Origin of the sequence: Micromonospora sp. NPDC049203 (assembly GCF_043197215.1) — a bacterium.
Classification (GTDB): Bacteria; Actinomycetota; Actinomycetes; order Mycobacteriales; family Micromonosporaceae; genus Micromonospora.
The window spans coordinates 270,090-500,775 of record NZ_JBICSV010000002.1 but is presented as its reverse complement, the minus strand read 5'-3'; the positions used below and the strand labels follow the sequence as shown (position 1 = coordinate 500,775).

General features: G+C 73.1%; 181 protein-coding genes and 1 pseudogene (2 of these 182 only partly in view). 106 read left to right on the top strand and 76 right to left on the bottom strand.

Annotation, left to right across the window (positions count from 1 at the left end; all coding sequences use genetic code 11):
• The 4 genes from ACGFIA_RS06785 to ACGFIA_RS06770 all read left to right on the top strand — a co-directional run.
• A protein-coding gene (locus ACGFIA_RS06785; protein WP_357387289.1) for an amino acid adenylation domain-containing protein crosses the window boundary here: on the top strand, positions 1-1,166 show its final stretch. The gene continues 3,844 nt to the left of window position 1, outside the view; 1,166 of the gene's 5,010 nt are visible here — the last part of the coding sequence; the start codon falls outside the window, past its left edge; it ends in the stop codon at positions 1,164-1,166.
• A 31-nt stretch (positions 1,167-1,197) separates the two neighbouring features.
• The gene (locus ACGFIA_RS06780; RefSeq protein WP_357387287.1) at positions 1,198-2,226 is read left to right on the top strand and encodes an LLM class flavin-dependent oxidoreductase; all 1,029 of its coding nucleotides are present in this window, start codon (positions 1,198-1,200) and stop codon (positions 2,224-2,226) included.
• A 45-nt stretch (positions 2,227-2,271) separates the two neighbouring features.
• Positions 2,272-3,114, top strand: a complete 843-nt coding sequence (locus tag ACGFIA_RS06775; RefSeq protein ID WP_357387285.1) for a hypothetical protein — start codon at positions 2,272-2,274, stop codon at positions 3,112-3,114.
• A 104-nt stretch (positions 3,115-3,218) separates the two neighbouring features.
• Positions 3,219-4,451, top strand: a complete 1,233-nt coding sequence (locus tag ACGFIA_RS06770; RefSeq protein ID WP_357387283.1) for a cytochrome P450 — start codon at positions 3,219-3,221, stop codon at positions 4,449-4,451.
• Positions 4,452-4,624: 173 nt separating this feature from the next.
• Here ACGFIA_RS06770 and ACGFIA_RS06765 read toward each other — a convergent pair whose 3' ends face one another.
• From ACGFIA_RS06765 to ACGFIA_RS06755, 3 genes are read right to left on the bottom strand one after another with little or no spacing between them, the layout of a single operon-like run.
• Positions 4,625-5,923 carry a nucleotide disphospho-sugar-binding domain-containing protein gene (locus ACGFIA_RS06765; protein ID WP_357387281.1) on the bottom strand — a complete coding sequence of 433 codons (1,299 nt, stop codon included), beginning with the start codon at positions 5,921-5,923 and terminating at the stop codon, positions 4,625-4,627.
• Between the two features lie 58 nt (positions 5,924-5,981).
• Positions 5,982-6,998, bottom strand: a complete 1,017-nt coding sequence (gene dmpG / locus ACGFIA_RS06760; protein ID WP_357387279.1) for a 4-hydroxy-2-oxovalerate aldolase — start codon at positions 6,996-6,998, stop codon at positions 5,982-5,984.
• Between the two features lie 44 nt (positions 6,999-7,042).
• Positions 7,043-7,936, bottom strand: a complete 894-nt coding sequence (locus ACGFIA_RS06755; protein ID WP_357387277.1) for an acetaldehyde dehydrogenase (acetylating) — start codon at positions 7,934-7,936, stop codon at positions 7,043-7,045.
• 264 nt (positions 7,937-8,200) lie between these two features.
• Between ACGFIA_RS06755 and ACGFIA_RS06750 the strand changes: the two genes are divergently transcribed.
• Together ACGFIA_RS06750 and ACGFIA_RS06745 are read left to right on the top strand one after the other, a co-directional pair.
• On the top strand, positions 8,201-9,811 hold the full coding sequence (locus ACGFIA_RS06750) for an alpha/beta fold hydrolase (RefSeq protein WP_357387275.1): 1,611 nt from the start codon (positions 8,201-8,203) through the stop codon (positions 9,809-9,811).
• Positions 9,812-10,011: 200 nt separating this feature from the next.
• On the top strand, positions 10,012-11,220 hold the full coding sequence (locus ACGFIA_RS06745; RefSeq protein WP_393258996.1) for a Glu/Leu/Phe/Val dehydrogenase: 1,209 nt from the start codon (positions 10,012-10,014) through the stop codon (positions 11,218-11,220).
• Positions 11,221-11,274: 54 nt separating this feature from the next.
• On the opposite strand, the gene ACGFIA_RS06740 is transcribed toward ACGFIA_RS06745, so the two are convergent.
• A complete protein-coding gene (locus tag ACGFIA_RS06740) occupies positions 11,275-12,021 on the bottom strand; it encodes an SDR family oxidoreductase (RefSeq protein WP_357387297.1) in 747 nt (248 codons plus the stop codon).
• 651 nt (positions 12,022-12,672) lie between these two features.
• Here ACGFIA_RS06740 and ACGFIA_RS06735 point away from each other — a divergent pair.
• Entirely contained in the window at positions 12,673-13,980 is a 1,308-nt protein-coding gene (locus ACGFIA_RS06735) for a condensation domain-containing protein (protein WP_357468193.1), read from the top strand.
• A gap of 43 nt (positions 13,981-14,023) precedes the next feature.
• Here ACGFIA_RS06735 and ACGFIA_RS06730 read toward each other — a convergent pair whose 3' ends face one another.
• Entirely contained in the window at positions 14,024-14,521 is a 498-nt protein-coding gene (locus ACGFIA_RS06730) for a helix-turn-helix domain-containing protein (protein WP_357387269.1), read from the bottom strand.
• Positions 14,522-14,595: 74 nt separating this feature from the next.
• Here ACGFIA_RS06730 and ACGFIA_RS06725 point away from each other — a divergent pair, with 74 nt between their 5' ends.
• From ACGFIA_RS06725 to rfbB, 3 genes are all read left to right on the top strand, one after another.
• Entirely contained in the window at positions 14,596-15,408 is an 813-nt protein-coding gene (locus tag ACGFIA_RS06725) for an MBL fold metallo-hydrolase (protein WP_357387267.1), read from the top strand.
• 108 nt (positions 15,409-15,516) lie between these two features.
• The gene (locus ACGFIA_RS06720) at positions 15,517-16,074 is read left to right on the top strand and encodes a dihydrofolate reductase family protein (protein WP_357387265.1); all 558 of its coding nucleotides are present in this window, start codon (positions 15,517-15,519) and stop codon (positions 16,072-16,074) included.
• A gap of 123 nt (positions 16,075-16,197) precedes the next feature.
• The gene (gene rfbB, locus ACGFIA_RS06715) at positions 16,198-17,196 is read left to right on the top strand and encodes a dTDP-glucose 4,6-dehydratase (RefSeq protein WP_357387295.1); all 999 of its coding nucleotides are present in this window, start codon (positions 16,198-16,200) and stop codon (positions 17,194-17,196) included.
• A 70-nt stretch (positions 17,197-17,266) separates the two neighbouring features.
• Here rfbB and ACGFIA_RS06710 read toward each other — a convergent pair whose 3' ends face one another.
• The gene (locus ACGFIA_RS06710) at positions 17,267-17,482 is read right to left on the bottom strand and encodes a hypothetical protein (protein ID WP_357387263.1); all 216 of its coding nucleotides are present in this window, start codon (positions 17,480-17,482) and stop codon (positions 17,267-17,269) included.
• 130 nt (positions 17,483-17,612) lie between these two features.
• Positions 17,613-17,885 carry a hypothetical protein gene (locus tag ACGFIA_RS06705; RefSeq protein WP_357387261.1) on the bottom strand — a complete coding sequence of 91 codons (273 nt, stop codon included), beginning with the start codon at positions 17,883-17,885 and terminating at the stop codon, positions 17,613-17,615.
• Positions 17,886-18,012: 127 nt separating this feature from the next.
• Between ACGFIA_RS06705 and ACGFIA_RS06700 the strand changes: the two genes are divergently transcribed.
• Positions 18,013-19,647 carry an Ig-like domain-containing protein gene (locus tag ACGFIA_RS06700; protein ID WP_357387259.1) on the top strand — a complete coding sequence of 545 codons (1,635 nt, stop codon included), beginning with the start codon at positions 18,013-18,015 and terminating at the stop codon, positions 19,645-19,647.
• 80 nt (positions 19,648-19,727) lie between these two features.
• Here ACGFIA_RS06700 and ACGFIA_RS06695 read toward each other — a convergent pair whose 3' ends face one another.
• Entirely contained in the window at positions 19,728-21,161 is a 1,434-nt protein-coding gene (locus tag ACGFIA_RS06695; protein ID WP_357387257.1) for an RICIN domain-containing protein, read from the bottom strand.
• 540 nt (positions 21,162-21,701) lie between these two features.
• On the opposite strand from ACGFIA_RS06695, the gene ACGFIA_RS06690 reads away from it, so the two are divergent.
• The 4 genes from ACGFIA_RS06690 to ACGFIA_RS06675 all read left to right on the top strand — a co-directional run bounded on the left by ACGFIA_RS06690 (position 21,702) and on the right by ACGFIA_RS06675 (position 24,159).
• The gene (locus ACGFIA_RS06690; protein WP_393259316.1) at positions 21,702-22,712 is read left to right on the top strand and encodes a sigma-70 family RNA polymerase sigma factor; all 1,011 of its coding nucleotides are present in this window, start codon (positions 21,702-21,704) and stop codon (positions 22,710-22,712) included.
• A gap of 38 nt (positions 22,713-22,750) precedes the next feature.
• On the top strand, positions 22,751-23,599 hold the full coding sequence (locus ACGFIA_RS06685; protein ID WP_357468013.1) for a nuclear transport factor 2 family protein: 849 nt from the start codon (positions 22,751-22,753) through the stop codon (positions 23,597-23,599).
• Between the two features lie 100 nt (positions 23,600-23,699).
• Positions 23,700-23,912, top strand: coding sequence for a hypothetical protein (locus ACGFIA_RS06680; RefSeq protein ID WP_357387253.1), 213 nt, complete (start codon positions 23,700-23,702; stop codon positions 23,910-23,912).
• A gap of 76 nt (positions 23,913-23,988) precedes the next feature.
• A complete protein-coding gene (locus ACGFIA_RS06675; RefSeq protein WP_184686617.1) occupies positions 23,989-24,159 on the top strand; it encodes a hypothetical protein in 171 nt (56 codons plus the stop codon).
• A gap of 66 nt (positions 24,160-24,225) precedes the next feature.
• Here ACGFIA_RS06675 and ACGFIA_RS06670 read toward each other — a convergent pair whose 3' ends face one another.
• Genes ACGFIA_RS06670 through ACGFIA_RS06645 form a run of 6 tightly spaced genes read right to left on the bottom strand, consistent with a single transcriptional unit; the run spans position 24,226 to position 32,094 of the window.
• Complete coding sequence (locus tag ACGFIA_RS06670; RefSeq protein WP_357468010.1) at positions 24,226-26,337, bottom strand: alpha-glucuronidase; 2,112 nt, start codon at positions 26,335-26,337, stop codon at positions 24,226-24,228.
• Positions 26,334-27,023 (bottom strand): hypothetical protein, encoded by a 690-nt coding sequence (locus ACGFIA_RS06665; protein ID WP_357468007.1) that lies wholly within the window; start codon positions 27,021-27,023, stop codon positions 26,334-26,336. The genes ACGFIA_RS06670 and ACGFIA_RS06665 overlap by 4 nt, the downstream gene beginning before the upstream one ends.
• Positions 27,020-28,546 (bottom strand): xylan 1,4-beta-xylosidase, encoded by a 1,527-nt coding sequence (locus ACGFIA_RS06660; RefSeq protein WP_357387247.1) that lies wholly within the window; start codon positions 28,544-28,546, stop codon positions 27,020-27,022. Before ACGFIA_RS06660 ends, ACGFIA_RS06665 begins: the two co-directional genes overlap by 4 nt.
• Before the next feature lie 6 nt (positions 28,547-28,552).
• Positions 28,553-30,196, bottom strand: a complete 1,644-nt coding sequence (locus tag ACGFIA_RS06655) for an extracellular solute-binding protein (protein WP_357468004.1) — start codon at positions 30,194-30,196, stop codon at positions 28,553-28,555.
• 39 nt (positions 30,197-30,235) lie between these two features.
• On the bottom strand, positions 30,236-31,162 hold the full coding sequence (locus tag ACGFIA_RS06650; RefSeq protein WP_357387243.1) for a carbohydrate ABC transporter permease: 927 nt from the start codon (positions 31,160-31,162) through the stop codon (positions 30,236-30,238).
• Positions 31,159-32,094 carry an ABC transporter permease subunit gene (locus ACGFIA_RS06645; protein WP_357387241.1) on the bottom strand — a complete coding sequence of 312 codons (936 nt, stop codon included), beginning with the start codon at positions 32,092-32,094 and terminating at the stop codon, positions 31,159-31,161. Before ACGFIA_RS06645 ends, ACGFIA_RS06650 begins: the two co-directional genes overlap by 4 nt.
• A 61-nt stretch (positions 32,095-32,155) precedes the next feature.
• Between ACGFIA_RS06645 and ACGFIA_RS06640 the strand changes: the two genes are divergently transcribed.
• Positions 32,156-33,184: an acetylxylan esterase gene (locus ACGFIA_RS06640; RefSeq protein WP_393258988.1), complete on the top strand. Its 1,029-nt coding sequence runs from the start codon at positions 32,156-32,158 to the stop codon at positions 33,182-33,184.
• Between the two features lie 41 nt (positions 33,185-33,225).
• A complete protein-coding gene (locus tag ACGFIA_RS06635) occupies positions 33,226-34,266 on the top strand; it encodes a DUF4034 domain-containing protein (protein WP_357467994.1) in 1,041 nt (346 codons plus the stop codon).
• Between the two features lie 57 nt (positions 34,267-34,323).
• Here the strand turns inward: ACGFIA_RS06635 and ACGFIA_RS06630 are convergent, their stop codons facing one another.
• Positions 34,324-36,381, bottom strand: a complete 2,058-nt coding sequence (locus ACGFIA_RS06630) for a caspase family protein (protein WP_357387235.1) — start codon at positions 36,379-36,381, stop codon at positions 34,324-34,326.
• Positions 36,382-36,782: 401 nt separating this feature from the next.
• On the opposite strand from ACGFIA_RS06630, the gene ACGFIA_RS06625 reads away from it, so the two are divergent.
• Positions 36,783-37,181, top strand: coding sequence for a hypothetical protein (locus ACGFIA_RS06625; protein WP_393258985.1), 399 nt, complete (start codon positions 36,783-36,785; stop codon positions 37,179-37,181).
• Positions 37,182-37,221: 40 nt separating this feature from the next.
• On the opposite strand, the gene ACGFIA_RS06620 is transcribed toward ACGFIA_RS06625, so the two are convergent.
• The gene (locus ACGFIA_RS06620) at positions 37,222-39,591 is read right to left on the bottom strand and encodes a CHAT domain-containing protein (protein WP_357387231.1); all 2,370 of its coding nucleotides are present in this window, start codon (positions 39,589-39,591) and stop codon (positions 37,222-37,224) included.
• 90 nt (positions 39,592-39,681) lie between these two features.
• Positions 39,682-40,641, bottom strand: a complete 960-nt coding sequence (locus tag ACGFIA_RS06615) for a hypothetical protein (protein WP_357387229.1) — start codon at positions 40,639-40,641, stop codon at positions 39,682-39,684.
• A 58-nt stretch (positions 40,642-40,699) separates the two neighbouring features.
• Between ACGFIA_RS06615 and ACGFIA_RS06610 the strand changes: the two genes are divergently transcribed.
• Together ACGFIA_RS06610 and ACGFIA_RS06605 are read left to right on the top strand one after the other, a co-directional pair.
• Positions 40,700-43,564: a CHAT domain-containing protein gene (locus ACGFIA_RS06610; RefSeq protein ID WP_393258983.1), complete on the top strand. Its 2,865-nt coding sequence runs from the start codon at positions 40,700-40,702 to the stop codon at positions 43,562-43,564.
• 185 nt (positions 43,565-43,749) lie between these two features.
• On the top strand, positions 43,750-44,760 hold the full coding sequence (locus ACGFIA_RS06605) for a hypothetical protein (protein ID WP_393258981.1): 1,011 nt from the start codon (positions 43,750-43,752) through the stop codon (positions 44,758-44,760).
• Between the two features lie 624 nt (positions 44,761-45,384).
• Here ACGFIA_RS06605 and ACGFIA_RS06600 read toward each other — a convergent pair.
• Positions 45,385-46,692 (bottom strand): hypothetical protein, encoded by a 1,308-nt coding sequence (locus ACGFIA_RS06600; protein WP_357387223.1) that lies wholly within the window; start codon positions 46,690-46,692, stop codon positions 45,385-45,387.
• A gap of 267 nt (positions 46,693-46,959) precedes the next feature.
• Between ACGFIA_RS06600 and ACGFIA_RS06595 the strand changes: the two genes are divergently transcribed.
• A complete protein-coding gene (locus ACGFIA_RS06595; RefSeq protein ID WP_357467982.1) occupies positions 46,960-48,096 on the top strand; it encodes a hypothetical protein in 1,137 nt (378 codons plus the stop codon).
• 60 nt (positions 48,097-48,156) lie between these two features.
• On the opposite strand, the gene ACGFIA_RS06590 is transcribed toward ACGFIA_RS06595, so the two are convergent.
• Complete coding sequence (locus ACGFIA_RS06590) at positions 48,157-48,705, bottom strand: helix-turn-helix domain-containing protein (protein ID WP_357387219.1); 549 nt, start codon at positions 48,703-48,705, stop codon at positions 48,157-48,159.
• A 106-nt stretch (positions 48,706-48,811) separates the two neighbouring features.
• Between ACGFIA_RS06590 and ACGFIA_RS06585 the strand changes: the two genes are divergently transcribed.
• Both ACGFIA_RS06585 and ACGFIA_RS06580 read left to right on the top strand, forming a co-directional pair.
• Positions 48,812-49,225, top strand: a complete 414-nt coding sequence (locus tag ACGFIA_RS06585) for a nuclear transport factor 2 family protein (protein ID WP_357467979.1) — start codon at positions 48,812-48,814, stop codon at positions 49,223-49,225.
• Positions 49,222-50,070, top strand: coding sequence for an ergot alkaloid biosynthesis protein (locus ACGFIA_RS06580; RefSeq protein WP_357477240.1), 849 nt, complete (start codon positions 49,222-49,224; stop codon positions 50,068-50,070). Before ACGFIA_RS06585 ends, ACGFIA_RS06580 begins: the two co-directional genes overlap by 4 nt.
• A 162-nt stretch (positions 50,071-50,232) precedes the next feature.
• Here the strand turns inward: ACGFIA_RS06580 and ACGFIA_RS06575 are convergent.
• A pseudogene (locus ACGFIA_RS06575) lies at positions 50,233-50,298 on the bottom strand (hypothetical protein); the annotation flags it as partial.
• A gap of 300 nt (positions 50,299-50,598) precedes the next feature.
• Between ACGFIA_RS06575 and ACGFIA_RS06570 the strand changes: the two are divergent.
• Together ACGFIA_RS06570 and ACGFIA_RS06565 are read left to right on the top strand one after the other, a co-directional pair.
• On the top strand, positions 50,599-51,543 hold the full coding sequence (locus ACGFIA_RS06570) for a hypothetical protein (RefSeq protein ID WP_393258977.1): 945 nt from the start codon (positions 50,599-50,601) through the stop codon (positions 51,541-51,543).
• Between the two features lie 47 nt (positions 51,544-51,590).
• Positions 51,591-52,052: an HAD domain-containing protein gene (locus ACGFIA_RS06565; RefSeq protein WP_357477249.1), complete on the top strand. Its 462-nt coding sequence runs from the start codon at positions 51,591-51,593 to the stop codon at positions 52,050-52,052.
• A 26-nt stretch (positions 52,053-52,078) separates the two neighbouring features.
• Here ACGFIA_RS06565 and ACGFIA_RS06560 read toward each other — a convergent pair whose 3' ends face one another.
• Complete coding sequence (locus tag ACGFIA_RS06560) at positions 52,079-53,305, bottom strand: hypothetical protein (protein WP_393258975.1); 1,227 nt, start codon at positions 53,303-53,305, stop codon at positions 52,079-52,081.
• A gap of 215 nt (positions 53,306-53,520) precedes the next feature.
• Between ACGFIA_RS06560 and ACGFIA_RS06555 the strand changes: the two genes are divergently transcribed.
• The 6 genes from ACGFIA_RS06555 to ACGFIA_RS06530 all read left to right on the top strand — a co-directional run bounded on the left by ACGFIA_RS06555 (position 53,521) and on the right by ACGFIA_RS06530 (position 62,491).
• Positions 53,521-54,147 (top strand): M23 family metallopeptidase, encoded by a 627-nt coding sequence (locus ACGFIA_RS06555; RefSeq protein ID WP_357387206.1) that lies wholly within the window; start codon positions 53,521-53,523, stop codon positions 54,145-54,147.
• A gap of 165 nt (positions 54,148-54,312) precedes the next feature.
• On the top strand, positions 54,313-54,852 hold the full coding sequence (locus ACGFIA_RS06550; RefSeq protein ID WP_357467964.1) for a DUF1697 domain-containing protein: 540 nt from the start codon (positions 54,313-54,315) through the stop codon (positions 54,850-54,852).
• Between the two features lie 31 nt (positions 54,853-54,883).
• Complete coding sequence (locus ACGFIA_RS06545) at positions 54,884-58,012, top strand: BTAD domain-containing putative transcriptional regulator (protein ID WP_393258972.1); 3,129 nt, start codon at positions 54,884-54,886, stop codon at positions 58,010-58,012.
• 122 nt (positions 58,013-58,134) lie between these two features.
• Entirely contained in the window at positions 58,135-59,838 is a 1,704-nt protein-coding gene (locus ACGFIA_RS06540) for a bifunctional 3-(3-hydroxy-phenyl)propionate/3-hydroxycinnamic acid hydroxylase (protein WP_357387200.1), read from the top strand.
• 45 nt (positions 59,839-59,883) lie between these two features.
• Positions 59,884-60,390, top strand: coding sequence for a GIY-YIG nuclease family protein (locus ACGFIA_RS06535; protein ID WP_393258969.1), 507 nt, complete (start codon positions 59,884-59,886; stop codon positions 60,388-60,390).
• A gap of 67 nt (positions 60,391-60,457) precedes the next feature.
• Positions 60,458-62,491 carry a hypothetical protein gene (locus ACGFIA_RS06530; protein ID WP_393258968.1) on the top strand — a complete coding sequence of 678 codons (2,034 nt, stop codon included), beginning with the start codon at positions 60,458-60,460 and terminating at the stop codon, positions 62,489-62,491.
• Positions 62,492-62,569: 78 nt separating this feature from the next.
• On the opposite strand, the gene ACGFIA_RS06525 is transcribed toward ACGFIA_RS06530, so the two are convergent.
• A complete protein-coding gene (locus ACGFIA_RS06525) occupies positions 62,570-65,428 on the bottom strand; it encodes a CHAT domain-containing protein (protein ID WP_357478813.1) in 2,859 nt (952 codons plus the stop codon).
• A gap of 332 nt (positions 65,429-65,760) precedes the next feature.
• Between ACGFIA_RS06525 and ACGFIA_RS06520 the strand changes: the two genes are divergently transcribed.
• The 3 genes from ACGFIA_RS06520 to ACGFIA_RS06510 all read left to right on the top strand — a co-directional run bounded on the left by ACGFIA_RS06520 (position 65,761) and on the right by ACGFIA_RS06510 (position 69,039).
• Complete coding sequence (locus ACGFIA_RS06520; RefSeq protein ID WP_357387192.1) at positions 65,761-66,162, top strand: hypothetical protein; 402 nt, start codon at positions 65,761-65,763, stop codon at positions 66,160-66,162.
• A 40-nt stretch (positions 66,163-66,202) separates the two neighbouring features.
• Positions 66,203-66,634 (top strand): hypothetical protein, encoded by a 432-nt coding sequence (locus ACGFIA_RS06515; RefSeq protein ID WP_357387190.1) that lies wholly within the window; start codon positions 66,203-66,205, stop codon positions 66,632-66,634.
• Positions 66,635-66,891: 257 nt separating this feature from the next.
• Positions 66,892-69,039 (top strand): S8 family serine peptidase, encoded by a 2,148-nt coding sequence (locus ACGFIA_RS06510; RefSeq protein ID WP_393258965.1) that lies wholly within the window; start codon positions 66,892-66,894, stop codon positions 69,037-69,039.
• On the opposite strand, the gene ACGFIA_RS06505 is transcribed toward ACGFIA_RS06510, so the two are convergent.
• The 8 genes from ACGFIA_RS06505 to ACGFIA_RS06470 form a co-directional block, all read right to left on the bottom strand.
• Entirely contained in the window at positions 69,040-69,939 is a 900-nt protein-coding gene (locus ACGFIA_RS06505) for a GlcNAc-transferase family protein (RefSeq protein WP_357387186.1), read from the bottom strand.
• Positions 69,936-70,874 (bottom strand): hypothetical protein, encoded by a 939-nt coding sequence (locus ACGFIA_RS06500; RefSeq protein ID WP_357387184.1) that lies wholly within the window; start codon positions 70,872-70,874, stop codon positions 69,936-69,938. The genes ACGFIA_RS06505 and ACGFIA_RS06500 overlap by 4 nt, the downstream gene beginning before the upstream one ends.
• A gap of 128 nt (positions 70,875-71,002) precedes the next feature.
• Entirely contained in the window at positions 71,003-71,923 is a 921-nt protein-coding gene (locus ACGFIA_RS06495) for a hypothetical protein (protein ID WP_357387182.1), read from the bottom strand.
• A complete protein-coding gene (locus ACGFIA_RS06490) occupies positions 71,920-72,417 on the bottom strand; it encodes a type VII secretion system-associated protein (RefSeq protein WP_357387180.1) in 498 nt (165 codons plus the stop codon). The genes ACGFIA_RS06495 and ACGFIA_RS06490 overlap by 4 nt, the downstream gene beginning before the upstream one ends.
• A complete protein-coding gene (locus ACGFIA_RS06485; protein WP_357387178.1) occupies positions 72,414-72,776 on the bottom strand; it encodes a type VII secretion system-associated protein in 363 nt (120 codons plus the stop codon). The genes ACGFIA_RS06490 and ACGFIA_RS06485 overlap by 4 nt, the downstream gene beginning before the upstream one ends.
• A complete protein-coding gene (locus ACGFIA_RS06480) occupies positions 72,773-86,413 on the bottom strand; it encodes a hypothetical protein (protein ID WP_393258961.1) in 13,641 nt (4,546 codons plus the stop codon). The genes ACGFIA_RS06485 and ACGFIA_RS06480 overlap by 4 nt, the downstream gene beginning before the upstream one ends.
• A 26-nt stretch (positions 86,414-86,439) precedes the next feature.
• The gene (locus ACGFIA_RS06475; protein WP_393258959.1) at positions 86,440-87,324 is read right to left on the bottom strand and encodes a WXG100 family type VII secretion target; all 885 of its coding nucleotides are present in this window, start codon (positions 87,322-87,324) and stop codon (positions 86,440-86,442) included.
• Positions 87,321-87,731 carry a YbaB/EbfC family nucleoid-associated protein gene (locus ACGFIA_RS06470; RefSeq protein WP_393258957.1) on the bottom strand — a complete coding sequence of 137 codons (411 nt, stop codon included), beginning with the start codon at positions 87,729-87,731 and terminating at the stop codon, positions 87,321-87,323. The genes ACGFIA_RS06475 and ACGFIA_RS06470 overlap by 4 nt, the downstream gene beginning before the upstream one ends.
• A gap of 252 nt (positions 87,732-87,983) precedes the next feature.
• Here ACGFIA_RS06470 and ACGFIA_RS06465 point away from each other — a divergent pair, with 252 nt between their 5' ends.
• The 13 genes from ACGFIA_RS06465 to ACGFIA_RS06405 all read left to right on the top strand — a co-directional run bounded on the left by ACGFIA_RS06465 (position 87,984) and on the right by ACGFIA_RS06405 (position 110,216).
• Positions 87,984-88,304 (top strand): WXG100 family type VII secretion target, encoded by a 321-nt coding sequence (locus ACGFIA_RS06465; RefSeq protein ID WP_357387170.1) that lies wholly within the window; start codon positions 87,984-87,986, stop codon positions 88,302-88,304.
• 39 nt (positions 88,305-88,343) lie between these two features.
• On the top strand, positions 88,344-88,646 hold the full coding sequence (locus ACGFIA_RS06460) for a WXG100 family type VII secretion target (RefSeq protein WP_357387168.1): 303 nt from the start codon (positions 88,344-88,346) through the stop codon (positions 88,644-88,646).
• A gap of 132 nt (positions 88,647-88,778) precedes the next feature.
• Positions 88,779-89,615 carry a hypothetical protein gene (locus ACGFIA_RS06455; protein WP_357387166.1) on the top strand — a complete coding sequence of 279 codons (837 nt, stop codon included), beginning with the start codon at positions 88,779-88,781 and terminating at the stop codon, positions 89,613-89,615.
• A 42-nt stretch (positions 89,616-89,657) separates the two neighbouring features.
• On the top strand, positions 89,658-92,987 hold the full coding sequence (locus tag ACGFIA_RS06450; RefSeq protein ID WP_393258954.1) for a hypothetical protein: 3,330 nt from the start codon (positions 89,658-89,660) through the stop codon (positions 92,985-92,987).
• A 2-nt stretch (positions 92,988-92,989) separates the two neighbouring features.
• Entirely contained in the window at positions 92,990-93,388 is a 399-nt protein-coding gene (locus tag ACGFIA_RS06445; RefSeq protein WP_357387162.1) for a hypothetical protein, read from the top strand.
• Entirely contained in the window at positions 93,385-97,344 is a 3,960-nt protein-coding gene (gene eccCa / locus ACGFIA_RS06440) for a type VII secretion protein EccCa (protein ID WP_393258951.1), read from the top strand. The genes ACGFIA_RS06445 and eccCa overlap by 4 nt, the downstream gene beginning before the upstream one ends.
• Positions 97,345-97,357: 13 nt before the next feature.
• Complete coding sequence (gene eccD, locus ACGFIA_RS06435) at positions 97,358-98,767, top strand: type VII secretion integral membrane protein EccD (RefSeq protein WP_357467914.1); 1,410 nt, start codon at positions 97,358-97,360, stop codon at positions 98,765-98,767.
• 6 nt (positions 98,768-98,773) lie between these two features.
• Positions 98,774-100,129, top strand: a complete 1,356-nt coding sequence (eccB, locus tag ACGFIA_RS06430; protein ID WP_357387156.1) for a type VII secretion protein EccB — start codon at positions 98,774-98,776, stop codon at positions 100,127-100,129.
• 7 nt (positions 100,130-100,136) lie between these two features.
• Complete coding sequence (locus tag ACGFIA_RS06425; protein ID WP_393258948.1) at positions 100,137-103,376, top strand: hypothetical protein; 3,240 nt, start codon at positions 100,137-100,139, stop codon at positions 103,374-103,376.
• Between the two features lie 4 nt (positions 103,377-103,380).
• Entirely contained in the window at positions 103,381-106,662 is a 3,282-nt protein-coding gene (locus ACGFIA_RS06420) for a right-handed parallel beta-helix repeat-containing protein (protein WP_357478794.1), read from the top strand.
• 53 nt (positions 106,663-106,715) lie between these two features.
• Positions 106,716-107,015, top strand: a complete 300-nt coding sequence (locus ACGFIA_RS06415) for a YbaB/EbfC family nucleoid-associated protein (protein WP_393259314.1) — start codon at positions 106,716-106,718, stop codon at positions 107,013-107,015.
• A 119-nt stretch (positions 107,016-107,134) separates the two neighbouring features.
• Positions 107,135-107,770 (top strand): response regulator transcription factor, encoded by a 636-nt coding sequence (locus tag ACGFIA_RS06410; protein ID WP_357390930.1) that lies wholly within the window; start codon positions 107,135-107,137, stop codon positions 107,768-107,770.
• Between the two features lies 1 nt (position 107,771).
• Positions 107,772-110,216, top strand: a complete 2,445-nt coding sequence (locus ACGFIA_RS06405) for a hypothetical protein (protein ID WP_393258946.1) — start codon at positions 107,772-107,774, stop codon at positions 110,214-110,216.
• A gap of 4 nt (positions 110,217-110,220) precedes the next feature.
• Here ACGFIA_RS06405 and ACGFIA_RS06400 read toward each other — a convergent pair whose 3' ends face one another.
• The 3 genes from ACGFIA_RS06400 to ACGFIA_RS06390 form a co-directional block, all read right to left on the bottom strand.
• On the bottom strand, positions 110,221-112,239 hold the full coding sequence (locus ACGFIA_RS06400; RefSeq protein ID WP_357390926.1) for a BTAD domain-containing putative transcriptional regulator: 2,019 nt from the start codon (positions 112,237-112,239) through the stop codon (positions 110,221-110,223).
• On the bottom strand, positions 112,236-114,398 hold the full coding sequence (locus ACGFIA_RS06395) for a BTAD domain-containing putative transcriptional regulator (protein ID WP_393258943.1): 2,163 nt from the start codon (positions 114,396-114,398) through the stop codon (positions 112,236-112,238). The genes ACGFIA_RS06400 and ACGFIA_RS06395 overlap by 4 nt, the downstream gene beginning before the upstream one ends.
• A gap of 289 nt (positions 114,399-114,687) precedes the next feature.
• Complete coding sequence (locus tag ACGFIA_RS06390; protein WP_357390922.1) at positions 114,688-115,917, bottom strand: cellulose binding domain-containing protein; 1,230 nt, start codon at positions 115,915-115,917, stop codon at positions 114,688-114,690.
• Between the two features lie 289 nt (positions 115,918-116,206).
• Here ACGFIA_RS06390 and ACGFIA_RS06385 point away from each other — a divergent pair, with 289 nt between their 5' ends.
• The 3 genes from ACGFIA_RS06385 (at position 116,207) to ACGFIA_RS06375 (ending at position 117,958) form a co-directional block, all read left to right on the top strand.
• Positions 116,207-116,551: a hypothetical protein gene (locus ACGFIA_RS06385; protein ID WP_357390920.1), complete on the top strand. Its 345-nt coding sequence runs from the start codon at positions 116,207-116,209 to the stop codon at positions 116,549-116,551.
• Between the two features lie 94 nt (positions 116,552-116,645).
• Positions 116,646-116,984, top strand: a complete 339-nt coding sequence (locus ACGFIA_RS06380; RefSeq protein ID WP_357390918.1) for a PadR family transcriptional regulator — start codon at positions 116,646-116,648, stop codon at positions 116,982-116,984.
• Entirely contained in the window at positions 116,981-117,958 is a 978-nt protein-coding gene (locus ACGFIA_RS06375) for an HAAS signaling domain-containing protein (protein WP_357390916.1), read from the top strand. Before ACGFIA_RS06380 ends, ACGFIA_RS06375 begins: the two co-directional genes overlap by 4 nt.
• Before the next feature lie 27 nt (positions 117,959-117,985).
• Here ACGFIA_RS06375 and ACGFIA_RS06370 read toward each other — a convergent pair whose 3' ends face one another.
• On the bottom strand, positions 117,986-119,971 hold the full coding sequence (locus tag ACGFIA_RS06370) for an acyl-CoA dehydrogenase (protein ID WP_357390914.1): 1,986 nt from the start codon (positions 119,969-119,971) through the stop codon (positions 117,986-117,988).
• A gap of 171 nt (positions 119,972-120,142) precedes the next feature.
• On the opposite strand from ACGFIA_RS06370, the gene ACGFIA_RS06365 reads away from it, so the two are divergent.
• Genes ACGFIA_RS06365 through ACGFIA_RS06355 form a run of 3 tightly spaced genes read left to right on the top strand, consistent with a single transcriptional unit; the run spans position 120,143 to position 125,281 of the window.
• Complete coding sequence (locus ACGFIA_RS06365) at positions 120,143-121,864, top strand: ABC transporter ATP-binding protein (protein WP_357390912.1); 1,722 nt, start codon at positions 120,143-120,145, stop codon at positions 121,862-121,864.
• Entirely contained in the window at positions 121,861-123,723 is a 1,863-nt protein-coding gene (locus tag ACGFIA_RS06360; RefSeq protein ID WP_393258939.1) for an ABC transporter ATP-binding protein, read from the top strand. The genes ACGFIA_RS06365 and ACGFIA_RS06360 overlap by 4 nt, the downstream gene beginning before the upstream one ends.
• A gap of 34 nt (positions 123,724-123,757) precedes the next feature.
• Positions 123,758-125,281 (top strand): class I SAM-dependent methyltransferase, encoded by a 1,524-nt coding sequence (locus ACGFIA_RS06355; RefSeq protein WP_393258937.1) that lies wholly within the window; start codon positions 123,758-123,760, stop codon positions 125,279-125,281.
• Between the two features lie 79 nt (positions 125,282-125,360).
• Here ACGFIA_RS06355 and ACGFIA_RS06350 read toward each other — a convergent pair whose 3' ends face one another.
• The 8 genes from ACGFIA_RS06350 to ACGFIA_RS06315 form a co-directional block, all read right to left on the bottom strand.
• Positions 125,361-125,723, bottom strand: coding sequence for a metalloregulator ArsR/SmtB family transcription factor (locus ACGFIA_RS06350; RefSeq protein WP_357382801.1), 363 nt, complete (start codon positions 125,721-125,723; stop codon positions 125,361-125,363).
• A 94-nt stretch (positions 125,724-125,817) separates the two neighbouring features.
• Positions 125,818-126,225 carry an arsenate reductase ArsC gene (locus ACGFIA_RS06345; protein ID WP_357382803.1) on the bottom strand — a complete coding sequence of 136 codons (408 nt, stop codon included), beginning with the start codon at positions 126,223-126,225 and terminating at the stop codon, positions 125,818-125,820.
• Between the two features lie 14 nt (positions 126,226-126,239).
• Positions 126,240-127,325: an ACR3 family arsenite efflux transporter gene (gene arsB / locus ACGFIA_RS06340; RefSeq protein WP_357382805.1), complete on the bottom strand. Its 1,086-nt coding sequence runs from the start codon at positions 127,323-127,325 to the stop codon at positions 126,240-126,242.
• Positions 127,326-127,357: 32 nt separating this feature from the next.
• On the bottom strand, positions 127,358-127,741 hold the full coding sequence (locus ACGFIA_RS06335) for a metalloregulator ArsR/SmtB family transcription factor (protein ID WP_357382808.1): 384 nt from the start codon (positions 127,739-127,741) through the stop codon (positions 127,358-127,360).
• Positions 127,742-127,828: 87 nt separating this feature from the next.
• On the bottom strand, positions 127,829-128,614 hold the full coding sequence (locus ACGFIA_RS06330; RefSeq protein WP_357467876.1) for a DUF2470 domain-containing protein: 786 nt from the start codon (positions 128,612-128,614) through the stop codon (positions 127,829-127,831).
• Positions 128,615-128,766: 152 nt separating this feature from the next.
• Positions 128,767-129,063 carry a DUF1540 domain-containing protein gene (locus tag ACGFIA_RS06325; RefSeq protein WP_013286940.1) on the bottom strand — a complete coding sequence of 99 codons (297 nt, stop codon included), beginning with the start codon at positions 129,061-129,063 and terminating at the stop codon, positions 128,767-128,769.
• Between the two features lie 346 nt (positions 129,064-129,409).
• Complete coding sequence (locus ACGFIA_RS06320; RefSeq protein ID WP_357382813.1) at positions 129,410-130,087, bottom strand: response regulator transcription factor; 678 nt, start codon at positions 130,085-130,087, stop codon at positions 129,410-129,412.
• Positions 130,084-132,039, bottom strand: a complete 1,956-nt coding sequence (locus ACGFIA_RS06315) for a histidine kinase (RefSeq protein ID WP_393258932.1) — start codon at positions 132,037-132,039, stop codon at positions 130,084-130,086. The genes ACGFIA_RS06320 and ACGFIA_RS06315 overlap by 4 nt, the downstream gene beginning before the upstream one ends.
• 215 nt (positions 132,040-132,254) lie before the next feature.
• Here ACGFIA_RS06315 and ACGFIA_RS06310 point away from each other — a divergent pair, with 215 nt between their 5' ends.
• The 3 genes from ACGFIA_RS06310 (at position 132,255) to ACGFIA_RS06300 (ending at position 134,164) form a co-directional block, all read left to right on the top strand.
• A complete protein-coding gene (locus ACGFIA_RS06310) occupies positions 132,255-132,434 on the top strand; it encodes a hypothetical protein (RefSeq protein WP_357382817.1) in 180 nt (59 codons plus the stop codon).
• A complete protein-coding gene (locus ACGFIA_RS06305) occupies positions 132,431-133,444 on the top strand; it encodes a cupin-like domain-containing protein (RefSeq protein WP_357382819.1) in 1,014 nt (337 codons plus the stop codon). The genes ACGFIA_RS06310 and ACGFIA_RS06305 overlap by 4 nt, the downstream gene beginning before the upstream one ends.
• 129 nt (positions 133,445-133,573) lie before the next feature.
• The gene (locus tag ACGFIA_RS06300; RefSeq protein ID WP_357382821.1) at positions 133,574-134,164 is read left to right on the top strand and encodes a VanZ family protein; all 591 of its coding nucleotides are present in this window, start codon (positions 133,574-133,576) and stop codon (positions 134,162-134,164) included.
• 78 nt (positions 134,165-134,242) lie between these two features.
• On the opposite strand, the gene ACGFIA_RS06295 is transcribed toward ACGFIA_RS06300, so the two are convergent.
• Positions 134,243-136,948, bottom strand: a complete 2,706-nt coding sequence (locus tag ACGFIA_RS06295; RefSeq protein WP_357382823.1) for a sugar-binding protein — start codon at positions 136,946-136,948, stop codon at positions 134,243-134,245.
• A 529-nt stretch (positions 136,949-137,477) separates the two neighbouring features.
• Between ACGFIA_RS06295 and ACGFIA_RS06290 the strand changes: the two genes are divergently transcribed.
• From ACGFIA_RS06290 to ACGFIA_RS06260, 7 genes are all read left to right on the top strand, one after another.
• Complete coding sequence (locus tag ACGFIA_RS06290) at positions 137,478-138,626, top strand: ROK family transcriptional regulator (RefSeq protein WP_357382825.1); 1,149 nt, start codon at positions 137,478-137,480, stop codon at positions 138,624-138,626.
• 204 nt (positions 138,627-138,830) lie between these two features.
• The gene (locus ACGFIA_RS06285; protein WP_357382827.1) at positions 138,831-139,883 is read left to right on the top strand and encodes an extracellular solute-binding protein; all 1,053 of its coding nucleotides are present in this window, start codon (positions 138,831-138,833) and stop codon (positions 139,881-139,883) included.
• Positions 139,884-139,944: 61 nt separating this feature from the next.
• Positions 139,945-141,018: an ABC transporter ATP-binding protein gene (locus ACGFIA_RS06280; RefSeq protein ID WP_357382829.1), complete on the top strand. Its 1,074-nt coding sequence runs from the start codon at positions 139,945-139,947 to the stop codon at positions 141,016-141,018.
• A complete protein-coding gene (locus ACGFIA_RS06275) occupies positions 141,015-142,763 on the top strand; it encodes an iron ABC transporter permease (RefSeq protein WP_357382831.1) in 1,749 nt (582 codons plus the stop codon). The genes ACGFIA_RS06280 and ACGFIA_RS06275 overlap by 4 nt, the downstream gene beginning before the upstream one ends.
• Positions 142,751-143,572 carry a creatininase family protein gene (locus ACGFIA_RS06270; protein WP_357382833.1) on the top strand — a complete coding sequence of 274 codons (822 nt, stop codon included), beginning with the start codon at positions 142,751-142,753 and terminating at the stop codon, positions 143,570-143,572. Before ACGFIA_RS06275 ends, ACGFIA_RS06270 begins: the two co-directional genes overlap by 13 nt.
• Before the next feature lie 47 nt (positions 143,573-143,619).
• Positions 143,620-145,074 carry an argininosuccinate lyase gene (locus ACGFIA_RS06265; RefSeq protein WP_393258927.1) on the top strand — a complete coding sequence of 485 codons (1,455 nt, stop codon included), beginning with the start codon at positions 143,620-143,622 and terminating at the stop codon, positions 145,072-145,074.
• A gap of 95 nt (positions 145,075-145,169) precedes the next feature.
• Positions 145,170-146,069, top strand: coding sequence for an ROK family protein (locus tag ACGFIA_RS06260; RefSeq protein WP_357382837.1), 900 nt, complete (start codon positions 145,170-145,172; stop codon positions 146,067-146,069).
• A gap of 69 nt (positions 146,070-146,138) precedes the next feature.
• Here ACGFIA_RS06260 and ACGFIA_RS06255 read toward each other — a convergent pair whose 3' ends face one another.
• The 11 genes from ACGFIA_RS06255 to ACGFIA_RS06205 are packed head-to-tail and all read right to left on the bottom strand — an operon-like array spanning position 146,139 to position 157,855.
• The gene (locus ACGFIA_RS06255) at positions 146,139-146,888 is read right to left on the bottom strand and encodes an enoyl-CoA hydratase (protein ID WP_357382839.1); all 750 of its coding nucleotides are present in this window, start codon (positions 146,886-146,888) and stop codon (positions 146,139-146,141) included.
• Positions 146,885-148,999, bottom strand: coding sequence for an acyl-CoA dehydrogenase family protein (locus tag ACGFIA_RS06250; protein WP_357382841.1), 2,115 nt, complete (start codon positions 148,997-148,999; stop codon positions 146,885-146,887). Before ACGFIA_RS06250 ends, ACGFIA_RS06255 begins: the two co-directional genes overlap by 4 nt.
• Complete coding sequence (locus ACGFIA_RS06245; RefSeq protein WP_357382843.1) at positions 148,996-149,724, bottom strand: co-chaperone HscB; 729 nt, start codon at positions 149,722-149,724, stop codon at positions 148,996-148,998. Before ACGFIA_RS06245 ends, ACGFIA_RS06250 begins: the two co-directional genes overlap by 4 nt.
• The gene (locus ACGFIA_RS06240; protein WP_357382845.1) at positions 149,721-150,515 is read right to left on the bottom strand and encodes a CoA-transferase; all 795 of its coding nucleotides are present in this window, start codon (positions 150,513-150,515) and stop codon (positions 149,721-149,723) included. The genes ACGFIA_RS06245 and ACGFIA_RS06240 overlap by 4 nt, the downstream gene beginning before the upstream one ends.
• On the bottom strand, positions 150,512-151,342 hold the full coding sequence (locus ACGFIA_RS06235; protein ID WP_357382847.1) for an SDR family oxidoreductase: 831 nt from the start codon (positions 151,340-151,342) through the stop codon (positions 150,512-150,514). The genes ACGFIA_RS06240 and ACGFIA_RS06235 overlap by 4 nt, the downstream gene beginning before the upstream one ends.
• Positions 151,339-152,742 (bottom strand): 3-hydroxyacyl-CoA dehydrogenase NAD-binding domain-containing protein, encoded by a 1,404-nt coding sequence (locus ACGFIA_RS06230; protein WP_357382849.1) that lies wholly within the window; start codon positions 152,740-152,742, stop codon positions 151,339-151,341. The genes ACGFIA_RS06235 and ACGFIA_RS06230 overlap by 4 nt, the downstream gene beginning before the upstream one ends.
• Positions 152,739-153,905, bottom strand: coding sequence for a thiolase family protein (locus ACGFIA_RS06225; protein WP_357383221.1), 1,167 nt, complete (start codon positions 153,903-153,905; stop codon positions 152,739-152,741). Before ACGFIA_RS06225 ends, ACGFIA_RS06230 begins: the two co-directional genes overlap by 4 nt.
• Positions 153,905-155,239: a phenylacetate--CoA ligase family protein gene (locus tag ACGFIA_RS06220; protein ID WP_393258922.1), complete on the bottom strand. Its 1,335-nt coding sequence runs from the start codon at positions 155,237-155,239 to the stop codon at positions 153,905-153,907. Before ACGFIA_RS06220 ends, ACGFIA_RS06225 begins: the two co-directional genes overlap by 1 nt.
• Positions 155,236-155,874 carry a TetR family transcriptional regulator gene (locus tag ACGFIA_RS06215; protein ID WP_393258920.1) on the bottom strand — a complete coding sequence of 213 codons (639 nt, stop codon included), beginning with the start codon at positions 155,872-155,874 and terminating at the stop codon, positions 155,236-155,238. The genes ACGFIA_RS06220 and ACGFIA_RS06215 overlap by 4 nt, the downstream gene beginning before the upstream one ends.
• Positions 155,871-156,704: a cyclase family protein gene (locus ACGFIA_RS06210; protein ID WP_357382855.1), complete on the bottom strand. Its 834-nt coding sequence runs from the start codon at positions 156,702-156,704 to the stop codon at positions 155,871-155,873. The genes ACGFIA_RS06215 and ACGFIA_RS06210 overlap by 4 nt, the downstream gene beginning before the upstream one ends.
• Positions 156,701-157,855 carry an acyl-CoA dehydrogenase family protein gene (locus ACGFIA_RS06205; protein WP_393258918.1) on the bottom strand — a complete coding sequence of 385 codons (1,155 nt, stop codon included), beginning with the start codon at positions 157,853-157,855 and terminating at the stop codon, positions 156,701-156,703. Before ACGFIA_RS06205 ends, ACGFIA_RS06210 begins: the two co-directional genes overlap by 4 nt.
• A 215-nt stretch (positions 157,856-158,070) precedes the next feature.
• Between ACGFIA_RS06205 and ACGFIA_RS06200 the strand changes: the two genes are divergently transcribed.
• Positions 158,071-158,838 (top strand): enoyl-CoA hydratase-related protein, encoded by a 768-nt coding sequence (locus ACGFIA_RS06200; protein WP_393258916.1) that lies wholly within the window; start codon positions 158,071-158,073, stop codon positions 158,836-158,838.
• 9 nt (positions 158,839-158,847) lie between these two features.
• Entirely contained in the window at positions 158,848-159,477 is a 630-nt protein-coding gene (locus tag ACGFIA_RS06195; RefSeq protein WP_357382861.1) for an enoyl-CoA hydratase-related protein, read from the top strand.
• Between the two features lie 119 nt (positions 159,478-159,596).
• Here the strand turns inward: ACGFIA_RS06195 and ACGFIA_RS06190 are convergent, their stop codons facing one another.
• From ACGFIA_RS06190 to ACGFIA_RS06165, 6 genes are all read right to left on the bottom strand, one after another.
• Positions 159,597-160,016, bottom strand: coding sequence for a heme-binding protein (locus ACGFIA_RS06190; RefSeq protein ID WP_357382863.1), 420 nt, complete (start codon positions 160,014-160,016; stop codon positions 159,597-159,599).
• A gap of 38 nt (positions 160,017-160,054) precedes the next feature.
• Entirely contained in the window at positions 160,055-161,260 is a 1,206-nt protein-coding gene (locus ACGFIA_RS06185; protein ID WP_357382865.1) for a CaiB/BaiF CoA-transferase family protein, read from the bottom strand.
• Between the two features lie 47 nt (positions 161,261-161,307).
• Entirely contained in the window at positions 161,308-162,327 is a 1,020-nt protein-coding gene (locus tag ACGFIA_RS06180) for an ABC transporter permease (protein ID WP_393258913.1), read from the bottom strand.
• Positions 162,324-163,250, bottom strand: a complete 927-nt coding sequence (locus tag ACGFIA_RS06175; protein WP_393258911.1) for an ABC transporter permease — start codon at positions 163,248-163,250, stop codon at positions 162,324-162,326. The genes ACGFIA_RS06180 and ACGFIA_RS06175 overlap by 4 nt, the downstream gene beginning before the upstream one ends.
• A 61-nt stretch (positions 163,251-163,311) precedes the next feature.
• The gene (locus ACGFIA_RS06170; protein WP_393258909.1) at positions 163,312-164,421 is read right to left on the bottom strand and encodes a sugar ABC transporter substrate-binding protein; all 1,110 of its coding nucleotides are present in this window, start codon (positions 164,419-164,421) and stop codon (positions 163,312-163,314) included.
• Positions 164,422-164,464: 43 nt separating this feature from the next.
• Positions 164,465-165,310, bottom strand: a complete 846-nt coding sequence (locus tag ACGFIA_RS06165; protein ID WP_357382873.1) for an ATP-binding cassette domain-containing protein — start codon at positions 165,308-165,310, stop codon at positions 164,465-164,467.
• A 336-nt stretch (positions 165,311-165,646) separates the two neighbouring features.
• On the opposite strand from ACGFIA_RS06165, the gene ACGFIA_RS06160 reads away from it, so the two are divergent.
• The 13 genes from ACGFIA_RS06160 to ACGFIA_RS06100 all read left to right on the top strand — a co-directional run bounded on the left by ACGFIA_RS06160 (position 165,647) and on the right by ACGFIA_RS06100 (position 176,888).
• Positions 165,647-166,756 carry an amidohydrolase family protein gene (locus ACGFIA_RS06160; RefSeq protein ID WP_357382875.1) on the top strand — a complete coding sequence of 370 codons (1,110 nt, stop codon included), beginning with the start codon at positions 165,647-165,649 and terminating at the stop codon, positions 166,754-166,756.
• Entirely contained in the window at positions 166,753-167,130 is a 378-nt protein-coding gene (locus ACGFIA_RS06155) for a hypothetical protein (protein ID WP_357382877.1), read from the top strand. The genes ACGFIA_RS06160 and ACGFIA_RS06155 overlap by 4 nt, the downstream gene beginning before the upstream one ends.
• Positions 167,131-167,396: 266 nt before the next feature.
• A complete protein-coding gene (locus ACGFIA_RS06150; protein ID WP_357382879.1) occupies positions 167,397-168,605 on the top strand; it encodes a substrate-binding domain-containing protein in 1,209 nt (402 codons plus the stop codon).
• Positions 168,602-169,378 (top strand): ATP-binding cassette domain-containing protein, encoded by a 777-nt coding sequence (locus ACGFIA_RS06145; protein WP_357382881.1) that lies wholly within the window; start codon positions 168,602-168,604, stop codon positions 169,376-169,378. Before ACGFIA_RS06150 ends, ACGFIA_RS06145 begins: the two co-directional genes overlap by 4 nt.
• Positions 169,375-170,472, top strand: coding sequence for an ABC transporter permease (locus tag ACGFIA_RS06140; protein ID WP_357382883.1), 1,098 nt, complete (start codon positions 169,375-169,377; stop codon positions 170,470-170,472). The genes ACGFIA_RS06145 and ACGFIA_RS06140 overlap by 4 nt, the downstream gene beginning before the upstream one ends.
• The gene (locus tag ACGFIA_RS06135) at positions 170,469-171,509 is read left to right on the top strand and encodes an amidohydrolase family protein (RefSeq protein WP_357382885.1); all 1,041 of its coding nucleotides are present in this window, start codon (positions 170,469-170,471) and stop codon (positions 171,507-171,509) included. Before ACGFIA_RS06140 ends, ACGFIA_RS06135 begins: the two co-directional genes overlap by 4 nt.
• Positions 171,499-171,798 (top strand): NifU family protein, encoded by a 300-nt coding sequence (locus tag ACGFIA_RS06130; protein ID WP_357382887.1) that lies wholly within the window; start codon positions 171,499-171,501, stop codon positions 171,796-171,798. The genes ACGFIA_RS06135 and ACGFIA_RS06130 overlap by 11 nt, the downstream gene beginning before the upstream one ends.
• Positions 171,795-173,003, top strand: a complete 1,209-nt coding sequence (locus ACGFIA_RS06125; protein WP_357382889.1) for a CoA transferase — start codon at positions 171,795-171,797, stop codon at positions 173,001-173,003. Before ACGFIA_RS06130 ends, ACGFIA_RS06125 begins: the two co-directional genes overlap by 4 nt.
• A 10-nt stretch (positions 173,004-173,013) precedes the next feature.
• On the top strand, positions 173,014-173,445 hold the full coding sequence (locus tag ACGFIA_RS06120) for a heme-binding protein (RefSeq protein ID WP_357382891.1): 432 nt from the start codon (positions 173,014-173,016) through the stop codon (positions 173,443-173,445).
• Entirely contained in the window at positions 173,442-174,326 is an 885-nt protein-coding gene (locus ACGFIA_RS06115) for a hydroxymethylglutaryl-CoA lyase (RefSeq protein ID WP_357382894.1), read from the top strand. The genes ACGFIA_RS06120 and ACGFIA_RS06115 overlap by 4 nt, the downstream gene beginning before the upstream one ends.
• Positions 174,323-175,477: a CoA transferase gene (locus ACGFIA_RS06110; RefSeq protein ID WP_357382896.1), complete on the top strand. Its 1,155-nt coding sequence runs from the start codon at positions 174,323-174,325 to the stop codon at positions 175,475-175,477. The genes ACGFIA_RS06115 and ACGFIA_RS06110 overlap by 4 nt, the downstream gene beginning before the upstream one ends.
• On the top strand, positions 175,474-176,223 hold the full coding sequence (locus ACGFIA_RS06105) for an SDR family oxidoreductase (protein WP_357467839.1): 750 nt from the start codon (positions 175,474-175,476) through the stop codon (positions 176,221-176,223). Before ACGFIA_RS06110 ends, ACGFIA_RS06105 begins: the two co-directional genes overlap by 4 nt.
• Before the next feature lie 29 nt (positions 176,224-176,252).
• Entirely contained in the window at positions 176,253-176,888 is a 636-nt protein-coding gene (locus ACGFIA_RS06100; RefSeq protein ID WP_357382900.1) for a GntR family transcriptional regulator, read from the top strand.
• A 56-nt stretch (positions 176,889-176,944) separates the two neighbouring features.
• Here ACGFIA_RS06100 and ACGFIA_RS06095 read toward each other — a convergent pair whose 3' ends face one another.
• The 6 genes from ACGFIA_RS06095 to ACGFIA_RS06070 all read right to left on the bottom strand — a co-directional run bounded on the left by ACGFIA_RS06095 (position 176,945) and on the right by ACGFIA_RS06070 (position 180,784).
• Positions 176,945-177,529: a TetR/AcrR family transcriptional regulator gene (locus tag ACGFIA_RS06095; protein WP_357382902.1), complete on the bottom strand. Its 585-nt coding sequence runs from the start codon at positions 177,527-177,529 to the stop codon at positions 176,945-176,947.
• A 51-nt stretch (positions 177,530-177,580) separates the two neighbouring features.
• A complete protein-coding gene (locus tag ACGFIA_RS06090) occupies positions 177,581-178,303 on the bottom strand; it encodes an ABC transporter ATP-binding protein (protein ID WP_357382904.1) in 723 nt (240 codons plus the stop codon).
• The gene (locus ACGFIA_RS06085; RefSeq protein ID WP_357382906.1) at positions 178,300-179,430 is read right to left on the bottom strand and encodes an ABC transporter permease; all 1,131 of its coding nucleotides are present in this window, start codon (positions 179,428-179,430) and stop codon (positions 178,300-178,302) included. The genes ACGFIA_RS06090 and ACGFIA_RS06085 overlap by 4 nt, the downstream gene beginning before the upstream one ends.
• Positions 179,431-179,564: 134 nt before the next feature.
• Positions 179,565-179,990 (bottom strand): DUF6069 family protein, encoded by a 426-nt coding sequence (locus ACGFIA_RS06080; RefSeq protein ID WP_357382908.1) that lies wholly within the window; start codon positions 179,988-179,990, stop codon positions 179,565-179,567.
• Complete coding sequence (locus ACGFIA_RS06075) at positions 179,983-180,450, bottom strand: SRPBCC domain-containing protein (protein WP_357382910.1); 468 nt, start codon at positions 180,448-180,450, stop codon at positions 179,983-179,985. Before ACGFIA_RS06075 ends, ACGFIA_RS06080 begins: the two co-directional genes overlap by 8 nt.
• Positions 180,404-180,784: a metalloregulator ArsR/SmtB family transcription factor gene (locus ACGFIA_RS06070; protein WP_357382912.1), complete on the bottom strand. Its 381-nt coding sequence runs from the start codon at positions 180,782-180,784 to the stop codon at positions 180,404-180,406. Before ACGFIA_RS06070 ends, ACGFIA_RS06075 begins: the two co-directional genes overlap by 47 nt.
• Positions 180,785-181,165: 381 nt before the next feature.
• On the opposite strand from ACGFIA_RS06070, the gene ACGFIA_RS06065 reads away from it, so the two are divergent.
• From ACGFIA_RS06065 to ACGFIA_RS06020, 10 genes are all read left to right on the top strand, one after another.
• Entirely contained in the window at positions 181,166-182,368 is a 1,203-nt protein-coding gene (locus ACGFIA_RS06065; RefSeq protein WP_357382914.1) for a membrane dipeptidase, read from the top strand.
• Positions 182,365-183,993: an ABC transporter substrate-binding protein gene (locus ACGFIA_RS06060; protein ID WP_357382916.1), complete on the top strand. Its 1,629-nt coding sequence runs from the start codon at positions 182,365-182,367 to the stop codon at positions 183,991-183,993. The genes ACGFIA_RS06065 and ACGFIA_RS06060 overlap by 4 nt, the downstream gene beginning before the upstream one ends.
• 34 nt (positions 183,994-184,027) lie before the next feature.
• The gene (locus ACGFIA_RS06055) at positions 184,028-184,981 is read left to right on the top strand and encodes an ABC transporter permease (RefSeq protein WP_043323238.1); all 954 of its coding nucleotides are present in this window, start codon (positions 184,028-184,030) and stop codon (positions 184,979-184,981) included.
• Between the two features lie 61 nt (positions 184,982-185,042).
• Positions 185,043-185,924 carry an ABC transporter permease gene (locus ACGFIA_RS06050; protein ID WP_262011951.1) on the top strand — a complete coding sequence of 294 codons (882 nt, stop codon included), beginning with the start codon at positions 185,043-185,045 and terminating at the stop codon, positions 185,922-185,924.
• Positions 185,925-185,926: 2 nt separating this feature from the next.
• Positions 185,927-187,108 (top strand): Xaa-Pro peptidase family protein, encoded by a 1,182-nt coding sequence (locus ACGFIA_RS06045; RefSeq protein ID WP_357382919.1) that lies wholly within the window; start codon positions 185,927-185,929, stop codon positions 187,106-187,108.
• Positions 187,105-187,941: an alpha/beta hydrolase gene (locus ACGFIA_RS06040; RefSeq protein ID WP_357382921.1), complete on the top strand. Its 837-nt coding sequence runs from the start codon at positions 187,105-187,107 to the stop codon at positions 187,939-187,941. Before ACGFIA_RS06045 ends, ACGFIA_RS06040 begins: the two co-directional genes overlap by 4 nt.
• The gene (locus ACGFIA_RS06035; protein ID WP_357382923.1) at positions 187,938-188,921 is read left to right on the top strand and encodes an ABC transporter ATP-binding protein; all 984 of its coding nucleotides are present in this window, start codon (positions 187,938-187,940) and stop codon (positions 188,919-188,921) included. Before ACGFIA_RS06040 ends, ACGFIA_RS06035 begins: the two co-directional genes overlap by 4 nt.
• Positions 188,905-189,894, top strand: coding sequence for a dipeptide ABC transporter ATP-binding protein (locus ACGFIA_RS06030; RefSeq protein WP_357382925.1), 990 nt, complete (start codon positions 188,905-188,907; stop codon positions 189,892-189,894). The genes ACGFIA_RS06035 and ACGFIA_RS06030 overlap by 17 nt, the downstream gene beginning before the upstream one ends.
• A 29-nt stretch (positions 189,895-189,923) precedes the next feature.
• A complete protein-coding gene (locus ACGFIA_RS06025; RefSeq protein WP_357382927.1) occupies positions 189,924-191,126 on the top strand; it encodes a membrane dipeptidase in 1,203 nt (400 codons plus the stop codon).
• Positions 191,127-191,213: 87 nt separating this feature from the next.
• Positions 191,214-191,969 carry a GntR family transcriptional regulator gene (locus ACGFIA_RS06020; RefSeq protein WP_357382929.1) on the top strand — a complete coding sequence of 252 codons (756 nt, stop codon included), beginning with the start codon at positions 191,214-191,216 and terminating at the stop codon, positions 191,967-191,969.
• 77 nt (positions 191,970-192,046) lie between these two features.
• Here ACGFIA_RS06020 and ACGFIA_RS06015 read toward each other — a convergent pair whose 3' ends face one another.
• The gene (locus tag ACGFIA_RS06015; protein ID WP_357382931.1) at positions 192,047-193,414 is read right to left on the bottom strand and encodes a PHB depolymerase family esterase; all 1,368 of its coding nucleotides are present in this window, start codon (positions 193,412-193,414) and stop codon (positions 192,047-192,049) included.
• A 238-nt stretch (positions 193,415-193,652) separates the two neighbouring features.
• Between ACGFIA_RS06015 and ACGFIA_RS06010 the strand changes: the two genes are divergently transcribed.
• Positions 193,653-194,624: a PaaX family transcriptional regulator C-terminal domain-containing protein gene (locus ACGFIA_RS06010; RefSeq protein ID WP_357382933.1), complete on the top strand. Its 972-nt coding sequence runs from the start codon at positions 193,653-193,655 to the stop codon at positions 194,622-194,624.
• A gap of 9 nt (positions 194,625-194,633) precedes the next feature.
• Here ACGFIA_RS06010 and ACGFIA_RS06005 read toward each other — a convergent pair whose 3' ends face one another.
• On the bottom strand, positions 194,634-195,308 hold the full coding sequence (locus ACGFIA_RS06005; protein WP_357382935.1) for a 4'-phosphopantetheinyl transferase superfamily protein: 675 nt from the start codon (positions 195,306-195,308) through the stop codon (positions 194,634-194,636).
• Positions 195,309-195,417: 109 nt separating this feature from the next.
• Here ACGFIA_RS06005 and ACGFIA_RS06000 point away from each other — a divergent pair, with 109 nt between their 5' ends.
• Positions 195,418-195,897, top strand: a complete 480-nt coding sequence (locus ACGFIA_RS06000) for a hypothetical protein (protein ID WP_357382937.1) — start codon at positions 195,418-195,420, stop codon at positions 195,895-195,897.
• 30 nt (positions 195,898-195,927) lie between these two features.
• On the opposite strand, the gene ACGFIA_RS05995 is transcribed toward ACGFIA_RS06000, so the two are convergent.
• Complete coding sequence (locus tag ACGFIA_RS05995) at positions 195,928-197,508, bottom strand: ricin-type beta-trefoil lectin domain protein (protein ID WP_393258895.1); 1,581 nt, start codon at positions 197,506-197,508, stop codon at positions 195,928-195,930.
• Positions 197,509-198,011: 503 nt separating this feature from the next.
• Here ACGFIA_RS05995 and ACGFIA_RS05990 point away from each other — a divergent pair.
• The 4 genes from ACGFIA_RS05990 (at position 198,012) to ACGFIA_RS05975 (ending at position 204,456) form a co-directional block, all read left to right on the top strand.
• Entirely contained in the window at positions 198,012-199,013 is a 1,002-nt protein-coding gene (locus ACGFIA_RS05990) for a glycoside hydrolase family 11 protein (RefSeq protein WP_357382941.1), read from the top strand.
• Positions 199,014-199,147: 134 nt separating this feature from the next.
• A complete protein-coding gene (locus ACGFIA_RS05985; RefSeq protein ID WP_302907400.1) occupies positions 199,148-199,576 on the top strand; it encodes a Fur family transcriptional regulator in 429 nt (142 codons plus the stop codon).
• 22 nt (positions 199,577-199,598) lie between these two features.
• Complete coding sequence (gene katG / locus ACGFIA_RS05980) at positions 199,599-201,875, top strand: catalase/peroxidase HPI (protein WP_357382944.1); 2,277 nt, start codon at positions 199,599-199,601, stop codon at positions 201,873-201,875.
• A gap of 364 nt (positions 201,876-202,239) precedes the next feature.
• The gene (locus ACGFIA_RS05975; RefSeq protein WP_357382946.1) at positions 202,240-204,456 is read left to right on the top strand and encodes a carbohydrate-binding module family 20 domain-containing protein; all 2,217 of its coding nucleotides are present in this window, start codon (positions 202,240-202,242) and stop codon (positions 204,454-204,456) included.
• Positions 204,457-204,476: 20 nt separating this feature from the next.
• Here ACGFIA_RS05975 and ACGFIA_RS05970 read toward each other — a convergent pair whose 3' ends face one another.
• The 4 genes from ACGFIA_RS05970 to ACGFIA_RS05955 all read right to left on the bottom strand — a co-directional run bounded on the left by ACGFIA_RS05970 (position 204,477) and on the right by ACGFIA_RS05955 (position 207,285).
• The gene (locus ACGFIA_RS05970) at positions 204,477-205,652 is read right to left on the bottom strand and encodes an MFS transporter (RefSeq protein WP_357382948.1); all 1,176 of its coding nucleotides are present in this window, start codon (positions 205,650-205,652) and stop codon (positions 204,477-204,479) included.
• Between the two features lie 79 nt (positions 205,653-205,731).
• Positions 205,732-206,181: a hypothetical protein gene (locus ACGFIA_RS05965; protein WP_357383222.1), complete on the bottom strand. Its 450-nt coding sequence runs from the start codon at positions 206,179-206,181 to the stop codon at positions 205,732-205,734.
• Between the two features lie 58 nt (positions 206,182-206,239).
• On the bottom strand, positions 206,240-206,428 hold the full coding sequence (locus ACGFIA_RS05960; protein ID WP_357382950.1) for a ribonuclease: 189 nt from the start codon (positions 206,426-206,428) through the stop codon (positions 206,240-206,242).
• 44 nt (positions 206,429-206,472) lie between these two features.
• Entirely contained in the window at positions 206,473-207,285 is an 813-nt protein-coding gene (locus ACGFIA_RS05955; RefSeq protein WP_357382952.1) for a hypothetical protein, read from the bottom strand.
• Between the two features lie 111 nt (positions 207,286-207,396).
• Here ACGFIA_RS05955 and ACGFIA_RS05950 point away from each other — a divergent pair, with 111 nt between their 5' ends.
• Together ACGFIA_RS05950 and ACGFIA_RS05945 are read left to right on the top strand one after the other, a co-directional pair.
• On the top strand, positions 207,397-210,057 hold the full coding sequence (locus ACGFIA_RS05950; RefSeq protein WP_357382954.1) for a cation-transporting P-type ATPase: 2,661 nt from the start codon (positions 207,397-207,399) through the stop codon (positions 210,055-210,057).
• Between the two features lie 33 nt (positions 210,058-210,090).
• Positions 210,091-210,972, top strand: coding sequence for a universal stress protein (locus ACGFIA_RS05945; protein WP_393258890.1), 882 nt, complete (start codon positions 210,091-210,093; stop codon positions 210,970-210,972).
• Between the two features lie 33 nt (positions 210,973-211,005).
• On the opposite strand, the gene ACGFIA_RS05940 is transcribed toward ACGFIA_RS05945, so the two are convergent.
• Positions 211,006-211,305, bottom strand: coding sequence for an STAS domain-containing protein (locus ACGFIA_RS05940; RefSeq protein ID WP_357382958.1), 300 nt, complete (start codon positions 211,303-211,305; stop codon positions 211,006-211,008).
• Positions 211,302-215,447 carry a SpoIIE family protein phosphatase gene (locus ACGFIA_RS05935; RefSeq protein ID WP_393258888.1) on the bottom strand — a complete coding sequence of 1,382 codons (4,146 nt, stop codon included), beginning with the start codon at positions 215,445-215,447 and terminating at the stop codon, positions 211,302-211,304. Before ACGFIA_RS05935 ends, ACGFIA_RS05940 begins: the two co-directional genes overlap by 4 nt.
• Before the next feature lie 298 nt (positions 215,448-215,745).
• On the opposite strand from ACGFIA_RS05935, the gene rph reads away from it, so the two are divergent.
• The 7 genes from rph (at position 215,746) to mmsB (ending at position 225,648) form a co-directional block, all read left to right on the top strand.
• Complete coding sequence (rph, locus tag ACGFIA_RS05930; RefSeq protein WP_357382962.1) at positions 215,746-218,340, top strand: rifamycin-inactivating phosphotransferase; 2,595 nt, start codon at positions 215,746-215,748, stop codon at positions 218,338-218,340.
• 48 nt (positions 218,341-218,388) lie between these two features.
• The gene (locus ACGFIA_RS05925) at positions 218,389-218,757 is read left to right on the top strand and encodes a MerR family transcriptional regulator (RefSeq protein WP_357382964.1); all 369 of its coding nucleotides are present in this window, start codon (positions 218,389-218,391) and stop codon (positions 218,755-218,757) included.
• A gap of 42 nt (positions 218,758-218,799) precedes the next feature.
• A complete protein-coding gene (locus ACGFIA_RS05920) occupies positions 218,800-219,894 on the top strand; it encodes a 12-oxophytodienoate reductase (protein ID WP_393258885.1) in 1,095 nt (364 codons plus the stop codon).
• Positions 219,895-220,062: 168 nt separating this feature from the next.
• A complete protein-coding gene (locus tag ACGFIA_RS05915; protein ID WP_357478670.1) occupies positions 220,063-221,442 on the top strand; it encodes an endo-1,4-beta-xylanase in 1,380 nt (459 codons plus the stop codon).
• A gap of 199 nt (positions 221,443-221,641) precedes the next feature.
• The gene (chvE, locus tag ACGFIA_RS05910) at positions 221,642-222,781 is read left to right on the top strand and encodes a multiple monosaccharide ABC transporter substrate-binding protein (protein WP_357382970.1); all 1,140 of its coding nucleotides are present in this window, start codon (positions 221,642-221,644) and stop codon (positions 222,779-222,781) included.
• Between the two features lie 81 nt (positions 222,782-222,862).
• Positions 222,863-224,401: a multiple monosaccharide ABC transporter ATP-binding protein gene (mmsA, locus tag ACGFIA_RS05905; RefSeq protein ID WP_357478667.1), complete on the top strand. Its 1,539-nt coding sequence runs from the start codon at positions 222,863-222,865 to the stop codon at positions 224,399-224,401.
• Positions 224,398-225,648: a multiple monosaccharide ABC transporter permease gene (mmsB, locus tag ACGFIA_RS05900; protein ID WP_357382974.1), complete on the top strand. Its 1,251-nt coding sequence runs from the start codon at positions 224,398-224,400 to the stop codon at positions 225,646-225,648. The genes mmsA and mmsB overlap by 4 nt, the downstream gene beginning before the upstream one ends.
• Before the next feature lie 59 nt (positions 225,649-225,707).
• On the opposite strand, the gene ACGFIA_RS05895 is transcribed toward mmsB, so the two are convergent.
• Positions 225,708-227,363 carry a glycoside hydrolase family 27 protein gene (locus ACGFIA_RS05895; protein ID WP_393258881.1) on the bottom strand — a complete coding sequence of 552 codons (1,656 nt, stop codon included), beginning with the start codon at positions 227,361-227,363 and terminating at the stop codon, positions 225,708-225,710.
• Between the two features lie 654 nt (positions 227,364-228,017).
• Between ACGFIA_RS05895 and araB the strand changes: the two genes are divergently transcribed.
• From araB to ACGFIA_RS05880, 3 genes are all read left to right on the top strand, one after another.
• Positions 228,018-229,700, top strand: coding sequence for a ribulokinase (araB, locus tag ACGFIA_RS05890; RefSeq protein ID WP_357382978.1), 1,683 nt, complete (start codon positions 228,018-228,020; stop codon positions 229,698-229,700).
• Positions 229,697-230,368, top strand: coding sequence for an L-ribulose-5-phosphate 4-epimerase (locus ACGFIA_RS05885; protein WP_357382980.1), 672 nt, complete (start codon positions 229,697-229,699; stop codon positions 230,366-230,368). Before araB ends, ACGFIA_RS05885 begins: the two co-directional genes overlap by 4 nt.
• Before the next feature lie 97 nt (positions 230,369-230,465).
• Positions 230,466-230,686: the start of an ABC transporter substrate-binding protein gene (locus ACGFIA_RS05880; RefSeq protein ID WP_357382982.1), read on the top strand. The gene runs 781 nt beyond the window's last position; 221 of the gene's 1,002 nt are visible here — the first part of the coding sequence; it begins with the start codon at positions 230,466-230,468; its stop codon lies beyond the right edge, outside the window.

The following is a 230,686-nucleotide window of genomic DNA, read 5'->3' as shown; positions in this document are numbered from 1 at the left end:
TGCTCTCGCTGAGCTTCGACATGTCAATGGTGGAGCTGCTGTTGTCGTTGACCGCCGGAGCGGCGCTGGTGCTCCCCGAGCAGTGGCCGCTGGCCGGGGAGCCGTTGGCCGAGGCGTTCCACGAGCTCGGCATCACCCACGCGATGGTGGCGCCCAGCACGCTGGCCGGTGCGACGCCCGCCAAGGTGCCGGCCCTGGAGTGCCTCATCGTCGGGGGCGAGGCCAGCTCCGCCGAGCTGATCGCCGCGTGGTCGGCGGGCCGGCGGATCTACAACGGGTACGGCCCGACCGAGGCGACAGTGGGTACGACGATGAGCCGGCGGCTGTCCGGCGGCGGGGAGGTGCCGCCGATCGGGGCGCCGATGTGGAACGTGCGGGCGTACGTGCTCGACGAGCGCCTGGGTGTGGTGCCGGCGGGGGTGCCCGGGGAGCTGTACCTGGCCGGGCCGTACCTGGCGCGGGGCTACCTGAACCGGCCCGGGCTGACCGCGGAGCGGTTCGTGGCCTGCCCGTTCGCATCCGGTGAGCGGATGTACCGGACCGGTGACCTGGTGCGCTGGCGCAACGACGGCCAGCTGGAGTTCCTGGGCCGGGTCGACGAGCAGGTCAAGCTCCGGGGCTTCCGGATCGAGCTGGGCGAGATCGAGGCAGTGCTGGCCGGGCAGCCCGGCGTGGCCCGGGCCGTGGTGGTGCTGCGGGAGGACCGCCCGGGCGACCGCCGCCTGGTCGGGTACGTGGTGCCCGAGGCCGGCCGGGCGCACGAGGTGGACCCGGTCGCTGTCCGGGCCGCGGTGGGCCGGGCCCTGCCCGGACACATGGTGCCGTCCGCTGTGGTGGCCGTCGACGAGCTGCCCCGGTTGGTCAACGGGAAGCTGGACCGGCGGGCGCTGCCCGCCCCGGACTACGCCGCGGGAGCGGCCCGGGAACCGTCCACCCCGGCCGAGCGGGCCCTGTGCGAGTTGTTCGCCGAGGTGCTCGGGGTGGACCGGGTGGGCGTCGACGACAACTTCTTCGACCTGGGCGGGCATTCGCTGCTCGGCGCCGTGCTCGTCGCCCGGTTGGAGAACCAGCTCGGTATCAAGATCAGCCTGCAGAACTTCCTCGCCAACCCGTCCGTCGGTGCGGTCGCCGGTCACGCGGCACCGCAGACGGCCGGACAGTCCTGATCGGCACGAGACGACCCCCGGAGGAGGAACGATGGATCTGGCGGCCAGGGGTGTGACCATCTACTCGACATGTCGGTCGAGCATCGGCTACGGCCAGGACTCCCACCTGCGCAAGCTGCTGGAGACCGCCCGGTGGGCCGATGAGGCCGGCTACCGGGGGGCCCTGCTGTACAGCGACAACACCTCGATCGACGCCTGGATGTCGGCCCAGGCCGCCATCGCGAACACCGCCGGCTTCGTGCCGCTCATCGCGGTCCAGCCGCTGGACAAGAGCCCGTTCGCGCTGGCCCGGGCGATCTCGTCCCTGGCTCACCTGTACGGGCGGCAGGTCGACCTCAACTACGTCAGCGGCGGCTTCAGCCGTGACCTGCGGGTCCAGGGTGACGCGCTGCCGCACGACGCCAGGTACGACCGGCTCGTCGAGTACGTGACGATCGTCAGAGCGCTGCTCGACGGCGGCCTGACCAGTCACGAGGGGCGGTACTACAACTTCCGGCGGGCGCGGCTCACGACGCCGGTACCCGCCGACCTGCTGCCCAGGGCGTACGTGTCCGGCTCGTCGGCGGCCAGCCTGCAGGCGGGGGAGTCACTGGGCCTCAGCCAGCTCTCCTTCCCGTTGCTGCCCGCCGAGTTCGCCAGTCCGGACACCCGCAAGAACAGGTTCGGTGCCGGCATCAGCATCGGCATCATCGCCCGTGACGACTCGTCCGAGGCGTGGCGGATCGCGCACAAGCGGTTCCCGGCCGATCCGGACGGCGCGGAGCGGATGAAACTGCTCCTCTCGGCCGCGGTGTCGTCCTGGCAGCCCCAGCTCGCCTCCGTGCCGATCGCCGACGAGGGGGAGGGCGGGGCGTACTGGCTCGTTCCCTTCCGGTACCACCACACGTTCTGCCCGTACCTCGTCGGGAGCTACGACGAGGTGGCGCAGGCGGTGGCGACGTATCTGAAGGGCGGTGCCCGCACCTTCGTCTTCGACCTGCCGCAGGAACCCGACGACCTGTATCACACGCGGATCGCGGTGGAACGCGCCGTCGCGGCCCTGGACGGCGACCCGTCCTGACGCGCGAGCGGCCGTTTCGACAGCGCCTGACGAAAGGACACGCCGATGCGCCCCGTCGCCGGCACCGGCCCACTCTGCAGCCAGCTCAGCTCCGGCGACGGGGCGGAGGTGCTGGTCACCGACTTTCAGGCGCTCAACGGGGCGCCCCGGCTCAGCCAGTTGCTCGGTGACGCCGCCACCGACCAGCGGATCTACCAGGTGGATCCGCGGGGCGCGCTGTCCGGTGGCCGGCTCTACGCCTCCCTGGCGGAACTGGCGGACGAGGCGGTCGCCCTCTTCCGCGCCGAATCCTCCGCGGCGGGGGACCAGCGGCTGTTCGTGGTGAGCCACTGCAGCGCCGCCGCCCTGTCTCTGCGGATCGCCGGTCACCTGAGCGCCGTCCGGGAGGTCACCGCCGTCCTGGTGCAGCCGACCTGGCCGGGCACGGAGCACGTCGTCCAGGGGTTCGCGGAGTTCCAGGCGAAGCTGGGCGCCGGTGGTCAGCCGTGTCCCGACCTGGACGGCGATCCCCGGGCCTGCGTCGCGGAGATGGAACAGCTGATGCGGGCGGAGATGACGGAGCTGGCGAAGCGGCACGGCCTCGACAGCGCCCCGCTGGCCTTCTCCGAGCTGCTGGTGTCGTACCGGACCTGGCTCGCCTTCCTGCTGGCCTGCCGCAACGACCGGCCCGCGGAGCCGCCCGCCGAGTCGGTCGAGGTGACGGTGTTGACCGACGACCCCCACTTCGTGTTTCCCGGTACCGCTCCGGACCGGTACCGGATCACGCCGCCGCCCTCCGGTGAGCGGCCCGATGACGTCACACCGGAACTGGCCCGGCTGGTGCTCGGCCAGATTGGGAACTGGGAACCGCCGGATCCGCGCCGCTCCATGTCGGCGCGCCGCGGCTGAGCGCCGCCGGACGATGATCGGCGGCGCACCCTCGAAGACGACCACGGCGTTGATCACTGCCCACGATGGAAAGACCCACCGATTGGGTCTCATAGGAGGAAGACGTGGAAGATGAGCGTCCGTTCGTCATTGATCCCCTCGGCGCCGGCATCCACGCCGAGATGGACCGGCTCCAGGCCCGGGGGCCGGTCACCCGGGTGCTGCTGCCCGGCGGGGTTACGGCCTGGTCAGTGACCGGCTACCACACCGTTCGGCAGGTCCTGGCGGACGAGCGGTTCGGCAAGAACGCCCGGCAGCACTGGCCGGCGTACGTCGACGGCGCCCTCGACCCGGACTTCCCGCTGATCGCCTGGGCGCGGATGGACAACATGTCGACCGCGGACGGTGAGCCCCACGCCCGCCAGCGACGGCTCGTCGCCGGCGCGTTCAGCCCGCAGCGCATCGCCGCCCTGCGGCCGCGGGTCGAGCGTGTCGTGACGCGCGCGCTCGACGACCTGATCGAGTACGCGGCCGAGCGGCCGGGTGAGCCGGTCGACCTCAAGGAGCGGTACGCCCACCGGGTCGCCGCGCGGGTGATCGGCGAACTGCTCGGCGTGCCCGACGGGGACCCGGACGGCATTCTGGACCGCGCCGGGTATGTCGAGTCGACCCCGCAGAAGGCGGGCGAGGTCTTCGCCCTGATCCGGCGCAAGCTCGAAGCCCTGGTCGCGGTGAAGCGGCGGGAGCCAGGTGAGGACCTGATCAGCGACTTGATCGCGGCCCAGCCGGGCGCCTGCCCGGTGAGCGGCACGGGTGCCGGGTCCGACGCCGAGCTGGTCGGCCTGGCGCAGTTGATGCTCAACACCGGCGCGGAGCCGGCCCGGAACCTGATCACGAATGCCGCGGCCGCACTGCTCACCCGGCCCGTCGAGCGCGGCCTGGCGGTGAGTGGCCGGGTGCGCTGGGAAGACGTGGTGGAGGAGACGCTGCGCAGCGACGCCCCGGTCGCACACCTGCCGTTCCGGTTCGCGACGGAGGACGTCACGATCGCCGGCGTCACCATCAAACGCGGTGACCCGGTGCTGATCGGTTACCTCACGACCGGCCGCGACCCGGAGGTGCACGGCATCGCGGCGGGGGAGTTCGATGTCCAGCGGGCGGACAAGCGGCACGTGGCGTTCGGGCACGGCGTCCACCGGTGCATCGGCCCGGCCCTGGCCCGGATGGAGGCGCGCATCGCGCTGGAGGCGCTGTTCACACGCCTGCCGGGGCTGCGGCTCGCGGTGGAGCCAAAGGAACTGGCCGGGCAGGGAACGTTCATCATGAACGGCTGGCGCGAACTGCCGGTTTACCTCTGAGGCCCGGGGCCGGTGGCGGGCCCACACCCGCCACCGGCCTCACGCCGCGCCACAGGTGAATATCGCCGAGCCAGGCGCACGGCACAACGCCGTCTCCTCGAATGAGGAGACGGCGTTGCCGGTCGTCGGGCCGGGGTGCCCGGATGAACTCGACGCCCGGCCCCGGCCGCCCGCTATCCGGCGCGGTGCACGGTGGCGAGCTTCTCCATCTGTGGCACGACGTCGTTGGGCGACGGGACCGCCGCTGTCCGCGCGCGCAGGCGTTCGGCGTTGCGGCCGTAGGACGGGCTGTCCAGCACCCGTCGCAGCTGGTTGTGCAGGGCCTCGGCGGTGAGCCGGCCGGGGTCGCTGACGTAGACACCGGCACCCTGCTCCTCCAGAGCGGTGACGACCGCCAGCGGGCCCCAGAACTTGTCGGCGCCGAACTTGCCCGGCACCAGCAGTTGCGGCACCCCGTAGTAGGTGGCCGCGGCCACCGTGCCGTACCCGCCGTGGTGCACGATGGCCGAGCAGGTCGGCAGCAGCGCGTTCAACGGCACGAAGGGAACCGGTCGGACGTTGCCCGGCAGGGCGGGCAGGGCCGCGCGCTGCTCATCGGTGAGCGTGACAATGACCTCCGCGTCCAGGTCTGCGACCGCGTCCAGCATGTCGCTGACGGACGCGCCGGCATTCAGCTCGCGGAACGACAGGCCGAGCGTGAGGCACACGCGCCGGCGGTCCGGCTCGGCGTACAGCCACTCCGGAACGATCGACGGGCCGTTGAACGGCACCGCGCGCACCATCTGGTAGTCGATGCCCTCCGGCTGCCAGGTCCAGGGCGGCATCGCGTTCACCGACCATTGGCCGGTCACCGATTCCTCGGTGAAGTCCAGGCCGTACCGGGCGAGGATCGGCTCCAGGTGGACCCGCATCGGATCGCGCGCCGGGTCGACAGCCCGCGCCGCAGTCCGCAGCTGCATCAGCGCGTCGGTGCACATCACCAGGCGGGCGTGCGCGGCGCCGCAGGCCCGGGCGGCGACCGGGCCCGCGTAGGCCATCGTCATGCCGTCCCAGAGCACCAGGTCCGGCTTCCAGGCCCGGGCGAAGCGCACCGCGTCGTCGATTACCGAATCCGGGTTGAAGATCGTGAAGTGCCAGTCGGCCAGGGCGGTGAGCTCGCCCAGCGGGTCGTCGGCGGCGTAGTCGGCCTGCACCGACTTGCGCCCGTTCTCGTAGGGCCCGGCGTCCGCGTCCGGGACGGGGAGCGCCTCCTCCTCGGTGGCCTTCTCGGACACCATCGCGGTCAGGTCGATCGGGGTGCCGAGGGACACCGCGGTCAGGCCGGTGTGCGCGACATCCTGGGGGGTCAGCCCGACCGGGTCCGGCTGGGTGGCCATCCGGACCTCGTGCCCGGCGGTGCGCAGGGCCCAGGCGAGCGGTGTCAGCGCGTACAGGTGGGTCTTGCTCGGACAGTTCAGGACCAGGATGCGCACGGAAACTCCCAGGAGTCGAGCGAAGGAACGTCAGGCGGTGCCCGGTGCGGCGGGACTTCTAGGACGTCGGGTCCGGGATGTCGACCCTGCTTCTGCCCAGGGCCGCGGCGACGTCGACGATCAGGTCTTCCTGGCCGGCCACCGCCTGGCGCCGGCCCAGCTCGAAGAAGATGTCACGCGGGTCCAGGTTCTCGCGCCTCGCCGCGTCGAGCACCGGGTTCTTGAAGCCGGAGAACACGCCCGCGAGCCCGCTGACGATGCCCACCGAGTCGATGGTCGGCGGCTTGGGCATGAGTTCCCGCTCGGCCAGGTCCGCCGCGTCGAGAAGGCCGTACAGGTCGACACCCGTCGAGAAGCCGCTCCGTTCGAGGACCGGCACCACCACCTCGAGCTGGGTGTTGCCGGCGCCCGCCCCGAATCCTCTGGCGCACGCGTCGATGATCGTGGCACCGGCGCGCGCCGCGGCCACGGAGTTGGCCACGGCCATCCCGAGGTTGTTGTGCCCGTGGAAGATGATGGGCACGTCGACGGCACCGGCTATGGCGGTGATCCGCTCGCTGACGTCCTCGGGCAGGTAGTGCCCGGCGGAGTCCATGATGCCCACGGCTGACGCGCCGTAGTCCACGAGCCGGCGGCACTCCTCGGCCAGCCGCCCGGGTGCGGCCATGTGGCTCATCACCAGGACGCTCTGCGCCTCCACTCCGGCGTCCCGCAGGAACCCCAGATAGCGCTCCATGGTGTTGCCCTCGGTGCAGTGGGCGCCGACCCGCACCACGTCGACTCCGTGGTTCACCGCTTCCTTGAGGTCGTGCGTGGTGGCCCAGCCGGGCAGCATGAACACGGCCATCTTGCTGTGCGAGAGCTGTTCCCGGACCACGGTGAGCATCTCGGCGTCGGTCAGCGCGGCCCGGCCCACCTGCAGCGACGACGCGCCGAGGCCGTTGCCGTGGCCCACCTCCACGACCGGGATGCGGGCCGCGTCCGCCGCGGCGGCGTACCGCCGGAGCTGGTCTCGACCGAGTTGGTGACGAATCGCGTGCTGACCGTCGCGCAGTGTCGGGTCATGGATGGTCACCGGCCGGATCGTCACGGCGTCTTCCTGCGTACCCTGGTCCATGTTCAGCTCACTGTCCTCTTCTGGGCGACCGGACGGCCCGCTGCGTACTGTTCGGCGACGTAGATGGCGGCGGAGTTGATGATGTCGAGGTTCCCCGCGTGGTGCGGGATCAGATCTCCCGAGGCGCTCACCTCGATCGCGATGAACGCCCGGCCGTCGACGACGCTGCACGCGGCGATGTCGAAGCCCGCGGCGAAGGTCCGGACCTCTTCCGCCGCCGCTGTCACGTGCTTGCGGATCACGTCCAGATCGAAGTCGTCGCCGGTCATGGAGATCGCCACCCGGAAGGTGGGAGGCGGCTCGGCGGGGCTGAGGTTCAGCAGGACCTTGACATCGGGCACTCCGGTGAAGGCACGGATGGCGGCCTGCGTCGTCTCGACGTACTCGTCGAGGTTCAGCCGGCTCGCCCGCCCCACACTCTGGCTGGCCGCGGTCGTCACCACCTCGATGTAGTCGGGTGAGTACCGCTGGGTGAGCGCGTGCAGGATCGGGATCGCCGTCTGGCCGCCGCAGCTGATCAAACTGACGTTGCGGTGCACAAGGGCGTCCGTCCCGTTCACCGTCGGCGCGATCATGTGGCCGATCCGGCTCGGCGTCAGATCGACGACCAGCGCACCGAGGCCCTCCAGGTACTCCCAGTGCTCGGCGTGGGAGGCGGCGTTGCTGGCGTCGAACACGACGTCGAACTTCACCGGGGCAGACGCCAGCGACCTGACCCCGCCGCCGGTCGTCCGGTAGCCAAGTTCGGCTGCGGTGCGCAATCCGCGATTCTGACTGTCGCGCGCCACCACCAATTGGCAGTCAAGGAATTTGGAACGCTTGATCTTTGTCAAGAGATCGAGCCCAATGAGCCCCGCTCCGAGGATGGCAACGTTCAACCGGCTGCCCTTATTCATAGCCCGATCTTCCCCTCAGAATTGCCCCGAACCATGGCCGGTCCCGTCGTTGCGGCCGGCGCGATTGTGGCGCACGCTCTCGTTCAGCATGCCGTGAGCGGGACGACGAAACTTCTCCACGAGTGCGTCATCAGCCGGCCGGTGCCGGATTCCGGCGAGCGTCGGTGGCGCACTGCGCACAATGGAACGTTGCCCCTGGTGTGCGACGTCGACAAGCATCACAAATGTTGACGCTGCCGCACTCACACCCAGGGAGGGCGCGTGATGAGCACGACGATCGGCCGCCGGACGAGGCACTTCGTTGCCGCCGCCATGGTCGGCGTTCTGATGACCGGCGCCGGAGCGACCGCGTCCGCGGCCGCCACGACCCGGATCGCATGGGGTGCCTGCGCGGACCCGGATCTGGCCGCCGCCGGTGCGCGGTGCGGATTCCTCACCGTTCCGCTCGACTACGCCCGTCCGCGCGGCGCCACGATCCAGCTCGCGGTGTCGCGGATCCCGCACACCACGCCGGATTCGCAGTACCAGGGCGTGATGCTGACCAACCCCGGCGGCCCCGGCGGATCCGGGCTGGGCCTGGCGGCACTGGGCCAGGCGGTCCCGGACGGCGCCGGCGACGCCTACGACTGGATCGGCCTCGACCCGCGCGGCGTGGGCTCCAGCGTGCCGGCGATCTCCTGCCGGCCGGACTACTTCGCGGCGCCGCGGCCGCCGTACGTGCCCGGTACTCCGGCAGTGGAGCGCGCCTGGCTCTCGCGCACGCGTGGATATGCCCGCGCCTGCGCCGAGGAGAACGGGCCGCTACTGCGGCACATGACGACGCTGGACTCCGCGCGTGACCTGGAGAGCCTGCGGATCGCACTGGGCGCACGCCAGATCAACTACCTCGGATACTCGTACGGCACCTACCTCGGCCAGGTCTACGCCAGCGTCTACCCGGCGCGCGTACGGCGGATGGTGCTGGACAGCACCGTGGACCCGCGCACCGTCTGGTACCGGAACAACCTGGACCAGTCCGTCGCCTTCGAACGAAACATCAGGATCTGGTTCGGCTGGCTCGCCCGGTACGACAGCGTCTACCACCTCGGCAGCACGGCGGCGGCGGTCGAGAAGCTCTTCTACCAGAAACTCCACGAACTCGACCGGCAGCCGGCCGGCGGCGTCGTCGGCGGCGCCGAGTGGAGTGACATCTTCGTGCACGCCGGATACAACCAGTACTTCTGGACCCAGCTCGCCGGCGTGTTCGCCGGGTGGGTGCACGACCAGGACGCCGACACGCTGATCGGCTGGTACCAGATCGTCGACGGGCCGGGTGACGACAACGGCTACGCCGCCTACAACGCGGTGTCGTGCACCGACGCGCCATGGCCCCGGAACTGGGCCACCTGGCAGCGCGACCTGAGCTCCACCTTCCGGACGGCGCGGTTCCTCACCTGGCTCAACGGGTGGTACAACGCGCCCTGCCTGTCCTGGCCCGCACCGGCGGGCCGGGCGGTGGACATCGACGGGCGGCGCGTCGCGAGCGTCCTGCTCGTCAACGAGACGCTGGACGCGGCGACGCCGTTCGGGGGGAGTCTCGAGGTGCGCAGGCGGTTCCCGCACTCCCGCCTGCTCGCCGTACCGGGTGGCACCAGCCACGCCAGCGGCTTCTTCGTCGGCAACGAGTGCGTGAACGGCGTGGTCGCCACCTACCTGGCGACCGGCGCGTTGCCCGCACGTCAGCGGGGCAACGGCCCGGATGCGACCTGCGCACCGCTCCCGCAGCCGGTACCCGGCCCGGCGGCCACCGCGCAGGCGTCCGGAATCGGCGCCGCCAGGTCCCCGTTGGGCCCCGCGTCGGTCCTCGGGACACCATCGGCGCGCCGGGCTCGCTGACACCCCCGGCCGGTCTTCGCCTCACCCGGCCACTGCGAATGCCAGTGGCCGGGTGAGGCGGCAGCCGCCCGTCCGATGTGCCGAGACGGCAGCGCCGTCGCCATCAGGACCGGCACTCCGATCAGCGGTCACCCTCGTGGCCGGACGGCAATTTCACCGTTGAGCACGCCGCAACGCCGCGGTGAGACTCGACACGACGGATGCCCATCTATTCGGGAGGTCACATCCATGCGCGAGTCATTCTGGTATTCGCCACCGGGCGCGGGCGAGACGGTTCCCACCGGGACGCCGGGGAGGCCGTGATGCGGGAGACCGCAGCCTGGCCGGCCGACGATCTCGGCCCCGCGGCCGTGCACTTCTTCGAGTTGACGGCTGGTGCCACGGGCATCGTCGTGCTCGACAATCTTGTGCTCGGCCCGGCCATCGGCGGGGTGCGCATGACCCCGACGGTCACCGTGGGCGAGGTGGCCCGGCTCGCCCGCGCCATGACGATCAAGAATGCGGTGGCCGGACTGCCACACGGCGGAGGGAAGTCGGGCATCCGGATCAACGGGCCGCTCGACCCCGCGGCGCGGCAGTCCGTGCTCCGCTCCTTCGCGCGCGCGATCCGTCACGTCGTCGACTACATCCCCGGGCCCGACGTGGGGACCGACGAGACGGCGATGGCGTGGATCCGCGACGAGATCGGCCGCTCGGTCGGGCTGCCCAGCGCGCTGGGCGGCATCCCGCTCAACGAGGTCGGCGCCACCGGCTACGGCGTGGCGAAGTGCGCGGAGGCCCTGCAGGCCGCGAACCGGCTCGAGCTGGCGGGCGCCCGGGTGGCAGTCCAGGGCTTCGGCGCCGTCGGGCGAGTCGCCGCCCTCGAGCTGGCCCGCCTCGGCGCTCGCGTCGTCGCGGTGTCCGACATCACCGGCGCCGTCTACGACCAGGACGGCCTGGACATCGAGGCGCTCGCGGCCTTCCAGCGCACCGGCCCGATCGCGGACTGCCACGACGTGAAACCCATGGAGCGCGACCAGTTGCTCACCGTCGAGTGCGACATCCTGATCCCCGCCGCCCAGGGCGACGCCGTGCACATGGGCAACGTCAATGACGTGCGGGCGAGGACGATCCTGCAGGGCGCGAACCTGCCGGTCACACCGGAGGCGGAGGCTGTCCTCGCCCGGCGCGGTGTGCTCAGCGTGCCCGACGTGATCGTCAACGCGGGGGGTGTGATCTGCGCGGCCGCCGAGCACCGGGGCCGTACCCGGGCGGAGGCGTTCACCCAGATCGCGGAGCGGATCACGGCCAACACGCTCGAACTGCTGGATCGGGTCGCGGCCCGTCCCGGTCTGTTGCCCGCCGAGGCCGCGGTCGAGATGGCGCAGACACGGTTGGACGTCGCGCGCGCCTACCAGCGGACGTTCTGATGGTCGAGCCGGTCCGGACGACATCGGCCGCCCGGACCGGACCGCCACCGCTGCTCAGGTCCGCAGGTAGGAGGCGCCGTTCAGGTCGAGTACGGCACCGCTGGCCCACTCGGCCTTCTCCGAGGCCAGATAGAACACGGCCGCGGCGATCTCGTCCGGCTCGCCGACCCGGCCGAACGGGCTCTGGGCCCTGATCGCGTCGCCACCGGGTGCCTCGAGGTACTCCTTGGCCATCGGGGTCCGCACGAATCCGGGCGCCACCGTCGCGACCGAGATCCGGTACGGCGCGAGGGCGAGCGCGAGCGACTGGCCGAAGGAGTTCAGGCCGGCCTTGCTGGCACCGTAGGCCGGCGCCTCGGGTTCGCCGCGGAACGCGCCCCGCGACGAGACGTTGACGATCCGCCCGCCGCGCTCCTTCAGGTGCTGGACCGCGCACCACGTCACGTTGGCCGCGCCGATCAGGTTGGGCCCCAGGGTGGACTGCCAGTGCTGCTGCCAGACCTCGTAGCTCACCTCGGTGATGGGGTGCAGGGTGAAGACGCCGGCGTTGTTCACCAGGACGTCGAGCCCGCCCAGACGCTCGGCGGCGGAGTCGACAGCGGTCCGCACAGCGGCGCTGTCCATGAGGTCGGCCTGGAGGGCGACGTGCCCGGTGCCGTCCAGCTCGCCCAGGAGCTCGTCGGCGACGCCGGCCGCCTTGTCGAGAAGTGCCACCCGGTCACCCGCCGCCGCGAATCGCTTCGCGATGGCCCATCCCATGCCGCTCGCCGCCCCCGTGACGAGGACGGCGCGGCCCGCCACCGGGCTCGCGTCCCCGTGGGCTCGGCGGGACTGCGGGCCGGACGGATCGCCTTCGTCCGCGACTACGGGCGTCGCGGCGCCTTCCTCGGGCGTGCCGTGCGCTTCGCTCATGGTCGGGCCCCTTCCTGGTGGGTTCAGCGGTCTCCTGATCGTTGCCAGGCGGTCAGCCGGCAGCACCCGCGAAAGTGCGACGACGGATATCGCCGGTACCCGTGCCGCCGGGACCGGGGCACCGGGTTCGGCCGTACCGACCCACGGGACGATCCGCGGGCCGGCTCCGACGCGCCGACCAGTGCGACGGCGCCGACGGCGGGTAGCCGTCGGCGCCGTCTCCCGGGCGAGGGCGATCGACGGCATGGGTGGCCGTCGGCATCGTCACCCGGAGGTGGCTGGGCTGTGGGGCGCGGGCTGCCCGGTGGGCAAGAGGGCGGCCGCGGTGGCAGGGCCCACGATCCGGCAGGCCGGGAGTACGGGGCATCTCCGGCCGTGCTCGCACGCCAGACAGCGGCGGGCAACTACGAAGGTGCCCGCCGCCGGCGTCCTGACTAGCGTGGCCGGAGGAGTGTCGCAGAGGAATACGTCGATCTATGACTCCTGGGGGCTGCCATGAACCAATCGGAGATCCTCGTGGAACCCGCGGCCCGCTATCCGCTGAGTTCCCGGCAGCGGGACCCGGGCGGTCTGGCACGCGCACCGCAACATGTCATCGCCCTGGCTCTCCGGATCAAGGGAGAACTGCGCGTCGATGCCCTCAGAGCCGCCCTCGACGAGGTCGTGGAACGGCAGGAGTCCCTGCGTACGCGGGTTCATTACGACGAGACGGACGGCAACCTCGGGTTCCAGGAGGTGCTGCCGCCGTTGCCGGTCCCGCTCACCGTCCGCGACATCGCCGTGGAACCCGGCCGCTCGCGCGACGACGTGGCGGTCGATCTGCTCACCGATCTGAGCCAACAGACGATGTCGTTCTCGGTCAAGCCGTCGTTGCGGGCCTCCCTGCACCGGTTCGACGACCGCGACGCGGTGCTCACCATCCAGACCCACCACCTCTTCTGTGACGGCTGGTCGACCGACATCCTCCGGCGTGAGATCGCGGCCTGCTACACGGCCCGGGTGACGGGCGTGCCGCACACGCTTCCGACGCCGGTCCCGTACCGGGAGTTCGCCCTTCAGGAACAGGAGTTCCTGCGCGGCGGGAAGGCGGCGGCCGCGCGCCGCTTCTGGTCGGACAAGCTGGCGGGTGCCGAGATGCTGACCATGCCGGCCGACCGGCCGCACGGTCCCGACACGCTGCAGCCGCAGATGGCGATCGGGAACTTCACGATCGACCCGGGCAGCTTCGCGAAGGTCGCGGCGAGTGCCGCCCAGAATCGTTGCAGCGTCTGGCACGTTTTCCTGGCGGCGTTCATGGTGCTCGCGGAGCGAGTCACCGGCCGGTCCGACATCACCCTGTTCACGTCGAGCAGTGGCCGGCCGAGCCCGGATTTCTACGACACCATCGGTTTCTTCGTCAACCCGGTTCCCCTTCGTCTGGAGTTCGGCGGCTGCGAGACCTTCCTGGACCTCATGCTGCTCGCGCGTAAGGGCGGCGCCGAGGCACGGCGGCACCCGTTTCCGTTCCCGACGATCGTCGAGATGACGCCCGGCCTGATGAACGGTGCCGCGGATCCGCGGGCCCTCATGCCCATCCTCAACTACATCAACTCACCGGTGGCGCAGGACGACACCGGGTTCGCGGCCAGCGTCGAACCGGTGGTCATGCCGGAGGAACGGACGACGTCCTTTCTCCGTGGCGGGTTCGTCTGGACCTTCCTCGTGGCTCCCCCCGGCGAACTGCGGTGTTGCGTCGAGTACGAGCCCGGTGCGGTCGACGCGGGCACGATCGATCGCTGGGGCTCGGACTTCATCGACCTGATCCTGACGATCGCCGACCAGCCGGATCAGCCCTGGCGCAAGCCGTAGCGGATGCGGCGCGGCCGCCCGGCCGTCGTGCGACGCCCGGTGGTCAACCGGCGTCCGCGGCGGCCAGGTAGGCCGCGCTCAGTCGCTCGTGGAGGCTCGGCGATCGCGGTGGTGCGCCGGTGCCGAGATGCGAGTGGCGGAGTTCGTCCATGAACTCCTGCCAGAGCCCGGGGCCGCCGTTTTCGAGCATTTCGGCGGGGGCGCGCAGCGCGGAGTCCGTGGGCCGGTGCCGGAGCCCCCAGCTGCCGAGCCGCGCGAACACCGGTACGAGCCGGATGGCGGGTTCGGTCAGGCTGTAGCGCGCCCGCTGGCCCGGTCGAGTGTCCTCCCGGGTGAGCAGTCCCGACTCGACGAGCCGCTTCAGCCGGTCGGCGAGGATGTTCGTGGCGATGCCCTCGATCGAGTTGGCCTGCAGCTCCCGGAAGTAGCGGCGGTCCCCAAAGACGATGTCGCGGAGGACGAGCAGGCTCCAGCGATCGCCGAACACCTCGACGGCGGCGTTGATCGGACACTCCGACCGCGGCTCGTGCGTGTCGCCCATAGTGCTTGCAAACTACCACCGCCGGTATTAGCGTCCCGACCGGCGATAGCAGAATCACGAACGAAGGGGGCCCCGTGCTGAGGCAGGTCGCGGAGGGTGTGCTGATCCACGAGAGCGAGTTCCTCGAGTGCAACGCCGTCGTCGTGCAAGGCCGGTCCGGCGTGTTGCTCATCGACCCCGGTGTGACGGGTGACGAGATGGCCTGCCTTGCCAACGACCTGTCCGAGCTGGGTCAGAGCGTCGTGGCGGGTTTCTCGACGCACCCGCACTGGGATCATCTGCTGTGGCATGAGAGCTTCGGCGAGGCACCTCGGTACGGCACCGCGGGCTGCGCGGCCACCGTCCGGGCCAAGTTGCCGGACGCGGACGCGAGGCAACGCGTCGAGGGGATGCTCCCGCCGGAGGTCGTCGGCAAGGTGCCGCTGGACCTGCTCGGCCGCATCACCGGCCTCCCGGAGGGGACGAGCCGGATTCCCTGGGACGGTCCCGAGGTCCGGATCATCGAGCATCGGGCGCACGCGCCCGGCCATGCGTCGTTGCTGATCAAGGAGCGTCGGGTGCTGGTGGCCGGCGACGTGCTCTCCGATGTCCTGATTCCGATGCTCGACCTGAACGGCGCCGAGGAGCCGGTCGACGACTACCTGACCGCGCTGCGGCTGCTCGAGGAGGTGGCGGACGACGTCGATGTCGTTGTTCCGGGCCACGGGTCGGTCGCCGAGGCCGATCAGGTCCGCGCGCGGATCGAGTGCGACCGGGCGTATGTGCTCGCTCTGCCCGAGGGCGACATCGCCGACGATCCGCGGGTCGGTCCATCGGCCAAGCCCGGCTGGGAGTGGGTGAGCGACATGCATGCCGGGCAGGCCCAGCGCCTCGCCCAGCGCGTGTAGCGATGTCGGCGGCGTCGGCCGGACCGGCCGACGCCGCCGGCTGATCGCGTCGCTGTCGACCCGGACGGTGGCGGTAGCCGAAGAGGTGTCGGTGCCCGGAGGAGACGCATGGCGAAGCTCATCTACTCGATGGTCACCTCGCTCGACGGCTACGTCGAGGCGGCTGAGGGCAGCCTCGGCACCGGGGCCGAGGACCCGGAGGTGCACACCTTCGTCAACGACCTCTTCCGCCCCGTCGGCACGTACCTCTACGGCCGTCGCATCTACGAGACGATGGTCTACTGGGAGACCGCGCACACCAAGCCCGGCCAGCCACCGCACATACTCCAGTACGCCAGCGACTGGCAGGCGGCGGAGAAGATCGTGTACTCCACGACGCTGCGGTCGGTGTCCAGCGCGAAGACCAGGATCGAGCGGTCCTTCGACCCGGACGCGGTGCGCAGGCTCAAGGCCCAGGCCGACCGGGACCTCACCATCGACGGCCCGAACCTCGCGGCCCAGGCGATCGCGGCCGGCCTGGTGGACGAATACCACCTGTTCATCACCACGACTGTGGTCGGGGGCGGAAAGCGGTTCTTCCCCGAGGGTCTACGCCTTGACCTCGAACTGGTCGAGGAGCGTTCCTTCGCCACCGGCCTCATCTACGCGCGCTACCGGACGCGCTGAGCCGCCCCACAGCCGAGGGGGCCGCCCGCGCCCGTGCCGCGCTTCTTCCGGAATGCGGTGTCATCGCCTTCGGTGAATCGGTCGAGACCCTGGCGGCCGATAGAGTGACGACTCATGACGAGAATGCTGGTCACCGGGGGCGCGGGGTTCATCGGGTCGAACTTCGTCCACCACACCCTGCGGCACCACCCCGAGTACCGGATCCGTGTCCTTGACGCCCTGACCTACGCGGGCAACCGCGCGAGCCTCGGCCCGGTCGAGGACCGGGTGGAGTTCGTGCACGGCGACATCTGCGACGCCGAGCTGGTGGACACCCTGGTCGCCGGCTCCGACGTGGTCGTCCACTTCGCCGCCGAGTCACACGTCGACAACTCGTTACGCGATCCGGAGCCGTTCGTCCGGACCAACCTGATCGGCACGTTCACCCTGCTGGAGGCCGTACGCCGGCACGACGTCCGGATCCACCACGTCTCCACCGACGAGGTGTTCGGTGATCTTCCGCTGGACGGGCCCGCGAAGTTCACCGAGCGGACCGCGTACGACCCGTCGAGCCCCTACTCCGCCACCAAGGCGGGATCGGACCTGCTGGTGCGCGCGTGGGTCCGGTCCTATGGCGTGGCGGCGACGCTCTCCAACTGCGCCAACAACTACGGGCCGTTCCAGCACGTGGAGAAGTTCATCCCCCGGCAGGTCACCAACGTGCTGATCGGTGAGCGCCCGAAGCTGTACGGGACCGGCGTCAACGTCCGCGAGTGGACGCACGTCGACGACCACAACGAGGCGGTCCACCTGATCCTGCGGCACGGCCGGCTCGGCGAGACCTACCTCATCGGCTCCGGCGACGAACGCAGCAACCGCGAGATCGTCGAGCTGATCCTCACCCTGATGGACCGGCCGGCCGACGCGTACGATCTGGTGCCCGACCGCCCGGGGCACGATCTGCGCTACGCCAACGACTCCACGAAGCTGCGCACCGAGCTGGGATGGCGGCCGCGGTTCGGTTCGTTCCGCGACGGGCTCGCGGCCACCATCGACTGGTACCGCGCCAACGAATGGTGGTGGAAGCCGCGGAAGCAGACCGTCGAGGAGGGCTACCGCGCCGCCGGTGAGACAGCGGGCTGAGGTCACGCCCGGGCGGATGCCGCACCCGCCGCGCCCCGGTAGCCGGCGCCGTCACGGGCGCGCCGTGTGTTCAGCGGCGTCGCCGGCCGAGTCCGGGCGATCCGCCGCGCCACGTACGCGTGTCCCGGTCGGGCCCGAACTCGATGTCGTCGGTCGGCGGCCTGTCCTCCAGCTCCGCCATCGCGATCTCCACACGATCGGCGCGCATCCGTGCGTCGCGCCGGTCGCGCCGGTCCTCGATGTCGTCGCTCGGCCGTCGGGGGCGTTCGTGTCGATGCGGGCTCATAGCCGGTGACGATCGCATCCCGGCGCACCGTCTTCAAGAGACGAACGGCCGCGTCCGGCCGCTGCGCGGCGATAGCACCATCGCTCCGCATCGCCGCCCGTACCCGCTGGGCAGTGCCCTCAGTCGTTGATCAATCTGTGGTACGGCGCTGCTCCAGCCCGATCGCCACGAGGGCCGCGCTGCCTTCCGAGTCCGCATACAGGACCGGCCGTTCCTCGCCACCGTCACCGCAGAAGAAGTACGTGCCCCCGGCGCCGTCACCCGCGAGGCCTTCGAGTGCCACGCCTGATGCGAGGTGGACGTCCTCGACGTGGTCTCTCCGGTCGAGGTCGAAGTCGCCCGGCCAGGCCAGGAAGCTGGCGGCCTCCTCGTGTTCGACGATTGCCGCAATCAGCGATCGCATGTGCCGCACCTTATCCGCCGGTCCCGGCGACCGCACGCTCACAGGCGGCAGCGGGCGGCACGGTATTGACAGATCGTGTCCCGACCGCTGAGGCTGCATGAAGAGATGTATGTCGATACATGGGGGCATGATGCGACGGAGGATCCTCGCGCTGGCCGCAGCCGCAGCTGTTGTCGTCGGCGGGACCATGACGATGGTGCTGCGGCCGGCCTACGCCGCGCCCGTGTGCACGGTCGACTACACAATCACCCGTGAGTGGTCCACCGGCTTCTGGGCCGAGCTCACCCTCACCAATCTGGGCTCTCCCGTCACCGACTGGTGGCTGCGGTTCCGGCAGGCCAGCGGTCAGACGATCACCATGGGCCTCGACCGGCTGCCGGAGGGATACACGCTGGGCAGCGGCGAGATGTACCCGGTAACCATGCTCCGCCCCCCGGCGGGGTCCACGCTGCCGACCGGCGCCTCGGTGACGGTGCGGTTCGGCGGCAACTACCGGGGTGCCGATCCCGAGCCGACCGACTGGATGTTGAGCGGCCAGCCGTGCGACGCGGACGTCGCCGGCCCGACCGGCTCGTCGTCGCCGGCAGCCTCCGGGAGCCCGCGGCCCAGCCCTCTGCCGGGCGGGCCGTCGGTGGCGCTCACCTCGCCCCTGCCCAACGACTTCTTCGCCGCGCCGGGCGTCATCCCGATCCGGGCGGAGGCCACTGCGGCGGCCGGCCGGCGGATCGAGCGGGTCGAGTTCCGGGAGCGCGGCACGTTGCTCGCCGTGGACACCACCGCGCCGTACGCGTTCGACTGGCGCGGCGTGCCGCCCAACAGCGGTACCCGCGTCACCGCCACCGCCTTCGACAGCGGCGGCGCCCAGGCCACCGCCGAGGTCCGCGGCATCCGGGTGCTCCCGCCGCGGGCACCCGGTGCCGCGTCCGCGCTGAAGGCATTCGGCAACCGCATCCTCACCGTCACCGCCGACCCGAGGCCGTACCGGCCGCGTGGAATCATCCGGTCGGCCCTGCCCGGCGAGTGCGCCTGGGGACCGGTTCGCTGGGACGGCCCGGTCGACGACGCGTCAGTGGGCGCGCTGCGGGCCCGCGGCGTCAACGCGGTGCGGGTCGTGCTGAGCGACGCCTGCTACGTCTACACCGGCAGCCCTGCCGACAGGCAGAACCGCGTCGGGTACCTCGACGAGGCGGCCCGGTACGTCGACCGGCTCATCCGGGCCGGCATCACACCCATCGTGTCCCTGCGCCAGAGCGACACTCTCGCCGCCCGTACTTTCTGGAGCGCGGCGGCGGAGGTGTTCGGTGACGACAACGCGGTGGTCCTCGACATCTCGCCGTACGACTTCCCGGCGGCCGGCGGCGCCGATCCCGCGACGGTCTGGGCCTGCTGGCGCGACGGCGGCCCCGCGTGCTCGGGCACCGGCCTGCCGCCCTTCGGCGTACAGGAGCAGATTCGCCTGCTTCGCGTCCAGGGCTCGTTCAACCTGGTCCTCGCCGCCGGGGTCGACGGCGGTAACGACCTGCGCCGGTGGCTGGAATACCGCCCGGCCGACCCGGACGGCCGCAGCGTGGCCGCCGCCTGGCGCGTCGACGACCGTTCGGCCTGCGCCACGCCCGCCTGCTGGCGGTCGACCCTGCTCCCGGTCGCCGCCCAGGTACCGCTGATCGCCACCGACGTCAGCGCCGGCCCGGCGGCGCCGACGTTCGTGCCGCGGACGGTCGCCTGGCTGGATCAGCACGGCATCGGCCACCTGCGCCGGTGACCGGGGGAGGGTGAGCCACACCGGCAGCAACGGGCCCGCTCGACCCGGCCCGTTGCTGCCGGCAGCGGCCGTAGGGCCGGTCAGACGCTCGTACGCGACCACTGCTGGTTGGCACCGGTGTTGCACGCGTACTGCTTGAGGACCACACCGTCCGCCGTCGACGCGGCCGGTACGTCCACGCACTTGCCGCTGTGCCGTGCCCGGAGCTGGAAGTAGCTGCCGGCTGCGACCATCTGGAACTGCTGGTTGGTGCCGCTGCCACAGGTGTACTGGATCAGCTCGGCGCCGTCGGCTGTGGACGCGCTCACCACGTCGAGGCACTTCCCGCTGTTGCGGCTGACCAGGCGCCAGTAGCCGCTGCCGGCGTCCTGGAACTGCCACTGCTGCCACGCGTTGCCGTTGTACGTGTACTGGCCGACGCGCGAGCCGTTCTCGGTGTTCGGTGCCTGGACGTCCATGGCCTTTCCGCTGTGACGCACGACGACCCGGTAGAACGTGTCCGTCGACGGCGGCGGCGTCGTGGGGCCGCCGCCGACGGTGTCGCCCCAGCCGTAGCGGACCTGGTCGGCGCCGGAGGTGTTGCGGACGGTCAGATGGAGGTCGGTGCCGCCGCCGCTGAGCGAGTACATCGAGTACCAGTCGTAGCCGATCGTGCCGGGCTTGCCGCCGAGCGCGGGCCAGTAGGTGCCGCCCATCCGGTTGTCGCGCATGACCTGGGCCATGGCGCGGATGTAACGCACGAAGTTGTCGGTGCTGTTCGCGTCGGCGTAGTTGCGGCCGTCGCTCATGGGCGCGCCGAACTCGGTGGCGACGGCCCGGTCGGCGCAGCTGCCGAGGCGGGTCTGGATGTGGCTCCGGAAGGCGTCGTAGGTCATCGCGCCGTAGAAGAAGGCGTAGTAGTGGAACGAGAGCAACGTCGAGTTGAAGCGGGTGTCGTTGCAGATGTCCCGCAGGTCCTGGCTGAAGCCGGTGCCCCCGATCAGCACCCGGCTGGGCGCCGCCGAGTAGTGGTAGCTGAGCCAGTTGGCCGCGACGTTGCGCCACTCCGTCGAGCTGTAACCGTGGGGTTCGTTCATCGGCTCGAAGTAGACGTTGGGGTTCGAGCCGTACGTGTTCGTCACAGTGGACCACATCGTGTTCCACGCGGAGAGGTTCGTGATCCTGCCGCCGGAGGCGGCGCCGTCCTCCCAGTAGGCCAGGATGACCTTGAACCCGCGGGCGGTGGCGGCGTCGATGGCGCCCCGGTAGGCGTCCCACCAGGCCGTCCCCACCGTGTGGGTGTTGACGGGCAGCCGGACGGTGTTGACCCCCATGGTGGAAGCCATGTCGTCGTAGAGGGCGTTGGCCTTGGCCCGCACCGTGGCGTTGCTGTCGGAGGAGCTCAGACCCTGCACGACGAGGGGACCGGTGCTGAAGTTGTCGCCCAACACGGCCCAGTTCATGCCCCGGAACTGGTTGGTGGCGGCGATGGCCGGCGACGACATGACGGCGACGCCGCCGACCATCGCCGTCATCGCGGCCACCGGCACGATCAGCAGCCGGCGTAACGACCGGGTGCGCCGCGGTTGTCCCGTTGCATGGCGCCTCGACGACGTGATCCGTGTCAGGAAGTGGTCGGTCACGTGATCCAGCCTCTCTGGGTTCGAGCTCAGGCTGCCGGAGCCGCTGCTGCCCGCCGTGGTGCGGCAGCCATGAGGTCCTCCGGGAACGCCGGCATTGTTAGCGCTAACACCGTTGCGTCCCCAGCAACCCGGGCTTCTTGGTCTTTGGCGGTGGTTGACGTGCCGCGCGAGCAGCTCCGGCGGGTCACGCCGAGGCGGCACCATGCTTCTGATTGTTAAGTGCGCGTTGCGGACAAGTGTTGGCGACCGCGTCTGGGGTGTCAAGGAATCGACGAATATCGCTCTCTCTCGTGATCCGGCCCCACCGGCCGCCACCGGGGTGGGGTGCGGGAGCGCCGTGTTCGATCGGTGCCCAGCAGTAGATTGAGACGGGTGAGCCAGGGCGAACCATCCACGGAAACCGGTCCGTCGGGCGGCGACGCGACGGTGAGGATGCTGGCGGCGGCGCGTGCGGGCGACGGCGCGGCCTTCAGTCGTCTGGTCGCACCCCTGCGGGACGAGCTCCGTGCGCACTGCTACCGGATGCTCGGTTCCTTCCACGACGCGGAGGACGCGGTCCAGGACACCATGGACCGGGCGTGGCGGGCTGTCAGCCGGTTCGAGGGGCATTCGATCCGGCCATGGCTCTACCGGATCGCCACCAACCGCGCGCTTTCGCTCCTCCACTCGCGCGGGCGGCGCGAACTGCCCACCGACTTCACCGCCCAGGGCGTGTCCCGGGCCGAGGTGAGCTGGCTCGAACCGTATCCGGACCGCATCGCGGCCCCGCCCGTTCGACCGGATCCGGAGGCCCACGTGATCGCGAGGGAGACCATGGAACTCGCGTTCGTCGCCGCGTTGCAGCATCTGCCACCGCGACAACGTGCCGTTCTGCTGCTGCGAGACGTTCTCGGTTACTCCGCCGAGGAGACCGCCGGGATGCTGGTCTCCACGGTCGCCGCGGTCAACAGCGCGACGCAGCGGGCCCGCCGGATCGTCGCCGGGCTGACGCCGTCCGGCAGTCAGCAGCGGATCCTCGCCGAGTTGGGCGACGCGGGGCAGCGGGAGGTGGCCAGGCGGTACGCCGCGGCGTGGGAATCCGGGGACGTCGAGACGATCGTGGCGATGCTGACGCGGGACGCGCGGTACTCGATGCCGCCGCTGACCGTCTGGTACGAGGGTCATGAGCAGCTCCGCGGTTTCCTGGCCGAGGTCACCGGTGGGCGAAGGTGGCGGTTCCTGCCGACGAGCGCCAACGGGCAGCTCGCTTTCGGGACGTACCTGTGGAACGACACGGCAGCCGCCTACCTGCCGGCGGGGCTGGACCTGCTCGTGCTGCGGGGCCGCCGGGTGGCTGAGGTCGTCTCGTTCCTCGACGCGCGCCTGCCCGCCTTCGACCTACCGGAGCGGCTGCCGGAAAGTTCGCGCGGACGCGATGAGTACGCGGTTCGGCCAGGGTTGTAGTCCTGACGGGTGCACCAGCCACGAAGGGCAGAGCGGACATGCCGAGCAACGAAGAACAGATCCGGGCCGTGGTCGAGCGATGGGCCGCCGCGGTTCATGACGGGAACCTCGCCGGCGTCCTGGCCGACCATGCCGAGGACATGGTGATGTTCGACGTGCCGCCGCCGTACGAGGGCGTGCGCGGGCTGGACGCCTACCGGGAGATCTGGCCGCCGTTCTTCGGGTGGCAGGCGCAGGGCGCGTCGTTCGAGGTCGAGTCGCTGGACGTCGTCGCAGGCGAGGACGTGGCCTTCGCGTACGCGCTCGTGCGCTGCGGCACGGCGGCTGACTTCGCCGCACGTCCGGCGAACCGCCTGCGGCTGACGTTCGGTCTGCGGAGGCGGGAGGGCCGGTGGGTCGTCACCCACGAACACCACTCCTTCCCGCTCGCCGATGCCGTCGAGGCGGCCTCGGACGCGGCCGCCGCCGAGGCGGAGGTACGCGGGCTCCACCAGCGCTGGTTCGAGGGCACCGCGGCCAAGGACCTCGATGCCCTGATGGATGCGGTCGCCGACGACGTGGTCTCGTACGAGCACGACCAGCCGCTGCGATACGTCGGCGTGGACGCGGTCCGCGAGGTCTGCGCGGCGGGCCTGGCGGCGTCAGGTGACGGAGCGGTCGCCTGGGACGTGCCCGACCTGACGATCGTGGTCGACGGCGACCTCGCCGTCGCGTGGGGCCTCAACCGCGTCTCGGTACGCCCGGGCGGCGGTCCGCCGATCGAGAGCTGGTCGCGGGGCACCCGGGTCTTCCAGCGGCGCGACGGGGCCTGGCTGATGACCCACCAGCACCTCTCCTACCCGTACGACCCCTCGACCGGGACGGCGCGGACGGATCTGCGTCCGTAGCGGCGCCGTGTCCGCCGACGGGTTCCGCCCGCGGTGACTCGGCAACGACCGGGGCGACGGCGCCCGCGGGCCGTGGCGACGGCATGATCCAATGAAGCGCATGACTCTCCAGCGCATTGCCGCCGGCCTCCTGTTGCTGATCGGGCTGCTGGCGATGGCGGCCACCCGCACCTTCCCGTTCCTCGACGATCTCTCCGAACCGGCCGAGACGGCGGTCGCGATCGGCGGCGCGGCGTGCCTGCTGGCGGGGGTGTGGCTGTGGTTGCGCAAGCCGGCGGACCGCTCCTCGGTCGGCGACGGTGAGACCCCGTGACCGCGCGTGGACCGCGGGGGCAAAGGGCTGGTGTGCTCGGCGGGCGGTATCGGCTGAGGCGTCGGATACTGGGCCGATGACCAACCCCGACCTCGATCCCGAGCTCTACCCGCCGATCGACCCGCGTGAGGACGTACCGGACGACCCCGGCGAACTCCTCCCGGACACGCCGGGCGAGCTGCCCGAGGCCCCGGTCGAGCCGATGCCCGACGACGGGGAGCCCGGGGGCGTACCGGAACCGGCCTGACCGGCCGGTGCCGGGACATCCAGAAGATCGAGGACGGCACCGGGCACCCCTGGTGAGCGCGCCGGCTCAGTGGATGCGGCGACCGTGCGCGTCCGGCACGCCGGACTTGCGGAAGAAGTAGGTGTTGATCTGGTCCCGCCACTCGACGGCGCTGCGGTACTGCTCGTCGAGGCGCTCGGCCACCCGCTCGTGGACGGCGGGGCCGACCGCCCCGGCGAGGAGCCGCCACCGCTCCCGCATCGACGCCACCTCCTCGACCCCGGCGAAGTGCGTGTCGTAGATGTGCTGGATGACGGTACTGCCGCTGTGCAGCACGTGCCGGTACGGGACGTGATGGAAGAACAACAGCAGTTCGTCCGGGCAGCGCTCGCGTGACTCGTACACCTCCGACCACGGCGGCGGGTACTGGCCGGTGAAGCCGGTCCCGGTCGCCCGGGTCCGGTCCACCCCGACGCCGTCGCGGTCGGCGAAGTGGTAGGTGCCCCACGGGGTGTACTCGTAGCCGTCCACGTCCGGGCCGTAGTGGTGACCGGGCCGCACCATGAAGCCGACGCCGAGCGGGGCGGTGTAGCGCTCGTAGGTACGCCAGGAATCGTCCATGATCGCGTGCGTCGTCCGCCGCACCAGATCCGGATCGCCCGTGGTGACCGGCAGCCAGGTCAGGTCGATCCACTCGTCGAGGATCGCGGCGGGATCCAGCAGTGGGTCCCAGGCGAGCCGGCCGAAGGCGTACAGGTTCGCCTGGGCCAGCGGGTGCCCGGTCCAGAACGGGTCGTCGCCCACGTTGGCCACGGCGACCAGGCCGCCACCGGTGCCCGCCCGGCCGGCCGCCACGTCGGCGATCGTGCCGCCGGCCGCGCCCCGGGGCCGGAACCGCAGCACCTCGCTCCACCAGGGCGCGAGGTAGCAGACGTGCCGCTGCTGGCCGGTGTACTCCTGTGTCGCCTGCACCTCCACCGCCAGCCTGGTGGACGGCATCGCGGCGAGCACCGGGGACACCGGCTCGCGTGGCTGGAAGTCGATCGGGCCGAACTTCACCTGGACGATCACATTGTCGGCGAACCGTCCGTCAAGCGGCGCGAAGTGGTCGTGTGCGGCCCGGGCCCGGTCGGTCGACCGGTCCCGCCAGTCCTGGTGGTGGTCGTAGACGAACGCCCGCCAGCGCACCACGCCGCCGTGCGGGGCGAGCGCCTCGGCGAGCAGGTTCGCGCCGTCGGCGTGGTCGCGCCCGTACGCGAACGGGCCGGGCCGGCCCTCGGAGTCGGCCTTCACCAGATATCCGCCGAAGTCGGGGATCCGCCGGTAGACCCGCCGGGTGGCGGCGGCCCACCAGGCCCGTACCCGCTCGTCCAGCGGATCGGCGGTGGGCAGGCCGCCGAGGACCACCGGGGCGGCGAAGGTCACCGCCAGATGCACCCGGATGCCGTACGGGCGGAGCACCTCGGCGATCTCCGCGACGTCGCCGAGCCGGTCGGTCAGCAGTAGAGCCTCGGTGTCGTGCACGTTGACGTTGTTCACGGTGATCGCGTTGACGCCGCAGGCGGCGAGCAGGCGTCCGTAGTCGCGCAGCCGGGCGGGCTCGCGCCGGGCGGCGCCGTCGCGCCAGAACAGGGAACCACCGGCGTAGCCCCGCTCGACCTGCCCCGACACCGGGTGTACGGCCACGTTGTCCCAGTGGTCGAGCATCCGCCGGTCCAGTGCCGGCCGGTGCCGCCGCGCCGGAAGGTCGCGGTGGAAGGCCGCCGCGCCGAGCCGGAGGACGTGGAACATCCCGTACAACAGGCCGGCCGGCGCGTCGGCCAGGACCACTGTCACGCCGCTCACCCGTGCCAGCAGGTACCCCTCGTCGCCGAGGGAGCCGTCGCCGGTGCCGTTCACCGCCGGTGTCGCATCGAGCCGGGCCGTCTCCGCCGCCGCGTTCGGCACCGGGCCGGCCCCGCGCAGGGCCAGCACCAGGTCCGCGTCGACGGGCCACGGTGGACCGTGCCAGAGCCGCCCGCCGTACCGGGCGCAGGCCCGGCTCACCTCGTCGATGACGGTGTCGACCAGGGGCCCGTCGCCGTGCACCAGCACCGGCCGGGAGCCGAGTTCGCGGAACGCCGCAGGCGGTAGCCAGGCGGCGTGCCAGGCCGACTCGCCGCTGTCGGCCGACGCGCGGCCGGCGACCGGGACGCTCACGCGGTGAACTCCGCCCGGATGTCATCGATCATGGGGTCGCCGATCCGCAGCAGGGCCAGCACCAGGAGCGCGGCGAACAGGGCCAGCACCGCCTCGGAGAACACCGCGGTGACGCCGGCGGCGGCGGCCAGCAGCGCGACGTTGCCGACCGTCACGCCGGGCTTGCGCGCCAGGTAGTAGACGGCGAGCCGCAGCACGTCGCGGGTGCGGAAGGCGAACAGGGAGACGATCACCAGCGCGTTGACCCCGACCAGGATCACCCCCGCGCCGACCACCACAAGCGGCACGGCCCACCAGCCGGGGACGGCGGCGGCGGGCAGGTTCGCCAGGTTGACAGCGATGACTGCGAGCCACAGCAGCGTCGGCGCCCAGACGCGCAGCACGCCCGCCAGGTTGGCCCGGTAGGCCCGGCGGAACGCGGCGGCGGGACGGAGGTCGGTCAGGTCGGGGCGCTGGTGCCGCAGCGTGTGCAGCGCGGCCGAGACCGCCGGACCGAGCGGCAGCGCGGCGGCGGCGACCAGCGGGAGGTTGCTGCTGTCGCGGTCGAGCAGCACGAGCACAGCGAGGCCGGGCAGCACGCTTGCCAGGAGCAGCAGCTCGACCACGAGCAGGGTGTGGACCGTCGCGGCGGCCCGCGACAACGGCCCGTCGCCGAACTCCCGCAGCCCGCCGGTCGCGCGGCTCACGCCTGCTCCCCGGGCGGGTCGAGCAACCGGTCGTCGTCCCACCACGGCGGGGTCTCGTCCACCACCGGCGTCAGTTCGGCGAGGGTCACCTCGTGCCGGGCGAGGACGAGGTCCAGGTCGGCCCGCCCGGCCGCGACCGGCAGGGCGCGATGGGTACGGGCCGGCTCGGCCGCCTCGCGCAACGCGTCGAGCTGCCGGGGCCGGGGCGAGTGCGGGCCGCCCATCTCCCGCCAGGCGGCCCAGGCGTTGCCGGCGTCCTCGCTCACCGACGAGCGGAGCAGGAACGCCGACGTGGTGCCCGGCGGGCCGACCGGGACCGACAGCGACAGGGTGTGCCGCTCGGGCGCCGGCTCCCGGCCGGTGACGTCGACAGGGGCCCAGGCCAGCGCCGCGACCCGGCCGTCGGGGTGCCGGGTGACGAGGTGGTCCGGGCCGCGCGCGAGCACCTCGTCGCCGAGCCGGGCCATGAACGCGTACAGGTGGTAGGTGGGTTTCTTGATCTGCCGGTGGGTGAGCAGTCCGAAGCCGCCGTGCAGCGGCGCGGTGGGCACCCCCTCCTCCTCGAACACGTCGCTGAAGGTCCAGTAGGAGAAGGAGTCGACCAGGTCCCCGCCGCCGGCCAGCACCGGCGCGAGGTAGGCGGCGTGGAAGGCCGTGTCGTGGATCGGGTTGTCCGGCCGGTACGAGGAGTTGAACTCGGTGATGTGCACCGGACGGTCGGCCAGCGCGGTGCCGGCCAGGTGCCGGCGGGGTGCGGCGAACTGTTCCAGCAGGTCCGCGGCGGGGGCCAGGGTCTGCCGGGTGCCGAACGGCAGGTGCCGCGCCGGGCCGGAGGTGTAGGCGTGCCGGCTGACGAAGTCGACTGGCACGTCGCGGTCGGTGACGAACTCGGCGAACGGCTTGAGCCACTCGTCGGCGCCGGGGGAGAGGGCCGGGCCGCCGACCAGCAGCGCCGCGTCGACGTCCTTGACGGCGTGCGCCGACACCTCGTACAGGCGGTGGTAGGCGTCCTGGTCGGCGCCCTGCCAGAACGCCGTCAGGTTGGGCTCGTTCCACACCTCGATGGGCCAGCCGCGTACCTCGTCGAGGCCGTACCGGTCGACCAGGTGGGCCACCGTGGCGCGGACCAGGTCACCCCATTCGGTGTACGACCGGGGCGGCGTCACGTTGCCCCGCCACCAGAACACCGTCTGGTCGCCGGAGGCGAGCGCCGAGGGCATGAACCCCAGCTCCACGAAGGGCCGGATGCCCATGGCGAGGTAGGCGTCGACGACCTGGTCGACGTAGGTGAAGGCGTGCCGTACCCGGCGCTCGCCCTGGTAGGTGTAGGGGCGGTGCACGCCGACGCCGTCGCTGAGCAGCCCGTGCCCGCGGATGTGCCGGAAGCCGATGTCCCGCTGCACCAGCGCCAGCGAGTCCTGGTAGTCGCGTCGCAGGGCCAGGTCGAACCGGCCGGTGCCGACGCAGGTACGCCAGGCGTCGGTCAACCGGCCGGTGGGCCGCTCGGGAACGGTTTCGCGCATCGCCGGTCAGCCGTGGTTCTTGCGGTACCGGTCGTACGCCTTGTTGACCAGGTCGGTGTAGGCCTGCGCGTTCTTGCCCCTCAGCTCCGAGACGTAGGCGTCCCACTCGCTCAGCGGCCGCTGGCCGAGGGCGAACTTCAGCGTGTTCTGGGTGACGTGGTCCTTCAGCGCGGTCGCCCACAGCGTCGTCTGCTCCCGCTCCTCGTCACTGAGCGGCGCGGGTGGCGGAGTCACCCAGGACGCGGCCTTGCGGGCGTTCATCTCCTTCTGGAACTCCAGTTCCTCGGGCGAGAAGAACGACTGCACCAGGTCGAGCTTGCCCCCGTAGGCGAAGACGCCGTTGTAGAAGCCGAAGTCCTTCTGCAGGTGCTTGGTGCCCTTGGGGTTGAGGCCGATGACGTTGACGTCCGGGGCGAGGGTGCGCTTGCCCGAGCCGTCCTTGGCGTACGTGGTGCCCTCGACGCCCCACTTGGCGAACTCCTGGCCGGCGTCGGAATACCAGAGCCAGTCGATGAACTGCATCATGGCCACGAAGTTCTTGCCGTCCCGGGCCTTGCTGGAGATCATCACGCCGTTCTCCAGCCGGCTCGCCGGGTTGACCGGCCCGGCCGGCCCGACCGGGAAGAGGATCTTGCCGAGCCGGGCGGCGGGGTTGATCTTCGCGATGTCCGGGCGGTAGTCGTTCACCAGCGTCTGCGCGTTTGTGCTGATCACGAACGACTTGCCGCTGGCGAGCTTCTGACGGGCCTGGTCGTCGGTCTGGGTGAACGTCTCCGGGTCGAGGAGCCCTTCGGCGACCAGCTTGTGGAGGTACTCCACCACCTGCCGGTAGCCGTCCGAGGCGCCGGTGAAGACGTACTTCCCGGCCCCGGCGTCCCAGCTCGTCGGCTGGTAGTTCCAGCCGGCGCCGGGCAGGCCGTGCGCCAGGGCGAGCATGTTCAGCAGGTTGCCGGCCGGGTTGGGCTTGCCGAACCGGTCGGAGAACGGGATGACGTCCGGGTGGGCCGCCTTCATCGCCTTGAGCATGGCGTACACCTCGTCCCAGGTGGTCGGGGACGGGATCTTCAACTGCTCCAGCACGTCGGTGCGGACCGCGAGGGTGTAGTCCTGCCAGGGCTTCTCGTGCAGTCCGGGCAGCAGGTAGAACTTGCCGTCCTCCTGCCGGAGCGTGTCCATCTCCGGCTGGAGCTTCCACTTCTCGATCTTGTCCTTGAAGTGCGGCATCAGGTCGAGGTAGTCGCTGACCGGCAGGATGGCGCCGGAGGAGACGTACGAGTTCTCCTGCGGGTGGTAGGTCTTCGGGATGATCATCGGGGCGTCGCCGGAGCCGACCAGCACACTGCGCTTCTGCTCGTAGTCGCTCAGCGGCACGGCGACCGGGTCCAGCTTGACGTTCGTCCGCCCGGCCAGCTCGGTCCAGAACAGCCACTCGGGCTTCAGCGGGTAGTTCGGGTGGTTGTTGTAGAGGATCGAGAACGTGACCGGCTCGGTGGCCTTGAACTGGTCACCGATGCCGTACTTCTCCATCGCGCCCGCACGGTTGCGGTCGAGGTCCTTCTTGTCCGGGGTGTCGTCGCCGCAACCCGCCAGGGCGACGACGGCGGCCGCGCCGCTGGCGAGCAGTACCTGGCGCCGGGACAGCTGGGCCATGGGTTCTTCCTTCCGGTGGTGGGGGTGTGGTGCGGGCGGCTATCCCTTCACGGCGCCGAGCATGATCCCGGAGACGAAGTACCGCTGGATGAAGGGATAGACCGCGAGGATCGGCAGGATCGTCAGCACGATGGTCACGGACTGGATGGTGGCGGCGGACTGGACGATGTCGCCCGCGCTGCCGAGGCCGCCGCCGGTCTGCGTGGCGTCCGTCGCGCCCGCGATGAGGTTGCGCAGGTAGACGGTCACCGGGAGCAGGTCCTGACGGTCCATGTAGAGGAACGCGGCGAACCAGGAGTTCCAGAACGAGACGGCGTAGAACAGCACCATCGTGGCGACCATCGCCTTCGACAGCGGCAGGACGATCCGCAGCAGCGTGCCGTACGTGTTCAGCCCGTCGACGGCGGCGGCCTCCTCCAGCTCGACCGGCAGGCTCTCGAAGAACGCCTTCATCACCAGCAGGTTGAACACGTTTATGGCGTTCGGCAGGGCGATCGCCCACACGGTGTTCTTCAGCCCCAGGCTGGTGACCAGGACGTAGTTGGGGATCAGGCCGCCGGTGAAGAACATGGTGAACACGGCGATCCCGACCAGCGCGGTGCGGCCGCGCAGGTGTCTCTTCGACAGCACGTACGCGTAGCAGGTGGTCAGCACGACGGAGATGAGCGTGGCGACCACCGTGTAGAAGACGGTGTTGCGGTAGCTGACCCAGAACGTCGGGTCCGACGTCACCACCCGGTACGCGGTGAGGTTGAACCCCCGCGGCACGAGGTTCACCTCACCCGCGACGATGTACGCGTTGTCGCTGAGCGAGCGGGCCACGATGGTGAGGAACGGATACAGGGTCACCACCACGACGCCGGTCAGGACGACGGCGTTCACCACCTGGAAGACCCGGTAGCCCGCTGTGGGCCGGGGGCCACGCGGCCGGGTGGCCGGCGCCCTCGTGCGGGCGCGCGTGCTCACCACAGGCTCGTCCCCACCGTGCGCCGGGAGATCGCGTTCGCCGACAGCACCAGCGTCAGCCCGATCACGGACTCGAACAGGCCGATCGCTGCGGCGTAGCTGAGGTTCCCCGAGACGATGCCCACCCGGTACAGGTACGTCGAGATGACGTCCGCCGTCGGGTAGGTGAGCGGGTTGTACAGCAGCAGGATCTTCTCGAAGCCGACGGCCATGAAGGTGCCGATGTTGAGGATCAGCAGTGTGACCATCGTCGGCCGGATCCCCGGCAGCGTCACGTGCCAGGTCTGCCGCCACCGGTTGGCGCCGTCGATGCGGGCCGCCTCGTACAGGTCGCCGTCGACAGTGGTGAGCGCGGCGAGGTAGAGGATGGTGCCCCAGCCGACGGTCTGCCAGACCTCGGAGGAGACGTAGATCGTCCGGAACCAGCCGGCCTGCTGCATGAACGGGACCGGCTCGCCGCCCACGGCGCGCAGCATCTGGTTCACCGCGCCGTCCACCGACAGCAGCTGGAGGACCATGGCGGCCACGATCACGATCGACAGGAAGTGCGGCAGGTAGGACACCGACTGGACGAACCGCTTGAGGGCGCGGTTGCGTACCTCGTTGAGCAGCAGCGCGAGCACGATCGGCAGCGGGAAGCAGAACACCAGGGTCAGCGCGCCGAGCACGAGCGTGTTCGTGAACACGTTCCAGAAGGTCGGGTCGGTGAAGAACAACCGGAAGTACCGCAGCCCGGTCCAGTACTCGCCGAAGAGGCTGCCGCCCGGCTGGAAGCGCCGGAACGCGATCACGTTGCCGAGCATCGGCAGGTAGCGGAACGTCAGGAAGAACAGCAGCGGAAGGACTGCGAGCGAGTAGAGCTGCCAGTCCCGGCGCAGGGCCCGCCGCCAGGGCGTACGACGACCGCGCGGGGTCGGGGATGCCAAGCTCATCCTCCCCACTGACCGTCGGCCGGAACTTTCCGGTAATGCGCTGTAAGCTTTTCGGAAATTTATGGGTATCGTTATCTTCGTGTCAAGAGCGTCGATTGATATCTCCCTCGACCAGCTCCGTCGCTACTCGCCGGACGTCGTCGAACCCGCCGACTTCGACCGGTTCTGGCTCGCCACCCTCGCCACCGCCAGGGCCACCCCGGTGCTCGTCGACGCCCGCCCCGAACCCACCTGCCTGCGGCTGGTCGACGTGTGGGACGTGACGTTCGCCGGCTTCGCCGGCGAACCGGTCCGGGCCTGGTACACCCGTCCCGCGGGGGTGTCCACGCCGCTGCCCGCCGTGGTGGAGTACCCCGGCTACGGACGCGGCCGGGGCCTGCCGGGCGAGCGGCTCACCTGGCCGGTGGCCGGTTACGCCCACCTGCTGGTGGACAACCGGGGGCAGGCCGGACTGTTCGGCCATGGCGACACCCCGGACCCGCACGACGCGCCCGGCGGGCCCAGCCCGGCCACACGGGGGATCCTGTCCCCGGACGACTACCACTACCGCAGGCTGATCACCGACGCGGTCCGCGCGATCGACGCCGTCCGCGCACTGCCCGGGGTGGACCCGGACCGCGTCGCCGCGGTGGGCAACAGCCAGGGCGGCGGACTCGCGCTCGCGGCGGCGGGCCTCGTCGGCGGCCTCGCCGCGCTCCTGGTCACCGCCCCGTTCCTGTGCGACATCCAGCGCGCCATCGAACTCACCGGGGCTTCCCCCTACGGCGAGATCGCCGGTTACCTGGCGGTGCACCGCGAGGCCGAGGAGTCGGTCCGGCACACCCTGTCCTACGTTGACGGCGTCGCCTTCGCCCGGCGGGCCACCGCCCCGGCGCACTTCGGGATCGGCCTGCGGGACGAGGTCTGCCCGCCGAGCACCGGCTTCGCCGCCTACAACCAGTACGCCGCCGCGAGCGGATCGGCCACGCCGCCACGGGAGATGCACACGTACCCGTTCAACGGCCACGAGGGCGGGGAGGCCTTCCACGTCCGGCGGCAGCTGCGCTGGCTCGACGCGGTGATCCGTTCCGCCGCGACGGCCGCCGGCTGACGGGCACACCGGCGAGGCCCGCGACATCTACCATCCTGATCATGATCTCGACCGTGTGGCGGCTGCTCACCCGCCAGATCGACCCCAACCTGGCGCAGGACGACGCGGTGCTGCGCGAGGCGTGCACGCAGGCGCGGTACGGCTCCGACATCGGACCGGCCCGGAAGGCCCTGGCCGCCACGCGGGACGACTACGACCGCCGGGCACGGTACGTCCGTGTGCTGGCCGAGTCGACAGCCGGCGGGCTCGGATCCCGGATCGACAAGACGACCGGCCGGGTCGACACCACCGCCGCCTGGACCGATCGCTGGGCCTCGCGCGCGCCCGCCGACCCGGACGCCCAGCTCGTCCGTGCTCGTTCCCTGATGGCCCGGGCGTGGGAGGTGCGCGGCGGCGACTGGGCCGCCGGCGTACGTCCGGAGCAGTGGGCCGAGTTCCGCCGCCTGCTGGGCCTGGCCCGGCAGGTGAACGATCTCGCGATGCGGCTCGCGCCGGACGACCCCACGCCGTGGGCGCACCGGCTGGACCTCATGATCGACCAGAGTGCGCCACTGGAGGACGTCGAGGAGACGTGGCGCGAGCTGACCAAGCGGGATCCCCGGCACCATCAGGGCCACGTACTCAGGCTGACCTACCACTGCCGGAAGTGGAGCGGCTCGCACGAGGCGATGTTCGGCTTCGCCCGCTCGGTCGCCGCCACGGCGCCCACGGGCTCGCCACTGCTCGTGCTGCCGGTGCGGGCCGCCGCGGAGTGGGCACTGTGGGAGCAGGATCGCGAACCCGAAGGCGGCACCGCCGACGAGATCAGCGAGCGGTGGCGGCAGGATCCGGTCATGCGATCGGATCTCGACAACGCGCTGTCCCGGTGGTTCCACCAGCCGGCCACCCGGCACGCCGACTGGCTCGACGACGCGAACTTCCTGGCGTACGGACTGGCGCGCACCGGCCGCGACGCCGAGGCCGCACCGGTGTTCGCGTCGATCGGCCGGTACGTGACAGGCGTTCCGTGGGCGTGGTGGGGCGACGAGCGGGGCGACACCGTCTTCCTCCGCGCCCGTCGCCGCGCCCGCCGCGCCGCCTGACCGCCTACGACGGGGACGTCTCGTCGACTGGGACGTCTCGGCCGCGCTGTCCGCCGTTCACGAGATCTCCGGCACCCGCGTGCGTACCGTCAGGACGCTGCTCGCCCAGTCCGGTGCCGCGGCGGGCGGGCGAACCGCCTCGCGATGAAGGGCGGTCATCCCCAGCCGGTCGAGGATGCCGGTGAACGACCCGGAGCGGCTCGGGCTCGAATCGACGGCCCTCTGGGTGCCCAGCGCGCCGAGGTGGAACGACGTGGCCGGGAACTCCTCCTCCGACACGAGCAACTGCAGGTAGTCGCGCGTCTCGGCCCCGGGCTCGACGGCGCGGTCCTCGGGCAGTTGAAAGGCGACCAGGCCACCGTCGAAGGCCGCACCGCAGTTCCCGGGTGCGATGATCCGGCCGGGGAACAGGTGCGGGTGGACGGCGTGCCGGTCGGTCAGGTCGAGCAGGACGCAGTAGAGCGGCCGGTCACTGGTGTTTCGGAGCCGGATGAAGACCATCGGTGGCGCCCACCGGTCGCCGGCGCGGGCGTACGTCAGCAGGACGGCCCCGTCGTCGCCGGGCTTGTACGGCGCCCGGTCGCGCGGTGCGCTGATCTCGCCCGGTTCCGCCGCCACCACCTCGATCTTGACCGCGTCGGCGAGCCGGGAGACCGGGTTCGCCAGGTTCCGGATGGTGCGCCAGCGGGCCAGGTGCTCCAGCCGGTCCACGACCGTGTGCACGTCGGCGCGGGTCAGGTCGTCCGTCAACGGCGTACCGTCGAAGGAGAGAACGCGAATGCGGCCGCCGCCGGTGGAGACCCTCAGATCGGGCATCGTCTCCGAGCCGTCGAGCGGGACCACCCGCAGATGCGGTGAGGGGGACCCGCCGGGCCCCGCGTTCCGCATCGCCTCGATGACGGCGCGGGCGGTTTCCGGCTCGTCCCGGCTCGTCCCCCCGACCGCCACCGTGACCGCGGGCATCGGCACCCGGGAGAGCACCACGTCGTACTGGCGACCGGTGTCGGGCGTCCAGCCGAGGGGTTCGACGACGCTGACCTCGGTCCGTACGCGGGTCACTCGCGCTTCGCGTACCGGGTTCTCGAGGTGTACGGCGACCCGCACGTCGTCGCCGGCCGCGGCCTTGATCCCATGGATCGACCCGGCGTTGATCTCCCAACTGCCACGCTTGAACCGCATGACGAGCGCGCCCGCCGGCGCCCGGAACGCGCCACCGAGAAAGGGCTGGTCGACGATGTCGTGGTCAGCCGGGTACAGCGTCGGCACCTGACGGTCCCTGGCGTTCTCGACGGCGCACCGGGCGGCGACCATCAGTTCGCGGTAGGTGGCACCGGGGCCCAGCCGCTCGATGGCGTCGAGCAGGCCGAGGGTGAAGATGCCGTTGCGCCGGTTCCACGGCCCGGTCTCGTACGCCTGCTGTTCGTCGCGGCACGCCGTGAGCGCCACGTGGTCGACGCCGGCCTGGTCCGGACCGACGTCTCGGCTACCGGCGGCGAGGTCGCCGCCGAGGGCGGCATCGTTCGTCGCGGCGACGAGCTCCGGTAGCAGCGACTCCAGCGCAGGCGGGCGCGTGGCGGGCTCGGCCCAGCGAGAGGCGACCGGCGCGATCCGGATCACCTCATCCGTCTGCGGGTCGGTGCTGGGGCCGGTCCTGGTGGCACCGGCCGAGTGGCAACTGTCGAGGACGACGGCGACGTGCGCGCCGCGGGCCGCGACCTCCGATATCAGCACCCGGAGTTCGCAGTCGAGGAGATCGGGCGGTGCGGTCCCGCCGGCCCGGCTGTCGTGGCACACGAGCGTCTGGCACCAGCCGCTGGGCTCCCGATACCACAGCTCCGGCGGCAGGGGCGAGCGTGAGCCGTGCCCGCTGAACCAGAACAGGGCGGTGTCGCCGGGGCCGGCCTGGCCCAGGTGCTCGCGGAACACCGCGACGACCGCCGCCCGGGTCGCCTGCTCGTCGAGCAGCGTCCGGACGTGCGCCTTCGGGCCGGATCCGAACCGGGCGTCGAGGAGCTGTTCCACCCGCCCGACGTCGTTGTGGCACCCGGAGAGCCGGCTCAGCCCGGGTGCCCGATACGAGTTGATGCCGACCAGCAGCGCGTACAGCGACGACACGGAGTTCCCGCCCTTCCCGATCCGCCGAGCGATTCGTCGGAGGTGACACAGGTATCTGACGGACCGGCCGCCCCGGTGACCGCCGACGATCTCGTTGCACAGAATCGCCACTGGTGCAAGACCCCACATCGGGGACAGGTGGACGTCGGAGGGGCATTTGTCGAGTTGGTTCACGACCCGTCGCCGGATGACCCTCCGGCGACGCGGGCCGGCCCCGCCGCCGGGTCCGACCGATGTGGAGCGATCCACTGAAGAGACTGAATGTGGCTCCCCGGGCCCAGCGGTGCGGCCGCGTTGTCGCGTGACGCCCCGTACCGGGGGCAGGCTGTGTCCGTCCGATCCCGCCGGCCGTGGCGCGATCGGAGACCATCCCTGACGAATCTGCTCTGGAAGGAGCCGCAGTGGGTGCTTCGGCAGTGCGGTCCCAGCAACGGGACGCGACCCGGATGCCCGTCGCTCGCCGGGCTCCCGCGCCCGGCGCGTCGCGGCAGGTCGCACCGCTTTCGCCGGCCGGCCTGGACCCGCGGGTCGACGCGGAGCTGACCCGGCTCGCCGCCCACGCCGTCGAGGCGATCGAGGAACGGATCGGGCGGGGCGAGTCCGCGGCCGAGGTGGTGGCCGACGTCCTCGCCACCGTCTTCGGGCGGGGGAGCGTGGCAACCGATGTCGAGCAGGCCGGCACGGACCCGGGCGAAACGGTGCTGGATGTGCTGAGCGGGCGTGTCGACGTGGACCGGATCGCGGCCGCCGCACTGAAGATCGTCGGCGCCAAGGCGGGGCCCGGCCCGGTCGCCGGCTGACGTGGTGGTCAGGCGGACACGGCCGGCGGTCGGCCGTCGCCTACCGGCCGTGGTGGCTGACCCCGGCCCACGCGGCGACCTCGGCGTATCCCGCCTCGCCCGCCTCCGCGCGTAGCTGGTCAGGCATCGAGTGCGGCGCCGTGCGGCCGCCGTCGAGCATCCACAACTGGGCGCGGCGCAGCGCGTCCGCCGGGGGCAGCCCTTCCCGCCGGAAGTGCGAGGTCATGAAGGCGAGCAGCGGCGCCGAGGAGCCCGGCGCCGGCCATCCGGCGGCGAACACGGTACGGGCGCCGCCGACCAGGTACGCCGTCGCCGCCGCGAACGCCGGGTCGTCGGCCCCGGCGACCTCGGCCCCGCCGGGGCGGGGCGGCAGTGTGACGACGTCCGCCCCGACGGGCCGCGTCAGGATCGCGTGCGGCGTCAGGCCGGCGTCGCCTGTCACCTCGGCACCGGACGCCACCGGCCCTCGCCAGGCCAGCTCGCACAACAGCCGGGCGGAGACGATGTACGAGAGGGCGGCCTCCCGCACGGCGTACCGGCCGTCCGGGGCGCGGGCGGCCTGCCAGGGCACCGCGGCCAGCGCTCCGGGCGCGACGAGCGTCAGCCGCGCCGGGCGGCCCGGATCCGGGGCGCGGCCCAGGGCGTGCAGCAACGGGCCCATGGCTGCCCGCCACGCCCACTCGCCCGTCTCCGCGGAGCACGGCCCGGCCGCCGGCGGCACGGTGAGCGCCGGCAGCTCAAGCGAGAAGGGCGCTTCCTCGCGCGGCACGACGACGGCGAGGCCGCCACCGCTGCCGTCCTCGGGCAGCAGATGGACGAGCGCGTCCCGGCCCAGCGCTGCCAGTGCCGCGCGGATCTCGTCGAAGCTCGTCGGGCCGAGCAGGCGACCGACGGCAGGTGTCGCGGAACTCGTCAGCGCGGCGGTGGCACGCGCGGCGCGTCGTGCCCCGGCGACGTCCAGGACGCCGTCCACGGCCGTCCAGCCCGCGGCGAGGTCGGGCTCACCGGCTGCGGTCAGCAGCTCCGGAACGGTAGCGGCCACCGTCGCCGCGTACAGGAGCATGTCGCGGCCGGTGTCCAACGCCGTCCCGGCGGCCTGGACGTCGTTCTGGGCCAGGCACCAGCGTGCCACCTCCGCGGCCGTCGTCGCCCCGTCCCGCGCGATCGTGACGGCGTCCTCCGTACCGCTGCCCAGCAGCACCTGGTACGCGTACCCGGACAGGCCACGCAGGCCCACGTCGCAGGCGGCGCGGGCGCTACCCGCTTCGAGGTGTGCGTGAGCCAGGGCGTGTGCGGCCGGCGCGAAGACCGGGTGGCCCGGCTGGGCCGCCTCGCGCACCGCAGCGGTGAGCTGGTCGACCGCCCGGGTGAGCGCGGTGTCGTCCCGGCCGACCCGGTGGGCCAGCGTGAGCGCGTGGCCGAGCACCATCCGTACGGCGGGCAGCCGCGGGTCGTCCTCGGTAGCGACCCGGACGGCGCCGGCCAGGTCGTCGATGCCACGGCGCAGCAGGTCGAGGTCCTGGCCGGTCTGGGCCTGCGCGACGAGCCGGCAGCCGTCGGCGATCAGCCGAGCCACGTCGTCGGCGGGCGTGGCGGCGTCATCGGAGGCCGGGGGCGGGCCGGCGGCGATGGTCGAGAGCAGGCCGTCGAGCTGAGCCTTGTTCTGCTTGACGTGCTCAAGGAGGTCGGCCACACCCGGGTGGTCAGCGGGCGTGCGGTCGAGTGCCTCGCGCATGCTCCGGAGCGCCTCCTCCGCCGATCGGAGGTCCTGCCGTTGCGCCGCGTCGATCAGCCGGGCCGAGGCCTCCAGGAACTCGCCGGTCGACGCATGCTGTCCGTGCTTCCACAGCTCCCTGCGGGTCGACCGGGCCTGATCGAGCAGATCCTCCACGGCGGCTCGATCGTCGGGGGCGGCGATCTGCGCCGCCAGCGCCGCCTTCATGAACGGCAGCATCGCGGCGTGAGGGCTGTCGGGCGGAACGCTGATCGACGAGAGCCGCGTCAGCGTGCCCTCAAGGTCATGGGCGGGTCCCCCGCGCAGGGCGCCGGCCAGGTCGGTCATGACGCCCAGCATGGCGCGGTCACCGGGACTCGACGGGTCGTCCTCGGCCTCGTCGAGAATCCGCTGGAGCGGCCCGACGTCACCGGGCGCGCCGAAGGCGGCCTCCTTGGCTCGCTGGGCGGCCAGCACCCGTGCCACCTGGGCGCGGTCGGCGGGGCTGCCGCCGGCCGCCGCGAAGTCCGACTCGGCGCGCGCGAGTGTCTCCGGCCGGCGGTCGTGCTGATGGAGACGGGCGTACGCCATGGCGCGGGCGAGCCGGTCACCCGACTCGGTGAAATGGTCGATGGCGTCGGGGAGGTCGTCGATCGACATGCCGACGATCACGTTCAACAGGTGCTCGCCGTCCATCTCCGGTACCGGCCTTCCGGTGCGTCGCCCTCGGCCCGCGACAGAACCGGGCCACATCCGTTCCTGACGGACAGCGGGGCGCCCGCCGGGTCACGGCTGCGCGAACCGCCACCCCACGCCGTAGCCGCGCCCCTGTCGCAGCCGCCGGAACTCCGACACGACGTCACCCGCGCCGTCCACGCTGAGCCGGTCGTGCCGGCGGTCCGGATCGTCGAGCAGCCCCTGCGGCAGCCCGTCGATCCGCCACAGCGCGGCGGGTTCGCGACCGGCGAAGCGGACCCGCACCAGTCCGTAGTCGCAGGGATCCAGCGGAGTGATCACGTAGCGGTCGCGGATCCGCTGCCCGGGCGCCACCCGGAAGTGCATGCACAGCTTGTGGTTCCGGTCGGCGCTCAGCGTCTCGGGCAGGGCGAGCCGGACCTCGAAGTGGCGGTTGCCGTTGCCCCGTTCGACGCTGCGGATACGTGCGCCGTAGAGCACGTCGATGCGGAGGTCGGCGCCGTCCGAGCTGTCGGTGTCCGGGCGGGGCAGGTCGAGCCGGACGACGATCTCGTCGAGATCCCGGGTGGCGACGATGGTCCGGGCCTCGTACAACTCCGGCGTCGGGGTGTCGAGCCGCAGCAGCGCCTCCAGCGACCGGACCCGCCACCCGGAGTCGAGATCCCCCGCGAGGCGCGTCGCCCAGTCGGCCTCCGCCGCCGCGGCCAGCAACTCGGTCACCTGCTCCGAACGGCGCCGGGCGGTCCGCATCTCGTATCTCTGCTCCCGGCCCAGCTGAGCCTGCCGGGTGGTCAGGTCGGCGTAGGCGTGCTCGGTGTCGAGGGCGTAGGTCAGCTCGACCACACGGACCAGGTCCGCCGGCAGGTCCCGGGCCAGCGAGAGCAACGTCCGCCCGACCCGCTCACGCACCACCCGGTCCGGGTCGGTCGGCGTGGTCCCGCTCAGCTCGTGCAGCCGTGGTCCCACGAGCCGGCCCAGTGACGCGCTCAGCAGGCCCCGCCGCCGGCGAAGTTCAACGAGTTCCCGGTGGAGCTCGTCCTGAAGGGACACGACCGCCTCCCCGGTCCGTCAGTAGTCGTCAACCGGAACCGTACTCTGTGGGGTCACGTTGGCTCAGGTACCCGATGACGCGCTGCGTACGCTCGTCGACTCGGCATCGGCAGCGATGACGACGGTCGGCCAGGCGGACAGCGGGCCGTGGCGCTTCACCCGCTGCTGGCTGCGCCTGGTCGCGTTCGACCAGCACGGCCGGCGGCCGGACGACCTGTCGGCGGCTCTCGCGGACTTCGACATGCTTCCCGAAGACCTGCCGGGGCGGTGCAAGCTCGCGCAGATCCTGGTCAACGCCATCCTCCGCTCGGGACGTTTCACCGCGCACCTCGAACGAGCGGTCGCGTTGTGTGAGATCGCCGCCGCCGACCCGCACCCCCTGCCGGAGGCGGAGCTGGGCGCGGCGGTCGTGCGGTCCACCGCCCTGGCACGGGCGGTGGCGGACAGCGCGCCCGGGGTCACTCCCCGGGGAGCTCTCGCCGAGGTGGAGCGGCTGGCCCGTGTCGTGGGCGATCGGCAGCCGTACGCGCAGATGGTCGAGCACACGCGTGTCTGCCTCAGCTTCCTCCTCAGTGCGCTGGAGGGTAATCCGGCACGGGTGACGGAGTCGTCGGCAGACCTGGAACGTTCGATCGAGTTCGTGCTCGGCCTGATGCCCGACCGCGAGGATGCGAAAGTGCGGCTCGCGGCGGTCAAGGGCTTCCTCGAACTCAACGTGGCGGCGGCCCGCGGCGACCTGGCGGCCATGTGGCCGGCCCTGGACCGGGCGGAGGAGGCCGCGTCGTCGCTACCCGCCGCCGAGCCCCTGCGGCACGGTCTGCGCGCCGCCCGGATGCAGATGGAAGCGTTGCGGGAGATGACGAGTCCCGCCAACACGGGCACCGCCCCGTGGCGGAGCGATCCGACCGGCCCGGAGCAGCACGAGCAGCTCGCCGCGTTGCGCGCGCTCGCCGAGCAGCCCGGCCAGCCGCCGCACGAACGCGCGATGCACCTGCATGCGCTGGGGTTCGCGGAGTTGGCTCACGGGATTGACAACAGGAGCCTGCTGGACGCCGCGATCAGCGACCTCCGCGCGGCAGTGGACCTGGTGCCGGACCATGACCCGAGGCGGGTGCCGTACCTGGCGAGCCTCGGCACCGCGTACCTGCGCCGAGTCGAGAAACTGGCACGCCGCGCGGATCTCACCGAGGCCATCCGGCTGCTCGAACAGGGACGCGAACTGGCCGGTTCTAACCAGCACCAGCAGTGGACGCGGTTGTCCAACCCGTTGGCGCACGCGTACCGGATGGCCGGCGACAAGCGGCGGGGCCGGGAGGTCGCGCTCGCCGGGCTGCGCGGGCACGCCTGGAACGTGTTGCTGACGGGCAGCATCAGCGACGCCGACGCGGCCGCGCGGAACGCCGCGGACGACGCGCTCGACGTCGCGGCGTGGTGCCTCGCCGACGACGATCCGGGATCCGCGGCGCTGGCGCTGGACGCCTGTCGCGCGCTGATCCTCTACACGGCCACCGAGACCCGTGACCTCGGCGCGCGCCTGGCCGGTGCCGGCCGGGCCGGCCTCGCCGCACGCTGGCGCGACGCCGTCGCCGAGACCGAGCCCGAGCTCGTGCCGGGCGAGCTGCGCCGCGAGGTCATCGCGGCACTGGCCGGGATCGCCATCACCGAGGACGGCACGACGACGGTCGCGCCCGACGCCGCGGCGACGCGGCTGCTCGCCCCGCCCGACCTCGACGAGATGCGGGCGGCGCTGACCGGACTGGGTGCCGACATGCTCGTCTATCTGATGCCCGGTGACGAGAAGTCGGGTGCGGTGGTGATGGTGCCACGCGCGGAGCCGCCGAGTTGGTTCCCGTTGGCGACGCTGAGCAAGCAGGGCACGGCAGGCTTCGACGCGTTCCTCACCGCGACCACAGCCGAAAGCCTCGCCGGCCGGGTGGCGGTGGCCGGATCGTGGTCCGAGGCCGCCGGGACGGCGCGCAAGACCCTCGACGACGTCTGCGACTGGGCGTGGACGGCCGCGATCGGTCCGCTGCTGGAACGGTGCCCGCAACCGGCGGACGGACGTGCGCCGCGCCTCGTGCTGATCCCGGTGGGCGAGCTGGCCCGCATTCCCTGGCACGCCGCCCGCCACGTGACGGACGAGGGAGTGCGGTACGCGATCGAGGACGCGGTGTTCTCGTACGCGCCGTCGGCACGTCTGCTGTGCGACCTGGCCTGGCGTGCACCGGTACCGCTGTCCGACTCCGGCCTGGTGGTGGGCGACCCGGACACGGCGGGCGCCGCCGCGGACCTGCCGGCGGCCCGGGCCGAGGCGCAGGCGGTGCGGGAGCGGTTCTATCCGCGCGCCCGGTATGTCGGCCGCACCCCGGACGGAGGTGCCGCCGACGGCGGGGTGGGCACCCGGGCGGACCTGCTCGGGTGGCTCGCCGACGAGCACGCCGGCGCCATGCTGCACCTGGCCTGCCACGGCGTGGTACGCCCCGGCCGTACCGGGGCCGACACGTCCTACCTCCTGCTGGCCGGTGGGGAGCGGATGTCGGCCGAGGAGATCGTCCGGTTCGCCCCGGCCCGTTCCATCGCCCTGGCGGTGCTCGCCGCGTGCGGCAGCGGCGTCTGCGGCCGCGCCGACGACGAGGCGTTCAGCCTGAGCACCACGCTGCTCGCGAACACCGCCAGCGCTGTCGTCGGTGCCCAGTGGAGCGTGCCGGACGCCGCCACGTCGGTGCTGATGTACATGTTCCACCACTACCTGCGTCGCGAGGGTCTCGCGCCGGCCGATGCCCTCCGCGCGGCCCAGCGGTGGATGATCTCCGATACGCGTCAGGTGCCCGCCGAGATGCCCGAGGTGCTGCGCGCGGCGCTCGGCCGGACCACGACGGCCGATCCGGTCGGCTGGGCCGCGTTCGTCCACTTCGGGCGCTGAGGCCGGCGGCTGGCCGTCAACTGGCCACAGAGTCGGCCGGGCGATGACCGGCGGACGACCGGCGGCGACCCCACGATTGATCTGTCATTCGTGGGGTGAGCTGCCTGACCGGCCGACCGGCTGCCAGCGCGCGGCCGGGTCTCCGCACGCTCCACACCGGTAGTCACCGCATCGGAAGGAGCGCTGTGACGAGTTCGCACCCCGCCGCGGACGCCGAGGTCGCCTACGTCCGTCTGCTGGCCGGGCACGGTCAGTTGGCGGCCGTGGCGCGGGCCGCGTCACCGGCGGAGCGCCGGCGGCTGACCGCCGGCGCGTGGTCGGTGGCCTGGCCGCTGGTCTTCGCCCGCGTCACCCGGCCGGTCGAACACCGGCGCGGCCACTTCGTCTGCGCGGCGGCCGTGCCGCAGTTGGCCGACGACTGCCTCGACGGCTTCCACGATGACGTGGAGGCGGTCGTGGAGGATCTCCTGACGCACGCGGTGGCGCCGATCCGGAGCGTGGAGGCGTGGATGACGCGACGGCTGACCGCTGTCACAGTCGACGCGCACCGACGGCGCCGGGGGCGGCGGGGAGCGCTGCAACGTCCGCGCGTCCCCGGCTGGCTGGCCGACGCGCTCGGCTACGACGCCTGGCTGATGGAACTCGCCGTCGAGATCCTCAACTGGGTGGGTGTCACCGTCAGCGCCGGTGCCGATGTGTGGCCGCTGCAGAGCTGGGCGGCCCGGCGTGTCGCCGCGACCGGCGACTGGGTGGGAAGCGACCCGGCGGCGGTGGTGCGCGAGGTCGAGGAGGTGCTCGCGGCGATGCGGCGCCGCCCAGCCTGGTTCGCCATGTACGTCGAGCGGCCGATGGGCGCCAAGCCGGCCCCGGTGGCGGCGACGCCGGTGGGCGAGAGCGCGGACCAGGCCCCGCCGACGACCAGCGGCGAGATCGACGAGGTGAGACTGCGAGCGCTCGCCGCGGCCGTCATCGACGCACTCGACGAGGCGCTGGGCCGGGGCGTCGATCCGGACGAGGCCGTCGTGCGGATCGTCACCGCGGTGTTCGGGGAGGGCACCGGGGGAGACGAACTGGACCGCGCGCCGGGATCGGCGCCCGCCTTCGACGAGCGGGTCTCAGTGAGACTCGCCGACCCCGCCGTCGTCGCCCGGGTGGTCGCGGCTGTCCAGCAGATCGTCCGTGGCCTCGAGCGCTGACTCCACAGCCCGGCGGCGCTCGTCGAGGTCGGCGGCCAGCGCCTCGGCGGGGACACCGTCGGCCGCGGCGGCGCGCACGGCAGCGCGAAGCTCCTCCTCCACGAGGCGATGGAGCTTCGCGCTCTGCTCCGGCGAGAGTCTCACCCGCACCGCCGGCCGGCCGGTTGAATGATCACGAGACGATTCCGCACCGCGAAGGTGTCGATCACGTTCGCGGCCCGCGACTGTCGCACGTCCGTCCGCCCGGCTGTCCGCGCCGCACCGGCCGTCCTCGTCGTCATCGGCGGCCCACCTCCGTCCCGCCGGGCTCTCGCCGGCGTACCCCTTCCTGACGGACCGCCCGCCAGGACGGACGGGTGTGGGTGGCGGTGGGCTGGTGGCAGTGGTCGATGCCGCACGCGGGGGAACAGGCGGCGCGGGAAGGCAGGCAAGTGCCTCTCCGCGCCGCCGTCAACGCAGGTCAGTGCGACTCCACGTCGGCCACCCCCCGGTTGTGTGGGAATCCCTTTCGGCCACATCCCGGCCGCTGATCGGAATCAGATCGGGAAAGCGGCGTGCGGAATCCGACCGAAACCGGAATCGGCAGGGGGCGGCGACGCGGTCGTCAGCCGGCCGGCGTCCTCGTCAGGCTCGCACCGCCAGGGTGGTGCTGGCGGCCACCCAGCAGTGCTCCACGAAGCTCTTCTCCGGCAGGTCGACGATGACGGGTGTGAAGTCGCCCGGCAGCGGCGGTTCGGCGGCGTGCACGATCACGTCCTTGAAGAGCACGTCCGGGACGCCCAGCACGAAGTCGGCCGCCGCGTTGTCGCGCAACGCCGCTCGCAGCGGAGGGCTGTCGAGAAGGCGGTGCACGGCGATTGTCGACGAGCCCACCCACCCGTTGCACGCCGGTTTGACCAGACCTCGGTGCAGCGCCAACCGCAGGCGCAGCCGGGCTTCCGGCGCGGCGATCGCGTTCACCTCGCACAGGGCGGCGCCGAGCTCCTCGACCAGGCGTGGAATGACCACCGACTCGTCGATGCCGGAGGGCAGCACCGTGAACTGGCCGTCACCGTGTGCCTGGGGCGCCACCGCGGAGTCGGCGATGCCCGCGGCGCGACGGGCCCGGGCGAGAACGTCGACGAGGAGACTCTGGATCCGTTCGGTCTCGGCGTTGGTCCGGCTGCTGTAACCCGACACGTCGGCGGCCATGCAGAGCCGCACCGCCGCTGAGCCGGCCACGTCGGCCGGCCCGGCGGTGACCTGGATCGACTCGCTGAAGGCGATCGAGTCACGCAGATCGGCGTGCAGGACCGTGGACGTCCGTGTCGACACGTCGACGTGCATGTCGATCGTGCCGTGAAGCTCCGCGAGGTCCGCGGGGACTTCGATCAGCGCGTGCACGGCGTACGACCGGGGCAACAGGAGGACGCCGCGCGGGTCCTCGTACGTCCAGCGGAACCGGTGCTGGTGCAGGCCGAGCGTCCACGCCCGGGGGACGCCCCATCGGTTGAGCAGACGGCGGAGCCAGTCCGGCCGGGCCCGGGCGGCGGTGACCGTGTGCGCGGCGGTCGTGGAGGCCGGGGCCGGGCCGGCGTCGTCGAAGGTCAGCCCCACCGCGCCGCCGTCACCGTCGAGCCGCACCGCCACGGCGCGCCGGTCGGTCAGCTCGACCTCGAACCGGACCGCCTGATAGCGCTCGCCGTCGGCGAGATCGCCGAGGTCGAAGGCGAAGATGGCGCCCACGTACCGGTAGCCGGCGTCGGCACGCCGCCGCAGGGCCGGCGGCAGGTCCGCAGCCGGCACCGGGTAGATCACCGGGCGTCCGCAGCGGACCCCGTCGCCGACCACCCGGACCTCCCGGTCGTCGGCGGAGCGCCCGGACGCGGACACGAGTTCGCGTCCGGCTAGGACATCGGACGGGTGCAGCAGGTCGATGGCGTCCGCCGTCATGGTGTCTCCCTGGCCGGTGCTCGGGTTGCCTGTAGCGATAGCTGACGGACACGCCGGCCGGATGCGGTCGCCGGGATGCGTGACTCGTCCATCGCGTCGAGCACAGGGCGCGCGATCATCCACGAACGTCGCCGCTGGATCCGGCCCGCGAACCCGGCGGCGTACGCCGTTCTTACCGCTCTCTTACGAGACAGCACGCGGGCGTACCCGAAGCGTCACGGGGCGCGATGCTGAGGGCCGGCTGTCAACGCAGGAAGAGGGGCCACCATGGGATCACTGGCACGGTACGGGCTGTCCGCGGCGACGGTCTCCACACTGGCGGCAGGCGTGCTGCTCCCGCCGGTCACGCCTGTCGCAGCCGCGACGCCCTCGACGTGGACGGCGACGGTCCCGGCGCTGATTCACGAGAGCCGGCTCACCGACGTGGCCGCCACCGGCCCGAACAACGCCTGGTCCGTCGGCTACCAGGCGTCGACCTACACGGGGTACTCGATCGACGAGCCGTACGCGCTGCTGCGGTGGAACGGGCGGACGTGGACGGAACGACGGCTGCCGCACGCCGCATACGTGTTGTACAAGGTGGACGCGGCGAACGCCCGGGACGTCTGGACGGTGGGCATCGGGCGCCGCGGTGAGGCGTACGCCGGGCACTTCGACGGCGAGACCTGGACGGCGCACGCGCCGTGGACGGCACCGGCCGGGACCTCGGAGCTGCTGGACGTGGCCGCCGCCGCTGGCGGGCGGGCCGTGCTCGTCGGTCACGACGGCGGCCGGCCGCTCGTCGTCGAGGGTGACGCCCGTCGCTTCGACCGCGTCGCGGTGCCGGGGACTGAGGGAATCGACGGCGTCCTGCGGGCGGTCTCACGCACCCAGGACGGCAGCGTGTTCGCCGCCGGTGAACGGTACGTCGCCGACGCGCCCTACCCGGAGCCGATGATCGCGCAGCGCGTCGGCGGGTCGTGGCGGGTGGCATCGCTGCCGCCGATCCCGAGCGCCCGGCTCACCGGTGTGTGGGCCCGCTCGTCGACCGACGCCTGGGCGGTCGGCACCCAGGACTTCGACTCCACCCCCAAGCCGGTCATCCTGCACTGGGACGGCCGGACGTGGCAGCGGGTGGCCGGACCGGCACCCGCCGGTTGGGTGTACGCCGTCGCCGGTGACGCGAACGGCGACGTCTGGATCAGTGGCACGAATCCGGTCCCGCCGTACGTCGAGTACCCGGGCACGCTGTTGCTGCGCTACACCGGCGGCCGATGGAGCGTCGCGTACGGGCCGAAGGTGGACGGCAACGACCCGAGCCTGGACGCCCTCGCAAACATCCCGGGGACCTCGTCGTTCTGGGGGAGCGGCACGGTGTCGACAGCCGGGCTCCGCCTCACCGCCGTGATCGAGCGGACCAGGTGAGGGCGGGGGCCTGAGCGCGGCACGGCTCACGCCCCGCCACCCTGGCGTCCGCCGGAATGACTACCGCCCGGAGGCCAGCACCGAACGGGTCAGCGCGGTCAGCCCGGCATCCCAGCGCTCGTCGGGCCAGTCGCGAAGATGCTCCACGAGATCGCTGCGCACCGCGGCCAGCAAGGCGTGCGCGAGGAACTCCGCCGACTCGGGGCCCCGGGCCTCGGACACGATGGCGCTCAGCGTCGCGTGCCACTCCTCGTACGACTCGTTGCGATAGGGGCTTCCGCTTCCCGCGTTCTCCAGGGCCAGCGTGAGGACCCGGTTGGCCCGTTTGAACCGGACCAGTTCCCGCAGCAGGCGCAGGGCCCGGTCCGCCGGCGAGTCGCCGGGCAGGCTCGCCGCGAGTGACGCCTGAAGCTGTTCGCCGCGTGCGCCGTAGAGGGCGCGGATGAGGCCCAGCCGGTCTCGGAAGTGGCGGAACAGCGTGCCCTTGCCCACGCCGGCGGCAGCGGCGACGTCGTCCATGGAGATCCGGTCGGGGTCGGTCGCCGCCTCGAACAGCCGGTCGGCCGCGGCGAGCACCGCCTCCCGATTCCGCGCCGCGTCAGCCCGCACTCCTGCCCCCTCTCGCAAACGGACCGCCAGTCCGCTATGGTGAAGCGGACCGGCCGTCCGCTTATCGTAGATCACCGCGGGCGGCCCGCGACAGGAAGGAACAGCAGTGCCGAGTACCGCCACCGATGTGTTCCACCAGGCCCTGGATCTTCTGCTCGGAAAGGACATGCCGGGCTTCATCGCCCTGTTCGCCGACGACGCCGTCATGGAGTTCCCGTTCGCGCCGGCCGGGCGGCCCAGCCGGGTGGCCGGCCGAGCCGAGCTGCACGACTACCTCATCGACTACCCGCGGACCCTGGACATCCGCGAGATCGCCGACGTCACCGTGCACCAGACCGCGGACCCGGAGGTGATCGTCGCCGAGTTCACCGCCACCGGCGTCGTCGTCGCCACGGGCGAGCCGTACCGGCTGCGGTACATCGCCGTCCTCACCATCAGGGCCGGGCGGATCGTGCGCTACCGCGACTACTGGAACCCGCTGGCCGTGCGGGAACTGTTCGGCGAGGGGGTGCGGGCATGATCCTCGTCGTCGGAGGCACGGGAACGACGGGCCGGCTCGTCGCCGCGAGACTCGCCGCCGCCGGCCGCCGGGCCCGCGTCGCCAGCCGCCGGGCGTCCGCCGAGGGCGTCCGCTTCGATTGGTACGACCGCAGCACGCACGCCACGGCGCTGGACGGTGTGACAGGGCTCTACCTGATCGCGCCCCTCGGCGACGCCGACCCGGCGCCGACCATGCTGCCGTTCCTGGACCTGGCCCGGCGCGCCCGGGTACGGCGGGCCGTCCTGCTCAGCTCGTCGGCGATCGAGGCCGGCACGCCGGGACTGGGCGAGGTGCAGGCCCAGCTCGGCGAGATGATCCCCGAGTGGGCGGTGCTGCGACCGTCCTGGTTCATGGAGAACTTCGTCGGCGACCATCCGCACGCCGCGAGCGCCCGGGAGCGTGGCGAGATCGTCAGCGCCACCGGCGACGCCCGCGTGGGCTTCGTCGATCCGGCCGACATCGCCGAGGTGGCGGTGCGTGCCCTCACCGACCCGGTGCCCCACGACACCGAGCACGTCATCACCGGTCCCGAGCGGCTGAGCTACGCCGACGTCGCCGCCACGCTCACCGACCTCCTCGGTCACCCGGTCCGGCACCGTGCGGTCGACGAGGACGCGCTCACCGCGTACCACGAGGCTCACGGCCTCGCGCCCGACTACGCCCGCTTCCTCGCGGGCCTGGACACGGCCGTCGCCGCGGGCTCGGAGGACCGGGTCACGACGACCGTCGCGGACGTGACCGGCCGGCCGGCCCGGACGTTCCGGGACTTCTGCCGCGACCGGCTGGCCGGGGCCCCTCGGGCCGCGGACGCCTCGCCGGCCTGAGAACGACGCCCGGCCGGCGTCAGGACGGGTTCGGTTCGGTCCTGCTCGCGTCGGACAGCGGCGTGGACGAGGCCCTGCCGGGGCCGGCTCGGCCCGGACGGCCAGGGAACTGTCGTGCGACGGGCTGCCGGGATCGGTGGTGTAGACGAACAGCGTCTGGTCCGGGTCGCCGGGCAGGGCGAGCGCCTCGTAGTGAAGAGTGATCGGCCCGACCGCCGGATGGCTCATCCGCTTCGAGGCGAGCACGTCCGTGCGGCGGCCGAGGATGAACGCGGGGTGTTCGGTCATCGAGGCGAGCAGTTGGTGCATCGCCGGGCGTACCCGTTGGGCCGGCATCTGCCGGCTGCTGCGCCTCGCCGGCCACGCGAGGCCGGCGAGGTGGGCGCGGGCGGCGGCGTCGAGCTGGACGGAGGAACCGCCCGACGTCGACGGCGCCTGACCGCTTCGTCGGCGGGTCGCGCGCTGCCGCGTAGCCGGACAGCTCGGCGTCGATCCGGTGTTGTCGGAGCCCGTGGCTATCCTTTCGCGGTGTCGTACGCCGATCTCACTTCCGCGCAGTGGAACGACCTCTCCGACAGCGCTGCCGGCCGGCTGGCCCAGGACATCGCCGGCCGGCACGAGTTGACAGTGGCCGGTGTGGAGAACAGGGCGTACGCGGGGCGGTCGCACCGCACGGCGCTGTTCGACCACGGCGGGATGCGGTTCGCTCTCGTCCCCGGCGGCCGGTCGACGCTCGGCTACGACGCGGCCCGGTTCCGTCCCGCCGCGCACCAGGCCGCCGACTACGCCGACAGCGCCGCCGAGTTCGGCCTTCCGTCGCTGACGGAGTACGTGGACGCGATGACGTCACCCGTCCGCGACGTCGACATGCCGGCGATGCTGGTCGCGGTGGACGCCTTCGACCCGTGCGAGGTTCCGCTGGCGCCGGACGACCCTCGCGTGCGGGAGCTGGTCTCGTCGGCCGGGGGCCGGTTCGGCGGGGTGCGCACCTTCCGGTCGGGTGACGGGCTGGCCGTGGAATTCGACCGGGCCGGGCAGGTGGTGCGCGCCCGGGCGATCCGCGAGGTCTCGTACGACGACGCGATGGCCGGGCTGGCCGACCTCGGCCTGCGGACGACCACTCCGGACGAGTGGGAGTGGGCGTGTGGCGCCGGCGCGGCGACGCTGTTCCGCTGGGGTGACGACTGCCCCGGCGACGGCTACCCGTACGACCACAGGACCGGCCCGCACCGGCAGGACAACCTCTGGGGTCTGGCGATCGGGCAGGACCCATACCGGCACGAGGCGACGACCGAGCGCACCGTCGTGTGCGGTGGGGACGGCGGCGGTGCCACCTGCGGCGGCAGCGGTTTCTTCCTGGGCTGGCTCACCCTGGTGACCGCGTACCGCGACGAGGATTTCGGCCAGTGGGTCGCCTCCGACGACGGATACGCCGACGAGATCCTGACCCGGCCCGTCATCGAGCTGGGCTGAGGCCCGGATGGACGCCAGGACCGGCGAACCCTCCGGCGCGGCAGGCGATGACTGATCGTCCGCTGCTGTTCCTGGACGTCGACGGGACGCTTCTGCCCTTCGGCGGCTCCGCCGGGCCGCCGGAGGACGGCACCAACCCACTGCTGGCCGGTCTGGACGCCGGCCTTGGCCGGCGGGTCGCCGCGTTGCCGTGCGATCTCGTGTGGGCCACGACCTGGATGCACGACGCCAACAAGGTGCTCGCGCCGCGGCTCGGGCTGCCTCCGCTGCCGGTCGTCGACTGGCCGGACGACGAGGACGACGGCGGTCGGCTGCACTGGAAGACACGGCGGCTCGTCGAGTGGGCCGCCGGACGCCGGTTCGTCTGGCTGGACGACGAGATCACCGACGCCGACCGGAGGTGGGTGGCCGGGAACCACGGCGCGCCGGCGCTCCTGCACCGCGTCGATGCCCGCCGCGGCCTCACCGACGCGGACCACCGACTCGTCGCGCGATGGCTGAGGGGATAGGACCTGGTGTCAGCGTCCGCGCGCCCCTAAGCGACCCGGTCGCGTGGCAACGCCCGGGTGGGCAGCACCAGGACCTTCCCGTCCTCCTTCTCGACGAGGCCGATCTCGACATCGGGCAGATCCGACACGGACACGGTCTCCTCGGCCGCGAGCTGACGCAGGCGACCCGGCCAGGCGAGCAGGTTGTTCACCTCGCCCTGGGTCAGCAGGCGATCGGTGAAGCTCTTGGTGGGTGCCCGCAGCCGCAGGTCCGCGAGGGCGCCGAGGAGCGCGTGCAGTTCGTCCTGGAGTTCGTCCACGCTCCGCTGCTCGTCCTGCAACATCGCGGTGAAGCGGCGAAAACTGAGCTCGGGCGACTTCTGGGCGTGCTCGACGGCTTGCAGCACCGCGACCCGTCGCTTCGTCGCGATGGCCAGTGACGCCAGCCGGAGCTCGACGCGGAAGGCGCCGTCGGGCTTGTCGATCCCGGGGAAGACCTTGATGAGGTCGGCGACCTCCACCCCGTCGGATGAGAACGCCGCGACCTTCGCCCGCCATGCGCCCGCCCTGCGTCGGGCCGCGGCGATGGCGGTGTCGACCGTGTGTACGGCCGCGTCCAGGCCGAGAGAATGTCCCGCCTCACCCTTGTCGAGCAGGAGCGCGGTCGCCCGTTCGACGGCCGCCGTCGCGCCGTGGAGGCGGTCGCGTTCCGCGTCGAGGTTCTCGGCGGTCAGCTCCTCGAGAAGCTCGGTGACCCTCTCCATGGCCTTACGACGCTGCTCTTCGGCGTACACGCTCGCGGCGGTCGCCACAGCGAGCAGGATGAACGATGCCGCGGCGGTGACGATACCGGCGGTGGTCGCCGCCTTCGCGGTGCCGCTCACCGCCCCCGTGACGCCCGGCCGGGACGCGTCGGCCGCCACCGGCACGAAGGTGGCCTTCTGCACGATGCCCGTCCTGCCGAGGATATCGCCATGGATGCCACCCGCGACGGCCTTGGACGGCATGGACCGGACGAGACCGTCACCGAGCTGCGAGGCCACCGACCTCGGCACGACCATGCGGTACAGCGTCTCCGTCGACCCTGCGGCGGCCGTCGCCGCGGACCCGGCGTTCGGCGTCTTCAGCAGCCGCCGGAGCTCCATCGCGAGCGGCGACGCGGCGTCGAGGAGCCGTCCGCCTCGGATGTCCGTCGCCGGCGGAAGCGGGTACGCCTCCACCGTGACGAGCGGCGTGTCGAGGAACGCGGCGAGCGCCTGCCGCAGCCCGGCCAACCGCTCCGGTGACATGCCCTTGTGGTCCACGGGAAGCTCCGCCGCCCGCGAGATCTTCCCGGGCTCCGTCGCCAGGGTCCACACCGGCACCTGCTGATGGTCCGTCACGCCGTTCCGCCGTTCCTAGTCGTGGCGAGCGCCATGAGACTAGCCAGTGCGTCGCTGATCGGCAGACCCGTGTCTGCCACCGGACACGGCCTGTCATGCTCGAAACGATGACCACCGAGCGCCCCCGCGGCTCCCGCCTCCCGCGCGTCCTACTGATCGTCGGCGTCCTCGTTGCGCTCGCCGCCGTCGCGGCGGTCGTGGTGCCGCTGGTGCGGCCGCCCGGCCCCCGACCGGACTTCCAGCTCCCGGTGGCGTGCGGTGAGACGTGGCGGCTGTCCACCTATCCGGGGCACGACGACTACGACGTCGACTTCTTCCCGACAGCGGGGGAGGCGTGGGGGCGGCCGGTGCTCGCCTCCGCCGACGGCACCGTCACCGTCGCGGGGATCAACGGCTCGCTGGGTGGCCGTACCCCGCAGGACCCGGACGGGCCGCGCGGGCGGGGCGGCGGCTACTGGGTCAAGATCGACCATGGTGGCAAGTGGGAGACGCAGTACCTGCACCTGCTCGAACCGCCGTCGGTGCGGGCCGGTCAGCGGGTGGCCCGGGGCGACCAGCTCGGACGGGTCGGCAGCACCGGGAACTCCGGAGCCCCGCACCTGCACTACGAGCAGCGCCGGGGCTGGGAGAAGGTGGAGGCTCACTTCGACGGCGTGCCGTCCGGGATCACGTCCGACGACCGCGAGTACTCGGTGCGGCTGACGAGCGCGAACTGCGCGCCGCCGCGCCCGTGATCGGGTCGGTCAGTCCCACCTCGACGTCAGTGCCGGGAACCGGCGGGGAGGCGGCCGGCTCGCACCGCCGGCCTGCCCGGACAGCGTACGCAGGCGACTGTCGGCCGGTGCGTCGAGGTCACGGACGTACCACGGTGACGCCACTGCCGGTTACCATCCCGAGTCATGGCGAGATACGTCGCTCTGCTGCGTGCGGTGAACATCGGTGGCGCCAGTTCCATGGCGATGGCGGAGCTGAAGGAGGTCTTCGTCTCCTGCGGCTTCGACCAGGTGGCGACCTACCTCCAGAGCGGCAACGTGGTGTTCGGCTGTCCGGAGACCGACGAGGCCGCGATCCTCGCCGAGATCGGCCGGGCCATCGAGCGGCGGTGGGGCCGGGACGTGCCCGTGCTCCTGCGCAGCCTGGCCGAGCTGGACGCGATGATCGCCGCGAATCCGTACGCCGCCGGGCAGACCGATCTGACGAAGTTGCTGGTGACGATGCTCAGCAGCGATCCCGGCGCGGACAAGCAGGCGGCGCTCGCGTCCCCGCCCGGCGAGACCGGGACGCTGACGCTCGTCGGCCGGGACGTGTTCGTGCACGTGCCCGACGGGTACGGGCGCAGCAAGATCGGCAACGCCTTCGTGGAGAAGAAGACGGGGATGGTCGGGACGACACGCAACTGGCGCTCGGTGCTGAAGTTGCGGGAGATGGCGGCGGCCTGACCCGGCGTCGGACACGAGGGTCGTCGTCGAGGTGACTGTGCAGTTCCGGGTGCTGGGTCCGCCGGAGGTCGTCCGCGACGGGCGGGTGGCGCCGCTCGGCGGGCCGAAGCAGCGAGCCCTGCTGGCCCTGTTCCTGCTGCGCCCGAACCGGTTCGTCGCCGCCGACTGGCTGGTCGACGCGCTCTGGGACGGACGGCCGCCGGCCAGCGCCCAGACGACGCTGCGCACGTACGTCGCCGGGCTGCGCCGGGCCGTGGAACCGCAACGGTCCCACCGCGAGCCGGCGCGCGTCCTGCGCGGTCACCCCGGGGGGTACGAACTGCGGGTGGACGCCGACGCCCTGGACGCGGTCCGGTTCGGCGCCCTGGTGGACCGGGCGGCGGAGGCGCTCGCGGCCGGGCGGCCGGCGGACGCCGAGCGGATCTACACCGAGGCGCTGGCGTTGTGGCGTGGTGAGCCGCTGGCGGGCGTTGCCGACCTGGCGGCGGTGCGCCCGGAGGCGGCCCGGCTGGCCGAGCTGCGGTCCAGCGCCGAGGAGGGGCGGTTGACAGCCGCCGTCGCGGCCGGCCGGCACGCGACGCTGCTGCCGGAGCTGCGCCGGTTCATGTCGGCGAACCCGCTGCGTGAGGGCGCCCGGGCGCAGTTGATGCTGGCGTTGTACCGGTCGGGACGGCAGACCGAGGCGCTCGCCGTCTTCGACGAGGGACGCCGGATCCTGGCCGGCGAGTACGGGCTCGACCCCGGCGAGCAGATCCGCGCGGCGCACCGGTTGATCCTGGCGCAGACCGTACCGGCGGAGCCCGCCGTACCGCAGGACCCCGGCACCGCGGCCGGAGCCGGCGGCCGGGCGGCGGCCGGACGTCCGGCCGGGGTGGCGCCGGAGCGGGACGGCGGGCCGCTCGTGGGGCGGGACGCGGAGCTCGAACTGCTGCGGGAGACGCTGGACGCGGCGACCGGGCAGGGCGGGCGGGTGCTCGCGCTGGTGGGGGAGGCCGGCATCGGGAAGACCAGCCTCGCCGCGGCGCTCGGCGCGCGGGCCGCCGCGACCGGCGTCCCGGTGGTCTGGGGTCGCTGTCCGGACGTCGGGCAGGCACCGCCGTTCTGGCTGTGGAGCCAGGTGGTACGCGCGCTGACGGCGATGTCGCGGACCCACGCCGCCGGCTCGGCGCACCGGCTGGACGGGTTCGCCGCCGGCTCGCCGGCCGGGCCGGCAGACAGTCACGGTCTGGACCCCACGGCACGGTTCCAGGTGTACGAGGCGGTGGCCGACCTGGTGCACGCGGCGGCCCGGGAACGCGGGCTGCTCGTCGTGCTGGACGACCTGCACGCCGCCGACCCGGACTCGTTGCTGTTGCTGCGGTTCCTCGCCACCGCCCTGCCGGCGTCGCGGGCGCTGGTGGTCGCCACGCTGCGCCCGTACGACGACGATCCGGCCCTAATGGCGACGGTCGCCGAGCTGGCGCGCGGACGCGGCTTCGGTCAGGCCCGGCTCGCCGGGCTGGACGCCGCGGCGGTCGCCGACCTGGTCCGGGACCGCACCGGCGTGGCGCCGCCGGAGCCGCAGGTGACCCGGCTCGTGACCCGCACCGGCGGGAACCCGTTCTTCCTCACCGAGCTGCTACGGTCCCGGGCCGACGCGGGCGCCGACGCGGAGCTGCCGCCGAGCATCCGGGACACGGTGCGGCTGCGGCTGGCCGGGCTGCCCGCTTCCACCCGGCGTTGCCTCGACCTGCTCAGCGTCGCCGGACACGACCTGGACCTGGCGGTGCTGGCGGCGGCGCTGGACCGCACGGCCGAGGCGGTCGCCGAGGACCTCGCCCCGGCGTACCCGGCCGCGCTTGTCGTCGAGACCGGTCCGGGCGCGCTCGCGTTCCGTCATCCGCTGATCGCCGAGGTCACCCACGCCGAGATGGTCCCGCCGCGCCGGGCCGCGCTGCACGCCCGGCTGGCCGCCGCGTACGAGCGGACCGCCGGCACCGCACCGGCGGAGCTGGCCCACCACTACGGCGAGGCGATCGGGCTCGGCCACGGCGAGGACCACCTGCGGTGGTCACTGCGTGCCGCCGACGACGCCACCCGGCGGGTCGCCTACGAGGACGCGCTCGGCCACCTCGGACGGGCCGCGCTCCGCCTGGCCCCGGCCGCGCCGGTGTCGCCCGACGCGGCAGCCACCGAGCTGACCGTCCAGTTGCACCGCGCGTCCCTGCTCCAGATGACAGTGGGCGTCGGCAGCGACGCTGTCGACCGGGTCTGCGCCCGCGCCCGTGAGCTGCTGACACTCGTGGGCCCGGACGCGGACATCGGGCCCGCGCTCTGGGCGCTCGGCGAACTGGCCGCCAACCGGGCCGAGTACGCGATCTGCGCCGACCTCGCCGGGCGGCTCGTGCGGGCACCCGACGACGGCAGCGGGCTGATCGCCGTGGCCGGGGAGTACCTGCTGGGCGCCGTCGGCTACTTCACCGGCCGGCAGGCCGAGGGCGAGCGGCGGCTCACCGCCGGGATCGAGCGGCTGCGTGCCGTCGACCGGGCGCTGCTGCGCCGCGAGGCCGGCCGCCGGCCGGTGCTGGCCTGCCACAACTTCCGGGCGCTCGTCCGCTCGATGCGCGGCGACCCGGCCGGCGCGTGGGCCGACATCGCCGCCGCCGAGGCCCTCGCCGAGGAGCTCGACGACCCGTACGGCCGGGCGAACGCGGCGCTCTACGCGGCCTGGCTGGCGATGCAGGAACACGACGTCGCGGCGGCCGACGCGGCGGGACGGCGGTGCCGGGACATCGGCCGGGCCACCGGACTGCCGCACATGACCGCCACCGGCGCGTACTTCCTGGAGTGGGCCGCGGCGCGCGGCGGCGACCACGGCCGGCTCGACGCGATGCGCGCCGCCGCCGACGAGTTCTACCGGCCCGGACTGCGCTCGACCCGGACCATCACGCTCTGCGCGATGGCCGAGGCGTACCTGACCGCCGGCCGTCCGGACACCGCGGCGACGCTGGCCGGGGAGGCGCTGGCGGTGGCGGACCGGGTCGGCGAGCGCGTCTTCGTGGCCGAGCTGCACCGGATCCGCGGCGCGGCCCGGCGCGACCGCGCGGAGTGGGACCTCGGCGCCCGGATCGCCGCCGACCACGGCGCCGGGCTGTTGCTGCCCCGGTTCACCGGCTTCTGACCGGTGTGGAGGCCCGCTTCCACGCCTTCTCCACGCCCCTTCCACGCCGGGCTGGTGCCCTGGTCGGTGTCGGGTAGGGCGGCCGGAGCCGTCCCGGGGCACGTTTCGAAGGGGCACCACTGATGGGATCAGTTCAGCCGGAGGTCGAGGTCGCCGTGATCGGCTGCGGGCCGGTGGGTGCGCTCACCGCCAACCTGCTCGGCGCGCGCGGCGTCACCACGCTGGTCGTGGAGCGCAGCGCCACGCCGCACGGCCAGCCGCGGGCCTTCTCCTGCGACGACGAGGCGTTGCGCGTCTACCAGCAGGCGGGCCTGCTCGACGAGGTACGCGACTCCACGATCGCGCCGCCGCTCGTCGAGTACGTCAACCGCGCGGGCCGCACCTTCGCCCGGATGAAGCTGTCCGAGACGGACTTCGGGTACGGGCACGCGCCGCTGCGCTTCTTCGACCAGCCGCGACTGGAACGGACGCTGCGCGCCGGGCTGGACCGCTTCCCGCACGTCCAGCTCGCGCTCGGCACCGAACTGGTCGGCCTGGCCCAGGACGAGGACGGCGTGACGGTGCTGCTGTCCGACGTGGGCACCGGGCAGCGGCGGGCGGTCCGCGCCCGCTACGTGCTCGGCTGCGACGGTGCCCGCAGCGCCACCCGCGCCGCCGTCCGGATCCCGTTGTCCGGGGCGAGCTACGCCGAGCCGTGGCTGGCCGTCTCCGGCGACGTGCCGCCCGAGGCGGTACGGGTGCCGGACACCACGTTCGTCTGCGACTGGCAGCGCCCGGCGTTCGTGTCGCCCGGCGCGGCCGGCAGCTACCGGATGGAGTTCATGCTGCGCCCGGGTGAGACCGAGGCGCGGATGCGGCGGCCGGAGACCGTAGCCGCGCTCGTGTCCCCGTACGTCGACCCGGATCGGTTCGCCGTCACCCGCGCGGTGGTCTACACCTTCCACCACCTCATCGCCCAGCGGTGGCGGGAGGGGCGGGTGTTCCTGCTCGGCGACGCCGCCCACCAGATGCCCCCGTTCATGGGCCAGGGCCTGTGCAGCGGCCTGCGCGACGCGGCGAACCTGTCGTGGAAGCTGTCGCTGGTGCTGTCCGGCGCCGCCGATCCCGCGGTGCTCGACACGTACGAGACGGAGCGGCGCCCGCACACGGTGGAGATGGCGCAGACGAGCGTCCGGCTGGGACGCGTCTTCCTGGCCCGCAACCGGGTCACCGCCGGGGTGCGCGACGTCGCGCTGCGGGCGGTCCAGACGATCCCCCGGGTACGGCGGTTCGTCGAGCGGTTCGAGTTCAAGCCGGTGCCGGCGTACCGGCGGGGCCTGATGGCCGGCGGGCGGCGCGACGGCGTGGTCGGCACGATGTTCCCCCAGCCGCGCGTGCTCATCCCGGGCGTGCCCGGCGAGTGCCTGCTCGACGAGGCGCTCGGCGACGGCTTCGTCGTGCTCGGCGCCGCCGGAGTGGACGCTCCGCTCGGAGCGTGGCGGCCGGGGCTGCCGGTGCGGTTCGTCGCGGTCCACCCGTCCGGCACGCCGCTCGCCGGCCTGCCGGGCTCGTCCGGCGACCTGCCGGATCCGCTTTCCGGCCCTCCCGTGGCCGGTGGGCCGGACCGGGTCGACGTGGTGGACGCCGACGGGGTGCTCGGCGGGTGGCTGCGGCGGCACGGCGCCGACCTGGTGGTGCTACGGCCGGACCGGTTCGTGTTCGCCCTGGTCACGGCCGGCGGTGCCGAGCGGGCCGCACGGGTCCTGTCGGCCGCTCTCGGCGTACCGCCGGACGGAGACCGGGCCCGGGCGGAGACGTCGGGGCTCGGGGCGGCACCGGGTTCGTGACCTGACGCCCGGAGGCAGTGCCTGACGCGCCTATCATCGTTCACTGTGGACGGCACGGAGGTCGACCAGCTGACTGTCGACGGTGTGGGTTCGATAGCGCACCTGCTGCCGAAGTCACGCGGCCGATGTGGCATCTACGAGCTGACCTCCGCCGACGGCGAGCGGTACGTGGGGCAGGCCGTCGACGTGGTGGCGCGGTTCGGCATGCACCGCCGGAAGTGGCACGACATCGTCGAGATCGCCTTCCGGCGCGTACCCCGCGATCGACTCGACGACGAGGAGCGGGAGCAGATCCGCAGGCGGGAGTCGGCCGGGGTGCGGCTGCGCAACGTCGTGCACACCGCCGGCCGGCTCGGCGCCGCCGAACTGGACCGGGTCCTGCCCCCGCCGCGGCAGCAACGCTGGCTGGCCGGCCACGAGCCCTGTCCGATCCCCCTCGCGCTCGGCGAGGGGGATCCACCGAGCCGGGATCCCCGGCGTGCCGAGGGCGACCTGGAGCTGAGGCGGTGGGGTGGGGGCGGGAGTGCTCATGACGTCCTCCGGTGGACGTGAGTGCCTTGCCGAGATCCGTTCACGAGCGTAGGAAGAAGACCACCGTCCGATGTCGAAGGAGACGCGCGTGCGCACACCCCGACGGCTCCGTCTCGCCGTGTCCGCGCTGGTGACCGCGTCGGCCGTGCTGCTCGGCTCCGGTGCCGCCGCGGCACCGTCCGCGCCTCCCGCGACGGCCGGGCAGCGGCCCTGCGACCCGATCGACCCGGCGGCCTGCCTGCTGCCGTTCCCCAACGACTACTTCACAGTGCCGGACCGCAGCACCCCGACCGGCAAGCGGGTCCGGTTCGCGGCCTCCGCGATGCCCGCCAACGTGCTCGGAGTGCCGATCGACCCGGCCGAATGGAACCGGCAGGACGGGTTCAGCCCCGGCTCGCCGATCCTGGCGCGCGTACCCGGTCTCGACGCCGCGCGGACCCGGATCGCGCCGGTCACCGACGTCGCGCGATCGCTCGCGCCGGACGCGCCGATCGTGCTGCTCGACGCGCGCACCGGCAGGCGTACGCCGCACTGGGCCGAACTGGACGCGCACGCCGCCGGCAGCCCGGACCGGCAGGCGCTGATCATCCGGCCGGCGGTCGCGCTGACCGAGGGCACGAGGTACGTCGTCGGCCTGCGCGGCATGCGAGACGGCGACGGCGCGCTCATCCCGGCGCCGAAGGCGTTCCGGAAGTACGTGACCGGCTCCGGCCTGGACCGGCGTGACCCGCGCGCGCCGCAGATGAAGCGGATCCTCGCCGACCTGAACCGGGCCGGCGTCAAGCGGCACAGCCTCTACCTGGCCTGGGACTTCACCGTGGCCAGCCGGCAGGGGCTGACCGGGCGGATGCTGGCGGTCCGGGACGGCGCGTTCGCCGCGCTCGGCCGCCGCGCGCCCACGTTCACCGTCTCGCAGGTCACCGACTACACGCCGGAGCAGGACCCGCTGATCGCCCGGCAGGTCACCGGCACCGTCGCCGTGCCGTCCTACCTGACCGGCGACGGCGGGCCGGGCTCCCGGCTGCACTACGGGCCGGCCGGCGGCGACGGCACCCCGCCGACACGCGACGCGCTGCCCACACCGTCCGGCACGACGGTGGCTGCCGACTTCGTCTGCAACATCCCGCGCAGCGCGTCCGCCACGAGACCCGCACACCTCTCGCTCTACGGCCACGGCCTGCTCGGCCGCCCGACCGAGATCAACGCCGCGAATGTCAAGACCATGTCGCAGACGTACGACTTCACCTTCTGCGCGACGAGCTGGATCGGCATGGCCGCCGCCGACGTCCCGTACGTCGCCGGGGCCTTCACCGACCTCAGTGCCTTCCCCGCGGTGGCCGACCGGCTCCAGCAGAGCTTCCTGAACTTCCTCTTCCTGGGCCGGACGATGATCCACCGCAACGGGTTCGCCGCCCACCCGGCGTTCCGCGACGCCGCCGGTCGGCCGCTGATCGACGTGGCCGGCGGACTGCACTACGACGGCAACAGCCAGGGCGGCATCAACGGCGGCGCGCTCACCGCCATCGCCCAGGACTGGACCCGCTCGGTGCTCGGCGTGCCCGCGATGAACTACTCCACGCTGCTGCAACGCAGCGTCGACTTCGCCCCGTTCCAGACGGTCATGGACGGCTACTACCCGGACCGGATCGACCAGCAGCTCATCTTCGGCCTGCTGCAGATGCTGTGGGACCGGTCCGAGGCCAACGGGTACGCCCAGCACATGACCGACCGGCCGCTGCCGCGTACCCCGGCGCACCGGGTGCTGATGCACGTGGCGTTCGGCGACCACCAGGTGTCGACCGCCGCGGCGGAGGTGCAGGCGCGCACCATCGGCGCCCGCCTGCACGCCCCGGCGCTCGCCGACGGCTGGTCACCGGACGTGCGGCCGTTCTGGGGCATCGCGCCGATCCGCAGGTACCCGTACGCCGGCTCGGCGATGGTGGTCTGGAACAGCGGAGCCGCGTACGCGCCGCCGACGACGAACCTCGCGCCCGCCGGACCGGAGTACGGCGAGGACTCGCACGAGTTCCCCCGCGCCCAGCCCGGCGCCCAGCGGCAGAAGGCGGTGTTCCTGCTCACCGGCAAGGTGATCGACGTCTGCGGGGGCGGGCCCTGCCCGTGACGTAGCGGCCGCTCGCTGCCGGCGCCGCGCCGCCCGGCACATCAGCCTCCTAGGACGCCTTGGCGGGTGTGCCGGGAATCATGCCCCCGTGTAGGCGAACGCGGCCCAGTACCTCGGATCGACGTAGGGACGGTCGTCCGCCCGGCCCGGCGGCTCGACATCGGGCAGCAGGGCGGCCAGGTCGGTCCGCGTCGCGGTACGGAGCCACCGCTGGGCACGGCTGAGCGCCTCGGCAGGCTCGCAGCCCTCCTGGCACCACAGCCGGTAGAACGTGACCATCAGGTAGGTGGTGGCGAGATCGTCGACCGACCAGGCGGTCGCGATCACCCCGGCGAACCCGATCTGGATCAGGGCCGAGGGCAGGCCGACAGTCTCGTTGGGCAGCGCCGATCCACTGCGGTTGGTCTGACAGGCGGACAGCACCGCCAGGCGGCGGCGGCTCGGCTTCAAGGTCCGGCGTAGTTCCTCGAGCGTGACCTGCCGGTCCGCGAAGTACAGCCTGCTGTCCATGATCGAGTCAGGGTCGACGCTGCCGTGGCAGGCGATGTGCCACACGGTGTGTCTGTCGGCTGCGGCATGGAACTCCGCCCAGGTGCAGCCGTGCCGTGGCGACGTCGGCCTGCCGTTCCATCTGCGGGTGATCTCGGCGGTCTCCCGGCCGACATACCGAAGGTGTTCGCCGAGGCTCGTGCCGTGCCCGTCGGGCACGTCGATGGCGAGCAGTGTCTGCTCCGGGCCGGCGAGTTGCCGGGCAGTGCTGCGGCATCGTCGCAGGCTCCGGACGTTCGGCGCGTACCGGATCGCCGAAAACTGCCCGACGTGACGCCATTCGGTGTCCTCGTCGCCAGGGATGCCGGGCATTCCGGCGGCATGCAGCGGCAGGAGGCTCAGGAGGCCCACGGGCACCAGCGTGACCACCCGTCCCCTCGCACTCCACAGGACGACGTTCATCAGCCCTGCCTCCCAGAGGGTGCGAAGCGCCGCGGCAGTCCGGTCGACGCCCGTCGCTTCGAGCGGTTCGATGTCGCGGAGCCCGGGCAGGAGCGGGCTCGTGCTCAAGGAGACGGTTCGACCGGATGCCGTCGGGGTACCGGCCGCCACGTCACGGACCAGCTCGGTGACCGTGGCGCGGTCCAGTTCGGGCAGGTCGACGTACTGCGGGTCGTGGCGTGCGGCGACCACGAGCGCGTACCCGCCGGCCTTCGCGGCGCCGAGGTAGACCAAAGCGCCGTCTTCGGTCTCGGCGGTGATCGTGTCGTAGTCGGCGAAGAGGGCGAGTGGGTCCGTTCCGGTCACCTCCGCGACACGCCCGGCGACGTCACGGAGGTGCGACCACGACTGCCGTAGATCGGGGGAGGAGAGGCGCGTCCGATCGTCGAAGTCCTCGACGGCATGCCGGTACTCCTCCGCGAGGTCCGCCCGGCCGGCCGCTCCGAGGCGCTGGAGCACCGCCGCGTCGTCCCGGCCGATCACCTCGGTCAGTCCCACGGCCCGGCCGGTCTCCAGCGCGAGCACCGCCTCCCGGTAACGTCCGGTTCGCGCCAGCCAGTATCCGGCCTCCTCGGCGTACTCCTGCGCGGCGGCGAGAACCCGCTGCTTCGCGCGCGCTCCGTATCGCGTGACGGCGTCCTGGGAGGCCAGATCCACCAGGTACTGGTACGCCTCGGCGGCGTACCCGGCATCACCAGTGCCGACGGCCCACTCCGCCCACGCCACCGCCAGCCGGGCCCGCGCGGCGATGGTCCCGGTGGCGTCCATCGACTCGCGCCACGCCCGGTGGCGGCGCTCGTCGTTCGGTACGCCGGCCAGCGCGTCCCGGGCGGACAGCGCCTCTTGGAGCAGCAGGCGATCGTCCGCGTCCGGGCGGCGCCAGGGGCGGCAGCGGCCACGGACCAGGCGCACCGCTTCGCGTATGTCGCCGGCGGACGCGGCCCCGGACGACGCGGCCCGTCGCAACAGCAGCCTGGCGAGCGCGGCATCCGCGGCAGTGGCACGACGCCACCACCGCGAGCCCGCGGCCCGGCCTGACCGGCACCATCTGATGCCCTCGTCGAGTCGATGCGGATGGCTGGCCGCCGCGACCAGGCCGAGGGTGGCGAGGATCTGGGGCCGCAACGCCCGGGAGAGCCTGTCCTGCGCCTGCCAGCCGCTCGTCAGTTCCACGACCGCCGCGCGGAGGTTCCCGTTCAGCACGTGACGGCGGCCCCGCAGCAGAGACACCAGACCACGGCTGGAACCGGTGAGGTCGAGCCGGTCGATCAACTGATCGAGCGGCGCGGTGTCGTCGTGGGTCTCCGCCATGGCGAGGGCCGCCTCGGCGACAGCGAGGACGCGCCCCTCGTCCGACAGGGCAACGGTGGCGAGGTCCGGCACGTCGCCCGTCGGGGCGGGCCCTCCCCGGAGGACGCGCGGTGCCAGGACGGCCGGCATACCCGCCACGAGAAAGGAGGCCGACCTGTTCCGCCCCAGAGCGGCGCGAGTGTGGTGCAGCGCCCGCATCTCGGCGATCTTCCGGAAGGCGGCGTTATGCGCGGGCAGCAGGACGCCGGAGATGCGGTCCGCGACGTCGCGCAGCGCTGTGAAGAGTGCGTTCTCCTGCGGGTGGCCGATCGAGGATTCGCGCTTCAACACCATCAGGCACATGGATACGTAGGCGCGGGCCATCGTCCGTGTCAGGTTGTCCTCGTCCACGTTCCGCGTGTCGATGAACGGATGGCAGCTCAGCAGGTCCTCTATCGCCAGGTCGAGGTCGTCGAACGCGCTGGCGACGCGGACCAGGTCCTCCAGCCTCCCCAGCCAGAGGTTGAAGTCGCCGGTGCTCTGCCACTGCCGCGGCCGGGTCTGACGGTGCGCCGTCCACGCCCGGTGAGCCTCGGCCGGGCTGCCCCGCAGGTGTGCGTCCTTGTACGCCCACACATCCCGGGCGGCCTCGGCCATCCGCCGCCGGTCGTCGTCCGGGCTGTCCAGGTCGTGCCTGATCCGTTGTCCCCTGGCCTCGTGCGCCCACGGCTCCTCGAAGGTCGCATCGGTCGGCCTTCCGCACGTCGGACACGGGTGCGGCCACGACCGGGGCGCCGGGACGTCGCTCGTCCAGCAGCCGTCGTAGCGGCACTCCCAGCCCCGCACTGCCGCCTCGGGTGGCGCCAGGTATCCGTAGGAGGTAGGTGGCGGGCGTCGAACCAACGCGGTGACCGTCCTCGTGTGCGTCGCCGGCACCGGCTGCCGGACCTCGCCCCCTGCTGACGGACAGCTGTCCGTCAGCAGGGGGCATGGCATTCTTCCGACGACCGTCCAGCTCGCCGTTTCCGGACGACATGCTGCGGTGGCTCGACCTCTTCGGCCGGTACTCGTTCGACGTGCACGGCAGCGGGATCGACGACAGCAGCATGTGGGAACGCGTCGGGTCGCTGTACGAGTACGCGAGAAGCGACCGGGAGGGCTTCCTGGCCGCCCTGGGCGACCTCGTCGCCGACGATCAGGGCGGCTTCGCGACCTTCGGCGCGGCCCGGCTCGTCTGGGAGATGTTCGGCGGGGACGTGCTGACGATTCCCGCGGCGTGGCCGCTGATCGACGCGGGCATCGCCTTCAAGGCCGCGCGAGGGCTTCCGGACGCCCTGCTCACCGGCTACGAGCAGCAACGGCTCCAGCAGATCCGCGCGCAGCGCGGCTGACCCGCGATCGGCGTCGACTTCGTCCGATCGCAAGGAGGGAATGAACACCGTGGAAGGACTAGTCTGCTTCGGCATCGTGGCCGCACTGATCGGCATTCTCGTCTGGCAGTTCGTCGAGACACGAAATGCCACGGCGACCACGACCGTCGACACCACGTGCGATACCGCACTGGCCGCCGAGGTCGTACGAGGGGCCTTCGGTGGTCCCCGCGCAGTGTTGTGGACCGGCGCGAACGGGCCGGGAATGATCAATATGCGGCGGCGTGGAATCCGGGGTGGTATCACCTTGTCCATCGACATCGAACCGCAGCCCGGCGGGGGCTCCCGGTTGGCGATGTGGGCCTCGGAGACTGTCGTGTACATGGGGATCCTGGTGAACTTCGCCGGTGTGGTCAACCGGCGGAAGACGGCGATCGCGCGGCTGCTGGCCGACGCGGAGAGCGCCAGGGCCTCGGGCAGCTTCGGACAGTGACACCCGGGCTGTGGCTCCGGCACATCCGCGGAGGGCGGCAGGCCCTCCGCGGATGACCGCGTACTCGACCGGAGCGTCCCAACGGTGCACCGCCGCCGGGCGTCGGGAGTCCGCGATGCTAGCCTGCCCGTCTGGTATGGACAGTCTTCTCGACCGGGCTCAAGAGTGGATCGATGACTGATGGTTCGGACGCCCGGCGTTCGCGGTACCACGGCGACCACGCCCGTGACCGGCGCCGGCACCCGGGGTGGTGGCGGGTGACCCGGACCGCACCGGCGGTGGTCCGGGCCTCGCTCGCCGTCGTCGTCGCGGTGGCAGTGCTCGCGCTGGCCCCGCTCGCACCGGCGGCCCGCGCCGACGGTGAACAGGTCAAGTACTACCGGGTCGGGGCCACCCACCAGGGCGAGCCGGAGAACCTCACCGAGATCGCGGAGCGGTTCCTCGGCGACGGCGCGCGGTCGGCCGAGCTGTTCACCCTCAACGCGGGGCGGATCCAGCCGGACGGCGCCACCCTGACCGACGGCGCCCGGCTCCGGGCCGGCTGGGTGCTCGTGCTGCCGTGGGACGCGTACGGCAGCGAGGTCCGACAGGGCGTCCCGCCGGCCCCGAAGCGGACGCCCGGCGCGTCCACGCCGTCCGGGCGGCAACCGGATGCCGACGGCGACGCGGCGGCCGGCCCGCCGAAGGGGTGCCGCACCGCCGCGACGGCGCGCGCCCGGTCGCCGTGGGCCGGTCCGCGCGTCGCCGCCGACCGGGCGTGGCCGCACAGCCGGGGCCGGGACCAGCTCGTGGCCGTCGTCGACTCCGGCGTCGCCGGCAGCCTGCCCTCGCTCGCCGGCCGCGTGACGACGGGCGTCGACCGGGCGGCCGGCGCCGCCCGCGGTGACACCGACTGTCTCGGCACCGGTACGGCGATGGCCGGGCTGATCGTGGCGCGGCCGGTGAAGGGGTCGACGGTGGCCGGGGTCGCGCCGGACGCGGCGGTCATGCCCGTCCGGGTGGCGGGCCGGACGCCCGGCGCCTCGGCCGCGGCGAGCGTCGCGGGGATCCGGGCGGCGGTCGGCTCCGGCGCGTCGGTCATCGCGCTCGGGCCGCAGGTGGACCTCGGTCAGGCCGAGGTGGTGGCCGCCGTCAACGAGGCGGTCGACCAGGGCGCGGTGGTGGTGGTTGGCGCCGCGGGCGAGGCGGCGGCGCCGGACCCGGACGTGCCCCTGCACGACGCGGTGCTGCGCGTCGGCGGGATCGGTCCGGACGGGGGCACGGCCGAGCGCTACCGCTCCGGCGGCGTGGACGTGATCGCGCCCGGCGTCGACGTGACAAGCCTCGGCATCACCGGCACGCGGCCGGTGAACGGCACCGGCACCCACCTCGCCGTCGCGTACGTGGCCGGGCAGGCGGCGCTGATCCGGTCGGCGTACCCGGACCTCGACCCGGCGCGGGTCCGCAACCGGGTGCTGAAGACCGCGAGGACCACCGGCGGCGTCGCGCCGGAGATCGACCTGACCGCCTCCGTCACGGCCGTGCTGCCCGAGGAGGCGCCCCGCGCGCAGGCTGCCGAACCGGTGTCCGGCTCCACCACCGGGATCGGCCGCCGGGCGGCGTTGCTGACGCTCGCCGGGCTGGCGGCGCTCGCCGCGGTTCTGCTGGGCCTGCGTGCCCGCCGCCGGGCGGCAACGGGCGCCGGTGCCGGATCGGCCGAGGCGGCGCCGGCCACGACGACAGCCGTGTCCGCCGGTGCTGCCCCGGTGGAGCCGGCCGCGACCCGTGTGGATCCAGCAGTCCCCGAGGCGGCGCTCGCGAAGCAGGCCGGCCCTCACCGGACCTACGCCGCCCCGGCATCAGCCCGGCCGGCCGTCGCCGCTCCCGAGGACACCGGGCCCGCCGGCACCGGGGCGACCGCCGGCGGCGTACCCGCTGACCCCGCCCCCGAGGACACCGTTCCGGGCGACGCCGTTCCGGTCGGGCCGGACGTGACGGCGGCGGTGGCGGAGCTGAGCCGCGACCCCGCGCTGCGGCACCTGGCCGCAGACGAGGCGGGGATGGCGTACCTGGCCGAGACCCGCCCGGAGGCGCGGGAGAAGGCGCTCATCGGCCTGGTGCCGGGCATGGACGACGACACGGTGGCCGCGCTGCCGGCCATGGTGACGGCGCTGCCCGGCACCGACGAGCAGGAGCAGTCGCTCACCGGCGTCCTGGTGGACGTCCGGCGTCACCTGCGCGGCGACCCGCTCGCGCTGGACCGGGCGCTGGTCCGGGCCGGGAAGGTCCGTTGGCAGTCCCAGTACGAGCTGGCCGAGCACGTCACGTCGTACGCGCGGCAGCATCCGGAGCTGGCCCGGCTCGCCACCGCCATCGCCGAGACCCGCTGGTCGAGCGGGGCCGGGGAGCCGGCGCGGGGGAGCTGATCAGAGCAGCACGAGTTCCTGGGCCAGCATGTCGGTCCAGGTGCGCCGGGTGAAGTCGCAGCCGGTGTGCGCCACGAACTGCTCCAGGGTGCGTACCGGCCCGATGCCGAGCCGGTCGGCCGGCGGGGTGTGCAGCATGTAGAGCACCCGGCGGCGGCTCAGCTCCTCGCAGCGGGCCCAGTCCTGCTCGACGTGGTCGCTCCAGTGCCGCGGCCGGTCCTGCCGGATGTAGTAGTGCCAGGTCAGCACCTCGGTGGGGTGGAACAGGTCGTAGCCCCACGTGAAGGCGCGCAGGGCCAGGGTGATCTCCTCGCCGTGGAAGTAGATGCCCGGGTCGTAGGGCACCTCGGCGACGAACGAGCCGGGCGCGAAGAGGAACCCGGCGGCCAGGAAGAGCGCCGGCTTGGGTGGTACGCCGGGCGCGGCCCCCTCGATCAGGCGCTGGCCGAAGACGGGCACGCCGAACGTCGTCCAGTCGCTGACGATGATCTCGGCGGGCGCGCCCGCGCCGGTGAACTCCTGGTCGGGCTCGTAGCTCGGCGGGTACGCGGTCAGGATCGGCTTCGCCGCGCCCGTCTCCCGCGCCATCCGGATCAGGCGGACGTCCCAGTCCGGCGCGAACCGGGTGTGGCTGTCCACCTGCAACAGCCAGTCCTCGCCGCCGTACCGCTGGAACGTCTGGTCCCGGGCCCAGCAGGCGCCACGGCTGTCCCGGGCGTCGTACTCCCGCACGTCGACCTGTGGCAGGTTCCGGATGGCGGAGATGTCCTCGTCGCCGAGGTGCTGCCAGCACACCGCGACGCGGACGTCCTCCGGGTGCGCCGCCTTGGCCAGGCAGTCCAGCACCGTCGGCACGAGTTCCGGGTCCCGGTACGACGCGATCGCCACGAAGATCGTCACGCCTCCGCCTCCGCCTCCGCCGGGACGAGGGCGTACGACTGGAACAGCAGCGCCAGCGCCCGGTGCTCGTCGGCGGGGTCGGTGACCGGCGGCAGCCCGCCGCGCGACCGGATGTGGGCCAGCAGGTCCGGTTCCGGCGCCAGCCCGTAGGCCCGCAGGTAGTAGGCGACGGACTCGGGCCAGAGCCACCGGCCGTCGGTGCGGTAGGTCATCGGCACGACCCGGCCGCGTTCGGGCTCCACCACGTCGGGCCCGCGTGCGGTGGTGGCGAGCACCGGTGTGCCCGTCTCCAGGTACGCCGCCGCCCGGGCGAGGTCGGTGCCGGAGAGCCGTTCGTGGTCCGGCGCGAAGCGTGCCCCGTCGTCGTCCACCTCGTCGAAGACGCGGGCGATCCGCGGCGGCTCGGTGTCCCGGTCGGCCCAGAGCAGCGCGCCGGACCGGCGGGCCGCCGCGGAGTACGGCGGCAGCTTGTCGCCGGGCCGGTACACCTCGACCAGCGGGGCGGAGATTCCGGCGGCGCCCAGCGCCCGCATGACGTTCGCCGCCGTCCCGGCCCGCGGCCCCTCCGTCTCCAGCACGTAGACCGGCGCGGGCGGGATCACCGAGGCGGCCCACTCCGGGGCGATCCGCCATCCGCGCCACAGCGCCACCGCGCCGGGCTGTTGCCGCACGGCGGCGACGGCGACCCGGTCGGTGTCGTCCATCAGGCCCTCGCGGCCGGTCAGGTCGGCCAGCGGCGGCACCCGCCCGCCGAAGACACGCGGGTTCGGTACGGCCGACGCGAAGGTGAACGGCAGGTCGACCGGCCCGGGCGGCTCGGGCAGGGACACCGTGCCGGTGTCGGCGAGCCGCAGCCGGGCGTCGGCGAGCGTCGCGTCCGGCACCCGGCCACCGAGGTGCAGCAGCGCGGTGTGCAGGTGGTCCTGGTCCGTCATCTCCGGCCTCCTCTGGTCCTCGTCGGCGGGGCGCCGGCGCATTCGACCACGCGGGCCGCCGGGAGCGCCGCGCGGCGCCGGGGCTCGTGCCCGAGAGACACCGCGACCCGGGCCGTTCGTACACCCGGTCAGAGCGCTCCGGCGCGTACCAGCGCGGCGAGCGCCCGGTGGACGGCGACCGCGCCGGCCGGCGCGGGCGGATCGGCCCGGCACCGCCGCAGGTGCCACAGCAGACCCTCGTCGGCCAGCGTGCCCTCGTCGAGCAGCCGGTCGGCCACGTCGGCCGGCCAGACCCACACGCCGTCGGTGCGCAGGCGCGCGGTCAGCGCGGGCGCGGACCGCAGGTGGGCGACGAACGGCGCGACCTCGTCGTCGTCGACCGGCAGCCGCGCGTCCCCGTCGGCGGCCAGGCGTACCTCGCCGGGCGGTTCCGGGGCCCAGATCAGCGCGGACCGCGACCGGGCCGCCCACTGGTACGCGGGCAGCGGCAGGTCGTGCCGGTAGACCTCGACCGGTGCGGCGTGCCCGGCGTCGGCGAGCGCCGCCTGCCCCCGGTCGGCGATCACGGGCAGCTCGTCGTCGGGCGTCGCCGCCTCGACCAGGTAGACGCGCGCCGCGTCCACCGTGTCGTCCGGTCCCGGGGTGATCCGCCAGCAGCGCCACACCCCGGCGGTGTGCGCCGGGTCCAGCACGTCGAGCAGTACCTGGTCGAGGCCGTCCACGGTGCCGCCCGCTGTCTCGTCCACCACCGGCGGCGCGGCCGTCGCGTACAGCGGCAGGTCGGCCGGCGGGAACGGGATGAACACCGCCGCCGGGCCGGTGTCCACGTCCTCGTCCGCCGCCGGGTCGGGCAGCAGCGGCGTCTCCGGGGGCAGCAGCGCGGTGAGCGCGGCGATCTCGGCCGCGGACTGCGGGAACGCGCCGAGCAGCCCGGCCGCGCAGGCGCTCCGGTCGCCGTGCGCGAGCCGCGCGCGCAAGCCGGCGAGTTCCTGGTCCGGCATCCGGCCGGCGGCGCGCAGGCAGAGCAGGTGCAGCACGCCGGTGCTCATCGCGTCGCCGCCGTCTCGCGCAGGAAGGCGGCGGCCAGCCGGGCCGGCGCGGCCCCGCCGGCGTTGACGAGCGCATCGCGGTCACCGGCCACGGCCGCCAGTTCCGCCAGGTCGACCTGCCGCCAGCCGGGGGACGGCACCCGCGCCCGGTGTGCTTCGCCGGTCGCTACCACCACGCACCGTTCGTCGTCCGGGGCGGGTACGACAAGTGGCCGCCCGTCGCCGTTCACCGCCAGGTGCAGGGTGCCGGCGCGCAGGACCGCCCGCAGGTGCGCCGGCTGCGCCGCGCCGGCCGCGATCAGGCGCAGCAGCGCGTCGACCGGGTCGGTGGGGGAGTCCGGGAAGGACGGGCGGTAGTCCGGGTTGCTCCGGAACTCGCCCACCTCGCCGTCCTCGCCGACCTGCCACACCCCGACGACCGCCTCGAACGGCGGATCATCGTCGTCGGCCGGCCACTCCGGGTCGAGCAGGAACAGGAAGTCCACGTCGCTCATCCGGCGTCCTCGTCCGTGAACAGGAGCGCGTGCCAGACGAGCGCGGCGGCCAGACGTACCGGCTCGGGGCCGGACGGGTCGACGAGGACGTCGATGCCGTCCGGAAGCAACTCGGCCAGCTCGGCCGTCTCGACCCGGCGCCACCGCGGCGCGAAGGTGCGCGCCCGCTCCTCGGCCGAGGTGGCCACGACCACGCAGGGCATGTCGTCGAAGGAACGGACGATCAGCGGGCGGCCGTCGCCGTTCATCGCCAGGTCGAACCGGGAGCCGCGCAGCGCGGACTGGACCCGCTCCACCGGGGCGTCGCCGCGCATCATCCGGCGCAGCAGCACGTCCAGCGGCTCGGCGCTGTCGGTCATGGTTCCTCCGGGTGGCGGCGGTCCGCGTCGCGTACCTCGACCGGACGCCGCCTGTCGTCGTGGCCGGGGGTGGGCGGGCGCACGGCACCGCCGGCGCCGGACGCCGGTGCGGTGGGCGTGGCGGCCCCGGTGGCCGGTCCGGCGACCGGCGGGACCGGGGCCGGTGGCCGGGCCACCTCGTCCTCGTGTGCCCGGTAGGCGTTCCACCAGGCGTTCTCCGCCTCCGTCAGGGCCCGCTCGGCCTCGGCGACGGACTCCGCTGTCGAGTCCGTCCGGGACGTCAGCCCGTCCAGGCGGGCCGCCGCCTCCGACATCTTCTTCGCCGCGTCCGCGACGGCGAGCGCGGACGCGCGCAGCGCGGGGGAGAGGTCCCGGCCGGTGGCGTCGCGGGCGGCCGCCTCGTCCAGCCGGACGACGAAGCCGCCCGGGACCCGGACCTCGGTGCCGGCCCGGTGCCGGCCGTCACGGGAACGGGCGACGAAACGGAACTCGACGTCGTACCGGACCGCCGCGGTGATCTTGTCGTCCGGGTCGGTGCGACGGATCGGCTTGCCGGTCGCGCTGACCGCCACCTTGCCCTCGTCCTTCACCTGGGCGCCCGGGTCGGTGCGGTAGAGCTGCTGCTCGACCAGCGAGGAGGCGTTGACGGCGGCGAAGTCCTGCCGCTCGCCCACCCGGCTCGCGCCGCCCGGATGACCGACCCCGCCGGCGACGAGCGGCCCGGCCGCCTTCACCGTGAGCGAACTGCCCGCTGTCCGCTCGTACTCGGTGTCCGTGTTGCGCTTCGCCGAGCCGCCGATCTTCACTGTGGCGTCCGCCCGCAGGAGGGTGGGACGGGCCACCAGGCGGGCGTCGAGGAACAGGTCGCGGCCCAGCGCGGCCGGCATCGGCAGCGGGAACGCGCCGTCCAGCATCGCCGGCAGCGCCTTGATCCGGCTCACCGTCAGGGTGTCGCGCAGCGCGGCGGCGACGTCCCGGCCGGGGTCGGCGCCGGAGGCGATGAGCGCCTGCCGGGCCGCCTCGTGCAGGCCGGGCAGGTCGACCAGGACGTCCTGGACGGCGAACCGGCCCGGCTCGGGCAGCCGGTCGAAGCCGGCCGCCTCGCGCCACGGCCGCCGGCCCTCGTCGGTGGTCTGCCCGGCGGGCACCGGCGTGACCGGACCGGAGACGGCAGGTGGCCTGCCCTCGGTCGCCGAGTACGTGGTGACGTCGCGGACCGCCTGGATCGACACGCCGCCCTCGGGCAGCCCGCGTCCGGTGACGGTGACGGTGAGCCGGACCGGCCCGCGGTACGTGGGCACCGGGCCGGACACGGTAAGCGACTGCTCGTACGTCCGGCCGGTGCGCTCGGTCGTCTTGGTGGCCTGGTTGCCGAGGGCGGCGGTGCCGCTGAGGCCGGCGGCGACGGTGCCGGAGGACGGGCCGTGGCCGGTGGTGCGGGTGGCGTCGTCCTGGACCCGGTCGGTCTCGGTGCCCTGCCCCCGCGCGGTCAGCGTGACCTGCGCCGCCGTCCGGGAGGTGGTGCGGGTCTGCGCCTCGCCGACGACCGAGCGGTCGGTGACCGACAGCTCGTCGACCAGCTCGATGCCGGTGAAGCTCGGCTCCGCCACCGGTTCGGCGGTCAGCGTGACGTGATACGTGGCACCCCGGAACCGCCGTTCCAGCCGTACCGTCTCGCTGCGGCCGCCGTTGAGCGCGTCGGCCAGGTGCAGGTGGGCGGCGCCGAGGAACCCGCTGCTGCCGAGCCCCCGGATCGGGTCGCCGGGGCCGCGGTCCCGGGTGGCCGGCAGGATCGCCTGGGCGAGTTCCTCACTGGACTCCCGGGCCAGGGCACGCCGCAGGTGCGGGATGCGGTCGGTGAGGTCGACGTGGGTGGTGACGCCGCCGATGCCGAACGATCGTTCCGGCCCGGGCCGGAACGGCTGTGGTGTCGCGTCGGCCGGCGCGGCGGAGCCGGCCGCCTCCTCGTCCTGCCGCTGCTGCGCCTCGCGTACCAGGTCGCGTTCCCGCTGCTGATGCGCGGCCCGCGCGGCCCGCTCCCGCTCCTGCGTCTGCTTCAGCGCATCCACCGCCGCTCTGTGGCGCGCGTCCAGCTCCCCGAGTTCGCGCCGGTGGCGGTCCTGAAGGTCGGTGAAGGCGTCGTCGACGCGCCGCCGGTCCGTCTCGCCGACGTCGCGGTCCCGGCGGACCCGGTCGACGTACGCGCGGGCGGCGCGCAGCTCGGTGTGCTGGCGCCGCAGCAGGTTCCCGCGTTCGGTGGCCTGTTCGCTCACCATCCGGGCGACCTGCTCGCGCTGGTCGGCGCGCAGCGTCTCGGCGTCCTCCGCGTGCCGCAGTTGCAGGCGCACGTCTGCGGTGCCGTGCCGGCGGGCGCGGTCGCGGTCCTGGAGTCGCCTCAGCTCCGCCGGTGTCATCCGCATGACCACCGCGCCGGGCAGGGTGAGCCGCCGACCGGCCCGCCGGGCCGGCGACCCGGGCCAGCGGCCCAGCGGGCGCAGGTTGCTGTCGTGCCGGGCCTCGGCCACCACCTCGGCCTCCACGTCCACCCGTACCAGCAGTTCGCGTTCGGCCCGGCCGCCGCCAAGGCGGAGCTTGGCGACCCCGGACGCGCTGCGCTCGCTGATCCGGCCCCAGGCCCGCCGCCACGGCGTGACGGACAGGATGACGGCGCCGCCGGGCCGGCCGGTGCTGCCGCCGTGGTCGGCGACCGGCCCGCTGACAGCGGCGACACCGGTGCCGGAGACGCTCAGCTCGGCCGCGCGCGTGTGCGTGCTCTTGCGGGCGGTGCCGCTGGCGAAGGTCCGCTTGACCCGGGCGAACTCGGCGCCGTCGAGCACCGTCGGGTTGGTCGGGCGCAGCCGTACCCGCACGTCGGCGCGGGCGTCGGCGGCCCGGCGGCCGTGCCACAGGTTGCTCAGCGCCAGCGGGCGGCTGAACAGCTCGGCGTCACCGGTGAGGCGCTCCGGTGACAGTTCGTCGGCGACCACAGTGGAGATCCGGCCGTCCTCGACGGCGTAGACGTCGTCCCGGGCGGCCTCACGCAGCGTCTCGACCACCGCCTCCTGCAACCGGTCGGCGCCGACGAACGACTCCACCCGGCGTCCGTCGAGGTCGTGCGGTCCGCCGGTCATCCGGCTCAACGGGGGCGGGTACGCGATGGTCTCCACGTCGCGGGGAGCCGGGCTGGGCTCCGCGTCCGGGCGTCGCCGGGAGACCCGCGTCTCCGGCACGAGCATGCGCACGTCGAGGCGGTGCGTGCGGGGACGCGTCTCGGACGAGGCGACGACGGTGGGCACGTCCCGGCCGTACGTCCCGAGGGAGAGCTGCCGCCCCGCCTGGTTGACCCGCACCGTGGACCGGGTCGTGACGGTCAGGTCGAGGGTGGCGGCGAACTCGCGCAGCCGTACCCCGGTGGGCTTGCCCTCGTCGTCGAGCTCCGGCCCGTGGTCGCTCTCGACGGACTGCCCCCCGGTGACGGCGCTCTCGTCGGTGGTGCCCCAGGTGATCGCGGCGCGCGGCCCGCCGAGCAGCGTCGAGGCGGCCTGGCCGAGCGGGCCCAGGACGCGGGGCTCCAGGCTCAGCTCGGCCGACCGGCTGTCGTCGCGGGCACTGGTCACCGTGGACCTGGCGGTCCGCTTGTCGGCGGTGCCGATCTTGTCCCGGTTGACCAGGTCACCGTCGGACACCTCGCCGAGGCTGCCCCGGATGGTCACCACAGTGACGTGGTCGTGGAACGTGCCGGTGCGGATCAGCGGGATCCTCAGCCCGGGCCCGACGATCCGGTCCGCCAGGTGGCGCAACTGGTCGGGGGAGAGCTGGGTCTTCAGGTCCGTGTCCCGGTTCAGCGCCGCCTGAAGCTCGGGCGTCAGCCCGTCGGTGAGCCGCGCGTCGCCGAAGTGCCGCAGCGTCTCCTCGGGCGTGGCCAGACGGAACCGGCGGTGACCGGGCACCGAGCGGACCGCGTCGGCGACCGTCTCGTACAGGCTCCGGTCGCCCACCCGGGTCAGGTACGCGCCGCCGAACGACTCGCCGTGCTCGACGCGGGCCGGTGCGAAGTGGGTGCGGGCGGTGCCGCGCCGTCCGCGCCACTCCAGGCCGTTCGGGTCGAGGGCGGTGCCGGGCAGCCGGTCGCCGGTGGTCCACTGGAGCGCGTCGACGGAACCGGACAGCATCCGTGGCGCGCGGCCCAGGACGCGCACCTGCACGCCGTACTCGACCCGGTACCGGACGCCCGGCGCGGTGCCCGTCACCGTCTGCTTGCCGCCGGTCCGCTCGGCGATCGTCTGGGTGGCGCCACGCTCCCGGCCGCCGCCGACCCGGGGCCCCACGACCAGGCTCAACGGCGCGGCGTCCAGTCCGGCGCCGCCGAGGCCCCACAGGCCCCACGGCCGCTTGGTGGTGGCGCCGCCGGTGCCCTCGCCGGCGAGCGCGGCCGTGTCGATGTGCGTCACCCCCTCGACCCGTTCCACCTCCTCGACGTGCCGGGCGACCAGGCGGACCTCGACCTGCCGGGCGCGGCCCGGGAAGAAGCGCCGCCATCCGGTGCGCGCGGCGCGCGGCAGCGCACCCGACCGCACCCAGCCGTCGTGGACGTTCGCCGGGTCGGTGACCACCATCTTCGGCAGGCTGCCGGAGATCGACGCCGTGCTGAGCAGCTTCTGCATCACCGGGCGGCCGGGTGCGCCGATCCGGACCAGGTCGGCCATGCCGTCCTCGGCGAGGATCGCCTCCACCTGGTCGAAGAACGTGGCGTCCGGATCGGCCGGCCGGCTCCGGACGCTCTCCACCCCGAACCGGTCCGGCACCGGCGCGCCGAGCGTGCGGTCCGCGGCGGCCGGCGCTGTCGCGTCTGCCGTCCGCAACCCCGTGTGTACGGCGAGAGCCACGGTGCCCGAGGCCTCGACCGGTCCGGCGGCGGGACGGCCGGGCCGCACGAGCCGGGCGACGAACCGGACCGGCACCGTCACCTCGGTCAGCCCCGCGACCTTGACCGTCGTGGTGGACGTGAACGTGTCCTTGTGCTCGGCGGAGTGCTCGGTGACGGGCGCCGTCGGCACCGAACCACCGACGCCGACCACGACACCGGGTATCGCCGTGACAGTCACCTTCGGCTCGACCCGCTGGTCCCGGTTGTGGCGCAGCTTGTGGGTGAGGTTCTCCCGGGTCTTGGCGGTGACCTTGCGCTTGTCGTCGTGGGCCCGGTCCACGCGGACCGCGTCCCAGTCGAGGACGGCGGTGACGAGCAGTTCGGCCGGGTGCCCCCCGATCGTGACCGGGTAGGGGCGGCCCTCGCCGAGGAACTGGTCCACGTCGTCGCGGCTGTCCGCCGCCACCGCGTCGACGAACTCGTCGGACAGGCCGGGGTCGAGGGTGCGCAGCGCCGCGCCGAGGTCCGCGTTCTCGGTGGCGCGCAACTGCTCGGCGAGCCCGAGGGTCCGGCTCTCCCGCAGGTAGGACGACAGGCTCCGGCGTACCTCGTCGGACGACGGCAGCGCTGCGGTGGTCCCGGTGGTCGCCGGCGACGCGCCGGCCCCGCCCACGGCGTCCTCCCGGGTGGTGGTCCCTTCCGCGGCGCTCTCTTCCGCGGCGCTCTCTTCCGCGGTGGCCCTCCCGGTGGCGGTCTCGGCTGCGGTGGTCGTCTCGCCCGCTGTGGTTTCTTCTACGGTGTCTCTCGTGGCGGTGGTCCCGGTGGTCGTGTCGTCCTCGGCTGTCGACCGGGTGACCGGGGCGTCGTCGCCGTCGTGGTCGTCGCTGCCGTCACCGTCGTCGTGCTCGCCGAAGCCGGCGCCGAAGTCGCCGAAGCCGTCGTCGTCGCCGTCGCCGAACAGGTCGAAGCCGCCGGGCTCGCTGCCGGTGTCGGTGTCGTCGGCCGGGGCCGGCGGCGGTGGCTCCCGGCGGGTGTAGGTGACGTGGCCCGCCGGGTCGATCGTGCGGACCAGTTCCAGCCGGCTCAGCGGCCGGGCGCCGATCACCGGGTAGTCGCGCGGCGTACCGGCCGGGTCGTCGTACACGACGAGGTGCACGTGGGTGCCCCGGGCCGCGGCGAGCTCGACCACGTCGTGCGCGTTGCCGATGCCGCGCCGCTCGGCGTCGTCGACAGGCGTGTCGCGGCGCCGCCCGCCGGGGTCGGGGGCGAGCGCGGCCCGGACGAACTGGCTGTTGTCGTACGGATTGCGCCGCCGCATCGCCGCGGCCTCGTCGAGACTCATCACGTCCCGTCCGGCGCGGAGCGTGCTCAACCGCAGGGCGTCCGCGTCCCCTCCGGGCAGCTCGGCGGCGATCGCGTCGTAGAGCGAACCGGGTTGCCTGTCGATCCCGCCGCGGACGGCGACGGCGGTGGCGACGGCGAACTCCTGCTGGATGGTCCCGGGGTCGTCGGACGTCGCCATGAGGTGCGCGGCGACGAGACGCTGGCTGTTCGGCAGGCCCACGGTCCGGGCCGGCCGCGACGGATCCAGGTCGGGGTCGACGGCGGGCGGGACGTCCGGCGCCGGACCGGTGTCCGGCGCGGGCAGCGAGACGGCGGTGACGTACCGGTTGTGCGGTTGCGCGCCGAGCTGCCGGAGCTGCCGCGCGGTGAGCGACTGCTGCCACGTCGGCGATCCGGCTCCGGCGTCGGTGGGCGCGGCGAACGGCTTCGAGGCGGCGACGTTTGGCTTGCGCAGGTCGGCCCGGTACTCCTTGAAGCCGGTGCCCTCGGTGTAGAACAGCTGCCGGTTGGCGTTCGTGGGCACGGCGTGCGACTGCGGGAGGGCGTGGACGACGGCGAAGTCGGCGGCGAGCCGGGACAGGTCGGTGGGCGTGGCGGCGCCCACGAAGTCCGTCATGAACGCCAGGTCGCGGTCGGGATGCCTGTTGTTCTGCGACTGGACCTGCACGTCGACGGTGAGGACGTCCGCGGGCAGGCCGGCCGGCGTCGCCGCGCCGTGGGCGACGGCGAGCTCCTCGCCGTACGCCTGGTGCAGGCTCTCGGCCAGCATGAGGAACTCCGCGCCCGCCTCGCCGAACCGGACCTCGGGCCGGCCGAGGGTGAGCAGGCCGTCGACGAACAGGTTCGGCTCCGGCGAGTACGGGAGCATCGGGTGGACGGTGGCCTGCCGGTCCCGGGACCGCATGTCCTCGTCCACGGCGTCGGTGAAGTCCTGGACGAAGGCGTCCCGCCCGGCCTGCGTGTCGAACGTGGCGAGGCCCTCCAGGACGGCGGTCAGCTTCTGCCGCTCGATCCCGAGTTCCCGGCGCGCGCCCGGGCCGCGTGTGGTGAGGTCGGCGATCCTCGCCTGGTGGTCGCGTACACGCCGGTCCAGCCGCTCACGGGTACGCCGGATCAGCTCCTCGGTGTCGCCGACCCGGTAACCACCGGAGATCATCAAAGGCCGGGCCGGCGGCTCGTCCTGCGGTCCTGTCGACTCCGGGTCGAAGCGGGTCCGGCCGTCGATGCGGTCGAAGACGTGGGTGCCGTCCGCCGTCGTACGGGCACCCCGGTCGAAGTCCTGGATCGACACGTACGGGTAGCGCCGCTCCTCGCGGGCCGGGTCGCCCTGGACGAGGCCCTGGATCGCGGCCACCGTGTCGGGGTCGCGGAGCACCTGGTTGCGGGTGCGGCCGTACGGGAACTTGCCGCCCTTCGTGCCGACCGCGTAGCCGTTCACCGCCACCGGCACGTCGAGGCCCTCCACCAGCCGGGCGGCTCGGGCGACCGCGTCCCGGAAGGCGAGGTCGGGCGTCTCGGCGGTGGTGTTGACGCCGAAGACGAACGCGACAGTGGTGCCGGGGGCGAGTCCCTCGGTGACGGCGCGGACCACCTCGGGGATCTGGTCGACGTCCTCGGCGGGCAGCATCGAGTTGACGACGAACCCGATCGGCGCTCCCTCGTCCTTGAGCGCGGCACTCACCTGCCGGTAGTTGCCCGGACCGACCTCGCGGGTGTGCCGGGTCAGCTCGTCGAACCGCGCGTTGCGGCCGCCCGCCACCCGTACCGGCTCGAAGCGGACCGGCGCCGTCCGAGGCGGCAGCCCGCCGCGGTCGGGCGAGAGCACGGCATCCTGCTGACCGGCGATCCGGTCGACGTTGCGCGCCAGCAGCCCCGGATCGTGCTCCGGCGTGGTGGTCGCCATCAGCGAGGTGTCGCCCTGGACGAACGTGGCGTCCAGGGCGCGGTCCGCCACCGGGTACTCGTCGCGCAGGCCGAGGAAGTGCCCGATCTCGTGCGCGAGATCGAGGTCGGACGAGTGCGTCGACCAGGTGGTCTGGGTGGCCGGCGCCGGAGTGCCGTGCAGCGCGACGGTGGCGTGCGCCTCGCTGGGCGTCGCCACGAACTCCACAGTGACGTTCAGTTGATCGTCGCCGATCCGGAAGCCCTGGTTGTAGACGCGGTCCACCGCGTCGCGTACCCGGGTCTGGATGTCGGGCCGGGCGGAGGCCGCCGTGGCGTCCCGCGCGTCGAGGAAGACCTTGACCGTGAAGTCCTGCACGTCACGGTCGCCGAGGCCCAGCACCCGATGGTCGTACGCGATGCGGTTGTCGACCGCGTCGAGGCGCAGGCGGGGCCGGTCGTCGGCCGGAAGGGGCAGACCGGCCTGCTCGTACGAGCGCGCGACCACGCCGGGCACGCGGGTGTCGGGGTGGGGTCCCCGGTCGATGACGTCGTACGCGCTGGTGTTCGCGACCCGGTGCGGCGCGGTGTCGCGCTGCGCGGCGCGTGCCTGGGCGATCTCGTCGCGGGTCTTGGGCACGTCGAACCGGGGCGGCGGGGTGCCCTGCTGACGTGCGGCGGTGTCGATCGGGGGCGCGCTCGGCGACGTGTCGGCGCGCGGGCGGGCGTCCGGGTCCAGTGGCAGGCCGGTGACCGTGGCGAGGGCCTGGTCGACCTGATCGGAGCCGGGCTCGCCGAGCGCCTCGCGCCATCTGTCGAAGTACGTGCGGACGGCGCCGTCGCGGTCCTCGACGAAGTCGCGCAGCGCGTCCGGGTCCGTCCCGGTACGGAGGTGGTGCGACGCCCGGTCGAGCAGAGTGCGGCCACCGGTGAGCTCGGGGTCGTCGTGGAACGACGCGGGCTCGTGTTGCCAGGGGCGGGTGTCACCTGCGGACGCGGTCACGGAGAGCGTGGGTCTGCCCGCCGCGAGCGACTCCTGCCAGGTGTTCGCGCCCTCGGTGGCCACGAGCGTGGCGCGCTCGCGCAGCCCGGCCATCTGTTCCGGCGTGACGCGGGGCAGGGCGGCGACGTGGACCGGGGCCCCGGCCGTGGGAAGGGCCCGCGTCGCGTCGCCGACCACCAGGACGACTGTCGGCCGGTCCTGCCGGGCGCCAGTCGTCAGCCGGCGGACCACGTCGCCGTGCTCCGGCGTGACCCGCGTCTTGCCGTAGTAGACGAGCACCACGTCGGTGCCCTCGTCGTCGACCAGGTCCGCGAGGCCGTCGGCCCCGGAAACGCCGGTGTCCCTGATCACCGCCCCGGCACTGGGCGGCGGGGTTGCCGATGGTCGGCCACGGTAGGACGGGACACCGGTCAGGATCGTGTCGAGATCCTTCACCGGCGCGTTCGGGCTGTGGAACTGGCGGGGGAACTTGTCCCACAGGAACGGCTGGAGCGTGAGCAGGTCGTGGTCGCCGTGGGCGTCGCGTAGCCGGCGCACCCAGGACTCCTGGAACCACTCCTTCCGCTGATCGTCGGTCATCTCCGACTCGTCGTCGTTCTTCGGCACGTCGACGGCGGGCAGCACGGTCAGGACCGTGCCCGGGGGGAGCGGGTCGGCGCCGATCTGGTCGAGGCGCAGGCCCTGCGTGTTGTTCTGCTCGTCCTCCGTCTTCTTCCGGAACCCCGGCTGCAGCTCCTTCTGCCATTCGGGGGCCTGCGCGGCGCCGGGCCACTGCCTCGTCTTCCAGTTCACCTCCGTGCGGAGGGCGGCGGCGGCCTTCTGCTCGGCCGGCTGTTGCGGTCGCATGACGACATCCATGTCGCCCCGGCGACCGGTCCACTCGCGGTGGAACAGATCGTAGGAGCCCACCGGGTCGTCGAAGTCGGACTGCCGGCCGAGCTGCCCCGCGTAGTACGGCGTCTTGTTGCTGGGATAGGTCAGCACGACAGTGCCCCGGTAGCCGGTAGCGGCCAGCCCGTCGAGCATGGCGACCGTCGCGGCCTGGTGGCCCAGTCCGGGTGAACCCTGGTCGAGGACGTGCACCACCTGGTACTTCGCGGTGAGCCTCTGCCCGACCGCCGTCGGCACGGGCTGCTGCCGGGGCGGCAGCGTGGCTGTGGAGAGGTCCGCCCTGGGTGGTGGGGCGGAGTTCCGGTTCGCCGGTCCGGGCGCCGGAGGCGGCGGGAACCCGGGCGCGGCCGGAGGCGGCGGCATCCCCAGCGGTGGAGGCATCCCCGGGGGAGGCGGCGGGCCCTGAACACCCAGCGCGGCACCCGGTGGCGGTGGTGGCGGTACCGGGACACCCGGCGGTGGCGGCGGTGGCACCGGGACGCCCGGTGGCGGCGGCGGTGGTGGCGGGGCCGGGGCGCGCGACGGGACCTGCGGGTTCGGGTACGGGTCCGGTGTCTGCTCGCGCGGCGCCTGCGGTGCCGGAAGGTCGCGCACCGGTCCGGCGGTCAGCGCGACGTCGTGGATCGTCGCCAGATCCTGTGCGGTGAGATAGTCGACCGGCCCGGCCGAAATCCCGTCCTGCTCCGACATCGGCAGCGTGTCGACCTCGACACCCATCACCCCCGGCCGGGGCACGGTGGTGAAGAGGTGCTCGGGGGCCTGGTGACCCTCCTTGGCCCCGAGGTAGTGCATCACCTCGTGCACCATCACTGGCAGGCGGTCGCCGGTGTTCCACACGTGCTGGTCGGTGCTCACCCCGTCCTGCGAGGTCACCTCCACCGGCGGGTTACGGCGTGGGTCGGCCTGCCAGTCGCGGGTCATGCCGTCGCGCCACGGGGGAGTGTCGACGACCAGGTCGATGTGCAGCAGGCGACCGTCGGGCAGCGTGTATCTGCCGTTGACCATCTCGTCGACGGTGCGCTGCACCGTCGCCGCGAAGTCGCGCAACTCCCGCGGGGACATCTGGTCGTTCTTCGAGACCAGATCCAGGTGTACGTCGAACGACCGGTAGTCCCGGCCGTCGGCGGTGAACTCCCTTGTGGTGAAGTCGATCGTCGTGATCTCGCCGCGCAGCAGGTGGGTGCCGGGGACGACGGTGTCCTTCCAGGGCACGTACCGTTCGGTGCGCAGCCGTTTCGGCTCCGCGCTCGCCTTGGCCTGCTGGAACTGCGGGCTCGGCGTGGGCCGGGTGGGCGCGGGAAGGTCCGCGCCGGCGATCGGCGCGGGAGGGGCCGGCGTCGGCTCGACGGTCCCGTGCTGCTGCGTCGTCGCTCCGTCCGGCGTCGGCGTGGTGTCGACGGCGCCCGTCTCCGGGTCGCCGGCCCGGCCCGTCCCCGTGCCGGGACCGTCGGCGTCGACCTGGGCATCCGACGTGCCGTCGCCCGGCGTGTCGACGGCGGCGACCGGGCCGGGCACCGCGACGACCGGCTCCGGTGAGGACGGTCCCGCGACACCGGGGTCGGTGGCCGGTGAGGCGGCCACGGCCGGACCGTCGACCGAGATCCCGCCGACGGGCGCCAGCGGCGGCGGGGGCGCCTCCGCGGCGCCGGCGACGTCACGCGGGGAAGCGGCCGGACGGCCGGTGGTCGCCGGATCCGTGGACGACGTGCTCGTGGTCGGTTGGCCGGTGCTCGGGGTCCCGGTCGGCGAACCCGTGGACGCGGTGGTCGGCGGCGAGCCAGTGTTCGGCGAGCCGGTAAGCGGGCTGCCGTTGGTGCTCGGTGCGCCGGTGCCCGGCGTGGAGGTGCCCGGTGTGCCGGTAGGTGGTGTGCCGTTGGCGGTCGCCGCGCCCGTGCCGGGCGTGCCGGTGGACGGTGACGGGCCGGTCGGGACTGCCGCCGGGCCGGCGGCGGTGGCGGGCGGGGCCACGGGCGCCGGTGTGTCGAGAGCGGCCGGCCCGCCGTTCGACGCCGGCGCGTCGAAACCGGGAAGGCCGCCGCCGTGGGGCGTGGTGAGGCCGGCGACGGCGGCCGGGGTGCCGGTCGTGGGCGCACCGGTGCTCGCCGGGCTGCCGCTCGGCGCGCCCGTCGCGTCCGCGCGCGGCGACGTCCCCTCGGTGCCGGCGGCCGGGCTCGGCCCCGGGGCGGGACCGCCGGCTCCACGCGGGTCGGTGCCGGTCGCCGGGGTCGCGGCGCCGAGCCCGCTCGGGCTCTGGCCTCCGGTGCCGTTCGGGCTCGTGTCGCCGTTCTGGATGCCGCCCTGTGACCCGTCGCCGACCTGACCGCCGACGCCCGGACCATCCACGGCCTGTCCGCCTGCGGTCTGCCCGCCCGAGATCTGTCCGCCCGGGGCTCGGCCGTCGGCGGTCTGTCCGCCGGAGGTAGGGCCGCCCGCAGTCTGTCCGCCCGGAACCTGACCTTCGGCGGTCTGGCTGCCCGGAGCCTGGCCGCCTGGAGTGGTGTCCCCGGCACTGCCCTGGCCGGCAGCCGGATCACCGGCGCCCTGAGGCGACGGCCCCCGGGTTCCGGCCTCGCCCGGGCCGGACCCCTGACCGGCGCCTCCGGTGGTCGGCCCGCCCGAGGGCTGCGGACCCGGGCCACCGCTCTGACCGCCCGGGCCGGTGGGAGAGCCGACGGGTGGGGGTACTGCTGGCCCGTCAACTGTCGTCGTCGGCGGCGTGGGCGCGGTGGTGGTGAGGTTCTTCGTCTCGATCGTCGGCGGTGGCGCCCCGGCGGCGGCGCCGGGGCCGTAGCTCTGGCCGGCAACCGTGGCGTAGTGGTGGGCCATCCCGCCGATCATCGACGAGCTCATGGTGGCCCACGGGTTGAAGCCTCCGCCGCCGACCATCATGGTGAACAGGCCCTCGAACAGCGTCTCGGCGAGCGCCGACAGCCCTTCCCGCGACAGGACGTTGTTATTGATCTTCGGGAAGAACTTGCCGCCGATCATCTGCATGCCGCTGACGCCCGCGCCGATGAAGGCGCCACCGGCGAACGCCAGCCCGAGGTCCTTGTAGTCCAGGGACTTGCGGTTGCCCTCGATGATCTGGGTCACCTGGGCGGCGGCGCTCTGCCAGAGTTCCTCCAGCCCTTCCTGGAACGCCTCCCAGGTCAGCCGCATCAGCAGGTTCCGCAGCCGCTGGCGGAGCAGGCCGATCAGAGCCCCGACGATCTCCTGACCGATCCTGATCAGGGCGGGCACCGCCGCCGCGCCGAAGCCGGAGGCCAGCGCGATGGCGATCTCGACGACCTGGGTGAAGGCCGCGATGACGATGTTGTACTGGGTGTTCTCCGAGTCCAGTGCGAAGTTGTAGGCCGAGCCGCCCAGGGCCAGGGCGATGTTGCCGCCGGCCGGCACGTTCTTGGTGATCCCCACCTGGTAGTGCTGGAACGCGTCCATCGCCGGGCCGGACAGGCTCCCGGCCAGCCCGTAGCCGAGGTTGGCGGTGGCACCCATCCCGTTGAGGATGGTGCTGCTGAGCGCGTACAGCTCGTCGCCCATGGCCCGCAGGGCGGTGGGGTCGGCCTTCGGATACTCCTCGCCGACGGCGACGAGGATCAGGTCGTACGCCCACTGCCACTGCGGGTCGTTGGGGATGTGGAAGTCGGGCATGTCCTACCGGGGCACCTGTGGGTGGCTCAGGCGCCGGGGATGATCGGGGTGGGTGTGCCGTCCGGCGCGTAGCTCAGGTAAAGCGGCTGGTAGCCGGGTGCGGTGGGGTCGACGGCCGGGTTCTCCCTGACGACGAAGAGCCGGCCCTGCCCGGGATCGATCGGCTTGCCGTCCGGGGTGGTCACGGGCGTCCCGGCCAGCGGGGTGATCGAGTCGTAGAGGTTCGCGTCCACCCGGGTGCTGCCGTCCTCGAACGGGTTGAGTGCGATCAGCCGGTACCCCTCGGGCAGCGGCCGGCCGCCGACGTGGGCGGTCGCGTACTCCGGCCGCACGAAGTACGACGAGATGGCCGGGTGGGCGGCGATGAGCGGGATCAGCGGCTCGGCGGGCTGGACGGGCAGCATCGGGGTGCCGTACTGCCGCGGAGCGACCCCGGCCTGTTCGGCGACCGGTTCGGCGAGCGCCAGCCGACGGGACGTCAGATGCGGCCGGCGCGGCTCACCCTCCGCGGTGGGCTCCAGCACCGGGTCCGCGACCACCGCCCGCCGGGGGTACGTGAGGCCGTCCAGGCCGTCGAAGTCCTTCGTCATCTTCCGGCTGACGTCGAGGGCGGCCTCGTCCGCCTCCCGGTACGCCCGGCTGCTCTCGGTGAGCCCCTGTGCGGTGTAGCGCAGGGTTCCCCGGACGCCGCCGATGATCGCTTCGAGGTTGTCCAGGCCCTCCAGGAACTTCGTCGAGAACTGCTCGCCCATGTCGTCGTCGCCCCAGGCCCTGGCGTAGCGGGCGCGCAGCGCGGTCAACTGGGTGAGGTACGTGTCGTAGAGCTGCACGTGCGACTCGTACGCCTTGCCGAGCCCCTCCACCCCGTCCGGGTCGACCCACAGCCGCCCGCCGGGATTGTTGCTGATCATTCGGGCCCCCGGGTCAGGAGTTCCCGCACGCTCGTCACCATGCGGGGTTCCTTCGGCAGGAACGCGTCCGCCCCGGCCTGGCCCCGGACCAGCTTGTGGGCGTCCAGGCCGTCCGGCAGCATCGGCGCCAGCACGTCGGCCGCCTGGTTCATGACCTGTTCCTTGGCGTCGGCGTAGGTGTCCAGGATGAGCCGGGTCAGGTCGGCGGTGGTGAGCCGCTTGTGGGCGCCGGAGGGGAACTGGATGTCGGTCAGCACGCCGTTCTGGCCGACGATGACGCTCACCTCGCGGCGCGGTGACGTCGCGGTGGCCGAGAGCGCGCTCATCCGGGCCTGCATCTCGGCGAGGCTGGTGCGCTGCCGCTCGTACTCCTGGAACAGGCCTTCGATGCGCTCGCTGTAGTTCACGACGGACCACTCCCTCGACGTCGCCGTCAAGTGAAGCCGCCACGAGCGTCGCGCCGGAACTCCGGCCGGGGATCAGTGCATGAAAGTGCAACCACTCTTCCCGGGCTGTCGGCCGCTGGGGGCGGTTGCGGGGGCGCTGCCGTGCAATGTTGGGTGACGTTCGGACATGGTGGCGGAACCGGGTTGCCGCCGGGCAGGGCCGCGGATCAACACTCTTCCCTGCCACCTTTCCCTGACACGAGGAGTCCGGCCGTGACGATGCCGACCGTCAGCACCACCGAAGAGGGTATGCAGCGGGCTGCCCAGGAGTTCTCCGACAAGGCCACCGCCTTCACCGGCCAGCTGCGCGCCGTCAACGGGCAGATGGCCATCCTGATCTCCTCCTGGACCGGCCAGGCGTCGCAGGGCTTCAACCAGGCCATGGACAACTGGGAGAACGCGTTCCAGCGGGTCATCAACGAGCTGCTGAAGATGCTCGAGGTCATGGGTGTGACCACGAAGGGCTACCAGACGGCCGAGGACGAGGCGTCGAGCGTGGCCAACTCCTTCGGCGCGGCTCTGCCGGGCATCTGAGCCGCATCCGGATCCCCCCGATCTCCCGAGAGGACTGACGTGTCCAACTACACCTTCGACTTCGTGCAGGCAGACGCCGTGCTGACCGACATGAACCGCATCAACGGCCAGATCCAGTCGTCGCTGGAGGAGATGGAGCGCACCGTCGAGGCCAGCCTGGCCCAGTGGACCGGTGCCGCCCAGGAGCAGTACAGGGTCTCGAAGCTGGCCTGGAACCAGGCGGCCGACTCGATGGTCGGCTACCTGGAGCAGGCCCGGCAGACGCTGCTGCAGATCTCGGACAACTACGGCACCACCGAGCAGCGTCACGCCATGATCTGGAACGACGTCCGCGGCGGCTGAACCGCCGGACGGCCGCCGCGGACGCGGCGTGGCGGCCCACGTCGTCCGTCCCCGGCCCGGTGAGCTAGACGACCCGGGCCGCTGGGGTCTGTGCCAACGTTCCGTCGTCGACTCTCGAGTGGAGTGAGCTCCTTGGCCCGCATTGACTGGGGATACCCCAACGACAAAGCCATCAGCGCGATGAACGCCTACGGCATGGGTGACGAGGCCATAGGGAAGCCGGACGGCACCGTTCAGGCGGCGCACGACTCCTGGATGGCCTTCTACAACAAGCACCAGAACAACCGCACCGGCGTGAACTACGAGCGGTGGAAGGACGAGGTCCGCGCCGAGCATCCGGAGTGGATCGAGGCCCGCGACTGGTACGACAAGAACATCCTCGACACCGAGGGCTGGAAGAACCTCGTCAAGACGTACAAGGACAACATCACCGACCCGTCGAACGTGAAGCCGCCCGCGTTCACCGACCAGTCAGACTGGATCGACGACGAGATCTCGACCGGCTCGGGCTTCAAACCGCCGGCGATCAACCCGACGTTCAAGGGTGACACCGCCTCGACCAGTGGCGTGGCGGTCAACACCGCCGCCCTGAAGTGGTTCGCGGAGGACGTGCTGGGCAGCATCACCGGCGCCGGGAAGATCCTGCTCACCACGGCCGACCAGGTGGGCGCGATCGACCCGCGTCCCGGCGCCTTCGCCCGGGCCGAGGTGCTGCGGCAGGCGATCGTCGGGGCGACGGCCCAGGACGGCGGCGTCAAGGGCGACATGAAGGACATGCTCGTCAACATGAACACCGCCCTGCTCGCGGTGCAGACCGCCCTGCTGAAGATGGCCGCGGAGTACGAGAACCTCGAAGAGCTGAACGCGCTGACCACCGACAAGCTCGGCGAGATCATGGGTGACTCCTTCAAGGGCCTGGACAACCTGAGCACCTACGGCCAGAAGATCGTCAAGACCGACGGAAACTGACGCGGGCGAAACGGTCTCGCCGCTCGCGAAGAGGGACAGGGCATGGGCAACGGTCTCGGTGACAGCAAGCTCGACGGGTGGAACGACCCCGCGGAGGAGGCGGCCACCTTCCCACCCAAGGTGGTCCCCGTCAGCGACCTGTACGACTACCAGACCTGGGCGAAGGAGACCCGGGGCTGGCGGAAGCTCGAGGCCGCGGTGAACGGCGGCGCCGCGCTGACCACCGAGAGCGGGCGGGACCACGCCAAGACGCTGGTGAGCGTCCGGTCCGTCGTCGAGACCGCGCAGGCCTTCCAGGCGACCCAGGACCTGCTGATCTGGCTCGAACAGACCATCCGTACCGCTGTCACCTCGATGGTCGGCGACGACAAGGCGTGGAAGGGGCCGGCGGCCAACGGGTTCCGCGACAAGATGAACTTCTACGCCGACCTGCTCGGCAAGCAGGCAGAGCACCTGGCCGGCGGCGCGGTCCCGGACTCCACCACGGCGGCCAACAGCATCAACTCCTCGACCAACCGCAACTCGCTGCCGTCGCAGCTCTACGACGCCGCCAACCATCTGTCCTGGGCCCAGCAGACGATCGCCTACCTGGACGGCGCCTGGGCCACGATCGCCTCGGACAACGGCGTCGGCAGCGGCAGCGGCCCGGTGCCGATCAGCGGCACCGAGTACGAGAAGCCGATGGCCCAGCAGATGTCCGAGGTCGTCCACACGGTCGCCGAGAAGTACCGGATGACCACCGACAAGGCGGGGACGTCCGGGGTCACCATGCCGACGCCGAGCATCAACGTGCCGACCGGCCCGCCGATCTCGTCGCCGAACCTCACGACGCCGACCCTCACCACCCCGCCCACGATCACCCCGCCGGGATTCACCGCGCCACCCGCCGGCGGTATCACCACGCCGGGGTTCACCACGCCGCCGAACATCACCGTGCCCTCGATCACGCCGCCGAACCTCGCCGACATCGGTGGTCCGGGTTCCGGCCAGGGACCGGGCGCCATCACCCCGCCGTCGTTCTCGGGCCCCGGCGAGATCGGTGGGCCCACGCCAGGCGGGGGCGGCGGCAGCGGGCTGCCCGGCTTCGACGCGCCGGGCATCAACGGGCCGGGGGGCGCCGGCTTCCCCGGCGTCGGCGTACCGGGTGGGGGCGGCCTGCCGGGCGGGCTCGGTTCCGGTGTCGTTCCGCCGGGCATCAAGCCGCCGGGCTCGGCCAACCTCGGTGGCGGCGCGGGTGGCGCCGGATCGGTCAAGCCGCCGTCGTTCTCCGGACCGGGTGAGGTGGGCGGCCCGAAGCCGGGGGCGGGTACGGGCACGGGAACGGGCATCGGCAAACCGGGCGGCGGGTTCACCGCGCCGAGCATCCCGGGATTCGGCCCGCCCGGCGGCGCCGGTCCCGGCGCGGGCGGCAGCCCCGGGCTGCCGGAGAAACCGGACGCGAACGGGTTGCTCGGCAACAGCGACGACTTCGTCCCCGGGGCCGTCGACGGCGTGGACATCCCGGCCGCTCCCGGTGGCGCCGTGCCCGGAGGCGGTGGCTTCCAGTCACCGATGATGCCGGGCATGCCCGGCGCGGGCGCTCCCGGCGCCGGTGCCGGTGGCGGCTCAGGTGTCCCCGAGGCACCGGATGCCAAGGGCCTGGTGGAGGGCGACGAGGCGGACTGGCGGTCACCCGGGTTCGACGGCGTGCAGGTTCCCGGCGCACCGGCCGGCGTCTCGGCCGGCGGCGCCGGGCTGGGCGCCGGCATGCCGCCCATGCCCGGAATGCCGGGGCCCGCAGGTGGCGCGACGAACCCCGGTGGGGCCGAGTCGCCCGACGCCCGGGGACTCGTCAGCGGCGACCCCGAGACCTGGGGACCGGTGGGCGTGGACGCGGGCGTGCCGGACGGGTCGGGCGGCGCGCCGGCCGGTGGCGACGGGCTCGGCGTCGACGGCCCGCAGATCCCCGCCGCGCCGGTGGCTCCGGGCGTCGGCGTCGACTCGCCGGTCACGGCGCCGGCCGGTGCCGCGATGCCGATGATGCCGGGAGCGCCGGGTGCGCCGGGCGCCGGTGCGGGCGCGCCCGCCGGTGTGCCGGACGCGCCGGACGCCTCCGGGCTGGTCGAGGCGGACGCCGACGACTGGCGCCCGTCGACCCCCGACGCCGGTGCGCCGCAGGCGCCCACGGGAGCGGGCACGGGCGGCGCCGGACTGGTGGAGCCGGTCCCCGTCGCGCCGCCGAGCACCGGTGTGACGCTCCCGAGCACCGACGTGTCGGCACCGGTCGCCGGTGTGCTGCCGCCGATGGGCGGCCCGCCGGGCAGCCACGCGCCCGCCGGCACCACACCACGTACCGCACCAGCGGCGTCCGATCTGATCCGCCCGGACGAGACGGACTGGACCCCGGCCCGGCCGGAGGACTGCGCGCCGGAGGCGGGCGACGGGACGGTGGATCCCGACGGTGCTGCACCGGTCACCGCTGTGCCCGGCTCTCGACCGGACGGTCCACCTGCCGGCCCGGATCCGGGCGTGCCGGAGGCCGCCGCCGAGGAGCCCGCCGCGCCGGACGTTCCGGCGGCACCCGTGTCCGGCACCGGCGGTACGCCGGGTGTGCCCGTACCGGAAGTGGTCGTGCCGCCGACGGCGGTGGAGGTGCCGACGGTGGTCGATCTGTCCCCGGCGGTGGAACCGCCGTCACGGGCGGAGCCGCCCGCGGCCGTCGTGCCGCCGGTGGTCGGCGGTGTCGTGGCGGCTCCGGTGATCGTCGGTCAGCCGGGTCTGCCCGCCGCGCCCGGCCCGGTACCGAACCCACCCGCCCAGCCCGGCCAGCCCGGGCAGCCGAGCCAGGCCGCCCAGCCCGGCCAGGCGGCGAGCCCACCCGGCCAGACGGCCGCGCCGAACCCGTCCGGGCAGGCGAACCCGCCTGCTCAGCCGAACTCGCCTGCGCAGTCGAACCAACAGGTCTCGCCGGGGGGCGGCGGTCCGGAGGGGACGCAGCGGAGGACAGCCGTCGTGGCCGACGGTGAGGTGGCGGTCGCGGTCCCCGGCGCGCTCGGCCTGGCCGGTGCCGCCGCCGTCGCCGGAGTCGGTGGTCCACAGACGTCCGGCCGCGCGGCGTCCGGCGCGGGCCCCGACGACCCGGGCCGGACCGGTACGGTCCGGGCGCGCTCCGATCGCGACGACGAGCGCGAGCCCGGTGCCGGCCGGGAACCCGCCGCGGGTCTGCGCGAGGACGACGCTGTCTGGGGCGGTGACCGCGCCCGGCCGGCGGCCGGCGACCACGTGCCGCTGGTCCGCCCGGACGACGACCCGGACGACACGGCGGGCTGGGACGACCTCAGCGACGCGGACTGGCTGACCGGCCCGTCAGCTGACGACGGCAGGGAAGGGTGACCATGTCGGAGACACCGCAGCCCCCGCGTGCCGTGTGGCGGCGGGTGGCGCCCGCGAAGGCGCCCAGGCCGTCCGACGGCACGCTCGACTTCTTCAGCGCCGACCTGGAGAAGTTGCCCCGGTGCGGTGAGCCCGGCGTCAGCGACGCCGAGTTCACGGCGTCGCTCGCCGACGAGGAGACGGCTGCCGCCGCCCGCGCCGAGGCGTTCTGGGCCGAGCAGGAGCGACGCCGCAGGGACGAGGAGGAGCGGGCGAAGAGGGAGAAGAAGCGCCAGGCGGAGGAGGACGACGACGTCAAGGTGGCCGAGCGCTACCGCAACGACCGCTACGCGGTGAAGCTGCTGCGCCAGGAGCGCACCGTCTGGGGCGGCGACGGCGCCGACGCGGGGACGCTCGGATGAGTACGGTCACCGTCAAGCGCCCGCCCCGCGCGCCGGGCCCGGAGGCGCCGGAAGGCTCGGTCGAGCTGCAGGAGCCGCCGCTGATGGCGGAGGAGGCCCCGCTCGACTTCCGCTCGTTCGCGATGGTCGTGCCGATGGGCCTCGGCATGGGCGCGATGCTCGCGATGTTCGGCCTCTACAACCGCACCCCCGTGATGTACGTGATGGGCGGCGCGATGGCCGGTGGCATGCTGCTCATGGGCGTCATGCAGATCGGCCGGGCGGCGTCCGAGCGCAAGCGCAAGATGCGCGGCGAACGGCGTGACTTCCTGCGCTACATCGGGCAGTTGCGCAAGCAGGCCCGCGAGGCGGCCGACCAGCAGCGCCGGCACGTGCTCTGGAACAACCCGCAACCCGGCTGGCTGTGGTCGATCGCGATGGGCAGCCGGCTGTGGGAGCGCCGGCCCAGCCACGACGACTTCGGCCGGGTCCGCATCGGTCTCGGCCGGCAGGCCGCGATGCTGAAGTTCAACCCGCCGTCCACCAAGCCGATCGAGGACCTCGAACCGCTGTCGTCGATCTCGCTGCGGCGGTTCTCCGAGGCGTACCGGACGGTGTCGGGCATCCCGACCTCGGTCGGCCTGCCGAGTTTCACAAGCGTCGAGTTCGAGGGCGCGATCGACCCGGCGATCGACCTGGCCCGCGCCATGGTGGCGCAGCTGGCGACCTTCCACGCCCCGGACGAGCTGCGGATCGCGGTGCTCGCCGCCGAGGTGCACCGGGGCCCGTGGGAGTGGGTCAAGTGGCTGCCGCACAACGCGCATCCCACCGCGTACGACGCGGCCGGTCCGGTACGGATGTTCGCCGGCAGCCACGACGCGCTGATGGACATGCTCGGTCCGGAGATCACCGACCGGGGCGACCACGACCGGGCCGTCAGGCCGACCACCAGCGAGCCGTTCCTGGTGATCGTCGCGCATCTGGTGGACCTGCCGGACAGCTCCCGCCTGCTCGGTGCGGGCATCCGCAACGTGGTGCTGCTCGACCTCACCGGCGCGATGCCCGGCGGTCCCAAGGTGCTGCGGCTGACAGTCACCGGCGACGTCGTGGAGTTCCCGGCCGGCGCGACGACCGGTTCGGCGAAGCGCGACGGTCTGGACCGGACCCAGTGCGAGGCCCTCGCGCGGATCATCGCGCCGAAGCGGACCAGCGGCACGCTGGAGGTGTCCGACGAACCGCTGGACACCAGCTTCGAGCTGACCACGCTGCTCGGCATCCGCGACGCGATGACCTTCGACGTGCAGGCCCTGTGGCGTACCCGGACCCCGCAACGCAACCGCCTCATGGTGCCGATCGGTGTCACCGAGGAGGGCGAGGTCATCGAGCTGGACCTGAAGGAGTCCGCGCAGGGCGGCATGGGCCCGCACGGCCTGCTGATCGGCGCCACCGGCTCGGGCAAGTCGGAGCTGCTGCGTACCCTCGTCTGCGGCCTGGCCGCGACGCACAGCTCGGAGATCCTCAACCTGGTGCTGGTCGACTTCAAGGGCGGCGCCACCTTCCTCGGCATGGACAAGCTGCCGCACACCTCGGCGGTGATCACCAACCTGGCCGACGAGCTGCCGCTTGTCGACCGGATGCAGGACGCGCTCAACGGCGAGATGACCCGGCGGCAGGAGATGCTGCGGGCCAGCGGCTACGCCTCGCTGTTCGACTACGAGAAGGCGCGCGGCAACGGCGCCCAGCTCGTGCCCTTCCCGGTGCTGCTGATCATCGTGGACGAGTTCAGCGAGCTGCTGTCCAGCAAGAGCGAGTTCATGGACCTCTTCGTGTCCATCGGCCGGCTCGGCCGGTCGCTCGGCGTGCACCTGCTGCTCGCCTCCCAGCGCCTGGACGAGGGCCGGATCAACCGGGTCGAGGGGCACCTGTCGTACCGGCTGGCGCTGCGCACGTTCTCCTCGATGGAGTCGCGGTCGGTGATCGGTGTGGGTGCGGCGTACGAGCTGCCGCCCGAGCCGGGCAACGGCTACCTCAAGGTGGACACCACGAACCTGGTGCGCTTCAAGGCGGCGTACGTCTCCGGCGCGTACACCGGAAGTGGACGCCGCGGCGGCGTCGCGGACGCCGGGGACGAGCCCACCGCGGACGTGGTGCCGTTCACCACCCGGCAGGTGGCGGTGCGCCACGACCCCGGGCCGGAGCGTCCAGCCGAGCAGGTCGACGAGCCCGCCGCCGACGCGAACGGGCCGAGCCTGGTCGAGGTGCTGCTGGACCGGCTCGCCGGCTCGGGCCCGCCGGCCCGCCAGGTCTGGCTGCCGCCGCTGTCCTACGCGCCGAGCCTGGACTCGCTCATCCCGAGCGTGCTGCCCGACCCGGTACGCGGCATGACCATCGACGACCCGGCCGTCCAGGGTGGCCTCCGGGTTCCGGTGGGCGTGGTGGACCGGCCCGCCGAGCAGCTGCGCGAGCTGCTGGTGGTCGACCTGAACGGCGCCGACGGCCACGTCGGCATCGCGGGCGCCCCGCAGAGCGGCAAGTCGACGCTGCTGCGCAGCCTGATCCTGGCGCTGTCGCTGGCGAACACGCCCCGCGAGGTGCAGTTCTACGGCCTGGACTTCGGCGGCGGCGGCCTCGCCTCGATCGCCGGCCTGCCGCACGTCGGCTCGATCGCGACCCGGATGGAACGCGACCGCGTCGTCCGGACGGTCGAGGAGGTCCTCCAGGTCATGGAGAAGCGCGAGGCCGAGTTCGCCCGGCACGGGCTCGACTCCATGTCCAGCTACCTGGGCAAGGTGGCCGAGGGGACGATCGAGGACGGCTTCGGGCACGTCTTCCTGGTCATCGACGGCTGGTACACGATGAAACAGGACTTCCAGGAGCTGGAGCAGAAGTTCCAGGAACTCGCCTCGCGTGGCCTGTCCTTCGGCGTGCACGTGATCGTCACCGCGACCCGCTGGTCGGAGCTGCGTACCTGGATGCGGGACCTGCTCGGCACGAAGCTGGAGCTGCGGCTCGGTGACGCGATGGAGTCCGAGCACGGCTCCCGCAAGGCGGCCACCGTGCCCAACCAGGTCGGGCGCGGTCTCACCGACGGCGCGCTGCACTTCCTGGCCGCGCTGCCCCGGATGGACGGCAGCTCCGAGGTGGGCGACCTGGCCGAGGCGACCAAGTCGGTGGTCGAGGAGATCGGCACGTTCTGGCCCGGTCCGGCCGCCCCGCCGGTACGGATGCTTCCGGCGCACCTGATGGTGGAGACGCTGCCACCGCCCGAGTCCGACTTCAAGTTCGTCATCGGCCAGGACGAGCAGCGTCTCGCCCCGGTCTGGCACGACTTCATGGCCACGCCGCACATGCTGGTCCTGGGCGACAGCGAGACCGGCAAGACCAACCTGCTCCGGCTCGTCCTGCGGTCCATCCAGCAGCACTACCCGCCGGAGCGGGCGAAGGTCGTGCTCGGCGACTCGCGCCGCGACCTGGACACCGCGATCGGCGCCGCGTACCAGGTGGGCTTCGCGTTCACCGGCGACAAGATGCACGAGCTGGCCGGCCAGGCGTCGGTCTCGATGAACCGGCGGATGCCCGGCGCGGACGTCTCGTCCGAGCGGATGCGCAAGCGCGACTGGTGGGAGGGGCCGGAGCTCTTCGTCATCGTCGACGACTACGACCTGATGACCAAGAGCACCGGGATGGGCTCGACGCTCGACCCGCTCCTGCCGTTGCTCGCGCAGGGCGCCTACATCGGCCTGCACGTGATCGTCGCGCGCAGCACCTCCGGCGCGATGCGGGCCATGATGGACCCGGTGATCCGGCGGATGTGGGAGCTGGGCACGCCCGCGACGCTCTTCTCCTACCCGAAGGAGGAGGGCAAGTTCCTCGGCGAGGCGAAGCCCCGCCAACTGCCGCCCGGACGCGCCCAGCTCGTCACCCGGCGCGGCGTACGCCTGATGCAGACCGGTTTCGTGTCCGACACGGCCCGATGAGAGAGGCTCGCTGGTGACCGCAGCGCTGAACGACCAACTGTGCCGGATCACGGTGATCGGGCCGGCCCGCCGGGCCGACCTGGCCGTACCGGCACGGATGCCGGTGGCGAACCTGATGCCGCTGCTGGTGCGGCACACCACCGATCTGGCCCGGGTCCCCGACGGCGAGGCGCCCGACGAGTCGTGGGTGCTGCAGCGCCTCGGCCAGGCGCCGTTCGAGCTGTCCGGCACGCCGGAGAGCCTGGACTGGCTGGAGGGTGAGGAGCTGCACCTGCGCCCGGCGCAGGACCCGCTGCCCGAACTCGACTTCGACGACCTGGCCGAGGGCGTCGCCACTGTGGTCAACCGGCGGGCCGACAGGTGGCAGCCGGAGTACCGCCGGGTGCTGTTCCTGGTGCTCTGCGTGGTGGCGATGGGCCTGATCGCCGCCGTGCTCGTGGACCGGGGGCCGGTGCTGCCCCAGGTGATCGGCGGCGCGGTGCTCGCGGCCGGCCTGTTCACCGCGTCGATGGTCAGCGCCCGCCAGCAGAGCGACGGCGCGTTCCCGCTGCTGTTCGGCGGCGGCGCGGCGTTCTTCGCGGCGGTCGCCGCGTCCAGCGCCGTCGACGGCGACCCGGAGGGCGTGGCCTGGAACGCCAGCGCCGGGCTGGCCGCCACCGTCGCGATCGTCGCGGTGACCGCGTTGCTGCTGATCGCGCAGCGTACGGTCACGCCGGTCATGCCGTTCGCTCCACTGCTCGTCATCGCGCTGACCGCCGCGATCGTGGTGCTCGTGCTGCTGGCCGGCGACGGCTTCGCGCTCACCGCGCCGGAGGTCTCCGCAGTGGCCGTGTCGGTGATCCTGGTGCTGATCGTGATCGCGCCCCGGGCGGCGGTGAAGCTGGCCCGGCTGCGCGGGCCGCAGTTGCCCAAGACCGGCGCGGACATGTCGTACGACATCGAGCCGGAGGACTCCGACCTGGTCAAGGCGCGCGCCGACGAGGCGGACACCTACCTGACCGCCTGCATGACCGCCTCCGCGCTGGTCCTGCCGGTGCTGATGCACCACACCATGAAGGTGCCCGGCTGGTCCGGGTGGACGCTCGTGCTCGTGACATCGAGTGCAATCCTGTTGCGCTCGCGTACCTTCTTCGGGTTCTGGCAGCGGGTCGCCCTGGTGGCGGCCGGTACCGTCGGCTACCTCATGGTGGCCCTGATGTTCTCCGACAAGCTCGCCCCGACCGGCCGGTACGTCCTGCTCGGCGGGCTCGTCGCCCTCCTGGTGCCGCTGGTGATGGCCGCGTTGCGGCCGTGGCCGCGCCGGATGCTGCCGTTCTGGGAGTACACGGCCGGCGGGCTGGACGTCGCCACCGGCCTGGCCGTGCTGCCGGTGCTCGCCCAGGTGCTGGGGCTCTACGCCTGGGCCCGCGGGCTGTTCGGGTAGCCGGCCGTGCAGACCCAGCGCGACCACGTCCACGCCCACCAGTTCATGATGGGCCGGCTGAGTTCCGCCCTGGTGCAGGGCGACCCGTCGACGGCGGAGATTCCCGGGCAGCGCGCCGTCACCGGCCTGGCCTTCGGCGTGCTCATCAGCGTCCTGGTCGTGGCCGGGTTCGCCGTCTACGGCTGGATCGTCCCCGGCGGCAGCAAGGCGTACGCCCGCAGCGGCGTGATCCTGGTGGAGAAGGAGAGCGGCAACCGGTACGTCTACCTCGACGGTGCGCTGCGCCCGACGCCGAACCTGACCTCGGCCATGCTGGTCCAGGGCGCGGGCGCCACCGTGAAGCTGATCTCCCAGGAGTCGATCAAGGACGTGCCGCGCGGGCCGTCGATCGGCATCGACGGCGCCCCGCAGTCGGTCGCCACCGGGCCGATGGTGGCCGGGCCGTGGCTGGCCTGCCTGCCCGGCTCGGTCACCGACGAACCCGGCGACCGGCTCGGCCTCAACCTCGACCCGCGCGCCGAAGCCGTCCCGGTGCCGGCCGACCGCTTCGCCGTCGTCCGCACCGCCGACGGGCCGACCTACCTGGTGACCGCCGACCGCAAGCACCGGGTGGCCGACCCGGCCGTGCTCGCCGCCCTCGGCGCCACCACCACCCGCAAGGTGCCCGCACCGGGGGAATGGCTCGGTTTCCTGCCCGACGGGCCGGACCTGGCGCCGGCCACGATCCCGGGAGCGGGCCGCTCCGGACGGGTCGGCGACCGCACGTACCCGATCGGCACGCTGTTCCGGCAGCGGCCCGACACCGGCGCGGAACAGTTCCTGGTGCTGCGCCGCGACGGTCTCGCGCCGCTGAGCCGGACCGAGTTCCTGCTGGCCACCGCCGCCTCCGGGGAGGAGCCGGTGGAGTTGAGCGCCGCCGGGCTCGCCGCCGCGCGGATGTCGGCCGACAGGTCGCTGCTCACCCGGCTGCCCGACCTGACCGGCCTCACCCCGCAGGAACCCGGCCCGTACGCGCTGTGCCTGCGCCAGGGCCCGGCGGACGGCACCCGGTTCGACAGCACGGCGGTGCTCGTCCCGCTGGCCCGCTCCGGCGTCCGCCCCGACGGCCGCACGTCGGTGCTCCTGGCACCCGGCAGCGGCATGGCGGTGCTCCCGGCACCGGCCGGCTCCGGAGCGGCGCAACCCCTGCCCACGTACATCGCGGACGACGGAAAGGCGTACCCGATCGGCGACCAGGACGCGGTACGGGCGCTGAAGCTCGACCGGGTCGTGAACGTTCCCTTCCCGAGAGAGCTGCTCGCGCTGGTGCCCCAGGGCCCGGCGCTGAGCATGAGGGCCCTCGCGGCCGCAGAAGTGGGGTAGGTCGATCATGGCAACCCGGATCCGCGACCTGTTCGGCGGCGGCAAGGACCGCCCGGAGGGCGTCGTCCAGCACACCGTCGGCAACGCGCTCGTGGTGCACGCCGAGGACGCCATCAGCCCGGAGGCCCAGTCCCTGGCGCTGTCCATGATCGAGGACGCGGAGAACGACGTGGTCGTGCTCGACCTCGGCGACGGGATGCCGATCAGCGCCTGGGAGTCGATGGCCGGGGTGCTGCCGCGCCGCCGCCGGGGCATCCGGCTCATCGCCTGCGGCCGGCACGGCAACTCGGCGGCGATGGCCGGTCAGTGGCTCTCCGAACGCCTCAACCGCACCGTCATCGCCCCGGACGGCGACCTGGTACGCGGCTCCGCCGGAACGCTGTTCGTCCACTCCGCCCCGGGCAGCGGCTGGGTGCGGTTCCGGCCCGGCCGCCCGCCGGCCTGGGACGCCAAGCGCTACCCGACGCCGCGATGGGACCGGGCCGCGATCGACACCCGGCCGTCCAGCGCCACCGCCGAGATCGAGCCGATCCCGGCCGGCGTCTGGATCCACAGCAACCGCGACCCGCAGGTGGTAGACCCGCAACGGCAGCGGCTCACCGCGTACGTGCCCTGCCAGGCGGAGACCATGACAGTGCTGCTGGGCTGCCCCGGCACGCCACCGCTGTCGCTCGACGACGTGGTGCGCTTCTGGCGCGGACTCGACGAGGAGAACCGGCACCGGGTGCGCTTCGTGCAGTTCGGCGAGGTCCGCATCCCCGAGGGGGAGGCGTTCGGCCAGGCGCTCGCCGACCTGCTGAACACCGACGTCACCTGCTACACCGGCGTGCCGATCGGCAGCCCGCACCGGTACGAGATCCGTACCGTGCTGCCCGACGGCGCGTTCGGCTGGGCGCCGTACGCGCTGGAGTTGTCCTACTCGCCCCGGGCGCACCCCAACTCCCGGGCCCGCCGGCCCGCCGTGCTCAGCCACCGCCCGCCGCTGGCCGGCGCCGAGGAGGTCGCACCCCGGGTCTACTGGTTCGCCCCCGGCGCCGTGGTCGAGGTGGTGCAGACCGGTCTCTGGGTACGCTCCACCGCCGAGCCGAGGAACGCCGAGCAGGTCCGGTCCGCGATGCTCGACGCGCGCAGCGGCACGCTCGTCTTCGACGACACCGTCCACTCCACCGCCCACCGGATGCGGGAACTGGCGCTCGACCTCGGCGCACGGGTCGACGGCATGGCGGGTACGAGCCGCGCGCTGATGCCCGCGTCGGTGCTGGTGCCCGGCGCGAAACCGCCCAGCCGGGCGGAGATGGCCGTCGACCTGGAGGCCGAGGCGGCCGCTGTGGGCACGACCGCGCCGGTGCGCGGGTACCTGGAGGTCACCCCGCCCGCCGCCGTCGCCCCGCCCGCGGCGGACGGTGTGGTGGTAGCCGTTCCCGCCCCGGTCCCGGCCCTCTCCGCCGAGCGGGAGCGGACGCCGACGCTGCCGCCGCCCCCAGCGGTGCCCGAACTGCCCCCGTCCCCGGTGGCGCCGCCCGGATCCGAGTTGCCGGCGCCGCCCGCGATGCCGTTCGTGTCCGCGCTGCCGGATCCACCGGCGGTGCCGCTCAGGTCCGAACGGGCGGCCCCGCCGCCGGCCGTGTCCGGACGGCCGCTTCCGTCGCCGGCCCCGGCCCGGTCCGAGCGACCGTTTCCGGCCGCCCCTCCGGTCGCGGCCGGACTGCCCGAACCACCCTCGGCGCCACTGAGATCGGAGCTTCCGGAACCACCCTCGGTGCCGCTCGGGTCCGAGCTGCCGCCGCCGCCCGCGATGCCGCTCCCGACAGCACCGCCGCTTGCGACAGCACCGCCGCTTGCGACAGCACCGCCGCTCCCGACCGCGCCGCCGGTGGCACCGGTCGTGGTGGCCGCCCCCACGCCCCCGGCCGGGGTCGGCGAGCCGGTCGCGCCCGCCTTCACCGAGCCGGCCGCCGTCGCCGAGCCGGCCGCACCTGCCGCACCCGCCGCGCCGACGGCACCTGCCGCGCCGACGGCACCTGCCGCGCCGGCCGCACCTGCCGCGCCGGCCGCACCCGCCGCGCCGACGGCACCCGCCGCGCCGGCCGCGCCTGTGGTCGCCGGGCCGGTGGTTCCCGCCGGTTCCGGGCGCGGGCCGTCGGCGGCACCCGCCGAGGACACCGGGGGCGAGGCGTACCCCGGGCCGTCCACCGTGCCGGCCGGCTTCGACGAGCCGGCGCCGCCGACCATGCCCGCCGGTTTCGGCCAGGCGCTCGCGACGCCACCGCCCGTGGCGGCCGGTCCGCCGTCGATGCCGGTCGCGGTCGACCTGCCGCCCGCCGCGCACGCCGGCACCGGCCCGGCGCGGAGCGCCGAGCCGGTGGACACACCCGGGCGGGCAACGACCGCCGGGCCGGCGGAGGACGCCGAGCCGTCGGAGGTGGCCGCCGAGGCGCGGCTGCAGCCGGTGCCCTCGGCCGGCGCGGGCGCGCTGCTGTCGGAGAAGAAGGGGCTCGCCGACGAGCGCGCCTGGCTGCGCCGCACGCTCAGCCGCGAGTTCGACGTGATGGCCAGCTCGGTGTCCCGGATCATGTCCGAGCACCCGGGCATGCAGGGCTCCGGCGTGTCCACCGACGACGTCCTCGCCGACTCGGTCGCGCTGCGGCTCTACCTGACCGGCCGTGGGCCGGGCGTCGACGCGGGCCTGCGGTCAGGCCGCAAGGGGCCGCACGTGCCGTTCGCGCGCTGTGTGGTCGCCGGGGTCTCCCGGATGCCGTCCTTCCGGGGCACCACCGTCTACCGGCTCTCGCCGACCGCCGGGGAGTGGGCGCTCTACCAGGACCGGCGGCTGGTCACCGACTGGAGCTTCGTCAACGCGCTCACCCAGCCGTGCGCCGCCGAGGACGGCGACACCGACGTGCTGATCTGGTCGATGACCGCCCGCCGGACCAGCCTGCTGGAACCCGACGGCGACGAGCACGTCGAGGACCGGGTGCTGTTCCTGCCGGGTACGAGCTTCAAGGTGCTGGACCTGCGCCGGCCCGCGGCGGGCGGGCGCGGCGCGGTGCTGCTGCGGGAGATCGGCGCCAACGAGATCGACGACACCGGCCGGGTCGACTCCAACCGGCTGTCGCTCGACGAGCTGGCGATCACGTCGCTGCGGCGCAGCGTCGACCGCTGGGCCACGGCCGAGCCCCGGGTACGCGTCGGAGCGGCGGCCCGCGGGCGCCTGCGGGTGCTGCCCGGACTGGACCGGAAGGGGTGACGCGGTGAGTCGGCAGGTTCTTGTGGTGGGCGACCGGAGGCCGGGCTCCCATCCGACGATCGGCGCCGCGCTGTCCCGCGCCGAGCCGGGCGCCACGATCGACGTCCACCCCGGCCGGTACGTCGAGAAGCTCGTGGTCGGCGACCGGGTGACGATCAGCGCGGTCCAGCCCGGCACGGTCGAGGTGCACGTCGAGGAGGGCAGCGTTCTCGTCGTCCGCGGCGAGGGCGCCCACCTGCGCGGCATCACGCTCAGCTCAGCCGACGCCACGCTCGCCGCTGTCGACGTGTACGCGGGCGAGGTGGCGCTCGACGACTGCCGGGTCAGCGGCGCCTCCTGGGTGACGCTGCTGGCCCGCATGCAGGGCACCGTCGCGTTGCGCGGCTGCGACGTGACCAGCTCGGCGGGCGCGGGCGTGGTGGTGATGTCGGCCGGTTCGAGCACGATCGAGGACACCGACGTCCACGACGTCGCCACGAGCAGCGTGGTGGCCGGCGAGCAGAGCGCGCTGACGCTGCGCCGCTGCCGGCTGCGTACGGCCGGCGCGAACAGCGTGTGCGTCGGCGGCGACGCCCGGCTCACCGTCGAGCAGTGCGAGATCACCGGCGCCGGCAAGCCCGCCCTGGTGGTCGAGCAGCGCGCGTGGGCCCGCATCCGCGGCCTGTCCGTCACCGGCAGCGGCAACGTCGACGTCTTCGTCCGGGGCGAGGCCGACGTGCAGATCAGCGACTCGACGTTCACCGGCGCGGCGGTGCAGTCGGCGCACATCGCCGAGGGTGCCTCGCCGTCGTTCCGCGACTGCACGTTCGGCGGCGCCGGGCACACAGCGGTCCAGGTGCTCGGCGGCGGCCGGCCGACCTTCACCGACTGCACGATCCAGGACGCGCCGGTGGGCGTCGCCGTCAACGGTGGCGCCCCGCGTTTCCTCGGCCTGACCGTGCGGGGTACGCGGGACAACGTCGCGGTGCTCGCGGGCGAGTCGGCGGTCGTGCTCCAGCGGCTGCGCGCCGAGATCACCACGGGCTCCGGGGTGCTGGTCCAGGACGGCGCCTCGCTGGAGGGCACCGACCTGGTGGTGGACGCGGGCGAGGCGACGGCGCTCGCGCTGACCGGACCGGCGCGGGGCGTCGTGCGCGAGGCCCGCCTCACCGGTACCGGCGCGGCCTGCGTCCGGGTGGGCGCCGGCGCCGACCTGACGCTGCGCGCGGCCCTGCTGCGCGGTTCCGGCGTACTGGCCGAGGGGGCGCTCCAGCTCGGCGACAGCGAGATCGTCGGCGCGGCCCGCGACGGCCTGCGGGTCACCGGCTCGGCGAGCGTCACGCAGACCCGGGTACGTGACGCCCGGGCCGACGGGATCGTCTTCGAGGCGGGCTCCCGCGGGTCGGTGAGCGACGGGGAGGTGTTCGGCAGCGGCGCGGCCGGCATCGGCGTGGACACCGTGGAGCCGGTCGCGCTCACCCGGTGCGTGGTGCGCGACAGCGGCGGCGAGGACGTGCGCCGCGCGCCCGGCGCGACGGTGACCACTGAGGCGCTGACGGTGGGCCGTCCGCAGGCCATGCCCGCCGGTCCGCCGGCCGCCGCGCCGGTCCCGGTCGCCGACGACGAGGGTACGGCCGAGGGGAACGGCTCGGACGAGCTGAGCGAGCCGCTTCGCGAGTTGAACGGCCTGATCGGTCTGCGCGGGGTGAAGCAGGAGGTCACCGCGCTGATCAACCTGATCAAGATGTCGCAGGTCCGGCTCCAGATGGGCCTGCCGATGCCGCCGATGAGCCGGCACCTGGTCTTCGCGGGCCCGCCCGGCACCGGCAAGACCACAGTGGCCCGCCTGTACGGCTCGGTGCTCAAGGAGCTGGGCATCCTGTCCAAGGGCCACATGGTGGAGGCGGCGCGGGCCGACCTGGTGGGCCAGTACATCGGCTCCACCGCGATCAAGACGACCGAGCTGGTCACCAAGGCGCTCGGCGGCGTGCTCTTCATCGACGAGGCGTACACGCTGTCCAGCGGTTCCGGCGGTTCCGGACCGGACTTCGGCCAGGAGGCCATCGACGCGCTGATGAAGATGATGGAGGACCACCGAGACGAGCTGGTGGTGATCGTCGCGGGCTACTCCGAGCTGATGGAGCGGTTCCTGGCCTCCAACCCCGGTATGGCGTCCCGCTTCACCCGTACCATCGAGTTCCCGAACTACTCGGTCGAGGAACTCGTCACCATCACCTCGAACCTGGTCAGCAAGCACTACTACGAGCTGACCGACGACGCGGTGGACGCGCTCACCGCGTACTTCACCCGGGTGCCGAGGAACGCCACGTTCGGCAACGGCCGGGTGGCGCGCAAGCTGTTCGAGGCGCTGATCAACAACCAGGCGTCGCGACTGGCCACCACGCCGCCCACGAAGGACAGCGAACTCAACCGGCTCACCGCCGCCGACGTCGAACCGGAGCTGGCGCTGCTGGAGGACCTGCCGGTCGAGCAGGGTGAGCAACCCGACGCGGCGACCGATCCCACCGGCGCGATAAACGCTGCCCGCAGCTGGAAACGGATCTGCGGCCTGGTCGGCGGGCAGCGGGTGAAGGAGGCGGCCGGGCAGACGCTGTTGCAGCTCTGCGAGGGGCGCAACCGCCGGCGCGGCCCCGGCCGCACCGGCAACGTGCTGCTCGGCGGCCGGGCCGGCAGCGGCCGCGGCGAGTACGCCCGGCTCTACGCGGCCTGCCTGTCCGAGCTGGGCCTGGTGCCGGTCGGGCACCTGGTGCGGGTGGGCACCAGCCGGGAGCTGGCGCCGCAGTGGCCCGGCCAGACCGGCAGTCTCGTCGACGCGGTGCTCGACGACGCGGCCGGCGGGGTGCTCCAGCTCGACTACGTCGACGACGGCTCCGGCGTGGCGCCGGAGATCGCCGAGGCGCTGGTCGGCCGGATGCGCTCCCGGCTCGGTGACCCGGTGGTGGTGCTGACCGGCGAGGAGGCGGCGCTGGCGAGCCTGCGCGACGCGGTGCCGGCGGTGAACGAGGTGTTCGGCCAGCAGTGGTCGGTGCCCGAGTTCAGCACCGACGAGCTGGCCGCGATCGTGCTGCGGCACCTGGAGCGGCGGGGCCACGAGGTGCCCGACGACGTCCGCGCCGCGCTGACGCAGATGGCCGGGCGGTTGCCCGAGCGCACCGTCCACGCCGCCCACCAGTTCTCGCTCGCGCTGACCCGGCGCACCGGCTCCCGTACCCTCGCCCTCGCCGACCTGGCCGCGCCCGGCCCGGCGGTCGGCGAACGGCTCGGCGGCCTGGCCGCCGTCGGCTGACCACCCGCCCGTCCCGGACAGAAAGGCCCGGCATGCAACCCGAGTCCAAGCCGATCCCGCCCTCGTTCCAGGAGTTCATGGAGAACGCGCAGCGCCTGGAGGACCAGATGCGCGGCGCGCAGGCGGAGTTGGCGAAGGCGGTCGTGACCGGCCGCTCGCAGGACGCCACGGTGGTCGTCATGGCCAGCGGCCTGGGCAAGGTCCAGGCCGTCCGGGTCGACCCGGTGGTGTACGAACGGCGTGACGCAGCGTCGTTGCAGGCGGCGATCATGGAGGCCATCCAGGCTGCGGGCGAGAATGCCGGGAAGCTCGCGACGGAGAAGATGGGCCCTGTCGAAATCAATCTTCACTGACTGAAAAAAGTCTGACCAGCGGTTACGCGCACATCTTCACGCCTTACAGCCATCCGGCCGGAGACTGTGGAGATTTCCTGAAGGACTCTCCATGAGACTGTCAGCCCCTACTGACAGTGATGGAGATGGCTGTGGAGCAAGTTGCCGTCTTTGTGCACGCGCCCGACCCGCTGACCCACACCGGCCTGACCGCCCACCTCCGGTCGTGTCCGGACATCACGCTGCTGGACAGCGCGGACCGCACGCGGGCGCGGGTCCTCGTCGTCGCCGCCGAACGGCTCACCACCGACGTGATCGCCATGCTGCGTCTCGCGGCGACCGAGATCGGCGCCCCGGTCGTCCTGATCACCACGGAGGTCAGCGAGCAGGAACTGCTGACCGCCGTCGAGTGCCGCGTGGTGGCGGTCCTGCCGCGCGCGGCGGTCACCGCCGAACGCCTCGCGCACAGCGTCCGGGCGGCCGCCTCCGGCGGCGGCGTACTGCCCCCGAACCTGGTGGGCGAGCTGCTCAAACACATCGAACGGCTCCAGCGCGACGTGCTCAACCCCAACGGGCTGAACGCTTCCGGCCTGACCGCGCGGGAGATCGACGTGCTGCGGCTGATGGCCGAGGGCTTCGACACCAACGAGATCGCCGACGAGCTGCGCTACTCCGAGCGCACGGTGAAGAACGTCATCTACGGCCTCAACCACCGGCTGAAGCTGCGCAACCGCTCGCACGCGGTGGCCTACGCCCTGCGCTCCGGCATGATCTGAGGTGATCACGCGCCACACCGTCGGCAACGCCCTGGTGCTGCACGCCCGCGAACGGATCAGCACGGAGGCCCGTACGGTCGCGCTCTCGGTGGACCGGGATCCCGACAACGACATCGTGATCCTCGACCTGCAACACGAGCTGCCGTTCGACATCTGGGACACGGTCGCGACCGAGCTGCGCCGGCAGCGCCTGCGCCGGGGCATCCGGCTGGTGGTCTGCGGCGCCCGTCCGGAGACCGGGGCGCTGGCCGGCCAGTGGCTCTCCGACCGGCTGGGCCGGCCGGTGATCGCCCCCTTCGGGCGGATGATCCCGGGCGCGGCGGGACTGCTGTTCGTGCACGCGACCGACCTGGGCGGCTGGGTCTGCTACCGGCGCGGCCAGTCGCCGGTCTGGCAGTCGAAGCGCTATCCCGTACCGGCGTGGGACGGCGCCGCCGTCGACCACCTGACGATCAGCTCGACCTGCGCCGCCGAGCCGCTACCCGGCGGCGTGTGGTTGCGGGAGAGCCGCGACGAGGCCGCCGTCGCCGTACACGGAAGTCACCTCACCGCGACGATGCCGTGCCTGCCGGACGCGATGCCGGTGCTGGTGGGCTGCCCCGGAACGGCGCCGCTGCGCCTGGACGACATTGCCCGGTTCTGGCGCGGGCTGGCGCCCGAGGGCCGCGACCACGCCCGCTTCGTCCAGTACGGCCCGGTCGCGTTGCCCGAGGGCGACCAGTTCGGGCAGGCGCTGGCCGACCTGCTGCGCTGCCCGGTGCGCGTCTTCACCGGCGTGCCCACCGGCCGTCCGGACGGTCCGGCGATGTTCACCGTCGACACCGACGGGCGGCCCGGCTGGCAGGTCTTCGCCGAGGAACTGGCCTACCGTCCCCGGCAGACCCTGGGCGCGAAGGCGGTGACGCCGCGCATCCTGCGCCACCGCGCGCCGCCGGAACTCGGCGAGCCGGTCGGCCCCCGCGTCTACCAGTACGCCCACGACGCGGTGGTCGAGGTGATCCCCTCCGGCCTCTGGCTGCGCGGCCCCGAGGCGCCCCGGCACGCCGACCGGATCCGCGCGGTGCCGATGGACCCGAACCGCGCCCGGCTGGTGGTGGACGATCCGGCACCGGCCGTGGCTGACCGCCACCGGGAACTGGCCGGCGACCTGACCGCGCGGCTGGACCCGGCGACCCGCGGGCGAACGGCGGTACAGCCGTCCTCGGCCGTGGCGCCGGGACGTCCGGGGCTCTCGGCTCGCGGGTTCGAGGCCGGGACGTACTGGCACACGACCGGTGACGCCGCCGGTCCGGTCTCCGCGCCGCCGGCGGCCGTGCCGCCCGTCCCGGTGCCGGCGGCTGTGCCGCCCGTTCCGGTGCCGGCGCCCGTACCGCCCGTCCCGGTGCCGGCGGCCGTGCCGGAACCGGTGCCCGTCGCCGTGGCCGGTCCGCCCGCGCCGCCGACCGGCGAGGTGGCCGCTGCCGGGGTGGCCGTTCCCGCCGCCCCGCCGGACGCGGCCCCGCCGGCCGGCTCCGGACTACCCGGCGCGGCGCCGGAGGTGGCCGGACCGCACGGTGCCGGGTCAGGCGTGGCGGGGCCGCACGGCGAGGGACCGGATGTGGCCGGGCCGGTGCTCGGCGGCGGCGCGGGGTGGGCGACGGGCCCGACGATGACGTTGCCGGTGCGGCGCCCCGACCCGGCGCCGGTCCGCTTCCAGCGCACCCCCGGCGACGACGCGCGCGGCGTACGCCCCGGACCCGACCTGGACGAGGAGCGGACCTGGTTCCGGCGCGCGTTCCGCCGCGAGATCGCCGCCGTCTCCGCCGACGTGGCGGACGTGCTCACCGCGCACCCGGCGCTGGCCGAGGGCGCCGGCGCGGTGGAGTACGCCACCGCCGTCCGCCTCTACCTCTCCGCCGCCGGTGACGGCCTGGACCAGGCGCTGCGGTCCGCCGAGCCGGGTGGTCACGTGCCGTTCGCCAGGTGCGTGTCGGCGGGCGTACGCCGGCTGCCGGCGCACCGCGGCGTCGCGTACGCCGGCGCCGAGCTGACCACGGCGGACCTGCGCCGGATCGCGCAGCGCCGGGTGCTGACGGACTGGGGGTTCACAAACGCGCTCGCCGAGCCGCCCGCCGACCTGCCGGGCACGGTCGAGGTGCTGATCTGGTCGGCCACGGCGCGGCGCACCGCCGTGTTCGAGACCGGCGACGGCGTGCCGGCCCGGGTCCTCTTCCTCCCCGGTACGGCGTTCACGGTGCTCCAGGTGCAGGAGCCGGAGGCCGGTGCCCCGGCCCGGCTGCTCTTGCGGGAACTGGCAGTGGAGGAGCCGCCGGTCGACGGGCGGGTACGCTTCGACGCCCTCGCCCTGGCCGCCCTGCGCCAGCATCTCGCGCGCCGCACCGGCCCGGGTACGCCGGTCCCGGCGGCGGCCGCGCGCCGGTTCACGGGCGTACCCGGGCTGCGCTGAGGGCCTACCCGTCGCGGAGGGCGGCGAGCGTCGCCCGCTGCGCCTGCGACAGCCGGCGGCTCGCCAGGGCGCGGCGCACCAGTTCCCGGCCCGCCTCCGGCGCTTGGCGGAACAGCTCGTCGCCGTGCGCGACCAGCCAGCCGACCAGCCATTCGTCCACCTCGGGCGGACCGGCGAGCAGGTGTTCGGCGATCCGGATGAGCGCGCCTCCGTTCTCGGCGAGCGCCTGCGCCGCGTGCCGGTGCAGCGTCGGGCGCAGCGCGGCGGGGATGCCTGCGGCGAGCGCCCGCCGCAGCACGGGTTGCCGGAACGCCAGCTCGCTGCCGGCGGCCACGAGGACGTCGGCGGCGACCGCCTCCTCCAGCCCGGCCATCAGGTCGAACGGCGACCGTCCGGTGACCGCCGCGACCTCGGCCACGGCGAACTCGCCGCCGAGCAGGGCGGCGTAACGCAGCGCCTCCCGGGCGCCGGGGGAGAGGTGGTCGAGGCTGGCCCGCACGGTGTCCAGGAGCGAGCGCGGCATGTCGTCGGCGCGCGCGTCGACCTCGGCGAGCCCGTCGACCACCCGTACCGCGTCCTCCGCCACGAGTCCGGCGACCAGTTCCCGGGCGTACAGCGGATTGCCGGCGGCCAGCGGCGCCAGTGACCGCAGCGTGGCGCCGGGCGGCACGCCCACCGTCGTACCGAAGATCTGTTCGATGTCCGGCGCGGGCAGCGGGGCGAGCCGGATCAGGTGCCCGTCGCGGGTGCTCACCCCGCGCCGCAGCCGGGCCAGGTCGCGGCGACCGGGCTCGGGCCGGGCGGTCGCGACGAGCAGCAGCGGCAGCCACCGGGTCAGCGCGGCCAGCCGCTCCCAGGCCAGCAGGCTCACCTCGTCGGCCCACTGGAGATGGTCGACGGCCAGCACCAGCGGGCCCGTGGCGGTCAGCGTCCGGACGTGGTCGAGCACCCGGTCGACGGCCGTGGCCGGGTCCTCGTGCGGCGCGTCCTCCAGGGCCAGCGCCCGGAGCATCACGTGCAGCGGGATGCGGCTGGTGAGTTCCTCGGCGACGCCGCGCGCGACCCGGTGGCCCCGCGCCCGCGCCTCGTCCAGGGCGGCGTCGAGCAGTGCGGACTTGCCGATGCCCGGCTCGCCCTCGATCCACACGATCGCACTGCGGCCCGCTCCCAGCAGGCCGGCCAGCAACGCCAGGTCGCCGTCGCGTCCGACCAGGGCACCCCGCGGCGGTACGGCGGGCGCCGCCACGGCTGCCGAGGCGGCCGGTGCCGCAGCGGCGGCCGGCGTCGGCTCGGCGAGGATGCGGCTCTGCAGCCCGCGCAGGGCCGGGCCCGGCTCGACGCCGAGTTCGGCAGTGAGCACCCGGCGTGCGGCGTGGAAGACGTCGAGCGCCTCGGTGCCCCGGCCCGCCCGGTGCAGCGCGCCCATCAGCAGCTCGTGGAACGGCTCGTGCAGCGGGTGGTCGCGGACCAGGCCGGTCAGCTCGGCGATCAGCGCGTCGTCGCCGCCGCCGGCCAGGACCAGCCGGGCCCGCCGCTCCGCCGCGGCGATCCGCAGCTCCGTCAGGCGGTGCCGGTCGAGGTCGGCGAAGAGGCCGGTGACGTTCGCGTACGCCTCGCCGTGCCAGAGCGCGAGCGCCTCGTCGAGCAGGGCCACTGCCTCCCCGGACCGCCCGGCGGCGGCCGCCGCCCCGGCCGCCTCGCACAGCCTCTCGAACCGGTCGGCGTCCAGCGCGCCCGGTTCGAGGCGCAACGTGTAGCCGGTCCGGCCGGAGCGCAGCAGCCCTCCGGCCGGGCCGAGGCCGCGCCGCAGCCCGGAGACGTAGGTGTAGATGTTGCCCGCCGCGGTGCTCGGCGCCGACTCGCCCCAGAGCGCGCGGATCAGCTCGGTGCGGGTGACCGGGCGGTTGGCGTTCGCCGCCAGCACCGCGAACAGGGCCCGCCGCCGGGCCGGGCCGAGGTCGATCTCGACCTCGCCGTTCCAGGCGCGTACCGGCCCCAGAACGGTGACGCGCAGTCTTCTCACCGCTGGCCGGAGACCGGTGTCCCGACGGCGATCCGGTCCATCTCGGCGCGCGTCGCGGCGTCCCCGGTGTGCGCCGACACCCAGCTCGCCTCGGCGCCGGCGGGCAGCCCGCTGCGGTGCAGCACCCGGGCCAGCTGCGCGGTGAGCAGCTCGCGGGCCGGTGCGGAGAGGCCGGGTGCGGCGACGGCGTGCCGCAGCACCGCGATCGCGGGCGCGGGGGCGACAGCGCTCAGCTGCGCGGCGTGCGCGGTGAGCCAGTCCTGCACCCACGCGTCGACCGGCACCGGCCCGGCCAGCAACTGGCCCGCGACCCGGCCGAGGTCGCCGCCGGCCTCGGCGAGCCGCTGGGCGAACTGCCTGTGCATCAGCACCCGCAGCGCGGTCGGGATCGCGCCGCGCAGGACCCGGCGGATGACCGGGTGCCGGAACCGCAGGCGGCGTCCGTCCTCGACGAGGAGGCCGGCGGCCAGCGCCTCCTCCACGGCCGGCAGGAGCTCCGGCGCCGATCTGCCGGTGACCGCTGCGAGGTCGGTCACCAGGTAGTTGTTGCCGAGGAACGCGATCGCCCGCAGCAGTTGACGGGTGTCGTCGGCGAGCGGTTGCAGGTGCCGGGAGACGGCGTCGGTCAGTTCCGGTCCGGGCGTGTCGGCGGTCCGGCCGTCGCGGTCGGCGAGCACGAGATGCCGCAGGTAGTACGGGTTCCCGGCGGCCGCCGCGACGAACGAGCGCGCGGTGCCCAGATCCGGGCCGGGCGGGCGGGACCAGGCGCGCACCAGGCCGGCCGCCGTGTCGTCGTCCAGCGGCCCGAGTTCGATCAGCGCGGTGCCGTCGCGGGGCAGCACCCGGCGCAGGAGCCGCACCTCGTACCCGGCGGGCACCGGGCGGGCGGCGGAGACGAGTAGCAGCGGCAGCCGCGTGGTGAGCTTGTGCAGCGCGTGCCAGATCAGCAGCGACATGTCGTCGGCCCACTGGAGGTCGTCGAGGACCAGCAGCAGCGGCCGTTCGGCGCACCGCGCGACCACGAACCGCTGGACCGTGTCGATCACGGTCATGGTCGGTGACGCCCCGCCCGTGCAGGCGTGCAAGGAGGCGGGCAGGCCGGCGTCGCCCAGTGACAGGCACTCCAGCACGATGCTCAACGGCATCCGGTACGCCAGCTCGTCGCCGACGGCCCAGCCGACCCGGACGCCGAGCGGGGCCGCGCCGCTCAGTCCCTCGGCCAGCAGCGCGGACTTCCCGATGCCGGCCTCGCCGCTGACCCAGACGCTGCCGCCGCGTCCGCCGGCCAGGCCGGTGACCGCCGACCGCAGGTGGGCCAGCGCGGCGGAGCGACCCCGGAAGCCGGGGTGCCGGGACGGCGCCGGACCGGGGGCGCGCGGGTGCGCCGGGTTGCCGCCCAGGAGCTGTTCGTGGATCTGCCGGAGCGCGGCGGCGGGTTCGGTGCCGGCCTCCTCGACCAGCCGGTCCCGCAGTGCGGCGTACAGCGCCAGCGCCTCGGCGGTACGCCCCTGCGCGGCCAGGGCCCGCATGGCCACCGCGTACAGGCTCTCCCGGGCCGGGTGGCGGCCGGCGAGCGCGAGCAGACGGTCGACGACCTCGGCGCCGCGTCCGAGGCCCAGCATCAGCTCGGCCTGCCGCTCCACTGTGGTCAGGTACAGCTCGCCGAGCCGGATCCGATGGCCGGCGGCTCGTGGTCCCGGTACGCCGACGAGCGCCTCGTCGCCCCGCCACTCGGCCAGTGCGGCGTCCAGCGCGGCCAGTTCACCGGTCGTGTCCCCGGCGGCGCGCGGCGCGCGGCTGCGCTCCCGTAACCGCTCGAAGCGGTGCACGTCGACAGCGTCGGCGTCGACGTGCAGCCGGTAGCTGCCGCCCTCGGACGTGAGCACCCCGCCGGAGGACCACCTGTGCCGGTCCGGTTCGAGCATGCGGCGCAGGGCGGAGACGTACGTGTAGAGGTTGCCGGTCGCGCTGGCCGGGGGATGCTCACCCCAGACGGCGGCGATGAGCTCGTCCCGGGACAGGCCCCGCTCCGGGGTGAGCGCCAGCGCGCTGAAGACGGCCCGGCGCTGAGCCGAGCGCAGTGGCAGTTCCCGCCCGGCGTACGTGATCCGGAGACTGCCCAGCAAGCGGATGTCGAAGCCACTGCACTGTGCCGTCATGCCGTCCTCGTGGTGACCGGATACCTGCCTCGGTGACAACCGTTCGGCGGAACCCTAGCCCAACCATCTACCATGTCAACTTCGTGTGGATGGCCGGAAGGCTTACGGCACAGGGCTTTCCGGTGCGCGAAATGTTTACCTCCGGCCGCCGGTGGTCGCGCTAGCAGGCAGTCTTCGCGAGGCCGGTCCAGACCGTCCACGAGGGATCGGCGGGCGGCCGTGCGTACCGGCGAGACGATACTCACCTCGGCGGGGGCCGGCGTCCGGCGCCGGCCCCCGCCGGAGTGGTTCAGCTGCCGGCGCAGGTGGCGGTGGCGCCGCCGCCGCTGCCGGTGCCCTGGAATCCGAAGGTGGTGGTCTGCCCCGCGCCGAGCCGTCCGTTGTAGCTCTGGTTGGCCACCGTGACGGTGCCGCTGGTGCCGCTCGGCACGCCGTTCCACAGCGAGCTGATCGCGGCGCCGCCGGGCAGGGTGAGCGTCACCCGCCAGCCGGTCAGCGCGGCGCTCCCGGCGGTGACCGTCACGCTGGCGACGAAGCCGCCGTTCCACTGGTCCTGGACGGCGTAGACGGCGGTGCAGGAGGCCCCGCCGGGCGGCGGGGTGGTGGGCGGGGGCGTCGTCGGCGGCGGCGTGGTGGGCGGCGGGGTCGTGGGCGGGGGAGTGGTGGGCGGCGGGCCGTCGAGCGTCAGGTTCTTCTGCTGCACGCTCCACTGGGTGCGGCACAGCCCGCAGTCCGGGCCGACGAAGTTGGCCCCGGCGCCGATGTCGCCCTTCAACCGCCACTTGAGGTAGAGCACCGCGACCCGGCCGAACTCGCCGCCGTTGGGCTGGTCGTACGTGCCGCCGTGCCCGACGTTCAGGTTGCCCATGAAGGCGGGCAGCCCGGGCGGCAGCTTGCCCCAGTCGTCCATCGCGTTCGGGTACGCGATGTCGCTGGGCCCGCCGACGATGTACGCGATCGGCTTGGTCAGCCGGCGCAGTTGGTAGTCGTCGGCGTCGTTCAGCAGGCCGCTGCTGAAGATGCCGGTGGTGGTGACGCGCGGATCGTTTGAGACCGCGTACGCCTCCAGGCCGCCGCAGGAGAACCCGGCCACGGCGATCTTCGTGGTGTCGATCCGGTTGTAGTACTTGCTGCCCGACCGGGAGTTCTCCGCCACCGCCCAGTCGATGGACTGGGTGAGCATCTGGGAGTTCGTGGAGCCGGAGCCGTTCGGTGCGCCGTTGGCGATGGCGAGGAAGCCGTGGGAGGCGATCTCGCGCAGGAAGTTGCCCTGGGAGAGGCCGTTGGCCGAGCACGCGCCGTTGCCCCACACCAGGACGGGAAGGCGCTCGGACGGGAGCGTCTGGGGCCGGAAGATGGTGTGGTTGGGCAGGCTCGACGAGGTCTCGTAGTCGGCGGGGTAGGGCCCCGAGCCGCCGATCGCGGCGCCCGCCGGTGTCGCGCCGAGCGCGACGATCACCGAGGCGATCGGGACGACGGCGGCCGCCAGCCCGGCGTAGATCTTCGATCTTGTTCTCATGCGTCCTCCAGGGGACGTCGTGACGGCGCTCCCTGGGAGGTGGTGGTGGCGGTCTCGGCCACGTCGGCGTGGCGCCGCCGGGTGCGTCCCCGCGGGGGGACCGGCGGGAGCTTTGCAGTTACTATCACCGCCGTAACCAAATGTGTCAATGCACGTCGGTCGATGCCTGACGCCGATTTGGTTGACAACTCAACTTTTCTCCGGCACGGTTGGCATCGATGCGCATCGCTCCTGGCGGGGCGGGAAACCGCCGCCCCTCCCTGGCCGCCCACCGTCCCTGGAGGACAGAATGCGCACGTCCACCATGCGAATCGCCGCCGGTCTCGCCGCCGCGGCCCTGACCGTCCCGCTGCTCGCCACGCCCGCCGCCGCCGAGCCGGCGACGATCCCGAACCCCGACACGGGCCTGGTCTTCTACTCCAGCAATCCGCTCGCCGTGGTCGCCCGGCAGGCCGCGCCGGACGGTCTCTGCCGCCCCTTCCCGGCGGACTCCGACTGGTTGCTGGCCTGGAGCGGAGGCTTCCAGAACGTCATCGGCTACAAATCCGCCGACTGCGGCGGCGAGGGGTACGGGCTCGGCCTCTTCCGGGGCTGGACGACGCGCGGCACCTTCGGCTCGTATCGGACGCTCTGAGCGACCCCCGCGACGCCGGTCCGCGGCACGTGAGCGTGGCGTGCCGCGGACCCCTCGCGTCAGAGGTCTTGCATAGCAAGGTATCTTGCGAAGCATGGACGGTGCACGCGAGCGGATCACCACGAACATCCGCAAGGGCGTGCTGGAGTTCTGCGTGCTCGCGTTGCTCGCGCGGCGCGACATGTACGGCCTGGAACTGGCCGAGTGGCTCGCCGTCCGTGGCCTGACCGCGAGCGAGGGCAGCCTGTATCCGCTGCTCGCCAGGATGCGGCAGGCGGGCACCGTGGAGACCCGGTGGGTGGCGCCCGAGCAGGGGCACGCCCGGCGGTACTACACGATCACCGATCAGGGGCGGGCGCACCTGCGGTTGTTCGCGGGGGTGTGGCGGGAGATCCAGCCGCACGTCGACGAGTTGATGGCGGAGGAGACATGAGCGACGACGGCTTCCCGGAGGCGGCGGAGACCTATCTGCGGGCCCTCGACGCGGAGTTGTCCGAGGTCCCGCCGGGCGCGGCGGGCGAGATCGTCGCGGACGTCCGCGCGCACATCGCCGACGCGCTGGACGGTGGACGCGACATCGCCGAGATCCTCGCCGGTCTCGGCGAGCCGCATGAGGTGGCGGGCCAGGCGCGGGAGGAGCTGGGCCTGCCGGTCCAGGACGGCGCGGAGCGGGCCGCCCGGATGCTGTCAGTGGTAGCGGTGGCGGCCGGTGTGCTGATCGCCGTGTGCGTGAGCTTCCTGCTGCCGTCCACCGTGCCGGTGGACCCGCTCGGCGCCGACTCCGGCGAGCAGGGCCTCGTCCGCCGGTTCGGCCCCGGCATCGCGATGCTCACGGTGCTGCCGGCGCTCCTCGCGGCCGCGCCGCTGGTGCTGCCCGACCGGGTCCGCGGCGCGGCCCGGTTCGCCGGCGCGGCGGTGCTGGCGCTGTTCGCCTGCGCGTCCGGCGAGATCGGCCTGTACTACTTCCCGCTCGCGCTGGTGGCCGGTGCGTCGGCGCTGGTGCCGTGGGCGTTGCGGCGCGGAGCCGGTGGACGGTGGTGGCACTACCTGACCGGCGGGTTCGTGGCGATGCCCGGCGTGCTCGTGGCGGTCGCGTCGGCGGGCGGCTCGGTCGGCGTCGGCTGGGTGGGCGCGGCGCTGTGGATCGCCGCACCACTCGCCGTCGGCGCGCTGTGCGCGTACGGCATGCGGGCCGGTTACGCGGTGACCGCGGTGGCCGGGGCGCTCGTGATGACCCTCGCGATGGCCGAGCGCGGCTTCCTGTTCGCCGCGTTCTGGCTGTTCGGCGGCCTGTACCTGGCGATCGGCGCGAGCGGGTACGCCGCGTCGCGGGCCGCCGCGGCCGACCCGGCCGGGACGCCGGATCCGCCGGTACGACCGCGACCCGCGCCGGCCCCCGGCACCTGACCGGGGGCCGTGGCGCCACGGCCGGCCCTAGCCGGCGGCTGCCTGTGCCTCCGCGTCGTGGGCGGCCATCTGCTCCTGGCGTCCGGGCTCCTCGCGCAGGATCGCGGCGTGCAGCCACGCGTCCGGGATGGCGAAACCGTCCACCAGCGTGCGCATGTACGGCCGCAGTTCCTTGAGCAGCCCGTTCACCACGCTGGTGATCGTCTTGGACCGGGCCGGGGTGAGCCGGCCGTGCTCCAGCAGCCAGCCCTTGTTCGCCTCGATGACGCTCAGCGCGTACAGGTCGCAGACCCGGGACAGCAGCTCCTTGACCGCCGGGTCGGCGGTGGCGTCGATGCCGGCGACGAACGCCTCCAGGGTCACCCGGTCGACGTGCGCGGCGGCGACGGCGAGGACGTGGTCCTGCACGTCGTTGAAGATGTCGAAGGGACGGTCCTTCTTCGTCGACGCGCCGCCGCGCAGCCGGCGGACCGCGCTGTCCAGCAGGTGCTCCTCGCGGTCCTCGAACACCTTGAGCTGCCAGCCCCGGTCGGTGACCGCGACCTCGTCGTCGCGGCCCGGCACGGCGCCGACCAGCCGCGCGATGAGCGCCCGCGCGGCGGTGCGCTCCAGCACCATCTCGCGTACCTGCTCGGCGACGAAGGAGGCGCGTCCCCAGCCGTCCAGCGAGCCGAACTCGTCCCGGTAGCCGGTCAGCAGCCCCTTGGCGACCAGCTGGAGCAGCACCGTGTTGTCGCCCTCGAACGTGGTGAACACGTCGGTGTCGGCCTTCAGGCTGGGCAGCCGGTTCTCCGACAGGTAGCCGGCGCCGCCGCACGCCTCCCGGCACGTCTGGATGGTGCGCGTCGCGTGCCAGGTCTGCGCCGCCTTGAGCCCGGCGGCCCGGGACTCCAGCTCCCGCTGCCGGTGCTCGTCGACCGGCCCGTCGCCGCCCTGGATCTCGTCGAGCGCGGCGACCAGCTCGGTCTGGGCGAAGTGCAGCGCGTACGTGGTGGCGAGCGCGGGCAGCAGCTTGCGCTGGTGGGCCAGGTAGTCGTTGAGCAGCACCTCGCGGTCGCCGTCGCCGTCGCTGAACTGGCGGCGGATGTCGCCGTAGCGCACCGCGATGGCGAGCGCCGCCTTGGTGGCCGCCGACGCGGCGCCGCCCACGCTGACCCGGCCCCGCACCAGCGTGCCGAGCATGGTGAAGAAGCGGCGCGAGTCGTTCTCGATCGCGCTGGAGTACGTCCCGTCCTCGGCCACCTGCGCGTACCGGTCCAGCAGCATCTCCCGGGGCACCCGGACGTGGTCGAAGCTGAGCCGCCCGTTGTCCACGCCGAGCAGCCCGGCCTTGGGGCCGGCGTCGCCGATGCTCACGCCGGGCATCGGGTTGCCGTGCTCGTCGCGGATCGGCACCAGCCACGCGTGCACCCCGTGGCGGTGCCCGCCGCTGATCAGCTGGGCGAAGACCACGGCCATCCGCCCGTCCCGCGCGGCGTTGCCGATGTAGTCCTTGCGCGCCGCCTCGTGCGGCGTGTGCAGGTCGAAGGTCTGCGTCAGCGGGTCGTACACGCAGGTCGTGCGCAGCTGCTGCACGTCCGAGCCGTGACCGGTCTCGGTCATCGCGAAGCACCCGAAGAGACGGCCCTCGACGATGTCCCGGAGGTAGGCGTCGTGGTGGCGCTTGGTGCCGAGGGCGGCGACCGCGCCGCCGAACAGGCCCCACTGCACGCCGGCCTTCACCATGAGTGACAGGTCGACCTGCGCCAGCATCTCGGTGGCGACGATCGAGGCGCCGATGTCGGACCGGCCGCCGTACTCGGCCGGGAAGCCCGCGGCGATGCCCAGCTCGACCGGGAGTTCGCCGAGCAGCCGGGTGATCCGCTCCCGCGCCTGGTCGCCGGTCTCGCCGTAGACCGGCAGGAAGCGCTCGTCGAGGTGTTTGCGGTGGGCCTGGCGGACCTCGGACCACGGTCCGTCGAGCGTCTCCTGGAGGCGGGCGATGTCGATTCGGCCGGACGCGTGATCGAGCATGGTCGCTCCTCTGGGGCAGCGGACATTTGGGTGCACTCTCGGCCTGATCAACATTACCGGCGGTCACCGGACCCCGCTGGCGGAGGCCGTGGTGAGCCGTGCCACCCGCCTCGGTCGCTTCCGGGGCTGAGGTTAGGCTGTCCTCACTTCGAGCACTGGAGGCGTCCCCTCGTGTCCCCGCAACCCGCCGGCCGCGCTGTCACGGCCCGGTACGTGCTCCGTCAGGCGTTGCGCCGTCAGCGGCGTCCGGTGCTGATCGGCGTCACGCTGCTCGGCCTGCACCAGGTCGCCGAGGCGCTCGTGCCGGTGGCGATCGGCGTCATCATCGACCGGGCCGTGGTGACCGGCGACCCGTGGGCGCTGGCGTACTCGGTCGCCGGCCTCGCCACCCTGTTCGCCGTGCTCGCGTTCGCCTACCGCAACGGCGCCCGCCAGGCGTTCGCGGCGGTGGAGCGGGAGGCGCACCTGCTGCGGGTGGAGATCGCCGAGCGTGCGCTCGACCCGCGCGGGCACCGTTCCGGCCTGCGCGACGGCGAACTGCTCTCCGTCGCCGCCTCCGACGCCGAACTCTCCGCGTACGTGGTGCGGGTGGCCGGGTTCGGTGTCGCGGCGGTGACCGCGCTGACCGTCGCGGCGACCGCGCTGCTGGTCATCGACATCCCCCTCGGGCTCGGCGTGCTCGTCGGCGTGCCGGTGCTGGTCCTGGTGCTGCAACGGATGGCGCCGCTGCTGTCCCGGCGCAGCGCCTCCCAGCAGGAGGCGCTCGCGGAGACCACCGCGCTCGCCGTGGACCTCGTCTCCGGCCTGCGTGTGCTGCGCGGCATCGGCGCCCAGCACCACGCCGCCGGCCGGTACGCCGCCGCCAGCCGCAACGCCCTCGCCGTGACGCTGCGCGCCGCGAACACCAAGGGACTGCACCTCGGGCTGACCACCGCCGCCAACGGCCTGTTCCTCGCGGCGGTGGCCGGGGTGGCCGGCTGGCTCGCCCTGCGCGGCCGGCTCACCATCGGCGAGCTGGTCACAGTGGTCGGGCTCGCGCAGTTCGTCGCCGAGCCGGTGCAGACCATGGGCTACTGCGTGCAACTGTTCGCGATGGCCCGCGCCTCGGCCGCCCGGGTGGCGCGCGTGCTCGGCGCCGAACCGCTGACCCGGCCCGGCGACGCCGCGGCGCCGCCGTACACGGACGGGCCACGGCTCGCCCTCGACGACGTCGGGCACGCCGGGCTGGACGGGGTGAGCCTGCGCGTCGGCCCCGGCGAGATGGTCGGTGTGCTCGCGTACGACCCGGCCGACGCCGAGGCGCTGGTGGCGCTGCTGTCCGGGCGGGTGCCGCCGGACCAGCGCCGGGGCGCCGTACGCGTCGACGGCGTGCCCGCCGACGAGCTGCACGTCGACGCGCTGCGCGGCACGGTGCTCGTCGAGCCGCACGACGTGACGCTGTTCGAGGGCACGGTGGCGGCCAACCTCGCCGCCGGAGCCCGGACCGAGGAGGCGAAGCTGCACGCCGCCGTCCGGGCCGCGGCGGCGCAGGACGTGGTGGACGCGCACCCCGGCGGCCTGGAGCACCGGCTCGTCGAGCGGGGCGCGAACCTCTCCGGCGGGCAGCGCCAGCGGCTCGGGCTGGCGCGGGCGCTGCACGCCGACCCGCCGGTGCTGGTGCTGCACGACCCCACCACCGCCGTCGACGCGGCCACCGAGGCGCAGCTCGCCGACGGACTGGCGCGGGCGCGCCGGGCGGCGCCCCGGGGCACGGTGCTGGTCACCAGCAGCCCGGCCCTGCTGCGGATCACCGACCGGGTGGTGGTGATCGCCGACGGCCGGGTGACCGCCGAGGGACCGCACGAGCGCCTGCTCGCCGAGGACACCCGCTACCGCGAGGAGACACTGCGGTGACCGCCGACCCGCGTACCCCCGGCCGGACGTTGCTGCCTGTCGCGTCCGCCCGGCAGACCTGGACCACGCTCGCCGCCCGGTTCCGCGAACGGCCGGGCCTCAGCGCCACGGCCGCGACGGTGCTCGTCGTCGCCGCCGCGGGTGGCCTGGTCGCCCCCTGGGTGCTCGGCCGCCTGGTCGACGACGTCATCGCCGACGCCCCGGCCTCCCGGATCGCCGGCCGGGTGGCGGTGATCGCCGCCGCCGCGGTGCTCACCGGCCTGCTCACCGCACTCGGCGCCGCGCTCGCGTCCCGGCTCGGCGAGACGGTGCTGGCCCGGCTGCGTGAGCGCGTCCTCGACCGGGCGCTGCACCTGCCGTCCGCGACGCTGGAGCGGGCCGGCACGGGCGACCTGCTGGCCCGCGTCGGCGACGACGTGGCGGTGGTGACGAACGTGATCGCGGTGAGCGGCCCCGCGTTCGTCGGCGCGCTGCTGTCCGTGCTGCTCACCGTGTTCGGGCTGGTCGCGCTGGACTGGCGGCTCGGCCTCGCCGGGCTGGTCGCCGCGCCCGCGTACGCGCTGGCGCTGCGCTGGTACCTGCGGCGCTCGGCGCCGTACTACGCCCGGGAGCGGATCGCCACCGGCGAGCGGACGCAGGCGATGGCCGGCGCGCTGCGCGGCGCGGCGACGGTGCGCGCGTACCGGACCGAGGACGCGCACGTGGCCGCGATCGCCGAGCGTTCCGGCGTGGCGCGGGACCTGTCGCTGGAGATCTTCAACCTGCACACCCGCTTCGGGCTGCGGATCAACAGGTCGGAGTTCCTCGGCCTGGCCGCGGTGCTGGTGGCCGGGTTCTTCCTGGTCCGCGACGACCTGGTCACCGTCGGCGCGGCGACCACCGCCGCGCTGTACTTCCACCGCCTGTTCAACCCGATCGGCCTGCTGCTGATGGAGTCCGACTCGGTGTTGCAGGCCGGCGCGAGCCTCGCCCGGCTGGTCGGCGTGGCCGAGCTGCCCGACACCGCGCCAACCGCCGCGTCCGGCCCACCCGCCGCGTCCGGCCCACCCGCCGCGTCCGGCCCACCCACCGCGTCCGGCCCACCCACCGCGTCCGGCCCGGCCGCCCGGCCCGCCGGCCCGCGCGGCGCGGCGGCGCTGGACGTCACGGTGCGCCGGCACCACTACGACGACGGCCCGCTGGTGCTGGCCGACGTCGAGCTGCGCCTGGCGCCGGGGGAGCGGGTCGCGCTCGTCGGTGCCAGCGGCGCCGGCAAGAGCACGCTCGCCGGCATCGCCGCCGGGATCATCGCGCCCACCGACGGATCGGTACGCCTGGACGGCGTGCCGCTGACCGGGACGGGCGAGGCCACCACCCGCCGCGACGTGGCGCTGGTCAGCCAGGAGGTGCACGTCTTCGCCGGTGCGCTCGCCGAGGACCTGCGCCTGGCCGCCCCGGACGCGACCGACGCCGAGCTGCTCGACGCGCTGGACCGGGTCGGCGCCACCACCTGGCTGCGTACCCTGCCGGACGGGCTGGCGACGGCGGTGGGCGAGGGCGGTCACCGGCTCACCGCCGCGCAGGCCCAGCAGGTCGCCCTGGCCCGGCTGGTGCTGACCGCGCCCGCCGTGGCCGTGCTGGACGAGGCGACCGCCGAGGCCGGCAGCGCCGGAGCCCGCGACCTGGACCGGGCGGCTCTCGCGGCCACGCGGGGGCGGACCACGCTGATCGTGGCGCACCGGCTCAGCCAGGCGGTCGGCGCGGACCGGATCGTCGTGCTCGACCACGGCCGGATCGTGGAGCAGGGCACGCACGAGGAGCTGCTCGCCGCCGACGGCCGGTACGGGCACCTGTGGCGCTCCTGGCGCGTCCCGGTATGATCACCGACCGCTCCACGGCCCAGGCGAGGTGCCCATGACCGACCTGCCGACCCGCTTCGTGCTCTTCCCGGGGCGGCACCACCTGCTGACCCGGTTCCAGGCCGACTACCTGAGTCGGCTCGCCGGTGACGAGGCCACAGTGGTCTGGGCGGTGACGTCGGCCAACCACGAGAACACCCGTCGCAATCCCGTCGCGTACCACAGGCGGGAGGCCGCGATCGAGCGGTTCAGCGTGCTGACCGGGCTGCGCTCGCTGGCCGTGCCGATCTTCGACACCGCGTACACGGACGCGTTCGCGGAGGTGACGCTCAAGAGCATCGCGGTGGCCACCGGCATCGACCTCGTCCCGGCCGACACGGTGGTGGCCTGCTCCACCCCGGAGGTCGCCGAGCTGTACGAGCGGCTCGGCTTCCCGATCGCGCCGGTCGAGGCCGACCCGGACCTGCCGGAGACGCCCGAACGGCCGTGGGACGTGCTGCTGCGCCTGGCCGCCGGCGACGAGACCTGGCGTACGCTCACCCACCCGGCGACGATCGACGTGTTCGAGCGCTACCGGCTGGTCGAGGCGATCCGGTCGGTGGTGAACGACCCGCTGGTCGGGGACGAGGGCGGCCTCACCGTGACCCGCGACTACCGGACGTACGTGGAGGCGTTCGCCTCGGCCGCGCACCGCAAGTGGGACTCGGTGCGCCGGTACGTGCAGCCCGGCCGCATCGTGGACATCGGCTGCGGCGCGGGCTCGGTGCTGGAGCTGGCCGACCGGGAGGCCGCGCTGCGGGAGAGCGACCTGATCGGCGTGGAGGTGGCCCGCCACCTCTACCAGGAGTGCCTGCACAAGAAGGCGCAGGGCGTGTTCCGCAACGCCAACGTCTACTTCTTCCAGCGCAACGTGCTCGGCGGCGCGGTGTTCAAGGACCGCTCGGTGGACACCACACTCACCTTCGCGCTCACCCACGAGATCTGGTCGTACGGGCGGCAGCGGGAGTCGCTGCTGGAGTTCGCCCGCCGCATCCACGACCACACCGCACCCGGCGGCGTGTGGATCAACAGCGACGTGTGCGGACCCGACGACGGCGTCCGGCCGGTGATCCTGCGGCTCGCCACCGACGACGGGGACAACCCGGCGACACCGCGCCGGGATCTCGCCGACCTGTCCTCGGCCGAGGTCAGGCGGTACGTCTCCGGACTGTCGACGCGGGCGCGGCTGGACCAGTTCGCCGTGGACTTCGCGTTCGGCCTCGCCTACGAGCCGCTGGCCGGCGGCGCGGTCCGCATCGCCCTGGGCGCGGCGATGGACTACCTGACCCGCAAGGACTACACCGACAACTGGCTGTCGGAGACGAGGGAGCAGTTCTGCGGCCTCAGCTTCGCCGACTGGACCGGCCTGCTCACCGAGGTGGGTTTCGAGATCGGCCCGGCCTCGGCCCCGGTCCGCAACGACTGGGTGATCGACAACCGGATCGCGCCGGTCGCGTCGCTGACCGACCTGGACGGCCGGCCGCTGGACTGGCCGACCACCCACGTCCTCACCGTCGCCCACCGCCCGCGCAACGCCTGATCCACCGGCGTCGCCGGAACCGGCCGTGGTGCGGCCGGGCCGGCGGGCGCCGGGGTACTGGTGCTCTGCGGTCCCCGGCTCAGCGGACCTTCTTCGTCGGCCGTTTACGAGGCGGCGTCAACAACTCGGCGATCGCCGAGATCGCGGACGGGACCAGGCGGTAGTACGCCCACACACCCCGCTTCTCCCGCTCGATCAGGCCCGCCTCGGTGAGGATCCGGAGGTGATGGCTGACCGTCGGCTGGGAGAGACCGAGCGGCGCGGTGAGGTCGCTGACGGACGCCTCGCCGTCCGGAGCGGATTGGATCAGGCTGAGCAGGCGTAGCCGGGCCGGATCGGCGAACGCCTTCAGCACTCCCGCGAGCCGTTCGGCGTCGGCGCGCTTGATCGGCTCACCGGCGAGCGGCGAGATGGCAGGGGTGGCAGTCTTCGCAGTTCCCACGCCTGCATCGTTGCACCAACTCCGGCCGCGTGCCGGTGCAACCAGGACCGGACCACCGTCAGTGCGACGCCGGCGGGTGACCGTACGGGCGGTGTCAGGCATCGGGGCGCAGCTCGGCGAGCAACCGTTCCACCCTGGTGCGGATCTCGTCCCGGATGGGACGCACCGCGTCGACGCCCTTGCCTGCGGGGTCGTCGAGCTTCCAGTCCTCGTACCGCTTGCCGGGGAAGACGGGGCAGGCGTCACCGCAGCCCATGGTGACGATGACGTCCGAGGACTCCGCCGTCTCGTACCGGAGGAGCCGGGGGGTCTGACCGGTGATGTCGATGCCGACCTCCCGCATGGCCTCGACGGCGGCAGGGTTGACCCGGTCGGCGGGTGCGCTGCCGGCGGACCGGACCTCGACGGTGTCGCCGGCGAGGTGGCGCAGCCACCCGGCGGCCATCTGGGACCGGCCGGCGTTGTGCACGCAGACGAACAGGACGCTGGGCTTGCCGCTCATCGGGCCTCCGTATGTCATGGCCGGGTTCCCGGCGTGGCGAACAGGCGGGTGCGGGCCCACAGCGACACGTAGACCAGGCCGACGAGAACCGGGACCTCGATCAGCGGGCCGACGACACCGGCGAGAGCCTGGCCGGAGGCGATCCCGAAGGTGCCGATCGCGACCGCGATGGCCAGTTCGAAGTTGTTGCCCGCGGCGGTGAACGCCAGCGTGGTGGTGCGTTCGTAGTTCAGGCCGATGGCCCGGCCGAGCAGGTAGGAGCCGGCCCACATGAGGGCGAAGTAGGCCAGCAGCGGCAGGGCGATGCGGGCCACGTCGACCGGCCGGTCGGTGATGGCCTCGCCCTGCAGAGCGAACAGAACGACGATGGTGAACAGCAGCCCGTACAGTGCGACGGGCCCGACCCGGGGCAGGAATCGCCGCTCGTACCAGTCGCGGCCCCTGGCGCGCTCGCCGAGGCGGCGGGAGAGATAGCCGGCGAGCAGTGGGATGCCGAGGAAGACGAGCACGTTGCCGGCGATGTCCCAGCCGGAGACCTCCAGCGCGGCGCCGTCCAGACCGAGCCAGCCCGGCAGCACGGACAGGTAGAACCAGCCGAGCAGGCCGAAGGCGAGGACCTGGAACACCGAGTTGATGGCCACGAGGACCGCTGCCGCCTCCCGGTCGCCGCAGGCCAGGTCATTCCAGATGATGACCATCGCGATGCAGCGGGCCAGGCCGACGATGATCAGACCGGTGCGGTACTCCGGCTGGTCGGCCAGGAACACCCAGGCCAAGGCGAACATGAGTGCGGGACCGACGATCCAGTTGAGGATCAGCGACGAGACCAGGAGACGCCGGTCGCCGGTGACGGTGTCGAGGCGGTCGTAGCGGACCTTGGCCAGCACCGGATACATCATGATCAGCAGGCCGAGGGCGATGGGCAGGGAGATGCCGCCGACCTTGACGGCGTCGAGAGCGTCGTCCAGGCCGGGAACGATCCGGCCGAGCAGCAGGCCGGCGACCATGGCCAGGCCGATCCAGACCGGCAGTAACCGGTCCAGGCGCGACAGGCGTGCCGCCACCGGCGGGGCGTGGCCGGCCCCGGTGAGGGTGCTCATGGGTACTCCTGTGGGTGTCGGCGCCACAGCGGCTACCGCTGCGCCGCGGCGGCCGGATCGATCGACAGCAGGCCGGCGAGCTGGCGCAGGATCTGCGGCCGTGGGCGGTAGTAGACCCAGGTGCCCCGCCGCTCGGCGTCGACCAGGCCCGCCTCGCGCAACGTCCGGAGATGGTGGGAGATCGTCGGCCCGGTCAGGTCGAACGCCGGTGTCAGGTCGCACACGCACACCTCGCCGGCCTCGGCGGAGGCGATCATCGACATCAGCTGCAGCCGTACCGGGTCGCCGAGGGCCTTGAAGGCGGGTGCGAGGACCGCAGCCGTCTCGGCCGGGACCCGGCGCTGCGCCAGTGAGGGGCAGCACGACGGGTCGGCGTCGAGGTCGACGAAGGGGATCGGCGGCTGCTGATTCGACATGCCTCTAGGTTGACAGGTATCTAATCAACGTGCAAGCCCCCCGGCCGTGCCCCGCCGCCTCGCCGTCACCGTCGCACACCTCGCCCGCTAGCGGGCGAGCAGCGTCCGCAGCGCCTCGGCCAGGCCGGTGCCCGAGGTGACCGGGCGGGTGAAGGGCAGCCGGGTGTCGGCGTGACCGTCCGCCCGCTCCGCGCGCAGCACGATGCCGCCGGTGTCGAGCGCGACCGGGACGATCCGGGTCGCGCCGGTGCTGACGGCGGGGTCGACGAGCGCGGCGAGCCGGTCGAGGACGTCGCCGTGGCAGCGGGCCAGGTGCGCGAGGTGGGCGGCCTCGTCGACGGCGATCGGGTCCGGCCGGGCGGCGAGGTACGCGCCGGGGTCCACCGCGACGGGAGCGGCGGCCCGGTCGAGGACGATCTCGTCCGGCTCGATCGCCCACAACGCCACCGGGGGCAGGTCGAGCAGCGACATGACGGTGACCGGATCGCAGGCGTCGAGGACTGCCGGGTCGAAGCGGCGGACGGTGCCGAGGACCCGCAGCCGGGCCCGCACCCGGGAGCGTACGGCGACCGGGGCGAGGTCGGTCACGTCGAGGCGTACCGCGCCGCCGTGGCCGCGCGCGGCGACCAGCAGGCCACCGGTGCGGCTCATCGCGTCGACAGCCAGGACGATCGTGCCGTCGGGGAGGACGACGTGGGCGCGGAGGAGATCGGCTGTGGTGTCGCCGAGCGTGAGCCGCAGCGAGGAGGCGGCGCTCAGCACGCACCGGGCGGCGACGGCGTCGCGAGGCGTGGCGGTGACCGCCGACGGCCCCACGATGAGCGGGGCGACGCCGGCCGGCAGGGCCGGGCGCCCGGCGGGGTGCAACGCCATGTCTGTCTCCTTGGCCAGGAAGGGTGATGTCGGCCCAGGTCAGACGGTAGTAGGTAAGGCTTACCTGTGCAACGGCGGGTCGGGTGCCGCACACGCGGTACGGGTCACGACGGTGACCGTCGTGACCCGTACGAGCGCGGTGTCCGGATTCGTCAGGCGGGCTGGTAGGTCAGGCAGTCGCTGACCGTGGCGCCCGGCCCGACCGTGATCGACTCGGCCGTGCACGCGAGGTTGGTGTTGAACACGCACTCGGCCCGCGCGCACGCGCCCACCGCGCCGGTGACCTCAGCGATCCCGCCGCTGAGCGACGACTCGACGAAGGTCGCGCAGGAGGCCGCGTCGGCGGACGCCGCGACGGTGATCGCGGGAGCGTGACAGCCGTTGTCGTTGAAGCTGCACGCGGTGGCGGCGCACTCACGTACCGGCGGAGACTGCAACAGCGTCTTCATGGTGCCTCCAAGTCATGCGGGCCGGCGGAACGGAAAGGCCGGCCTCGTGGTGCTCGAACGCCATCTGGTATTTGCCGAGCGGCCGGTTCGCAAACCCGTCGGCCGCCAGTTCGGACATGCTCACCCTAACAACGGAATACGGGGCCGGTGGCGGTTAACCGCCGTTTCCGTGTGGTGTCCGGGCTCGGCGAAGATGAGCCTTGCCTTCGTTAGGGAAGGCTTTGATTCCTCGCGCGTGCTGCTCTTTACCGATCCGCTCCCGGCCTGGTCAGGTGCGCGGGAATCGGCACCCGGCACCGGTGCGGAATCGCCCGGGATCGGAAAGCGGAACTGCGCGGCCCGCCGGTCAGCGGGCCCGGGACGGAGGCAGTTCCGGGGCGTTCGGCACACCGATACCGTGGTCGCGCGCCCGGGCTATCGCCTCGGCGCGGCTGCCGAGGCGGAGTTTCACCAGAATGGCGGAGACGTTGTTGCGCACCGTCTTGGCGCTCAGCCCGAGCCGGTGTGCGATGAGCGGGTTCGACAGGCCCCGGGCGAGCAGGTCCAGCACCTCACGTTCCCGTTCGGTCAGCTCCGGGAACGGGCCGTCGGCGCGGGCGCCCAGCAGGGCGGCCGCGCGGTCGGCGAGCGGACCGCCGAGGACCAGATCCCCGCCGGCCACGCCCCTGATGCCCCGTTCCACGTCCGCGGCCGACGCGCCCTTGAGCACGTAACCACGCGCTCCGGCACGTACCGCGGCGACGAGTGAGGCGTCGTCGTTGAGCATGGTCACCACCAGCACCCGGACCTCCGGGTGCGCCCGGCTCAGCGCGCGGGTGGCCTCGATCCCGGATCCCTGACCGAGATGCAGGTCCATCAGCACCACGTCGGGCCGGGCCCGGTCGACGAGCGTCCCGGCCCCGGTCGCGTCGGCGGCCTCGCCGACGCACTCGATGCCGTCGAGGGTGTCCAGCAGCGCGCTCATGCCGAGCCGGAAGACCGGGTGGTCGTCCACCACGACGACGCGGATCGGGCGGTCGGTCACCGGCGCTCCAGGGGGACGGTCAGGCAGACGGTGGTGCCACGGGAGGCGGCCGGTCCGACGGTCAGCGTCGCGCCGACCGCCTGCGCCCGTTCCCGCATGGCGTGTAGGCCCACGCCCGGGCGGACCGGCCCGGCGGCCACCCCCCGGCCCTCGTCGGTGACGGTGACCCGGAGCAGGTCCGGCCGCCGGTCCAGCGACACGGTGCAGGTGTCCACACCGGCGTGCCGGTGCACGTTGCGCACCGCCTCGGCGGTGACGCCGTACGCGGCGGTGGCGACCGGCTCCGGCAGCGGGTCCAGCGAGGCGGGAGCCCGCATCACGATCCGCAGCCCGGCCCGCGCGTACTGCGCGCGCAGCACGTCCAGGGCGGGGCGCAGCCCGCCGTCGGCGAGCACCGGAGGCAGCAGTCCGTGTGCCATCTCCCGCACCTCCGCAGCCCGGGCGGTCAGCTCCTCGGTCAACCGGTCCAGCAGCTCCTCGGCCCGGTCCGGGTCGCGGCGCAGCAGGTTGCGGGTGGCCGCCAGGCCCAGTCCGATGCCGCTGAGCGCCGGCCCGAGGCCGTCGTGCAGGTCCCGGCGCAGGGAGCGGCGCTCCTCGTCGCGTACCTCCGCCAGCCGTTGCCGCGACCGGGCCAGATCCCGGTTGGTGCCGACCAGCTCCACCATCGCGGCGACCACCGGGGCGAGCACGGCGAGCGCCTCGCCGGCCCGCTCGTCGAGCAGCTCGCCGGGCCGGGGCCAGGCGTGCAGGTGGCCGACGAGCCGGTCGCCCCGCAGCAGCGGCACGGTGACCGGCGGGCCGCCCTCACGCGGCGGCGGCTGCGCCTCGTCCTCGGTGATCAGCACGTCGGCCAGCCGTAGCGCGGTGGCCACCGCCGCGCCGATGTCGCTCGTGCTGCCGCCGCTGCGCACCACGCGGTGCAGCAGGAGTTCGGGCGCCTCACCGTGCACGAGGCCGTCCACCCGTCGCTGCACGAGCGCGCGGACCGGCTGGAACGCGGCCGCGATCGCGCCGGTGACCAGCAGCTGCGGCAGCGGCACGGCCCGCGGCAGCAGCCGGTCGAGAAACGCGACCGCCACGCAGTAGGCGGCGATCACCATGGCGGTCATCAGGTACCAGACCAGGGTGCGCCGCACGGCCAGCCGCATTCCCCACAACTGCTGGCGCAGCACCACCACTGCCACCGCGGCGGGGAAGAACGCCTGGGAGGCGAGCATCAGCAGCGCGGGCGCGGTCGGCGGCGCCACCGCCGGCGGCAGGAGCGTGGTCAGGAAGGCCAGGGTGAGCAGCGCGCTGCCCGCGGTCACCCAGCCGAGGCCGTTGCGCCGTGTGGGCTCCCCGCGCCGCCACCGCCACGCGACGCCGGCGGCGGCCAGCACGCCGAGCACGACCAGCGCGTACGGCAGCACGGGCGACAGCTGTAGCAGCAGCGCGGCGCGTGCCTCGCGCAGTTCCGGCGTCAGCGGCACCACGCCCACCGGAGGCGGCGCGGTGACGAGGACGGCCACCGTCAGCGCCACGTACCCGAGGCCGGCCGCGACGGCGATCCGCTCGAGCCGGCCGGGTGGCCGCTCCGGCAGCAGCCAGGGCATGACCACGACGAGCGAGTAGAGGCCCGGCACCCAGGCCCAGTGGTGCAGGGCGGTCAACAGCGCGGGCCCGCCGACGGCGAGCTGCCACTGGCCGCAGCACGCGGCGAGCGCGCCGCCGAGCGCTGTCGCGGTGGCGATCCACCCCGGAAGCCGGCCGCCGCTGCGCCGGCGACTCAGGATCAGCCACGCCACCGCGCCGTAGACGACGCCGTCGAGCAGGTCGACGAGCGAGTAGAGCTGCGTGGCGGTGAACGGGGGAGTCGCCACCGCCCAGCCGGCGACCGCGCCGAGGGTGAGCACGCCGGTGGCGGCGAGGACCGCCCAGGCCACCGCCCTCCGGGTACGGAAGTCGTCACGCATGTCGGGTCCACTGTGTCAGGACGCACGGCGCCGGGGACCACCTGAACGGAGTGAGCCGGATGGCGGGCCGGGCGGGGGTGTCCCGGCGGCCGGGGGCGGATGTCCCGGCCGGGACGGGACCGGGGATCGGCCGTGCGGCGTGGTGGCGGCGTCCCGGGCCGGACGGGATCGGCGTCCCTGGCGGACCGGGACGCCTCTCCACTTGACTGCCCGGCATGACCGAAACCACGCCGGACCACATCCCGGCCCACGTCAAGAATTCCTACGTCAACTGCTCCGAGTACACCCGGGCGCCCCGGCTCACCCCGCCGCCCACCGACGGCCGCGTCGACGCCGTGGTGCTGGCACTACGGCCGTCCGCGCCGGCCGCTCCGTCCGTCGAGGCCACCCGGTGACCGTGGCCGCCGCGCCGGGCCTGCTCCCCGTCTGGCGGGAGTGGCTCGCCGAGAACCTGGCGATGGGAGTCGCCGCCGGGCAGGCCCGGGCGGCGGCCGTGGCCGGCGGCGCGGACGCCGACGCCGTCGACGCCGAGCTGGCGGCGCTCGCCGACCATCCGTACTTCGCCGTCTGCCGGCGGCTCGCGCTGCGCTACGACTGGATGGAGTCGGTGCTGGACACCTACCGGGTGCTGCGCGACGACGACGGGGGCCGCGTCCTGGAGCGCCGGGCCGACATCACCGCCGAGGAGTTCTTCGGCCGTTACTACTACGGCAACCGGCCGGTCGTGCTCGACGGCCTGATGGCGGACTGGCCGGCGCTGGACTGGACACTGGACCGGATGGCCCGGAGCTGCCCGGACGCGGTCGTCGAGGTGATGACCGGCCGGGAGGCGAACCCCGACCACGCCTGGCAGTACGACAGGCACCGCACCACCATGGCCTTCGTCGACTACCTGGCGATGCTCGGCTCCGGCGCGCGGACGAACGACTACTACATGGTGCCCCGCAACGAGAACTGGAACGGGGCGCTGCGGGCGCTCGCCGCCGACGTGCGGCCGCCCGCGCACCTCGTCGACCCGGCCGGCGGCGGCCACCTGCTGCTGGGACCGGCGGGCACCGTGACGCCGCTGCACGTGGACAACAGCACGGTGCTGCTCTGCCAGGTGCTCGGCCGCAAGCACGTCCGGCTGGTGCCGTCGTACCAGCGGCATCTGGTCCACCCCCGCGGCGGGACGTTCAGCGCGGTGGACGCGGCGCGGCCGGACTTCGACCGCCATCCCCGGTACGCCGAGGCGACGGTGCTGGAGACCGTGCTCGAACCGGGGCAGATGCTGCTGGTGCCGGTCGGGTGGTGGCACTGGGTGCACGCGCTCGATCTCAGCGCCACCGTCACGTTCCACCACTTCCGGGTGCCCGGCCAGAATCACCGGATGGCCACGCCGCCGGCGGCCCGCGCCGACGGGTGAGGACCGGGGGCGTGCCGGCCGGGCTCCCCGCGTACTCGACGGGACCGGCCGGTGCTCGCTGACGACGACGCGCGGCGGGAGGCAGGATGGCACCCGGACGGCCGCCGGCCGGACGGAGGTGGAGGTGGCGTGGTCGCGGGATGGCACGGCTGGTTCGGCACGATCACCGGGGTCGTGCTCGTCACGGTGGCCGCGTTGCCGGCCGCCGCGCTCGCGGTGTGGCTCCTGGCCCGCCGGCGCGGCGCCGGGGCGGCGGTATGGCGCAGGTCGGTGGCCGAGGTGGGCATCGTCTACGGGACCGCGCCCTGGGTCTGGATGATCATGCTGCCGGGGGAGCGGGCCGGTGCCGTCCCCGGCCGGGTGAGCCTGGTGCCGCTGCGGGACCTGCTCACCGTCCTCGCGAGCGGGCCGCTGACGGTGACGGTCCAGATCGTCGGCAACCTGCTGGTCTTCGCGGCGCTCGGGTTCTTCGCCCCGCTGCGGTTCGCGGCGCTGGCATCGGTGCCGCGGATCCTGGCGCTCGCCGCCGGCTGCTCGGTAGTGGTCGAGGTGGCGCAGTACGTCCTGCGGCTGGACCGGGTCTCCTCGGTCGACGACGTCCTGCTCAACGCCGCCGGGGCCGGGCTGGCCGCGCTGGCGTCACGCCGCTGGTGGCGAGAGCCGGCCGAGGCGCCGGCCGCGATCGGCGCCGGTCCGCCGATCGGCTCACGGTCCGGGTAGTACGACGGCACGATGGGCCGGGCCTGCCGGCCCGGCCCATCGCGGCGCACGCGTCAGGTCGACGCGCTCACCGTCCGGTCAGCTCAGCGTCTTCGCCGAAGCGGTGGTGGCGCCGTCGTGCTCGTACGAGACGAGCAGCGAGGTGCCGGCCGGAAGCGACCCGGTCACCGGCAGGACGAGCGTGCCCTCCTTGCGCAGGTCGGCCTTGGCCTGCGCCACGACCCGGGTGCCGTCCCAGACGAAGGCCCGGGCGGTGCCCGCCTTCTTCACCTGGAGCTGGACCGACACCTTGTTCGCGGTGTGGGTGACCTTCTTGATCTTCACGGTGTCGTCCGGCAGCTTGGCGTAGCCGCCGGGCGCCACCCCGTCCGAGACGGACTGCAGGAGGGTCTGCGGCGAGTCGACACTCAGCGCCGCGGTGTCCGGCATGATCGGAGCCTTCGGCGCCGACGGCTTCGCCGCCAGGTCCGGCAGCGTCGCGTTGCCCCAGCGCCACGGGTCGGCCCGTACGCCGCTCCAGGTCGACCAGCCGACCCGGGTCTGCGCGGTCAGGTCCTGCGTGTCCGAGTCGTTGACCAGGATGTTCAGGCCCATCCGGTTCGGGTCGATGGTGTCCGGCAGCACGCTGAACGGGATCTTGACCTCGATCCGGTACCCCGTGTACGGGTTGCTGGTCACGACGGAGGCGATCTCCACACCCGGCGCGGTCTCCGGGCCGCCCTGGTGGTTGTCCCGCTCCCGGGCGAAGCACGGCGGGTTCCCGTTGGCCGGGTCGTTCGTGGCCGGGAAGAGCGCCATGTTGAACACGGTGGAGGTGTTCGCCGAGTTGCCGCGCGGGTCGATGCCGAACTCGATGTTGTCGTTACGCCGCGGACGCTTGCAGTCCTCCGGCGGCAGGACGGTGCCGAGCACGTCGTCGGTGATGGTGAAGAGGGCGTACAGGGCGTCGTCGGTGTGGGTCAGCTGGGCGGTGCCGGAGATGTCCGACGCCGGGGCGGCGGTGCCCTCCCAGCGGGTGGAGATGTCGATGACCTCGCCGGTGTACTCGTGGTCGTGGGCGTGCCCGTCCACAGTCGGCGCGGTGGTGGCCTTCGGGATCGTGGTGACCGGGACCAGGTTGAACGCGCCGGGCTCGCTGGCGCTGCCCCCGGTGTAGCTGGTCTCGATCTGCACCCGGTAGGCGCCGTTGTCCGGCGCCCGGTTGGCCGTCGGCAGCGACGTGTCGGTGTTGGTGACGGTGAACGTCACCGAGGTGCTGGCGCCCGGCTGCAGCCCGCTGTACGGCACCTGCTGCTCGGCCACCGAGAAGCCGGCGGGGACGTTCAGCTTGACCGCGCCGGACTCGACGCGGGTGCCGTGGTTGGTCAGGTTGACCTTGACGCTGCGGGTGCCACCGCTGGGGATGTTCAGCAGGGACTCGATGAGCGCGTCGAGCTGCTGGGTCTTGTTCCGCACGGCCCACGCGCGGAAGTCGGCGATCTCCTCCAGCGGCTCCAGCGTGCCGCGCACCGGCGCGGTGCCCTGAACCCGGGCGCTGCTGGTGCCGCTGCCGTCCTTCTTGCTGGTCAGCGTGGCGTCGAGCTTGAAGCGGGTGCCCACCTCGACCTGCGCGGGCGGCGTGACGGTGAAGGTCTTCACGACCTGCTTACGCGGGGTCAGCGTGCCGACCTCGCCGTTGCCGCTGACCGTCCAGCCGGCCGGCACGTTCAGGGTGACCTTGGCGCCCGGGATGGCCTTCTCGGCGTACAGGACGGTGTCCACCTTGATGGGCTGGCCCGCGACGGCCTCCCAGGTGCGCGGACGCACATGGACCTCGGTGCCCAGCGGCAGGCCGCCCGGGGCGCGCACGGTGGCGCCCTGGAGCGCGCCCGTGCCGGCGCCGACGTTCGGGTCCGGGTACGGGGTGCGGGTGTCGATCAGCGTCAGCCGGTTGCAGCCGATGGCGTCGGGGTTGGTGGTCGGGAAGGAGCTGTTGCCCCAGCCCTGCGACACGTACTCCCGGCGGGCCCAGGTCTGGACCGTGTTCCACCGGTTGCCGTCGTGGCGCGCCGACTCGTAGCCCTGCCAGGTGCCGAAGACGACGTTGCTGGCCTCGGCCGGCGTGAACGTGGTCTCGCAGGCGGGGCCGTTGCTGGCGGTGCCGCTGCCGCCGGTCTGGAAGATGCGGGAGACCCGCCAGGGCGCGAGGCCCTCCTTCTTGATCTGGTCCGGGAACGCCTTCGGGTCGGCCGCCGCGTAGAAGGCCTCCACGGCCAGCATGGCCGCCTTCTGGTGGTTGCCGTGGTTGCCCTGCGTCGCCGACGGGTTCATCGTGAGGATGACCTCGGGCTTGGTGGTCCGCAGGACCCGCACGATCCGGGACAGCGTCTCCTGGTGGCCCCAGACCTCCTCGGTCAGCGGGGCGCTGGCGGTGTACCAGAAGTCGAGCGCGTCCAGGTTGTAGATGTGCTCGACGCCGGCCCAGCCGACGGCCTTGCGCTCCTCGGCCTCCCGCAGGATGCCGAGCTCCGGGCCCTCTTCGAGACCGGTGGCGTTGCCGCCGCCCTCGCCGCGGGTGGTGGTGATGACGCCCGCCTTCATGCCGTGATACTCGTTCCAGTATCCGAGCATGCCGAGCTGGCCGGCCTCGTCGTCCGGGTGGGCGCCGATGAACATGATGTCCAGGTCGACGGGCTTGTCGGACTTCTTCGGTGCTGCGTTCTGGGGGTTGGCCTGGGCCGGAGTGGCCAGGCCCAACGACAGCAGACCGCACATGGCGATCGCCGCGCTGGTGCGCCATCTCATGGGCATACCTCTTCGTCTCGAAGCGGGAGTGCTGCGGCTGGGGGACGGTCACGGACCCGGCGCGGGCCGGCTGACCCGGTGGCTCGCGTCGGGTCCGTGACACGGACAGCTGTCCACTGAGGACCACGCGTCCTCACTGGTCGTGGTGCTCGACAACGGGATGGTGGTTACGCGCACCGTCACGGCGTGAGCGGTGCAGACGGTGGGAACGGGTCGATCCACCGGAAGGCCTTCGGGCCGTAACCTAGGGATCTTGCGGAGGTGTCGTCAATAGCCCTCGCCGACTTTCTTCCTTATTCGAAGAAACGATCCGCCCAGCTCAGCGGTCTGTGTGTCGAAGCGGCAGCAGGCGCGGGAAATACTTTGTCCGGGTTTGCGGGGCCAATGTGGACGCGAGGGCCCAATTTTGCGCGCCATGTCGGGGTGGCCCCGGCCCGCCCGGCTTGCGGCTTCCCAAAAATTTCCTGGTCGGAGCGTCGAGATCATCTCGTTACTTGACGCCACACTTTTTTCTCACTAGGAAGAAAGCGTGTCTGACAAAGCCCCGACCAGCCCGGTCAGCCGTGAGCGGTCCCGTGAGATCAAGCGTCTCTCGGTGATCTTGGCCGCCCGGCAGGCCCGACGGCTGTCCCGGGTGGACCTCGCCGAGATGACCGGCCTCTCGGCGGCCACCGTGACCGCGCTCGTGCGGGAGCTGGTCGCCGAGGGCTACCTCATCGAACGCGGCCCTGGCGCGCCCACCACCGGCCGGCCCCGGGAGATGCTCGAGTTCAACCCCCGCGCCGAGCTCGTCGCGGCGGTGTCGCTGGAGCCGCCCCGGATCAGCTGCGAGATCGCCGACAGCGAGGGCGCGGTCATCGCGCACCGCGTCGCGCGTCTCGGCGCGGACGTGGTGGAGACCGTCTGCGAGTTCGTGCTCGACCTGGTCGGCGACAACCTGCCGTCGCTTCGCGGCGTCGCGATCGCGGTGCCCGGGGTGTCCAGCAACGGCGCGGTACGCCTCGCGCCGTCGGTCGGACTGGTCGAGGCGTGGCCGATCGGCGAGTCGGTGCAGCGGCGGCTCGGCGTACCGGTGGTCGTCGACAACGACGTCAACCTCATGGCCGCCGGCGAGTGCGTCGCCGGCGCCGGCGCGGACGTGGCCAACCTGCTGCTGATCCACGTTGCCGACGGCATCGGCGCCGGGCTCGTGCTCGACGGCAAGGTCCGCCGCGGCGCCAGCGGGGCCGCGGGCGAGGTCGGCTTCCTGCCGCTGGGCGGCGCGACCGAGCGCCGCTACACCGGTGTGGGCGAGTTCGAGGCCCAGTGGTCGGTGAACGCCATAGCGGAGCGGGTGGTCGCGCTCAACCCGGGCCGCCGGCCCGAGTCGCCGGTGCGGGAGCTGAGCCGGCTCGCCGCGACCTCGGCGCCGGCCCGCGACTACCTCGACGAGGTGCTCGGCGCCTGGGCCGGGCTCATCCTCTCCTGTGCCTGCGTGGTCGATCCGGGGCTGGTGCTGCTCAGCGGCGCCGCCGCGGAACTCGACGACGCGGCCCTGGACCAGCTCCAGGCCCTCGTCTCCGCCCGGACGCCGGCCCCCACCGAGGTGCGCCGCGCCACCCTGGGCGACCAGGCCGTGCTGCACGGAGCGATCAGCTACGCGCTCTCGGCCGCGGTGCCCCGACCCTCGCTTCCCTGACCACCACCCGACCCCGGCCCCCGACTACCCCTGACCCCGGCCCCGACACCACACCCACCCCATCGTCACCGCCGTCCTCGCGGCGACCGCGTCCGTACGCCGGACGGCCGGTCGCGGCGCGATGCGGCACACCCCGGTCCCGGGACGGGATCGCACACCGACTTTCCCCGCTTCCGATAGTTCCCCCGCAAAATGGAGGTACCAATGAAACGTCGTTTGGCCCTGGCCGTCGCGTTCAGCGCACTGCTTGCCGTCAGCGCGTGCGGCAGCAGCGACGACGACAAGGACACCGGCTCCTCCGGCTCCGCGTCGGCCGAGAAGGTCGTCATCTACAGCGCCCGCGACAAGTCGGTCACCGACTACGTCGTCGAGCAGTTCACGGCCAAGAACCCCGAGTACAAGGGCAAGGTCGAGGTGCTCAACATGGGCGCCCAGGAGGTGCTCGAGCGGGTCCGCGCCGAGAAGGCCAACCCGCAGGCGTCGGTCTGGTGGGGCGGCACCCAGCAGGGCCTCGCCGCCGGCGCGTCGGAGGGCCTGCTGGAGTCCTGGCAGCCGTCCTTCGCCTCGAAGATCGACGCGCGGTACAAGGACGCCGAGGGCCGCTGGTTCGGCGAGATCCTGCTGCCCGAGGTCATCATGTACAACAACAAGGCGCTGACCCCGGAGACCGCGCCGAAGGACTGGGACGACCTGGTCGACCCGAAGTGGAAAGACAAGATCATCATCCGGGACGTGGCCGCCTCCGGCACCATGCGCTCGATCTACGCCTCGATGATCCAGCGCTTCACGGCCGACGGGTCCAACCCGCAGCCCGGCTACGACTGGCTGCGCAAGCTCGACGCCAACACCGTCGAGTACGCCGCCAACCCCAGCGACCTCTACCTGAAGATGTCGCGTGAGCAGGGCGTGGTCAGCGCCTGGAACCTCCAGGACATCCTGCTGCAGGCCAACGAGAAGATGCCCTTCGGCTACGTGATGCCGGCCTCCGGCGCGCCGGTGCTCGTCGACGGCGTCGCGGCGGTCAAGGGCGGCAACAGCGAGGGCGCGAAGAAGTTCCTCGAGTTCCTGTTCGACGACTCGCTGCGGGCCAGCCTGGCCAAGGACTACTTCCAGATCCCCGCCGTCGACATCGCCGAGAAGCCCGAGTGGCTGACCAAGCTCGACCTCAAGCCGATGGACGTCGACTGGAACGTGATCGGCAAGAACGAGACCGCCTGGATCACCCACTGGAACGCCCAGATCAAGGGTAAGGGCTAAGACGCTCGGAACCGGGCCGTGCCTCGGCACGGCCCGGCTTCGTCCTGGAAGGACCCACGAAATGATCGATGTCCGACTGACGGCGGTCAGTAAGCGCTTCGCCAAGTCGAGCGACTCCGCGGCGGTCGATGACGTCACCGTCACCATCGGAGCCGGCGAGTTCTTCACGCTGCTCGGACCGAGCGGTTGTGGCAAGACGACGACGCTGCGCATGGTGGCCGGCTTCTACTTCCCGACGTCCGGTCACATCCACTTCGGCGACGACGACGTCACCCACTGGACGCCGAACAAGCGGGACACCGGCATGGTGTTCCAGAACTACGCCCTGTTCCCGCACATGACTGTGGCGCAGAACGTCGCGTACGGGCTCAAGGTCCGCCGGGTCTCCCGCGCCGAGCAGGCCCGCCGGGTCACCGAGGCGCTCGCCCAGGTGCACCTCGCCGGGTACGGCGACCGTCGCATCGACGCGCTCTCCGGCGGCCAGCAGCAGCGCGTCGCGCTGGCGCGGGCCCTGGTCATCCGTCCCCGCACCATGCTGCTCGACGAGCCGCTGTCGAACCTCGACGCGAAGCTGCGCGAGGAGACCCGCGCCGAGATCCGGCGCATCCAGCGGGAGAGCGGCACCACCTCGATCTACGTCACGCACGACCAGGCCGAGGCGATGGCGATGTCGGACCGGATCGCCGTGATGGAGTCCGGCCGGGTCCAGCAGGTCGGCACCCCGCACGAGGTCTACTACCAGCCCGCGAACGCGTTCGTGGCCCGGTTCATCGGACGCAGCAACGTGCTGAGCCTGCCGGTGACCGGCGCGACGGAGCAGCGCGTCCGGGTACGCCTGCCCGGCGGCGCCACCATCGAGATCGGCGCGCCCACCGGACACGGTCTCGCCGAGGGCGACACCGCGCTGGTCTCCGCGCGCCCCGAGCACATCGCGCTCGGCGGCGACGACGAGACTGCGGCCATGCGCGGCCGGGTCAGCCACGTCGAGTTCACCGGCATGGCCACCCACGTGACCGTCGACGTCGACGGCGACGACGTGATGGCCGCCCTGGTCGACGCGCCCGCCGGCATCGCGCTCGGCGACGTCGTGGGCCTGCGGCTCACACCGGAGCGGCTCTGGGTGGTCAAGCCGTGACCGCTGCGACCCCGACCGCCCCCGGCTGGGCGGCGGCCCTCGGCCGGCGCCTGGCCGGCGGGGCGAACTCCCGATGGTTCCCCTACCTGCTGGTGCTGCCGCTGGTCCTGGTGCTCTGGGGCTTCGTCGTCCAGCCGATGTTCGCCACCTTCCGGGAGAGCGTCAGCGCCAACGGCAGCGACAACTACCTCCAGTTCCTCTCCTCCTCCGGGGTGGCCCGCGAGTCGCTGTTCACCTCGCTGTTCATCTCGGCCGCGAGCGTGCTGCTCTGCGGCGTCGTCGGCGTGGCGATGGCGTTCCTGCTCAAGCGGTTCCACTTCCGCGGCCGGCGGCTCATCGAGGCGTTCATCCTGGTGCCGGCGGCGCTGCCGCCGCTGATCGGCGCCGTGTCCTTCCAGTTGCTCTACAGCAACATCGGCATCGTGCCGCGCGGCCTCCAGGCGCTGCTCGGCACCGACAAGCCGGTCCTTGCCTTCGACGGCATCGCCGGCGTGCTGGTGGTGCACACGTTCACCATGTACCCGTTCTTCTTCCTGGCCGCCTCGGCGGCGCTGGCCGGCATGGACCCGTCGGTCGAGGAGGCGGCGTACAACCTCGGCGCGGGCCGGGTACGCGTGTGGCGCACCGTCCTGCTGCCGATGCTCACCCCGGCGCTGATCTCGGCGTCGCTGCTGGTCTTCATGACGTCGCTGGCGTCCTACACCGCGCCGCTGCTGTTCAACGTCAGCCAGACCATGACGATGCAGATCTACATCAACCGCACCAACGGCGACCTGCCGATGGCCTCCGCGTACGCCTCCGTGCTCGGCATCGTCTCGATCATCTTCCTGCTGAGCATGCGCTGGTACGAGGGGCGGCGTAACTACCAGTCCCAGTCCAAGGGCGTCTCGGCGGTCCGGCGGGAGATCACCAACCCGATCGGCCGCTGGCTGGCCCCGCTCGCCTCGGTGCTGGCCACGCTGGTCCTGCTCGCCCCGGTCGGCGCGATCGCGCTCGTCGCGTTCTCCGAGGACCGGTCCTGGACCACCGAGGTGCTGCCGCCGACGTACACCTTCGAGAACTTCGTCACCATCTTCACCGACCCCAAGGCGTTCCAGCCGATCCTCAACTCGGTGCAGATGAGCCTCCTCGCGGTCGTGGGCTGCGTGGTCATCGGCGTGCTCGTCGCGTACGCGGTGCGGCGGCTGACGTTCGTCGGGCGCGGCCTGCTCGACGTGGCCGTGATGATCGCCTGGGCGCTGCCCGGCACCGTCGTGGCGATCAACCTGATCTCGGCGTTCAGCACCGGCAACGCCTTCAGCTTCGGGCAGGTGCTGGTCGGCACGTTCTGGATCCTGCCGCTTGCCTACTTCGTGCGGTTCCTGCCGATCGTGTTCCGGTCCAGCTCCGCGACGCTGGCGCTGATCGACCCGTCGCTGGAGGACGCGGCGCGCAACCTGGGCGCCTCCTGGCTGCGCGCGTTCTACACGATCACCGTGCGGCTGATGCTGCCCGGCGTGCTCGCCGGCGCGTTGCTGGCGTTCGTGCACGGTGTCGGCGAGTTCGTCGCCTCGGTGCTCATCTACACCTCGTCGACGGTGCCGATCTCGGTCGCCATCAACAACCGGATGTACAGCTTCGAGCTGGGCACCGCGGCCGCCTACGGCATGCTCCAGGTGCTGCTCATCTTCGTGGTGATGTGGTTCTCCGGGCGGCTGGAGAGCAGCCGCACCGCGACCCGGAGGGCCGAGCAGTGGACGAACTGATCGAGCGGTGGCGGACCGGGGGAGGGCTGCTCCCGGTCACCCGGGTGCCCGGGCACGCGTTCGCCGCCGTGACCGAGGCGGCCGACCTGGCGGTGCTGCCGGTCGGCGCGGTCGAGTGGCACGGTCCGCACCTGCCGATCGGCACCGACCTGATCCTGGCCGAGGGCTTCGCCGGGGAACTGGCCACCGGGTCCGCCCGGGCGGTGCTGTTCCCGGCCACGCCGTACGCCGCCTGCCCGGGCCAGACCCGGCAGTGGCCGGGCACCGTGGCGCTGCGGCCGGAGATCGCCGTCGGCTACCTCGCCGACGTGCTCGCCGGCATCGTCGAGGCGGGCTTCACCCGGGTGCTCGTGGTCAACGGGCACGACGCCAACATGTCGACCGTCCGCGCCGCGATGGAGTGGGTGTCCGGGCGGCACCGGGCCAGCATGATGCTGGTGAACTGGTTCCAGCTCGTCGGCCCGGACGAGACCACCGAGATGTTCGGTGAGCTGCCGGCCCGGGGACACGGCGGCGCGTACGAGAGCTCCGCGGTGCTCGGCTTCGACCCGGACGCGGTGCGCCTGGACGCGGCGCCGGACCTGCCGCCGAAACCGAAACTGCCCACCCCGTACCCGTACGTGCTGGTGGAGTCGCGGCCGGATCCCTGGCAGGGCTGGTCGGGCCACGTCTCGCTGGCCGGCCGGGAGGCCGGCGACCGGATCCGCGTCACCGCCGGCACCCGCCTGCGCCAGCTGGTCGAGGCGTGGCTGGCCGCGCCGCTGCCCGGGCCGCCCGGCGCCGACCGGCCGGACCGGACGACCGGATGACCACGCGCGGCACGCCGCACGACAACGCACCACCTCGGGAGGCCACCATGAGCCCGTCACTGACCGTCTACCAACAGCACCATCTGCGCGTCGTGTTCGACCACCACGTCGCCCACCTCTACCCGGCGATGGTCACGGCCAGCAAGGCCCACGTCGTGATGCTCGCCGAGCAGGGACTGATCTCCGACGAGGCCGCCGCGACGATGCTGCGAGGCCTGGTCGCCCTCACCGGCGACCGGCCGGAGGAACTGGAGTACGACGGCAGCGTCGAGGACGTCTACTACACGCTGGAGAAGCGGCTCGCCGCCGCGGCCGGCATCGAGGTGTCGCAACTGAGCGTGCAGCTCGCGCGCAGCCGCAACGACCTCGACGCCGGCGTGTTCCGGATGGTGCTGCGCGACCAGCTGCTCCAGGTGCTCGACGCGCTGCTGGCCACCGGCCGTACCGTGCTGGACCGCGCGGACCGGCACGCCGACGTGGTGATCACCGGCTACACGCACCGCCGCCCGGCCCAGCCGACCAGCATCGGGCACGTCTTCGCCGGCTACGCCGAGGCGCTCGCCGGTGAGGCCGCCGCGTACGCCGACCTGCTGGACGAGATGAACCGCTCGCCGCTGGGCTCCTGCGCCTTCGCCGGCACCGACCTGGACATCTCGCCCCGCCGACTGGCCGACCTGCTCGGCTTCGACCAGCTCATCGTCAACTCGTACGAGGCGGTGGCCGGCGCCGACCACCTCGTCCGGGTCGCCACGCTCAACGCGCAGGCGCTCGCCACCGGCGCCCGGCTGGCCCGCACGCTGATGGACTGGCTGAGCTGGGGCTGGGTGGTCACGCCCGGCGAGTTCACCCAGGGCAGCAGCATCATGCCGCAGAAGCGCAACCCGGTGGTGCTGGAGCACCTCGTCTCGATGGCGGGCGCCTCGGCGGCCGACGCGGCGAGCGTGCTGAACAACGTCGGCGCGGCCTGGTGGGAGGACTCCAACAACGCCACCACCGACGTGCAGGCCCGGCTCTGGGACGGCGACGACCGGGCGTACCGGTTCTTCTCGCTGCTCGGCGGCCTGATCGAGAAGCTTGACCCGCTGCGCCCGCCGTCCGGTGAGGAGATCGTCGCCTCCGGCGCCACCACCACCGCGGCGGCCGACGCGCTGGCCCGCCACGGCGTGCCGTTCCGGGGCGCCCACTCGCTGCTCGGCCGGCTGGTACGCGGCGGCGCTCCGGCCACCTGGACCGGGGAGCTGGTCCGGTCCACCGCGGCCGACCTCGGCCTGACGCTCGACGACGCCGCGGTACGGGACCTGCTGGCCGCCGCCGTCCGCCCCGAACTCGTGCTGCGCCGGGCCCAGGCCGACGGGCCCGGCGAGACGGCCGTCCGGGACCAGGTCGGACGACTGTCTACAATGCTCGACGCGGTGCAGGAGCGGGCGCAGGCGTTGCGCGACCGGCTGACCCGTGCCGACGCGGCTCTCGCCGAGGCGGTCACGGCGAGGGCAGGCCAGTGACGGGCCGGCCGACGCCGCTGGCCGTGGTCGCGGACGTCGTGTCGCGGCGACCACGTGATCTGGACCGACGGCCCGAAGGGCGATCTGACATCACCATGGAACGACCGGCAAATCCGCGCCTGCTCGGCATCGACTTCGGCGGCACCAAGATGGCCATCGGCGTGGGTGACACCGACGGCCGGCTGCTCGTCTCCGAGCGCCTGCCCACGAACGCCGAGCAGGGCGCGCCGCAGGCCCTCACCCGGGCGCTGGACCGGGCGCGCGACCTCGCCGAGCAGACCGGCGGCACCATCGTCGCGGCCGGCATCGCCTCACCCGGCATCGTGCACGACGACGGCATCGAGCTGGCGCCGAACGTCCCCGGCTGGGAGCGGCTGCGGCTGGCCGACGCGGTCCGCGCCCACCTGAACCTGACGCACGTGCGGGTGGTGAACGACCTGAAGGCCGCCGCGCACGCCGAGCTGCGGCTCGGCGCGCTGCGCGACGCCGACCCGGGACTGGTCGTCGGGCTGGGGACCGGGGTGGCCGCGGCGGTCACCGTCAACGGCGAGGTGCTGCCCGGTCGCCACGGCGCGTCCGGCGAGATCGCCTACGGACTGACCGACCTCAGCTGGCCGCCCCGCCTGGAACCGATGCTGGAGGCGACATTCTCCGGCCGGGCCCTCGACGAGCTGGCGCAGCGGCTCGGGGTGGACGGCCGGGCGGCCGGCCTGTGCGCGGCCGCCGAGCAGCCCGGCCCGGTACGCGAGCAGCTCCGCCTCCGGGTGGACGAACTGGCCCGCCAGCTGGTGACGTGCTGCCTCCTGCTCGACCCGCAGCGGATCGTGCTGGTCGGCAGCGTCGCCGGCAACGACCTGGTGCGGGAGCTGCTGACCGAACGGCTCAACCACACGCTGCCGTACCCGCCGGAGATCGTGCTGTCGGACTTCGCGCAGGACGCCGCGCTGCTCGGCTCGCTCGCCCTGGCCGTCGAGGCGCAGCCCGCTGTGGTCTGACCGCAACCACCGGCAGACGCCGCCGGGCGGGGCGCACAGGAGCGCCCCGCCCGGTTCACGCCGGCCGGCTCACCTGCGGAACGCGGCCACCGCCTCCTGGATCGCCGGCCCGGTCGCCGAGGACGCCTGCGCCCACGACTCGAACTCCAGGGCGGCGGCGAAACCGGACGTCTCCGCGGTGCGCACCGACGTCTTGATGTCCCGGGCCAGCGCCGGGTCCAGCGCCGCCCACCGCTCGGCGCGCTCGTGCGCGGCCGCCAGCGGGTCGTCGGCGAGTGTCGCGGCGAGCCCGACGCGTACCGCCTCTGGTCCGTCCACGCTCCCGCCGTCGAGCAGCAGTTGCAGGGCGCGCTCCGGGCCGAGCGCCCGGGTGAGGAACCAGGTGCAGCCGCCCCCCGGGTGCAGGCCGAGCTTCGTGAACGACGCGATCAGCTTCGCCTTCGGCCCGACGATCCGGGTGTCGCACGCCAGCGCCAGGTTCAGCCCGGCGCCCACCGCCGGTCCCTGCACCGCGGCGATCGTCGGGATCGGCAGCGCCCGTACCCGCAGGAAGCTGTCGTAGACGCGGTGCAGGTCGGCGCGGATCTCCGCGACGCCGCGGCCGGGCTCGCCGAACATCGCGGGCAGGTCGGCGCCCGCGCAGAACGCCGTGCCCGCGCCGGTGACCACGAGCGTACGGGCGTACCGGTCGGCGGCCACCTCGGCGATCGCGTCACCGAGCGCGTCGCGCATCTCCGCGTCGATGGCGTTGCGCCGGTCCGGGTCGTTGAGTGTGAGCGTCCAGCGCCCGTCCGCGTTGTGCAGTTCCACTCTGCTCATGACTCGTCCTCCTGCTCGGTCAGCCAGGACCAGACGCCCGCGCTGCCGCGCGGCACCAGCGCCGCGCCGAGCGTGGCGGCCCAGAACCGCTGAGTGCCGTTCTCGTCCCGCCAGGACCAGAGCCTGCGGGTGGACAGGTGCAGCGGGTGCTCCCGGGTCACGCCCATCGCCCCGTGCAGTTGGTGCGCGCCGCGCGCCACCAGCGTCGCGGCCCGGCCGCTGAGCACCCGCGCGGCGGCGACCCGCAGCGGGTCCGGGCCGGCCAGCGCGGCGTCCACCGCGGTGCCGGCCAGCAGCGTGTGCGACGTCATCCGGGCCAGTGTCTGCCCGACCGCCTGGAACGCCAGCAACGGCCGGCCGAACTGCTCCCGCGTCGTCACGTGCTGCCGGGTGTGCTCCACGGCTGTCTCCAGCGCGCCGGTGAGCGCGGCGGCGGTCAGCAGCGCCGCCTCGGCGCGTACCGTCGCGGCGGGGGCGGCGCCGGTGAGCCGCATGCCGTCGGTGACCGGCACGTCGAACGCGACGTCGTCGCGCGGCTCGGCGGCCAGGTTGCGGCCGGGTGCGACCCGGACGCCGGGATGGTCGGCGGGCACCACGAAGGCCTCGTCGCCCGCGTACACCAGCAGGGTCCGCGCGGCGGCGGCCCACGGCACGCGGGCGGCCGTGCCGCGCAGCCGCCCGCCGGCCACCGTGAGCCCGCCTCCGGTGACCACAGTGGCGACGCCGTCGGGCAGGTCGCGGCCGGCGGCGGCGAGCTGCCGGGCGGCCAGCACGGTCTCGGCCAGCGGTAGGGAGACGCCGTGGCGGCCCAGCCCGCGTACGAGCGCGGCCAGGTCGGTGAGCGTGCCGCCGGAGCCGCCCGCGCCCTCGGGCACCGACACGCCGGTCCAGCCCAGCTCGTGCACCGTGGACCAGAGCGCGGGCAGGCCGTCCGGGTCGCCGCCGTGCCCGCCGAGCACGTCGTCGGTCAGTTCCCGCAGCTCGTCGCCGCCGCGCCGGGGCGACCGGGCGGCGTCCTTGGCGATGATTGTGCGCAGCACCTCGGTGGTACCGCCGCGGATCGAGAAGCCCGGCGCGGCCAGCAGCCCCTGGGCGAGCAGCCCGGCCGGTCCGTCGCCGTCGGGGTCGGGCTCGACGTCGAGCACGGTACGGGCGATCTCGTTGACGTCCGCCTCGAACTCGGTGCCCAGGTCCTTCAGCACCGCCGCCGCGTGCACCGGGGCCCGCCCGCCGTCCAGCTCACCGGCGATGCGCCAGGCCAGGCCGCGCAGCCCGGCCAGCCGGGCCAGCGCCTCGCCGAGCACCGCGTCCGCGTCCCGCCGGTCCGCGCACGCGTCGATCGTGGCGGCCAGCAGCGGATACGTGCTGAGCACCCGCTCCATCCCGCCGCGCTCGAAGGACAGCTGCTCGGTGACCTGCGTCCAGCCGTTGCCGGCGGTGCCCAGCACGTGGTCGCCGGGCACGCGCACGTCGTCGAAGACGACCTCGTTGAAGTGGTGCTCGCCGCGCAGGTCGACGATCGGCCGGACGGTGACACCGGGCGCGGACATGTCCACGATCAGCTCGGTCAGCCCCTCGTGCCGGTCGCCGCCGGTGCCGGTACGGCACAGCACGTAGGCGTGCGTGGACCGGTGGGCGTGACTGGTCCAGATCTTGCCGCCGGTGAGCCGCCAGCCGTCGCCGTCCGGGCGGGCGGTGGTACGCACCGAGGCGAGGTCGCTGCCGGACTCGGTCTCGCTCATGCCGAGGCAGAACGTCACCGCACCGGCGGCGATCGCCGGCAGGTACCGCTCGCGCAGCGCGGGGGAGCCGTACCGCAGGACGGCCGGGCCGATCTGCCGGTCCGCGATCCAGTGCGCCGCCACCGGCGCCCCGGCGCGCAGCAGCTCCTCGGTGACCACCAGCCGGGCCCGGTTCGAGCGGGCCTGCCCGCCGTACTCGCGCGGCCAGGTCAGGCCGATCCAGCCCCGGCCGGCCAGCGCGCGGCTGAACTCCGTGTCGTACGAGCGCAGCCACGCGTCGCACACCGGCCGGAACCGGTCGTCGTCGCGCCACTCGCCGACCAGCTCCCGTACCTGCCGGCGCAGCTTGCCGAGATCGTCGTCAGTCATCCCCTGTCCGTTCCCTTCGCCACTGAGTAACCGCGCGCGGCGGCCCGCCGCAGTACGCCGACCGCCGCGGCGCGTTCGGCGTCGCCGACCGGCGGCGCGGGCGCCGCGTCGCCGACGGGTACGCCGAGCGCGGCCAGGTGGCCGCGCAGCACCTCGCCGTCGGCGGTGACCTCCTCCAGCCGTGGGTCGGCGCCGAGCCGCACCACGCCCCACCGGGTGTGCAGCCGCACCAGCGCGTCCGGTGCGGGCGCGGCGGTCACGTGCTCGACCGCGCGCACGATCCGGCGCGGATCCCTCGCCCCGTGCAGGAGCACCAGTTCCCGCGCCGCCGCCGCGATGTCGGCGGCGCCCCCGCCGCCGGGCAGCCGCACCGTGGGCCGCTCCCGGGGGCCCAGGTACGACGAGTTGATCCGGCCGCGCAGGTCGACGTTGCCGGCGTCGAGCACCACCCGGTCGAACCGGTGACCCATCGCCAGCAGCACGTCGGCGGTGCCGCCCAGCCAGCCGAACCCGTCGGCGTACGCCGGGTAGTCGGTGGTGCTCGTCGGCACGTCGGCGCCGGGCCGGTGCGCGCTGGCGCCGGCCTCGAAGACCTGACTGAACGGCTCGCCGGGCAGCGCGTACGCGCACTGGCCGGCGAGCACCGGCCAGTGGAAGCCGGTGAACACCCAGCCGCCGCGCCGGAACTCCCGAGCCGCCCGGACCAGGAAGTCGGCGGTGGTCACCGCACCTCCTCGGCGAGCCACCGCCGGAACCCGTCGGGCGTGGCCGAACAGCTGGCGTACCGCTCGTACGCCCGCACGTCGCGCGGGTACCGGCCGACCGCGCCGTCCGGGCGCACCGCGCCGGGGTGCTCGACCACCGCGTCGACGAGCAGCCCGGGGATGCTGATCCCGGCGGCGCGGACCGTCTCCGCGTCGGTGACCTGCTCGGCGACGAGCACGGTACGGCGGGACGCCTGGGCGGCCACCAGCACCTCACCCAGCGGGCCCCGGATCACGCCGTTGCCGCCGGTGTCGGCTAGGTCCACGTGGACGAACGCCACGTCGGGCCGCTCGGCCCGCACCACCCGGGCCGCCCCGAACGCCGAGTCGACCCGGGACAGCCGGCCCCGGCTCCAGTCCTCGTCCACGTAGCCGGTGCCGGGCAGGTCCGGCACCGGCATGAACGGCACCCGCCAGGCGCCGGCGGTGAGCGCGGCGGTGAGCAGCCCGAGACTCAGCTCGTGCAGCGTGACCCGGGTGTCGCCGTCCTGCGCGGCCCGCCGGAAGTTCCAGGCCGGCGCCGGGCCGACCGGGCTCCAGCAGTGGCCGTACGTGGCCGACCGCAGCACGCCGGCTCCGAGCAACTGGTCCATCAGCAGCCCGCCGGAGGCGATCACCACGTCCACGTCGCGGATCCGCTGCCGGATCATCTCGTGGCCCACGGCGAACAGTTGCGCGCCGAAGTTGCCCAGGTAGACCCGCCGGCCCGGTCGTACGTGCTCGGCCACGACGGCGGCGAGGGCGCGGCTCACCGGTACGCCTCGGCCAGCATGTGCAGCCCCGGGCCCAGGTGCGCGCCGCCGTCGAGCTGGATGAGCTGGCCGGTCATCATGGCGGCGGCCGGGCCGGCCAGGAACGCCACCAGCTCGGCGACCTCCTCGGCGCGGGTCGGGCGGCGCAGCGGCGTGGCCCGGTCCACCAGGTTGTCCCGGACGTGCCGGTCGGCCTCGGCGTCGAGCGCGGCGGTGAGCACCGTGCCCGGCCCGAGGCAGTTGAGGCGGATGCCGTCGGCGGCCCACTCCAGGGCCAGCGTCCGGGTCAGCCCGAGCACCCCGGCGCGGGCCGCGACGGCGTGCGCCATGCCCTGCCCGCCGCGTTCCACACCGGACAGCGACATGTTCACCACCGCGCCCCGGGCACGCCGCAGGTACGGGTACGCGGCGGTGGTGAGGTGGAAGACGCTTGTCAGGTTCAGGTCGACCACTGCCGCCCAGCCGCCCGCCGAGATCCGCGTGGCGGGGGCGAAGAACTGCCCGCCGGCGTTGTTCACCAGCAGGTCGATGCCGTGCGCCTCGCCTGCCCCGGCGACGGTGGCGGCGGCGCGGTCGTGGTCGCGGACGTCGCAGACCGCGTACGTGTAACGCCCGCCGCCGGTGGCCGCCTCGCCGGTGATCGCCTCGCCGGTGGCGGCGAGCGTGTCCGCGTGCCGGCCCAGCCCGGTGACGTGTGCGCCCAGCTCCACCAGGCGTACCGCCACCGCCCGGCCGATGCCGCTGCCGGCGCCGGTCACCACGGCGTGCCGACCGGCGAGGAGGCCGGCGCGCAGCACACCCACGCCGGTGTCGTCGTCCCGCGTCACCGGGCGGCCCTCGCCTCGCCGATCGCCTGCCGCCGCAGCAGTTGCGCCGGCCGGTAGCGGGGATCGCCGAACGCGTCGGCCATCGACCGCAGCGCCTCGTACACGGTCCCCGCCCCTGTCGATCGCAGCGTCTCGAACGGGCCGCGCGGATGGTTCATCGCCAGTCGCAGCGCCACGTCCACGTCGTCGGCGGTGGCGGTGCCCTCCTCGACCACGGTGGCCGCCTCGTTCACCAGGCAGTGGGCGAGCCGATCGCCGACCAGGCCGGGCAGCGCCGGCACCCGCACCGACGGCGCGCCGAGGTGATCCAGCAGCCGGTCGACGAAGCCGGGGACGGCGACGCCCGCGACCGGGTCCTCGACCACCTCGGCGAACACGGCGTCGTCGGCGCGCCGGTGCAGCCGGATCCAGCCGACCTCGGCGGGCAGCACGTCGGCCCAGCCGGCGTCGGAGCTGTCCAGCACCACGTTCTGCCGCCCCGCCAGCCGGGCCAGCTCCGCCACCCGCTGCGGGGTCGGCGCGCCGAGGCTCACCACGCGGGCCGCCGGACCGTTCGGCGGCCCGGGCCGCCGGACCACCCGGGCGTTGGCGTCGCGCGGCGACTCGGCGGCGTAGTCGTAGAAGCCGCGGCCGGCGGCCTTGCCGGTCAGGCCGGCCCGGACCAGGGCGCGCACCTGGGGGATGGGCCGGTAGCGGGGGTCGCCGAACTCGCGCAGCGCGGTCTCCGAGGAGGCCAGGTGCGTGTGCAGCCCGGTGAAGTCGAGCAGTTGCAGCGGTCCCATCGGGTGCCCGAGCGCGCCCCGGGCGACCGCGTCCACCACCGCCGCCTCGACGCCCTGCGCGAGCAGGAGCTGCGCCTCGTAGTACAGCGGCCGGCAGACCCGGTTGACGATGAAGTTCGGCGAGTCCCGGCACACCACAGCGGTCTTGCCGAGCGACTCCACGAGCGCCAGCGCCCGCCGTACGGCCGCCTCGCCGGTGGCCGCGCCGGAGATCACCTCCACCAGGCGCATCCGGGTGGGCGGGTTGAAGAAGTGCAGCCCGAGCAGGCGTTCCGGGGCGCCGAACGCGCGGCCCATCTCGTTGACGCTCAGCGACGACGTGTTGGAGGCGACGAGCAGGTCCGGCCCGCCGGCGGCGGCGACCCGGGCGAGCAGGGCGCGCTTGGCGTCCATGTCCTCCACGATCGCCTCGATCAGCACGTCGGCGCCGGCCAGCGCGGTCTCCACGTCGGCGGCGGCGTCGAGATCGCCGGTCGCGCCGTCGGCACGGATCCGCTCCAGGCCGGCGCGGCCCAGCTCGGCGGTGGCGTCCACGACCCGGACGGTGTGCCCCGCCCCGGCGAGGACCTGCGCGATGCCCCGGCCCATCGGGCCCAGGCCGACCACGACGGCGATCACCGGGTCACCCGCTCGATCACCGCGGCGATGCCCTGCCCGCCGCCGACGCAGAGGCTCGCCACGCCGTACCGGCCGTCGCGGCGGGCCAGCTCGTGCAGCAGCGAGACGACCAGCCGGGCGCCGCTCTGGCCGGTCGGGTGGCCGAGGGCGATGCCGCCGCCGTTGACGTTCACCCGCTCCTCGTCCAGGCCCAGCGCGCGCACGTTCTGCACGATCTGCGCGCCGAACGCCTCGTTGATCTCGAACAGGTCCACGTCGCGTACGGTCAGCCCGGCCCGGCGCAGGGCGAGCGGGATCGCCTCCGCCGGTCCGACGCCCATCATCGTCGGGTCGACGCCGACTGCCGCGAACCCGACGATCCGGCCCAGCGGGGTGAGCCCGTGCCGCCGTACCGCCTCGCCGCCGGCCACCACCACCGCGGCGGCGCCGTCGGCCATCTGGCTGGCGTTGCCGGCCGTGACGGTGCCGCCGTCGGTGAAGGACGGACGCAGCCGGGCGAGCCGGTCCGGTGTGGTGTCGGGGCGTACCGTCTCGTCGCGGTCCAGCTCGTCCAGCGGCAGCACCTCCCGGGCCATCGCGCCGGACTCCCAGGCGCGGGCCAGCCGCTGGTGGCTGCGCGCCGACCAGGCGTCCTGGTCGGCGCGGGACACGCCGAACTCGCGGGCCACCTTCTCCGCCGTCTCGCCCATGCTCATGCCGCAGATCGGGTCGGTGCCGCCGTCGCGCCAGCCGTCCTGGAGCAGGACGTCGCCGCGCCGCACCCCGTCCCAGCGCAGCGTGTACGGCGCCAGGTACGGCATCGTGCTCATGCTCTCGGCCGCCACCGCCAGCGCCACGTCGGCCTCGCCGGACAGCACCGACCGGTGCGCGAGCTGCACCGCCTTGAGGCCGGAGGCGCAGGCCATGTTGATCGTCTGCGCCGGGACCGGCACCGGCACACCGGCCGCGAGCGAGATCTGCCGTCCCGGGTTCGGCCCGTTGCCCGCCTGGCGGCAGTTGGCCACCACCGTCTCGTCCACCGCCTCGGCGGGCACGCCGGCCCGCGCCAGCGCCTCGGCGCCGGCCAGCCCGCCCAGGCGCACCACCCGCACGTCGCGCAGCGCGCCACCGTACCGGCCGTGCGGGGTCCGCACGGCGCCGACCAGGAACGCTTGCCTGTCCATCACGGAGCCTCTCGGTCGGCGCGTACGACGCGCTTGCTCTTGTGGGTGCTGCGCGGCAGCGTGCCCTCGGCGACGGTCTCCACCACCGCGCGCACCGTCAGCTCGGCGCGCACGGCGTGCGCCAGCTCGCGCGCGACCCGCCGGCCGTCGCCGGCCACCTCGACGCGCAGCTTGATGCCGGTGAGGTAGCCCGTCGCCGGGTCGGTGACGTCCTCGTCGAGGACGATCAGGTATTCGCCGCAGGTGCCGGGCGTGGCCCGGACGACCTGCTCGACTGCGGACGGGAACAGGTTCACCCCGCGTACCACGAGCATGTCGTCGGCCCGGCCGACGACGCCGCCCGGCAGCCGGGCGAGCGTGCGCCCGCACGGGCAGGCGGCGCTGTCGCGGACCACCACGTCGCCGGTCGCCCACCGCACCAGCGGCGTGGCCCGCTTGTCCAGGTGGGTGAGCACCAGCAGGCCGGGCGTGCCGTCGGGCACCGGCTCGTGGGTGTACGGGTCGAGCACCTCGGCGTACGCGAAGTCCTCGGCCAGGTGGCCGCCGGCCTGTTCCTCGCACTCCCAGGCGATCGGCTGGAACTCCAGGCTGCCGTACCCGTCGAAGCACTTCGCGCCCCAGCGCTGCTCGATGTGCGCGCGGGTGGCCGGCACCCCGGCGCCCGGTTCGCCGCCGACCTGGATGCGCCGCACCGGCGAGTCGCGCAGCGGGGTGCCGGCGCGTTCCGCGGTCTCGGCCAGGTGCAGCATGAACGACGGTGTGCCGCCGACGGCTGTGGTGCCGTACCGGAAGATCGTGTCGATCTGGCGCTGGGTGTCGCCGGAGCCGGCGGGCAGCAGCGTCACGCCGATGCGCTGGTAGCCGGCTGTCGCGCCGAGCCCGCCGACGAACCAGGCGTAGCTGAACAGGCACTGGTACACGTCGGTGTCCCGCACGCCCTGGCTGTACGCGGCCCGCGCGTACAGGTCGGCCCAGCGGTCCAGGTCGTGCGCGGTCCACAGCACCGGGGTGGGGTTCGACGTGGTGCCGGAGGAGAAGTGCACCCGGCGGCGGTCGGCCACCGGCGCGGCGACGGCGCTGCCCCACGGCGGGTGGGCGGCCAGGTCGGCCACGTAGTCGGCCTTGCCGACCAGCGGCAGGCGGCGCAGGTCGGCCAGTTCGCGCACGTCGTCCGGGTGGAAGCCGAGCGCGTCCCACCGGGTGCGGTAGAAGTCGCTGGCGGCGTACACGTAGGACAGTTGCGACTTCAGGCGGGTGAGCTGGTACGCGGCCAGCCGCTCGCGCGGCCACGTCTCGGCCTCGTGCCAGTGGCGCTCGGAGAACGGCCCGGTCATCGCGGGCTCCGGCGCAGCCCGCCGACGATGAAGTCGGCGTACTCGTCGGCGAGCCGCTGGCGGGTGTTGTAGTCACCGCGCTGCGGGTCGTACCAGAGGCTGATCCAGTTCAGCGCGCCGAGCAGCGGCTTGGTGGCCAGCCGGCTGTCCACCTCGCGGAACACCCCGGCCTTGCGGCCCTCGTCGATGACGTCGGCGAAGAGCTGCTCGTACCGGTCGCGCATGGCGATCACGGTCTCCAACGCCTGCTGCTGGGCCGGGGCCTCGCCGAGCCGGCGCATCTCGACCGCGCGCATCGCCACCCGCTGGAACGAGTTGCGGGTCATCATCAGGCCGGCGTGGTGGTGCGCCATCCGCCAGAGCCGGTTGGCCGGATCGAGGCCGGCGTTGCCGGCGATCGGCTCGATCCCGTCGATCAGCTCCTGCATGCCGGTGGTGACGATGTCCAGGAAGACGTCCGCCTTCGCCCGGTAGTAGTGGTAGACGCGGCCCTTCGTGGCGCCCATCTCGCGGGCGATGTCGTCGATGGTGGTGGCCGCGTACCCGTTGCGGGTGAACGCGGTGGCGGCGGCCTCCAGGATGTCCCGCCGGCCGGGGGCGGGCGGACGCGCGGTGGTCTCGTCGTCGGCGGTCATGCTGTGGTCTCCGGTGCGGTGGTGTCGGGTACGACGGCGAGCGGGCGGATCGGCGACCCGGTGCCGCCCCGGATGGACAGCGGGGCGGCGATGAAGAAGAAGTCCCAGACCCGCTCGGCGGCCAGCGGCGCGAGGTTCATCGCCTCCATGATCGGCACGCCGTTGTCGACGAGCAGGTGGCAGTGCACGGCCAGCGCGGGGCTGGGCATGTGCTCGAACGCGATGGTGTCCGCGCCGGCGGCCACCACGCCGTGGTCGGTGAGCCAGCGCGCGCCGCTGACGTCCACGCCGGGTGCGCCGGTGGCGACACCGAGGTACGCGGCGTTGTCCGTCCACTTCTCGTCCCAGCCGGTGCGCACCAGCACCACGGCGCCGGGGCGGGGGCGGGGCCGGTCGGCGAACCAGCGCTCGAACAGCTCCGCGCCGACGCCGTCGGCCGGTGTCAACGGCCGGCCGAGCGCCACTGTCGCGTCCACCAGGTGACCGGGCGCCAGCATCGGCGGCAGCTCGTGCACCGACACGTCCGGCACCCCGCCGGCGTACGACTGGCTCGCGGTGACGTCCACGCCGCCGTACACCTTGCCGAGCCGGGAGACGTGGGCGAGCCCGTCGACGTGGGTGCCCACGTGGCCGCCCGTGGTGATCATCTCGGCGGCGGCGGAGACGCCGTCCGGGTACATGATCTCGCCGTGCCGCTTGGTGAGTGTGAAGCTGTACGGCGGGTGGTTCGGGTGGTGCGGGATGCCCGTGTACATCTGCTGCGCCAGGTCGAACACCCGCGCGGCGCCGGACGCGGGCCAGTCGACGCTCAGCCGCCAGGACGCGCTCATGCCGCCACCGACGCCTTGATCGCCCGGCCCAGCACCAGCCGCTGGATCTCCGAGGTGCCCTCGTAGATCTCCAGGATCCGCTGGTCCCGGTAGAGCCGTTCGGCCGGGCAGGGCTTGCAGAAGCCGTCGCCGCCGAACACCTGCACGGCGGTGTCCACCGCCCGGTGCGCGACCTCGCTGGCGTACAGCTTGGCCATCGCGCCGAGGATGCCGACGTCGCCGCCCTCCTGGTGCGTCCGGGCGGCCTCGAACGTGATCATCCGGGCCGCGGTGATGCCGGTGGCCACGTCCGCCAGCGGGAACGAGATGCCCTGGTTGTCGATGATCGGCCGGCCGAACGTCTCCCGCCGGGCCGCCTCCCGCGACGCGACGTCGAAGCCGGCCAGGGCGACGCCGAGCGACTGGGCCGCGACGCTGATCCGCCCGGCGGACAGCGTCTGCATGGCCAGCCGCATGCCCCGGTTGAGGTCGCCGAGCACGTCGCCGTCGGGCACCCAGATGTCCAGCTTGAGGTTGCTGGTGAGCGTCCCGCGGATGCCCATCTTGTCCTCGTACCTGTCGATGACCACGCCGTCGGCGTCCTTGTCCACCAGGAACGCGGTGATGCCGCGGGTGCCGGCCTGCGGGTCGGTCAGCGCGAAGACCACGTAGTACCGCGACGCGCCGCCGTTGCCGATGTAGATCTTCTCGCCGCGTAGCCGCCAGCCCGCGCCCTCGCGCTCGGCTGTGGTGCGGATCCGGGCGGCGTCGCTGCCGGCGCCCTCCTCGGTCAGCGCGAAGCTGATCGCCTCGCCCCGGGCCAGGCCGCCCAGGTAGCGCTCGCGCTGCTGGGGCGTGCCGGCCAGCATCAGCGGGGTGGCGCCGAGCGCGTACGCGGTGAGGATCGCGCCGGTCGACGGGCAGGCGCGGGAGACCTCCTCGATGACCGCGCAGGCGGTCACGAACGACGCGCCCCGCCCGCCGTGCTCGCGTTCCACGAGCAGCCCGGCCAGCCCCTGCTCGACGAGCACCCGCACGCTCTCCCACGGGTAGCGCTGCTCCCGGTCGAGTTCCTCGGCCAGCGGCGCGAAGTGGCGTGCCGCCACGTCCCGGGCGAGGTCGCGCCAGTGGCGCCCCTCGTCGTCGAGGCGTGGCTCCCAGATCACGGACACGTGGTGCCTCCCGGTTCTCCGGCGCGGGCCGGTCGTTGCGCGCAGCGCCATACCGTTGCGTATGTCTAGATGTCTAGGTGGTGCCAGGCAGGCCTGTCAAGCGCTTCCCGGATGCTGTTTTCCCTTGTGAATTGCGCTTCTTCCGCCGTCCACGAAGATCTTGACGACATACCGAAGAGTATGTTCGCCTGGTGTGGACGACAGGGAGGTGATCCGTGGAACCCGTCGGTTACGCGGTACACGACGCGGTGGCGGTCGCCACCATCGACCGGCCGCAGACACGCAACGCGCTCAGCGCCGACGTCCTGCGCGCGCTCGCCGCGGCGATGGACCGGGCCGAGGCCGACCCGGCGGTACGGGTGCTGGTGCTGACCGGCGGCCCCCGGCTGTTCGCCTCCGGCGCGGACATCCGCGAGCTGCGCCGCACGTCCCCGGCCGACTACCTGCTCTCCGAACGGCTGGAGTGCTGGCACCGGTTCGCCCGCTTCGGCAAGCCGGCCGTCGCCGCCGTCGCCGGATACGTGCTGGGCGGCGGGTGCGAACTGGCCATGACGTGTGACGCCGTGGTCGCCGCCGACTCCGCCGTGTTCGGCCAGCCGGAGATCAACCTCGGCATCATCCCGGGTGCCGGCGGCACGCAGCGCTGGGCCCGTGTCGCCGGCCGGTTCCGGGCCGCCGAGCTGGTCCTGGGCGGTCGCCTCGTGGACGCCTGGACCGCGCAGCGCATCGGCCTGGTCAGCCAGGTGGTGCCCGCCGAACGGGTGGTCGAGGCGGGGATCGCGCTGGCCGCCTCGATCGCCGCCCGCAGCCCGGTGGCGGCCCGCCTCGGCAAGCAGGCGCTGCGTACCGCCGAGGAGGTCGGCCTGACCGCCGGCCTCGCCCACGAGCGTTCGCTGCTGCTGACGCTGCTGTCCACAGACGACCACATCGAGGGCATCGACGCGTTCCTGGAGAAGCGTCCGCCCCGCTTCACCGGCCGATAGGAGAGACACGTGACGCAGGTACACGAGGCCACCGACCCGGGTCCGGGCGAACGGCTCGGCCCGGCCGCCCGCGCGGCCCTGCTCGACGCGCTCAAGCGCCACGCCCGTACGCCGGGGGAGCCGCTGCTGATCCGGGTCCAGGGCGACGCCTGGCGGCACGAGCCCGACGACCTCGCCCAGCCGGTCGTACGCGGGCAGTTGCACGAACTGGTGCTGCGGGTGCAGGCCGCGCCCGGCCCGGTGGTCGTCCACGTGACCGGCGCGGTACGCGGTCTCGGGCTCGGCCTGGCGCTCGCGGCGGACCTGCGCGTCGCCGCGCCGACCGCGACGTTCGGCACCGGCTCGCCCGCGGCGTTCCTGGCCGGCGGCGCCGGACGGCTGCTCGCCGGTGTCGCCGGCGCCGGCGTGCTGGCGCACCTGGCCTGGACCGGCGCCACGCTCGACGCCGAGGAGGCGCTGCGGCACGGCCTGGTCGGCTCGGTGTCGGACGATCCGGACGCCGGGGCCGCGCTCGCCGGGAGGCTCGCCTCGATCGGCGCGGGCCCGGCCTCGGCGCTGGCCCGCGCGCTGCGCGGCCGGGACCGGCCGGAGCTGACCGCCGCGCTCGACTACGAGTCCTGGCTGGCCGGCATCGAGTGAACCGGCCGCTCCGGCCCGCCCCGGCCGTTCCGCCCCGGCGGGACCAGCCGGGGCGCGCCGGGCGGGAGCCGGCACGGGGCCGAGGGCCGGGCGGCCCCCCTCCCGTGCCGGCATCCGGCTCACGCGACGGCGTCCAGCCCGGCGCGCGCGACCTCCATGTCCTGCGTGTAGTGCCCGCCGCTGACCCCGATGCCGCCGATCACCGCGCCGTCGGCGGTGATCGGGTAGCCGCCGCCGAAGACCACCAGCCGGTCGATGCCGGTGGTCGCACCGGTGGCCAGCGGCGCGTCGTCCTTGATGAAGTCGTACCAGCCGTCGGTGGGCATGCCGAATCCCGCCGCCGTGTACGCCTTGTCCTGCGCGACCTGCACCGACAGCAGCGCGGCGCCGTCCATCCGGGCGAACGCCTTCAGCACGCCGCTCTCGTCGACGACGGCGATGACGCAGGGCAGCGCCATCTGCTCGGCCTTGCCGATCGCGGCGGCGAGGATCCGTTGCGCCGCGCCGATGGTGACCGACGTCTTGGTGAAGTTGTCCATGAGGGGCTTCCTTCCGTGGTGGGTGGGTGGAGCGGGGCTCAGACGACGCCTGCGGCGCGCAGGCGCGAGATCTCGTCGCCGTCGAGTCCGGCGACGTCGCGGAGCACCTCGTCGGTGTGCTCGCCCAGCTCGGGCCCGACGCGGCGGACACCGCCGGGCGTCGCGGTCAGCTTGGGCACGACGTTCTGCATCGGGAACTCCCCGAGGTCCGGGTGCTCCAGCCGGACGATCGCGTCCCGGGCGGCGAAGTGCGGGTCGGCGAGCATCTCCTTGGCGGTGTAGATCCGCCCGGCGGGCACACCGTGGCGGTGCAGCAGCTCCAGCAGCTCGTCCCCGGCGTAGCCGGCGCACCACTTGGCGATCAGCTCGTCCAGCTCGCGCTGGTGCCGGCCGCGGTCGGTGTGCCCGGCGAACCGCGGGTCGGCGGCCAGCTCCGGCTGCGCCATCGCCTCGGCGAGCCGCCGGAAGACGGTGTCCTGGTTCGCCGCGATCACCACCATGCCGCCGTCGGAGGCGACGTAGACGTTGCTCGGCGCGATGTTCGGCAGGATCGAGCCGGTGCGTTCCCGGGTGTAGCCGCCGATCGCGTACTCCGGCACCAGCGACTCCATCAGCGCGAGCACCGACTCGTAGATGGCGCTGTCGACGATCTGGCCCCGGCCGGTCGCCTCGGCCACCCGCAGCGCGCCCATCGCGCCCACAGCGGCGAACGTGCCGGCCAGCGAGTCGCCGATGCTGATGCCGACGCGGCTGGGCAGCGAGTCGGGATCGCCAGTGGTGTAGCGGATGCCGCCCATCGCCTCGCCGATCGAGCCGTACCCGGCGCGTTCGGCGTACGGCCCGGACTGCCCGTACGCGGACACCCGGACGATCACCAGCCGCGGGTTGATGCCCCACAGCACGTCCGGGCCGACGCCCCAGCGCTCCAGCGTGCCGGGCCGGAAGTTCTCCACCAGCACGTCGGCCTCGGCGGCGAGCCGGCGCAGCACCTCCTGCCCCTCCGGGACGCGCAGGTTGAGGGTCACCGAGCGCTTGTTCCGGCCGAGCACCGGGAACCACAGCGACTTGCCGTACGGGCGCTCGCGTCCCCACTCGCGCATCGGGTCACCCCGCCCCGGCTCCTCCAGTTTGATCACGTCGGCGCCGAGGTCGCCGAGGATCTGGCCGCAGAACGGCCCGGCCAGCAGGACCCCGGCTTCGATCACGCGCAAGCCGGACAGCGGGCCGCGGGCGTAGTCGTTCATGTCGTCCCTGTTCTCTCGTCGGTCGTCTCGTTGGTGCGGGCGGAGGCTCAGGCCGGCACGGCGTGCGGCCGGGCCTCCGGTTCGGGTTCCGGCTCGGGGGAGTGCCGCTGCGTGCGCTCGCGGATCCAGCCGAGCGACACCGCGCCGAGCAGCGTCACGCCGAGCAGGATGTCGCCCAGCGGCAGCGGCATGCCGCGCAGCCGGAAGATGTTCAGCACGATGCTCAGCGAGAGCAGGCTCAGGAACGCGGTCATCGGGCTTCCGTGCCCGCCGCCGGCCAGCCGGAACCCGGCGATCAGCAGCGCGCCGTAGACGTACAGCTCGGTGCCCTCGCCGAGGGTGATGGCCGAGGCGCCGGTGCGCATGACCTGGACGCAGCCGGCGACCGCGGCGGCGGTGCTGGTCAGCACGAACAGCGCCAGCCGGACCCGGCCGGCCCGGATGCCGGCGCGGGCGGCGACGACCTCGTCGCCCCCGGTGGCCCGCAGGTGGGTGCCCCAGCGGGACCGGCGGACCAGCGCGCTGCACACCAGCGCGAGTCCCAGCACCACCAGGACCGGCACCGGCAGCGGCCCGATCGTGGTCTTCAGCGCGGTGCTCAGCTCCGGGGTGTACGCCGCCACCGAACTGCCGTCGCTGATCACCTTGGCCAGGCCCCGGGCGGCGACGAGCATGCCCAGCGTGGCGATCAGCGGCCAGACGCCGAACGCCAGGGCGAGGACGCCGTTTGTGAGTCCGGCCAGCAGCCCGGCGCCGAGCGCGGCGAGCACGCCCGCCTGCCACGAACCCGAAGCGGTGTAGACGGTGGCGTAGACGACCGCGCCGAGGCCGAGGACCGAGCCCACGCTCAGGTCGGCGACGCCGCCGGTCATCGCCAGGCTCGCCGCCAGCAGGATGATCGCCGGGGCGAGCAGGTCGCCGAGCATGCTGGAGATGTTGGCGCGGCTGGCGAAGTCGGGCGCGAAGATCAGCGCGGCGGCCAGCGCCACCACGAACAGCAGCACGCTCGTGGCGGACGGGCGGCTGAGCGGGCCGGTCCATCCGGCCCGGGTACGTGTGGTCGTCATGGTGTGCTCCTGACGCTGTTGACGGCGAGCGCGACCGCGAGCACGACTCCCTCGACGACCGGCTGCCAACTGGAGGAGACCCCCCAGGTGACGATGGCCGTGGGCAGCGTGTTGAGCAGCAGCAGCGCTGCGGCGACGCCGACGAAGCTGCCCCGGCCGCCGGTGAGCGCCATCCCGCCGAGCAGCAGGATCGAGATCACCCGGAACTCGGTGCCCGGGGTCAGCGTGGACTGGACGATGTCGCCCTGGGAGGCGAGGACCAGCCCGGCGAGCCCGGCGACCAGGCCGCAGAACACCAGCGCGCCGGCCTGGATCCGGTCCGGACGCAGACCCCGTACGAGCGCGGCGTGCCGGTTTCCGCCCACCGCGACGACGTGCCGGCCCAGGCGGGTCCGGCCGACCACGAACGCGACGGCGGCGAGCAGCAGCACCATGATCCAGAAGACCCGCGGTACGCCGAACAGGTCGCCGGCGACGTGCCGGCGCAGGAAGCTGTCGCGCGGGATCGGCACGAACTCGATGAACAGCCGGGTGGTGCCGCTGACCAGGAACATCGTGCCGAGGGTGGCGACGATGGGGTGGATGCGCACGCGCACGATCAGCACCGCGTTCACGATGCCGATGAGCGTGCCGAACACCAGCACCGCCACCAGCACCAGGGCGAACGACGCGCCGTCGGTCAGCAACTGGGCGGCGATCAGCGCGGCGGCGACCGCCGTGACGCCGACGGACAGGTCGAACTCGGCGCCGCTGAGCATCACCAGGCTGACGCCGACGACGAGGACGCCGATGAACGCCATGTTGAAGGCCACGGCGATGACGGTCTGGTGGGACAGGAAGGCCGGCGACTTCGCGGCGGTGGCCAATACCAGCGCGACCCAGAGCGCGACCAGGGCGAGTGTGGCGCCGTGGCGGCGGAGCACGGGAAGGACCGTGCTCCGCCGGACGGCTGCCTGCGGGGCAGACAGGGACATGGTCAGGTGCTCACTTGTCGAGCCCGTACGTCTCGGTGCCCGCGGGACAGTACTGCTCGGCGGCAGACTTGGCCGGGGCGTCCTTGGCGTAGAGCGCGTCGATCCGCTCCTTGAGCGGGGGGATGGACGGCACGGCGTCCTTCGGGAACGCGCACACCGGGTTGAACAGCGCGTTCGGGTCCTTCGGCGAGTCGACCACGGGGATCTTCTCGCCGCCGACCATCCGGTCGAGGATCGTGTAGATCTGCTTGGCGTAGCCCTCGTACCAGAACGCTGTCGAGCCGCCCAGGCCCGGCGTGTCGACCCCGAACAGCATGAGGTCGGCGCCGAGGCCGTAGCCGTAGATGTCACCGGCGCGGCTGAGCTGCTCCGCGGCGTTGATGGTGCCGATGATCATGTTGTCGTTGCCGCCGAGCGCCAGGATCTTCTTCGCGTCGGGCTTGGAGACCAGGATGTCGCGGGCGACACCCTGGGCGCCGTCCGGCGTGGTCGGCGAGTTGCGCCGGGTGACGACGCCGTCGATGTCCGGGCACACCTCCTTGAGTCCCTTGAGGATGCCCTCGGTGCGCAGCAGCGCCACGTCACCCGACTCCTCGTTCTCCAGCACCGTGACGAGGTCCGGCTTGCAGTCCCACTTCTCCTTCGCGTACGTCCCGCCGGCCCGGCCGGACAGCCGCCCCGACTCGACGTTGTTGATCCCGAAGAAGTGCGCGCCCGGGTGGGCGATGTCGATCGCGATGACCGGGATCCCGGCCTTGTTGAAGATGTCCATGATCTGCGGCGCGACCTTGCCGTCGCCCTGGAACTCCACGACGTGGGTGACGCCGCGCGAGACCATCGTCTCGGCGTTGGCGACAGCTGTCGGCCCGTCCCGGTCGTTGTTGAGCACGAGAATCTCCCACCCGCGCTTCTCGGCCTCCTTGCGCATGCCGACGTCGATGGCCCCGAGGACGGGGCTGGCCGGCTCCGCGAAGTTGGCGAACCCGATCCGGACGTCCTTGGCCTCCATCGCCTTGCCCTCCGCGGGCGCCGCCGGGGCGGCCCCCTCGGTGGAGCAGGCCGCCGCCGTCATACCCAGCGCGACGACGAGCGCGGCGCTCGCGAACGATCTGCGTCTCACTCTGATCCCTTCTCTCGGCTTGCTTCGGCCGGTGTGGCCGGTGTCAGGACTCGGTCACCGTCGCGGCGGGCGCCGCTCCGGTGATCAGCGCGACGATGTCGCCGGAGGACGCCTCGGCGGTGGTCAGCTCGCCGACCGTGCGTCCCTGTCGCATGACCGTGACCCGGTCGGCGACGCGGAAGACGTGTTCGAGGTTGTGCGAGATCATCAGCACGGCGATGTCCTGCTGCTTGAGCGCGGTGATGATCTCCAGGACGTGCCCGGACTCGGTGACGCCGAGCGCCGCGGTCGGCTCGTCGAGCATCACGATGTTGCGGCCCCACATGGTGGCCCGCGCGACGGCGAGCGCCTGGCGCTGCCCGCCGGACATCGAGGACACGTGGGAGGACAGCGAGGGCAGCCGGGCGCCGATGCGGTCGACGGCCTTCTGCGTCCGCTGCGCCATCGCCCGGCGGTCCACCAGGCGCAGCAGCCGGGACACCGGGCCGCGGCCCAGCGGCTCCCGGCCGAGGAAGACGTTCTCCGCCGCGCTCATCGAGTCGATCAGTGACAGGTCCTGGTAGACGGTCTCGATGCCGGCGTCGAGCGCGTCGGCGGGACCGGCGAACCGGCGGGGCGTCCCGTCGACCAGGATCTCGCCGCGGTCCGGTGTGACCACGCCGGCGAGCGTCTTCACCAGCGTCGACTTGCCGGCGCCGTTGTCGCCCATCAGTGCCATGACCTCGCCGCGCCGCAACGTCAGCGACGCGTCGCGCAGTGCCCGCACGGCGCCGAAGCTGCGAGCGATGCCCCGCGCATGCAGGACCGGTGTGGTGGTGGGGGGTGGGACCTCGTCCCGGCGGCGCTCGACGTCCCCGGGACGTGGGACTGCCGCTGCCTGCTCTGTCATGCCGAGGGAGTCAAGCAATGTATGCAATCACTGTCAAGGGTTCGCGATGAGGCGACGCCTGTAGCGCTCCGGGTAGGGTTCCATTCGACCCGACGTGTCGAGAAAATCGGGAAAAACGCCAGGTGATGGCGTCGCCGCGGTGCGCGCCGTCCGCCCTTGTTGGCGGCGGCACCTTCTTGACCACCCGGAAGTGCGCCCCTATGTTGTGTACATTCTCGGGCCGATGGTGGCCGCGATCACATGCCGCGCACTGCTGCGACGGGCGGCCGGCGCGGTGACCGGCCGTGCCCGTCCACCGCCTCGTCGCACTCCCGTCGACGGGAGAACGGAGTTGACATGATCAATGGGATGGTCGTGGTGGACGGTGTCGTCCACGGGTACGACTTCCGGCCCGGGAACCGGGCGCCGCACTGCTCCCAGGCCGCGTACGACGGCATGGTGAACGCGCTGTACCGCATCGGCCACACCTCGGTCGAGTCGCCGGCGCCCGGTTACCTCATGACCCGGGACGAGTTCACCGCCGGCTGGACCGCCGAGGAACTGGCGGACATCGTGTTCGTGGAGAGCGCCGTCGACGTGATGATCTACCACGGGGTGGAGATCGACGGGTTCTTCGACGGCGGCGCGTCGCCGTACGAGCTGGGCCGCGAGCTGAAGCGGCGGTACCCGGACCGGGTGCTGCTCTTCGCGCCGGTGGATCCGCTGCGCGGCCCCGCCGAGCTGGACCTGATGCAGCAGCGCGCCGAAGAGGACGACATCGACGGGTTCAAGTTCTACCCGACGAACGGGCTGATCGACCCGGAGGTGAACTCCTCGAAGCTGATGCTGCTGGACGACCGCGAGCTGGCGTTTCCCTACCTCCAGAAGGCTCTCGACCTCGGCGTCCGTCACATCGGCGCGCACAAGGCGGTGCCCGCCGGGGCCGGGCCGCGGGTGCTCAACCACGTGGACGACGTGACCTGCGCGGCGATCGCCTTCCCGGACCTGACGTTCGAGGTGGTGCACAGCGGCTGGGCGTTCCTGGAGGACTGCGCGCTGCAACTGCGGACGCACCCGAACATCTGGGCGACGATCGAGTCGGTGTCGAACATGATCGTGCGCAAGCCGCGCCGGTTTGCCGAGATCGTCGGCATGCTCATGATGCACGGCGGCACGGACCGCATCATGTTCGCCACCGGCGTGCCGTCCGCGCACCCGCAGCCGATCATCGACGCCCTGATGAGTTTCGAGATGCCCCGGGACCTGGTGGACGGGTGGGGCTTTCCGGAGTTCACCCCGGACGTGCTCGCCAAGCTGATGGGCGGCAACGCCCTGCGCCTGCACGGCCTGGACGAGGAGAAGGTGCGCGCGGCGGTGGCCGGTGACGAGCCGGCCCGGCGGCGCGAGGAGTATCTCGCGCACGCCCCCCGGCCGTGGGCCCGCCACCGGGAACGGCTGGCCGCGTGAGCGGCGTGGACCCGGCCGCGGCCGAGCTGCGGGCACGCCTGCTGCGGGCCTGCAACACCGTCTACGACCCCTGCGGGCTGGGTGTCGGCCGGCGCGTGGGCATCGTCGACATGGGGCTGGTGCGTGACGTGCGGGCGCGCCGGGAGCCGGACGGCCGGCTGCGGGTGTCGCTCGACCTGATCACCACAGGTCCGTTCTGCATGTACACGCCGTTCTTCGAGCAGAGCGTGCGGCGGGAGATCGGACGGCTGGCGCCGGAGGTCGACGAGGTCGAGGTCGAGTGGGGCGACAGCACCGGCTGGTCCGAGGCGTCGATGACCGAGCACGGCCGGGAGATCCTGAGCGTCGGTCGTCCGAGGGCGTCCGCCCACTGACGCGCATCGAGATCCGCACGTCGGAAAAATACAATTTCTCCGTCCGGTCGGGGTGAATCCTGCCCCTTCCCGGGCTGCGGAAACGCCCTCTAACAGGGCTTATGTTTCGGCATTGTGAACTATTGACTGTCGATGTTGATCGTGTTGGACTGCGATTGCATGCAACCCGAGGCGCCGTCCCGCGCCAGGTTCGGTTCTTGCCCCTCTGCGCCGACTCATCGACTCGCTTCTCTTCGACGCCTGCCACCCACCGAGGGAGTAGCACCGTGACACACACTTTCGGAGCCCGCCGGCTCCGCGCCGCAGCCGCCGCGTTCGGGGTGGCCGCCCTTCTGCTCACCACCGCCGCCTGCGGCTCGGGTGAGGACAGTGCGGCCTCCGGCACGCCCGCCGCGGTCAACGACGAGTACACCGAGATGGCCCGCAAGCTGATCGACGCCGGCACCGGCGGGATGCTCTACTTCGAGGGCAAGGAAGCCGACATCACCCTCGACAAGATCAAGGTCTACGAGGAGTGGTCCGGGCCGACGACGTCGGTGAAGCCGCCGGCCAACGGCAAGCTCAACATCATCGTCTGCAAGATCGGCACCTCCTGCGAGGAGGTCGGCAAGCGGGCCACCGCCATCGCCGAGAAGCTCGGCTGGAGCGCCGAGATCCTGGACGGGCAGGGCACCCCGGAGGGCTACCAGAAGGCGCTGGCCACCGCCGCCGCCAACAAGCCCACCGCCGTCATCACCGTCGCGATCCCGGAGAACCAGGTCGCCGACGGCATCGCCGAACTGCAGAAGGCGAAGATCCCGGTCGTCGGTGTCTCCGCCGTCGCCGAGGGCGGCGCGGTCGGATACGACGCGCACGTGTCCAGCCGGGAGACGTTCCAGGCGGTGCTGGCCACCGCCAAGGCCGTCGCCGACTCCAACGGCAAGGCCAAGGTCGTCTTCCTCTGGGACGTCGGCTACCCGCACCTTGTCGAGGCGCTCAACGCCAGCAAGCGCGTGCTCGCCGGCTGCACCGGCTGCGAGCTGCTGGAGGTCCGCGAGCGCACGCTGGCGCAGGCGGTCGACCCGATCGAGATGCAGAACATCACCACCTCGCTGATCCAGAAGCACGGCGACAAGCTGCAGTACATCCTCACCCCGTACGGCAACGGCGTGGAGTCCGTCATCGCCGCCATCCGGGCCGCCGGCCGCAACGACATCAAGGTGCTGTCCAAGAACGCCGAGCCGGAGCGGCTGGGCAGCGTGGCCGCCGGTGACCAGCTCGCCGACTTCGGCGCGATCCGCGGCTGGAACGCCTACGCCGCCATCGACCAGGTCGGCCGGCTGGCCGCCGGTCAGCCCGCGCTCCCCGACGCCGAGCAGGGCATCCCGGCGACCGTGTTCGACAAGTCGAACGCCCCCAAGGACGGCGCGGTCGACTGGAACAGCTACGTGAACTACGCCGAGCGCTACGAGAAGATGTGGAGCGAGGCCCGATGAGTGCCGCCCCGGTGCTGGAGGCGGTGGGCGTCAGCAAGTCCTACGGCCGGGTACGCGCCGTCACCGATGTCTCCTTCGACGTACGCCCGGGCGAGATCCTGGGCGTCGTCGGGGACAACGGCGCCGGCAAGTCGACGCTGATGAGCATGGTCAGCGGCGCGCTGGCACCGGACTCCGGCCGCCTGCGGGTGGCCGGCCGGGACCTCGCACCGCACACCATCGGCGCGGCCCGGGCCGCCGGGATCGAGATGATCTACCAGGATCTCGGGCTCTCCGACAACCTGAGCATCGTCGAGAACGTCTTCCTCGGCCGGGAGTGGACCGGCGGCGTGCACGGCCTGCCCGTCCTGCGCAAGCGGGCGATGCGCGAGCGCACCCGGGCGGTGCTGGAGGAACTGGGCATCGACCTGCACGACATGAACGTCCTGGTCGAAGGGCTCTCCGGCGGGCAGCGGCAGATGGTCGCCATCGCCCGCGCGCTGGTCACCGAGAACGAGCCGCGCGTGATGGTGATGGACGAGCCGACCGCCGCGCTCGGCACCACCGAGTCCGACGGCGTCAACGCCCTCATCCGCCGCCTCCGGGACCGGGGCTACGCGGTCATCGTGATCAGCCACCGGATCCCGGAGATCCTCTCGATGGCCGACCGGCTGCTGGTGATGAAGGGCGGCCGCAACGTCTACCACGGCCCCACCGAAGGGCTCGACGTCGAACGGTGCGTGCAGTTGATCGTCGCCGGCACGCTCGTCACGGCGGGGGAGGCGGTCCGATGACCGCCGCCACGACACGGAAGCCGCCGGGCGGCGGCCGTACGGTCGTCAAGCAGAGCGCCGACCGGTCCCGCGCCGGGGCCGGGGAGCGGGCGGTCGAAGGGGTGAGCCGGTTCGGGCTGCTCGGCATGCTCGTGCTGGTGATCGCGGTCTTCTCCGTGCTCACCCCGGACACCTACTTCACCACCACGAACTTCCGGCTGATCCTGGTCAACCAGACCGTGACGGTGATCGTGGCGATGGCGGCCACGCTGCCGCTGCTGGCGCACTACCTGGACGCGTCGGTCGGCCCGATGCTGGGCCTGGCGCAGGGCGTGAGCATCTGGCTGATGGCGGTGCGGGACGTGCCGATCTGGCTGGCCCTGCTCGCCGTGCTCGCCGTCGGCGTCGCGGTCGGCCTGCTCAACAGCCTGCTGGTGCTGAAGTTCGGGATGAGTTCCATCATCGCCACGCTCGCCGTGGGCAGCCTGCTGATGGGTCTGCTCTACATGGTCACCGGCGGCCGGGTGCTGTACCAGAACGTGCCGCCGGCGTTCACCGAGATCGCCCGAGGCGACCTGGGCGGCGTCCCGCTGCCGCTGATCTACCTCGTGGTGCTGGTGCTGGTGCTGGAGTTCATCGTCGTGTGGACGCCCTTCGGGCAGCGGCTCTACGCGATGGACGGCAACCTGCGCGGCGCCGCCCGGGCGGGCATCAACGTCCGCAGCTACACCATCCGGGCGTTCGTCGGTGCGGCGGTGCTCGCCTCGCTCGCGGGCGTGCTGCTGGCCTCGCGGATCGGCTCGGCCCAGCCCACTGTCGGTGAGCAGTTCCTGCTGCCCGCCTTCGCCGCCGCCTTCCTCGGCGCCGCCGCGCTGCGGCCCGGCCGGGTCAACATCCTCGGCACGGTGATCGCCGCGTACTTCATCACCTTCACCATCGCCGGCCTGCAACACCTCGGCGCCGCGACCTGGATCGAGCGCGTCTTCAACGGCCTCGCCGTCATCGCCGGCGTCTCGGTCGCCGCGTGGTCGGTGCGGCGCCGCCGCCAGCTCGCGGTCCGGCACGTCGAACGCCTGGAGAACGACACCACCCCGAAGGGACGCCCCAGCACATGAAGAACGACTTCTTCGTCCTCGACAACGCGATCCACATGTACAAACTCACCGACGAGAACATCGACTTCAACCACGGCGGCAAGAAGTCGACGAACGCGCTCGTCGAGTACGCCCGCAAGTACTCCGCCCCGGGCTACCCGTACGACGACATCTCCGGCCGGGAACTCTCCGTCGAGGACGCGTACCGGCTGATGTTCGAGGAGTCCGACACCGACATGGCGATGGCCCAGACGGTGCCCAGCCACGGCGGCTGGAAGCTGGGGTTCTCCCCGGCGGAGAACAACTACAAGCTCAAGGAGGCGTACCCGGACCGGGTGCTGTTCTGCGGCGGCGTCGACCCGATCACCCACGGCCGCTACGGCGCGGTGACCGAGATGATCCGGCAGATCGAGGAGTGGGGCGCGACCAGCTTCAAGTTCTACCAGGCGCACTCCGGCGGCCTGTCCTGGAAGATCGACGACCGGCAGGTCGCGTACCCGCTGTGGGAGACCGCCCTCGAACACGGCGTGACGAACGTGCAGTTCCACAAGGGGCTGGCGTTCAACACCCAGCACATCGCCGACCTGGCGCCGTACGACCTGGAGCGCGCGGCGCAGGACTTCCCCGAGATGACGTTCATCGTGCACCACCTCGGTGAGCCGTTCATCAACGAGACGATCAACATCGCGGCCCGGTACGAGAACATCCACCTCGCGCTGACCGCCTGGATCAACCAGTACCCGGTCGCGCCCCGGGCCGCGCTGCACGCCATCGGCAAGTGCCTGCTGCACGTCGGCCCGGACCGGCTGCTGTGGGGCTCCGAGGCGTTCGTCTGGCCGAAGGTGCAGGCGTACATCGACCTGTTCGCCGAGATGCGCATGCCGGAGGACCTCCAGGACGGCTACGGCTACCCGGAGCTGACCGACGAGATCAAGGAGAAGATCTTCGGCCTGAACTTCGCCCGGGTGCTCGGCATCGACGTGAAGGCCAAGAAGAAGGAGCTGTACGGCAAGAGCGGCAAGAAGTCCGCGAAGAAGGGCCGCAAGGATGGGCGCTGAGAAGACGGCGAAGGCCGCCGACCGCGCGCTGGACGGCAAGGTACGCCAGCTCGTCGAGGCGCACGGCGGCGGCGTCACGGTCGACGTGGACGCCGACGGCGACGCCCGGGTGACGTTCCACGGCCGCTGCGCGGCCTGCCCGTCCGCGCCGGTCACCATGGGCTCGCTGGTCCGCCCGGCGCTGCTGAAGATCGAGGGGGTGCGCTCGGTGTCCCGCGCGGGCGCGGTCTCCCGGTTCGCCGAGGCGCGCATCGAGCGGATGTTCGGCCTGTCGGAGCCGGCCGGATGACCGGCGGCTTTCCCGACGGGCCGCTCACCGGCGTACGCGTGGTGGAGGCCGGCGTGCTGCTGGCCGGGCCGTTCTGCGCGCAGCTCCTCGGCGACTTCGGCGCCGAGGTGATCAAGGTCGAGCAACCGGACGGCGGCGACCCGATGCGGCAGTGGGGGCGGGAGAAGCCGCACGGCAAGTCGCTGTGGTTCCCGGTCGTGGCCCGCAACAAGAAGTCGGTCACCTGCAACCTGCGCATGCCCGAGGGGCAGCAGGTGATGCGCGACCTGCTCGCCGGCGCCGACGTGTTCGTGGAGAACTTCCGCCCGGGCACGCTGGAGCGCTGGGGGCTGGCGCCGGAGGAGCTGCACCGGATCAACCCGCGGCTGGTAGTCGTGCGGGTCACCGCCTTCGGGCAGGACGGCCCGTATGCCTCCCGGGCCGGCTACGGCTCGATCGGCGAGGCGATGGGCGGCATCCGGTACGTCACCGGTGACCCGTCCACGCCGCCGAGCCGCATCGGCGTCAGCCTCGGCGACTCGCTGGCCGGCACGTTCGCCGCGCTCGGCGCCATGATGGCGTTGCGGGTGGCGGGCAGCACCGGCCAGGGCCAGGTGGTGGACAGCGCCATCTACGAGTCGGTGCTGGCCCTGATGGAGTCGCTGGTGCCGGAGTACGCGCTCACCGGCTACATCCGGGAGCGGACCGGCTCGATCCTGCCCAACGTGGCGCCCAGCAACGCGTACCCGACGCGCGACGGCGCCACCGTCCTGATCGCCGCGAACCAGGACACCGTGTTCCGCCGCCTGGCCGCGGTGATGGACCGGCCGGAGCTGGCCGACGATCCCCGCTACGCCACCCACGCCGCCCGTGGGGCGCACCAGGCCGAACTGGACGACCTGATCGCGGCGTGGACCGTCACGTTCGAGCCGGCCGCGCTGCTGCGGCTGCTGCATCTCGGCGGCGTTCCGGCCGGGTCGGTGTACACCGCCCGGGAGATGCTGGCCGACGAGCACTTCGCCGCGCGCGAGGCGATCGTCGAACTCGACCACCCCGAGATGGGCGCGTTCCCGATGCAGAACGTCGCGCCCCGGCTGTCCCGCACCCCGGGCCGGCTGCGTTCGGTGGGCCCCCGGCTGGGCGAGCACACCGACGAGGTCCTGCGCCAGGTGTTGTGCCTGGCCGACGACCGGATCACCGAACTGCGCGCCGCCGGCGCGATCTGAGGAGGCAGTCATGGCGAAGAACCCGTACGTGGTGAAGAAGCGCTCGATCTCCGGGCCGGCCGCGCGGGCGATGGTGGCCGCCGCCGTCGCCCGGGCCGAGGAGATGGGCTTCGCGGTCACCGTCGCCGTGTGCGACGAGAGCGGGGTGCTCAAGGCGTACGAGCGGATGGACGGCGCGCCGCTGGTGAGCGTGCAGCTGGCGCAGGACAAGGCGTACACGGCGGTGGGTTTCGGGCTCAGCAGCGACGGCTGGTACGACTTCATCAAGGACGACGGCCCGCTGGCGATGGGCGCCCCGCCCGCGATCGACCGGCTGGTGACCTTCGGCGGCGGCTATCCGGTGAAGGTCGACGACGTGCTGGTCGGCGGCATCGGGGTCAGCGGCGGCCACTACACGCAGGACATGGAGGTCGCGCAGGCCGGACTGAAGGCGCTGTCTTGAACGTCGAGATCGTCGAGGTGGGCCCCCGGGACGGCCTGCAGAACCACCCGGCGGAGCTGACCACCGGGCAGAAGGCCGAACTGGTACGCCGCGCGGTCGCGGCGGGCAGCCGGCGCGTCGAGGTGACGAGCTTCGTCAACCCGGCGAAGGTGCCGAAGCTCGCCGACGCCGACGCGGTGATGGCACTGGTCCGCGACGAGCCGGGCCTGGCCTCGATCGGCCTGGTGATGAACGGGCGCGGCCTGGACCGGGCGGTCGCGGCCGGCGTCACCGAGGTCAACTTCGTGGTCGTCGCCACCGACACGTTCTGCCGGCGCAACCAGGGCACGTCCACCGCCGAGGCGGTGGCGCAGGTGCGGCGGCTGCTGCCCCGCGCCCGCGAGCAGGGGCTGCGCACGTCGGTGACGGTCGGGGCCGCGTTCGGCTGCCCGTTCGAGGGCGAGACGCCCGCGGGGCGCGTGCTGCGCGTCGTGGACGACCTGGCACCGGTGGCGCCGGACGAGGTGGCGCTGGCCGACACCATCGGCGTCGCCGTGCCGTCGCAGGTGGAGCGCCTGTTCACCGCCGTACGGGACCGCACCGGCGCGAGCCTGCGCGGGCACTTCCACAACACCCGCAACCTGGGCACGGCCAACGTCCTGGCCGCCGTCGGGGCCGGGGCGCGGGCGATCGACGCCAGCGTCGGCGGCATCGGCGGCTGCCCGTTCGCGCCGGCCGCCACCGGCAACGTGGCCACCGAGGACGTGGTGTACGCGCTGGAACGCTCCGGGACGCGTACCGGGGTGTCGCTGGACGCGGCGATCGGCAACGCCAGGTGGCTGGGCGAAGTGTTCGGCGCCGAACTGCCGGGCGTGCTGAGCCGGGCCGGTGGGTTCCCGTGACCGGGCCGCTGACCGGACTGCGGGTGCTGGACCTGACCAGCACGTTCTCCGGCCCGTACTGCACGCTGATGCTGGCCGACCTGGGCGCCGAGGTGATCAAGGTGGAGGCGCCGGGCGGCGACATCGCCCGCCAGCTCGGCGCCGCCCGCACCCCCGGCATGGCGGCGGTGTTCCTCAACATGAACCGGGGCAAGAAGAGCGTCCTGCTGGACCTCAAGGCGCCCGCCGACCGGGCCGCCTTCGACCGGCTGGTGCCGGCCGTGGACGTGCTGGTGCACAACATGCGCCCGGCCGCCGCGGCCCGGCTCGCGCTCACCTACGACGACGTACGCGCGCTGCACCCGGCGATCGTCTACTGCGCGATCCCGGGCTTCCGCGGCACCAGCCGGCACGCCGACCGGCCCGCCTACGACGACGTGATCCAGGGCGCCTCCGGGATCGCCGCGCTCCAGAGCGTCAACCAGGACCAGCCCGGGTACGTCGTCACGCCGCTCGCCGACAAGATCACCGGGCTCACCGCGTCCACCGCCGTGCTCGCCGCGCTGCGGCACCGCGACGCCACCGGCGAGGGGCAGCGGGTCGAGGTGCCGATGTTCGACACGATGGTCGCCTTCGGCCTGCTCGAACAGCTCGACGGCTGGACGTTCGACCCGCCGACCGGGCCGCCGCGCTACCCGCGTACCGCCGCGCCGAACCGCCGCCCGTACGCCACCGCCGACGGGCACCTCTGCGTCCTGATCTACACCGGCCGGCAGTGGGAACGGTTCCTCACCCTGGTCGGCCGCGCCGACCTGTTGCGCCATCCCGACTACGACACGGTCGGCAAGCGGATCGCCAACGCCGACGGGCTCTACCGGGTGGTCGCCGAGGTGCTGCGCGGGCGTACCACGGCCGAGTGGCTGGCGGAGCTGTCGGCGATCGACGTGCCGTGCGCGCCGCTGGCCGGCTACGAGGAGATCCTGCGCGACGAGGAGTCGGCCGAGTCGGGCCTGGTGTCGACGGTCGAGCACCCGGTGGCCGGACGGCTGCGCAGCATCGCCTCGCCGATCGTCATGTCGGCCTCGCCGCTGCCGCGCGGCCGGCTCGCGCCGACGCTCGGCGAACACAACGACGAGGTGCTCGCTGGCGGCGCCGAGGGGAGCAGCGGATGAGGGGCACTGTCGCCGTCGTCACCGGCGCCGGATCGGGGATCGGGCTCGCCGTCGCCCGCCGGCTGGCCGGCGAGGGCGCCGAGGTGCTCTCCGCCGACCTGGACGTGTCCGCCTGCGCCGGGGTCGCGGTCACCGCCGACCTGGGCACCCCGGCCGGCGTCGCCGCCGTCGTGCGGGAGGTGACCAGCCGGTACGGCGGCGCTGACGTGCTCGTCAACAACGTGGCGCTCGCGCCGTACCGGGACGCGTTCACCGACATCGACGACGCGGCTTGGCAGCGCACCTGGGACGTCAACGTGATGTCCTGCGTGCGCCTGTGCCGCGCGCTCGTGCCGCTCATGGTCGAGCGGGGCGGCGGCAGCGTGGTCAACATCGGCTCCGAGGCGGCGCGGCACCCGAAGCCGCACATGCTCGACTACGCGGTCAGCAAGGCGGCGCTGCTCAGCCTCGCCAAGGGCCTGGCGCTGGAGTACGGCTCCCGGGGCGTGCGGGTGAACACCGTCGCACCCGGCCCGACGCGGACCGCGACCATGGACGCCTACCTGGCGTCGGTCGCGCTCCGGCTGGGCATCGACGTCTCCGCCGCCGCCGACCACGTCGTGCGTGACCTGCGCAAGCTCCCGCTGGGCCGGATGAACGAGCCGGAGGACGTCGCCGAGGTGGTGCTGTTCCTCGCCGGGGAGCGGGCCCGGCAGGTGACCGGCTCGGAGTACGCCGTCAACGGCGGTTCCACCGCGTCGATGTAGGTTCACCATCGGTGAACAAAGGGGGACGCATGGGCCGGGCCACGCAGTCGGCGTACGAGTCGATCAAGACGCGCATCCTCGGCGGGGCGTACGAGCCGGGGAAGAAGCTCTCCGAGGAGGATCTCGCCGCAGCGGTGGGGGTGAGCCGTACCCCCGTGCGGGAGGCGCTGCGCCGGCTGCACGCCGAGGGCCTGGTGGACTGGGAGGCCAACCGGGGCGCCACCGTCCCGGCCTGGCGGGAGCAGGACCTGGAGGAGATCTTCGAGCTGCGCGCCCTGCTGGAGGGCTACGGCGCGGAGCTGGCCGCGACCCGGATCACGCCGGAGGAGATCGCCCGGCTGCGTGAGCTGTGCACCGAGATGGAGGGCTACGCGGCCGGCCAGCGCCGGGACCGGGCGGACCGGATCGCGGTCTGCAACGCGCAGTTCCACGAGATCATCCTCGGCGCCGGGCGGAACCGGCGGTTGAGCGCGCTGCTCGGGGCGGTGGTGCAGACGCCGCTGGTGAACCGCACCTTCCGCCGCTACGACGAGGCGGCGATGGCGCGCAGCATGTCGCACCACCGGGAGCTGATCGACGCGTTCGAGGCGCGGGACCGGGCCTGGGCCGGCTCGGTGATGCGGGCGCACATCCTGGCCGCCCGCGCCACCCTCGGCACGCCCTGACCCGCGCCGGGCCGGCACCCGTCGCACCCGCCGCCGGCCCGGCTGCGGGCTCCGGGTCAGCCGGCGTCCGGGCGCAGGTACGGCGTGAGCAGCTCGCGGGCGAGACCGGTCGCGACCGCCAGGTCGAGCCCGTTCTCGATCATCCGGCTGAGGGTGTACACGATGGACTGGACGAGTTCGGCCATCCGGTCCGGGTCGCTGGCCCCGTGCTCGGTGAGCGCGGCGCGCAGCGGCGCTTCGAGGCTGTCGTGCAGCAGCCGGCTGGAGGTCGCCAGCACCTCGCTGTCACCCGCCGACGCCAGCGCCCGGGCCAGCGCGTGGTCCCCCCGGGCGACCAGTTGCAGGTTGGCCTCGACGTACGCCAGGATCCTCGCCCCCGGTGTGCAGGCCTCGGCCATCTGCTCCTCGACGAAGGCCGACCACCGGGGGAAGGTGTCGGCGACCAGCACGTCGAACATGTCGGTGCGGGACTTGAAGTACGAGTACGCGCTGGACCGGGCCAGCCCGGCGTGCCGGGCCACGTCGGCGAGGCTCGGGATCCGCTCCGGGTGCTCGGAGAGCAGGGCGCGGGCGGCGTCGAGCAACGCCGCCCGCTGCGCGGCCCGGTGTTCCGCAACGGTCGAGGCTTGGATCTTCGGCACGCCGACCTCCCCGTCTCTGTCCGCCGCCCGCGTCGTTCCCCGCCGTCGTGCTCAGCTCGCGGCGAGCTTGCCGTCGACCATCTCGTAAACGGTGTCACAGTATTGCAGCACGTCATGGTCGTGAGTGACCATCACGACCGCCACCGAGCGCTCCCGCGCCTCCTGGGCGAGCAGCTGGACGATGTCGTGGCTGCGGGCCCGGTCCAGGGCCGCTGTCGGCTCGTCCACCAGCAGCACCGAGGGCTCGGTCATCAGCGCCCGGGCGATACCGACCCGCTGGCGCTCGCCACCGGAGAGCTGGTGCGGCCGGCGGTCGGCCTTGCCGGCCAGGCCGACGTGCGCGAGCATCTCCAGCGGGTCGCGTCCGGACCGCTCCCGCCGCCCGCCCAGCCGAAGCGGCAGGCGCAGCTGGTCGGCGGCGGTCAGCGCGGGCAGCAGGTTGCCCGACTGGAACACGAACCCGACGTGCCGGCGGCGCAGCTCGGTGCGCGCCCGGCGGCTGGATACGGTCATGTCGTGCCCGGCCACCGTGACGGTGCCCTCGTCGGGGCGGGCCAGCCCGCCGGCGACGGCGAGCAGGCTGGACTTGCCCGCGCCGGACGGCCCGACGATCGCGGCCAGCTCGCCCGGCGTGACGGTCAGGTCGACGTCGTCGAGCGCGTGCACGGTCTCCGCGCCGTCGCCGTGGCGAAGGTGCACGCCGCGCATGACCAGGCCGAGTTCGGCCGGGGCGGTGCCCGGCGTCGAGGGGGACGGGGTGGTCCGGCTGCTCATCGGTTGCCTCCCAGGGCGGTCGCCGGGTCGATGGAGGTGAGGCGGACGACGGCGGCTGCCGCGCCGACCAGGCCGAGCACGAGCAGCCCGGCCGCGGCGGCGGCGATGCTCTGCGGGTGCAGCGCGAACGGCACGTTGCCGCCGGAGATCAGCGCGCCGAGTCCGAGGCCGATCCCCATGCCGACGGCGATGGCGAGGGCCAGCAGGATCAGCGCCTGGGTGAGGGCGTCGCGCAGCACCCAGCGGGTCGAGGCGCCGAGTGCCCGCAGCACCGCGACCTCCTGCTTGCGTTGGATCGCCCAGACCGCGAAGAACGCGCCGGCCACGAGCGCCGAGATCGCGTAGAGGAAGCCCTGGATCAACTGGAGCGTGGTCGTCTCGGCGGTGTAGCCCGGCGAGGCGCCGTAGGACTCCTCGAGGGTCAGGCTCTCCGTGCCCGCGGCCTTGTCGCCCGCGGCCAGGTTCACCGAGTCGCCGTCGGCCGCGCGGACCGCGACGGCGGTGATCTCCTGGGCCGCCTGCGCCGGCACCTGCGCGCCGGCCGGGGTGCCGGACTTGACCGCCTGCCAGGTGGCCAGCGGCACGTACGCCACGTCGACGTGGCCGAAGGTGTCCTGCTGTTCGGTGACGCCGACCACGCGCAGCCGCGTGCCGAGCCGGTCCACCGTCACGGTGTCGCCCACGCGCAGGCCCGCGTCGATGGCGGTGGGGCTCACCACGATCCCGTCCGCCGGGCCGAGGCGGTCGCCCTCGCTGACGGCGGGCGACAGGAACGAGTCGGTCTCGACGCCGAACAGCGCCAGGTCGACCTCGGTGCCCCCGTCGGTGCGCCCGTTGATGAGCGTGTTGCCGAACGGGGTCGCCTCCGCCACGCCGGGCTGGTCGCGCCAGGTGTCCACCGCCGAGGCGTCCACCACGCTGCGCGAGAAGGCCGAGTCGTGCTGCACGCCGTGGGCGAAGGCGAACGAGGTGACCGGCAGGTTCTGCAGGCCGGAGACGCCGTCACGGACCAGCCCGACGGACAGGCCGGACAGCATCACCATCAACACCGAGATCAGCGCGATCACGGCCCCCATCAGGGCGAATCGCAGCCGTGCGAACCCCAGCTCGCGAATGGCCAGGAACATCAGCCGCCACCTCTCAAACTTGTCGACACCATGTCGCTATGTTAACAACGCGGTGTCGGCAAGATGGTGGTGGTGGTTGTCTACCCGGCCACACTCCGTGACGGGCCGGCGACGCGCGCCCTGCCGCGCCGGCGTCAGGCGGCCACCGGGCCCGCGGTGGCGCGACGCGCGCGCCGGCCGAGGGCGCTTACCGCGACCACGATGATCGGCGCGAGCGTGAGGTGGCACGCGGCCAGCGTGATCGTGCTGGTGGCGTCCAGGCCGGCGGGCAGCGTCATGGTGGCGATCGTGAGCACCGCGAGCGCCGGGCCGACGATCAGCGCCGCCCGGACCACCCAGGCGTACCGGGACGCCAGTACGGCGACGGCGGTGAGCCCGAGCGCCAGCGGCAGCGCGCTGAAGTCCGCGACGGTCACCGCGTCGACCTCGACCCGCCGGTCGTCGGCGGTGAACAGGAAGCTGCCGCCGGCCGCCCGGCCGATCGCGTACACGATCAGGTTGACGACCACCGCGACGGCGGTGGCGAGGGCGACGACGGCGGTTCGGGGCAGGTCAGCCACGGGAGGTCTCCTCTGCGTGCTCTCGGGTCAGGTACGCCTCGATGCGGGCGAACGCCCCCGTCCAGACCTCGCCGACGAAGAAGTCGCGCAGTTGCGGGGTGGGGAAGCCGCTCTGCACCACAGTCATCAGCGTGCCGCCGTCGCGCGCCTCGAAGGTGACCTCGATGCGCGTGGTCATGGTCGTGCCGTCCGGGCCGGTGCCCGTCGACTCGGTGACCAGCCGGTGCGGGCGGTCGATCTCCAGGAACGTCTGCGTCTCGCGGAACAGCATGTCGGGGGAGGGGCCCCAGATCGCGGTCTGTCTCCCGCCGACCCGCAGGTCGACGTCGATCTCCACGATGCCGGGCTCCTCGTCGAGGATGCCGAACCAGATCTTCTGTTTGCCGGCGTCGGTGTAGGCGTCGAACGCCTCGTCAGGGGTGCCCGGAAGGTGTCGTGTCACGCGCATGTGGAGCGTCATGGTCGCGGTCCTCCGTGGTGAGTGTGAGGTAGGCGTCGAGGCCGTCGAGGCGACGGGCCCAGAGCCGTCGGTAGAAGGCGATCCAGGCCATCGCCGAGTCCAGCGGTGCCTCGCTGAGCCGGCACTGCCGGGACCGGCCGACCTTGCGCGTCACCACGAGGCCCGCGTCCTCCAGCGCGCGGACGTGCTTGCGCATGCCGGTGAGGGTCATCCCGGTGGGCTCGGTGAGCTCGGTGATGGTGGCCGGGCCTGCGCCGAGCCGGATCAGGATGTCGCGCCGGGTCGGGTCGGCCAGGCTGGCGAACACCCGGTCGAGCGTCTCTTGCTGAACCACGAGGTTCACCGTAGGACACTGAACCGATCGGTTCAACGTTTTGTCGGTCCGGGGCGTACGCGCCTCGGTTGCGGGTCTCTGCGGATCTGGGTGCCGCCCATTGCTCAGTGGTCTGACCACCCGGAGGCTTGTGGGTGGTGGTTGGGGTGGATCGCGGTCGCTCACCCGTTCGGCGCGACGGCCTCGGGCGTTCGGTCCGGCCTGGCTCCGTTGTGCGGCCCTGCGCGCCCATACCTGTCCCGACCTGCGGGAATGTTCCCCGATTTAGGTAACGGAAAGGTCACGGAGTATTCCTGTGCCGTGGTCGCGCTCGGTACGTTCCACGAGGCATGAGGTCAGACCTCGATCCTCATGCCTCTAGCTGACGAGGTGAGTAGACCAGTGCAGGAACCCGCCCCCCGCTACGCCGGATACCGGTCCTTCGACTACCTGGTGCCGCATGTGGACTACAAGGTCTTCGAGCTCGCGCCGCAGATCGGCCGGGTGCCGGAGCACGACCTCGGCCTGAGCGACGAGCAGCGAGCCCGGGTCTCCCGGTTGCTGCGTGAGCACATGGCGATCTCGCTCCACGAGCACCCGAAGATCCTGCCGGCCGACGTCACGCAGTTGCGCGACTACAACCGGACCGGCCGCAACGCCTTCGGGTTCGAGGGCCTGGCCCGGTCCGGCATGACCGCGGTCTTCGACAACTTCATGAACGGCACCGGCTGCGTGACCAGTGAGCACGCCTGGAAGTGGGACGACGTCATCTACGACATCGGCCTGCGCTTCGCCGACGTCGCCAAGCAGGACCACGTGGTGGTGGCGACCACGCTCGAACAGATCTTCGAGGCCAAGCGCAACGGGCAGATCGCCCTGGTGGCCGGCCTGGAAGCAGCCACGATGATCGAGAACGAGCTGGACCGGATCGACATCCTCTACGGCTTCGGCGTACGCCAGATGGGCATCGCGTACAGCCAGGCGAACATGCTCGGTTCCGGCCTCTCCGAGGACCGCGACGGCGGGCTGACGCACTTCGGCCGGCGGGCGGTCGACCGGATGAACAAGCTCGGCATCGCCATCGACATCTCGCACTCCGGCGACCAGACGTCGCTGGACGTGATCGAGGCCAGCCGGGTACCGGTGTTCATCACCCACGCCGGTGCCCGCTCGGTCTGGAACACCCCCCGGATGAAGCCGGACGAGGTGATCCGGGCCTGTGCCGAGCGGGGTGGCGTGATCGGCATCGAGGCCGCTCCGCACACCACCCTCTCGGGCGACCACCCGCACCACTCGATCGAGTCGGTGATGGACCACTTCACCTACTGCGTGGAGCTGGTCGGCATCGACCACGTGGCGTTCGGCCCGGACACCAACTTCGGTGACCACGTCGGACTGCACGACAGCTTCACCCAGCACCTGGCGATCGGAAAGGCCCACGGCGTGGTGGACCACCCACGGGTTCCGTACGTGAGTGGCATGGAGAACCCGGCGGAGTGCTTCAGCAACATCGTCGGGTGGCTGGTCACGCACGGTTACTCCGACGACGAGATCGCCAAGGTCATCGGCGGCAACATCATCCGGGTTCTTCAGGAGGTTTGGTGAACAAGACAGTCAAGGGCCGGTGGCGGCTCGCTGTCGCGCTCGGCGTGGCGGCCACGCTCGGTGTCTCCGGCTGCGGTCTGAACGAGGATGGGTCCTCCTCCTCCAGCGGCTCGTCGTCGGACTCGGTGCTGCGGATCGGCACCACCACCGACGTGAGCAACTTCAACCCGCTCCAGTCGCTGAGCAAGACGGACTCGTGGATCCTCAACGCGATGTACCCGCACCTGCTGCGGATCGACGAGAACGCGAAGAAGTCGCCGGAGCTGGCCAAGGAGTACCGCTACGAGGACGACGGCAAGACCGCCGTCTTCGTGCTGCGCGACGACTTCAAGTGGACCGACGGCAAGCCGGTGGTCGCCGAGGACGTGAAGTTCTCCGCCGAGTCGATCATGAAGTACAAGCTCGGCAACGTCGCGGCGAAGCTGACCTGGGTCGAGTCGGTCGAGGCGCCGGACGCCACCACCGTCAAGTTCAAGCTCTCCCAGCCGTACGCGCCGTTCGCCGAGGGCGTCGGCTTCTGGATGTCGGTCGTGCCGAAGCACATCTTCGAGCCGGCCGGTGACCTGTCCAAGTTCGCCAACGACTCCAACTGGGTCGGCGCCGGGCCGTTCGTCCTGGACAGCATCACCAAGGGCCAGCGCTACGTCATGAAGCGCAACGAGCACTACCCGCTCGCGCCGGGTGGCAAGGCCGCGGTGAGCCAGGTCGAGTACCGGGTCTACCCGGACGTGAACACCATGATGCTGGCGCTGCGCAACGGTGACATCGACATGATGGGCACCCCGGTGCCGGTCTCGGCGGCGAAGACCTTCGAGAACGACGACAAGATCAAGCTGAAGAAGGTCGGCGCCCTCGGCTTCGCGCACCTGACCTACAACATGAAGAACAAGTACCTCGCCGACCAGGACGTCCGGCAGGCGCTGTCGATGGCGATCGACACCAAGGCGATCATCTCGGCCGTGCTGCAGGGCGACGGCCAGCAGATGGCCGGCCCGATCTCGCCGATCTTCTCCGAGTACGACAACACCGAGCTGCAGCCGTACCCGTTCGACCCCCAGGCCGCGAAGGCCAAGCTGAGCGCGGCCGGCTACAAGGACGCCAACAACGACGGCTTCTTCGACGAGCTGAAGTTCGGCGTGGCGTGCGACCAGTCCAACGCCAACATCACCCGGGTCGTGCAGCTGTTCCGGGAGAGCGCGGCCAAGGCCGGCGTGAAGCTGGAGAACGAGTGCGTGGAGCGGAACACCTTCCTCACCCGCACCAAGAACGGCGAGTACGACATCGACGCCTCGCAGTGGGGCGTCTTCGACAACCCGATGGACCAGCTGCGCAGCACCTATCTGTCCAGCAACCCGGGTGGCATCAACTACAACCTGCTCGAGTCGGCGGAGATGGACGCGCTGATCAACGACGCGGCCGGCACCACCGACGCGGAGGCGTTCAAGACCAAGATCAAGAACATTGACAAGGTCGTGCACGAGCAGGCGTACCTGACCCCGCTGTACGTGGAGAACTTCCAGTTCGCCTACAACGCCAGCAAGTTCACCGGCTTCGTCCCGTCGCCGTCGGACCTGCTCGGCATGGTGACCGCGTACTCGCTGGCCCAGGTCACTCCGGTCAAGTAACCCACCCAACCTAGAGGGAGAGGAGGGGTCCCCCGTGGCGCGTTTCGTGCTCAGCCGGGCATTGAAGGCCGTCCTGACCGTGTGGATCGCGATCACTTCGACGTTCTTTCTGCTCCGGCTCCTGCCGGGGGACCCCACGACCCTCATGGTCGAGGGCGACATGACACCGGAGATGCAGGCGGCGCTGCTCAAGACGTACGGCCTGGACCGTCCGCTGTGGGAGCAGTACGTGTCGTACCTGCGCGAGCTGGTCCAGGGCAACCTGGGCATCTCGTTCCGTCAGATCCAGCCGGTCACCGACATCATCCTCGACCGGCTGCCCTGGACGTTGCTGCTGGCCGGCAGCGCGTTCGTCCTGACCGTCGCCGTCGGTATCCCGATCGGCGTGGCCGCCGCGGTCAACCGTGGCAAGTGGCTCGACCGCGCGTTGCAGGGCTTCGGGATCAGCGCGAACGCGCTGTTCGTGCCCAGCGTCGCGATCCTGCTGCTGGTCTTCTTCGGCGCCCAGCTCGGCTGGTTCCCGATCGGTGGGGCGATCGACCCGGACACCCGGGGCGCGGCGGCCTACCTGAGCCTGGCCCACCACCTGGTGCTTCCGGTGCTCTCCCTGGTCCTGGTGCAGCTCGGCCCGTACGCGCTCACCCTTCGCACCAACATGATCGAGGTTCTCGGTGAGGACTACATCCGCGCGGCGCAGGCGCGTGGTCTCTCGGCCCGGCGCCGGGTATGGAAGCACGGCCTGCGTAACGCGATCCTGCCGGCACTGACCCTGATGGGCCTGCAACTGGGCACCCTGGTCGGCGGCGCGGTGCTGACCGAGACGGTCTTCGCCTACCCCGGGGTCGGCCGGCTGATCTACGAGGCGGTCGGGCAGCAGGACTACCCGGTGATCCAGGGGGCGTTCATCATGCTCGCCGTCACCGTGGTGATCGCCAACGCCCTGACCGACATGCTCTACGCGGTCCTCAACCCCCGGATCCGGCTGTGAACGCGCGCAGCGTCGCGGCACGTCGCCCGGATCCGTCCGCCGCCACCGAAGGGAGGGTGCAGTGAGTGCTCCCGTGCTGACCGAGCAGGCGCTGCCGCCGGCCCCGGCCGCGCCCAAGCGGTCCTTCCTCTCCGGCTACCTGCGTCAGCCCGTCGTGGCGCTGTCCGTGCTGGTGCTGCTCGTGATGGCGTTGCTGGCGATCTTCGCGCCGCTGATCGCCGACGAGCCCGCCGGCGCCGGCGCGGACGTGCTGCAACCCCCCTCCGGGGCGCACTGGTTCGGCACCGACGACCTCGGGCAGGACATCTTCGCCCAGGTGGTCTGGGGCACCCGGACCAGCATGGTGATCGGCCTGGCCGCGTCGCTGCTCGCCATCGTGCTGGGCACCGCGATCGGGCTGGCCGCTGCGTACTTCCGGCCGTTCGACGCGGTCGCCACGGTGATCACCGACGTGATGCTGGCGCTGCCCACCCTGCCGCTGATGATCATGCTGGCGGCGGTGGTGAGCCCGAGCGTCACGACGCTGACCCTGATCATCGGGTTCTTCGCCTGGCCCGAGGTCGCCCGGCTGATCCGGTCGCAGGGCCTGGTGATCAGCGCGATGCCCTACATCGACGGCGCCCGGGTGCTCGGGGCCACCGGCTGGCGGATCGTCACCCGGGAGATCCTGCCCGCCGTCGTCTCGCTGATGGTGGTCAGCGTGCTGCTCACCGCCTCCCGGGCGGTGATCTCCGAGGCGGGCCTGAGCTTCCTCGGCCTCGGCGACCCGGACGCCTGGTCCTGGGGACGGATCCTGCTCAACGCCCAGCGCAGCGGCACGATCGCGATCGCCTGGTGGCAGACGCTCTTCCCGTCCCTGGCGATCTTGTTCCTGGTGCTGGCGGCGACCCTCGCCGGAACCCGGTTCAACGACACTCGCGACCCCCGTCGCAACGGAGGCTGACCATGCGACTGCCCGAGAGCTTCTACCACAGTGTCCGAAGCCGGCTAGCCGAGGCGCTCGAACAACGTGGTCTGGACGGGTTCCTGGCCACCTCGCCGGCGGAGGTCGCCTTCCTCAGCGGCTTCTTCTACATCGCCACCGAACGTCCGGTGTATCTCTGGCTGCCGCGTGCGGGGGATCCGCTGCTGGTGATCCCGCGCCTCGACGAGGAGTACGCGGCCCAGCAGGGCGTGACGGTCCCGACCGTCACCTACTTCGAGTACCCGGGCGTGGTCACCGCCGAGGAGACGCTCGCCTCGGCGTTGCCCCGCCCGGGCGGTCCGGTCCGCCGCATCGGCGTGGGCGCGGGCCTTTCGGTCGGCACGTTCCGGGCGCTGTCCCGGGCCATCGGCGGGGCCACCCTGGAGACCACGGACGCGGTCGCCGCGCTGCGGCTGCGCAAGTTCCCCGAGGAGATCCCGTTCCACGAGGCCGCCGCGCGGATCTGCGACGAGATGCTGGCCGCCGGACGGGCCCTGATCGAGGAGGCGCTCGCCGCCGGCGGGCCGCTGCCGCGCGAGGACGAGATCGCCCGGCACGTGATCGGCTACGGCACCGACCGGATGTACGCCGATTACGACCTCGTCGTCTACACCACCAAGCTGGCCGGCGGGCTGGTCTACGCCGGCCCGAACTCCGCCCTGCCGCACGGCCTGCCGACCCGTCGGCGGCTCCAGCCGGGTGACACCCTGATCCTCTCCCTCGGCGCGGCGGTGGCCAGCCGGTTCGTGGAGAGCGAACGGACGTTCGTCATCGGCGAGCCCACCGCCGAGCAGGTGCGCTACTACGAGGCCGACCGGGAGGCGCAGGAGGTGGGCACCCAGGCGATGATCGCCGGGCGTACCTGCGCCGAGGTCAACCGGATCTGCCTGGACGTCCTGCGGGACCGGGGCTTGGGCGACTACATCCGGCACCGGCAGGGCCACGGCATCGGGCTGCAGAACCACGAGGCGCCCTGGGTCGAGGACGGGGACCACACCGTGCTCGCCCCCGGGATGCTGCTGTCGAGCGAGCCCGGCGTCTACGTGCCCGGCCACGCCGGCTACCGCATCTCCGACACGGTCCTGGTGCAGGACGACGGCCCGCGCCGGCTCACCCGGTACCCGCGTGACCTGGCATCCAACATCATCGAGGGGATCCGATGAGAATCAACGGAGCGGAACTGGTCGTCGAGGCGTTCGGCCCGGTCGACGGCCCGGCCATGATCGTGCACCACGGCGCCCCGGGCCTCGGTTCCCGCCAGGAGCCGAAGCGGTCGTTCGGCCCGTTCGCCGACCGGATGCGGGTCATCGTCTTCGACGCCCGCGGCTCCGGCGAGTCCAGCGACGACGGACCGTTCACCCACGAGCAGTGGGTGGCCGACGTGGACGCCATCCGCGCGCACTTCGGCTACGAGACCATCGTCATGGCCGGCGGCTCGTACGGCGGGTTCATCGCCATGGAGTACGCCATCGCCCACCCGGACCGGGTCTCCGCGCTGGTGCTGCGCGACACCGCCGCGGACACCGCGCACGACCACCTGGCGGTGGAGCGGGCCCGCAACACGGACCGTTCGGTGATCCCGGAGTGGGTCATCGACCGGATCGGCACCGGCCGGTTCGAGAGCAACGAGCAGTTGCGCGAGTACTGGCGAGCGATCCTGCCGCTCTACGACCACCGGCACGACCCGGCCAAGGACGAGGCGCGTTTGGCCGCCACCCGGTTCCACTACCGCACCCACAACGCCGCCTTCGGGCAGAACATGCCCCGCTACGACCTGAAGCCGAAGCTGCCGTCGATCACGTGCCCGACCCTGGTGACCGTGGGCCGGCACGACTGGCGTACGCCGGTGGCCGCCTCTCAGGTCATCGCGGACCTGGTGCCCCACGGCGAGCTGGTGGTATTCGAGTCCTCCGGCCACTCGCCGCAGCTGGAGGAGCCGGAGCGGTTCCAGCAGGTGGTGCGGGACTTCCTCAGCCGGGCCGGAGTGCTCCGATGAGCCTGCTGGAGATCGCCGACCTGCGGGTCGCGTTCCCGGGCCCGACCGGCCCGGTGAACGCGGTGAACGGGGTGTCGCTGCGGGTCGAGTCGGGCCAGACCCTTGCCATCCTCGGTGAGTCCGGCTCCGGCAAGAGCGTCACCGCGCAGGCGGTGACGGGCATCCTCGACGTGCCGCCGGCGACGGTCACCGGCTCGGTCCAGCTGCGGGGCCGGGAGCTGCTGACCCTGCCACGCAAGCAGCGGGAGCGGGTCAGTGGCGAAGAGATCGGGATGGTCTTCCAGGACGCGATGGCCGCGCTCAACCCGGTCTTCACCGTCGGACACCAGATCGTGGAGGTGCTGCGGGTCCGGCGGGGCATGTCCCGGGCCGACGCCCGGCGCCGCGCCGTCGAACTGGTCGACCGGGTGCGGATCCCGGCGGCCAAGGACCGGATCCGGGACTACCCGCACCAGTTCTCCGGCGGCATGCGCCAGCGCATCATGATCGCGTTGGCGATCGCCCTGGAACCGGACCTGCTGATCGCGGACGAGCCCACCACCGCGCTGGACGTGACGGTGCAGGCCCAGGTGATGGAGTTGCTCGCGGAGATCCAGCGGGACAGCGGAATGGGCCTGCTGCTGATCACCCACGATCTGGGGGTGGTCGCCGAGGTCGCCGACGACGTGGCGGTGATGTACGCCGGCCGGATCGTCGAACGGGGCACCGTCGAGCAGATCTTCGCCGGTCCGGCGCACCCCTACACCGAAGGGCTGCTCAACTCGATGCCCCGGGTGGACCGGCGCGACGAGCAGCTCTACGCGATTCCCGGAGCTCCGCCCAACCCGGCTCGGCTCCCCGCCGGCTGCCCGTTCCACCTGCGTTGTCACCGGGCCACCGACGAGTGCCGGGTCGTCTTGCCGCCGCTGCGGGCGCTGCCGGCCGACCGGGCCAGCGCCTGTCACCACCACGAGGAGGTGCTCGATGCCACCCGCCGATGAGGTCGTGCTGCGGGTCGAGAACCTGGTCAAGCACTTCCCGCTCAAAGGGCGGGTCCCGTTCGCCTCCGGCGGCGTGGTCAAAGCCGTCGACGGCGTCTCCTTCGACCTGCGCCGGGGCGAGACGCTCGGCGTGGTGGGCGAGTCCGGCTGCGGCAAGAGCACGCTGGCCCGCATGCTCGTCGGGCTGGAGCAGCCCACCTCCGGCGCGGTGCGCTTCGGCACGTCAGTGGTGCACCAGGCCAGGGGACGGGAGCTGCGGGCCCTGCGCCGGCGGATCCAGATCGTGCTTCAAGACCCGTACACCTCGTTGAACCCCCGCCGCACGATCCGGGAGATCCTGCTCCAGCCGTTCGAGATCCATCCGGACGTGCTTGACCGCCGGCGCCGGGTCGAGCGGATCAAGGAGCTGCTCGACCTGGTCGGTCTCGACCCCGGCCTGCACCTGGACCGCTACCCGCACCAGTTCTCCGGCGGGCAGCGTCAGCGCATCGGCATCGCCCGGGCGCTCGCGTTGAACCCCGACGTGATCGTCTGCGACGAGCCCGTCTCCGCACTGGACGTGTCGGTCCAGGCGCAGGTGGTCAACCTCCTGGAGCGGCTCCAGGAGGAACTCGGCGTCGCGTACGTCTTCATCGCCCACGACCTGTCCGTGGTGCGCCACATCTCCGACCGGGTCGCCGTGATGTACCTGGGCAAGCTCGTGGAGACCGGCCCGGAGACCAGCCTCTACGAGTCGCCCCGGCACCCGTACACCCGGGCGCTGCTGTCGGCCGTGCCGGTGCCGGACCCGGCCGGCCGGCGGCAGCGGCAGCGCATCCTGCTGGCCGGCGACCCGCCCAGCCCGGTCGATCCGCCCTCCGGCTGCCGTTTCCGGACCCGCTGCTGGCAGGCGACCGACGCCTGTGCCAGCACCGAGCCGACGCTGGCCGCCGGGCCGCATCCGGTTGCCTGCCACTTCCCGCTGGCCGCGTGACGGCCGGCGATCGCCAAAGGAGAAGCGTCTTGCTGCAAGAACCCGCACCCCGGTACAAGGGCCACAGGTCGTACTCGTACCTGGAGCCGCACTCGGACTACCGGGTGTTCACGTTGGCCGAGGAGATCGGCCGGGTGCCGGAGCACGACCTCGGCCTGACCGACGTCCAGCGGGCGCGGGTGACGCGGCTGCTCACCGAGCACGCCGCCATCTCGCTGCACGAGCATCCGGTTGTCCTGCCGGCCGACGTCAGTGAGCTGCGGGCCTACAACCGCACGGCCCGCCAGCGCACCGGATACGAAGGGCTGGCGCGCTCCGGCCTGACCGCCGTCTTCGACAACTTCATGGCCGGCGCCTCCTGTGTGACGAGCGAGAACGGCTGGAAGTGGAACGACCTCGTCTACGCCCTCGGGATGCGGATGAGTGACCTCTACAAGCAGGACCACGTCTTCCTGGCCACGTCCCTGGACGACATCCACGCCGCGAAGCGGGACGGCCGGCTGGCCCTGGTCGCGGGCCTGGAGTGCAGCAGCCCGATCGAGAACGAGCTGGACCGGATCGACATCCTCTACGGCTTCGGCGTACGCCAGCTCGGCATCGCGTACAGCCAGGCGAACATGCTCGGTGGGGGCCTGTCGGAGAAGCACGACGGTGGGTTGACGCACTTCGGCCGGCGGGCGGTGGACCGGATGAACAAGCTCGGCATCGCCATCGACATCTCGCACTCCGGCGACCAGACCTGCCTGGATGTGATCGAGGCCAGCCGGGTGCCGGTGTTCATCACCCACGCCGGTGCCCGCTCGGTCTGGAACACCTCGCGGATGAAGCCGGACGAGGTGATCCGGGCCTGTGCCGAGCGGGGTGGCGTGATCGGCATCGAGGCCGCCCCGCACACCACTCTCTCCGAGGCGCACCAGCGCCACTCGATCGAGTCGGTGATGGACCACTTCACCTACTGCGTGGACCTGGTCGGCATCGACCATGTCACGTTCGGCCCGGACACCATGTTCGGCGACCACGTGGGCGTGCACGACACCTACGCCGGCAACTACGCCCACGACGCCGGCAACCGTCCGCAGCACCCCCGGGTGGAGTACGTGTCCGGACTGGAGAATCCGGGTGAGGCGTTCGGGAACATCGTGGGCTGGCTGGTGGCGCACGACTACTCCGACGACGAGATCGCCAAGGTGATCGGCGGCAACACCATCCGGGTGCTGGAGCAGGTCTGGTGAGGCCGCCCCGGTGATCGGCTGAGCGCACGCGGACGAACTACACTCCGTACGCCGACGCGGCGGCGGGCAGTGATGAGGTGAGGGCGGATGGCTCGGCGGGAGACCGCGCTACAGGCAGCGCACGGCCGGCTTCGGCAGTTGATCGGCAGCGAGTTCCGGTCGGGGGAGAAGCTGCCCAACGAGCGGGACCTGGCCGAGCGTCTGGAGGTCAGTCGCGCGACCGTACGCGAGGTGCTGGGGCAACTCGTCGCCGAGGGGGTGGTGACCCGGACCTGGGGGATCGGCACCTTCGTGCACGACGACGCCGAACGGGTGCCGGTGTCCATCGGGGACGTCACCGCGCTTCGGGACCGGATCACCGCCTCGGGCCACCGTCCGACGCTTCAGGACGCGGGGGTCAGCCGGGCGAAGTGCCCGACCGACTGCGCCCGCGTGCTCGGGCTGGAACCGGACTCGCCGGTGTGGCGGGTCGACCGGCTCTTCGCCGTGGACGGGGTACCGGCGGCCTGGATCCGTGACCACCTGCCGCTGCGCTTCGACGGCCGCGACCTCGACCCGTCCGGGTTGCTCAGCATCGACCTGGACCTGTTCGAGTTTCTGGCCAGCGCGACCGGCATGCCGGTGCGGCGGGCGGAGATCGAACTCTCCGCGGTGCTCGCCGACGAGGAGGCCACCGAGCGGCTCGGCGTGGCGATCGGACACCCGCTGGTCACCGCGACCCAGGTCGGTTACGGGACGGGCGGCGCACCGCTGTTCCACGGCCACATCACTGTACGCACCGACGTGTTGACCCTGCGGATCAGTCGCGGCGGGGAGCCGGAACCGGCGCCACCGGCCGAGTAGATGACGGCCCCGCGACCTCTCGGGTCGCGGGGCCGTCCCCGGCGCCGTGGGAAGAACGCCGGAGTGTGGAGCGCCGGTCAGGCGAGCGTGCAGGGCGCGCCGTTGAGGCTGAACGAGCCGGGCCGGCCGGTGTTGCCGGTGTGCGTGGCCTGGAACCCGATGCTGGTCGAGCCGCGAGCCGGGATGACCGCGTTGTACCCGACGTTGCGCGCGGTCACCTGACCCGAGGAGGGGGAGTAGGACGCGTTCCAGCCCGAGGTGATGGTCTGGCCGCCGGGCAGCGTGAACGTCAGCGACCAGCCGTTCACCGTGGTCGAGCCGGTGTTGGTGATGGTGATGTTCTCGGTCAGCCCGTTGTTCCAGGCGTTCAGCTCGATGCTCACCGAGCAGGCGCCGGTGCCGGGCGGGGGCGTGGTCGGACCCGGCGGCGGGGTGGTCGGGCCCGGCGGGGGAGTGGTCGGTCCGGGCGGGGGCGTGGTGGGGCCGGGCGGCGGCGTGGTCGGGCCGGGCGTGGTGGTCAGGCCGAAGAACGCCACGGCGGCAGCGGCCATGCCGGCGGACGGCAGGCTGTGCCCGGCGCCCTGGATGCTGTACGCCTCGACCTGGACCGTGCCGGTGCTGTCCGCGTAGCGGCGCCGGTTCCAGCCGGACTGCGGTGTGTCGGTGGACGTGGGCGTCTGGCTGAGCCCGAACACGTTCGTCCACTGCTCGATCGTCTCCTGGAGCAGCGAGTACGGCACCAGCGTGTCGTTGGTGCCGTGCCACAACTGCACCCGGGGACGGGGCCCGGTGTAGCCGGGGTACGCCTGGCGGACCGCGTCACCCCACTGCTGCGGGGTGCGGTTCATGTTCCCGCCGGTGCACTGGCTGGAGCCGGGGGGATAGTCGGCGGCGCCGGCGAAGCAGTTGAACGGCACGCCCATGAACGCCGCGCCGGCCTTGAAGACGTCCGGGTAGAGCGCCAGCATGTGGTTGGTCATCATGCCGCCGGACGAGCTTCCGGTGGCGTAGACCCGGTCCGGGTCCGCGCCGTACTGCTGCTGGACGTAGCGGATCATCGAGATGATCGACACCGGGTCGCTGCCGCCGCCGCGGCGCTTGGCCGCGTCGGACCAGGTGTCGAAGCAGTTGCCGAAGCCGGCCTGCTGGGTGGCGCTGGGGTAGATGACGATGAACCCGTACCGGTCGGCCAGGCCGGCGAACTCGCTGCCGGAGTAGAAGCCGGGGCCGGATCCGCCGCAGCCGTGCATGGCCACCACTGTGGCCGGCCGGGTCGGGCGGTTGTCCGGCACGTAGACGTGCATGCGCATCCGGCCGGGGTTGTCGCCGAAGCTGGTCACCTCGGCCAGCGACGCCGCGTACGCGGGTTGGACGGTGGGGAGCACCAGGCCGGCCGCCGCCAGCGACGCGGCCAGGGCCACCACCATCTTGGCTCTGATTCTCACGGAATCTCCTTCGATCGCCCTGTGCGGGCGGTGACGGGCGGGTACGCGCCGCGTCGGCGGCCCGGACCGCCGCGGTTGCCGCGTCTCGCCCACTGACGTGTCTCGCCCGGCCCGGCTCCGTCGTGTGGCACATAGTGTTCCCGCCGGACGCTGAAGTGTCAATCGATGCACTCCGATGAGCTGCGGCGGCGTTCGTCTACAGTCGGTGCACCGTCCCTGAGCCGAGCCCGGAGCGCGCGTGGCAGACCCGTTCGACATCGAGGAGATCTACCCGGACGAGGGGCCCGCGGCGCGGCTGCCCCGGCGGCAGGCGGGCACGTCGCCGCAGAGCGTCGCGGTGACCCTGCTCGCCGACTACACGCTGCGAACCCGGGCCGCCCTGCCGTCCGCGGCGATCGTCGCCCTGCTCGGCGAGGCCGGCGTGACGAGCGCCGGCGCCCGTACCGCGATCAGCCGGCTGGCCCGCCGCGGTGTCCTGGAGGGCAGCCGGCAGGGCCGCAACAGCTTCTACCGGCTCAGCCGCTCCGCCGCCGAGTACCTGTCCGCCGGCGGGAACTGGATCATCGCCTCCACGACCGACGTGCAGGCGTGGGACGGCTGCTGGACCATCGTCGCCTTCTCGCTGCCGCAGGACCACGGCGCGCAGCGCCGGGCGCTGCGCGGCCAGTTGCGCTGGCTCGGTTTCGCGCCGCTCTACGACGGGCTGTGGATCTCGCCGTACGAGCTCGCCGCGCCCGCGCGGGCCCGGCTCGCCCAGCTCGCCCTCGGCGCGGTCACCGTGTTCCGGGGTCGGCAGGACGCGCTGGACACGATCGGCCAGCGTGCCCCAGTCGACGCCTGGGACGTCGACGCGATAAGCGGACGGTACGAGGCGTTCCTGCGCCGGTGGAGCCCGCTGGTGTCACGTCTGGCCACAGTCGACGGCGCCACCGCCGTGCGGGCGCGGACCGAGGTGATGGACACGTACCGGCGGTTTCCCACCCTCGACCCGCGGCTGCCGCTGGAACTGCTCCCGGCCGGGTGGCCGCGCCGGGCGGCCCGGGACGTGTTCGTGGCCGTCTACGACGGCCTGGCCGAGCCCGCCGAGACCCACGTCCGCGCGGTCGTCGCGCGGTTCGCCGACCCGGTGCCGCCCGGCATCCGGGCGCACACCACCACCGACATGCTCGCCGGTGTCGGCGAGGACGGGTGCGGCGCCACCGCGGGCTGACCGCGACCGTCACCCGCCGGCGCCGCAGTGGCGCTCGACGGCGTACGGCCCGTCGCCGGCCAGCGCCACAGCCACCGCGACCCCGGCGGGCGCGGGCAGGTCGGCGAGCCGGTGCGGGCCGGCCGGCTCGACGCACTCGACCACGTCGCCCCGGTGCACCGGCATGCCGAGATTGGGCCACAGCCGGCCCCCGGCCGCCTTGACGGCCGCCTCCTTGCGGGCCCACAGCCGGGTGAACCGCAGCGCCCGGTCGGCGTGGTCGGCCCCGGCGGCGACGTGCCGTGCCTCCTGCGGATGGAAGAGACGCAGGGACGCGGACACCGGATCCCCGCCCGGCGCGACGTGCTGGATGTCCACCCCCACCGGCCGGCCCTCGCTCAACGCGACCGCCACGAGATCGCCGGAGTACGACAGGCTCGTGTGCAGGCCGTCCCACGGCCCGGTCAGCGCCGGTTTGCCGTACCGGCCCGGCCGCCAGGCCAGCGTCGCCGGTGCCGCGCCGGTGGCCCGCCCGGCCAGGAGACGCAGCGCGCCGTGCGCGACGGTGAACCGGTGCCGCAGCGCCTCGGTGTCCAGCCGCGCGGCCCGGCGCCGCTCGTCCGCGTCGAGCACCGCCCGGTAGCGGGCCAGCTCGTCCGCCGGCACCGCGACGGCGACGATCCAGACCCGGACGACGTCTCGCATGGACGGCAGCGTAACCGCGCCCGTCACGCCGGCACCGCGCCCGCGCGCCCGGTGCCACGGGCCGTCAGGCGAAGATCGACGGTTGGCGGGGCCGTGCCAGAATCTGGCCGTGTCCTACCTCCCCTCGCAGCCGTACCCGCCGATGCCCGGCGGCGTCAGCCCGCTGATCGCCTACCCGCACCCGATCGCCCCGCCGCCCGGCTGCGGCGTGCTCGTCGTCTCGGTGAACCGCGGGCCGTACATGATCCCCGCGCCGGTGACCAGCCGCTTCAAGATCGACCGGCAGCTGGTCGCGATTCCCGGCGAGGGGACGTGGCACGTGGCGGTCCCGGCCGGGTCGCACGACGTCCGGTACACCGACTTCATGGGTGTCCCGCTCATCACCACGGCGCTCGCGGTCCAGCCGGGGGCGGCGCACCACCTCTCGTTCCGCTTCGGCGGGTGGCGCAACCGGGTCTACGACGGGTACGGCACCGACGTCACCCGGTTCGGCCTGTGGTCCAACTACAGCTTCCTGCTGGTCACGCTGGCCGTCGTCGGCCTGGTCTGCTGCGGGGTGTTCGGGGTTTTCCTGGCCACGACCCCCTGATCCGGTCCGGCTGGCGGCCCGGCCGCACCGCTAGCGCAGCGACCAGGTCTGCTTCACGTTGAACACGCAGGTCCAGGCGTTCAGCGGGGCGCCCGCGGCGTGCCCGTCGACGTCCAGGCAGCGGTCGGTCGCCCGGTTGAACAGCGAACGCCGCCCCTGACTCTCGATCCACTCCCACTTCTGGGCCGGGTTGCCGCTGCACCACGCGGTCTGCACCGGCACGCCGTCGCGCTTCTCGCCCCAGGCCACGTCCAGGCAGAGGCCGCCGTCGACCCGGACGCTGCCGTCGGACGCGAACGTCCACCACTGCAGGCGCTCCTCCCGGCACTGCCGCAGCACGACGCGTACGCCGTCTCCGCTGCCGCCGCTGGCGCACAGGCCGGTCTCCTTGCCGACGAGTTGCTTCGCCCCGGCCGGGCGGGCCGGTGCGGCCGGCTTCTCCGGCTCGTCCGGACGGCCCGCCGCCGGTGACGGCGTGGAGGGGCGCGTGGACGGGGACGACGACGGCTTCGGCGTACGCGTGCCAGGAGTGGGCGTGGCGGAGCCCGGCGGCGTGCCGCGCAGCCGGCCGTCGAGGGCGTAGAAGTCGGTGAACTCCCGGACCGTGCGCAGGAACGCCTGCGTGCCGGCGTCGAAGTCGCCACCGGTGTGGCGCACGGCGTCGGTCCCGTTGCGGTACGCCGCCAGCGCCAGCAGGTCCGGGTCGCCGTCAAGCGCGGCCAGTTCCCGGCGCAGCGCGCAGAGCGTGGCGCCGGCCGCCGGCACGGCCGCCTGCGGATCCCACGGCGAGGCGCCGGCCGGCCCGTGGGCACGCCACACGTCGGGCCGGAACTGGGCGATGCCCTTGCGGCCGTCGTCGCCGAGCAGGTTCGGGTCGAAGCCGGAGGAGGCCATCAGCTGGGCGGCGACCGCAGCCGGCGGCACCTGCGGGCACACCGAGCCGGCCCGCACCACCAGGCGGACGTACGCGGCGGGGACCGCCTTCGGCTGCCGCCGATCGCCCTCGCCCGCCGGACCGGACTCGGTGAAGCCGGCCAGCCGGCCGTAGTGCGCGGCGTACCGGGTCGCCTCGTCGACGTACCCGGTCGCCGCCGCCGGCACCCCGGCGGCGGACCGGACCTCGTCGAAGCCGGTGTGGAAGGCGGCCAGCGACAGCCGCCACGGGTCGCCGGGCACGGCCGCCGCGCGCAGCTGCCCGGTCAGGTCGCACATGTGGTGCGCCAGCGCGAGGACGTTGGCGCCGGCGTCCGTGCGCTGCGCGTCCGGCCACGGTGCCCAGGCCCGCCACCGCTCGTCGTCCAGTCCGGCCAGGCCCCGCCCGCCGGACGCGGTCCGCTCGGCCCGTCCGTCCAGACCCGACTCGGCCATCAACTGGCCGGCCAGCCGCGCCGGGGTCAGCACGGGGCAGGACCGGCTCGCGGCCCGGATGGCGGTGAGCTGCTCGGCGGTGACGGTCCGGCCGGCCGGCGCGTCGTCGCGGGCGGTGGCGACGTTCCAGCCGAGGGCGGCGACCACCAGGCTCAGCGCCGCCAGGCCGGCGGCTCCGGCGGCGACGACGCCGCGCGGGATCCGGCGCGGCCGGGAGCGCGGGCCGGGGGCATCGGGGGTCACAGGCGGTCCTTCCGGTGATGGCGTACGCCGGACGGGTGTGCGACGTCCTCGGTTCACCCGGCCGGAATCGGTCCGGCTCCGATCCGGCCGCCATTGAACCGACCGGCCGGCGGGGTCGTCAATGTGGACACTCCGACGGGGCGGCCCGGGTGCGGCGACGGTGATCCGGAACGGATCCGAAAGTTTCGGAAACCGACACCGGTTCGCCCCCGGTTGGCGGCCCGCTGCTCCCTCCGTAGGCGCTGATCGGACGCCCTTTCCGGCTGCCGTAACGCCCGTTCAGGGCCCGGGCTGCGGTTACCACAACATTTCCGGAACTTGTTGACAGGATGAACCAGGGCTCCAATACTGTGGCCATCGGCGTATCTCGATTGACGTCGATGTCCCACCACCGCCGTGGCGCGGCTGTCGCCCCGGTCCCGCCGTCCGCGGGCGGGCGAGCGCACGCGGCTCGCGCCACCCGGCTGGCCGCCCGCCAGCCGTCACAGGGAGGAAACCCGTCCATGAAAGACGCCCCCGTCCGTACGGGCATCCGCAGGCGCGGACGCCTCAGGATGGTCCTCGGCGGCGCCTGCGCCGTGGCGCTGATCGCCGCCGGGGCGACGGCGGTCACGTCGGGTCCGGCCTACGCCGACACCACCGTCACGTCGAACTCGACAGGCACCAACAACGGCTACTTCTATTCCTTCTGGAAAGACAGTGGCAACGTCTCCATGACCATGGGCAACGGCGGTCAGTACAGCACCCAGTGGAGCAATATCAACAACTTCGTCGCCGGCAAGGGCTGGAACCCGGGCTCGCGCCGCACGGTCAGCTACTCCGGCAGCTTCAACCCGTCCGGCAACGCGTACCTGACGCTCTACGGGTGGACGCGCAACCCGCTGGTCGAGTACTACATCGTCGACAGCTGGGGTAGCTGGCGCCCGCCGGGCAGCGGCTACATGGGCTCGGTGTCCTCCGACGGCGGCACGTACGACATCTACCGGACCCAGCGGGTCAACGCCCCGTCGATCGAGGGCACCCGGACGTTCTACCAGTACTGGAGCGTCCGGCAGTCGAAGCGCGTGGGCGGCACCATCACCGCCGGCAACCACTTCGACGCCTGGTCCCGCTACGGCATGAACCTCGGTACGCACGACTACCAGATCCTGGCCACCGAGGGCTACCAGAGCAGCGGCAACTCCAACATCACGATCGGCGGGACCAGCGGTGGCAACCCGACCACCCCGCCGCCGAACAACGGTGGCTGCACGGTCAGCGTCAGCCGGGCCGAGGAGTGGGGCGACCGGTTCAACGTGACCTTCTCGGTCAGCGGCACCAGCAACTGGGTGGTCAACATCCAGACCCAGGGTGGCCAGAGCCTGCAGAACAGCTGGAACGCGTCGGTCAGCGGCACCAGCGGCACGCTCACCGCGCGCCCGAACGGCAACGGCAACAACTTCGGCATCACGCTCTACAAGAACGGCAACAGCAACACGCCGACGGCGAGCTGCTCCGCCGCCTGAACCTTCTTCCGGGGAGGGGGTGCCGCGCCTGGCGCGGCACCCCCGTTTCGCGTGCCCGAAGCGCGGTCATGTGACAGCCGACACACCTCGGCAAAAACTTGATTCATTCCAAAAGACCGGACTAAGGTCGTCGTATGACGGCCGACTTCGAGACGCAGCTCCGGGCGGTCTCGTTGCGGGTGACCCGGCCCCGCCTGGCGGTGCTGGCCGCGCTGCGTGACCACCCGCACGTCGACACCGACACCGTGATCGCACTGGTCCGCGCCGAGCAGCCCACCGTCTCCCACCAGGCGGTTTACGATGTGCTGCGGGCACTCACCGATGCCGGGCTGATCCGGCGCATCCAGCCGGCCGGCGCCACGGCGCGCTACGAATCGCGGGTGGGAGACAACCACCACCACGTCGTGTGCCGTTCCTGCGGCGCCATCGCCGACGTCGAGTGCGCCGTCGGCCGCGCCCCCTGTCTCACCGCCTCCGACGACCACGGCTTCGTGGTGGACGAGGCGGAGGTCGTCTACTGGGGCACCTGCCCCGGCTGCGCGGCCGACCGCACCGCCCAGTGATCCGCAGTTCGGAAGGAAGCAGATGAGCGACACCCAGGACAACCGGCCCGTCAGCCCGCAGGGCGTGGACGCCAAGGAGGCGGCCGGCTGCCCGGTCGCGCACGACTCCGTGACCGCGCACGGCAGCGAGAGCGAGAACCCGGCGATCGACTCGCCGACCCCGAAGACCGGCGGTCGTCCGCGTAGCAACCGCGACTGGTGGCCCAACCAGCTCGACCTGTCGGTGCTGCACGCCCACGCGGACAAGGGCAACCCGCTGGGGCCGGAGTTCAGCTACGCCAGGGAGTTCGCCAAGCTCGACGTCGAGGCGCTCAAGCGGGACATCACCGAGGTGCTCACCACCTCGCAGGACTGGTGGCCGGCCGACTTCGGCCACTACGGCGGCCTGATGATCCGGATGAGCTGGCACGCCGCCGGCACCTACCGGATCGAGGACGGCCGCGGTGGCGCCGGCGACGGCGGGCAGCGGTTCGCTCCGCTGAACAGCTGGCCGGACAACGCCAACCTGGACAAGGCCCGCCGCCTGCTCTGGCCGGTCAAGCAGAAGTACGGCCAGAAGATCTCCTGGGCCGACCTGCTGGTGCTCGCCGGCAACGTGTCGCTAGAGGCGATGGGCTTCAAGACCTTCGGCTTCGGCTTCGGCCGTGAGGACGTCTGGGAGCCGGAGGAGATCTTCTGGGGCCCCGAGGACGCCTGGCTGGGCGACGAGCGCTACTCCTCCGAGAAGGAGATGGTGGCCGGCGTCGGCGCGACCGAGATGGGTCTGATCTACGTCAACCCCGAGGGCCCGCGCGGCAACGCCGACCCGCTGGCGGCGGCGCACTTCATCCGCGAGACGTTCCGCCGGATGGCGATGAACGACGAGGAGACCGTCGCGCTGATCGCCGGTGGCCACACCTTCGGCAAGACCCACGGCGCCGGCCCCGCCGACCGGCACGTCGGCCCCGAGCCGGAGGCCGCGCCGCTGGAGGCCCAGGGCCTCGGCTGGCTGAGCACGTACGGCGAGGGCAAGGGCGGCGACACGATCACCAGCGGTCTCGAGGTGACCTGGACCGACCGCCCGACCGAGTGGAGCAACCGGTTCTTCGAGATCCTCTTCGGCTACGAGTGGGAGCTGACCACCAGCCCCGGCGGCGCGAAGCAGTGGGTCGCCAAGGACGCCGAGGCGATCATCCCGGACGCCCACGACCCGTCCAAGAAGCACAAGCCGACCATGCTGACGACTGACCTGTCGCTGCGCGTCGACCCGGCGTACGAGAAGATCTCCCGCCGCTTCCTGGAGAACCCGGACGAGTTCGCGCTGGCGTTCGCCAAGGCCTGGTACAAGCTGCTGCACCGTGACATGGGCCCGGTCAGCCGTTTCCTCGGCCCGTGGGTGCCGGAGGCCCAGCTCTGGCAGGACCCGGTGCCGGCTGTCGAGCACGAGCTGGTGAACGACGCCGACGTCGCCGCGCTCAAGGCAAAGGTGCTGGAGTCCGGCCTCACCACCGCCCAGCTGGTCTCCACCGCCTGGGCGTCGGCCGCCAGCTACCGCTCCACCGACAAGCGCGGTGGCGCCAACGGCGCGCGGATCCGGCTCGAGCCGCAGCGCAACTGGGAGGTCAACCAGCCCGAGCAGCTCGCCACCGTGCTGTCCACCCTGGAGGGCATCCAGCAGGAGTTCAACGCCGCCGGTGGCGCCCGGATCTCGCTCGCGGACCTGATCGTGCTGGCCGGTTCGGCCGCTGTCGAGCAGGCGGCGCGCGACGCCGGTGTCGAGGTGACGGTGCCGTTCCACCCGGGCCGCACCGACGCCACGCAGGAGCAGACCGACGTCGAGTCGTTCCGGGTGATGGAGCCGCGCGCCGACGGGTTCCGCAACTACCTGCGGCCGGGCGAGAAGACCCAGCCGGAGGTGCTGCTCATCGACCGCGCGTACATGCTGAACCTGACCGCGCCGGAGATGACCGTCCTGGTCGGCGGCCTGCGCGCGCTCGGCAACAACGTCGGTGGCGCCGCGCACGGCGTGCTCACCGACCGGCCCGGAGTGCTCACGAACGACTTCTTCGTCAACCTGCTGTCCCCGGGCACCCGGTGGAAGGCCGCGGAGTCCGAGGAGCACGTGTACGAGATCCGGGACCTGGCGACCGACCAGGTGAAGTGGACCGCCACCGCTGTCGACCTCATCTTCGGCTCCAACTCGCAGCTGCGGGCGCTCGCCGAGGTCTACGCCAGCGACGACGCGCGGGAGAAGTTCGTCCGCGACTTCGTCGCCGCCTGGACGAAGGTCATGGAGCTGGACCGCTTCGACCTGGCCTGATCCGCCACATCTGAGCGAGCCCCGGCCCGTCGCGCCGCGACGGGCCGGGGCTCGTCCGTGTCCGGCGGGGTGTCGGGCGCCCCGCAAACGCTGGAAAATCTGTTCGGAAGTTGCGGTCGTCCCGCGAAGTGAGCCAACCCCTCCCGCGCATCGGGAAGCTCCTCCGATGTCCGGCCGCGCTGTCCAGCGTGGATCGCCGCTGGTGAACGTAAATCCGGCCCCATTCGTGTTGCCTGCTGGTTTCGAAAGCTTTGCCGCAAGCTCTTGCAAAGACTTTCATGGATGGCGCATGGTGTTCGCTACCCGGGACGGCCGCCCCACCCCCCGCTCACCCTTTCGACCCCACGGAAGAGGTCCCCCGACCATGCCATCCGCCAGGCCACACCCCCGTGGCCGCGCCGGTCGCCTGCTGCTCGCCGCCGCGCTCGTCGCGGCCGGCGGCACTGTCGCCGTCGCCGCTGCCACCACCACCCCGACCCCCGCCCGCGCAGCCGTCGTCCTCAACGACAGCGAGGTGACCGCCAACCTCTGGGAATGGAACTGGACCTCGGTCGCCGCCGCCTGCACCGACCACCTCGGACCGGCCGGCTACGGCGCGGTGCAGGTGGCGCCGCCGCAGGAGTCGGTGAAGCTGCCGGCCAGCGCCGACGGCGCGTACCCCTGGTACGAGGTGTACCAGCCGGTGTCGTACAAGCTGGACAGCCGGTTCGGCAACCGCCAGCAGTTCGCCGCCATGGTCACCGCGTGCCACAACGCGGGTGTCCGCGTCTACGTCGACGCGGTGGTCAACCACATGGCCGGCACCAACAACCCGGCCGGTACGCGCGGCTACGCCGGCACCGAGTTCTCCGGCTACAGCTACCCGGCCGTGCCGTACGGCGCCGGCGACTTCCACCGCCCCGGTGACAACTGCCCGACCGGCGGCGCGATCAGCGACTGGAACAACGAGGCCCAGGTCACGAGCTGCGAGCTGCTGTCGCTGTCCGACCTGTACACCGAGAAGGAAGCGGTCCGCAACAAGATCGCCGGCTACCTCAACGACCTGATCGGGCTCGGCGTCGACGGCTTCCGGGTCGACGCGGTCAAGCACATCCGCAAGGACGACTTCGCGGCCATCCTCGGCAAGCTGAACAACACGGCCGCCGAGGGCCGGCGTCCGTACGTCGCGCAGGAGATCTTCGACGGGGCGAGCAACCCGGCGTTGCAGGCCCGCGCGTACATCGGCAACGGCGACGTGCTCGACTTCGCGTACGCCAAGGGCATCCGCTCGGCGTTCCAGGGCTCCGTCTCGGCGCTGGCGAACGTGCCGAGCTGGAACCTCGACGCGCCCGGCGCGAACGTCTTCGCCATGGTCACCAACCATGACCTGGAGCGCGACGGCGTGGTGCTGTCGTACAAGAACGGCACCGACTACGTGCTGGCCAACTACTTCGCGCTTGCCTATCCGCACGGCAAGCCGTCGGTCTACGACAGCTTCACCTGGTCCAACCGCAACCAGTCCCCGCCGCACGACGGCACCGGACGGGTCACCGACACGGTCTGCGGCACCGCCTGGACCTGCCTGAGCCGCAGCACCGGCGTCAAGGGCATGGTGGGCTGGGCCAACACCGCCCGCCAGGTGAAGACCGTCTCGGACTTCACCACTGTGAGCAGCAACGTGATCGGCTTCCACCGGGGCGACCGGGCGTGGATCGGCATCAACGACTCCGGCTCCGCCACCACCGCCACCTTCGTCACCGAGCTCGCCGACGGCCGGTACTGCGACGTCATCTCCGGCGTCGCCACCGGCAGCGGCTGCACCGGCTCCACGGTGACCGTCTCCGGCGGCCGGGCGACGGTGACGATCCCGGCCAACGACGCGGTCGCGATCCACGTGAACGCCCGGCCGGGCGCGAACCCGTCCCCGACGGCCTCCCCGACCACTTCTCCGACCGCGTCGCCGACGGCCTCGCCGACCGCGTCCCCCACGGTCAGCCCGAGTGACCGGATCGCCACCACGTTCACCGTCACCGCGAACCTGGCCGCCGGCCAGGACGTGTACGTCGTCGGCGGCATCCCCGAGCTGGGCTCGTGGACGCCCGCGCGCGGCGTCAAGCTCACCGCGCAGGGCGGCGGCACCTACCGCGCCACCGTCGACCTGCCCCGGTCCACCGCGCTGGAGTACAAGTTCGTCAAGCTGACCGCCTCCGGTGCCGCCACCTGGGAGTCCGGCGCGAACCGGACGCTCACCACGCCGGCCGGCGGCACGGCCGCGGTGAGCGAGACGTTCCGCGGCGACACCGTCAGCACGGCTGTCGCCACCACGTTCGCCGTCACCGCGACCACCGTCTACGGGCAGAACGTGTTCGTGGTCGGCAACATCCCGGCGCTCGGCGGCTGGAACCCGGCCAGCGCGGTCGCGCTCTCGTCGGCCGCCTACCCCGTGTGGCGGGCCACCGTCGACCTGCCCGCCAACACCGCGGTCGAGTACAAGTACGTCAAGAAGAACCCGGACGGCACGGTGACCTGGGAGTCCGGCGCGAACCGGACGCTCACCACGCCGGCCGGCGGCACCCGGGCCGTCAGCGACACCTGGCGCTGACGATCGTGCGGCCCGTCCCCTCACCCCTGGGGGACGGGCCGCATCCGCGCGGTCAGGCGGCCGCGAACGACCAGCGCCGCGGCCAGGCACACCACTGCGGCGAGCACCAGTGGCGGCCGGCCGCCGACGGCGACCGCCGCCGACCCGAGCGGGATGGCGAGTGTGATCGGGCCGAACATCGCCGTGTTCGCGCTTGCGGCGACCCGCCCGAGCATCGCCTGCGGCGTGTACGTCTGCACGGCGGTGACCGCCGCGACGAGCGTCCACGGCAGACCGACGCCGATCACCACCGAGGCGGTGAGCGTGCCCGGCCACCACGGCAGGCAGCGTCCCAGGCAGCCGGCGGCGAACAGGACGGCGCCGGCGACCCCGACCGTGATCTCGCCGTGGCGGCGGACGAGCCGGCCGACGACCAGCCCGGCGAGCAGCGAGCCCCCGCCCTGCGCGCTCGCCAGCGCGCCGAGAAAGGTCGCCGGCAGCGCCAGGTCCGTCACCACCACGTCGTACAGCGCCGCGGTGGTGAAACCGGACATCGCGATGGACACCGCCGCGAGCGCCACCGGCACGCGTACCGCCCGCCGGGCCAGGAGCGCGGCGAGCCCGTCCCGCACTCCCACCGGGCGCGCGGGCGGGGGAACGGGTGCCGTCCGCGTCAGGCGTAACGCGCCGTACAGGGCGGCCACGAGCACCGGTACGACGGCGGCGAGCACCGCGACGACGTGCCCGCCCTGCCACGCGTACAGACCCGCCCCGGCCAGCGGCGCCACCAGCTTCATGCCCTCCTGCGCGCTCGACCGCCAGCCGTTGACGTCGGCCAGCCGGGCCGGCGGGAGCGCGGCGGGCAGCAGCGCGGTCTCGCCGGCGTCGACGAGCACGTAGCCGACGCCGTAGGCGAGCGAGACGGCGTAGATCAGCCACGCCTGGCCGGGCCCGCGGACCGCCAGCAGGCTCAGCAGCGCGGCGGCCAGCGCGAGGTCGACGCCGATCACCAGGGGGCGCCGGGGCGCCCGGTCGAGCAGGCCGCCGAGCCACGGTCCGGCCAGTGTCGGGGCGTAGACGCAGAGACCGGCCAGGGCGGCGAGCCCGGTGGAACCGGTGAGGTCCAGGATCCAGATGCCGGAGACCAGCGCCATGGCGCTGCCGCCGAGGCCGGACAGCAGTGAGACGGCCACGAACAGGACGGCGTTGCGACGCATGGATCCCCCGAAAGGTTGAGTCCGATGGACTCACATCCTTCCGAGTTGAGCCATGACGAGGCAATGTGTCGATCGCATGTCAACGAAAGGTTGACAGTGCGGTGGTGATGCGCCGGGCCGCGTCGCGTGCCGGGCCGGGCAGCCGCTGCCCGGCGCCGGCCAGGTCGTCGGCGAGGTGTGCGGCCAGCGTGTGCAGTGGCCCGGCGGCGGCGTCGAGCGCGAGCGCGCAGGTGCGGCGGGTCAGTGCCGCGCGGGGGAAGCGGCCGTCCCACGCACGGTCCGCGTCGATCCAGCGGTGCAGGTCGGTGACGCCTGCCCGGAGCGCGGGCAGATCGGGGGAGCCGGCCGGGTCGAGCCGGCTCAGCCGGGCACGGCGGGCCGCCACGAGGCGTTGCCGGCGCTGCTCGGCGGCCTGCCGGCTGGCCAGGCCCAGCGCCTGCGCGATCTCGGCCCAGGTGGCGCCGTCGTGGCGGGCCCGGTCGATCAGGTCCAGCTCGCGGTCGTCCAGCGCGACCCGGGCCGCGGCCATCTCGGACAGGCTCCCCAGGGTCACCCGTCAACGCTACATTGACATCCGGGTCGGGGTGTCAGTCCTCCGGGACGCCCGGGCCGACCTCGCCGCGTGCCAGGTGCTCGGCGTTGCGGTCGGCCTCGCTCTCGGCGTTCTCCGCCCCGGCGCCCGGATCCCGGGTGCGCCGCCCCTCCGCGTCCTGGAACACCTGCCCGCGCTCGAGCGCGCCCTCCTGCTGCCGCTGGGACTGCTCCGGATCCGTCATGCCCGTCAGGTGCCCCGGCCGTCGCGCGGCAAACCGGCACGTGCTCAGCGCGGCGGTGAGACGTACAGGCCCGTCTTGCAGCCGGTCTCGCCCGGTTCCAGCCAGATCCGGTCGTACCCGGGAGAGTCGATCTTCCCGGCGGGCGTGCGGACGAGCAGCAGGCAGTCCCGTTCGGCCGGTACGCCGACGGCGGCGACGAGCGCGCCCTCGTGCACAGTCGTGTCGACCGTGATCCACTCCTGCGGGAAGGCCGCCCGCACCGCTGCGGCGAGCGTGGCGGGGGTGGCGTCGCGCAGCACCGCTGTCAGCCGCTTCCGCCCGTCCTCGGGCAGGCGCGGCACCGGCGCGGCAGTGGGCGGCGGGGGAGCAGCGCCGCTCGGGCAGCCGATCTCGTGGTACGTCGTGTAGCGGTAGAGCTGGAACTCGTAGCGGTAGCAGCGGACGGCCTCACCGGCGGTGTTGCTCGCGCCGCCGATCGACACCGCCGGCTGCTCGGGCACCGTCACCACGAACCGCACGTCGACGGTGGCCCGCTCGTCCCCGGCGGTGCGGCCGGACCAGGCCAGCGCCTCCCGCCGGACTGCCGCACCGCCGCCCGACGTGGCGTCCTCCGTCTCCTGGACGATCTCGGCCGCCGCGATCGACCCCGCGTCGCGCACCCGGTTACGGTGGCCCAACTCCGTGTTGAGCTGCTTCGCCTCCACCGCCGCGGCGTCGCGCGCCAGTGTGTCGCCGCTCTGCTCCCCGATCGCCTTCCCGCAGCCGACCGACGCGAGCAGAAGCACCGCGAGCGCGCCGCGGACCCACCGGTGACCCGAGTGAGGTCTCGGCCCGGTGGCGCTGAGTGTCCGGCTCACCGCGCAGACATTACCGACGAGCCGGGCGCCGCGCTGCCCCGTACCGCGCAGGGCCGTTGGTCCCGGGCCCGGCGGGCCCTCGGGCCTGCTAACCGGGGACAATCGCGCGGCATGCTGGTAATGCCCGGCGCGGGCGGCGACGACATGGAGGACGATGTGGTGATCAACGGCGGGCCCGCTACAGCGACGACGCCCACCGAGATCTCTCCGGCCCCCGCGACCGGGCTCGGCTCCGCCGAGGCGGCCGCCCGGCTGCGCGCCGACGGGCCGAACACCGTGGCCGCCCCGCGCAAGCGCGGCCTCGCCGGCCGGGTCCTCCGCCAGCTCACCGACCCGCTGGTGGCGCTCCTGCTGGCCGCCGCAGTGGTGACCACGCTGCTGCGCGACTACCCGGACACCGCGGTGATCGTCCTGGTCGTCCTGATCAACACGGCGATCGGCGTGGTGCAGGAGGTACGCGCCGACCGGGCGGTCGCGGCGCTGGACCGGCTCGCCGCGCCGACCGCGCGCGTCGTACGCGACGGCCGCGACCTCGTGCTGCCCGCCGCCGACCTGGTCCGCGGCGACCTGGTCCGGCTGGAGGCGGGCGACGTGGTGCCCGCCGACCTGGGCCTCACCGACGCGGTACGCCTCAGTCTGGACGAGTCGGCGCTGACCGGCGAGTCGGTGCCGGTGGCCCGGGTCGCGGGGGAGGAGGCGAGCGCGGGCACCGTGGTCACCACCGGCCGTGCCACCGGAACCGTGGTACGTACCGGCGCGGCGAGCGCACTGGGCCGGATCAGCGCCCTGGTCGCGGCGACCCGGCCGGCGCCCACCCCGCTGCAACGACGCCTCTCCTCGCTCGGCCGGGTGCTCGGCCTGACCGCCGTGCTGCTCTCCGGGCTGGTCTTCGCCATCGGCGTGCTCGACGGGCGGCCGGTCACGCAGATGGCGGTCACCGCGGTCAGCCTCGTGGTGGCGGCCGTACCGGAATCGCTGCCCGCCGTCGTCACGCTCGCGCTCGCCCTGGGCGCGCGCCGGATGGCCGGCAGCCGGGCCATCCCCCGCCGCCTGCACGCGGTGGAGACCCTCGGCTCGGTCACGGTGATCGCCTCCGACAAGACCGGCACGCTCACCGAAGGCCGGATGGCGGTGCAGTACGCGGTCGTCCCCGGCCGCGACCGCTACGCCGTCACCGGCACCGGCTACGCGCCCGACGGCGAGGTGCACCACCGGGGCGAACCGGTGAGTGCCCCCGACGAGCTGCGCGCCCTCGCCCGCGCCGGGCTGCTCTGCAACGACGCCACGGTGAGCGCGCCCACCGACGAACGGCCGGAGTGGACCGCCATCGGTGACCCGCTGGAGGCGGCGCTCGTCACGTTCGGCGCCCGGTGCGGTCTGGACCCGGACACCACCCGCGACGCCTGGCCCCGGGTCGCGGAGGCCCCGTTCGACCAGGACCTGCGCCGGATGACCACAGTGCACCGCCGTAGCGACGGGCGCTACCTGATGGTCTGCAAGGGCGCACCGGAGAACCTGCTGGCCGCGCCGCTGGTGGACGCCGACGCCGGGGAACTGGCCGAGCTGACCGACGCCGCGCACCGGCTCGCCGCCGAAGGGCTGCGCGTGCTCGCGGTCGCCTCGGCGGTGGCCGACACCCTGCCGGACCCGGCCCGGCCGACCGGCCTGCGCCCGCTGGGCCTGGTCGCGGTCGGCGACCCGCTGCGCGCGGCGGCGCCCGGCATCGCCGCGGGTTTCGAGGAGGCCGGCATCCGGCTGGTCCTCATCACCGGCGACCACCCGGCGACCGCCGCCGCCATCGGCGGGCGGCTCGGGCTCTGGCGCGACGGCGACCCGCTCGCCAACGGCGACGACGGCGACCCGGGCCGCGCCCACCCCGAGACCCGGGTGTACGCGCGGACCCAGCCGGAGCAGAAGCTCGACATCATCGCCGGTCTCCAGACCCAGGGCCACGTGGTGGCGATGACAGGTGACGGCGTCAACGACGCCCCGGCGCTGCGCCGCGCCGACATCGGAGTGGCCATGGGCGGCGGCACCGAGGTGGCCCGGCAGGCATCCGACCTGGTGCTCGTCGACGACGACCTGACCACCGTGGCGACCGCCATCGGCGAGGGCCGCCGGATCTACGACAACATCCGCCGGTTCCTGCGCTACGCGCTCGCCGGTGGCGTGGCCGAGATCGCGGTGATGCTCCTCGGTCCGCTGTTCGGCCTGCCGGTGCCGCTGCTGCCGGCGCAGATCCTCTGGATCAACCTGCTCACCCACGGCGTTCCCGGGGTGGCGCTCGGCGCGGAACCGGCCGAGCCGGGCACGCTGCGCCGGCCACCCCGCTCCCCGCAGGAGTCGGTCCTCGGCGGCGGCCTGGGCCGGGACGTGCTGCTCACCGGCGCGCTGATCGCCGCGGCGACGCTCGGCGCCGGTGTGTGGGCCGCCGCGGCGGACCGGCCGTGGCAGTCGGTGGTGTTCGTGGTGCTCGGCCTGGCCCAGCTCGGCGTCGCGCTGGCGGTCCGCGCGACCCGCACCCCGGGCACGCGCGAACGCAACCTCGCGCTGCCGGTGGCCGTCGCGATCTCCGCTGTGCTCCAGGTGGCGGGCGTGCTGCTGCCGCCGCTGCGCGAGCTGCTCGGCACGTCCCCGCTGAGCGCGCTCGACCTGCTCGCCTGCGCCGCGATCGGTGTGCTGCCCGGCCTGGTGCTGCGTCTGACCCGCCGCTTTCGCGGGACCAACGACCCCCACGCCGGGACCGCGGGCCCTGCCCGGCCGGCCGCCTGACGGGCAGGCTGAGGACGAGTGAAGGAGGACGACATGACGCTCCACTCGCAGGCCCCCGTCGTGGTGGGTGTGGACGGCTCCGCCGCCTCGCGGGACGCGGTCCGGGTGGCCGCCCGTGAGGCCGCCGACCGGAACCGCCCGCTGCAGGTGGTCCACGCGTTCATCTGGCCGCTGACCCGCGCGCCGCTCACCCCGGCCCCGGGTGCGCCGGCCGGCGCCGGCCTGCGCAACCAGGCCGAGCGCTGCGCCGCCGAGGCGGTCGCCGAGGCCCGCAAGGTCGCGCCGGACGTACCGGTGACCGGCGTGGTGGTCGACGGCGCTCCGGCGGCGGTGCTGGTCGCCGAGTCCCGCGACGCGGCGCTGGTCGTGCTCGGCCACCGCGGCCTGGGCGGATTCGCCGGTCTGCTGATCGGCTCGGTCACGCTCCAGGTGTCGGCCCGCGCGCACTGCCCGGTGCTGGTGACGCGCGGCGAGGCGCGCGCCGACGGCCCGGTCGTGGTCGGTGTGGACGGCTCCGAGCTGTCCACGGCGGCGGTCGGATTCGCGTACGAGGAGGCCGACCGCCGGAGCGCGCCGCTGATCGTGGTGCACGCCTGGCTGTACCCCACTCCGATCGGCCCCGGCGACATCCTCCCCCTGGTGTACGACCCGGAGGCGCTCGCCGAGGAGTCCCGGCGCGTCGTCGCCGAGTCGATCGCCGGCTGGGCCGAGCGTTACCCGGACGTGCCGGTGCGGCAGCGGTCGATCTCCGGCGCCCCGGCCCGGGTGCTGGTCGAGGAGTCGAAGGACGCCCAGCTGGTCGTGGTCGGCGCGCACGGCCGCGGCGCGCTGGGCGGGCTGCTTCTCGGCTCGGTCAGCCACGCGGTGCTGCACCACGCCCACTCGCCGCTGGTGATCGTGCGCCACGGCGCCTGACCTCGCGGGCGGCGCCTGACGCCCGTGCGGGTGTCAGGCGCCGCGGACCGTGGTGAGGTCGGCCAGCCCGGAGATGGTCAGCAGCGGCTCCAGCAGCGGGCCGGCGATCAACGCGATCCGGTCGGCGTGCGGGAACAGCGCGGCCAGCCCGGCGCTGTCCAGGTACTCCACCTTGGTGAGGTCCACCACCAGGGGTTCACCGTCGGGGCGTACGGCCTCGGCCAGCGCGTCGGCGAACGTGGACGCGTTGCTCATGTCGATCTCACCGACGGCGGTCAGCACGCGTACGCCGTCGGGGCTGTCGCTCGTGGTCAGAGTCAGGGACGTGCTCATGGCGTGATCCTCGCCTGCATGTCGACTGTGGTGCCGGTGGCCCCGGGGGTGACGCTGATGCTGTCCATCAGCGCGCGCATGAGCACGAGTCCCCGGCCGCGGTGCGGGTCGGGAGGCTGGTCCCGGTCCCGCCAGTGCCCGCTGTCGGTGACGCTCAGGCGCAGGCCGCCGGCGGTGGCGGCGGCGCGTAGCCGGATCCGGCCGCCCGGGTCGTCGCGGTGCCCGTGCTCGATCGCGTTGGCGCACGCCTCCCCGGCCGCCACCAGGATGTTGTAGGCGTGGGCCGGGGCGAGCCCGCAGCGGTCCAGCCAGCCCCGCAGCGCGGTGCGGACCTCGGCCAGCCGCGTCGACTCGGCGGGGAACTCGAGTTCCAGCGGCCCGGGGTGGCGGTAGAGCAGCAGCGCCACGTCGTCGTGGTAGCCGCCGTCGGGGGTGAGCCGGTCCATGATCTCCGTGGCCAGGGTCTCGACCGGTGCCTGGTGGCCCTGCTGGATCGCGTCGGTCGCGCGGGCGATGCCGGTGGTGATCGGCTGGCGGCGGCGCTCCACCAGGCCGTCGGTGTAGAGCATCAGGGTGGCGCGCGGCGGCACCGTCGCCTCCGCCTCCGGCCGTTCCTGGCCCGCGCGTACGGCCAGCGGCCGGGACCGGCCGTGCTGCAGGAGCTCGGGAGTGCCGTCGGCGCGGACCACGATGGCCGGCGGGTGACCGGCGCTGGAGTAGCGCAGCAGGCCGGTGGCCGGGTCGAGGACGCCGCAGAAGACGGTGGCGCAGGCCGCACCCGGCAGCAGCGCGGCGAACCGGTCCAGGGCCACGAGCGTCCCGGCCGGGCTGGGGTCCTGCAACAGCAGCGCCCGGCAGGCGCTGCGCAACTGCCCCATCACCGTGGCGGCCCGCAGGCCGTGTCCCACGCAGTCGCCGACCACGATGCCGATGCGCCCGTCCGGGAGTTCCACTGTGTCGTACCAGTCGCCGCCGACCTTGAGCGGCATCGCGGCGGGGGAGTACCGCACCGCGAAACCGGCGGGTAGTTGCGCCGGGCCGAGGATCGCCCGCTGCAGGGCCAGCGCGGTCTCCCGCTGCTGGTCGATCTGGTGCACCCGGTGCAGTCCCTGGCCGATGTGGCCGGCCAGCAGCGCCAGCAGGGTCTGGTCCTGCTCGGTGAAGGGCCGCTTCTCGCCCAGGTCGATCCAGAGCGCCATGGTGCCGTGCGGGTGTTCGACGGCGATGCCGGCCCCGTGCGTACGTGTCGCCACCGGGGTCAGCAGCGGCGTGTCCCGCAGCGCGAGCAACGCCTGCCGGCGCTCGTGCGGCAACGTCTCCCACCGTGCCGCCGGGTCGGTGGCGGTCACGTCGGGGGCGGGCAGGTCACCGAAGACGGCGGTGAGCACGCCCGCCGCCCGCCACAGCTTGCGCAGCTCGTCCAGCACCCCGTGCAGCGCGTCGGTGAGGTCCTCGGCCTGCGACAGCCGCATGCTCAGCCCGGCCAGGGCGGTCTCCCGCTGCACCGCGTAGTGCTCGGCGGTGACGTCCCGGAACGTGCCGACGATCATCCGGCGCCCGCCGTCCGGGTCGTCGACCTGGTTGAACGCGGCCGAGATCCAGATCCGGTGCCCGTCGCGATGGGTGACCGGCACGGTGTAGGTGCCACGGGTCTGCCCGACGAGCGTGGAGAACGCCTCCGCCACCTGGCGGTGCGCTTCGGGCTCGGCCTCCCGGTCCGGCCACCACGGGTGCACCGCCGGGTAGGGCAGGCCGTCGGTGTCGTAGCCGAGGATGCCGGTGAACGCCGCGTTGATCTCGATCACCGCGCCCTCCTCGTCGCAGACGAAGAACGCCTCCTGCAACGAGTCGACGAGCGCGGTACGCCAGCGGGCGTGGTGGTTGCGCAGCCGGGCCAGCTCCACGTTGGCGCGTACGCGGGCCAGCAGCTCGGCGGCCGGGAACGGCTTGACCAGGTAGTCGTCGGCGCCGGCCTCCAGCCCCTCGATCGAGGCCTCCTGACCGGCGCGGGCGGACAGCAGCAGCACCGGGGTGCCGGCCGTACGCTGGTCGGCGCGCAGCGCGGCGACCAGTTGCAGGCCGTCGAGCCGGGGCATCATCACGTCGCTGACCACCAGGTCCGGGGTGTGCGCGCGGGCGGCCTCCAGCGCGGCCTGCCCGTCGGCGACGGCCTGCACCTCGTGCCCGGCCGAGCGCAGCAGCCGGGTGAGGTACTCCCGCATGTCGGTGTTGTCGTCGGCCACCAGGACGCGGGCCGGCGCCCCGCCGGGCAGCGGCTGGACCGGCCCGCCGGCCGGATCGTCGCCACCGAGCGCGGCTCCCGGGTCGGCGGGCAGCCAGCGCAGTGCCTCCTGCACGAACGGTTCGGCCGACGCGGGCGTCCGGCCGGTGCCCGCCGGGGCGAGCGCGTCGGTGGGCAGGTGGGCGGCGCCGAACGGCAGCCGGATCGTGAAGGTGGTGCCGCTGCCCACCGCGCTGTGCGCGTCGATGTCGCCGCCGTGCAGCGTGACCAGTTCCTTGACCAGGGCCAGGCCGATCCCGCTGCCCTCGTCGGAGCGGGAACGGGCGTTCTCGATGCGGTGGAACCGCTCGAACAGGCGCGGCATCTCGTCGGCGGGTACGCCGATGCCGGTGTCGGAGATCCGCAGCACTGCCGCGTCGCCCTCGGCGCGCAGCTCCACCCGGATGGCGCCGTCGAAGGTGAACTTCAGCGCGTTGCTGAGCAGGTTGAGCACCACCTTCTCCCACATGCCGACGTCCAGGTGCACCGGCTCGGGCAGCGGCGGGCAGTCGACCTCGAAGGACAGACCGGCCCGTTCGATCGCCGACCGGAAGACGCTCGCCAGGTCGGCGGTCACCGCGGCCAGGTCCACCGGTTCGTAGCGGGCCTGCATCCGCCCGGCCTCGATCCGGGAGAAGTCGAGCAGGCTGTTCACCAGCTTGCCCAGACGCAGCCCGTTGCGGCGGATGACGTCCAGCTCGGCGCGGACCTGTTCGTCGGCGTCCGGCAACCGGCCGCGCAGCTCGTCCAGCGGTCCCATGATCAATGTGAGGGGGGTGCGGAACTCGTGGCTGATGTTGGAGAAGAACGCGGTCTTCGCGCGGTCCAGCTCGGCGAGCTCCTCGGCCCGCCGCTGCTGCGCCTGGTAGCTGCGCGCGCTGGCGATACCGGTGGCCAGGTGTCCGGCGGTCAGCTCCACGAAGCCGCGGTATCCGTCGTCCAGCGCCCGGTAGCGGTTCAGCCCGGCGACCAGGAAACCGTACGGCGCCCCGCCCTGCTGCCGTAGCGGGACCAGGAGCGCCTCGGTGGGCGCGGCGGCCCAGACACCCGCGGGAAGGTCCGTGAAGGCCGGGCCGTCGAGCGCGACCCGCACCGACTCGCCGTCGGCCGGAGCGCCGGCCGGCCATGGCGCCGCCGGGTCACCGGGGGACAGGACGGCCGGCGCTGCCGGGTGACCCGGCGTCAGCCCGGTCGCCTCCACCAGCCGGGCGCCGTCGTCGTCGTACAGGTAGGTGAGCGTGAACGGCAGGTCCTGCGGGTTGCGGGCCAACTGGCGGCTGACGAACGCCAGCGTCTCCTGCTCCGTGCGGATGACGCTCGGGTCCGAGCCGAGGTCACGCAGCGTGGCCATCCGCCGCTCACCGATGACCCGCTCGGTGTCCTCGCTGACCACGCAGAGCATCCCGACCAGGCCGCCGTCGTCGTCCCGCAGCGGGCTGTAGGAGAACGTGTGGTACGTCTCCTCCCGGTAGCCGGCGCGCTCCAGGAACAGCAGCAGGCCCTCGTCCCAGGTGGCCTCGCCGGTGCGCAGCACGGTGTCGACGCGCGGGCCGATGTCGTCCCAGATCTCCGCCCACACCTCGTTCGCCGGCAGCCCCAGCGCCCACGGGTACTTGCGGCCCAGAGTGTCCCGCCGGTAGGCGGCGTTGCAGAAGAAGCTGAGCTGCGGCCCCCAGGCCATCCACATCGGGAACCGGGAGGACAGCAGGATCCGCACCGCGGTCCGCAGGCTCTGCGGCCAGGTGTCCGGCGGCCCGAGGGGATGCGCCGACCAGTCGATCCGCGCCAGGTCCGGCCCGATCTCACCGTCCACGGCGAAGACGTCGGCACGCGTACGCGGGTCGGTGTCAGCGCCGCTCATCGCCCGAGTCTCCCCCACCCCGTCCGGTCCCGCTCGTCCAGTCCGCGGCGTGCCCGCGGCCTCGTGGTCGATTCTTGCCCCGTCGCGCCCTCGGCACTCCACCCGGGGTGGGGAGATCTGACTCACCAGGCGGCGGGTCAGGGCAGGGGGTCCGTGGGGAGCGCAAAACGAATGGCAAGGAGACAGATCTCCTCGCCACTATCAACATATATCGCACCCCGGGTCTTGCCGCAAGGCCCGGGTGGTGCCGCAGAATTCTCGCCCGACGCGGATCGAGCTGCGGAAACGGGGGCACGGCATGGCCGGACGGTACGTGTGGGAACTGCGCGAGGTGGACGAGACACGCATCGCCGCGGTCGGCGGCAAGGGCGCGCATCTGGGCGCGTTGACGCGGATCGACGGGGTCCGCGTACCCAGTGGTTTCTGCGTCACGACCGGCGCCTTCCGGCTGGCCGTGGCGCGGACGCCGGCGCTCGCCGGCCCGCTGGACCGGCTGGCCCGCGCGGACGCGGACGACCCGGCGGCGATCCGGACGGCCGCCGCCGAGGTCCGCCGCGTCGTCGAGGGGACCGCGTTGCCCGGCGAGGTCGCGGCGGCGGTCACCGCCGCGCTGGCCGGGCTCGGCGCGGACGCCGCGTACGCCGTGCGGTCGAGCGCGACGGCGGAGGACCTGCCGGCCGCCTCGTTCGCGGGCCAGCAGGACACCTACCTGAACGTGGTGGGCACGGCCGAGGTGCTGCGGCACATCGGCCGCTGCTGGGCCTCGCTGTTCACCGAGCGGGCGGTGACCTACCGGCGGCGGCACGACATCGACGACCGCGCCGTGGAGATGGCGGTGGTGGTGCAGCGGATGGTCGTTCCGGACGCGTCCGGGATCATGTTCACCGCCGACCCGGTCACCGGAAACCGGACCGTGGTCTCGGTGGAGGCCGGCTTCGGTCTCGGTGAGGCACTGGTCTCCGGCCTGGTGAACCCGGACGTCTTCACGGTGCGCGACGGCGCGGTGGTGGCCAGGACGATCGGCGCGAAGTCCCGGGCGGTGCACGCGGCGCCCGGCGGCGGCACCCGGGAGACCGAGGTCGATCCGGCGCGGCGGGCCCGGCCCGCGCTGACCGACGACCAGGCGGTACGCCTGGCCGCGCTGGGCCGGCTGATCGAGGCGCGCTTCGGCTGCCCGCAGGACATCGAGTGGGCCCTGACCGGGGACGACATCCACATCCTCCAGAGCCGGCCGATCACCACGCTGTACCCGGTGCCGGCCGCCGCTGACGGGCGGTTCCACGTCTACCTCTCGGTCGGCCACCAGCAGATGATGACCGACGCGATGACGCCGCTGGGCCTGTCGATGTGGCGGCTCACCGCCATGGCGCCGATGCACGAGGCGGGCGGCCGGCTGTTCGTCGACGCCACGCCGCACCTGGCCACCCGGGCAGGCCGTGCCGCGTTCCTGGACATGATCGGCCGGGCCGACCCGCTCACCCGGGACGCGCTGGAGACGATCCTCGCCCGCGACGTCCTGCCGGCCGCGCCGGATCCGGCCCCGACCGACCGCCCGGCCGGCGGCCCGCCGCCCCCGATCGACACCGACCCGGCGATCGTCGCCACGCTGGTCGAGCGCAGCCGGGCGTCCGTCGCCGCCCTGCGCCGCGACATCCGCGGCCGATCCGGAACCGAGCTGTTCGACTTCCTGACCGGCGCGTTCGCCGAACACAAGCGGGTGCTCACCGACCCGCTGAGCGGCCAGGTGATCATGGCGGGAATGCAGGCCGCCTGGTGGCTCGACGACAGGCTGGGGGAGTGGCTCGGCGAGCGCGGCGCGACCGACACGCTCACGCTGTCCGCACCCGGCAACGTCACCGCGGAGATGGGGCTGGCGCTGCTCGACGTGGCCGACGTGATCCGCGCGTACCCCGAGGTGGTGGCGTTCCTGCGGGACGCCGCAGGCGACGACTTCCTGGACGAGCTGCCGAAGCTGCCGGGCGGCGCGCGGGCGCGCGACGCCATCGCCGGCTACCTCGACCGGTACGGCATGCGCTGCGTCGGGGAGATCGACATCAGCCGGCCCCGGTGGAGCGAGCGGCCCGCCACGCTCGTGCCGCTGATCCTGGACAACGTCCGCACCTTCGCCCCGGGCGCCGCCGCGCGCCGCTTCGCCCACGGCCGGGAGCGGGCCGAGGCCAAGGCCCGGGAGGTGCTCGACCGCCTGCGCGCGCTGCCCGACGGCGACCGCAGGGCCGCCGAGGCACAGGCCATGATCGAGCGGGTACGGACGTTCGCCGGCTACCGCGAGTACCCGAAGTACGACATCGTGAGCCGCTACGCCGTCTACAAGCAGGCGCTGACGGCCGAGGCCGGCCGGCTGACCCGAGCCGGCGTGCTCGCCGACCCCGAGGACGTCTTCTACCTGACCTTCGACGAGTTCCGCGCGGTCGCGGCCACCGGCCGGGTGGACGCCGGGCTGATCCGCCGGCGCCGGGAGGAGTTCCGGGCGCACCAGGCGCTCACCCCGCCCCGGGTGCTCACCTCCGAGGGCGAGGCGCTCGACGGCGCGTACCGGCGCGACGACGTGCCGCCGGGCGCCCTGGCCGGGCTGGCGGTCTCGGCCGGCGTCGTCGAGGGGCGGGCGCGGGTCGTGGCGGACCTGGCCGGTGCCGACCTGGAGCCGGGCGACATCCTCGTCACCGCGTACACCGATCCGAGCTGGACGCCGCTGTTCGTGGCCGTCGCCGGCCTGGTGACGGAGGTGGGCGGCCTGATGACGCACGGCGCGGTGATCGCCCGCGAGTACGGCCTGCCCGCGGTGGTCGCGGTGCCGGACGCGACCCGGCTGATCCCCGACGGCGGGCGGATCCGCGTGCACGGCACCGACGGCTACGTCGAGCTGCTGTCCTGACCGGCGCGGCATGCTCGATGATGGAGGTCCGGCGAGCGGGGAGGCGCGATGCGGATCGGGGAGCTGTCGGCGCGTACCGGGGTCAGCGCCCGGTCCATCCGGTACTACGAGCAGCAGGGCCTGCTCGCCGCCCTGCGGACGCCGAGCGGGCAGCGGGTCTTCGCCGAGCCGGCGGTGGAGCGGGTCCGGCTCATCCAGCGGCTGTTCGACGCCGGCCTCAGCAGTCGCCGGATGGCCGAGCTGCTGCCCTGCGTGACCGATCCGGAGATCCGCACCTCGTGGCTCACCGACCGGCTGCGCGAGGAGCGGGCACGGATGACAGCGGAGATGGCGCGGCTCGCGCACGCCGTCGCGGTGCTCGACGACGTGGTGGCCGACATGACGGTGACCGGGGACACCCGGGAACCGGCCGCCTGAACGCTTGCCCTTGACACCGGTGTCAACTCCTAGCGTCGGGTCATGAACGCGACACTGGACACCGCATCGCCGCTGGCGCCGCTGCTGGAGCCGGTCACCGTCGCCGGACTGCCGTTGGCGTCCCGCTTCGTGATGGCGCCGATGACCCGTAACCGCGCGCCGGGTGGCGTGCCGACAGCGCACATGGCCGACTACTACGGGCGCCGAGCCGCGGCGGGCATCGGCCTGATCGTCACCGAGGGCGTGCTCGTCGACCATCCCAGCGCCGGCCACGAGGACACCGTGCCCCGGATGACCGCCGGCGCGGCCGAGGCCGGCTGGCGGGGCGTGGTCGAGGCGGTGCACGCCGCCGGCGGCCGGATCGCCGCGCAACTGTGGCATCTGGGCAGCCTCCGCGAACCGGTGGACGGCCGTCCGGCCTGGACCCCCTCGGGAGTACGCGAGCCGGGCCGCCCGGTGCCGCACGCGATGACCGTCGCCGACGCGGACGCCCTGCTGGCGGCGTACGCGGACGCGGCGGAGGTGGCGGTCCGGGCCGGGTTCGACGCGATCGAGATCCACGCCGCGCACGGTTACCTGCTGGACGAGTTCCTCTGGCCGTACACGAACCGCCGGACCGACACGTTCGGTGGCTCACCGGCCCGGCGGGCGGCGTTCCCGGCGGCGGTGGTGCGTGCGGTACGCGCGCGGGTCCCGGGGGGCCGGCCGGTGATCGTGCGGTTCTCCCAGTTCAAGGAGCGTGCGTTCGACGCGCGGATCGCCGAGACCTCGGCCGAACTGGCACAGATCCTCACCGCGTTCGCCGAGGCCGGCGCGGACGTCCTGCACGCCTCGCAACGGCGCTTCTGGCAACCGGCGTTCGCCGGCTCGGCGCTGAACCTGGCCGGCTGGGCCAAGCGCCTCACCGGCCTGCCGGCGATCACCGTCGGCTCGGTGGGGCTGCGGCGGGACTTCCTGCGCCCGGCCGGACCGGAGTCGGTGGCGGGGCTGGCCGCGCGGCTGGCGGACGGGGAGTTCGACCTGGTCGCGCTCGGCCGCGCGCTGCTGGGCAACCCGGCCTGGGTGAGGTACGCGGTCGCCGGGCGGTTGGACGAGATCGCCGACTACCGCAAGGCGCACGAGGACGTCTATCCCTAGGGCAGGGGTTGACGCCGGGGGATGTTATCGCTCACAGTCGATGGCAGGGCATGAGCACCGCAAGGCTCACCGGGCGAGCCGCGCTGGTCGTACCCCGACACCGCCACCGGACGCGGGGTCGGGACGTCGCACCACCACCATCGCGTAACCCCCGGAAGAGGAATCCGCATGAGACGAAAGAGAGCCTTGCTGACCACCGGCATCCTGGCCGGCGCGCTCGCCGCCGGGATGGCGGTGGCCCTGGCGCCGTCCGCGAGCGCCGGCACCACGCTGCGCGCGGCGGCGGCCGAGAAGGGCCGCTACTTCGGTGCCGCGGTCGCCACCGGCAAGCTGTCCGACAACACGTACACCACCGTGCTGAACCGCGAGTTCAACTCCGTGGTGGCCGAGAACGAGATGAAGTGGGACGCCACCGAGCCCCAGCAGGGGCGGTTCTCCTACACCGGCGGTGACCGGCTGGTCAGCCACGCCAGGGCCAACGGGATGAGCGTGCGCGGGCACGCCCTGCTCTGGCACCAGCAGCAGCCGAGCTGGGCGCAGGGCCTGTCCGGCACCGCGCTGCGCAACGCGGCGATCAACCACGTCACCCAGGTGGCGACCCACTTCCGGGGCCAGATCTACGCCTGGGACGTGGTGAACGAGGCGTTCGCCGACGGCGGCAGCGGCGGTCGCCGTGACTCGAACCTCCAGCGCACCGGCAACGACTGGATCGAGGCGGCGTTCCGGGCGGCCCGCGCGGCCGACCCGGGCGCGAAGCTCTGCTACAACGACTACAACACCGACGGCATCAACGCGAAGTCGACGGGCATCTACAACATGGTCCGCGACTTCAAGTCGCGCGGCGTGCCGATCGACTGCGTCGGCTTCCAGTCGCACCTGGGCACCACGATCCCCGGCGACTACCAGGCCAACCTCCAGCGCTTCGCCGACCTGGGCGTCGAGGTGCAGATCACCGAGCTGGACGTGATGACCGGCGGTAACCAGGCGAACATCTACGCCGCCGTCACCCGCGCCTGCCTGGCGGTGTCGCGCTGCGCCGGCATCACCGTGTGGGGCGTGCGCGACTGCGACTCGTGGCGCGGCTCGGACAACGCGCTGCTGTTCGACTGCGGGGGCAACAAGAAGGCGGCGTACAACGCGGTGCTCGACGCGCTGAACTCCGGCACCAACAACCCGCCGCCGCCGACCACCACCCCGCCGCCGAACAACCCGACCACCCCGCCACCGAACAACCCGACCACGCCGCCGCCGGGTCAGGGCGGATGTTCGGCGTCGGTGACGCTGAACTCGTGGACCGGCGGGTTCGTGGCGACGGTGAAGGTGACGGCGGGCTCGTCGGGCACCCGGGGCTGGACCGTCAGCATGACGCTGCCGGGCGGCGCGAGCATCACGAACACCTGGAGCGCGACGGCCAGCGGGAACAGCGGCACGGTGCGGTTCACGAACGTGGACTACAACGGCCAGCTCGGCGCCGGTCAGAGCACCGAGTTCGGTTTCCAGGGCAACGGCAGCGGATCGGGCATGACGCCCACCTGCTCCGCCAGCTGAACCGGGTCACCGCGGGGGCGGCGTGCCGTCGCCCCGCGGTGCTCCACCCCGTGTCCCGTCCGACCTGGACCGTCGTCTCTGTTACGAGAAAGAGACATGCGCATTTCGCGCGATTGGTTGACGGGGCAACTTGTGAGCGTTAACACTCCCCGTGAGGGTTACCTGTGTCACAGGGACCGCCACGACAGGGAGGACGCTCGTGCGCAGACGACTTCTGGCCGCACTCAGCGGTGCCGCGCTCGTGATCAGCCTGACCGCCTGCAGCGGTGAGGGCGCGGGAGGCGGCGGAGACACCAGCTCGGCCAAGCCCGGCGACCTGACGATCGGCGTCTCGATGCCGACCCAGACCTCGGAACGCTGGATCGCCGACGGCAACTCGGTGAAGGAGAAGCTGCAGGCGAAGGGCTACAAGGTCGACCTCCAGTACGCCGGGGACGACATCCCCACCCAGTCGCAGCAGATCGACCAGATGATCACCAAGGGCGCGGACGTGCTGGTCATCGCCCCGATCGACGGCACCGCCCTCAGCGGCCAGCTCCAGGCCGCCGCGGCGGCGAAGATCCCGGTCATCTCCTACGACCGGCTCATCCGCAACAGCCCCAACGTCAGCTTCTACGTCAGCTTCGACAACTACAAGGTCGGGGTGGCGCAGGCCAACGCGCTCCTGGTCGGGCTCGGCCTGCTCACCAAGGACGGCGCCAAGGGCACCGCGACCGGCCCGTTCAACGTGGAGCTGTTCGCCGGCTCGCTCGACGACAACAACGCCGGCTTCTTCTTCAACGGCGCGATGGACACGCTCAAGCCGTACTTCGACGCCGGGACGCTGAAGGTCAAGTCGGGGCAGACCAAGATCGAACAGGCCGCCATCCTGCGCTGGCAGCAGGAGACCGCGCAGAAGCGGATGGAGGACCTGCTCACCTCCAGCTACAACGACGGCAGCAAGGTCGACGGCGTGCTGTCGCCGTTCGACGGCCTGTCCCGCGGCATCATCACCGCGCTGCAGAACGCCGGATACCGCGGCGGCGCGAAGAAGATGCCGGTGGTGACCGGCCAGGACGCCGAGGTCGCCTCGGTCAAGCTCATCAACGACGGCGTGCAGAGCTCCACCGTGTTCAAGGACACCCGCCTGCTGGCCGAGCAGGCGGTCATCGCCGCCGAGGCGTTCCTGCGCAAGGAGGAGCCGAAGGCCAACGAGACCAAGGCGTACAACAACGGCGTCAAGGTCGTGCCCGCCTTCCTGCTGCCGGTGCAGACCGTCTACAAGGAGGACATCAAGTCCGTCCTCATCGACTCGGGCTACCTGACCGAGGCGGAGGTGGCCGCCGGCCGGGCCGGCTGACCCGCGGCGACGGGCCCGGCGGCCACCGCGCCCCGGGCCCGCCCGCTCCGGACACCACGACCACGAGCAGGACGGATACCCATGAGCGATCACATCCTCGAGATGCGTGGCATCACGAAGACCTTCCCCGGGGTGACCGCGCTCCAGGACGTCTCGCTCGCCGTACGGCGCGGCGAGATCCACGCGATCTGCGGTGAGAACGGCGCCGGCAAGTCCACCCTGATGAAGGTGCTGTCCGGCGTCCATCCGGCGGGTAGCTACGACGGTCAGATCGTCTTCGACGGCGAGCCGGTCGGGTTCCGGGGGATCCAGGACAGCGAGGCCCGCGGCATCGTGATCATCCACCAGGAACTGGCGCTGGTGCCCTACCTGTCGATCGCCGAGAACATCTTCCTCGGCAACGAGCGCCGCGGCCGCAGCGGGCTCATCGACTGGCACCGGACGAACGCGGAGGCCGCGGCGTTGCTGCGGTCGGTCGGGCTGCACGAGAACCCGGTCACCCCGGTCATCCAGCTCGGTGTCGGCAAGCAGCAACTCGTGGAGATCGCCAAGGCGCTGTCCAAGCGGGTCCGGCTGCTGATCCTCGACGAGCCGACCGCGGCGCTCAACGACGTCGACTCGGCGCACCTGCTGGACCTGCTGCGCCGGCTGCGCGACCAGGGCATCACCTGCATCATGATCTCGCACAAGCTCGGCGAGATCACCGCCGTCGCCGACTCGACGACTGTGATCCGCGACGGCCGTACCGTCGAGACGCTGGACATGTCCGACGGCGCCGTCACCCAGGACCGGATCATCCGCGGCATGGTCGGTCGCGACCTGGCCGCCTTCTACCCGACCCGCAGCGTGACGCCCGGCGAGGAGGTGCTGCGGATCGAGGACTGGTCGGTGCGCCACCCGACCCAGGACCGCCTGGTCGTCGACCGGGCCTCGCTGCGCGTGCGGGCCGGCGAGGTGGTCGGCATCGCCGGCCTGATGGGCGCCGGGCGCACCGAGCTGGCGATGAGCGTGTTCGGCCGGTCGTACGGCCGGGACATCCGCGGCCAGCTGTTCGTCAAGGGCCGCGAGGTGCGGGCGCGCACGGTGGCCGAGGCCATCGCCAACGGCATCGCGTACGCCACCGAGGACCGCAAGCACTACGGCCTCAACCTGATCGACGACGTGCGGGGCAACGTCTCCGCCGCCGCGCTCGACAAGCTGGCCCACCGTGGCTGGATCGACGGCAACCGGGAGATCCAGGTCGCCGAGCGGGGGCGGCGCGACATGAACATCAAGGCGCCGACGGTGATGTCGGTGGTGGGCAAGCTCTCCGGCGGCAACCAGCAGAAGGTCGTGCTGGCGAAGTGGCTGTTCACCGACCCGGACGTGCTGATCCTCGACGAGCCGACCCGGGGCATCGACGTGGGTGCCAAGTTCGAGATCTACACGATCGTCAACCGGCTGGTGGCCGACGGCAAGGCCGTCGTGCTCATCTCCTCCGAACTGCCCGAGCTGCTCGGCATGTGCGACCGCATCTACACCCTGGCGGCCGGACGGATCACCGGGGAGATGCCGGTGGCCGACGCCACCCAGGAGAACCTGATGGAACTCATGACCAAGGACAGGGATCTCGTCCGATGACCAGCACGAAGCCTCCCCCCGCCACGAAGATCGCCACCCCGGACACCGGCGCGGCGGCGACCCTGCACACCGGCACCAGTGACCCGCGCACGCTGATCCTGGGCAACCTGCGGCAGAGCGGCATCTACATCGCCCTGGTGGTGATCGTGGCGCTGTTCGCGGTCCTCACCGACGGCGTCTCGCTGAGCCCCGGCAACCTGACGAACATCGTCCTGCAGTACTCCTACATCCTGGTGCTCGCGATCGGCATGGTCATCGTGATCATCGGCGGGCACATCGACCTGTCGGTGGGATCGGTGGTGGCGCTCACCGGAGCGGTCTCGGCGGTGCTCGTCATCCGCGAGGGCCTGCCCTGGTGGGTAGGCGTCCTGGCCGCGCTCGCGGTGGGTGTCGCGGTCGGCGCGTGGCACGGCCTCTGGGTCGCGTACGCCGGCATCCCGGCGTTCATCGTCACCCTGGCCGGCATGCTCCTGTTCCGTGGCCTGACGCTGCGCGTGCTGGACAACATCTCGCTGTCGCCGTTCCCCGAGGAGTACCAGCGGGTGGCCGCAGGGTTCCTCAACGGACTGCTGGGCGGCCAGGGCTACGACGCGTTCACGCTGTTCATCGGCGCGTTCGCGGTGGTCGGGTACGCCGCGAGCGTGTTCCGCACCCGGGTCGCCCGGGTGCGCCACGAGCAGCCGGTGGAGTCGTTCCCGCTGTTCGTCCTGCGGGTCGTGGTGGTCGGCGCCGTGGTCATGTGGTTCGCCTGGCAGCTCGCCCATGCCCGGGGCCTGCCGATCGTGCTGATCGTGCTCGCCGTGCTCGTGCTCGTCTACGGCCTGCTCACCCGCCGGACGGTGTTCGGCCGCCGGGTGTACGCGATCGGCGGCAACCTGCCGGCGGCGATGCTGTCCGGCGTACGGGTGAAGCGGGTCAACTTCTGGATCTTCGTCAACATGGGCTTCCTGTCCGGGGTGGCGGGCGTGATCTACTCGTCCCGCTCCAACGGGGCCCAGCCGGCGGCGGGGAACATGTTCGAGCTGGACGCGATCGCCGCGGCGTTCATCGGCGGCGCGGCGGTCACCGGTGGCGTCGGCACCGTGGTCGGCGCCATGGTGGGTGGCCTGATCATGGCGGTGATGAGCAACGGGATGCAGCTCATGAGCATCGACCAGTCGGTCCAGTCGGTGGTGAAGGGCCTGGTGCTGCTCGTCGCGGTGGCATTCGACATCTGGAACAAGCGCCGGGCCGCCGGCGCCCGGTGACGGCCGGCCGGACGCTCGCCCCTTCGTCCGGCCGGCCGCCGTTCACCGGCGGTAGCCGCTCACGCCCGGCTCCACCGTTGGTTGGTGTTGCCGTGGCAGGTCCAGAGGATGACCCGGGTGCCGTTCGCGGTGCCCGCGTTGTCGACGTCCAGGCACAGCGACGGGAAGCGCACGTTGCTCACCGTGCCGTTGCCGTTGAACGTCCACTGCTGGTTGGTGCCGCCGTTGCAGTCCCAGATCTGCACCCGGGTGCCGGCCGTCGCGCTGGTCGGCACGTCCAGGCACTTGCCGAGCACCTGCAACGCCTGCCCGTTGGCGGTGAACTGCTGGTTGGCGTTGGTGTGGCAGTCCCAGATCAGCGTTCCGGTCCCGTTGGCGGTGCCGGCGTTGTCGACGTCGAGGCACCGGCCGGACGACTCGCTGCGCAGCCGGAACGTGGTCGGGACCGGAGGCGGGGTGGTGGTGCCGCCCCCGCTGACCCGGTAGACCACCGTGCCGTGCGCGGGCACGCTCGCCGAGATCGTCCCGGTGCTGGTGGACGTGGCGTCGGTCCACGCGTCGCGCAACGTGAACGAGCTGCCGCTCTTGCCCACCGCCGCCGCCGTGGTGTAGACGGTGGTGGTCGAGCCGCCCTGGTTGAACAGGGCCACCGCGACGTCGCCGTTTGCGAGCGGCTTGGCCAGCACCCGGCGGGTGCCGTCGAAGGAGACCTGGACCGCCTGGCGGCCGAGCGTGTCCTGGTTGATCGCGACCAGGTTCGCGTTGCGCAGGATGGCGAGGGTGGCCGCGTTCGCCGAACGTACGTCGTTGCCCATCATCAGCGGCGAGGCCAGGATCGACCAGAGCGCGAAGTGGCTGCGCATCTCGGTGTCGTTCATCCCGCCCCGGCCGACTTCGAGCATGTCCGGGTCGTTGAACCCGCCGGGGCCGGCGTACCCGGCCAGGGGCACCGTGACGTCGACGATGTTCTGGATGCCCATCGGGTAGCCGTTTGTCTGGCCGGTGTTCCACGCGTTCGTGATGTCCTCGGTGGTCCGCCACAGGTTCGCCACGTCGCTCCAGTTGCGCTGCGGCCCGGTCTTGGCGTGGTAGCTGTTGGGGTTGATGCTGTAGACGATCGGCCGGCCGGTGGCGGCCAGCGCGTCGCGCATGATCCCGAACCGCGCCACCTGGTCGTTTATGGTGCCGGTGGAGGAGCACCAGTCGTACTTCAGGTAGTCCACGCCCCACGCGGCGAACTGGCGGGCGTCCTGGTACTCGTGGTTGAGGCTGCCGGTGGCGCCGGGGAACGCGCCGCCGACCTGGGCGCAGGTCTTGTCCAGCGGCACCTGGTAGATGCCGAACAGCAGGCCGCGGGCGTGCAGGTAGTCACCGAGCGACTTCATCCCGCTGGGGAACCGCTGCGGGTGCGCCTGGAGGTTGCCCTGCGCGTCCCGGTTCGGGTCGAACCAGCAGTCGTCCACGACGACGTACTTGTATCCGAGGTCGCGCAGGCCGTTGCTGACGATCGCGTCGGCGGTCTGGCGGATGAGGGTCTCGTTGATGTTGCAGCCGAAGGTGTTCCAGGTGTTCCAGCCCATCGGCGGGGTACGGGCGACGCCGTTGTTCAGCGCCTGGGCGGGGCGCGGGGCCATCGCCTGGCCGGTGACTGTGGCGGCGAGCGCCACCGCCGCGACGCCCAGGACGGCGAGCGTCCGTCGGGTCCATCTGCGCACTGATCCTCCTCGGTCGCCGGGCGCCGGCCGTGCCGGCGTCCGGTTGGGAGCGGCCCGCCGAGCGCACGACGTCGCCCGTGGGGCACCGGGCGTACGCGGCACGGCAGTCGAGAGGGGGCCGGCCGGTCACCGGCGGGCGCTCGTGGGTGGTGGGTCCGGCGGTCGACGGGGTCGCCGTCCACGTCGCCGCCCGGCTGCGGCGCCGGGGTTTCCCGGACGGCGGCGCCACGAAGCTGGGATGGCGAGAATGTTATCGCTGACATCCAGACCTGTAAATAGCAGAGGCCCCCGCGGCGACGGCGGCGACCACCGCTCAGGCGGGTGGCGCGGCCGGGAAAAGTGCCGCTGAGCGGCACCGTGAGGGCCCGAACGGCATCCCCCCCGGCACTCCGGTCCATGGTGCCGGCTGCGCCCGCTTGGCGATCTCCGAAGGCATCGATTGTTGTCGCTAACATCGCTGTTTTCCAGAGCTGGGGACCGGGCCGGCGGCGCGCCCGTGTGGATCTCCCTGGGCGGTGGCCGCGCCGGTCCGTCCGGGCCGGTCGGGGCGTGTCCGGAAGAGCCGATCCTCGTTACGCACCTGTTGCCCGGACGTGTCTTGACGGATGTATATGTGAGCGCTAACACTATCCCCGTGACACGGCGGAGGTGCAAATGAGCGAAGTGGACGCGTCCGACCGGTACGTGATCGGGGTCGATTTCGGCACGCTGTCCGGGCGGGCGCTCGTGGTCCGCGTCCGTGACGGCGCCGAACTCGGCACGGCGGTGCACGAGTACCGGCACGGGGTCATCGAGACCGCGCTACCCGACGGCGGCCCGGCACTGCCCCCGGACTGGGCCCTGCAGGACCCGGACGACTACCGCGAGGTGCTGCGTAACGCCGTGCCGGCGGCGCTCGCCGAAGCCGGCGTCGACCCGTCCCGGGTGGTGGGCATCGGCACCGACTTCACCGCCTGCACTGTGCTTCCCACGCTCGCCGACGGCACACCGCTGTGCGAGCTCCCGGAGCTGCGCGAACGGCCGCACGCCTGGGTGAAGCTCTGGAAGCACCACGCCGCGCAGCCGCACGCCGACCGGATCAACGCGCTGGCGGCCGAACGCGGCGAGCCGTGGCTCGGCCGCTACGGCGGCAAGATCTCCGCGGAGTGGCAGTTCGCCAAGGGCCTGCAGATCCTGGAGGAGGACCCGGAGGTCTACCGGCGGGCCGAGCGCTTCATCGAGGCCGCCGACTGGATCGTGTGGCAGCTCTGCGACGCCGAGACGCGCAACGTCTGCACCGCCGGCTACAAGGGCATCCGGCAGGACGGCCGGTACCCGTCGCCGGACTACCTGGCCGCCCTCGATCCCGGTTTCACCGACTTCGTGGCCAAGCTGGACGGTCCGCTGCTGCCGCTGGGCGCGCGGGCCGGCACGCTCGGCGCCCGCGCCGCCGCCTGGACCGGTCTGCCCGAGGGCATCGCGGTAGCGGTCGGCAACGTCGACGCGCACGTCACGGCCGCCGCCGCCCAGGCGCTGCGCCCGGGCCGGCTGGTCGCCATCATGGGCACCTCCACCTGTCACGTGCTCAACGGCACCCACCCGGCCGAGGTGCCGGGCATGTGCGGCGTGGTCGACGGCGGCATCAGCCCCGGCGCCTGGGGCTTCGAGGCCGGGCAGAGCGGCGTGGGGGACATCTTCGGCTGGTTCGTCCGCCACGCCGCCCCGGCCGGGTTCGACTCGCACGAGCGGCTCACCGAGGCCGCCGCCGCCCAGCCGGTCGGCGCGCACGGCCTGGTGGCGCTGGACTGGTGGAACGGCAACCGGTCCCTGCTGGTCAACCACGACCTCAGCGGCATGGTCGTCGGGCTGACGCTCGCCACCCGGCCGCCGGACGTCTACCGGGCGCTGCTGGAGGCCACCGCGTACGGCACCCGGATGATCGTCGAGGCGTTCGCGCAGGCCGGCGTGCCGGTCGACGACCTGGTGGTGGCCGGCGGGCTCACCTCCAACCGGCTGCTCATGCAGATCTACGCCGACGTGACGAACCGGCCGCTGAGCATCATCGGCTCCGCCCAGGGCCCGGCGCTCGGCTCGGCCGTCCACGCGGCTGTCGCCGCCGGGGCGTACCCGACGATCCACGAGGCGTCCGCCGCGATGGGGCGCATCGACGAGGCCGTCTACCGGCCCGTACCGGAGAACGTGCGGGCGTACGACGCCCTGTACGCCGAGTACCGCGCGCTGCACGACCACTTCGGTCGCGGCGCGAACGACGTGATGCTCCGCCTGCGGGCGATCCGCAACGCGGCGGCCGACGCCGCCGCGGACCGCGCCCCCGCGACCCTGGAGGTGGTCGGATGAACAGCCAGGTCGACGCGCTGCGCGAGACGGTGGCCCGCCTGCACCGCGAACTGACCCGCTACGACCTGGTGGCCTGGACCGCCGGCAACGTGTCGGCCCGCGTACCCGGTCAGGACCTGATGGTCATCAAGCCCAGCGGGGTCGACTACGACGACCTGACCGCCGAGGCCATGGTGGTCTGCGACCTGGGCGGCACTGTGGTCGACGGCGACGGCGCCCCGTCCAGCGACACCGCCGCGCACGCCTACGTCTACCGCGCGATGCCCGAGGTCGGCGGCGTCGTGCACACCCACAGCGGGTACGCCACCGCCTGGGCGGCCCGCGGCGAGGCGATCCCGTGCTGGCTGACCGCGCAGGCCGACGAGTTCGGCGGGGAGATCCCGATCGGACCGTTCGCGCTGATCGGCGGCGACGACATCGGCAAGGGCATCGTCAGCACGCTGTCCGGGCACCGCTCACCCGCGGTGCTCATGCGCAACCACGGCGTCTTCACCATCGGCCGCGACGCACGGGCGGCGGTCAAGGCGGCCGTGATGTGCGAGGACGTCGCCAGAACCGCCCACCTGGCCCGTGCGCTCGGGCAGCCGGTGCCGATCGCGCCGGCCGACATCGACTCGCTCTACGACCGCTACCAGAACGTGTACGGCCAACGCCCGCCGGCGCACTGAACCCCGGGAGCGCCGCGCACCCCCCACCACCACACCCGGGCCGCTCCGGCTCCCCGCCGGTCGCGCGCCCGGAACATCCAACCCCGGAGGAGAATCGATGAGAAGCAGGAGCACGGCACGCAAGGTCGTCGCGGCCTTCGCCGGCGTGCTGCTCGCCGCCAGCATGGCCGCGTGCGGCAACAGCGACACCGGCGACGGTTCCGGCAGCGGCAGCGGCAACGACAAGATCGTCCTGGGCTTCTCCCAGGTGGGCGCCGAGAGTGGCTGGCGCACCGCGAACACCACCTCGATCAAGGAGGCGGCTGCCGAGGCGGGCAT

Excerpts from the sequence above, each read along its gene's own strand:
- ACGFIA_RS06780 (WP_357387287.1), top strand. The coding sequence starts at position 1,198 with ATGGATCTGGCGGCCAGGGGTGTGACCATCTACTCGACATGTCGGTCG.
- ACGFIA_RS06775 (WP_357387285.1), top strand. The coding sequence starts at position 2,272 with ATGCGCCCCGTCGCCGGCACCGGCCCACTCTGCAGCCAGCTCAGCTCC.
- ACGFIA_RS06755 (WP_357387277.1), bottom strand. The coding sequence starts at position 7,936 with ATGAATAAGGGCAGCCGGTTGAACGTTGCCATCCTCGGAGCGGGGCTC.
- ACGFIA_RS06750 (WP_357387275.1), top strand. The coding sequence starts at position 8,201 with ATGAGCACGACGATCGGCCGCCGGACGAGGCACTTCGTTGCCGCCGCC.
- ACGFIA_RS06745 (WP_393258996.1), top strand. The coding sequence starts at position 10,012 with ATGCCCATCTATTCGGGAGGTCACATCCATGCGCGAGTCATTCTGGTA.
- ACGFIA_RS06730 (WP_357387269.1), bottom strand. The coding sequence starts at position 14,521 with ATGGGCGACACGCACGAGCCGCGGTCGGAGTGTCCGATCAACGCCGCC.
- ACGFIA_RS06720 (WP_357387265.1), top strand. The coding sequence starts at position 15,517 with ATGGCGAAGCTCATCTACTCGATGGTCACCTCGCTCGACGGCTACGTC.
- rfbB (WP_357387295.1), top strand. The coding sequence starts at position 16,198 with ATGCTGGTCACCGGGGGCGCGGGGTTCATCGGGTCGAACTTCGTCCAC.
- ACGFIA_RS06710 (WP_357387263.1), bottom strand. The coding sequence starts at position 17,482 with ATGAGCCCGCATCGACACGAACGCCCCCGACGGCCGAGCGACGACATC.
- ACGFIA_RS06705 (WP_357387261.1), bottom strand. The coding sequence starts at position 17,885 with ATGCGATCGCTGATTGCGGCAATCGTCGAACACGAGGAGGCCGCCAGC.
- ACGFIA_RS06700 (WP_357387259.1), top strand. The coding sequence starts at position 18,013 with ATGATGCGACGGAGGATCCTCGCGCTGGCCGCAGCCGCAGCTGTTGTC.
- ACGFIA_RS06695 (WP_357387257.1), bottom strand. The coding sequence starts at position 21,161 with ATGACGGCGATGGTCGGCGGCGTCGCCGTCATGTCGTCGCCGGCCATC.
- ACGFIA_RS06690 (WP_393259316.1), top strand. The coding sequence starts at position 21,702 with ATGCTGGCGGCGGCGCGTGCGGGCGACGGCGCGGCCTTCAGTCGTCTG.
- ACGFIA_RS06685 (WP_357468013.1), top strand. The coding sequence starts at position 22,751 with ATGCCGAGCAACGAAGAACAGATCCGGGCCGTGGTCGAGCGATGGGCC.
- ACGFIA_RS06680 (WP_357387253.1), top strand. The coding sequence starts at position 23,700 with ATGACTCTCCAGCGCATTGCCGCCGGCCTCCTGTTGCTGATCGGGCTG.
- ACGFIA_RS06675 (WP_184686617.1), top strand. The coding sequence starts at position 23,989 with ATGACCAACCCCGACCTCGATCCCGAGCTCTACCCGCCGATCGACCCG.
- ACGFIA_RS06660 (WP_357387247.1), bottom strand. The coding sequence starts at position 28,546 with ATGCGCGAAACCGTTCCCGAGCGGCCCACCGGCCGGTTGACCGACGCC.
- ACGFIA_RS06655 (WP_357468004.1), bottom strand. The coding sequence starts at position 30,196 with ATGGCCCAGCTGTCCCGGCGCCAGGTACTGCTCGCCAGCGGCGCGGCC.
- ACGFIA_RS06645 (WP_357387241.1), bottom strand. The coding sequence starts at position 32,094 with ATGAGCTTGGCATCCCCGACCCCGCGCGGTCGTCGTACGCCCTGGCGG.
- ACGFIA_RS06640 (WP_393258988.1), top strand. The coding sequence starts at position 32,156 with ATGGGTATCGTTATCTTCGTGTCAAGAGCGTCGATTGATATCTCCCTC.
- ACGFIA_RS06635 (WP_357467994.1), top strand. The coding sequence starts at position 33,226 with ATGATCTCGACCGTGTGGCGGCTGCTCACCCGCCAGATCGACCCCAAC.
- ACGFIA_RS06620 (WP_357387231.1), bottom strand. The coding sequence starts at position 39,591 with ATGGACGGCGAGCACCTGTTGAACGTGATCGTCGGCATGTCGATCGAC.
- ACGFIA_RS06600 (WP_357387223.1), bottom strand. The coding sequence starts at position 46,692 with ATGACGGCGGACGCCATCGACCTGCTGCACCCGTCCGATGTCCTAGCC.
- ACGFIA_RS06595 (WP_357467982.1), top strand. The coding sequence starts at position 46,960 with ATGGGATCACTGGCACGGTACGGGCTGTCCGCGGCGACGGTCTCCACA.
- ACGFIA_RS06580 (WP_357477240.1), top strand. The coding sequence starts at position 49,222 with ATGATCCTCGTCGTCGGAGGCACGGGAACGACGGGCCGGCTCGTCGCC.
- ACGFIA_RS06565 (WP_357477249.1), top strand. The coding sequence starts at position 51,591 with ATGACTGATCGTCCGCTGCTGTTCCTGGACGTCGACGGGACGCTTCTG.
- ACGFIA_RS06555 (WP_357387206.1), top strand. The coding sequence starts at position 53,521 with ATGACCACCGAGCGCCCCCGCGGCTCCCGCCTCCCGCGCGTCCTACTG.
- ACGFIA_RS06550 (WP_357467964.1), top strand. The coding sequence starts at position 54,313 with ATGGCGAGATACGTCGCTCTGCTGCGTGCGGTGAACATCGGTGGCGCC.
- ACGFIA_RS06540 (WP_357387200.1), top strand. The coding sequence starts at position 58,135 with ATGGGATCAGTTCAGCCGGAGGTCGAGGTCGCCGTGATCGGCTGCGGG.
- ACGFIA_RS06525 (WP_357478813.1), bottom strand. The coding sequence starts at position 65,428 with ATGGCCGAGGCCGCCCGGGATGTGTGGGCGTACAAGGACGCACACCTG.
- ACGFIA_RS06520 (WP_357387192.1), top strand. The coding sequence starts at position 65,761 with ATGGCATTCTTCCGACGACCGTCCAGCTCGCCGTTTCCGGACGACATG.
- ACGFIA_RS06515 (WP_357387190.1), top strand. The coding sequence starts at position 66,203 with ATGAACACCGTGGAAGGACTAGTCTGCTTCGGCATCGTGGCCGCACTG.
- ACGFIA_RS06500 (WP_357387184.1), bottom strand. The coding sequence starts at position 70,874 with ATGACGGACCAGGACCACCTGCACACCGCGCTGCTGCACCTCGGTGGC.
- ACGFIA_RS06495 (WP_357387182.1), bottom strand. The coding sequence starts at position 71,923 with ATGAGCACCGGCGTGCTGCACCTGCTCTGCCTGCGCGCCGCCGGCCGG.
- ACGFIA_RS06490 (WP_357387180.1), bottom strand. The coding sequence starts at position 72,417 with ATGAGCGACGTGGACTTCCTGTTCCTGCTCGACCCGGAGTGGCCGGCC.
- ACGFIA_RS06485 (WP_357387178.1), bottom strand. The coding sequence starts at position 72,776 with ATGACCGACAGCGCCGAGCCGCTGGACGTGCTGCTGCGCCGGATGATG.
- ACGFIA_RS06480 (WP_393258961.1), bottom strand. The coding sequence starts at position 86,413 with ATGCCCGACTTCCACATCCCCAACGACCCGCAGTGGCAGTGGGCGTAC.
- ACGFIA_RS06475 (WP_393258959.1), bottom strand. The coding sequence starts at position 87,324 with ATGATCAGCAACAATCCCGGCGGGCGGCTGTGGGTCGACCCGGACGGG.
- ACGFIA_RS06450 (WP_393258954.1), top strand. The coding sequence starts at position 89,658 with ATGGGCAACGGTCTCGGTGACAGCAAGCTCGACGGGTGGAACGACCCC.
- ACGFIA_RS06445 (WP_357387162.1), top strand. The coding sequence starts at position 92,990 with ATGTCGGAGACACCGCAGCCCCCGCGTGCCGTGTGGCGGCGGGTGGCG.
- eccCa (WP_393258951.1), top strand. The coding sequence starts at position 93,385 with ATGAGTACGGTCACCGTCAAGCGCCCGCCCCGCGCGCCGGGCCCGGAG.
- ACGFIA_RS06425 (WP_393258948.1), top strand. The coding sequence starts at position 100,137 with ATGGCAACCCGGATCCGCGACCTGTTCGGCGGCGGCAAGGACCGCCCG.
- ACGFIA_RS06410 (WP_357390930.1), top strand. The coding sequence starts at position 107,135 with ATGGAGATGGCTGTGGAGCAAGTTGCCGTCTTTGTGCACGCGCCCGAC.
- ACGFIA_RS06395 (WP_393258943.1), bottom strand. The coding sequence starts at position 114,398 with ATGACGGCACAGTGCAGTGGCTTCGACATCCGCTTGCTGGGCAGTCTC.
- ACGFIA_RS06390 (WP_357390922.1), bottom strand. The coding sequence starts at position 115,917 with ATGAGAACAAGATCGAAGATCTACGCCGGGCTGGCGGCCGCCGTCGTC.
- ACGFIA_RS06385 (WP_357390920.1), top strand. The coding sequence starts at position 116,207 with ATGCGCACGTCCACCATGCGAATCGCCGCCGGTCTCGCCGCCGCGGCC.
- ACGFIA_RS06380 (WP_357390918.1), top strand. The coding sequence starts at position 116,646 with ATGGACGGTGCACGCGAGCGGATCACCACGAACATCCGCAAGGGCGTG.
- ACGFIA_RS06375 (WP_357390916.1), top strand. The coding sequence starts at position 116,981 with ATGAGCGACGACGGCTTCCCGGAGGCGGCGGAGACCTATCTGCGGGCC.
- ACGFIA_RS06370 (WP_357390914.1), bottom strand. The coding sequence starts at position 119,971 with ATGCTCGATCACGCGTCCGGCCGAATCGACATCGCCCGCCTCCAGGAG.
- ACGFIA_RS06355 (WP_393258937.1), top strand. The coding sequence starts at position 123,758 with ATGACCGACCTGCCGACCCGCTTCGTGCTCTTCCCGGGGCGGCACCAC.
- ACGFIA_RS06345 (WP_357382803.1), bottom strand. The coding sequence starts at position 126,225 with ATGAGCGGCAAGCCCAGCGTCCTGTTCGTCTGCGTGCACAACGCCGGC.
- arsB (WP_357382805.1), bottom strand. The coding sequence starts at position 127,325 with ATGAGCACCCTCACCGGGGCCGGCCACGCCCCGCCGGTGGCGGCACGC.
- ACGFIA_RS06335 (WP_357382808.1), bottom strand. The coding sequence starts at position 127,741 with ATGTCGAATCAGCAGCCGCCGATCCCCTTCGTCGACCTCGACGCCGAC.
- ACGFIA_RS06330 (WP_357467876.1), bottom strand. The coding sequence starts at position 128,614 with ATGGCGTTGCACCCCGCCGGGCGCCCGGCCCTGCCGGCCGGCGTCGCC.
- ACGFIA_RS06325 (WP_013286940.1), bottom strand. The coding sequence starts at position 129,063 with ATGAAGACGCTGTTGCAGTCTCCGCCGGTACGTGAGTGCGCCGCCACC.
- ACGFIA_RS06315 (WP_393258932.1), bottom strand. The coding sequence starts at position 132,039 with ATGCGTGACGACTTCCGTACCCGGAGGGCGGTGGCCTGGGCGGTCCTC.
- ACGFIA_RS06310 (WP_357382817.1), top strand. The coding sequence starts at position 132,255 with ATGACCGAAACCACGCCGGACCACATCCCGGCCCACGTCAAGAATTCC.
- ACGFIA_RS06295 (WP_357382823.1), bottom strand. The coding sequence starts at position 136,948 with ATGAGATGGCGCACCAGCGCGGCGATCGCCATGTGCGGTCTGCTGTCG.
- ACGFIA_RS06285 (WP_357382827.1), top strand. The coding sequence starts at position 138,831 with ATGAAACGTCGTTTGGCCCTGGCCGTCGCGTTCAGCGCACTGCTTGCC.
- ACGFIA_RS06280 (WP_357382829.1), top strand. The coding sequence starts at position 139,945 with ATGATCGATGTCCGACTGACGGCGGTCAGTAAGCGCTTCGCCAAGTCG.
- ACGFIA_RS06265 (WP_393258927.1), top strand. The coding sequence starts at position 143,620 with ATGAGCCCGTCACTGACCGTCTACCAACAGCACCATCTGCGCGTCGTG.
- ACGFIA_RS06260 (WP_357382837.1), top strand. The coding sequence starts at position 145,170 with ATGGAACGACCGGCAAATCCGCGCCTGCTCGGCATCGACTTCGGCGGC.
- ACGFIA_RS06255 (WP_357382839.1), bottom strand. The coding sequence starts at position 146,888 with ATGAGCAGAGTGGAACTGCACAACGCGGACGGGCGCTGGACGCTCACA.
- ACGFIA_RS06250 (WP_357382841.1), bottom strand. The coding sequence starts at position 148,999 with ATGACTGACGACGATCTCGGCAAGCTGCGCCGGCAGGTACGGGAGCTG.
- ACGFIA_RS06225 (WP_357383221.1), bottom strand. The coding sequence starts at position 153,905 with ATGGACAGGCAAGCGTTCCTGGTCGGCGCCGTGCGGACCCCGCACGGC.
- ACGFIA_RS06220 (WP_393258922.1), bottom strand. The coding sequence starts at position 155,239 with ATGACCGGGCCGTTCTCCGAGCGCCACTGGCACGAGGCCGAGACGTGG.
- ACGFIA_RS06215 (WP_393258920.1), bottom strand. The coding sequence starts at position 155,874 with ATGACCGCCGACGACGAGACCACCGCGCGTCCGCCCGCCCCCGGCCGG.
- ACGFIA_RS06210 (WP_357382855.1), bottom strand. The coding sequence starts at position 156,704 with ATGAGCGCGTCCTGGCGGCTGAGCGTCGACTGGCCCGCGTCCGGCGCC.
- ACGFIA_RS06190 (WP_357382863.1), bottom strand. The coding sequence starts at position 160,016 with ATGGACAACTTCACCAAGACGTCGGTCACCATCGGCGCGGCGCAACGG.
- ACGFIA_RS06185 (WP_357382865.1), bottom strand. The coding sequence starts at position 161,260 with ATGAACGACTACGCCCGCGGCCCGCTGTCCGGCTTGCGCGTGATCGAA.
- ACGFIA_RS06180 (WP_393258913.1), bottom strand. The coding sequence starts at position 162,327 with ATGACGACCACACGTACCCGGGCCGGATGGACCGGCCCGCTCAGCCGC.
- ACGFIA_RS06165 (WP_357382873.1), bottom strand. The coding sequence starts at position 165,310 with ATGACAGAGCAGGCAGCGGCAGTCCCACGTCCCGGGGACGTCGAGCGC.
- ACGFIA_RS06160 (WP_357382875.1), top strand. The coding sequence starts at position 165,647 with ATGATCAATGGGATGGTCGTGGTGGACGGTGTCGTCCACGGGTACGAC.
- ACGFIA_RS06145 (WP_357382881.1), top strand. The coding sequence starts at position 168,602 with ATGAGTGCCGCCCCGGTGCTGGAGGCGGTGGGCGTCAGCAAGTCCTAC.
- ACGFIA_RS06140 (WP_357382883.1), top strand. The coding sequence starts at position 169,375 with ATGACCGCCGCCACGACACGGAAGCCGCCGGGCGGCGGCCGTACGGTC.
- ACGFIA_RS06135 (WP_357382885.1), top strand. The coding sequence starts at position 170,469 with ATGAAGAACGACTTCTTCGTCCTCGACAACGCGATCCACATGTACAAA.
- ACGFIA_RS06130 (WP_357382887.1), top strand. The coding sequence starts at position 171,499 with ATGGGCGCTGAGAAGACGGCGAAGGCCGCCGACCGCGCGCTGGACGGC.
- ACGFIA_RS06125 (WP_357382889.1), top strand. The coding sequence starts at position 171,795 with ATGACCGGCGGCTTTCCCGACGGGCCGCTCACCGGCGTACGCGTGGTG.
- ACGFIA_RS06120 (WP_357382891.1), top strand. The coding sequence starts at position 173,014 with ATGGCGAAGAACCCGTACGTGGTGAAGAAGCGCTCGATCTCCGGGCCG.
- ACGFIA_RS06105 (WP_357467839.1), top strand. The coding sequence starts at position 175,474 with ATGAGGGGCACTGTCGCCGTCGTCACCGGCGCCGGATCGGGGATCGGG.
- ACGFIA_RS06100 (WP_357382900.1), top strand. The coding sequence starts at position 176,253 with ATGGGCCGGGCCACGCAGTCGGCGTACGAGTCGATCAAGACGCGCATC.
- ACGFIA_RS06090 (WP_357382904.1), bottom strand. The coding sequence starts at position 178,303 with ATGAGCAGCCGGACCACCCCGTCCCCCTCGACGCCGGGCACCGCCCCG.
- ACGFIA_RS06085 (WP_357382906.1), bottom strand. The coding sequence starts at position 179,430 with ATGTTCCTGGCCATTCGCGAGCTGGGGTTCGCACGGCTGCGATTCGCC.
- ACGFIA_RS06075 (WP_357382910.1), bottom strand. The coding sequence starts at position 180,450 with ATGACGCTCCACATGCGCGTGACACGACACCTTCCGGGCACCCCTGAC.
- ACGFIA_RS06045 (WP_357382919.1), top strand. The coding sequence starts at position 185,927 with ATGCGACTGCCCGAGAGCTTCTACCACAGTGTCCGAAGCCGGCTAGCC.
- ACGFIA_RS06040 (WP_357382921.1), top strand. The coding sequence starts at position 187,105 with ATGAGAATCAACGGAGCGGAACTGGTCGTCGAGGCGTTCGGCCCGGTC.
- ACGFIA_RS06035 (WP_357382923.1), top strand. The coding sequence starts at position 187,938 with ATGAGCCTGCTGGAGATCGCCGACCTGCGGGTCGCGTTCCCGGGCCCG.
- ACGFIA_RS06030 (WP_357382925.1), top strand. The coding sequence starts at position 188,905 with ATGCCACCCGCCGATGAGGTCGTGCTGCGGGTCGAGAACCTGGTCAAG.
- ACGFIA_RS06020 (WP_357382929.1), top strand. The coding sequence starts at position 191,214 with ATGGCTCGGCGGGAGACCGCGCTACAGGCAGCGCACGGCCGGCTTCGG.
- ACGFIA_RS06005 (WP_357382935.1), bottom strand. The coding sequence starts at position 195,308 with ATGCGAGACGTCGTCCGGGTCTGGATCGTCGCCGTCGCGGTGCCGGCG.
- ACGFIA_RS05990 (WP_357382941.1), top strand. The coding sequence starts at position 198,012 with ATGAAAGACGCCCCCGTCCGTACGGGCATCCGCAGGCGCGGACGCCTC.
- ACGFIA_RS05985 (WP_302907400.1), top strand. The coding sequence starts at position 199,148 with ATGACGGCCGACTTCGAGACGCAGCTCCGGGCGGTCTCGTTGCGGGTG.
- katG (WP_357382944.1), top strand. The coding sequence starts at position 199,599 with ATGAGCGACACCCAGGACAACCGGCCCGTCAGCCCGCAGGGCGTGGAC.
- ACGFIA_RS05975 (WP_357382946.1), top strand. The coding sequence starts at position 202,240 with ATGCCATCCGCCAGGCCACACCCCCGTGGCCGCGCCGGTCGCCTGCTG.
- ACGFIA_RS05970 (WP_357382948.1), bottom strand. The coding sequence starts at position 205,652 with ATGCGTCGCAACGCCGTCCTGTTCGTGGCCGTCTCACTGCTGTCCGGC.
- ACGFIA_RS05965 (WP_357383222.1), bottom strand. The coding sequence starts at position 206,181 with ATGGCCGCGGCCCGGGTCGCGCTGGACGACCGCGAGCTGGACCTGATC.
- ACGFIA_RS05960 (WP_357382950.1), bottom strand. The coding sequence starts at position 206,428 with ATGACGGATCCGGAGCAGTCCCAGCGGCAGCAGGAGGGCGCGCTCGAG.
- ACGFIA_RS05950 (WP_357382954.1), top strand. The coding sequence starts at position 207,397 with ATGCTGGTAATGCCCGGCGCGGGCGGCGACGACATGGAGGACGATGTG.
- ACGFIA_RS05945 (WP_393258890.1), top strand. The coding sequence starts at position 210,091 with ATGACGCTCCACTCGCAGGCCCCCGTCGTGGTGGGTGTGGACGGCTCC.
- ACGFIA_RS05940 (WP_357382958.1), bottom strand. The coding sequence starts at position 211,305 with ATGAGCACGTCCCTGACTCTGACCACGAGCGACAGCCCCGACGGCGTA.
- ACGFIA_RS05935 (WP_393258888.1), bottom strand. The coding sequence starts at position 215,447 with ATGAGCGGCGCTGACACCGACCCGCGTACGCGTGCCGACGTCTTCGCC.
- rph (WP_357382962.1), top strand. The coding sequence starts at position 215,746 with ATGGCCGGACGGTACGTGTGGGAACTGCGCGAGGTGGACGAGACACGC.
- ACGFIA_RS05925 (WP_357382964.1), top strand. The coding sequence starts at position 218,389 with ATGCGGATCGGGGAGCTGTCGGCGCGTACCGGGGTCAGCGCCCGGTCC.
- ACGFIA_RS05920 (WP_393258885.1), top strand. The coding sequence starts at position 218,800 with ATGAACGCGACACTGGACACCGCATCGCCGCTGGCGCCGCTGCTGGAG.
- ACGFIA_RS05915 (WP_357478670.1), top strand. The coding sequence starts at position 220,063 with ATGAGACGAAAGAGAGCCTTGCTGACCACCGGCATCCTGGCCGGCGCG.
- mmsA (WP_357478667.1), top strand. The coding sequence starts at position 222,863 with ATGAGCGATCACATCCTCGAGATGCGTGGCATCACGAAGACCTTCCCC.
- mmsB (WP_357382974.1), top strand. The coding sequence starts at position 224,398 with ATGACCAGCACGAAGCCTCCCCCCGCCACGAAGATCGCCACCCCGGAC.
- araB (WP_357382978.1), top strand. The coding sequence starts at position 228,018 with ATGAGCGAAGTGGACGCGTCCGACCGGTACGTGATCGGGGTCGATTTC.
- ACGFIA_RS05885 (WP_357382980.1), top strand. The coding sequence starts at position 229,697 with ATGAACAGCCAGGTCGACGCGCTGCGCGAGACGGTGGCCCGCCTGCAC.